At 72.4% G+C, this 230686-nt stretch carries 186 protein-coding genes (2 of these 186 cut by a window edge); 81 read left to right on the forward strand and 105 right to left on the reverse strand.

From position 1 onward, the window contains the following. The 3 genes in view from BJ981_RS21875 to BJ981_RS21885 are tightly spaced (at most 20 nt apart) and all read right to left on the reverse strand, a layout consistent with a single transcriptional unit that may run on beyond the window. On the reverse strand, positions 1-680 hold the 5' portion of the coding sequence (locus tag BJ981_RS21875; RefSeq protein WP_184613238.1) for a DNA-formamidopyrimidine glycosylase family protein. It extends 112 nt beyond the left edge of the window; 680 of the gene's 792 nt are visible here — the first part of the coding sequence; the start codon lies at positions 678-680; the stop codon falls past the left edge of the window. Between the two features lie 7 nt (positions 681-687). Further along, on the reverse strand, positions 688-1137 hold the full coding sequence (locus tag BJ981_RS21880; RefSeq protein ID WP_184613240.1) for an RrF2 family transcriptional regulator: 450 nt from the start codon (positions 1135-1137) through the stop codon (positions 688-690). A gap of 20 nt (positions 1138-1157) precedes the next feature. After that, a complete protein-coding gene (locus tag BJ981_RS21885) occupies positions 1158-3074 on the reverse strand; it encodes an endonuclease/exonuclease/phosphatase family protein (RefSeq protein WP_184613242.1) in 1917 nt (638 codons plus the stop codon). Between the two features lie 212 nt (positions 3075-3286). Here BJ981_RS21885 and BJ981_RS21890 point away from each other — a divergent pair, with 212 nt between their 5' ends. Together BJ981_RS21890 and BJ981_RS21895 are read left to right on the forward strand one after the other, a co-directional pair. Next, positions 3287-4465: an ROK family transcriptional regulator gene (locus BJ981_RS21890; protein WP_184613244.1), complete on the forward strand. Its 1179-nt coding sequence runs from the start codon at positions 3287-3289 to the stop codon at positions 4463-4465. 164 nt (positions 4466-4629) lie between these two features. Then, complete coding sequence (locus tag BJ981_RS21895) at positions 4630-6309, forward strand: PstS family phosphate ABC transporter substrate-binding protein (protein WP_184613246.1); 1680 nt, start codon at positions 4630-4632, stop codon at positions 6307-6309. A 72-nt stretch (positions 6310-6381) separates the two neighbouring features. On the opposite strand, the gene BJ981_RS21900 is transcribed toward BJ981_RS21895, so the two are convergent. The 4 genes from BJ981_RS21900 to BJ981_RS21915 are packed head-to-tail and all read right to left on the reverse strand — an operon-like array spanning position 6382 to position 11114. Next, positions 6382-7863 carry a glycoside hydrolase family 3 protein gene (locus BJ981_RS21900; protein WP_184613248.1) on the reverse strand — a complete coding sequence of 494 codons (1482 nt, stop codon included), beginning with the start codon at positions 7861-7863 and terminating at the stop codon, positions 6382-6384. Positions 7864-7909: 46 nt separating this feature from the next. Beyond that, complete coding sequence (locus BJ981_RS21905; protein WP_239139029.1) at positions 7910-8764, reverse strand: carbohydrate ABC transporter permease; 855 nt, start codon at positions 8762-8764, stop codon at positions 7910-7912. Further along, positions 8761-9771 carry a carbohydrate ABC transporter permease gene (locus tag BJ981_RS21910; protein WP_184613250.1) on the reverse strand — a complete coding sequence of 337 codons (1011 nt, stop codon included), beginning with the start codon at positions 9769-9771 and terminating at the stop codon, positions 8761-8763. The genes BJ981_RS21905 and BJ981_RS21910 overlap by 4 nt, the downstream gene beginning before the upstream one ends. A gap of 2 nt (positions 9772-9773) precedes the next feature. Continuing rightward, positions 9774-11114 carry a sugar ABC transporter substrate-binding protein gene (locus BJ981_RS21915; RefSeq protein ID WP_184613252.1) on the reverse strand — a complete coding sequence of 447 codons (1341 nt, stop codon included), beginning with the start codon at positions 11112-11114 and terminating at the stop codon, positions 9774-9776. A gap of 215 nt (positions 11115-11329) precedes the next feature. Between BJ981_RS21915 and BJ981_RS21920 the strand changes: the two genes are divergently transcribed. Beyond that, complete coding sequence (locus tag BJ981_RS21920) at positions 11330-12520, forward strand: ROK family transcriptional regulator (protein WP_184613254.1); 1191 nt, start codon at positions 11330-11332, stop codon at positions 12518-12520. A 131-nt stretch (positions 12521-12651) separates the two neighbouring features. Then, a complete protein-coding gene (locus BJ981_RS21925) occupies positions 12652-13359 on the forward strand; it encodes a M15 family metallopeptidase (RefSeq protein WP_221314745.1) in 708 nt (235 codons plus the stop codon). Between the two features lie 45 nt (positions 13360-13404). On the opposite strand, the gene BJ981_RS21930 is transcribed toward BJ981_RS21925, so the two are convergent. Further along, positions 13405-14439, reverse strand: coding sequence for a helix-turn-helix domain-containing protein (locus tag BJ981_RS21930; RefSeq protein WP_184613256.1), 1035 nt, complete (start codon positions 14437-14439; stop codon positions 13405-13407). Between the two features lie 95 nt (positions 14440-14534). Between BJ981_RS21930 and BJ981_RS21935 the strand changes: the two genes are divergently transcribed. After that, entirely contained in the window at positions 14535-15431 is an 897-nt protein-coding gene (locus BJ981_RS21935) for an alpha/beta hydrolase (RefSeq protein ID WP_184613259.1), read from the forward strand. A gap of 138 nt (positions 15432-15569) precedes the next feature. Here the strand turns inward: BJ981_RS21935 and BJ981_RS21940 are convergent, their stop codons facing one another. Further along, positions 15570-20642 carry an ATP-dependent helicase gene (locus BJ981_RS21940; protein ID WP_184613261.1) on the reverse strand — a complete coding sequence of 1691 codons (5073 nt, stop codon included), beginning with the start codon at positions 20640-20642 and terminating at the stop codon, positions 15570-15572. A gap of 135 nt (positions 20643-20777) precedes the next feature. On the opposite strand from BJ981_RS21940, the gene BJ981_RS21945 reads away from it, so the two are divergent. From BJ981_RS21945 to BJ981_RS38370, 4 genes are all read left to right on the forward strand, one after another. Further along, positions 20778-21266 (forward strand): VOC family protein, encoded by a 489-nt coding sequence (locus BJ981_RS21945; RefSeq protein ID WP_184613263.1) that lies wholly within the window; start codon positions 20778-20780, stop codon positions 21264-21266. A 64-nt stretch (positions 21267-21330) separates the two neighbouring features. Further along, positions 21331-21525, forward strand: coding sequence for a DUF3046 domain-containing protein (locus BJ981_RS21950; protein ID WP_184613265.1), 195 nt, complete (start codon positions 21331-21333; stop codon positions 21523-21525). A gap of 175 nt (positions 21526-21700) precedes the next feature. Then, positions 21701-22855, forward strand: coding sequence for a recombinase RecA (gene recA, locus BJ981_RS21955; protein WP_184613266.1), 1155 nt, complete (start codon positions 21701-21703; stop codon positions 22853-22855). A 1399-nt stretch (positions 22856-24254) separates the two neighbouring features. Further along, the gene (locus BJ981_RS38370) at positions 24255-24779 is read left to right on the forward strand and encodes a regulatory protein RecX (protein WP_372436887.1); all 525 of its coding nucleotides are present in this window, start codon (positions 24255-24257) and stop codon (positions 24777-24779) included. 317 nt (positions 24780-25096) lie between these two features. On the opposite strand, the gene BJ981_RS21965 is transcribed toward BJ981_RS38370, so the two are convergent. After that, on the reverse strand, positions 25097-26062 hold the full coding sequence (locus BJ981_RS21965) for a TIGR03557 family F420-dependent LLM class oxidoreductase (protein WP_184613270.1): 966 nt from the start codon (positions 26060-26062) through the stop codon (positions 25097-25099). Between the two features lie 464 nt (positions 26063-26526). Here BJ981_RS21965 and rny point away from each other — a divergent pair, with 464 nt between their 5' ends. Beyond that, entirely contained in the window at positions 26527-28143 is a 1617-nt protein-coding gene (gene rny, locus BJ981_RS21970; RefSeq protein ID WP_184613272.1) for a ribonuclease Y, read from the forward strand. Positions 28144-28206: 63 nt separating this feature from the next. Here rny and BJ981_RS21975 read toward each other — a convergent pair whose 3' ends face one another. The 6 genes from BJ981_RS21975 to BJ981_RS22000 form a co-directional block, all read right to left on the reverse strand. Continuing rightward, entirely contained in the window at positions 28207-30081 is a 1875-nt protein-coding gene (locus tag BJ981_RS21975) for a S9 family peptidase (RefSeq protein ID WP_184613274.1), read from the reverse strand. Between the two features lie 38 nt (positions 30082-30119). Further along, positions 30120-30932 carry a type 2 periplasmic-binding domain-containing protein gene (locus BJ981_RS21980; RefSeq protein WP_184613276.1) on the reverse strand — a complete coding sequence of 271 codons (813 nt, stop codon included), beginning with the start codon at positions 30930-30932 and terminating at the stop codon, positions 30120-30122. A gap of 53 nt (positions 30933-30985) precedes the next feature. Beyond that, positions 30986-31867 carry an amino acid ABC transporter permease gene (locus BJ981_RS21985; RefSeq protein WP_184613278.1) on the reverse strand — a complete coding sequence of 294 codons (882 nt, stop codon included), beginning with the start codon at positions 31865-31867 and terminating at the stop codon, positions 30986-30988. Positions 31868-31901: 34 nt separating this feature from the next. After that, positions 31902-32585: an amino acid ABC transporter permease gene (locus tag BJ981_RS21990; RefSeq protein ID WP_184613280.1), complete on the reverse strand. Its 684-nt coding sequence runs from the start codon at positions 32583-32585 to the stop codon at positions 31902-31904. Between the two features lie 60 nt (positions 32586-32645). Continuing rightward, positions 32646-33503 carry a glutamate ABC transporter substrate-binding protein gene (locus BJ981_RS21995; RefSeq protein ID WP_184613282.1) on the reverse strand — a complete coding sequence of 286 codons (858 nt, stop codon included), beginning with the start codon at positions 33501-33503 and terminating at the stop codon, positions 32646-32648. A gap of 117 nt (positions 33504-33620) precedes the next feature. Then, complete coding sequence (locus BJ981_RS22000; protein ID WP_184613284.1) at positions 33621-34376, reverse strand: amino acid ABC transporter ATP-binding protein; 756 nt, start codon at positions 34374-34376, stop codon at positions 33621-33623. A 154-nt stretch (positions 34377-34530) separates the two neighbouring features. Between BJ981_RS22000 and miaB the strand changes: the two genes are divergently transcribed. The 9 genes from miaB (at position 34531) to BJ981_RS22045 (ending at position 44555) form a co-directional block, all read left to right on the forward strand. Next, positions 34531-36006, forward strand: a complete 1476-nt coding sequence (miaB, locus tag BJ981_RS22005; protein WP_184613286.1) for a tRNA (N6-isopentenyl adenosine(37)-C2)-methylthiotransferase MiaB — start codon at positions 34531-34533, stop codon at positions 36004-36006. A 202-nt stretch (positions 36007-36208) separates the two neighbouring features. Further along, positions 36209-36433, forward strand: a complete 225-nt coding sequence (locus BJ981_RS22010) for a hypothetical protein (protein ID WP_184613288.1) — start codon at positions 36209-36211, stop codon at positions 36431-36433. Between the two features lie 450 nt (positions 36434-36883). After that, on the forward strand, positions 36884-38002 hold the full coding sequence (locus BJ981_RS39295) for a CAP domain-containing protein (RefSeq protein WP_275422286.1): 1119 nt from the start codon (positions 36884-36886) through the stop codon (positions 38000-38002). A 110-nt stretch (positions 38003-38112) separates the two neighbouring features. Continuing rightward, complete coding sequence (locus BJ981_RS22020; RefSeq protein WP_184613290.1) at positions 38113-38802, forward strand: class III extradiol ring-cleavage dioxygenase family protein; 690 nt, start codon at positions 38113-38115, stop codon at positions 38800-38802. A 143-nt stretch (positions 38803-38945) separates the two neighbouring features. Continuing rightward, positions 38946-39470 carry a methylated-DNA--[protein]-cysteine S-methyltransferase gene (locus BJ981_RS22025; protein WP_184613292.1) on the forward strand — a complete coding sequence of 175 codons (525 nt, stop codon included), beginning with the start codon at positions 38946-38948 and terminating at the stop codon, positions 39468-39470. Beyond that, entirely contained in the window at positions 39470-40375 is a 906-nt protein-coding gene (gene miaA / locus BJ981_RS22030; protein WP_184613293.1) for a tRNA (adenosine(37)-N6)-dimethylallyltransferase MiaA, read from the forward strand. Before BJ981_RS22025 ends, miaA begins: the two co-directional genes overlap by 1 nt. 11 nt (positions 40376-40386) lie before the next feature. Further along, on the forward strand, positions 40387-41217 hold the full coding sequence (dapF, locus tag BJ981_RS22035) for a diaminopimelate epimerase (RefSeq protein WP_184613295.1): 831 nt from the start codon (positions 40387-40389) through the stop codon (positions 41215-41217). A gap of 61 nt (positions 41218-41278) precedes the next feature. Then, the gene (locus BJ981_RS22040) at positions 41279-43567 is read left to right on the forward strand and encodes a tetratricopeptide repeat protein (protein WP_184613297.1); all 2289 of its coding nucleotides are present in this window, start codon (positions 41279-41281) and stop codon (positions 43565-43567) included. Positions 43568-43814: 247 nt separating this feature from the next. Next, complete coding sequence (locus tag BJ981_RS22045; RefSeq protein ID WP_184613299.1) at positions 43815-44555, forward strand: HNH endonuclease family protein; 741 nt, start codon at positions 43815-43817, stop codon at positions 44553-44555. A gap of 12 nt (positions 44556-44567) precedes the next feature. Here the strand turns inward: BJ981_RS22045 and BJ981_RS22050 are convergent, their stop codons facing one another. Next, a complete protein-coding gene (locus tag BJ981_RS22050; RefSeq protein ID WP_184613301.1) occupies positions 44568-45041 on the reverse strand; it encodes a septum formation initiator in 474 nt (157 codons plus the stop codon). A 92-nt stretch (positions 45042-45133) separates the two neighbouring features. On the opposite strand from BJ981_RS22050, the gene BJ981_RS22055 reads away from it, so the two are divergent. From BJ981_RS22055 to BJ981_RS22065, 3 genes are read left to right on the forward strand one after another with little or no spacing between them, the layout of a single operon-like run. Next, the gene (locus tag BJ981_RS22055) at positions 45134-45814 is read left to right on the forward strand and encodes a response regulator transcription factor (protein ID WP_184613303.1); all 681 of its coding nucleotides are present in this window, start codon (positions 45134-45136) and stop codon (positions 45812-45814) included. After that, the gene (locus tag BJ981_RS22060) at positions 45811-47073 is read left to right on the forward strand and encodes a sensor histidine kinase (RefSeq protein ID WP_184613305.1); all 1263 of its coding nucleotides are present in this window, start codon (positions 45811-45813) and stop codon (positions 47071-47073) included. Before BJ981_RS22055 ends, BJ981_RS22060 begins: the two co-directional genes overlap by 4 nt. A 46-nt stretch (positions 47074-47119) precedes the next feature. Next, positions 47120-47494: a PepSY domain-containing protein gene (locus BJ981_RS22065; RefSeq protein WP_184613308.1), complete on the forward strand. Its 375-nt coding sequence runs from the start codon at positions 47120-47122 to the stop codon at positions 47492-47494. Between the two features lie 82 nt (positions 47495-47576). Here the strand turns inward: BJ981_RS22065 and BJ981_RS39300 are convergent, their stop codons facing one another. The 5 genes from BJ981_RS39300 to aceB all read right to left on the reverse strand — a co-directional run bounded on the left by BJ981_RS39300 (position 47577) and on the right by aceB (position 54013). Then, positions 47577-48317, reverse strand: a complete 741-nt coding sequence (locus BJ981_RS39300) for an IclR family transcriptional regulator (protein ID WP_184613310.1) — start codon at positions 48315-48317, stop codon at positions 47577-47579. A 58-nt stretch (positions 48318-48375) separates the two neighbouring features. Beyond that, entirely contained in the window at positions 48376-49629 is a 1254-nt protein-coding gene (locus BJ981_RS22075; RefSeq protein WP_184613312.1) for a (Fe-S)-binding protein, read from the reverse strand. A 10-nt stretch (positions 49630-49639) separates the two neighbouring features. Beyond that, on the reverse strand, positions 49640-50887 hold the full coding sequence (locus BJ981_RS22080) for an FAD-binding oxidoreductase (protein WP_239139025.1): 1248 nt from the start codon (positions 50885-50887) through the stop codon (positions 49640-49642). 70 nt (positions 50888-50957) lie between these two features. After that, positions 50958-52421: an FAD-linked oxidase C-terminal domain-containing protein gene (locus BJ981_RS22085; RefSeq protein WP_184613314.1), complete on the reverse strand. Its 1464-nt coding sequence runs from the start codon at positions 52419-52421 to the stop codon at positions 50958-50960. Continuing rightward, a complete protein-coding gene (gene aceB / locus BJ981_RS22090; protein WP_372436886.1) occupies positions 52418-54013 on the reverse strand; it encodes a malate synthase A in 1596 nt (531 codons plus the stop codon). The genes BJ981_RS22085 and aceB overlap by 4 nt, the downstream gene beginning before the upstream one ends. A 166-nt stretch (positions 54014-54179) precedes the next feature. On the opposite strand from aceB, the gene BJ981_RS22095 reads away from it, so the two are divergent. Then, positions 54180-54959 carry a DUF4097 family beta strand repeat-containing protein gene (locus tag BJ981_RS22095; RefSeq protein ID WP_239139024.1) on the forward strand — a complete coding sequence of 260 codons (780 nt, stop codon included), beginning with the start codon at positions 54180-54182 and terminating at the stop codon, positions 54957-54959. A 208-nt stretch (positions 54960-55167) separates the two neighbouring features. Further along, complete coding sequence (gene hflX, locus BJ981_RS22100; RefSeq protein ID WP_184613318.1) at positions 55168-56577, forward strand: GTPase HflX; 1410 nt, start codon at positions 55168-55170, stop codon at positions 56575-56577. 7 nt (positions 56578-56584) lie between these two features. On the opposite strand, the gene BJ981_RS22105 is transcribed toward hflX, so the two are convergent. The 6 genes from BJ981_RS22105 to BJ981_RS22130 all read right to left on the reverse strand — a co-directional run bounded on the left by BJ981_RS22105 (position 56585) and on the right by BJ981_RS22130 (position 62271). Then, entirely contained in the window at positions 56585-58162 is a 1578-nt protein-coding gene (locus tag BJ981_RS22105) for a fused response regulator/phosphatase (protein ID WP_184613320.1), read from the reverse strand. A gap of 90 nt (positions 58163-58252) precedes the next feature. Next, the gene (locus tag BJ981_RS22110; protein ID WP_184613322.1) at positions 58253-59599 is read right to left on the reverse strand and encodes a sensor histidine kinase; all 1347 of its coding nucleotides are present in this window, start codon (positions 59597-59599) and stop codon (positions 58253-58255) included. Continuing rightward, complete coding sequence (locus BJ981_RS22115; protein WP_184613324.1) at positions 59596-60609, reverse strand: ATP-binding protein; 1014 nt, start codon at positions 60607-60609, stop codon at positions 59596-59598. The genes BJ981_RS22110 and BJ981_RS22115 overlap by 4 nt, the downstream gene beginning before the upstream one ends. After that, entirely contained in the window at positions 60597-61022 is a 426-nt protein-coding gene (locus BJ981_RS22120) for an anti-sigma regulatory factor (protein WP_239139023.1), read from the reverse strand. Before BJ981_RS22120 ends, BJ981_RS22115 begins: the two co-directional genes overlap by 13 nt. Further along, positions 61019-61408, reverse strand: coding sequence for an STAS domain-containing protein (locus BJ981_RS22125; protein WP_204070027.1), 390 nt, complete (start codon positions 61406-61408; stop codon positions 61019-61021). The genes BJ981_RS22120 and BJ981_RS22125 overlap by 4 nt, the downstream gene beginning before the upstream one ends. Further along, positions 61408-62271: an STAS domain-containing protein gene (locus BJ981_RS22130; RefSeq protein WP_221314746.1), complete on the reverse strand. Its 864-nt coding sequence runs from the start codon at positions 62269-62271 to the stop codon at positions 61408-61410. The genes BJ981_RS22125 and BJ981_RS22130 overlap by 1 nt, the downstream gene beginning before the upstream one ends. Before the next feature lie 644 nt (positions 62272-62915). Here BJ981_RS22130 and BJ981_RS22135 point away from each other — a divergent pair. Further along, positions 62916-64124: an amidohydrolase family protein gene (locus tag BJ981_RS22135; RefSeq protein ID WP_184613326.1), complete on the forward strand. Its 1209-nt coding sequence runs from the start codon at positions 62916-62918 to the stop codon at positions 64122-64124. 190 nt (positions 64125-64314) lie between these two features. After that, the gene (locus BJ981_RS22140) at positions 64315-65016 is read left to right on the forward strand and encodes a class I SAM-dependent methyltransferase (protein WP_239139022.1); all 702 of its coding nucleotides are present in this window, start codon (positions 64315-64317) and stop codon (positions 65014-65016) included. A 64-nt stretch (positions 65017-65080) separates the two neighbouring features. On the opposite strand, the gene BJ981_RS22145 is transcribed toward BJ981_RS22140, so the two are convergent. From BJ981_RS22145 to BJ981_RS22190, 10 genes are all read right to left on the reverse strand, one after another. Beyond that, entirely contained in the window at positions 65081-66109 is a 1029-nt protein-coding gene (locus tag BJ981_RS22145) for an alpha/beta hydrolase (RefSeq protein ID WP_184613330.1), read from the reverse strand. Positions 66110-66119: 10 nt separating this feature from the next. Then, the gene (locus tag BJ981_RS22150; RefSeq protein ID WP_184613332.1) at positions 66120-67184 is read right to left on the reverse strand and encodes an LLM class flavin-dependent oxidoreductase; all 1065 of its coding nucleotides are present in this window, start codon (positions 67182-67184) and stop codon (positions 66120-66122) included. Between the two features lie 26 nt (positions 67185-67210). Beyond that, positions 67211-68029: a CPBP family intramembrane glutamic endopeptidase gene (locus tag BJ981_RS22155; protein WP_184613334.1), complete on the reverse strand. Its 819-nt coding sequence runs from the start codon at positions 68027-68029 to the stop codon at positions 67211-67213. Further along, a complete protein-coding gene (locus BJ981_RS22160; RefSeq protein ID WP_184613336.1) occupies positions 68026-68847 on the reverse strand; it encodes a CPBP family glutamic-type intramembrane protease in 822 nt (273 codons plus the stop codon). Before BJ981_RS22160 ends, BJ981_RS22155 begins: the two co-directional genes overlap by 4 nt. Next, positions 68825-70171, reverse strand: coding sequence for a YcaO-like family protein (locus BJ981_RS22165; RefSeq protein ID WP_184613339.1), 1347 nt, complete (start codon positions 70169-70171; stop codon positions 68825-68827). The genes BJ981_RS22160 and BJ981_RS22165 overlap by 23 nt, the downstream gene beginning before the upstream one ends. Next, positions 70164-71189: a TOMM precursor leader peptide-binding protein gene (locus BJ981_RS22170; protein WP_184613341.1), complete on the reverse strand. Its 1026-nt coding sequence runs from the start codon at positions 71187-71189 to the stop codon at positions 70164-70166. The genes BJ981_RS22165 and BJ981_RS22170 overlap by 8 nt, the downstream gene beginning before the upstream one ends. Before the next feature lie 62 nt (positions 71190-71251). Continuing rightward, entirely contained in the window at positions 71252-72475 is a 1224-nt protein-coding gene (locus tag BJ981_RS22175) for a coproporphyrinogen-III oxidase family protein (RefSeq protein ID WP_184613343.1), read from the reverse strand. Then, complete coding sequence (locus tag BJ981_RS22180) at positions 72472-73392, reverse strand: SagB/ThcOx family dehydrogenase (RefSeq protein ID WP_184613345.1); 921 nt, start codon at positions 73390-73392, stop codon at positions 72472-72474. Before BJ981_RS22180 ends, BJ981_RS22175 begins: the two co-directional genes overlap by 4 nt. A gap of 8 nt (positions 73393-73400) precedes the next feature. After that, the gene (locus tag BJ981_RS22185; protein ID WP_260324668.1) at positions 73401-73979 is read right to left on the reverse strand and encodes a VOC family protein; all 579 of its coding nucleotides are present in this window, start codon (positions 73977-73979) and stop codon (positions 73401-73403) included. Between the two features lie 84 nt (positions 73980-74063). Then, entirely contained in the window at positions 74064-74225 is a 162-nt protein-coding gene (locus BJ981_RS22190) for a hypothetical protein (protein WP_184613349.1), read from the reverse strand. Positions 74226-74574: 349 nt separating this feature from the next. Here BJ981_RS22190 and BJ981_RS22195 point away from each other — a divergent pair, with 349 nt between their 5' ends. Next, positions 74575-75465, forward strand: a complete 891-nt coding sequence (locus BJ981_RS22195; RefSeq protein ID WP_204070013.1) for an ABC transporter ATP-binding protein — start codon at positions 74575-74577, stop codon at positions 75463-75465. Next, on the forward strand, positions 75465-76205 hold the full coding sequence (locus BJ981_RS22200; RefSeq protein ID WP_184613352.1) for an ABC transporter permease: 741 nt from the start codon (positions 75465-75467) through the stop codon (positions 76203-76205). Before BJ981_RS22195 ends, BJ981_RS22200 begins: the two co-directional genes overlap by 1 nt. Before the next feature lie 7 nt (positions 76206-76212). Here the strand turns inward: BJ981_RS22200 and BJ981_RS39305 are convergent, their stop codons facing one another. Both BJ981_RS39305 and BJ981_RS39310 read right to left on the reverse strand, forming a co-directional pair. Next, entirely contained in the window at positions 76213-76866 is a 654-nt protein-coding gene (locus BJ981_RS39305) for a response regulator transcription factor (RefSeq protein ID WP_184613354.1), read from the reverse strand. Positions 76867-76870: 4 nt separating this feature from the next. Continuing rightward, positions 76871-77980 carry a sensor histidine kinase gene (locus BJ981_RS39310; protein WP_184613356.1) on the reverse strand — a complete coding sequence of 370 codons (1110 nt, stop codon included), beginning with the start codon at positions 77978-77980 and terminating at the stop codon, positions 76871-76873. A 561-nt stretch (positions 77981-78541) separates the two neighbouring features. Between BJ981_RS39310 and BJ981_RS22215 the strand changes: the two genes are divergently transcribed. From BJ981_RS22215 to holA, 4 genes are all read left to right on the forward strand, one after another. Next, positions 78542-79426: a DegV family protein gene (locus BJ981_RS22215; protein ID WP_184613359.1), complete on the forward strand. Its 885-nt coding sequence runs from the start codon at positions 78542-78544 to the stop codon at positions 79424-79426. 1239 nt (positions 79427-80665) lie between these two features. Continuing rightward, the gene (locus tag BJ981_RS22220; protein WP_221314747.1) at positions 80666-81127 is read left to right on the forward strand and encodes a ComEA family DNA-binding protein; all 462 of its coding nucleotides are present in this window, start codon (positions 80666-80668) and stop codon (positions 81125-81127) included. A gap of 753 nt (positions 81128-81880) precedes the next feature. Then, complete coding sequence (locus tag BJ981_RS22225) at positions 81881-83953, forward strand: ComEC/Rec2 family competence protein (protein ID WP_239139016.1); 2073 nt, start codon at positions 81881-81883, stop codon at positions 83951-83953. A gap of 796 nt (positions 83954-84749) precedes the next feature. Further along, positions 84750-85718 (forward strand): DNA polymerase III subunit delta, encoded by a 969-nt coding sequence (gene holA / locus BJ981_RS22230; RefSeq protein WP_184613365.1) that lies wholly within the window; start codon positions 84750-84752, stop codon positions 85716-85718. 187 nt (positions 85719-85905) lie between these two features. Here holA and BJ981_RS22235 read toward each other — a convergent pair whose 3' ends face one another. The 7 genes from BJ981_RS22235 to BJ981_RS22265 all read right to left on the reverse strand — a co-directional run bounded on the left by BJ981_RS22235 (position 85906) and on the right by BJ981_RS22265 (position 98576). After that, positions 85906-86649: an ABC transporter ATP-binding protein gene (locus BJ981_RS22235; RefSeq protein ID WP_239139015.1), complete on the reverse strand. Its 744-nt coding sequence runs from the start codon at positions 86647-86649 to the stop codon at positions 85906-85908. Then, entirely contained in the window at positions 86646-87578 is a 933-nt protein-coding gene (locus BJ981_RS22240) for an ABC transporter ATP-binding protein (RefSeq protein WP_184613369.1), read from the reverse strand. Before BJ981_RS22240 ends, BJ981_RS22235 begins: the two co-directional genes overlap by 4 nt. Beyond that, positions 87579-90296: an FtsX-like permease family protein gene (locus BJ981_RS22245; protein ID WP_184613371.1), complete on the reverse strand. Its 2718-nt coding sequence runs from the start codon at positions 90294-90296 to the stop codon at positions 87579-87581. Further along, positions 90293-93607 (reverse strand): ABC transporter permease, encoded by a 3315-nt coding sequence (locus tag BJ981_RS22250; RefSeq protein ID WP_184613373.1) that lies wholly within the window; start codon positions 93605-93607, stop codon positions 90293-90295. Before BJ981_RS22250 ends, BJ981_RS22245 begins: the two co-directional genes overlap by 4 nt. A gap of 183 nt (positions 93608-93790) precedes the next feature. Continuing rightward, complete coding sequence (locus BJ981_RS22255) at positions 93791-94795, reverse strand: TolB-like translocation protein (protein WP_184613375.1); 1005 nt, start codon at positions 94793-94795, stop codon at positions 93791-93793. 1 nt (position 94796) lies between these two features. After that, entirely contained in the window at positions 94797-95966 is a 1170-nt protein-coding gene (locus BJ981_RS22260; protein ID WP_184613377.1) for an MFS transporter, read from the reverse strand. A 144-nt stretch (positions 95967-96110) separates the two neighbouring features. Beyond that, the gene (locus BJ981_RS22265) at positions 96111-98576 is read right to left on the reverse strand and encodes a N,N-dimethylformamidase beta subunit family domain-containing protein (protein ID WP_184613379.1); all 2466 of its coding nucleotides are present in this window, start codon (positions 98574-98576) and stop codon (positions 96111-96113) included. A gap of 736 nt (positions 98577-99312) precedes the next feature. Between BJ981_RS22265 and BJ981_RS22270 the strand changes: the two genes are divergently transcribed. Both BJ981_RS22270 and nfi read left to right on the forward strand, forming a co-directional pair. Continuing rightward, entirely contained in the window at positions 99313-100206 is an 894-nt protein-coding gene (locus BJ981_RS22270; protein ID WP_204070010.1) for a transglutaminase-like domain-containing protein, read from the forward strand. A 128-nt stretch (positions 100207-100334) separates the two neighbouring features. Then, positions 100335-101003: a deoxyribonuclease V gene (gene nfi, locus BJ981_RS22275; protein ID WP_184613381.1), complete on the forward strand. Its 669-nt coding sequence runs from the start codon at positions 100335-100337 to the stop codon at positions 101001-101003. A 480-nt stretch (positions 101004-101483) separates the two neighbouring features. On the opposite strand, the gene BJ981_RS22280 is transcribed toward nfi, so the two are convergent. Next, positions 101484-102353, reverse strand: a complete 870-nt coding sequence (locus tag BJ981_RS22280) for an alpha/beta hydrolase (protein WP_204070009.1) — start codon at positions 102351-102353, stop codon at positions 101484-101486. Between the two features lie 466 nt (positions 102354-102819). On the opposite strand from BJ981_RS22280, the gene BJ981_RS22285 reads away from it, so the two are divergent. Continuing rightward, positions 102820-104262 carry a sensor histidine kinase gene (locus BJ981_RS22285; RefSeq protein WP_184613383.1) on the forward strand — a complete coding sequence of 481 codons (1443 nt, stop codon included), beginning with the start codon at positions 102820-102822 and terminating at the stop codon, positions 104260-104262. Positions 104263-104409: 147 nt separating this feature from the next. Next, positions 104410-105090 carry a response regulator gene (locus BJ981_RS22290; RefSeq protein WP_184616316.1) on the forward strand — a complete coding sequence of 227 codons (681 nt, stop codon included), beginning with the start codon at positions 104410-104412 and terminating at the stop codon, positions 105088-105090. A gap of 531 nt (positions 105091-105621) precedes the next feature. Here the strand turns inward: BJ981_RS22290 and BJ981_RS22295 are convergent. Next, positions 105622-114375, reverse strand: coding sequence for a DNRLRE domain-containing protein (locus BJ981_RS22295; protein ID WP_184613386.1), 8754 nt, complete (start codon positions 114373-114375; stop codon positions 105622-105624). 975 nt (positions 114376-115350) lie between these two features. Here BJ981_RS22295 and BJ981_RS22300 point away from each other — a divergent pair. Continuing rightward, positions 115351-115893: a dihydrofolate reductase family protein gene (locus BJ981_RS22300; protein ID WP_184613388.1), complete on the forward strand. Its 543-nt coding sequence runs from the start codon at positions 115351-115353 to the stop codon at positions 115891-115893. 64 nt (positions 115894-115957) lie between these two features. On the opposite strand, the gene rpsT is transcribed toward BJ981_RS22300, so the two are convergent. Continuing rightward, positions 115958-116230: a 30S ribosomal protein S20 gene (gene rpsT, locus BJ981_RS22305; protein ID WP_184613390.1), complete on the reverse strand. Its 273-nt coding sequence runs from the start codon at positions 116228-116230 to the stop codon at positions 115958-115960. Between the two features lie 358 nt (positions 116231-116588). Here rpsT and lepA point away from each other — a divergent pair, with 358 nt between their 5' ends. Together lepA and hemW are read left to right on the forward strand one after the other, a co-directional pair. Continuing rightward, a complete protein-coding gene (gene lepA, locus BJ981_RS22310) occupies positions 116589-118418 on the forward strand; it encodes a translation elongation factor 4 (RefSeq protein WP_184613393.1) in 1830 nt (609 codons plus the stop codon). 4 nt (positions 118419-118422) lie between these two features. Continuing rightward, entirely contained in the window at positions 118423-119640 is a 1218-nt protein-coding gene (gene hemW / locus BJ981_RS22315; RefSeq protein ID WP_184613395.1) for a radical SAM family heme chaperone HemW, read from the forward strand. A gap of 12 nt (positions 119641-119652) precedes the next feature. Here hemW and BJ981_RS22320 read toward each other — a convergent pair whose 3' ends face one another. Next, positions 119653-120474 (reverse strand): DUF3097 domain-containing protein, encoded by an 822-nt coding sequence (locus tag BJ981_RS22320; protein WP_184613397.1) that lies wholly within the window; start codon positions 120472-120474, stop codon positions 119653-119655. 20 nt (positions 120475-120494) lie between these two features. Beyond that, positions 120495-121151, reverse strand: coding sequence for a hypothetical protein (locus BJ981_RS22325; RefSeq protein ID WP_184613399.1), 657 nt, complete (start codon positions 121149-121151; stop codon positions 120495-120497). A gap of 445 nt (positions 121152-121596) precedes the next feature. On the opposite strand from BJ981_RS22325, the gene hrcA reads away from it, so the two are divergent. The 3 genes from hrcA to BJ981_RS22340 all read left to right on the forward strand — a co-directional run bounded on the left by hrcA (position 121597) and on the right by BJ981_RS22340 (position 124542). Continuing rightward, positions 121597-122607, forward strand: a complete 1011-nt coding sequence (gene hrcA, locus BJ981_RS22330) for a heat-inducible transcriptional repressor HrcA (RefSeq protein WP_184616317.1) — start codon at positions 121597-121599, stop codon at positions 122605-122607. Then, positions 122608-123744, forward strand: coding sequence for a molecular chaperone DnaJ (gene dnaJ, locus BJ981_RS22335; RefSeq protein ID WP_184613401.1), 1137 nt, complete (start codon positions 122608-122610; stop codon positions 123742-123744). A 63-nt stretch (positions 123745-123807) separates the two neighbouring features. Continuing rightward, positions 123808-124542 carry a 16S rRNA (uracil(1498)-N(3))-methyltransferase gene (locus BJ981_RS22340; protein WP_184613404.1) on the forward strand — a complete coding sequence of 245 codons (735 nt, stop codon included), beginning with the start codon at positions 123808-123810 and terminating at the stop codon, positions 124540-124542. A 76-nt stretch (positions 124543-124618) separates the two neighbouring features. Here BJ981_RS22340 and BJ981_RS22345 read toward each other — a convergent pair whose 3' ends face one another. Then, on the reverse strand, positions 124619-125356 hold the full coding sequence (locus BJ981_RS22345; RefSeq protein WP_184613406.1) for a hypothetical protein: 738 nt from the start codon (positions 125354-125356) through the stop codon (positions 124619-124621). Further along, the gene (locus BJ981_RS22350; protein ID WP_184616318.1) at positions 125353-125865 is read right to left on the reverse strand and encodes a SigE family RNA polymerase sigma factor; all 513 of its coding nucleotides are present in this window, start codon (positions 125863-125865) and stop codon (positions 125353-125355) included. The genes BJ981_RS22345 and BJ981_RS22350 overlap by 4 nt, the downstream gene beginning before the upstream one ends. A 240-nt stretch (positions 125866-126105) precedes the next feature. On the opposite strand from BJ981_RS22350, the gene BJ981_RS22355 reads away from it, so the two are divergent. From BJ981_RS22355 to BJ981_RS22370, 4 genes are all read left to right on the forward strand, one after another. Further along, entirely contained in the window at positions 126106-126450 is a 345-nt protein-coding gene (locus BJ981_RS22355) for a histidine triad nucleotide-binding protein (RefSeq protein ID WP_184613408.1), read from the forward strand. Positions 126451-126782: 332 nt separating this feature from the next. After that, positions 126783-127739 carry a PhoH family protein gene (locus BJ981_RS22360; RefSeq protein WP_239123214.1) on the forward strand — a complete coding sequence of 319 codons (957 nt, stop codon included), beginning with the start codon at positions 126783-126785 and terminating at the stop codon, positions 127737-127739. Between the two features lie 8 nt (positions 127740-127747). After that, positions 127748-128227 carry an rRNA maturation RNase YbeY gene (gene ybeY / locus BJ981_RS22365; protein WP_184613412.1) on the forward strand — a complete coding sequence of 160 codons (480 nt, stop codon included), beginning with the start codon at positions 127748-127750 and terminating at the stop codon, positions 128225-128227. Then, on the forward strand, positions 128224-129546 hold the full coding sequence (locus BJ981_RS22370; protein WP_184613415.1) for a hemolysin family protein: 1323 nt from the start codon (positions 128224-128226) through the stop codon (positions 129544-129546). The genes ybeY and BJ981_RS22370 overlap by 4 nt, the downstream gene beginning before the upstream one ends. 503 nt (positions 129547-130049) lie before the next feature. On the opposite strand, the gene BJ981_RS39315 is transcribed toward BJ981_RS22370, so the two are convergent. The 5 genes from BJ981_RS39315 to eccB all read right to left on the reverse strand — a co-directional run bounded on the left by BJ981_RS39315 (position 130050) and on the right by eccB (position 134206). Beyond that, positions 130050-131381: a WXG100 family type VII secretion target gene (locus BJ981_RS39315; protein ID WP_184613417.1), complete on the reverse strand. Its 1332-nt coding sequence runs from the start codon at positions 131379-131381 to the stop codon at positions 130050-130052. Positions 131382-131446: 65 nt separating this feature from the next. Then, complete coding sequence (locus tag BJ981_RS22380) at positions 131447-131836, reverse strand: hypothetical protein (protein WP_184613419.1); 390 nt, start codon at positions 131834-131836, stop codon at positions 131447-131449. A gap of 62 nt (positions 131837-131898) precedes the next feature. Then, a complete protein-coding gene (locus BJ981_RS22385) occupies positions 131899-132213 on the reverse strand; it encodes a WXG100 family type VII secretion target (protein WP_184613421.1) in 315 nt (104 codons plus the stop codon). 54 nt (positions 132214-132267) lie between these two features. Beyond that, complete coding sequence (locus BJ981_RS22390) at positions 132268-132582, reverse strand: WXG100 family type VII secretion target (RefSeq protein ID WP_184613423.1); 315 nt, start codon at positions 132580-132582, stop codon at positions 132268-132270. A gap of 187 nt (positions 132583-132769) precedes the next feature. Continuing rightward, positions 132770-134206, reverse strand: a complete 1437-nt coding sequence (gene eccB / locus BJ981_RS22395; RefSeq protein ID WP_184613425.1) for a type VII secretion protein EccB — start codon at positions 134204-134206, stop codon at positions 132770-132772. Between the two features lie 123 nt (positions 134207-134329). Between eccB and BJ981_RS22400 the strand changes: the two genes are divergently transcribed. After that, on the forward strand, positions 134330-135502 hold the full coding sequence (locus BJ981_RS22400; RefSeq protein WP_184613427.1) for a hypothetical protein: 1173 nt from the start codon (positions 134330-134332) through the stop codon (positions 135500-135502). 12 nt (positions 135503-135514) lie between these two features. Beyond that, positions 135515-136276 (forward strand): WXG100 family type VII secretion target, encoded by a 762-nt coding sequence (locus BJ981_RS22405; protein ID WP_184613429.1) that lies wholly within the window; start codon positions 135515-135517, stop codon positions 136274-136276. Positions 136277-136309: 33 nt separating this feature from the next. Here the strand turns inward: BJ981_RS22405 and BJ981_RS22410 are convergent, their stop codons facing one another. Further along, positions 136310-136753, reverse strand: a complete 444-nt coding sequence (locus BJ981_RS22410) for a YbaB/EbfC family nucleoid-associated protein (protein WP_184613430.1) — start codon at positions 136751-136753, stop codon at positions 136310-136312. 205 nt (positions 136754-136958) lie between these two features. Between BJ981_RS22410 and BJ981_RS22415 the strand changes: the two genes are divergently transcribed. Genes BJ981_RS22415 through BJ981_RS22425 form a run of 3 tightly spaced genes read left to right on the forward strand, consistent with a single transcriptional unit; the run spans position 136959 to position 138559 of the window. Continuing rightward, positions 136959-137261, forward strand: coding sequence for a hypothetical protein (locus tag BJ981_RS22415; RefSeq protein WP_184613432.1), 303 nt, complete (start codon positions 136959-136961; stop codon positions 137259-137261). A gap of 53 nt (positions 137262-137314) precedes the next feature. Next, positions 137315-138100: a hypothetical protein gene (locus tag BJ981_RS22420; RefSeq protein ID WP_184613434.1), complete on the forward strand. Its 786-nt coding sequence runs from the start codon at positions 137315-137317 to the stop codon at positions 138098-138100. Between the two features lie 60 nt (positions 138101-138160). After that, positions 138161-138559: a YbaB/EbfC family nucleoid-associated protein gene (locus BJ981_RS22425; RefSeq protein ID WP_184613436.1), complete on the forward strand. Its 399-nt coding sequence runs from the start codon at positions 138161-138163 to the stop codon at positions 138557-138559. Between the two features lie 10 nt (positions 138560-138569). Here BJ981_RS22425 and eccD read toward each other — a convergent pair whose 3' ends face one another. Continuing rightward, complete coding sequence (gene eccD, locus BJ981_RS22430) at positions 138570-140060, reverse strand: type VII secretion integral membrane protein EccD (RefSeq protein ID WP_239139012.1); 1491 nt, start codon at positions 140058-140060, stop codon at positions 138570-138572. Between the two features lie 209 nt (positions 140061-140269). Between eccD and eccCa the strand changes: the two genes are divergently transcribed. Further along, positions 140270-144241: a type VII secretion protein EccCa gene (eccCa, locus tag BJ981_RS22435; RefSeq protein WP_184613438.1), complete on the forward strand. Its 3972-nt coding sequence runs from the start codon at positions 140270-140272 to the stop codon at positions 144239-144241. Positions 144242-144574: 333 nt separating this feature from the next. Then, positions 144575-144955 carry a hypothetical protein gene (locus BJ981_RS22440; RefSeq protein WP_184613440.1) on the forward strand — a complete coding sequence of 127 codons (381 nt, stop codon included), beginning with the start codon at positions 144575-144577 and terminating at the stop codon, positions 144953-144955. 71 nt (positions 144956-145026) lie between these two features. Here the strand turns inward: BJ981_RS22440 and BJ981_RS22445 are convergent, their stop codons facing one another. Continuing rightward, positions 145027-145773 carry an SAM-dependent methyltransferase gene (locus tag BJ981_RS22445; protein WP_372436885.1) on the reverse strand — a complete coding sequence of 249 codons (747 nt, stop codon included), beginning with the start codon at positions 145771-145773 and terminating at the stop codon, positions 145027-145029. Positions 145774-146000: 227 nt separating this feature from the next. On the opposite strand from BJ981_RS22445, the gene BJ981_RS22450 reads away from it, so the two are divergent. Together BJ981_RS22450 and BJ981_RS22455 are read left to right on the forward strand one after the other, a co-directional pair. Beyond that, positions 146001-146309 (forward strand): hypothetical protein, encoded by a 309-nt coding sequence (locus BJ981_RS22450; protein WP_184613444.1) that lies wholly within the window; start codon positions 146001-146003, stop codon positions 146307-146309. Positions 146310-146314: 5 nt separating this feature from the next. Beyond that, positions 146315-147385, forward strand: coding sequence for a transglycosylase SLT domain-containing protein (locus BJ981_RS22455; protein WP_184613446.1), 1071 nt, complete (start codon positions 146315-146317; stop codon positions 147383-147385). Here the strand turns inward: BJ981_RS22455 and BJ981_RS22460 are convergent. The 9 genes from BJ981_RS22460 to BJ981_RS22505 all read right to left on the reverse strand — a co-directional run bounded on the left by BJ981_RS22460 (position 147379) and on the right by BJ981_RS22505 (position 166325). Next, on the reverse strand, positions 147379-147744 hold the full coding sequence (locus BJ981_RS22460; protein ID WP_184613448.1) for a hypothetical protein: 366 nt from the start codon (positions 147742-147744) through the stop codon (positions 147379-147381). The genes BJ981_RS22455 and BJ981_RS22460 overlap by 7 nt on opposite strands. A 60-nt stretch (positions 147745-147804) precedes the next feature. Next, positions 147805-148491: a hypothetical protein gene (locus BJ981_RS22465; protein ID WP_184613450.1), complete on the reverse strand. Its 687-nt coding sequence runs from the start codon at positions 148489-148491 to the stop codon at positions 147805-147807. Between the two features lie 92 nt (positions 148492-148583). Continuing rightward, the gene (locus BJ981_RS22470; RefSeq protein WP_184613452.1) at positions 148584-149123 is read right to left on the reverse strand and encodes a hypothetical protein; all 540 of its coding nucleotides are present in this window, start codon (positions 149121-149123) and stop codon (positions 148584-148586) included. 2 nt (positions 149124-149125) lie between these two features. After that, a complete protein-coding gene (locus BJ981_RS22475; RefSeq protein WP_184613454.1) occupies positions 149126-160042 on the reverse strand; it encodes a WXG100-like domain-containing protein in 10917 nt (3638 codons plus the stop codon). 54 nt (positions 160043-160096) lie between these two features. Further along, entirely contained in the window at positions 160097-160420 is a 324-nt protein-coding gene (locus tag BJ981_RS22480) for a hypothetical protein (RefSeq protein WP_184613456.1), read from the reverse strand. 6 nt (positions 160421-160426) lie between these two features. Next, positions 160427-160831, reverse strand: a complete 405-nt coding sequence (locus BJ981_RS22485) for a YbaB/EbfC family nucleoid-associated protein (protein ID WP_239139011.1) — start codon at positions 160829-160831, stop codon at positions 160427-160429. 182 nt (positions 160832-161013) lie between these two features. Then, complete coding sequence (locus BJ981_RS38415; protein ID WP_239139010.1) at positions 161014-162387, reverse strand: UCP033725 family protein; 1374 nt, start codon at positions 162385-162387, stop codon at positions 161014-161016. 104 nt (positions 162388-162491) lie between these two features. Beyond that, entirely contained in the window at positions 162492-164870 is a 2379-nt protein-coding gene (locus BJ981_RS39320; protein ID WP_184613458.1) for a protein kinase domain-containing protein, read from the reverse strand. Positions 164871-165170: 300 nt separating this feature from the next. Beyond that, on the reverse strand, positions 165171-166325 hold the full coding sequence (locus BJ981_RS22505) for a S8 family serine peptidase (RefSeq protein ID WP_184613460.1): 1155 nt from the start codon (positions 166323-166325) through the stop codon (positions 165171-165173). A 258-nt stretch (positions 166326-166583) separates the two neighbouring features. Here BJ981_RS22505 and BJ981_RS22510 point away from each other — a divergent pair, with 258 nt between their 5' ends. The 3 genes from BJ981_RS22510 to era are packed head-to-tail and all read left to right on the forward strand — an operon-like array spanning position 166584 to position 168513. Continuing rightward, positions 166584-167234, forward strand: coding sequence for a hypothetical protein (locus BJ981_RS22510; RefSeq protein WP_184613462.1), 651 nt, complete (start codon positions 166584-166586; stop codon positions 167232-167234). Between the two features lie 10 nt (positions 167235-167244). Then, positions 167245-167583, forward strand: coding sequence for a cytidine deaminase-like protein (locus tag BJ981_RS22515; protein ID WP_184613464.1), 339 nt, complete (start codon positions 167245-167247; stop codon positions 167581-167583). Positions 167584-167592: 9 nt separating this feature from the next. Continuing rightward, a complete protein-coding gene (gene era / locus BJ981_RS22520) occupies positions 167593-168513 on the forward strand; it encodes a GTPase Era (protein WP_184613466.1) in 921 nt (306 codons plus the stop codon). A 16-nt stretch (positions 168514-168529) separates the two neighbouring features. On the opposite strand, the gene BJ981_RS22525 is transcribed toward era, so the two are convergent. Beyond that, positions 168530-169204, reverse strand: coding sequence for a response regulator (locus BJ981_RS22525; protein ID WP_184613467.1), 675 nt, complete (start codon positions 169202-169204; stop codon positions 168530-168532). Beyond that, positions 169201-170346 carry a sensor histidine kinase gene (locus BJ981_RS22530; protein ID WP_184613469.1) on the reverse strand — a complete coding sequence of 382 codons (1146 nt, stop codon included), beginning with the start codon at positions 170344-170346 and terminating at the stop codon, positions 169201-169203. Before BJ981_RS22530 ends, BJ981_RS22525 begins: the two co-directional genes overlap by 4 nt. A 169-nt stretch (positions 170347-170515) precedes the next feature. Here BJ981_RS22530 and BJ981_RS22535 point away from each other — a divergent pair, with 169 nt between their 5' ends. Then, positions 170516-171865, forward strand: coding sequence for an alpha/beta hydrolase family protein (locus tag BJ981_RS22535; RefSeq protein WP_239139009.1), 1350 nt, complete (start codon positions 170516-170518; stop codon positions 171863-171865). 28 nt (positions 171866-171893) lie between these two features. Here the strand turns inward: BJ981_RS22535 and ctaD are convergent, their stop codons facing one another. The 3 genes from ctaD to BJ981_RS22550 form a co-directional block, all read right to left on the reverse strand. Further along, a complete protein-coding gene (gene ctaD / locus BJ981_RS22540; protein ID WP_221315267.1) occupies positions 171894-173510 on the reverse strand; it encodes an aa3-type cytochrome oxidase subunit I in 1617 nt (538 codons plus the stop codon). Positions 173511-173861: 351 nt separating this feature from the next. Beyond that, positions 173862-174107, reverse strand: coding sequence for a DUF2630 family protein (locus BJ981_RS22545; RefSeq protein ID WP_184613473.1), 246 nt, complete (start codon positions 174105-174107; stop codon positions 173862-173864). A gap of 31 nt (positions 174108-174138) precedes the next feature. Further along, the gene (locus BJ981_RS22550; protein ID WP_184613475.1) at positions 174139-174450 is read right to left on the reverse strand and encodes a hypothetical protein; all 312 of its coding nucleotides are present in this window, start codon (positions 174448-174450) and stop codon (positions 174139-174141) included. Between BJ981_RS22550 and leuA the strand changes: the two genes are divergently transcribed. Next, positions 174449-176170, forward strand: a complete 1722-nt coding sequence (gene leuA / locus BJ981_RS22555) for a 2-isopropylmalate synthase (RefSeq protein WP_239139008.1) — start codon at positions 174449-174451, stop codon at positions 176168-176170. The genes BJ981_RS22550 and leuA overlap by 2 nt on opposite strands. 91 nt (positions 176171-176261) lie before the next feature. Here leuA and BJ981_RS22560 read toward each other — a convergent pair whose 3' ends face one another. Further along, the gene (locus BJ981_RS22560; protein ID WP_184613477.1) at positions 176262-177200 is read right to left on the reverse strand and encodes a helix-turn-helix domain-containing protein; all 939 of its coding nucleotides are present in this window, start codon (positions 177198-177200) and stop codon (positions 176262-176264) included. 86 nt (positions 177201-177286) lie between these two features. On the opposite strand from BJ981_RS22560, the gene BJ981_RS22565 reads away from it, so the two are divergent. Continuing rightward, positions 177287-178513: an MFS transporter gene (locus tag BJ981_RS22565; protein WP_184613479.1), complete on the forward strand. Its 1227-nt coding sequence runs from the start codon at positions 177287-177289 to the stop codon at positions 178511-178513. An 18-nt stretch (positions 178514-178531) separates the two neighbouring features. On the opposite strand, the gene BJ981_RS22570 is transcribed toward BJ981_RS22565, so the two are convergent. Continuing rightward, positions 178532-179257 (reverse strand): TetR/AcrR family transcriptional regulator, encoded by a 726-nt coding sequence (locus tag BJ981_RS22570; protein ID WP_184613480.1) that lies wholly within the window; start codon positions 179255-179257, stop codon positions 178532-178534. Positions 179258-179381: 124 nt separating this feature from the next. On the opposite strand from BJ981_RS22570, the gene BJ981_RS22575 reads away from it, so the two are divergent. The 5 genes from BJ981_RS22575 (at position 179382) to BJ981_RS22595 (ending at position 183207) form a co-directional block, all read left to right on the forward strand. Next, positions 179382-180506, forward strand: a complete 1125-nt coding sequence (locus BJ981_RS22575) for an FAD-dependent oxidoreductase (RefSeq protein WP_184613481.1) — start codon at positions 179382-179384, stop codon at positions 180504-180506. 93 nt (positions 180507-180599) lie between these two features. Continuing rightward, a complete protein-coding gene (locus BJ981_RS22580; RefSeq protein ID WP_184613482.1) occupies positions 180600-181523 on the forward strand; it encodes a sigma-70 family RNA polymerase sigma factor in 924 nt (307 codons plus the stop codon). Between the two features lie 80 nt (positions 181524-181603). Further along, positions 181604-182188, forward strand: coding sequence for a dihydrofolate reductase family protein (locus tag BJ981_RS22585; RefSeq protein ID WP_184613483.1), 585 nt, complete (start codon positions 181604-181606; stop codon positions 182186-182188). A gap of 2 nt (positions 182189-182190) precedes the next feature. Continuing rightward, positions 182191-182667, forward strand: a complete 477-nt coding sequence (locus BJ981_RS22590) for a hypothetical protein (protein ID WP_184613484.1) — start codon at positions 182191-182193, stop codon at positions 182665-182667. Between the two features lie 336 nt (positions 182668-183003). Next, positions 183004-183207, forward strand: a complete 204-nt coding sequence (locus BJ981_RS22595) for a DUF397 domain-containing protein (RefSeq protein WP_204070006.1) — start codon at positions 183004-183006, stop codon at positions 183205-183207. 118 nt (positions 183208-183325) lie between these two features. Here the strand turns inward: BJ981_RS22595 and BJ981_RS22600 are convergent, their stop codons facing one another. Together BJ981_RS22600 and BJ981_RS22605 are read right to left on the reverse strand one after the other, a co-directional pair. Beyond that, positions 183326-183898: a hypothetical protein gene (locus BJ981_RS22600; RefSeq protein ID WP_184613485.1), complete on the reverse strand. Its 573-nt coding sequence runs from the start codon at positions 183896-183898 to the stop codon at positions 183326-183328. Continuing rightward, entirely contained in the window at positions 183895-184914 is a 1020-nt protein-coding gene (locus BJ981_RS22605) for a phage exclusion protein Lit family protein (protein ID WP_184613487.1), read from the reverse strand. The genes BJ981_RS22600 and BJ981_RS22605 overlap by 4 nt, the downstream gene beginning before the upstream one ends. A 306-nt stretch (positions 184915-185220) precedes the next feature. Between BJ981_RS22605 and BJ981_RS22610 the strand changes: the two genes are divergently transcribed. Continuing rightward, entirely contained in the window at positions 185221-186120 is a 900-nt protein-coding gene (locus BJ981_RS22610; protein WP_204070005.1) for an alpha/beta fold hydrolase, read from the forward strand. On the opposite strand, the gene BJ981_RS22615 is transcribed toward BJ981_RS22610, so the two are convergent. Then, positions 186117-186845: an SAM-dependent methyltransferase gene (locus BJ981_RS22615; protein WP_184613488.1), complete on the reverse strand. Its 729-nt coding sequence runs from the start codon at positions 186843-186845 to the stop codon at positions 186117-186119. The two genes, BJ981_RS22610 and BJ981_RS22615, sit on opposite strands and share 4 nt — an antisense overlap. Before the next feature lie 188 nt (positions 186846-187033). Continuing rightward, complete coding sequence (locus BJ981_RS22620) at positions 187034-188059, reverse strand: medium chain dehydrogenase/reductase family protein (RefSeq protein ID WP_184613490.1); 1026 nt, start codon at positions 188057-188059, stop codon at positions 187034-187036. A gap of 151 nt (positions 188060-188210) precedes the next feature. Here BJ981_RS22620 and BJ981_RS22625 point away from each other — a divergent pair, with 151 nt between their 5' ends. Beyond that, a complete protein-coding gene (locus BJ981_RS22625) occupies positions 188211-188855 on the forward strand; it encodes a TetR/AcrR family transcriptional regulator (RefSeq protein WP_184613492.1) in 645 nt (214 codons plus the stop codon). A 40-nt stretch (positions 188856-188895) separates the two neighbouring features. Here the strand turns inward: BJ981_RS22625 and BJ981_RS22630 are convergent, their stop codons facing one another. The 7 genes from BJ981_RS22630 to BJ981_RS22660 form a co-directional block, all read right to left on the reverse strand. Next, positions 188896-189654 carry a hypothetical protein gene (locus BJ981_RS22630; protein WP_184613494.1) on the reverse strand — a complete coding sequence of 253 codons (759 nt, stop codon included), beginning with the start codon at positions 189652-189654 and terminating at the stop codon, positions 188896-188898. A 216-nt stretch (positions 189655-189870) separates the two neighbouring features. Next, the gene (locus tag BJ981_RS22635) at positions 189871-190578 is read right to left on the reverse strand and encodes a vWA domain-containing protein (protein ID WP_184613496.1); all 708 of its coding nucleotides are present in this window, start codon (positions 190576-190578) and stop codon (positions 189871-189873) included. A gap of 63 nt (positions 190579-190641) precedes the next feature. Beyond that, the gene (locus BJ981_RS22640; protein WP_184613498.1) at positions 190642-191628 is read right to left on the reverse strand and encodes a protein kinase domain-containing protein; all 987 of its coding nucleotides are present in this window, start codon (positions 191626-191628) and stop codon (positions 190642-190644) included. Continuing rightward, positions 191625-192779: a protein phosphatase 2C domain-containing protein gene (locus BJ981_RS22645; protein WP_184613500.1), complete on the reverse strand. Its 1155-nt coding sequence runs from the start codon at positions 192777-192779 to the stop codon at positions 191625-191627. The genes BJ981_RS22640 and BJ981_RS22645 overlap by 4 nt, the downstream gene beginning before the upstream one ends. Positions 192780-192957: 178 nt before the next feature. Continuing rightward, complete coding sequence (locus BJ981_RS22650) at positions 192958-193662, reverse strand: TetR/AcrR family transcriptional regulator (protein ID WP_184613501.1); 705 nt, start codon at positions 193660-193662, stop codon at positions 192958-192960. 61 nt (positions 193663-193723) lie between these two features. Beyond that, positions 193724-200206, reverse strand: coding sequence for a serine protease (locus BJ981_RS22655; protein WP_184613503.1), 6483 nt, complete (start codon positions 200204-200206; stop codon positions 193724-193726). 1 nt (position 200207) lies between these two features. Beyond that, positions 200208-200528 carry a CU044_2847 family protein gene (locus tag BJ981_RS22660; RefSeq protein ID WP_184613505.1) on the reverse strand — a complete coding sequence of 107 codons (321 nt, stop codon included), beginning with the start codon at positions 200526-200528 and terminating at the stop codon, positions 200208-200210. A gap of 439 nt (positions 200529-200967) precedes the next feature. Between BJ981_RS22660 and BJ981_RS22665 the strand changes: the two genes are divergently transcribed. The 4 genes from BJ981_RS22665 (at position 200968) to BJ981_RS22680 (ending at position 204349) form a co-directional block, all read left to right on the forward strand. Continuing rightward, positions 200968-201288, forward strand: coding sequence for a YrdB family protein (locus BJ981_RS22665; protein ID WP_239139007.1), 321 nt, complete (start codon positions 200968-200970; stop codon positions 201286-201288). A gap of 107 nt (positions 201289-201395) precedes the next feature. Beyond that, positions 201396-202334, forward strand: a complete 939-nt coding sequence (locus BJ981_RS22670) for an NAD-dependent epimerase/dehydratase family protein (protein ID WP_184613509.1) — start codon at positions 201396-201398, stop codon at positions 202332-202334. Between the two features lie 150 nt (positions 202335-202484). Further along, complete coding sequence (locus BJ981_RS22675; protein ID WP_184613511.1) at positions 202485-203417, forward strand: TolB-like translocation protein; 933 nt, start codon at positions 202485-202487, stop codon at positions 203415-203417. 23 nt (positions 203418-203440) lie between these two features. Then, positions 203441-204349: a Gfo/Idh/MocA family protein gene (locus tag BJ981_RS22680; protein WP_184613513.1), complete on the forward strand. Its 909-nt coding sequence runs from the start codon at positions 203441-203443 to the stop codon at positions 204347-204349. 256 nt (positions 204350-204605) lie between these two features. Here the strand turns inward: BJ981_RS22680 and BJ981_RS22685 are convergent, their stop codons facing one another. The 3 genes from BJ981_RS22685 to BJ981_RS22695 all read right to left on the reverse strand — a co-directional run bounded on the left by BJ981_RS22685 (position 204606) and on the right by BJ981_RS22695 (position 208374). Beyond that, positions 204606-205616 carry an acetamidase/formamidase family protein gene (locus tag BJ981_RS22685; RefSeq protein WP_184613515.1) on the reverse strand — a complete coding sequence of 337 codons (1011 nt, stop codon included), beginning with the start codon at positions 205614-205616 and terminating at the stop codon, positions 204606-204608. After that, complete coding sequence (locus tag BJ981_RS22690; RefSeq protein WP_184613517.1) at positions 205613-207043, reverse strand: APC family permease; 1431 nt, start codon at positions 207041-207043, stop codon at positions 205613-205615. The genes BJ981_RS22685 and BJ981_RS22690 overlap by 4 nt, the downstream gene beginning before the upstream one ends. 236 nt (positions 207044-207279) lie before the next feature. Next, positions 207280-208374, reverse strand: a complete 1095-nt coding sequence (locus tag BJ981_RS22695; RefSeq protein WP_184613519.1) for a substrate-binding domain-containing protein — start codon at positions 208372-208374, stop codon at positions 207280-207282. Between the two features lie 47 nt (positions 208375-208421). Here BJ981_RS22695 and BJ981_RS22700 point away from each other — a divergent pair, with 47 nt between their 5' ends. Both BJ981_RS22700 and BJ981_RS22705 read left to right on the forward strand, forming a co-directional pair. After that, positions 208422-208895 carry a MarR family winged helix-turn-helix transcriptional regulator gene (locus tag BJ981_RS22700; protein ID WP_184613521.1) on the forward strand — a complete coding sequence of 158 codons (474 nt, stop codon included), beginning with the start codon at positions 208422-208424 and terminating at the stop codon, positions 208893-208895. Between the two features lie 55 nt (positions 208896-208950). Next, on the forward strand, positions 208951-210537 hold the full coding sequence (locus tag BJ981_RS22705) for an alkaline phosphatase D family protein (protein ID WP_184613523.1): 1587 nt from the start codon (positions 208951-208953) through the stop codon (positions 210535-210537). Between the two features lie 55 nt (positions 210538-210592). Here the strand turns inward: BJ981_RS22705 and rocD are convergent, their stop codons facing one another. The 3 genes from rocD to BJ981_RS22720 all read right to left on the reverse strand — a co-directional run bounded on the left by rocD (position 210593) and on the right by BJ981_RS22720 (position 213256). Further along, on the reverse strand, positions 210593-211843 hold the full coding sequence (gene rocD / locus BJ981_RS22710; protein WP_184613525.1) for an ornithine--oxo-acid transaminase: 1251 nt from the start codon (positions 211841-211843) through the stop codon (positions 210593-210595). Next, positions 211840-212640, reverse strand: a complete 801-nt coding sequence (ddaH, locus tag BJ981_RS22715) for a dimethylargininase (protein WP_221314750.1) — start codon at positions 212638-212640, stop codon at positions 211840-211842. Before ddaH ends, rocD begins: the two co-directional genes overlap by 4 nt. 154 nt (positions 212641-212794) lie before the next feature. Then, positions 212795-213256 carry an Lrp/AsnC family transcriptional regulator gene (locus tag BJ981_RS22720; protein ID WP_184613527.1) on the reverse strand — a complete coding sequence of 154 codons (462 nt, stop codon included), beginning with the start codon at positions 213254-213256 and terminating at the stop codon, positions 212795-212797. A gap of 93 nt (positions 213257-213349) precedes the next feature. Here BJ981_RS22720 and BJ981_RS22725 point away from each other — a divergent pair, with 93 nt between their 5' ends. Next, entirely contained in the window at positions 213350-214108 is a 759-nt protein-coding gene (locus BJ981_RS22725) for an ABC transporter ATP-binding protein (protein WP_184613529.1), read from the forward strand. Continuing rightward, positions 214105-214830 (forward strand): ABC transporter permease, encoded by a 726-nt coding sequence (locus tag BJ981_RS22730; RefSeq protein ID WP_184613531.1) that lies wholly within the window; start codon positions 214105-214107, stop codon positions 214828-214830. The genes BJ981_RS22725 and BJ981_RS22730 overlap by 4 nt, the downstream gene beginning before the upstream one ends. Positions 214831-214887: 57 nt before the next feature. On the opposite strand, the gene BJ981_RS22735 is transcribed toward BJ981_RS22730, so the two are convergent. Both BJ981_RS22735 and BJ981_RS22740 read right to left on the reverse strand, forming a co-directional pair. Continuing rightward, complete coding sequence (locus BJ981_RS22735; RefSeq protein WP_184613532.1) at positions 214888-215607, reverse strand: DUF5941 domain-containing protein; 720 nt, start codon at positions 215605-215607, stop codon at positions 214888-214890. Next, the gene (locus BJ981_RS22740; RefSeq protein ID WP_184613534.1) at positions 215604-217181 is read right to left on the reverse strand and encodes a CDP-alcohol phosphatidyltransferase family protein; all 1578 of its coding nucleotides are present in this window, start codon (positions 217179-217181) and stop codon (positions 215604-215606) included. Before BJ981_RS22740 ends, BJ981_RS22735 begins: the two co-directional genes overlap by 4 nt. A gap of 268 nt (positions 217182-217449) precedes the next feature. On the opposite strand from BJ981_RS22740, the gene recO reads away from it, so the two are divergent. Further along, entirely contained in the window at positions 217450-218178 is a 729-nt protein-coding gene (gene recO / locus BJ981_RS22745; protein ID WP_184613536.1) for a DNA repair protein RecO, read from the forward strand. 49 nt (positions 218179-218227) lie between these two features. Further along, a complete protein-coding gene (locus tag BJ981_RS22750; protein WP_184613538.1) occupies positions 218228-219031 on the forward strand; it encodes an isoprenyl transferase in 804 nt (267 codons plus the stop codon). A gap of 4 nt (positions 219032-219035) precedes the next feature. On the opposite strand, the gene BJ981_RS22755 is transcribed toward BJ981_RS22750, so the two are convergent. The 6 genes from BJ981_RS22755 to BJ981_RS22780 form a co-directional block, all read right to left on the reverse strand. Continuing rightward, the gene (locus BJ981_RS22755) at positions 219036-219584 is read right to left on the reverse strand and encodes a CGNR zinc finger domain-containing protein (RefSeq protein ID WP_184613540.1); all 549 of its coding nucleotides are present in this window, start codon (positions 219582-219584) and stop codon (positions 219036-219038) included. 129 nt (positions 219585-219713) lie between these two features. Next, a complete protein-coding gene (locus tag BJ981_RS22760) occupies positions 219714-220103 on the reverse strand; it encodes a Fur family transcriptional regulator (protein WP_184613542.1) in 390 nt (129 codons plus the stop codon). 34 nt (positions 220104-220137) lie between these two features. Then, positions 220138-220971, reverse strand: coding sequence for a metal ABC transporter permease (locus tag BJ981_RS22765; RefSeq protein ID WP_184613543.1), 834 nt, complete (start codon positions 220969-220971; stop codon positions 220138-220140). Then, a complete protein-coding gene (locus tag BJ981_RS22770) occupies positions 220968-221762 on the reverse strand; it encodes a metal ABC transporter ATP-binding protein (protein ID WP_184613545.1) in 795 nt (264 codons plus the stop codon). The genes BJ981_RS22765 and BJ981_RS22770 overlap by 4 nt, the downstream gene beginning before the upstream one ends. Further along, positions 221759-222715, reverse strand: coding sequence for a metal ABC transporter substrate-binding protein (locus BJ981_RS22775; RefSeq protein WP_239139006.1), 957 nt, complete (start codon positions 222713-222715; stop codon positions 221759-221761). Before BJ981_RS22775 ends, BJ981_RS22770 begins: the two co-directional genes overlap by 4 nt. An 83-nt stretch (positions 222716-222798) precedes the next feature. After that, complete coding sequence (locus BJ981_RS22780; protein WP_239139005.1) at positions 222799-223242, reverse strand: DUF6703 family protein; 444 nt, start codon at positions 223240-223242, stop codon at positions 222799-222801. 52 nt (positions 223243-223294) lie between these two features. Here BJ981_RS22780 and BJ981_RS22785 point away from each other — a divergent pair, with 52 nt between their 5' ends. Together BJ981_RS22785 and BJ981_RS22790 are read left to right on the forward strand one after the other, a co-directional pair. Further along, complete coding sequence (locus tag BJ981_RS22785) at positions 223295-223588, forward strand: antibiotic biosynthesis monooxygenase family protein (RefSeq protein WP_307837796.1); 294 nt, start codon at positions 223295-223297, stop codon at positions 223586-223588. 117 nt (positions 223589-223705) lie between these two features. Beyond that, positions 223706-225094 carry a glycine--tRNA ligase gene (locus BJ981_RS22790; RefSeq protein WP_184613547.1) on the forward strand — a complete coding sequence of 463 codons (1389 nt, stop codon included), beginning with the start codon at positions 223706-223708 and terminating at the stop codon, positions 225092-225094. Here the strand turns inward: BJ981_RS22790 and BJ981_RS22795 are convergent. Then, positions 225084-226415, reverse strand: a complete 1332-nt coding sequence (locus BJ981_RS22795; RefSeq protein WP_184613549.1) for an HEXXH motif domain-containing protein — start codon at positions 226413-226415, stop codon at positions 225084-225086. The genes BJ981_RS22790 and BJ981_RS22795 overlap by 11 nt on opposite strands. Continuing rightward, a complete protein-coding gene (locus BJ981_RS22800) occupies positions 226412-227605 on the reverse strand; it encodes an FxsB family cyclophane-forming radical SAM/SPASM peptide maturase (RefSeq protein ID WP_204070004.1) in 1194 nt (397 codons plus the stop codon). Before BJ981_RS22800 ends, BJ981_RS22795 begins: the two co-directional genes overlap by 4 nt. A 705-nt stretch (positions 227606-228310) precedes the next feature. Between BJ981_RS22800 and fxsT the strand changes: the two genes are divergently transcribed. Next, on the forward strand, positions 228311-230686 hold the 5' portion of the coding sequence (gene fxsT / locus BJ981_RS22805; protein WP_184613551.1) for an FxSxx-COOH system tetratricopeptide repeat protein. Its footprint extends 1248 nt past the window's final position; only the first 2376 of its 3624 coding nucleotides appear in the window; it begins with the start codon at positions 228311-228313; its stop codon lies beyond the right edge, outside the window.

A 230686-nucleotide genomic window follows, 5' to 3' on the forward strand; every position in this document is an offset into this window, starting at 1 on the left:
CCGTACGCCCACAGGCGCCTCCCCGGGCGCGGATCGCCCGTCGTGATCGGGCCTCCCGGGTCGTCCTTGCTCGCCTCCAGCAGCCGATGGGCGAGCGTCATCATCGTCACCAGGTCCGGCACGTCCCCCGCGGGAGTGAACGGGGAGATCCCGGACAGGTAAAGCGTCTCGGCGCGCCAGATGGTGCCGAGGCCCGCCACGTTGCGCTGGTCCAGCAGCGCCTCACCGATCGTCACCTCCGGCCGCGCCGCGATGTTCCGCGCGGCCGTCTCGGCGTGCGCGGCGTCCCAGGCGGGGGACAGCAGATCGGGCCCGAGGTGGCCCACGACCCGGTCCTCCCGTTCGGTGGGCAGCAGGTCGACCACGCCGAGCCTGATCCCGACGGCCTGCCAGCGGACGTTGGCGAGGACGAGGCGGACGACGTCGCCCGCGCGGAGGCGGGTGCCTGCGGCCTGGACGCGCCAGCTTCCGTCCATGCGCAGGTGAGTGTGCACGGTGAGCCCGCCCTCCACCCGCGTGAGCAGGTGTTTTCCGCGGGTCAGCGTGGTGAGGACGGCACGGCCCGTCAGGTCGGCGGTGGCGTGCCGGGGGACGCGGAAGTCCGAGCGGGTGAGCACCCGTCCGTCGAGGGCGGCACGCAGCCGGGCGCCGGTGCGGTAGACGGCGTCGCCCTCGGGCATGGGGCGGTCAGTCCCAGGCCGCGGGGTCGGCGGCCAGCTCCATCACGCGCGGGGGCAGGGTGTCGGTGGCGATCTGGTCCAGGGTGACCTCCTCCAGGATCGCGCGCTCGCTCGCGCGCAGGGCGATCCAGACCTGCTGGAGGGAGCGGGCGGCCCCGCGGTAGCCGACGTGCTCGGGGCGCTCGCCCCGGACGTTGGCCAGGGGACCGTCCACGGCGCGGATCACGTCGGCGAGTGAGATCTCGGTCGCGGGCCTGGCCAGGACGTACCCGCCCTCGGGGCCTCGCTGGCCGCGCACCAGTCCGGCCCTTCGCATCTGGAGCAGGATGTTCTCCAGGTACTTGGGGGGCATTTCCTGTTCCTTGGCGAGCTCGCCCACGGTGGTGGGACCGCTGCCGGAGGCGGCCAGCTCGGCGGCGGCGCGGAGGGCGTAGTCGACACGGGCAGAAAGACGCATGTTGTCGATTATCCCGCCTGCTAAAGCGTGGTTAGCCGCAACCGCACCACAACAGGCAGATGATCTGAGAAAGGTACGCGGGGAACCTCTGCCGTGACAACGCTCAACCCCCGTCCGAGCAGTACGTGGTCGATCCGCTTCACCGGGTCATCGGCGGGGGAGGTAGGGGGGTCCCCGAAGGCCGTCAGGGGGTCGGTGAGGCCCGCGCCCGTCAGGACGGCCATCTCCGGGTCGGCGGGGGTGGTGTTGAGGTCGCCGGTGAGCAGCACGGGCCGGGGCCGGGCGGGGACGGCCGCCGGGATCCTTCCCTCGGCGAGCCGCCGGGCCAGCGCGGCCGCCTCGGGCGCCTGGCCGGCGGGCGCCTGCAGGTGGGTGTTCAGGATGCCCACCTCGGCGCCGCCCACGACGACCACCGACGCCTGCGCCTGCGCGCCCGTCGGATGGCCGTGGCGGCCGAGCGGGAACGACTCCGACCCGCGCAGCGGCAACGACGTCAGGATCGCGTCGCCCCACAGGCCGTCGGCCGCGGGCGCGAAACGGTAGGTCATGCCGAGCCCCGCGGCGACGCGCGCCAGGCCGTCGTGGCCGCCGTTGAGCAGCCAGCCCCGGTCGACCTCGCTCAGCAGCACCACGTCGGGGTTCCGGGTGCGCGCCCACGCGGCGATCGCGTCGAGGTCCAGGGTGCCCTTCAGCCCGAACCCCATCCGGATGTTGTAGGCGATCAGCGTGAACTCGTCCCCGGCCACGGTGCGCACCTGCGGGGTGGGCCGCCAGGCCGCCACGGCCGTGGCCGCCGCGACGGCCAGCGCGACGACCACCGGCCCCCGCCCGAGCGAAGGCCGGGCGGGCGCCCGCCGGCCCTGGGCGGCGGTCCCCGCGAGGACGGCGACCAGGACGGCCAGGGCGCCGGGCACGAGGCGGTTGGGGAAGCCGAGGTCGGCGTCGTAGGCCGCGTAGTACGCGAACACGGCCACCAGGAACACGAGCATGCCGGCGATCGCGGCCAGGCCGCTCCTGCCAGGGGAGGCGGCGGCCGGCAGTCCCGCCAGGCCCAGGCAGGCCCCGAGCGCGAGCGCGGCGAGCGCGGCCGGAGGCGTGGTCTCGGTGACGATCGCCACGGCCACCGACAGGGGAAGCAGGGCGACCGGGACCCACCGGCGCGCGGGCGGGCGCGCGGCCAGGCAGACCATGGCGATCTGGCAGACGGCGAGCGTCGCGCTCACCACCATGGTGGTCCACGCCGCGGGCCCGCCCCACGCGGGCGGGCCGGCCAGGCCGGTCGTCCCCAGGTACATGCCCGTCAGCACCAGGGCGGGCCCGAAGGCGAACCAGAGCCGCGCGGGGGCGGGCTCCCCATGCCGTCCTGGAAGGGCCCACAGGCACCCCAGGAGGGCCGCGCAGGCCAGAACGACACCGAACCAGGGAAGGGGGCCCGCGCGCCACACCAGGTCCATCTGGCCGAGCAGCAGGTGGACGATCGTCGAGGCCGCCAGGCCCCCGGCGAGCGCCGCGGGGACCACCTCGCGGGGCAGCGTCCGCGCGCAGCCGTACAGGAAGGCGATCCCGCAGGCGACCCCCGCGCCCGACACGTACAACTGGGGCGCGCCGCCGTCGGTGGCCTGGAGCACGAGCCGGGCGGCGGCCAGCAGTACCCCGGCGCCCATGAGGACCCGCCGCGCGCCCACGGCCCGGGCGGCCGGGACCGCGGCGAACGGGAGGACGAACCACAGGGCCGCGAACAGGCCCATGCGCTCCGGCGGGGTCTCGCCCGCCCGGCCGAACAGCGTGATCAGAGAGGGGAGCAGAACGCGCAGGTGGTCGGCCAGCAGCAGCACGCCGAGGACGGCCACGCCCGCGGGCGCGTGCCGCCGGACGAGGGCCGAGGACGAGCGCGGCGAGGCGGTCTCGGAGGGGGATCGGTGGGGTGCTTCCGCCATGGAGCGCTCCTCGGTAAGGACATAGGTGATCCTGGGGGCAATTGAGCGGTGGGGCAAGAGTGGGGTATGAAGGGAGACGGTGTGCCGCGGAGTCGGCCCCCACCTGCGGTGCCGCTAAACTGGCAGGAAGCTTTATTGACAAATGGTTGCGTTACACCGGTCGACCGGATGGTGATTAGCGCAACGGGGACCGACGACAAAGAAAGCATGCGATGGAGCGACGTCCTGGCGTGCCCAGGTTGCTACGGGAGATCAACGACCGGGCCGCGCTGGAGCTGCTGCTCTCCTCGGGCCCGCTGACCAGGGGACAGATCGGCGACCTGACCGGTTTGTCGAAGGTCACCGCCTCACAGACCCTCTCCAGGCTCGAAGAGCGCGGCCTGGTGGAGGTCGTCGGCGAACAGGCCGGCAACCGGGGGCCCAATGCGGCACTTTACGGAGTGATCGCATCTTCTGCCTATGTGGCAGGACTCGACGTGGGGCCCGAATCGGTGACGACCGCGATCGCCGATATCAACGGCGAAATCGTCGCCGAGGTGGCGGTGTCCACCAATGGCCACGACGACCCGGTCGCGCTCGTCCACAACGCGGTCGTGAAGGCGTGCCGGTCGGGCAAGGTGGCGCTGTCCCGCCTCAAGGGCATCGTCATCGGCACGCCCGGTGTCGTGGACCCGCGCAGCGGTGACGTGCGGTTCTCCTTCGACCTCCCCGGCTGGCACGAGGGCAGCCACCAGGCGCTCGCCCGTGACCTGCGGCGGCCCGTCACGATCGAGAACGACGTGAACCTCGCCGCGATCGCCGAGCGCTCCGAGGGCGCGGCCAAGAACGTCGACGACTTCGTCCTGTTGTGGGTGGAGCGCGGCGTCGGCCTCGCCGTCGTGCTCGGCGGCCGGCTGCACCGCGGACGCTCGGGCACCGCGGGCGAGATCGGCTACCTCCCGGTGCCGGGCGTGCCTCTCGCCGGGGACGTCAAGGCGCTGCCGGGCCGGATGCCGTCGCTGGCGGGCGGTCTGCAGTCGCTGATCAGCGCCGAGGCGGTGGCCGAGCTCGCCGAACGGCAGGGCTTCCCCGGCCGTGCCGGCGCCGAGGCCGTCCGCGCGGCCGTGGAGGGCGGGGAGGCCGGCTCGGCGTTCCTGGACGACCTGGCGCACCGGCTGGCGCTCGGCGTCGCCTCGGTGTGCGTCGTGCTCGACCCCTCGCTGGTCGTGCTGAACGGCGAGGTCGGCCGGGCGGGCGGCGCCGCGCTCACCTATCGCGTCGAGGAGGCGGTGGCCCGCATCTGCCCGATCCGTCCCGAGGTCGTGGTGAGTGAGGTCAAGGTCCGGCCGGTGCTGCGCGGCGCCATCCTGGCCGCGCTGGAACAGGCCCACGAGGAGCTCTTCGCCTCCTGACCGGTGGCTCGCGCCCGGCTCGCCGTGGAGCGTTCGAGCCCGGCGGCCGGCACCCGGCCGCCGGGAGGTCGCCGGGTGACGGGCGGGCGAACTCCGCGTGAACTGATCGCCATCAGTCGAGGTATATGCCGTGCTGTGACCAGAATTGAACCAGGTAACGAGGAATGGGGTACCTGGTGGGCGCGCTGGGCTGGCTGGGGCGACTGGTCGACTTCCTCGGCGGCGCGGGCCCGGTGGTGTTCGGCATCGTCCTGCTGGTCGCCGCCCCCTTCCTCGACCGTCTGATAGTCCGGCGCAAACGGCTCGGCTTCCGGGTGCTGTACAACTCCAAGATCGGCATCGGGCCGGAACGGCTCCACGACGGCGCCGACCCCAGCGACTCAGGCCCCCGGCAGCTCCGCCAGGTCGTGCGCCTGCTGGACCGGATGAGCGTCGTGGTCATCCGCATCCGCAACAGCGGCAGCTACGACATCGAGCCCGACGACTTCCAGAAGCCCCTGTCGTTCACCTTCGGCGGGCGGGTGGTGTGGAACGCCAGGATCTCCGAGGCCAGCACCCCTGAGCTGCGCGAGGAACTGCGCAACAGCCTGCGCTTCTTCGCCGCGGGGGACACGAGGACCGGCCGCGACAACCTCCTCACCGTGCGGGGACGGCTCACCGAGAGGATGAACCGCCTGCTGCGGGCCCCGTCCGGCCAGGACGCGGGGGAACCCCGCTGGTACGGCGTCTGGCTGGACGGCATCTCCCTGGGACGCGGGCAGATGGCCAAGCTGGTCGTGGTCCTGCGCGAGCCGGTCGAGAGCAGGGCCGACGAGGTCACCAAGAGCCTGCGCCACGGCGGCAGGCTCAAGGAGACGGGCCTGATCAAGGACGAGGGGGAGCGGCGCCGCGTCACCCTGCCCCGGGTCACCGGCGCGCTGGCCGTCGTGCTGACCGTCGTGCTCGTGCTGAGCCAGATAGCCCAGCAGCCCCGGCAGCCGGAGACGGCCGTCGCCTGCGCGTCCGGCGAGCTGCGGGTCGAGGGCTCCAGCGCGTTCATGCCGACCATGGCGGCGATCGCCGAGGCATACAAGCGGGACTGCCCCGACGCGCGGATCACGACCAACCCCAACGGCTCCATCGAGGGACTCCGCGACCTGGCCGCGCCCGCCACCGTCGCGCTGTCCGACGGCATGGGCGAGTTCAGGGGCCAGTCGCCGTACGCTCAGAAGATCGCGGTCGTGGTGTTCCAGGTGGTGGTGAACACCGGTGTCGGCCTGACCACGCTGAGCGCCGAGGACCTCCGCAAGATCTACAGGGGCGACTGGACCGACTGGAACCAGGTGCCCGCCTGGCGCCAGGCCACCGGCGGTCGCGGGTCGCTGCCGATCTCGATCGTGGGGCGCGGCGGGGAGTCGGGCACCCGCAGGACCTTCGAGCGGTACGTGCTCGGCGGCCTCTCCGAGCCGCCGCTGACCTCGGACGACTGCAAGACCAGGCGTTCGGCGAAGGCCGGCGTCATCCGATGCGAGCGCGACGAGAACGTCAAGGTCGTCCAGGAGATCAAGAACACCCCCGGGGCGATCGGCTACGCCGACGTGTCCGTGCTGAGGAGGATCCGCCAGGAGAGCGGCGGCGACACCGTCGTGCAGGGGCTCAGCCTCGACGGGCAGAACTTCGACCCCTCGAATCCGGACGGCTACCCCTTCTGGACGGTGGAGTACCTGTACTCGCGCGAGACGCCCGAGCCCGGCTCGCTGAAGCACGGCTTCCTGAAGTACGTCCGGGAGAACGCGGTCGCGGGGGTGCAGGTCGGCAATGCCGGATTCTTCCCTTGCACGGCGCAGTTGTGCGACGCGCGGTGAGCGCGGCGCCCATGGAACGGCCCCGGTGCGCACCGCTACCGGTGCGCACCGGGGCCGGGCCGGTGGGCCGCGTCAGCCGGTGAACAGCTCCGCGGCGGCCTGGGCGTTGGCGCGGGCCGCGCCGTAGGTCGCGATGTAGGTCGCCGCCGGCGGACGCCAGATCGGCAGGCCCATCTCGACGACGGTCGCGTCCGGGCGCCCGGCCAGCAGTGCCGAGACGATGTCCTGGCTCGCCTGGTGGCGGTGGGCGTCCTTCACCACGATGACGAGCGAGCGGCCGATGGCTCGTTCCAGCAGAGCGGTCGCGTCGGCGTCGTCCGGCTTGACCCGGGCGATCTCGGCGTCCGGCAGCCAGGGGGCGAACCCCCACGGGACGTCGCCGACGGCGATCGTGGGCGGGGTGTCCACCTCGACCACGAACGGGTTGACCAGCGGGGCGGCCGTGCCGGACACCTTGACCGCGCGCCGGGCGGCGGTCAGGCCGATCACGTTGCCGTCCCTCGGCTCCTCGGGCGGCTGGGTGAACCAGGAGCGCAGGCGCGCGGTGCGCTCGGCCGCCTCCTCCAGGCGCGCGAGCGGCAGCCGTCCTTCGCGGACGGCCCGCACGATCCCGGCCTTGACCTCCTGGATGTCCTCGCGGGTCGGCAGCGGGCCGAGGCAGAGCAGGTCGGACCCCGCGGCCAGCGAGAGGACCGCGCCGCCGGCCAGGCCCACGCTCTTGGTGATCGCGTGCATGTCGAGGGCGTCGGTGATCACGACGCCGTCGAACCCGAGCTCGCCCCTGAGGAGTTCGGTCAACGCGGAGGACGAGAGCGTGGCCGGGTCCGTACCGGTCAGGTAGGGAACGCGCACGTGGGCGGTCATGATCGACTTCGTGCCCGCCTCGATCGCGGCCCTGAACGGCGCCAGCTCCCGCTCCCAGAGCACCTCGCGGGGCACGTCGACCACGGGGATCTCCAGATGGGAGTCCTGCCGGGTCGCGCCGTGCCCCGGGAAGTGCTTGACGCAGGCCGCCACGCACGCCTGCTGGAGGCCCGCGATGGCGGCCACGGTGTGCCGTGACACCAGGTCGGTGTCGGACCCGAACGAACGGGTGCCGATGACCGGGTTGTCGTCGGCGGTGTTGACGTCCGCGTCGGGTGCCATGTCCAGATTGACACCGCAGCGTGCGAGGTCGTCGCCGATCGCGCGGTACACCCGCCGGGTCAACTCGACGTCGTCCACGGCGCCGAGCGCGGCGTTGCCCGGGTAAGGGCTGCCGACGTGGTAGGCGAGCCGGGTGACGTCCCCTCCTTCCTCGTCCAGGGAGATGACCGGATCGCCCGCGTCGCGGAGTTGCCGGGACAGGGCGGCCAGTTGCTCGGGCGCCTCGACGTTGAATCCGAACAGCGTGACCCCGCCGAGGCCGTCGGCGAGCTCACGGAGGATCCAGTCGGGAGCGGTGGTGCCGGGGAAGGCCGCGAGCAGCGTTCCGGCCGCGAGGCGTTCCAGACCCCGATCGCCGTCCGCAGAGAACTCGCTCTGCGAGGACGCGCCCGCGGAGAACTCAGACATGGCGGTATTCGACTCCTTAGCTCAGTAAATGGGAAGGGCCGGGACCTCAGCCCTTGACGGCGCCCGCGACCAGTCCGGAGACCATGCGCCGCTGCACGAACAGGAAGAAGACGATGACCGGGATGGTCATCAGCGTCGAGGCGGCCATGATGCCGCCCCAGTCCGTCGACCGCTGGCTGTTGAAGTACTGCAACGCCACGGGCATCGTGTACTTGCCCTGGTCGTTGATCAGGGTCAGCGCGAAGACGAACTCGTTCCACGCGGTGATGAACGAGAAGATGCTGGTCGCCACGAGTCCCGGCGCGACCAGAGGGAAGAGCACCTTCCAGAAGGTGACGAAGCGGCTGGCGCCGTCGATGGCGGCCGCCTCCTCCAGTTCCTTGGGCACCGCGGCGACGAAGGTGCGCAGCATCCAGATCGCGAACGGCAGCGTGAAGCCCATGTTCAGGATGATCAGGCCGAGGAGCTGGTCGTACAGGCCGAGCCGCTTGATCATGAGGAAGAGCGGGATCGTCAGCGCCTCCGCCGGCACCATCTGCACGACCAGCAGCAGGATGAGGAAGCTGGTGCGGAAGCGGAACCGGAAGCGCGCCACGGCGGTGGCCGCGAGCAGCGCGAAGACGGCGCCGATCAGCACGGTGCCGAGGGCGACGACGGCGCTGTTGAACAGGTACTGCCAGATGGAGTGACCGGCCACGCCCTTGGTCAGCACCCGGGAGACGTGCTCCATGGTGGGCGCGAGCGGGAACGGGATGAACCGGGTCGTGAAGATCTCGTCGTTGGGCTTGAACGCGGTGGCGACCATCCAGTACACGGGGAAGACCGAGAACAGGAAGATCACGATGGCCGCCGCGTGCAGGCCGCCGGCTCTGACGCGCTTGGCGGTCTGGGGGTTCGTCACAGATCCTCCGTCCGCACGATCTGCCGCACGTACACGGCCGTGATGATCAGCATGATCACGGTCAGGATGACCGAGATGGCGGCGCCGAAGCCCATCTTCGGAGGCGCGCTGAACGCCTCGGTGTAGGCCCAGATCGGCAGGTTGAAGGCTTCCCGGTTGGTCGTGCCGCCGGCCAGCACGTACAGGTGCGTGAAGACCTTGAAGTCCCAGATGATGGACAGCACGAGCAGGACGGAGAAGACCGGCTTCAGCAGCGGGAAGGTGATCTTTCTGAACGTCCGGAGCGGCGACGAGCCGTCCACGCGGGCGGCCTCGTACAGCTCCGACGGAATGGCCTTCAGGCCGGCCAGCACCGAGACCGCGATGAACGGGAACGACGCCCAGACCACCGCGACGACCAGCACCAGATAGATCGTGAACGGCTCGTTGAGCCAGGGCTGGCCCGACCAGTCCGACCGGCCGAACAGCGCGTTCGACAGCCAGTCGGGAAGCTGGTTCAGCGCCCAGTTGGCCACGCCGGCGTCGGAGTCGAACAGCCACTTCCAGATGATCGCCGTGGCCGTGGGCGGGGTGGCCCAGGCGGCCATGATGCCGATGATCAGGAAGGTCGACATCTTCTTGCCCAGCCGGTGCAGCAGCAGCCCCACCAGCGTGCCCAGCAGGAGCGTGAGCGCGACGGTGACCGCGGCGAAGACCACGGTGTTGCGCAGCGAGGTCCAGAACAGGTCGGACTTGAAGACGTCCGTGTAGTTCTGCAGGCCGAGGAACTCGGCGGGCTGGGGGTTCGGCCGGATCTGCCGCAGTCCTACCTTGTGGAAGGACATGTCGATCATCTGGTACAGCGGGTAGAGCAGCAGTACCGCGATGACCAGCAGGCCCGGCAGCAGGAACGCGTAAGGGATGGCCCAGTCGGGAAGGCCACGGCCCCGGCGCGGCGCCTTCTGACGGCGCCGCGCCGGGGCGGAGGAGTCCCCTCCGCCCCGGGCGATCGTTGACGTCTGCGCCATCGTTACGACTGGTTCAGGATCGTTTCGAGCTCGGTGTTCGCGTCGGCGAGGGCCTTGTCGGCGTCCTTCTTGCCCTCGATCACGGCGCGGGCCGCGTTCTGCAGCACAGCCTTGGTGTCATTGGCCTCGGCCCAGTTCGGGTCGGCCGGGAAGCCCTTGGCGACCTTGAAGGTCTCGGCGAACGGCGCCTGGAGCGGGTCGCTCGCGTACTCGGCGAGGGCGTCGGGGTACAGCGGCAGCAGGCCGCCGTCCTTGGCGTAGCGGGTGCCGAACTCCTTGCCGGCGGCCAGCTTCAGGTACTCGGCCGCGAGCTCGGGGTTCTTGGCGTCCTTCCAGACGGCGATGTCGTTGCCGCCCTGGAACGCCGGGGCCGGGCCCGTGCCCTCCTTGTTGGGCAGCGAGAAGAACGCCATCTTGTCGTCGCCGACCTTGCCCTTGCTCTGCTCCTTGATGGTGGTGATGTCCCAGCCACCGGTGACGTACATGCCGACCTTGCCGGCGGCGAAGCGCTGGGCGATGTCCACCGAGTTCTGGCTCAGCCGGCCCTTGCCCGAGACACCCTGCTTGGCGACCAGGTCGGTGTAGAACTGGAAGCCTTCCTTGAAGGCGGGCTCGGTGAGCTTGCCGACCCACTTGCCGCCCTCGAAGGCCGCGAAGTCGCCGCCGGCCGACCAGACGAACGGCGAGAGGGACATGTTGGCGTCGGAGCCGCCGTTGAAGGCGAAGCCGTCGACGTCCTTGCCCTTCTTCTCCACGATCTTCTTGCCCGCGGCCACCAGCTCGTCCCAGGTCTTGGGCGGCTGGATGCCGAGCTCGTCGAACCAGTCCTTGCGGTACAGGACGGCGCGGGTGCCGCCCCCCCACGGCGCGGCATAGACCTTGCCGTCGATGGTCTCGTAACCCCAGAGGTTCTGCGGGATCTGCTGGAAGTCCGGGGCGGACTTGACGACCTCGGTGATGTCGGTCAGCGCGTCCTGCGCGACCCACGCGGCCACCTGGTCGTTACCGAACTCGGTCACGTCGGGGCCCTCGCCGCCCGCGAGCGCCGCCGTCCACTTCTTCTGGGCGTCGGGCCAGGGAATCCACTGGGTGTCGACGTCCGCGCCCGTCTGCTCCTTGAACTTGGCGTTCAAGTCGGTCATGTACTTCGTCTGGACGTCGTTGGCCGCGCCGAGCCGCCACACGGTCAGCTTCTGACCGGCGAACTTCGGGCCCGACGACGCGGCGGCGGACGCCTGCGGGGCCTGCGACTGCGCGGGCTCCTCGCTGCCCCCACACGCGGCGACTCCAATGGCTAGAACGGCGGTCGTGGCCGTCGCGGCAGCGATCTTTCCGAATTTCACGTTTGGATCTCCTTCCCGGCTTTTCGCGTCGGGCTCGCGCTCCTCGAAAGGCACACGTCCCTGGACGTGTCCCTGGTGAAGGCGATATTTCGTGCTCTGCGCTGGACATCCCGAGGCCTGATCGCTTGCCTGCGGGGTGACTGCCGCTAAACTAACAAGAAACTTTCTTAAAAGAAACGCCCGTTAGCGGATCGTGACGAGAGGGGCCCGACCCCATGCCCAGACGACACCCCGGGACACCCCGGCTGCTGCGTCAACTCAACGACCGCGCCGCGCTCGAGCTCCTCTTGTCCAAAGGCCCGCTGACCCGGGCCGAACTCGGGGAGTACACGGGGCTTTCCAAAGTGACCTCCGGACAGCTCCTCGCCCGGCTGGAGAACCGGGGGCTCGTGACCGTCTCGGGGGAACGCCCCGGCGGCCGCGGGCCCAACGCCGCGCTGTACGCGGTGGTCCCGTCCAGCGCTTACGTCGCGGGGCTGGAGGTCCTACCGGAAAGCGTCACCGCGGGGGTCGCGGACATCACCGGCGAGATCATCGCCGAGGTGACCGTGGACCCCGGCGAGGGCGGCGAGCCCGTGAAGACCGTCCACAACGCGGTGCGCCGCGTGTGCGACTACGCGAACATCAGCCTGTCCCGGCTGCGCGCGCTGGTCATCGGGACGCGCGGCGTGGTCGACCCCCGCACCGGAGACGTCCGGTTCTCCTTCGACCTGCCCTCGTGGCACGCCGGAGTGCTGGCCGACCTCCGGGCCACGTTCGGGTCGTCGGTGATGATCGAGAACGACGTGAACCTCGCCGCGCTCGCCGAGCACGCCTACGGGGTCGCGCGCGGCGTCGACGACTTCGTCCTGCTGTGGGCCGGAGTCGGCCAGGGACTCGGCGTCATGCTCGGCTCCCGGCTGCACCGCGGGTTCACCGGCGGCGCCGGAGAGATCGGCTGGCTCCCCGTGCCCGGCGAACCCCTGCCCATCGACGTCAACGAGCCGCAGTCGGGGTCCTTCCAGCGCCTGGTCGGCACCGGGGCCGTCACCGGCCTCGCCACCTACCACGGCCTGGGTTCTGCGCGGCCCCGTCCCGCGCAGACCTCGGCCGCCGACATCGTCTTCGGGGCCGTCTCCACGGGACAGGAGGACTTCCTCGACGAGCTCGCCCGCCGGCTCGCCATCGGCGTCGCGGCCGTCACCGTGGTCCTCGACCCGGGGCTCGTCGTGCTCAGCGGCGACGTCGGCCGCGCCGGCGGCCGCGCCCTGGCCGGGCGCATCGAGAAGGCCGTCGCCGAGATCTGCCCCAGCCGCCCCCGGGTGACCGTCACCGAGGTCAAAGGCAACCCCGTTCTCCGCGGCGCGGTGACCGCCGCCCTGGAACAGGCCCGGGAAGAGGTCTTCTCCAACACCATCGACGCTTGACCCTCCTCCTGGGTGAGGACGCCGCAGGCGTGCCCCGTCTCCGTGTCCACGGTGGCGGGGCGGGATGACCATCGGCCGGTGTCAGGGCGGCGGTTGCCAATGCTTCCTGGGCGAAGTATGGAGAAAGGGCTATGGGAGACTTGCTCGTCGTGCATGACATCGTGCTGATCTCTGACCATCGCGTGACCTCGATCGGCGTCCGGGACAACGGGGAGCCGCTCGTGGACGCGCGGGGCGTCCTGGCCGTGGACGGGACGCTGGCCGATCCGGACGGCGCGTACACGGCCGCGCACGAGGGCCTTCCCGACGACGCCCACGCCTACCTGCGGGAGGGCGTCCTCGCCCGCCTGGTGGACGCGCAGCGGGCGCTCCCGCCCGGGTACCGGCTGCTCGTGGTCGAGGGATACCGGCCACCCGCGCTGCAGCAGCGGATCTTCGAGGACTACACGGAGGAGCTGCGGGCGGCCTTTCCGCACATGTCGCCCGCGGAGTTGCGTGCGGCCGCCAGCCGGTACGTCTCCCCGATCGAGGTCGCCCCGCACACGGCCGGGGCCGCCGTCGACCTGACCCTCGCCGCCGAGGACGGCGGCCCCCTCGACATGGGCACCCGCGTCAACGCCACCCCCGAGGAGAGCGACGGCGCCTGCTACACCTCCGCGCCCGGCATTTCCGGCGAGGCCCGCGGCCACCGTAAGATCCTCGCCGCCGCGCTGGAGGCCGCCGGCCTGGTCAACTACCCCACCGAGTGGTGGCACTGGTCCTACGGCGACCGCTACTGGTCCCACACGACCGGCGCCCCGGCCGCCCTCTACGGCCCTGTGCCCCTTCCGTCCCTCTAGCGGTATCGGAGGCGGGTGCCGGCCGCGTGACAGGGGCCAAATCCCTCAGTCGCCGAGCAGCCGCCACGCGGTGAGGGCCAGCCTGGCCCTCACCAGCCCCGTGGGCTCGGTGAGCTCGATGCCCAGGGTCTTCCCGATCTGGTCGAGCCGGCGCGCGACGCTGCTGTGGTGCAGGTGGAGAAGCTCGGCGGCCCGGCGCAGGGACCCGGTCTCGCAGTAGGCGTCCAGCGTCGTCAGGTCCTCGGAGTCGCCCGCCATCCGGGCGATCGCCGCCACGTCCGCGTTGCCGCGGGCGGCGTCCCGGGGCACCTCGGCGAGCAGCGCCAGCGCCCCCAGGTCGTCGTAGTGGACCACCGGCCGGCGCGCGGTGGTGAAGCGCAGCGCGGTGCGCGCCTGCCACCAGGATCGGTCGGGACTGTCCGCGGCGCCGATGCCCGCCTGCGCGCCCGCCGGGAACCGTGCCGCGTCCACGGTGGTGGCCAGCAGGACGCCGACGCCGGCGAGCGGCGCCGCCTTCACCGGGCGGGCGGGGCAGACCAGGCCGCCGACCCGGTCGAGCGCGAGCCGCGACCGTACGGCGACGACGCGGACCGGCAGATCGGCGGCGAACCCCAGCAGCCGCAGCGCCCGGGCCCTGGCCGCCTCGTCGCTGCCAGGACTGATCACCAGTTCGACCAGGGCGGGGTCGGCCATGGTGGTGCGGGCCGGGCCGTACCGCTCGACGGCCGCCGCGGCGGCGATGGCGAGCCGGTCCAGGAGCAGTTGGTCGAGCGCGCCCGGCGGGCCGGGGCGTTCCAGCCACACCGTGCCGATCTCCTCCTCGTCGAGGGTGACCGCCACCACGGTGGACGCGGGCGCGGCCGGAGCGGACGCCTCGCCGCCGCCCGGAGACGCGCGGATCGCCCGCCCCGTGCCGTGCAGCCGTATCCCGGCCACACACTCGGCCAGGCCCGCCGAGGCGCGGGCCAGCGCCGGGAGATCCACCCGCCGGCGCATCAGCGTGTCGTAGAACATCACGACGCGGATCGCGCCTTCGACGTGGGAGTCCAGTTGGGACAGCCGTGCGGCCAGTGCCTCCATGGCAGGAGGATAAGCGCCGAACGGCGCGCGATCGGGGTGGGATGCCCGACGAATGGCGGATGATGTCGGAGGTGGCGACTGTGAGGATGGCCGGCATGGATCCCGAACTGGAAGCGTTCATCCCGCTGTTCCCCCGCGCCGACCTGACCGACCCGGTCGTCCAGCGGAAGGACTTCACCCAACTGGCGACCTCGATCCCCGTGCCGGACACCGCGGACCTGGAGATCGAGGACCGCACGGTGCCCGCCGATCCCGGCGTGGCGGTGCGGATCTACCGGCCCCACCTGGCGCAGGGCGCCATCGTCTGGATGCACGGCGGCGGATGGGTCATGGGCGACCTGGACACCGAGCACCCCTGGGCGGTGCGGCTCGCGGAGGCCTCCCGCGCGGTGGTGATCTCGGTCGGCTACCGCCTCGCGCCCGAGAATCCGTTCCCGGCCGCGCTGGACGACGTCTACGCCGTGCTGACCTGGGCGGCCGAGCACGCGGCCGAACTGGGATTCGACCCCGGACGGATCGCGGTCGGCGGCCACAGCGCCGGCGCGGGGCTCGCGGCCGCGGTGGCGTTGCGGGCGCGCGACGAGCAGGGCCCGCCGATCCGCTTCCAACTCCTCAACCAGCCCGGACTCGACGACCGGCAGGAGACGTGGTCGGCCCGGCACTTCACCGATACGCCGTGGATGAACCGCGACAAGGTCACCACCGTCTGGCGGCACTACCTCGGCTCCACGCCCGCCACGCCGTACGCCGCCCCCGCGCGGGCCGCCGACCTGTCCGGCCTGCCCCCCGCCTACCTCGCCACCGCGGAGTTCTGCCCGAACCGCGACGAAGGCATCGAGTACGCGCTACGCCTGCTCCAGGCCGGCGTCCCGGTCGACCTCCACCAATGGTCCGGCACCTTCCACGGCTCCCAAGCCATCCTCTCCGCCCAGATCTCCCAACGCCAACTAACCGAACTAGCCACAACCCTCCGCCGCGCCCTCACCAACTGACCCGCCCCTCGCACCGCCACACCCTGGCTGGCTAGCCCAAGGCGTACCCGTGCGGGATCGCGCGCGTCATGTCCGAATGCCGTCGCGCCGTGCGGAGCGGGTGAGGCGGCCCCGCACCCCGGCTCGTCGGCGCCGGGGTCAGGCGCGGAGGCGGAGGCCGCGGGGGGTCGGGTGGAATCCGGCGGCCTCCAGGGCGGTGGCGAGGGGGGAGTCGTTGATCGCCGTCCCGTCGGCCTTCTCGACGGTGAGCTTGCCGAGGGCGCCGTCGCGTACGGCCAGCGCCAGGGCGTCGACGGCGGGGCGCAGGCGCTCGTCATCGGCGAAGGACAGCAGGGTCTTGCCGCCGCGTTCCACGTAGAGCACCAGACGGCCGTCCACGAGCACCACCAGCGCCCCCGCCTTGCGCCCCGGCTTGTGCGTGACCTCGCCCGGATGCTCCGGCCAGGCCAGCGCCGCTCCGTACGGATTCGCCGGATCGGTCGCCGCCAACACCACCGCCCGCCGCTCCACGGCCCGCCGCCCGCCGGCGTGCCTCTCAGGACCCCCACCAGAGCGCCATGCCTCCGGCTGCTCGCCCGGCGGCGCGCCGAAGCCCCGCCCGGGGCCTTGCGTGTCCGAGTGCGCATCGGAAGGCCGTGCCTCGGGGGACGCACCGGGCGGCGAGCCGAAGTGTTCTCCCGGATCTTGCGTGTTCGCGGGCGCACTGGAAGGCCGTATGTCGGGGTGCTCGCCCGGTCGCGTGCCGGAGTGTTCCGCGGGCGCTTCCGGGGGCTCACTCGAATGCCGCGCGTTGGGATCGGCAGGTCGCGTGTGTGGGCTCGCCGGACTTGTCTGGTTGAACTCGGCGTATCCGGCCAGCGCGGCGCCGGGGTCCGGGAACGGCGGCCCGCCGGACGCCCAGGTCGCCGGCCGCCCGGCGGCGGGGGAGCTCGGTGACGACTTCCACGGCTCCGCCGAGCCTGAGGCTCCGCCCCACGGCTCCGAAGCAGGGGAGTGGGGATCAGAGTGTGCGCGGTGCGGGGAGGCGGTGAGGGTGGCGGCGAGGGCGCGGAGGCGGTCGACGGCGCCAGGGAGGGCGAACTGGGCGCCGCCCAGGCCCTCGACGAAGTAGCCGCGCCGGCAGCGCCCGGTCTCTTCGAACGCGCGCAGCACCGGGTACACCGAGGCGAACCCCTCGGTGAGGCGCTCGGCCGCGACCGCGCCCTTGGTCACCACGCCGTGCCGCTCGAGCAGGACCTCGGCCTGCGCGTGGGCGCGCTGCGTCGGATCCGCGGACGGCTCGGGCAGCAGCCACCAGCGCCCGCTGACCGTCGGAGGCCCCGACCGGGTCGGCAGCACGGCCCTGCGCCGGCGCGTGGACGTCGCACGATGGGCGGGCCGCCCGGACCCGAGCGCGGCCCGCAGCGGCGCGAGCGTGTCCCCCGAGACCCGCCCCGACCAGACGAGATCCCACAGCGCGCCCGCGAGCGCGGTGTCGTCCATGGACCCCACCCGGCTCGACAGGTCGCGGAAGAACAGCGCCCCGCCCCCGCCCAGGGCCTCCAGCACCTTCTCGTGCAGGGGGGTGAGCGTGATCTCGGCGGGCGGCGGCAGCAGCAGCGGCGCGGTGTCGGCGAAGAACAGGGCCACCCAGCCGTCCCCGCCGGGCAGCGACCCCTGCCCCGACCAGATGACCTCGCCGGACGCGGTCAGCTCGTCCAGCAGGGCCGGTTCGTACCCGGGCACCCGGCTCGGCAGCACGAGGGTCTCCAGGGCGGAGGCCGGCACGGCGGCGCCCTGAAGCTGCTCGATGGCGTGCACGAGGGCGTCCATGCCACGGGCGGCGCGCCCGTCGGTGACGCCGTGCCAGGCGGGGCCGAACACGCCGAGCGCCTCCGGCGGGACCGGTTCGACCTCTTTGCGGAGCCGGGCCAGGGAACGGCGCCGCAGCAGCCGCAGCACACCGGCGTCGCACCACTCCTCGCCCCAGCCGCCCGGCCGGAACTCGCCCGCCACCACCCGGCCGGACGCCGCGAGCCGCCGCAGACCGTCGGCCACGACCGCGACGCCGAGGCCGAACCGCGCCGCCGCCGTGGCCGCGAGGAAGGGCCCGCGCGTCCGGGCGTGCCGGGCCAGCAGGTCGGCGAGGGGATCGGGCACGGGTTCGAGGAAGGCGTGCGGCACGCCCACCGGCAGCGGCACGCCGAGGGCGTCCCGCAACCGGGCCGAGTCCTCGACGGCGGCCCACTGCTCGACCCCGGCGACCCGCACACGGATCGCGCGCCGCGCGCCCTCCAGATCGCTGAGCCAGGAAGGATCGCCCTCGCGGATCGTGACGTCCTCGGCCTGCAGGGGGCCGTGCGTCCTGAGAAGGTCGGCCAGGTCCTCGGCGTCGCGCAGCGGGCGGTCGAGCCGGGCGAGCTCGCGCTCGGTGTCGGCGACGACGTCGGGATCGAGCAGCTCGCGCAGGTCGGCCTCGCCGAGCAGCTCGGCCAGCAGGCGGGTGTCGAGCGCGAGGGCCTGCGCGCGCCGCTCGGCCAGCGGAGCGTCCCCTTCGTACATGAAGGCGCCGATGTAGGTGAGCAGAAGGGAGCTGGCGAAGGGCGAGGCCTGGCCGGTCTCGACCTCGACGACCCGCACCCGCCGCGCGGCGATGTCGCGCATGATCTGGAGGAGCCCCGGCACGTCGAACACGTCCTGCAGGCACTCGCGCATGGTCTCGAGCACGATCGGGAACGAGCCGTACTTGCTCGCCACCGCCAGCAGGCTCGCCGCCCGCTGGCGCTGCTGCCACAGCGGCGACCGCCTGCCGGGGCTGCGGCGCGGCAGCAGCAGCGCCCGGCCCGCGCACTCGCGGAACCGCGAGGCGAACAACGCCGACCCGCCGAGTTCCTCGACGACGATCTGTTCCAGCTCGTCGGCGTCGAAGACCGCGACGTCGGACGGCGCGCCGTCCAGGGTGTCGGGGATGCGCAGGACGATGCCGTCGTCGGAGTGCATGGCCTGGATGTCCATGCCGTAGCGCTCGCGCAGGCGCCGCCCGATCGCCAGCGCCCACGGCGCGTGCACCCGCGCCCCGTACGGCGTGTGCACGACGACCCGCCAGTCGCCCAGCTCGTCGTGGAAGCGCTCCACCACGATGGTGCGGTCGTCGGGGACGTATCCGGTGGCCTCGCGCTGCTCGGCGAGGTAGGCGAGGAGATTGCCGGCCGCGAAGGCGTCGAGCCCGGCCTCGGCCAGCCGGCCGGTCTCGCCCCGCGACAGCTCGCGCAGGAACGCGCCGAGCGCCCGGCCGAGCTCGGCGGGCCGCCCAGGGGTGTCGCCGTGCCAGAAGGGCAGCTTGCCCGGCTGCCCGGGGGCGGGGGTGACGAGCACGCGGTCGGTGGTGATGTCCTCGATGCGCCAGGAGGTGGCGCCCAGCACGAAGACGTCGCCCACGCGGGACTCGTAGACCATCTCCTCGTCCAGCTCGCCCACCCGGCGGCCGCCGCGGCCGGTGTCGGCCCCGGCCAGGAAGACCCCGAACATGCCGCGGTCGGGAATGGTGCCGGCGTTGGTGACCGCGAGGCGCTGCGCGCCGGGACGGCCCGTGACGCGCCCGGTCACGCGATCCCACACGACGCGCGGGCGCAGCTCGGCGAACTCTTCGCTCGGGTAGCGGCCGGCCAGCATGTCGAGCGTGGCCTCCAGCGCGCTCCTCGGCAGCGTGGCGTACGGGGCCGCGCGGCGGATCGTGGTCTCCAGGTCGTCGACGGTCCACTCGTCGAGCGCGCACATCGCGACGATCTGCTGGGCCAGGACGTCCAGCGGGTTGCGCGGGTAGCGCATCTCTTCGATCTGACCGGCCTTCATGCGCTCGGCCACGACGGCGGTCTGCACCAGATCGCCGCGGTACTTCGGGAAGATGACGCCCTTGGACACCGCGCCGACCTGGTGTCCCGCGCGGCCGATGCGCTGGAGGCCGCTGGCCACGCTGGGCGGCGCCTCGACGCAGGCGACCAGGTCGACCGCGCCCATGTCGATGCCCAGCTCCAGGCTGGAGGTCGCGACCACGGCGGGCAGGCGGCCCGACTTCAGAGCCTCCTCGATCTGGGCGCGCTCCTCCTTGGACACCGAGCCGTGGTGGGCGCGGACGATCTCGGCGGAGGCGCCGCCGGACGACCCGGCCTGCGCCATCATCAGCGCGGGCGGGGACAGGGCCGGGGGGACGCTCCCGGCGGGAGGCGGCGGGCCCTCGGGGCCCGCCGCCTCGGCGCGCTCGTAGGCCAGCTCGTTGAGCCGGGCGCACAGCCGCTCGGCGAGGCGCCGGGAGTTGGCGAACACGATCGTCGAACGGTGGGAGCCGATCAGGCCGAGCAGGTGTTCCTCCACATGGGGCCAGATGGAGCGCCGGGGCGCGGGCTCCGGCTCCCAGAGACCCTCGGAGCCGTCCCCGCCGGACGGCCCGCGCGGCGCGGGGTCGAGCTCGGTCATGTCCTCGACCGGCACGACCACGTCGATGTCGATGACCTTCTCCGACGGCGGCTGCACGACCGTCGTCGGCCGGGCGCCGCCCAGGAACGTCGCGACCTCGCTCACCGGGCGCACGGTGGCGGAGAGGCCGACCCGCTGCGCGGGCGCGGCCAGCAGGGAGTCGAGCCGTTCGAGCGTGAGCGCGAGGTGGGCGCCGCGCTTGGTGGCCGCCACCGCGTGGACCTCGTCGACGATGACCGTCTCGACGCCGCGCAGCGCCTCGCGCGCCTGGCTCGTGAGGATCAGGTAGAGCGACTCGGGCGTGGTGATCAGGATGTCGGCGGGGTGGGCGGCGAAGCGGCGGCGATCCTCGGCGGAGGTGTCGCCCGAGCGCACCGCCACCGAGATCTCGGGCACGGGCAGGCCCATGCGGCGGGCGGTCTGCTTGAGCCCGGCGAGCGGGGCTCGCAGGTTGCGCTCGATGTCGACCGCGAGCGCCTTCAACGGCGAGACGTAGACGACCCGGCAGTGGCGCTCGCGTCCTTTGCCCGAGGGCTCGCCGGACGGCGGGGCCGTGACGCGCTCGGCGGCCAGACGGTCGAGGGACCAGAGGAAGGCGGCCAGGGTCTTGCCCGAGCCGGTCGGAGCCACCACCAGAGTGTTCTCGCCCCGGGCGATCGCCTGCCACGCGCCCTCTTGCGCGGTCGTGGGCGCGGCGAAGGCGCCGGTGAACCATTGCCTGGTCACCTGGCTGAAGTGGTCGAGCGCGGATCCGGTCACCGCTTCATCATGCAACCTGCCACCGACAAAACCGCGCGTGCCCCTGACCTGGTGGCGGCCACTGCCACGGATTGTTTGCGCAGTCGAATATCAGCGAACCTTGACATCCACCGCCGCCCGGCCGTCACCTGGAATATGGACATCGACTACGCGGCCATCGAGGCGACCCGGAACCGGATCCGCGACCAGCACCTCCGAGCGCGGCGGCCCGAGAGCAGCGCGCGCGGCCTGCACCACTTCGCGCTCATCTGCTCCGACGTCGAGCGCACCGTCGCCTTCTACCAGGACCTGCTGGAGTTCCCGCTGACCGAGATCTTCGAGAACCGGGACTACAAAGGGTCGAGCCACTTCTTCTTCGACATCGGCAACGGCAACCTGCTCGCCTTCTTCGACCTCCCCGGGCTCGACCTGGAGCCGTACAAGGAGGTGCTCGGCGGCCTGCATCACATCGCGATCTCCGTGGAGCGCGGCACCTGGGAGAGGCTTCGCGGCAAGCTGGACGCCGCCGCCGTCCCGTACCAGCTGGAGAGCGACGCCTCCATCTACTTCCGCGACCCCGACGGGGCCCGGCTGGAACTACTGGCCGATCCTCTCGGAGAGATGTACGGCGCCCGCGTCCTGTGAGCGCGGCGCTCGCGCGGGTGCGTTGGTGGCCGGCCCGCCCGGAGCGGGGACCATACTGGAAACCATGCGCTTGACGGACTTCTGGAACCGGATGAACCGCCACTTCGGTGAGAGATACGCCGAGTCCTGGGCGCGTGACTACGTGATCGCCGAGCTCGGGGGCCGTACGGTGATCCAGGCCCTGGACGACGGCATCTCGGCCAAAGAAGTCTGGCGCGCCGTGTGCGGCGTGACCGAGGTGGACTCCCGTCTTCGCTGATCACCCTCGCGCGACCTGGCACGGGAGCTTCGCCGCGTCCGGCTGAGATCGAACAATCGTTCGGCTATATTGAAACAAGCCGACGTCCGTGGGCCCGCTCCGCGAAAATGTCGGTGGCACCCCGTAGCTTGCCAGCGACGGAAACGACTTCGACACACCCTCCAGGGGGCACTCCATGGCAGCCAACGACCGCGAGAAGGCCCTTGAGACTGCTCTCGCTCAGATCGAGCGGCAGTTCGGCAAGGGCTCTGTCATGCGCCTCGGCGATGACGCACGAGCCCCCATCGAGGTGATCCCCACCGGGGCCATCGCCCTCGACGTCGCGCTCGGCATCGGCGGCTACCCCCGCGGCCGCATCGTCGAGATCTACGGCCCTGAGTCCAGCGGTAAGACCACCGTCTCGCTCCACGCCGTCGCGAACGCCCAGCGGGCCGGCGGCATCGCCGCCTTCATCGACGCCGAGCACGCCCTCGACCCCGAGTACGCCAGGAAGCTCGGCGTCGACACCGACGCGCTGCTGGTCTCCCAGCCCGACACCGGTGAGCAGGCGCTGGAGATCGCCGACATGCTGATCCGCTCGGGCGCCATCGACCTGCTGGTCATCGACTCGGTCGCGGCCCTCGTGCCCAAGGCCGAGATCGAGGGCGAGATGGGCGACAGCCACGTCGGCCTGCAGGCCCGCCTGATGTCCCAGGCCCTGCGCAAGGTCGCCGGAGCGCTCAACAACACCGGCACCACCGCCATCTTCATCAACCAGCTCCGCGAGAAGATCGGCGTCATGTTCGGCTCGCCCGAGACCACGACGGGCGGCAAGGCGCTGAAGTTCTACGCCTCCGTCCGGCTGGACGTCCGCCGCATCGAGACGCTGAAGGACGGCACCGAGCCCGTCGGCAACCGCACCCGCGTCAAGGTCGTCAAGAACAAGATGGCCCCGCCCTTCCGCCAGGCCGACTTCGACATCCTGTACGGCATCGGCATCTCCCGTGAGGGCGGCCTGATCGACATGGGCGTCGAGCACGGCTTCGTCCGCAAGGCCGGCGCCTGGTACACCTACGAGGGCGACCAGCTCGGGCAGGGCAAGGAGAACGCCCGCAACTTCCTGAAGAACAACCCCGACATCGCCAACGAGATCGAAAAGAAGATCAAGGAGAAGCTCGGCGTCGGCCCGCGTCTCGACACCCCGGCCGAGGCTCCCGTGGTGCCGCCCGTCGCTCCGCCCGCTTCCGCACGTGCCGCCGCGCCCGCTGCCGCCCGCGCCACCGCAGGCGCCACGGCGGGCCCGGCCTCCCCCGGCCGTGGCGCCAAGGCCCCCAAGCCGGGTGACGTCTGATCGAGCCGACCCCATGCCTGCGAACGACGAGTCCCCTGGCCACCTGAGACCAGGGGACTGGGGAGCCTGGATCGAGGACCCCGCCCCACCCAGAGGACCCTGGCCTTCCGACGAGGCAGAGCCTTCCGATGAGCCGGAGCCTTCCGATGAGCCGGAGCCTTCCGGAGGGGTCGGAGCCTCTGAGGGGGCGTGGCCTTCTGAGAGTTCCGGGACTTCCACAGGGGGCTGGCCTTCTGAGGAGTCCTGGCGCTCTAGGGAGTCGCGCTCCAGGCAGTCCCGGCGCTCTGTGGAGTCGTGGCCTTCTGAGCACTCCACAGAGTCGTGGCCTTCTGAGGAGTCCACAGAGTCCTGGCATGCCGAGGACTCTTCGCGCTCCGGCAAGCCCGACCGTCCCATCGGCTCCCGTGGCGGCGACCTCCACGGGCCTGATCCACATGGTGATGATCTCCCCGGGCGCGGACGTCCTGCCCGCGCGGACGAGTTTAGTGAGCCCACCTGGAACGACTCCGCAGAGCGGGCCAGGCATTCTGACCGATCCGCCCCGCCAAGCCGCTTCGAGAGCTCGGGACGCGTTGGTCCCTTCCAGCGGTTCGAGAGGTCCGGCCGGTCCACTGATCCGCAGGTCCAAGACCGACTCGGGGAGTCTCGGCGGTCTGCGGGGCATGGACGGTCGAGGCAGGAATCTTCTGGGCCAGGCGAGGGGTCTTCCGCGCGTGCGCGGTCTCGTGGGGGGCGGGCCAAGTCCCGGGACGTCCCGGCCTGGGAACCACAAGAGCCTCGTCGCACACACGAGTTCTTCCGCCGGGACCCGGAAGCCGCCCCATGGCGACCCGCCGCTCACCGCTCCACCCCCGCAGAAACACCACAGCCCTCCCAAAGCTCGACACCACAGCCCACAAACCCACCCCTGACGGACATCCCGCTCACGGACCCGCCCCTGACGGACGTATCGCCTACGGCCCCATCTCTGGCGGACGCCCCGCTCACGGACCCGCCCCTGGCGGAAGCCGCGCTCACGGACCCGTCCCTGGCGGACGTATCCCCTACAGGGGACTCGGGGACAGGCGGCAGTGAGCCGTACTTCGATGCTGAGCACGGTATGGACGGCTCCGCAGGCTCTGGAGGCGGGGAAGAACCTCGGGAGGCCGCAGGGGGCCGTCCTGGGCAGGGCAGGCCGCGTGGGCGGAAGGGGAGACGGGGCGCGGCCGGGTCCGAGGCACCATCTGAGGCGGCGCGGGAGTCGTTCGAGGGATCTGCTGAGGCGGCGCGGGAGTCGTTCGAGGGGCCTTCTGAGGTGGGGCGGGAGTCGTCGGGTGGTTTTGGGAGGGGAGGACGTCGGGGGCGTGGACAGAGGGGGAAGCGGGGCGGGTTCGGGTTCGATGGGCCTGCTGAGGGGTCGTTGGCGGCGCAGGGGCCGGCGGCCGATCCTGAGGCGGTCGCGCGGGCGGTGTGTCTGCGGTTGCTGACGCTCGCGCCGCGCACGCGGGCCCAACTCGCCGAGGCCCTCCGGCGCAAGGACGTTCCCGAGGCCGCGGCCGAGGCCGTGCTCTCCCGGTTCTCGGATGTCGGGCTCATCGACGACGAGGCGTTCGCGCAGGCGTGGGTGACCTCGCGGCACGCCGGGCGAGGGCTGGCGCGGCGTGCGCTGGCCAACGAGCTGCGCAAGCGGGGCGTCGAGGAGGAGACCGTACGGGAGGCGCTCGACCAGCTCGACCCGGACCAGGAGCTCGAGACCGCCCGCAGGCTGGTCGAGCGCAAGCTGCCCGGCACCCGCAACCTGGAACCCGCCGCCCGCGTCCGCCGCCTGGCCGGCATGCTGGCCCGCAAGGGCTACTCGGGCGGCGTGGCCTACCGCGTGGTACGCGAGGCCCTCGAATCCGAAGGCCAGTCCACCGAGGATCTCCCCGAAGCCTTCGACGAGTGACCTGCGGTCGCGTACGGTGACGATCGCTCCGCTGGTGGGCTGTCCTCGGGCTGTCCTGAGGTAAGGGGATCATCGGTGTGCGACTTGGGGGCAGGGCACCTCTGCCGCCTTCCGAATAGGTGTCGGAAGCCGGACGGTCGGGTGTTGGAGGGCAGACGAGTCGGGTGTGGGAGCCGGACGGTCGGGTGTTGGAGGGCAGACGAGTCGGGTGTGGGAGCCGGACGGTCGGGTGTTGGAGGGCAGACGAGTCGGGTGTGGGAGCCGGACCGGTCAGGTGTTGGAAGGCGGACCGGTCGGGTGTTGGGAAGTCGGTGGGGTCAGAGGGTGCGGAGAGGGGGGAGGAGTTCCTTTTCTGACCAGGTGAGGAAGTCGTGCTGGTGGGCGGCGCCTATCTGGACGAGGGCGACATGGGTGAAGCCCGCGTCGGTGAACTTCTTGACGGCCTCGATGACCGGCTCGGGGTCCGGGCCGCACGGGACCTGCTTCGCCACGTCGTCCGGCCGGACGAACTTGGCGTACGACGCGAAGTTCACCGGGCCCGGCAGTTCGGCGAGGACCTTCCAGTCGGCGGCGAACCACCTCCAGAGCCGGTGGGCCCGCTCCTTGGCGGCCTCGACGTCGGTGTCGTAGCAGATCCCGACCTGGCCGTACACGGGCTTGCCCTTGCCGCCGCAGGCGTTGAACCGCTCGACCAGCCCGGGGTCGGCGTCGACGGCGATGAGCACGTCGCCGTACTCGGCCGCCAGGTCGACCGACTGCGGGCCCGAGGCGGCGAGACCGATCGGGATGGGCTCGTCCGGCAGGTCGTAGAGCTTGGCCGAGTCGACGGTGTAGTGGTCGCCCCGGTAGCTGACGTACTCGCCGCCGAACAGCGCCTGGATGATCTCGACGGCCTCGCCGAGCATCTCGTGGCGGATGTTGACCGGCGGCCAGCCGCGCCCGAGCACGTGCTCGTTCAGGTTCTCCCCGGCCCCGAGCCCGAGCGTGAACCGCCCCTCGGACAGCGCGCCCATCGTGGCGGCCTTCTGGGCGACCACGGCGGGGTGGTAGCGCATGATGGGGCAGGTGACGTAGGTCATCAGCGGGACGCGTTGGGTGCGGGCCGCCACCGCGCCGAGCACGGACCAGGCGTACGGCGAGTGCCCCATCTCCTCCAGCCACGGGAAGTAGTGGTCGGAGATGATCTCGTAGTCGAACCCCGCCCGTTCGGCGGCGGCGGCGTCCTCGACGAGTTGCCGGGCGGGGGTCTGCTCGCACATGAGCGTGTATCCGATCTGTGCCATGGCGGCCCCATACCCCCGCGCCCGCCGAACGTGCGGCACGCCCCGCAAGATCTCCCCAACCCGGCGCCGGACCAGACGAAAGCCCGAAACCCACCCGTAAACCTATTTAAGGTGACTTTCCGCTCCCCTGGCGACATTTCTGGACTGACCAGGCGTCACGTGGGGACCCGGAGGCCCCGCCGCCACGCCCGAGTGCGCCGAACGGCTTTGACGGGCGGACTTTGCTTGCTCGTTACCTCTCTGACGCTTAATCTCGACCACAGTGAGGAGCTACTCCGCGCAGTGCGGATTGCCATAACGGTGTACGAACGGACGATTAAGACCGATCACACCCAGCGGCCGGATGCCGTGCGTCCGGGCGTTGGACATATTTGTCTGAACAACAATCGCCCGGTCGGGTGGTCCGTGCCGCGTGTGTGGCCCTCGCGTGCTCAAAGCTCGCGACGCGAGGAGGGTAGGCGCGCATGGGGTCGACGATCGTGATCATGCTGGCGGTAGCCGTTGTCCTGCTGGCGGTCGTCGCGATTGTCGCTCTCGCCGTGGTGATACGGCGCACCAACGGCGGCTCTCTCCGGCGCGGCCCTTCCCCCGAGGAACTGGCGGACATCAACGCCGAGCTGGAGCAGGCCCGCCGCGAGGGCATGGAGATCCGCGTCAAGGCCGAGAGCGACGCCGGCGAGATGGTACGCAAGGCCGAGGCCGCCGCCGAGGACGCCCTGCGCATGCGCAAGGAGGTCGAGGACGAGGCCCGCACCCTCAAGGGGGAGCTCAAGGAGCTGAGGTCCGACCTGGAGCGCAGGGAGCACCGCCTCGCCGAGCGCGAGGAACGCCTCGACGAGGAGGCCCGCAGGCAGGCCGAGCGGGGCAGGAGCCTCACCGAGGCCGAGACCGAGCTGACCGGCAGGCAGGCCGAGCTGGACCGCTTCGAGGACCAGCGTCGTGAGGCCCTGGAACGGGTCGCGGGCCTGACCTCGGACCAGGCCAAGGCCGAGCTGGTCATGACGATCGAGAACCAGGCCAAGCGCGAGGCCGCGCTGATCGTCAGGGAGATCGAGAGCGATGCCCGCCGCGAGGGCGAGAAGCGCGCCACCAAGATCGTGACGCTGGCCGTGCAGCGCGTGGCGACCGAGCAGACCGCCGAGTCGGTGGTGAGCGTGCTCCACCTGCCCGGCGACGAGATGAAGGGCCGCATCATCGGCCGCGAGGGCCGTAACATCCGGGCGTTCGAGTCCACCACGGGCGTCAACCTGATCATCGACGACACCCCGGAAGCGGTGCTCCTGTCGTGTTTCGACCCGGTACGCCGGGAGACGGCGCGGCTGACCCTGGAGAAGCTGGTCCTGGACGGCCGCATCCACCCGCAGCGCATCGAGGAGGCCTACGAGCGCAGCAAGGAGGAGGTCAAGGGCCTGTGCGTGCGGGCCGGTGAGGACGCCCTGGTAGAGCTGGGCATCACCGACATGCACCCCGAGCTGATCATGCTGCTCGGCCAGCTCCGCTACCGCACCTCCTACGGGCAGAACGTGCTCAAACACCTCGTCGAGTCGGCGCACATCGCGGGCATCATGGCCTCAGAGCTGCGCCTCGACCCGATGATGCTCAAGCGCTGCACGGTCCTGCACGACATCGGCAAGGCGCTCACCCACGAGGTCGAGGGCAGCCACGCCCTGATCGGCGCCGAGATCGCCCGGCGGTACGGCGAGGACGAGGACGTCGTCCACGCCATCGAGGCCCACCACAACGAGGTCGAGGTCCGCACGGTCGAGGCGGTCCTCACCCAGGCGGCCGACGCGATCAGCGGCAGCCGCCCCGGCGCCCGCCGTGAGTCCCTGGAGGCCTACGTCAAGCGCCTGGAGCGGCTGGAAGAGATCGCGCAGTCCTACGACGGCGTGGAGAAGGTCTTCGCCATGCAGGCGGGCCGCGAGATCAGGGTGATGGTGAAGCCGGAGGCGATCGACGACATCCAGGCGCAGGTGATCGCCAGGGACGTCGCCAAGCAGGTCGAGGAGGAACTGACCTACCCGGGGCAGATCCGCATCACCGTCGTGCGGGAGTCCCGCGCCACCGAGTTCGCCCGCTGACCTTCGACCGGCGCGGGTTCGCCAGGGAACCCGCCGAACCGGCCCGGCCTCCACGGTCCCGGCTCACCCGAAGATCTGCCGGTAGAAGGACAGCTCGGCGGCCAGGGCCGCGCCCTTGGTCTCGGCGCGGCGGAAGACGTGCGTCTCGCCCTCGAAGGACAGGTACGTGCAGGGGACGCCCCGCTCCGTGAGCGCGGCCACGAACGCCTCGGCCTGCGCGGGCGGCACCAGCGGGTCGTCCTGCCCCTGCATCAGCAGCACCGGGCAGTCGATCTCACCGGCCCGCGACAGCGGCTCCCGCGTGGCGTACAGGCCCGGGGAGTCGGGGCCGACCAGCCACTCGACGTACCGGGACTCGAAGTCGTGGGTGGCGGCGGCGAGCGGGGCGAGCGCGGTGACGCCCGCGATCGAGACGCAGCCCCGGAACAGGCCGGAGGCGCAGCACGCCGCCAGGCTGGTCCAGCCGCCCGCCCCGGCGCCGCGGACCGCGACGCGCGCCGGGTCGGCGAGGCCCTCCGTCACCAGCCACTCGGCGGCGGCGATCACGTCCTCGACGTCCACCACGCCCCACCGCCCGCGCAGCCGCTCGCGGTAGGCGCGCCCGTACCCGGTCGAGCCGCCGTAGTTGACGTCGAGGACGCCGATGCCGCGGCTGGTGAGGAACGCCTTGTGCAGGTCGGGCGCGGTCACGCTGTGCGTGGTGGGGCCGTCGTGCGCGAACACGACGTACGGGCCGGCGACCTCCCCGGCCGGCGGGTAGAGGAAGGCGTGGACGCGCCGCCCGGCGCGGCCGGGAATCTCCACGGGACGGGGCGCGGGCAGGTGGGCGGGGTCCGGAGGCACCGGGATGTCGCCGCGCACACAGTGCGAGGCGCCCGTGGCGGTGTCGAGCCGCACCACCGACCGGGGGACGGCCGGGGCGTAGGCGACGCCGCAGACCACCGAGCCGTCGGCGGACAGGCAGGGCAGCCACCCGGCGTACGGCAGGCCGGGCTCTTCCAGCGCGCCCGTACGCGGGTCCAGGACGGCGAGCCGCAGGTCGCCCCGGCCGTGCAGCACCGCGAGCCGGCCGTCGGCGAGCACGGCGTACGGCGCGCCGCCGAGCTCGTAGGGCGCCCAGCCGAACTCCTCCTCGGCGGGGCACAGGAGCCGCGACACGCCGCCGTCGAGCGAGACCCGCTCCAGGTTCCACCACCCCGACCGGTCGGAGAGCAGGTACAGCCCGCCCGGCCCGTCCCACCGGGGCGACAGCACCGACTCCTCGGGTCCGCCGGCGACCCGCCAGGACGCGCCATCAGACGTCCGGGTGACGCGCAGCTCGGTGCCGACCCACGGCATGCGCGGATGGTCCCAGCGGACGTACGCCAGGTGCGCGCCGTCGGGCGAGACCACGGGGGAGGCGTAGAAGTCGCCGCCCGCCACCCGCCGCCGGACGGCGCCGCCGTCCAGCGGGATCGACACGATCGACCGGGTGACCTCGCCGTCCCCGGTGTGGTGTTCCATGACGCACCACACCTCGCCGTCGTGCACGGTGAGGTCGGCGTAGCGCAGGCCGCACGGCACGCCGGGCTCGGGCGTGATGGGACGCGGCGTCGCCGTCCCGGCGGGCAGGACGTACAGCCGCTGGTCGGCGTGGTGGGCGAACACCACGTCGCCCCCGGGTACGATCACGTGGGACCGGCCCCCGTACTCGTGCACGCGGGTGCGGGCGTCCCACGGCGCGGGCAGCAGCTCGCGCAGCGCGCCGCACGGGGCGCGGTGGACGATGGTGCGCCTGCCGCCCTCGGTGGGGCGGTCCTCCTCCCACCAGAGGTCGTCGCCGAGGACGGTCGGGTAACCGGGACGTACGCCGGACCTGACGACGTCGGAGGTGGAGATCGGCGAAGGCCGGCCACCGAACGGGGGAGTGGGGCGCCCGGACGTGCGCTCGGGGGGCATAGCCGAATCCTGCCGGAAATCGCGACGCGGTGTGGTCGCTACGGAGCCGCTCGTGGCCCCGCGTGGGGCCGCAAAGCGGGCGGGGACGGATATTTCCCGGCCAGGGGCCCCAGGTGGCGGATCACCGCGCGCCGCCAGGAGCCGTCGTCGAACATGGCGCGCAGGGCGTCCTCCACGCGGCGGCGAAGATCGTCCCCGGTGACCGCGATGCCCTGGCCCTCCCGCGTGAAGGGGCGGCTGAGCGTCCGGAAGGCCCCCGGCGAGGCGGCGGCCAGCCCGGCGAGGACGGCGGCGTCGCCGGTGACCGCGCCCACCTGGCGTGAGACGAGCATGCGGGCGCAGTCCTCCACCGTCGAGGTGATCAGGAACGCGCGCCGCCAGGCCGCGCCGAAGCGGTCCACCAGCGGGCCGGGCGCGGCCGTGCACACTCTCTTCCGCGTGAGGTCGCGCAGGCCCCGCACCGACAGGTCGCCCGCCGGGGCGAGGATGTCCTGCCCGGAGACCAGGTACGGCCCGGCGACCGGGTCCGCGCCGTCCCGCGGCACCGGGACGCCCATGGTCAGGTCGGCGGGCGGCGAGGCCGGGGCGGGCACGTAGCTGACCTGGTCGTCGCGGTAGCCGAGCCGCCGCGCGACGTAGCCCGCGACCTCGATCTCGAACCCTTCGTACCCTCCCGAGGGCGACCGTTCGGCCAGCCCGGGACGTCCCTCGCGCACGCCGACCACCAGCGCGCCGTGGCCGCCGCCGCACGCCGTCAGCACGGCCGCGGCCGTCGGCAGCGCCATCACCAGCGCCGCCACCCCGGCACGCGGCCCGCGGCGCGCGGGCGACGGCCTGGCGGGGAGCGTCATGTGCGGTATTGAAGCCGCCCCGCCGCGCTCTCGCCCGCGAACGGGCCGAAACTTTACTCGCCGGTCCGCACGCCCACGCCCACGGCGGCCGGGGCTCCGACCACGGTCGCCGAGGAGCGGCGGCCGCGCCTGCCGCGCCGTTCCAGCCGGGTGGCGACGTAGCTCAGGGCCAGGTTGATCGCGATGTAGACGAGCGAGATGACGATCGCGCTCGGGATGAGGTTGCCGAAGTTGGACGGGATCTGCTTGAGCCCGTAGTTCAGCAGCTCCTCGTAGGCGATGACCCAGCCGAGCGCCGTGTCCTTCAGCAGGACGACCATCTGGCTGACGATCGCGGGCATCATCGCCGTCGTGGCCTGCGGCAGCAGGATCAGCCGCATGACGCCGCTCTTGCGCAGCCCGAGGGAGTACCCCGCCTCGGACTGGCCGCGCGGCACCGACAGGACGCCCGCGCGGAACACCTCGGCCAGCACCGAGCCGTTGTAGAGCGTCAGGCCGATGACCACGGCGGCGAAGGCCGGCACGCTGACGGTGTAACCGCTGATCGTCGCGGGGCCCGCCTGCGCGAAGAAGATCAGCAGGAGCAGCGGGATCGCGCGGAAGAACTCCACGACCGCGCCCGCGGGCACCCGGATCCAGGCGTGGTCGGAGAGCCGGCCGAGGCCGAAGACGACGCCGAAGACCAGTGCCAGCACGGCCGAGAGCACGGCCGCCTGGAGGGTGGCCACGATGCCGGGGATGATCTGCCCCGTCCACACCTGGCCCTGCAGGAACGGCTCCCACAGCTTGCCCGCGAACTGGCCCTTGTCGGACAGCCCCTTGATCACGACGTACGCGATGGCGAGCAGCACGACGACCGAGAGCAGGGTCAGGATGTTGTTGCGCAGACGCGCCCGGGGTCCCGGCGCGTCGAACAGGACGCTGGCGGTGCTCACGCCTCCCCCTTCTCTCCCGGCTGGTCCGCGGCCGTCATCGGCTCACCGCCAGGCGCTTGGCGAGCCAGCCGAAGAGGAACCCGGTCGGCAGTGTCAGGACCATGTACCCGGCCGCGAACCCGAGGAAGATGGGCAGCGTGCCGCCGTAGTCGTCGAACATCTGCTTCATCACCGAGGACGCCTCGATGTACCCGGCCACGATGACGATGGTCGTGTTCTTGGTCAGGGCGATCAGGATGCTGCCCAGCGGGGCGATGACCGAGCGGAACGCCTGGGGGAGCACCACGAGCCGCAGCGACTGCGTGAAGGTGAGCCCGATCGCCCGCGCGGCCTCGGCCTGGCCGGTCGGCACGGTGTTGATGCCGGCCCGCAGCGCCTCGCAGACGAAGGCCGCGGTGTAGGCCGACAGGCCGAGGACCGCCCACCAGTAGTAGTTGGTCGGCGAGTCCGTCGAGAGCGTGTACTGCAGGGTGTCGCTCAGCCCGAGCGCGCACAGCAGCAGCACGAGCGTGAGCGGGGTGTTGCGCAGGATGTTGACGTAGATCGTGCCGGCGGCCCGCAGGACGGGGGTGGGGGCCACCCGCATCGCGACGAGGATCGTGCCGAGGATCAGCGCCAGCAGGCCGCTCATGAGCGTCAGGCGGATCGTCGACCAGAACCCGGTGAGGATCGTGCCGAACTCCTGCGCGAGTGGACTGAAGTCGAGAAGTGATTCCATCGTGCTCCACCGGAGACGGGAAGCGCCGGTGAGGTGGCCTCACCGGCGCGGGGAACAAGGTCAGGCACACCCCTCCGCGGGAGGCGCGCCGGTCGCGGTGAACTGCAGACCGGTTCCGCTGAAGTGCTTGTCGAAGAGCTGCTTGATGGTCCCGTCCTGGTACATCTTCGTGATCGCCTTGTTGACGGCCTCGCAGGTCTCCTTGTCGCCCTTCTTCAGGCCGACGCCGTACTTCTCGTCGGTGAAGGGGGCGCCGGTGACCTTGAGCGAGGAGCCTTCACGCTTGGCGTACCCGGCGAGGATCATGTCGTCGGTCGTCACCGCGTCGATGGCGTTGCCCTTGAGCTTGGTCACGCATTCCTCGTAGGCGCTGGCCGGGACGAGCTGGACGTCGACCTTCTTGCTCTCCTTGTTGGTGCCCTCGGCGATGTTCTTCCACGAGTTGGAGCCGGTGACCTGGCAGATGCGCTTGCCCTTGAGGCTGTCCAGGGAGGTGATCGAGGTGTCGTCCGAGCGGACCAGCGTGTCCTGGTGGGCGATGTAGAAGGGGCCGGCGAAGGTGACCTTCGGCTTGCGGGCCTCGGTGATGGAGTAGGTGGCGACGATCATGTCGACCTGGCCCTGCTGGAGGAACGTCTCGCGGTTGGCCGAGCGCGCCTCCTTCCAGGTGATGCCGGTCTCGGGCACGCCGAGCTCCTTGGCCAGGTACTTGGCGACGTCGACGTCGAAGCCCTCGACGGTGCCGTCGGGCTTCTTCAGGCCCATGCCGGGCTGGTCGTACTTGACGCCGATGGTGAGCTTCTTGTCGTTCTTGGCCTTCTCGAGGGCCGACGTGGGGCCGCTGTTGCCGCAGGCGGCGAGGCTCGCGGCCAGGGCCGCGGCAGACAGGAGGACGGCTCCGATCTGTCGTGAACGCATGTGCGTGTACCTCAGCTTTCTTGGTGTCCTGCTGGATGTGCGGGAGGTGTCCACCGCGACGCCGCGTACGCGCCGCGATGATGGGGTCTGTACGGCGGGGCCCGGCGAGGTACGCGATCAGTGCGTGAGGATCTTGGAGAGGAAGTCCTTGGCCCGCTCGGTGCGGGCGTTGGTGAAGAACTCATCGGGAGTGTTCTCCTCCACGATCTGGCCCTCCGACATGAAGACGACGCGGTTGGCCGCCCGCCGGGCGAATCCCATCTCGTGGGTCACCACCACCATGGTCATGCCGTCCCTGGCCAGGCCGATCATGACGTCGAGGACCTCCTGGACCATCTCCGGGTCCAGCGCCGAGGTCGGCTCGTCGAACAGGATCATCTTCGGGTCCATGGCGAGGGCGCGGGCGATCGCCGTGCGCTGCTGCTGGCCGCCGGAGAGCTGGGCGGGGTACTTGCCGGCCTGGCTGGCGATGCCGACGCGTTCGAGCAGTTCCATGCCCCGTCTTTCTGCCTGCTCGCGCGCGACGCCCCGCACCTTGATCGGGCCCAGCGTGACGTTCTCCAGGATCGTCTTGTGGGCGAACAGGTTGAAGCTCTGGAAGACCATCCCGACGTCGGACCTCAGCCGGGCCAGCGCCTTCCCCTCCGCGGGAAGCGGGCGGCCGTCGAAGGTGATGGTCCCCGAGTCGATGGTCTCCAGCCGGTTGATGGCGCGGCACAGCGTCGACTTGCCGCCCCCCGACGGGCCGATCACGACGACGACCTCACCCCGGTTGACCGTCAGGTTGATGTCCTTGAGCACGTGCAGGGCACCGAAGCTTTTGTTGACGTCCTCGACTCTGACGAGAGGAGTCGCGTCCCCGTTCTCCGTCATGCTGGACAACGTAAGTGGTCAATGCCGCCTGTCACTAACCACGCGGTACCGATCGCATCACGGCCTTGTCACGGCGGGAAGATATCGGGAGGCACGCGTGGAAAGCGCGCGGCGTGCGACGGGCTTCCCGATGCGCCTACCCTTGTCTGTTGAGATGAGTGTCACCGAGGAGCGCGCCCGCACCTACGAGGTCCGCACGTACGGGTGCCAGATGAACGTCCACGACTCCGAGCGCCTGTCCGGGCTGCTGGAGGCCGCTGGTTACGTCCGGGCGGACGACGGGGAGACGGCCGACGTCGTCGTCTTCAACACCTGCGCGGTCCGCGAGAACGCCGACAACCGCCTGTACGGCAACCTGGGGCACCTTCGCCCGGCCAAGGTGCGCAACCCCGGCATGCAGATCGCCGTCGGGGGCTGCCTGGCGCAGAAGGACCAGGGCGAGATCGTCCGCAAGGCCCCGTGGGTGGACGTGGTGTTCGGCACCCACAACATCGGGTCGCTGCCCGTGCTGCTGGAGCGCGCGCGCGTCGCCCGCGAGGCGCAGGTCGAGATCAAGGAGTCGCTGGAGGTCTTCCCCAGCACGCTGCCGACCCGGCGCGAGTCTCCGTACGCCGCCTGGGTGTCGATCTCCGTGGGGTGCAACAACACCTGCACGTTCTGCATCGTGCCCGCGCTGCGCGGCAAGGAGAAGGACCGCCGTCCCGGCGACGTCCTCGGCGAGATCCGCGCGCTGGTCGAGCTCGGCGTCCTGGAGGTCACCCTCCTCGGGCAGAACGTCAACACCTACGGCGTCGAGTTCGGCGACCGGCTGGCGTTCGGCAAGCTCCTGCGCGCCTGCGGCGACGTCGAGGGCCTGGAGCGCGTGCGGTTCACCTCCCCGCACCCGGCGGCGTTCACCGACGACGTCATCGCCGCGATGGCCGAGACGCCGAACGTCATGCCCCAGCTGCACATGCCGCTGCAGTCCGGCTCGGACCGGATCCTGAAGTCCATGCGCCGCTCCTACCGCGCCGAGCGGTACCTGGGCATCATCGAGCGCGTCCGCGCCGCCATCCCCGACGCGGCGATCTCCACCGACATCATCGTCGGCTTCCCGGGCGAGACCGAGGAGGACTTCCAGGACACCCTGGAGGTCGTGCGCCGGTCGCGCTTCGCGAACGCCTTCACCTTCCAGTACTCCATCCGGCCCGGCACCCCCGCCGCCACCATGGACGGCCAGGTGCCCAAGGAGGTCGTGCAGGAGCGCTACGAGCGGCTCGTCGCCCTGCAGGAGGAGATCTCCTGGGAGGAGAACAGGGCGCAGGTCGGCCGCACGCTGGAGGTCCTGGTCGCCGAGGGCGAGGGACGCAAGGACGACGCCACCCGCCGCATGTCGGGCCGCGCCGCCGACAACCGCCTGGTCCACTTCGTGCCGCCCGCGGACGCCGCGCCGCCGCGGCCGGGCGACATGGTGACCACCGAGGTCACCTACGCCGCGCCGCACCACCTGGTGGCCGACGGCCCGGCGCTGGTGCGCCGCACCCGGGCGGGCGACGCCTGGGAGGCCCGCGAGGCCGCCGCGTGCGGCACCGGCGGAGGCGGCACGCCCGGCGCGGTGTCGCTGGGCATGCCCGTCGTGCGCCGCGCCTGAGGCCGTTCGGCGTCCGCCCGCTCCTGGGGCCGCTCAGCGCCCTCGCCCGTCCAGCAGGCGATCGCAGTAGTACCGGCGGAAGTCGGTGAACCGCGCGCACGGGGCCCCCATCGGATAGGGAGGCCGCTCCTCGCCCCGCGGCGGCGCGTGCGTCGCGCGGGGCGGTCGTGCCGGCGCCGTATGCCGTGGCGAGGGGTGCGTCGTGGGACGGGGCGTGCGCTTGTACGGCGGTCCCGGCGCCCGCGGCGCCTCACGCGTCTGCGCGGGCGCTCGTCGCGTTCCCGTGGGCGCCCCCGGTGCGCCCACGCCGTCACGCCGCGCGGCCGCGGCCCCCGCCGTGCCCGTGCCGGACGCCCGCCTGCCCCACGCCGTGCCGGTCCGGCGCGAGCCGGAGACCCGCGCGTTCGCCGGGACGCCCGCCGCGTGATGGTCTGCCCGACCTTCCCTGGGAGCCCGTGCCACGGGGACGAGGGCCGTCCAGCCGCCCTCGGGACGATCACCCGGCGCGGAAATTCTCGGTGGAAGATCAGCGCTCGGGTGTTCGAATTCGGGGAGATCGTCGGAGCCTGACTCCGCCCCCGAGTGCGTGATCGGCCTGGTCGCGACGGGGGAGTGGCGTGCCGCCGGATCCCGCGTGGGGGGCGGCGGTCCCGGCGTCGTTGGAGCGGTTCCGGAGGTGATCGCCAGCCCGGCGAGACCGAAGAGCGCCGTCACGCCGCCGACGGCCGCCGCCGTTCGAATTGAGATCGGTCCAAGAGATGACAAGTCGTGATTCTTCCGTGATTGAGGTGCGCTAATTCGTCTCGTGGGGCTAGTGTGAACGACCACTCGCGGAAGCCGGAGCGCTTTCTCCCCGATTGGCCGCAGGAGTCACCACATGGATCGGCACGACCGACCGTCGCCGGGCCGCTACAACGAGTCCAGCCCCACATCCCCCACCGAATACCTCTCCTCCGAACGTTCCCCTCGTTCCCGCACGGGCAGGCGCACCATCGCGATGAGCGCCGGCGTGGCCGTGGTCGCGGCCGCCGTCGCCGCGGGCGGGGTCATCGTCTTCATGGGCGGCTCCACGCCCGAGCAGCCCACGCAGAAGACCTCGTGGCGGGCCTCCGAGCAGGACGCCGGCGAGGCGGCGGACGGCGGCGACGCCACCGCGCAGGACCCGGACGACGCCTCCGCCGAGGCGCCCGCGGACCCCGGCTCGGCCGGCGGCGCGCTCGACGTCTCCGGAGGCGGATCCGGCGGTTCAGGTGGATCCGGCGGCTCGCGCGAGCAGACGCCCGTCGCCAGGACGGCCGGACCCTCCGGCGGCGAGAGCGCCAAGAACAAGAAGAACGCGGGCGCGGAGTCCACCGACTCGCAGGGCACGAGCCCGGGTCCCGACGGGCCCGCCGGGTACGTCGCCCCTTACCAGGCGCAGCCGGGCCGCGCCTCGGGGCTCGGCGCGGACTTCTTCCGTGACCTCCGCCCGAGCGGCCCCACCGCCAGGCCGACCTCACGCCCCCGCCCGACCGCCACCGCGAAGCCCACCGCGAGCCCCACCGCGACGCCCAGCAAGAGCCCGACCAGGTCGGCGCCCGCGCCGAGCTCCACGGACAAGGCCCCGTCGAGCGTCGTCGCCGCCGAGGACGCGGTGGCGCGCCTGACCAACGCCGCACGGCAGGAGCAGGGCTGCGGGCCGCTGCGCATCGACGAGAAGCTGCGCCAGGCCGCGCGCGGACACTCCGACGACATGGCGGCCAAGGGGTACTTCGACCACAACTCCCAGGACGGGCGCACCCCCTGGGACCGCATCAAGGCGGCCGGGTACACCTCGAACATGTACGCCGAGAACATCGCCAGGGGACAGCAGACCCCCGAGGCGGTCGTCAAGGCCTGGCTCAACAGCCCCGGGCACCGCGCCAACATCATGAACTGCAAGCTGAAGGCCATCGGCGTCGGCGTGCACCTCGGCAGCGGCGGCCCCTGGTGGACGCAGGACTTCGGCGGCACCTGATCGCCTCTCCCCCCACGAGGGCCACGAGACCCCGGCGCCCGCGGCGGCGCCGGGGTCTTCGCGTCCTTCCGGCGGACCACCGCGCGCGGGCGCCGCACTAGCCTGATGGCGTGCTAGTCGCCGCGGCCGTGTGCCCGCACCCACCGCTGATCGTGCCGGACCTCGCGGGCGAGGCGGCGCCCGAGCTGGAGCCCCTGCGGCTGGCCTGCGTGGCGGCCGTCCGGTCGCTCGCCGCCGCCCGGCCCGACACGCTCATCACGGTGGGCGGCGCCGACGCCACCCGCTCCCACGCGGGGGACGCGGCGGGCGGCCTGGCCCCGTGGGGCGGGGACGTCCGGGTGGGGAGCGGGCCGCCCGTGCTGCCCCTGTCCCTGACCATCGGACGCTGGCTGCTCGACCTGGCGGGCGCCGGCCTGCCCGCGGCGCACCAGGCCGTGGCGTCCACCGCGCCGTCCGAGGCGTGCGCGAAGCTCGGCCGGGCCCTGGCCGCGCGGGGCGAGCGGGTCGCGCTGCTGGTCATGGGGGACGGCTCGGCCAGGCTCACCGTGAAGTCCCCCGGCTACCTCCACCCGGCCGCGGCCGGCTACGACCGGGCGCTCGCCCGCGCCCTGGGCGGCGCCGACGCCAAGGCGCTGGCCGCGCTCGACCCCGCCGAGGCGGAGGAGCTGTGGGTGGCGGGCCGCGCCGCGTTCCAGGTGCTGGCCGCGGCGGCCGGGGACCGCCCTATGGCCGGGGAGTCGCTGTACGACGAGGCGCCGTACGGGGTCGGGTACGTCGTCGCCCGCTGGTCCGAGGCGTGACCCGCCCGCCGGTCCGGACGAGACCCGCGCCGGTCCCCGGGGTGAACATCCAAGATCGGGACGTCCCGAGGGCCCGGCGTGGTTACGGTGAGAAGACGGGCATCGCGCCCGTACCGGAAAACCTCCCGGAAGAAGGGAAGCGGATGCTGGACGTGGCCTTCGCCGGCGTGCCGACCCGTATCGGCACCGTGATGGCGGCCGTGACGCGGGCGGGCGTGGTCGCGGCCGCCTTCCGCGACGGCCGCGAGGCGCGCGGCCGGGTGCTGGAGCACCTCGACGCCGCCGAGGCCGACGACCCGGCGCGCACCACGCTCGTCCGCGAGGAGCTGGCCGCCTACTTCGCCGGCGAGCTGAAGCGGTTCACCGTCCCGGTCGACTGGCGGCTGATGTCCCCCCTGCAACGCCGCGTGCTCGGCACCCTGTACGCGCGCGTCCCGTACGGCGAGGTCATCACCTACGGCGAGCTCGGGGCGGTCAGCCGCGCGGGCGTGGACGCCCGCGCGATCGGCCAGGTCATGGGCAGCAACCCGCTCCCGATCATCGTGCCCTGCCACCGCGTCGTCGCGGGCAACGGCATCGGCGGGTTCAGCGGCACCGGCATCGAGACCAAGCGCTGGCTGCTCACCCTCGAAGGCCACCTCGCCCCCACCCTGGACTGGGAGCTGTAGTGGAGCGCCCGCCCGTCCTCGCCGTCGTCGGCCCGACCGCCGCGGGCAAGTCCGACCTCGCGGTGGACCTCGCGCTGCGGCTCGGCGGCGAGGCCGTCAACGCCGACTCCATGCAGCTCTACCAGGGCATGGACATCGGCACGGCCAAGCTCACGCCCGCCGAGCGCCGCGGCGTCCCCCACCACCTGCTGGACGTCTGGGACATCTCGCGGACGGCCAGCGTCGCCGAGTACCAACGCCTGGCCCGCCCCCTCATCGACGCCCTGCGCGCCGAGGGCCGCGTGCCGATCCTGGTCGGCGGCTCGGGCCTGTACGTCAGGGCCGCGCTGGACGCCCTGGAGTTCCCCGGCACCGACCCCGGGGTCCGGGCCCGCCTGGAGGCCGAGCTGGCCGCCGTGGGCCCCGAGCTCCTGCACCAGCGCCTGAAGGAGCTCGACCCGGTGGCCGCCGAGGCCGTGCTGTCGAGCAACGGACGCCGCATCGTGCGGGCCCTGGAGGTCATCGAGATCTCCGGGCGGCCGTTCTCGGCCACGATGCCGTCCTACGACGCCGTCTACACCAGTGCGCAGATCGGCCTGCACGTGCCGCGACCGGTGCTGGACGAGCGCATCGCCCTGCGCGTCGACCGCATGTGGGAGGCCGGGTTCGTCGCGGAGGTCAGGGCCCTGGCCGGGCAGGGCCTCGCCGACGGCCGCACGGCGAGCCGGGCGCTCGGCTACGCGCAGGTGCTGCGGCACCTCGCAGGGGAGTGGACCGAGGACCAGGCCCGCGAGGAGACGATCCGCGCCACCCGCAGGTTCGCGCGGCGCCAGGAGTCGTGGTTCCGCCGCGACCCCCGGGTCACGTGGCTGCCCTTCGACGCCCCCGACCTGCTCGAACAGGCCCTCGGCCTGGCCAGGGCGTAAGCTTTGGAGACATGCGTTTCGTAAAGGGCCACGGCACCGAGAACGACTTCGTCATCCTCCCCGATCTCGACGCGGGCCTCGACCTGCCCGCGTCCCTGGTGGCCCGGCTCTGCGACCGGCGCGCCGGCGTCGGCGCCGACGGCATCCTCCGTGTCGTCCCCGCCAAGCTCAGCCCCGAGGCGGGCGAGATCCTTGACCGCGAGGGCACGCCGCGCGGCGGCGCCGAGTGGTTCATGGACTACCGCAACTCCGACGGCGGCCTGGCCGAGATGTGCGGCAACGGCGTGCGCGTCTTCGCGCGCTACCTGGTGGACTCGGGGCTGGCCGAGCCCGGCGAGTTCGACATCGTGACCCGCGCGGGCGTGCGCCGCGTGAGCCTCGGGCGCACCGGCGACGTCAGCGTGGACATGGGGGCGCCCCGGGTGGGCGGCGAGAGCCGGGCCACCGTCGGCGGCGCCGAGTACACCGGCCTGGTCGTCGACATGGGCAACCCGCACCTCGCCTGCGTCACCGGCGACCCGGTGGGCCTCATGGACCTCGGCCCCCAGCCGGGCTTCGACCCCGCCGTCTTCCCCGCCGGCGTGAACGTCGAGATGGTCAACCTGGTGGGCGAGCGGCGGATCGTGATGCGCGTCCACGAGCGCGGCTCGGGCGAGACCCGGTCCTGCGGCACGGGGACGGTCGCGGCGGCGGTGGCCGCGGCGCGGTTCGCGGGCGAGCGGGACGGCGCCTGGATCGTCGAGGTCCCCGGCGGCCGGCTGACCGTCACCCTCGGCGAGGGCACGAGTTTCCTGGCCGGCCCCGCGGTCCTGGTCGCCTCGGGCGAGGTCACGGGGCTCTAGACGCCACCGGGCGTGGCCGCCTGTTTGGGGCACGACCGCCGAACTGGCAGACTGGCCTGCCATGGACGTGGACATCTGGGCCTGGGTCGCTGACACCCAACGGCAGTTGCACGAAGCAGGCGACACAGGGCTCGCCATCGCCTTGGGCGACCTGCCCGCCCAGGCATTCGAGGGGCGGTACTCCCAGCTCGACGTCATGGCGCCCGCGGTGGCCCAGCAGGCCGGCACGCTGGAGCGGCCGTGGCTGGAGCTGTTCGCCCGCTACTGGCACCTGGTCAGCCGCATCGGCGACCGCGCCCAGGGAACCGTCGCGCTCGGCGACGCCGAGGCGCTGGCCGAGTTCGCCGCGCGCGAGGACGTCAAGGACTGCCCCTCCGTCCCGGCCGCCGCCGAGGCCCTGGCCCTCACGCAGGCCAACGTCGACGGCCCCGGGTACGCCGCGGAGCGCCTGGCCGCCCTCGGCGCCGCGCTCGAAGGCGTGAGCGCCGGCTCTCCCGCGTTCTGCGGCCTGGCCGGCCAGTACGTCGCGGCGCTGATCGACGCGGGCGAGAGCGAGCAGGCCGTCACCTACTATGAGTCGGCCGTCGCCGGTCACCGCGGCGCCGGGGGCCAGGTGAGCTGGGAGCTCGCCGCCATGGGCGTGCGCGCGCTGCTCGCCGCGGGCCGCGCCGAGGAGGCGCTGGCCGAGCTCGACTCCGCCAAGGAGTTCCCCGCCGACGACCCGGTCGCCAAGGACCACCGCGAGGGCGTGCTGCGCGCGCTGGTGCTCGCCACGGCGGGCCGCTCCGCCGAGGCGCTGGAGGCGCTGCCCGACCTCGACGTCGTCGGCGACCACCCGCGCGACTGGGTCGAGTGGGCGCACGTGGTGGGCCGCCTCGACCAGGTCATCAGCAACACCTGGCAGCTCGGCCGGGTCATGCGCCAGTGGATGACCTACTTCGAGACCATGGGCGTGCACCGCGGCCGCGTCGAGCTGGCCCTGATCTCCGGACACCTCGCCGTCAAGCGCCAGATCGCCTGGCAGGCGAACGTCCTGGCCGACCTGGCCGAGTCGTGGCTGGGCGCGCTGCGCGTCACCGACGGGCTGCCCGAGCGCGTGGCCGAGCTGCGCGCCGCCGCCGCGGCCGTGACGCCGTTGCCCGCGCCCGGCCCGCAGGACGAGCTGGTCGAGTACTTCGACGCCGCCGACGGCCACAACGCCGACCCCGAGCGGTGGGTGGGCTGGCTGTGGCCGCTCTCGGGCACCGATCTGCCGGCCACGCGCCGTCACACGACCACGCTGAGCTTCCTCGGGTACGCCCCGGTCGGCGCGGACATCCTGTGGAAGGCCGTCGTCGAGGACGGCGACCCCGCCACCGCCGAGGAGCAGGACGTCGCCTACCTCACCGGCGTGCTCATCGAGGCCGGTCAGGACGAGCGCCTGGAGCGCTTCGCCGCCATGCTCCCGGCCCCCGCGGCGCACCTGGCCCTCTCCCGGCTGCACCGTGCCCGGGAGCGGTGGGAGGAGACCTCCGCCGAGGCCGAGCGCTCGCTCGAGGCGGGCGCGGAGGGCATCACCGCGCTGGAGGCCCGCCGCCTGCTGGCCGGCGCGGCCCAGCAGCTCGGCGACAACGCCAAGGGCGCCGCCATCCTGCGCGAGCTGGTCGAGTCGGAGGCCGGTGAGGAGGAGGACGTCTGGCGCATGATCGTCATGGCGACCGCCGCCGAGGACTGGCCGCTGGTCCGCGCGGGCGCCGCCAAGCTCGGCATGCCCATCGCCTCCGACGAGGGCCCGATCGAGGAGGAATGGCACCTGGTCCGGGTGGTCCTGCCGGTGTCGGACGGCAGCAGGCGCGAGGTGCTGTCCGTGCGCACCGGACCGGCGACGGCCCGTCTGCTGATCCCGCAGCCCCGGGGCATGGACTACAACGCCGGTGACGTCTTCGTCATCGACCCGCGGCCTCTGGAGCCGGTTCCCGACGACGCCGAGGCCCAGGAGGGCTACGTCATCCCGTTCGCCGGGGTGTCCATGCTGCGCCCGGGCGGATTCACGAGCTGGTTCTTCGACGGCGCGGCCCCGAGCGAGGAGGACTGGACCGAGTTCAACGAGGTCATGGCCGAGCGCGGCTGGCCGATGTGGGTCTACAGCGACGACAACTACACGATCGCCCACCCCTCGACCGGCGAGCGGCTGCAGGGCGTCTACGGCTGGATCGCCGTCCCGCCGCAGGTCGACCCGGCCGAGCTGGACGCGGTCCTGGACGACGCCACCGAGCGCTGGAGCCACCCGATGGCCTGGCTGGACCTGGCCCGCGCCGTGGGCGTCGAGGTCGAGCGGCACGAGCGCATCGTCAAGGAGTACGGCCTGTAGGCGGCCCGCCCGCCTGAGCACGCGGCGCCCGGTCCGGTGGACCGGGCGCCGCCGCCGTTTCCGGCCGGCCCGCCGGTTCTCACCTCTGGCAGCCGCGTGCGCCCAGGGGGCTGTCCCTTTGATGCATTGACGTGGCTCGTTGGTGACGTCTGCGGTGATCGCGTTTTTCGGGGGTACTTGCTATACCTAGGCATTGCATTTTCTATACCTGGGGGTGGCAGTGGGTCTGCGTAGGTCTCGCGCGATCATGGCAGGCGTCGCCGCGGTCGCCCTGCTGGCCGGGTGCGGACCGGTCGAGACCGGCGGCCTCGGGGACACCGGCGGCGGCGCCGGGTCCGGAGGCAAGGGCGGCGGCTCGACCGGGGTCAGCCCGCTCGACAATCCCGACGGCACCGGGCGCGGCCTCGGGGCGATCACCTCGGGCAAGGACCGGGCCGCCGCCGTCAAGCTGATCGACAAGGTGCCGACCAAGGGACGCGGCGCGAAGACCGGCTACGACCGCGAGGACTTCGGGTACGCCTGGGCGGACAACGCGGAGGACATCCCCTTCGCGCGCAACGGCTGCGACACCCGCAACGACGTCCTGAAGCGGGACGGCAAGGACCTGAAGTACCGGTCGGGCTCCAACTGCGTGCTGACCTCCATGACCCTGGAGGACCCCTATACCGGCAAGACCATCGAGTGGAGCAAGAGCGACGCGGCCGAGGTGCAGATCGACCACGTCATGCCGCTGTCCTACGACTGGCAGATGGGCGCGTCCCGGTGGACCAAGGCCGAGCGGATGCGGATCGCCAACGACCCGCTGAACCTGCTGCCGGTGGACGGCTCGGCCAACTCCTCCAAGGGCGACTCCGGCCCGGCGACCTGGCTTCCGCCGTCCAAGACGATCCGCTGCGCGTACGCGGTGCGCTTCGCCCAGGTGGCGCTGAAGTACGACCTGCCGGTGACGGCCCCGGACAAGGACGCCATGCTCGCCCAGTGCCGCTGACGGCCGTCCGGCTCAGTCGTCCTCCACGGAGGCGGTGGGCCGGCCGCCTGAGCAGCGGACCTCGATCTCGGTCTCCTCGTCGTCCCCGGCCTCGAACCTGACGCGGGCCTTGTCCCGCGGCCCGGACTCGGCGTCCTTCACCGCGTATCCGGGGGAGGGTGTCCAGGTGAGCAGGGTGACCAGCCCGCCGGAGCATCGCGCGACGACGACCCCGCCCCGCCCGCGGAACGCCCGGCCGGCGGCGGGTTCCGCGGCCTCCCGGGGCGCGGGCGTCGCCGCCGCGGGCGAGGGGCCGGCGGGGGACGGCACGGCCGTGCCCGGGGGCGGCGCGGCCTCCAGGGCCCGCCGCACGTCGGCGGAGGACATCACGCGGCCCGCCCCGGTGACGGACTCGCCGAGGAACGTCGTGACGACGACGCCGGCGCCGGTCGCCACGAGCGCGACGACCAGCCATCCGGCGACGACCAGCAGCGGGCGCCGTTTCATGCGCCGATCCTCCCTGGCCGACGGCTAAAGCCGGGTTAAGAGCGCGATAACGGACTTATGTCCCGAGCCTGGACCGATTAGCGTAACCGCACATGGCCACCATCCTGATCGTCGAGGACGACGCGGCGATCCGCACCGCGCTGATCCGGGGTCTCCGCGATCGGGGGCACGCCGTGACCTCCGCGCCCGCCGCGCTGGAGGGCCTGCGGCAGGCCGTGACCGACCGCCCCGACCTGGTCGTGCTCGACCTCGGCCTGCCCGACCTGGACGGCGCCGAGATGCTGCGGATGCTCAGGGCCGTCAGCCGCGTGCCCGTGATCGTGGCCACCGCGCGGGACGGCGACGCCGAGATGGTCCGACTGCTGAACGCCGGGGCCGACGACTACGTGGTGAAGCCCTTCAGCGCGGCCCAGCTCGACGCCCGGGTCCGCGCCGTGCTGCGCCGCGCCGACGGCGGGCCCGCCGACCCGTCGATCGCCGTGGGTGGCCTGCGGCTGGACCCGCGCGGGCGCGAGGCGGCGCTCGACGGCGTGGTCCTCGACCTCACCCCGCGCGAGTTCGACCTGCTGCACTACCTGGCGGCCCGCCCCGGCCAGGTGGTGACCAAGCGGGAGCTGCTCACGCAGGTGTGGCAGGTGCCCTACGGCGGCGCGGACAAGACCGTGGACGTCCACCTGTCCTGGCTGCGGCGCAAGCTCGGCGAGACCGCCCAGGAGCCCCGGTATCTGCACACCGTGCGCGGCGTGGGCGTCAAGCTGGTCGACCCCTCGTGAGGCGCTGGCTGGCGGTCCTGGTGGCCGCCACGACCTCGCTGGTGCTCATCGCGCTGCTGGTCCCCATGGCGCTGCTGGTGCGCGCGCTCGCGCAGAGCGGCGCCGTGGACCAGGCCACCGCAGAGGCGCAGTCGGTGGCGGCCTCGGTGGGCACGGCCGGCGCCGCCGCGCTGACGATGACGGCCGAGCGGGCCTCGGCGTCGGGCGGGCACCCGGTCACCGTGTTCCTCCCGGACGGCCGCGTCCTCGGCTCCGCGGCCCCGAGGTCGCCCGCCGTGGAGTACGCCGCGCGGGGGCGCAGCCTGGTGGCCGAGACGCCGTCCGGACTGGAGGTGCTGGTCAGCGTCCAGGGCCTGCCCGGCGGCACGGCCGTGGTCCGCGTGGGCCTGGCGGAGGCCGACCTGCGCCGGGGCGTCGGCGCGGTGTGGCTCGGCATGCTGCTCCTCGGGCTGGCGCTGATCGGGGTCGGCATCCTGGTCGCCGACCGCCTCGCGCTCGCCCTCACCAGGCCCATGAGCGGGCTCGCCCGCGTCTCCCACCGGCTCGCCGCCGGCGACCTGACCGCGCGGACCACGCCGGGCGGCCCGCCGGAGGTGCGCGACGTCGGGCTCGCGCTCGACCACCTGGCCGGGCGCATCGGCGACCTGCTGGCCGAGGAGCGCGAGACGGCCGCCGACATCTCCCACCGGCTGCGCACCCCTCTCACCGGCCTGCGGCTCGAGGCCGAGTCGCTGGCCGACCCCGAGGAGGCCGCGCGGCTCGGCGCCCGCGTCGACGCGCTGGAGCGGGCGGTCAGCTCGGTGATCAACGACGTGCGCCGCCGCTCCCGCGACCAGGAGTCCTGCGACGCGGCGGCGGTCGTGGGCGAGCGGGTCAGGTTCTGGTCGGTGCTGGCCGAGGACCAGGACCGGCCGGTGGACCTGCGCCTACCGCCCGCGCCGCTCACGGTGGCGGCCGGCGCCGCCGACCTGGGCGCCTGCGTGGACGCCCTGCTCGGCAACGTCTTCGCCCACACCCCCGAAGGCGCCGGGTTCGCGGTGCGGCTCACGGCCGTGCCCGAGGGGGCGCGGCTGGAGGTCGCCGACACCGGGCCCGGGTTCGGCGCGGGATCCCTCGCGCGGGGGCGCAGCGGCGCGGGGTCGACCGGCCTCGGCCTCGACATCGCCCGGCGCACGGCCGAGGCGTCCGGAGGGTCGATGACCGTGGGCGCCGCGCCGGGCGGCGGCGCGCTGGTCGTCCTGCTCTTAGGACGCCGTTAACGCCGCCGCAGCGCGGCCTTAGCGCGACCGGGGCGAGCCTTGGGCCATGACGAACACCACGAACACCCGACGAATCGGCGCAGCGGCCAGGCTCCTCCTCGCGGGCGCGGGCGCGCTCGCCGTCCTCGGCGCCGGCGCCCTCCCGGCCGCGGCCACGGCGCCCGCGGCCGTCCCCGCCGCGACCACGACCACGGCCACCGCCTCCTCCGTCACCGGCAGCGCGGCGATCTCCGCGCGACAGGCCGTCAGGATCGCCAAGAAGCGGGTCCCCGGCGCGCGGGTCACCGAGGTGGAGCGCGAGTGGGAGCACGGTCAGCGCGTCTGGAAGGTCGAGCTGACCAAGCGGCACACCGAGTACGACGTCTACGTCTCGGCGCGCACCGGGAAGATCGTCAAGTTCCGCCAGGACCACGACGACTGACCCCCGCGAGGCCGGGCACGGGCGGCATGGTCAGCCGCCCGTGCCCGGCCCGCGCGCCGGCGGCCGAGGTCGCCGGTGTGCCTCAGCGGCCCGGACCCAGCTCGGCGCCGAACTCGCCGGCGATCTCGCGCATGTCCTGGGCCAGCCGGTCACGGTCCAGCGCGTCGATGCGGTCGGCCGGGCCGGAGATGGACATGCTCGCCACCACGCGGCCGCCGTCGCGCACCGGCACGGCCAGGCAGTGGACGCCGAGCTCCTCCTCGCCCAGGTCCACGGCGTACCCGCGCTCCCGCACCGCGTCCAGCTCGGCGAGCATGTCCTCGACCGTGGTGACCGTGTGGTCGGTGCGCCGGGGCAGGCCGGTGCGCGCCAGCACCGCCGCCGCGTCGGGGCGGTCGGCCAGCAGCACCTTGCCCACCGCCGTGCTGTGCGGCAGCACCCGGCGGCCGACCTCGGCGAACATGCGCAGGCGCCGGGGCGAGGCCGCCTGCGCCAGGTAGATCACGAAGTCGCCCTCCATGATGGCCAGGTTCGCGGTCTCGCCCGACAGCGCCACCATCTTCTCCAGGTACGGCTGCGCCCAGACCCCGACCATCCGCTCGGCCGTGCCGCCGAGTCGCACCAGCGCGCTGCCGAGCGCGTAGCGGCGGTCGGACTCCTGGCGGACGTACCCCCGGGCCAGCAGGGACCGCAGCAGCCGGTGGATCGTGCCGTACGGCAGCCCGGTCCGCGCCGCGATCTCCGACAGTCCCGCCTCACCGCCCCGGTCGGCCAGCGCCTCCAGCACGTCCAGCGCCCTGTCCACGCTCTGCACGGTGCTCACCTCAGGCGCTCCTCTCCCGGGTCGTGGCGGCGGTTCGTCCGTAATCGCGCGGCGGCGTTCACGGGCTGCCCAGGGACGACGCGGGCAGGGCGCGGAGCGAGGCGTCGAGGACCTCGGCGGTGTGGGCGACGCGCAGGCTCTCGCCCCGCCTGCGCGCGGCCGAGGCGATCTGCATCGTACAGCCGGGATTGGCCGAGACGAGAAGGTCGGCGCCGACGCCCAGCACGTGCCCGGCCTTCTTGTCGCCGAGCTCGCGGGCGGCCTCGGGCTGGAAGAGGTTGTAGGTGCCCGCCGACCCGCAGCAGATCGCGGCGTCCGGGATCTCCCTGAGCCGCAGCCCGGGAATGGCCGCCAGCAGCGCCCGGGGTTCGGCCCGCACCCCCTGGGCGTGCGCGAGGTGGCAGGCGTCGTGGTAGGCGACCATGATCGGCAGGGGATGCCGCTCGGCCAGCGGGCCGAGCTCGGCCAGGTACTCGGCCAGGTCCACGAAGCGCAGCGCGCGCGCCCGCTCGGCCCAGGCCGGGTCGTCCGCGAGCAGCTCGGCGTACTCCTTGGTGCTCGACCCGCACCCGGCCGCGTTCACGACCACGGTGGTCACGCCGGCCCGCTCGAACGTGGCGATCGTGCGCCGGGCGAACCGCGCGGCCTCCTCCGGGCGCCCGGAGTGGACCGACAGCGCCCCGCAGCACCCCTGGCCGGGCGGGACGACCACCTCGCACCCCTCCAGCGCCAGCACCCGCGCGGTGGCGGCGTTGACCGAGGGGAAGAACTCCGACTGCACGCAGCCGGTGAGCATGCCGACCACCGCCCGCCGCTCGCCCCGCGCCGCCACCACGCCCGGGATCCGCACGCGGCGGGGGATCGGGGGAGCCAGCGTGGCCATGGCGGCCAGGCGGGGGTCCAGGCGTTCGAGCAGCGGGCTCAGGCGCGGCCGCAGCCGTTCGGTGAGCCGCAGCGGCAGGCGCAGCGCCCGCAGCCGCCGAGGGTAGGGGAACAGCCGGAACACCAGGGCGCGGAACGCGCGGTCGTCCCAGCGGCGGCGGTGCTCCCGCTCGACCTCGGCGCGGGTCTGCTCGATCAGCACGTCGTAGCGCACCCCGGACGGGCAGGCGGTGACGCACGCCATGCAGCCCAGGCAGGCGTCGAAGTGCCCGGCCATCTCGGGCGTGAGGGCGGTGCCCTCGACGTGCTGCTTCATCAGATGGATGCGCCCGCGCGGGGAGTCCATCTCCTCGCCCCAGAGCTCGTAGGTGGGACAGGTGGGCAGGCAGAACCCGCAGTGCACACAGTCCTTGATCAGTTCGGGGTCCACGTCCGCCTCCTCACGCGCCCGCTCGCGCCGTGCCGCCGGTCAGTCGTCCAGGGGACATGCGCCCCTCGGGGTCGAAGCGCTCCTTGACGCGCCGCATGAGCGCGGCGGACCCCACAGGGCCGAAACGGTCGATCCGGACCGCCTCCGGGGGCGCGGTCCACACCACCAGTCTGCCGCCGCCGGCGGACAGCTCCGTACGCAGGGACGTCACGAAGATCTCCGCCGCGCCGGGCGGCGTGTCCGCGGGCAGCGCGGCGTACAGGACGCACGTGGCCGCCGATCCGCGGATCCGGGCGTCCAGCTCCGCCGCGCCGGCCGCGCGCTCGGCGGCGGCCAGCGCGTTCACGGCCGACGCGGGCGGGACGCGCAGCTCCATCAGATAGCCCGCCGTTCGCTCGCCGGGCAGCTGTCCCCACCAGGCCGGAGGGTCCGCCGAGATCCGCGCGGTGTCCCCGAGCAGCGCGGCGGCGGCCTCGGCGCGCTCGCCCGCGGCGACGCCCTCGACGAGCGCGGCCACGGTGACCGGCCCCCGGACGCCGGGCCTGTCCAGTTCGATCGCGCTCGGCTCCAGCGGCGACGCGGCGAGCCGGGCGACGGACGTCAGGATGCCGATGCCGGGGGAGGTCGCCGTGATCCAGGCGCGGGCGGCGGGGAGCGGGTGGAGCCGGAAGGTGGCCTCGGTGATCAGCCCGAGCGTGCCCAGCGAGCCTGTGAACAGCTTGCCGAGGTCGTAGCCGGCGACGTTCTTGACGACCTTGCCGCCCGCCCGCGCGACGGTGCCGTCGGCGAGCACGACGGTGACGCCGATCAGCAGGTCCCGCGCGGTGCCGTACCGCAGGCGGCCAGGCCCGGCCGCGGCGGTGGCCAGCGCGCCGCCGACGGTCGAGCCGCCCGCGGTGAAGTCCAGGGCGAGCCGCTGGCCCGCCGCGCCGAGCGCCGCGGCCAGGGCGTCGGCGGTGATCCCGGCCTGGACGCGCGCGACCAGGTCGCCGGCCTCGTGTTCCAGCACGCGGGCCATGCGCCGGGTGTCCAGGACGAGGTCGCAGCGGGCCGGGGCGTGGCCCCAGGACAGCTTGGTGCCGCCGCCCACCGGGGTGACGGCCAGGCCGTGATCGGCCGCCGCGCGCATCACCAGCGCGGCCTCGCCGGTGGACTCGGGCGTGGCCACCCAGCGCGGCGCCACCCCGGCGACCTCGTCGCCGGGCTCGGCGGGGCGGACGGCGACGCCGGTGGTCACCAGCGCCTCGCCGGGCGTCACGACCGGCTCCCGCCGCGCACGGCGTCCGGAGGGGGAGTGACGGAACGGGGAGGCGGGGGGAGGTGCCGCATCAGAACAGGTCCGCCTCTCCGGAGGCCACCAGGGGGTGCACGCCCTTGCGCACCCCGGGGGCCTCCCCGCACAGCCGGGGCGTGGGGAAGATCTTGCCGGGGTTGGACAGTCCGGCGGGGTCGAAGGCGCAGCGGACGAGCTGCATCGTGTCCAGCTCCTCCTCGGTGAACATCTTCGTCATATATCGGGACTTGTCCACGCCCACCCCGTGCTCCCCGGTGATCGACCCGCCGTGCCGCAGGCACAGGTCCAGGATCTCCCCGGACACGGTCTCGGCGCGCTCGGCCGCGCCCTCCTCCGCGTCGTCGAACAGCACCAGCGGGTGCAGGTTGCCGTCCCCGGCGTGGAAGACGTTGGCCACGCGGATGCCGTACCGCGCCGACAGCTCCTCGATGCCCGCCAGCACCGCGGGCAGCGCCGTCCTCGGCACCACGCCGTCCTGCACCAGGTAGGCGGGGCTGATGCGACCCACGGCCGCGAACGCCGACTTGCGGCCCTTCCAGATCGCCGCGCGCCGCGCCGGGTCGTCGGCCACCCGCACCGCGAACGCCCCGCTCTCGCGGCACAGGCGCTCCACCTGGGCGAACTCGTGGGCGACCTCGGCCACGGGGCCGTCCAGCTCGACGATCAGCACGGCCCCGGCCCCGGCCGGGTAGTCGCACCGCACGGCGGCCTCGGCCGCCTCGATGGCCAGCGCGTCCATCATCTCGATCGCCGACGGCAGGACGCCCGCGCCGATGATCGCCGACACCGCCACCCCGCCGGACTCCACGTCGGGGAACGCGGCCAGCAGCGTCGTCACGCTCTCCGGCTCGCGCGACAGCCGTACGGTGATCTTCGTGGCGATGCCGAGCGTGCCCTCCGAGCCGATGAACGCGCCGAGCAGGTCGTACCCGGGGTCCATGGCGTCCAGCTCGACGATCTCGCCCTGCGGGGTCACCAGCTCGACCGCGAGCACGTGGTTGACCGTGAAGCCGTGCTTCAGGCAGTGCGCGCCGCCGGAGTTCTCCGCGACGTTGCCCCCGATCGTGCAGATCTGCTGGCTGGACGGATCGGGCGCGTAGTAGTACCCGTACGGCCGGGCCGCCTCGCTGATCGCCAGGTTGGTGACGCCGGGCTCCACGACGGCCCGCCGGTTGGGGATGTCCAGCTCCAGGATCCGGCGCAGGCGCGAGGTCACGACGAGCACGCCGTCCGTGCGCGGGAGGGCGCCGCCGGACAGGCCGGTGCCCGATCCGCGCGCGACGAACGGCGTGCCGGTCTCGTGGCACGCCCGGACGACCGCCGCGACCTGCTCGGCGGTCTCCGGCAGCACCACCACGCCCGGCGTGGCCCGGTGGTAGGTGAGGCCGTCGCACTCGTAGGTGCGCAGCCGCACCGGGTCGGTGATCACCCCGCCGGGCCCGAGCAGGTCCAGCAGGCGGCCGGTCAGGCCGGGCAGGGCGGCGGGGCCGGTGGTCATGGCATGCGGGCGTAGGCGGGCAGGGTCAGGAACTCGGCGAAGTCGTCGTCCAGCGCGACCTCCCGGAACAGCTCGGCGGCCTGCCGGTACAGGGTCTCGTCGAACCCGGGCTCCTCGCCGATCCTGGCGAGCTCCTCGGCGATGACGCGCTCGGCCATCTCGCGGGTGACGACCTCGCCGGTGTCGGCCAGTTCGATGCCGTTGTGGATCCACTGCCAGATCTGCGAGCGCGAGATCTCCGCGGTGGCGGCGTCCTCCATGAGGTTGTGGATGCCGACCGCGCCGCTGCCGCCCATCCACGCGGCCAGGTAGCGCAGGGCCACGTCCACGTTGTTGCGCAGGCCCGCCTCGGTGATCTCGCCCGGCGTCTCGGCGACCGCCAGCAGCTCGCCCGCCGACACCGAGACGTCCTCGCGGAGCCGCCGGAGCTGGTTGGGCTCCGCGCCGAGCACCGAGTCGAACACCTCGCGGCAGATCGGCACCAGGTCGGGGTGGGCCACCCACGAGCCGTCGAAGCCGTCGCCCGACTCGCGCGTCTTGTCGGCCCGCACCTTCTCCAGCGCCACCTTGTTGACCTCGGGGTCGCGGCGGGAGGGGATGAACGCCGCCATGCCGCCGATCGCGTGCGCCCCGCGCCGGTGGCAGGTGCGGACCAGCAGTTCGGTGTAGGCGCGCATGAAGGGGGCGGTCATGGTCACCGCGTTGCGCTCGGGCAGCAGGAACTCCCTGCCCCGCGTGCGGAACTTCTTGATGACGCTGAACAGGTAGTCCCAGCGGCCGGCGTTGAGGCCCGCGGAGTGGTCGCGCAGCTCGTAGAGGATCTCCTCCATCTCGAACGCGGCGGGGTAGGTCTCGATCAGCACGGTCGCCCTGATCGTCCCGTACGGCACCCCGAGCAGCTCCTGCGCGCGGGTGAACACGTCGTTCCAGAGGCGGGCCTCCAGGTGGGACTCCATCTTGGGCAGGTAGAAGTACGGCCCGCGGCCCTTGTCGAGCTGCCGCCGGGCGCAGTGGAAGAAGTAGAGCCCGAAGTCGAACAGCGAGGCCGAGAACGGCGCGCCGTCCACCAGGACGTGCTTCTCGGTGAGGTGCCAGCCCCGGGGGCGGACCACGACGGTGGCCAGCTCGTCGTCGGGGCGCAGCGCGTACCGCTTGCCGCCGGTCTCGAAGTCGATCGTGCGGTCGAGGGCGTCGCGCAGGTTGAGCTGGCCGTTGACGACGTTCTCCCACAGCGGGGAGTTGGCGTCCTCGAAGTCGGCGAGCCAGACCTTGGCCCCGGAGTTGAGCGCGTTGACGGTCATCTTGCGGTCGACCGGGCCGGTGATCTCGACGCGGCGGTCCACCAGGCCGGGGGCGGGCGGCGCCACGCGCCAGGTCTCGTCCTCGCGGATCGCCTTGGTCTCGGGCAGGAAGTCCAGGGTGCCGCCCGCGGACAGCTCGGCCTGGCGTGCCTGCCGCGCCTCCAGCAGCTCGCGGCGCCGGCCGTCGAACTCGCGCTGCAGGGTGGCGACGAAGGTCAGGGCCTCGGGGGAGAGGATCTCGTCGAAGCGGTCCAGCCGAGGGCCGGTGATCTCAACGCCGTCCATGGCCATCCTTTCCAGGACTTCCACAATATGGAAAAAGAGTTCTGAATTACGGAATCGACGCTACCGAGCGACGGCTCAGGGGTCAACGCCGGGTGCCCCTGAGGGATCCCTAAGGGCTCTCTCGGGGCGTTCCCCGATGGGCGCGGGACACGCCGGGCGGCAGGCTTGGAGCATGACGACGACGTTCTCCTCCGACTCCTCTGGGTTCTCCGGCTCCGCCGGTTCCGCTTCCGGACGGAGGCCGCGCGGCCTGCGGGGGCGCGCGCGGCCGGTGATGGCCGCCGGGGTGGTGCTCGGCGCGGGACTGCTGCTCAGCGCCTGCGGCCTGGAGAACATCGCCGGGCCCACCCAGCAGGCGACCGAGAGCTACGACGTGACCGGCCGGATCGGCCTGCTGCGCGTCGACAGCGGCTCGGGCGACATCGTGGTGACCGAGTCCGCGCGCACGGGGGTGCGCGTCACCGAGACGCTGCACTGGAGGAGCGAGAAGCCGAAGACCGCCCACCCGATGGACGGCGACACGCTCAAGCTCGGCTACAGCTGCCAGAACGGCGGCTGGAGTTGCGGGGTCGACTACCAGGTCGAGGTCCCGCGCGGGCTCAACGTGAAGCTGGAGGCCGGGTCGGGCGACATCACCCTGCGCGCCCTGTCCGGCCGGGTCGACGCCAGGACCGGGTCCGGCGAGGTCGACGCGCGCGGGCTCGGCACCACCTACGCGGAGGCCGACAGCGGGTCCGGCGACGTGGAGCTGCGTTTCACCGGCGTGCCGGAGTACGTGAGGATCGAGTCCGGCTCGGGGGACGGGATCGTGCACGTGCCGCAGAACAGCTACCACGTGAGCCTCACCACCGGGTCCGGCGACCACGCCTTGCAGGTCACCAACGACCCGGCGTCGCCGCGCAGGATCGTGGTGCGGTCGGGGTCCGGCGACGCCAAGGTGCTCAAGGCCTGACGCGGCGTCGTGCTCCGCGGCAAAGCTCGGTGGTCTGGTGGGGAACGCCCGCTTCGCGGTGATCTATGCGGATAACAAGGTGAATCGACGAGGTCCGCGTGGCACGATCGTAAGGGAAGACAACAGCGGGGTCCCCGTGTTGAACTGTGCGTAACGGTGAGCCCCACGAGCGCCGAGGAGCGCGACCATAACCACAGAGAAGACGTATATGTCCAACGAGTCCTACGAACACCTCGCCGCCGGCGACTACGACCTTGAGGACCGGCAGGCGCTCCGGCGGGTCGCCGGGCTGTCCACCGAGCTGGAGGACGTCACCGAGGTCGAGTACCGCCGGCTCCGCCTGGAGCGGGTGGTCCTGGTCGGGGTGTGGACCACCGGCACCGTCGTCGACGCGGAGAACTCCCTGCAGGAGCTGAGGCTTCTGGCCGAGACCGCGGGATCGCAGGTCCTGGAGGGCCTGATCCAGCGGCGCCAGCGCCCCGACTCCGCCACCTACATCGGATCCGGCAAGGCCGCCGAGCTGCGCGACATCGTCGTCTCCAGCGGCGCCGACACCGTGATCTGCGACGGCGAGCTCACGCCCGGCCAGCTACGGCAGCTCGAAGAGGTCGTCAAGGTCAAGGTCATCGACCGCACCGCCCTGATCCTCGACATCTTCGCCCAGCACGCCAAGAGCCGCGAGGGCAAGGCGCAGGTCGAGCTGGCCCAGCTCAGCTACCTGCTGCCGCGCCTGCGCGGCTGGGGTGGCAACCTGTCCCGCCAGGTCGGCGGCCGCGCCGCGGGCGGCGTGGGCATCGGAGGCCGCGGCCCCGGTGAGACGAAGATCGAGCTGGACCGTCGCCGCATCCGCGAGCGCATGGCCAAGCTGCGCAGGCAGATCGGCGGCATGTCCACCGCCCGCGAGACCATGCGCTCGCGCAGGGCGCGGCGCGAGGTCCCGGCCGTGGCCATCGCCGGCTACACCAACGCCGGCAAGTCCTCGCTGCTGAACCGCCTCACGGGGGCCGGAGTCCTGGTGGAGGACGCCCTGTTCGCCACCCTCGACCCGACCGTGCGCCGGGCCCGCACGCCGGACGGCAGGCTGTTCACGATCGCCGACACCGTCGGCTTCGTCCGCCACCTGCCGCACCAGCTGGTGGAGGCCTTCCGCTCCACGCTGGAGGAGGTCGCCGACGCCGACCTGATCCTGCACGTCGTGGACGGCTCGCACCCGGACCCCGAGTCCCAGCTCGCCGCCGTCCGCGAGGTCCTGGCCGACCTCGACGGCGTGGGCCACATCCCCGAGATCGTGGTGGTCAACAAGGCCGACGCCGCCGACCCGGTGGTGCTGGCCCGCCTGGCCACCCGCGAGCGGCACAGCGTGGTCGTGTCCGCGCGCACCGGGAAGGGCATCGACGAGCTGCTCGCCGTGATCGAGCGGGAGCTGCCGCGCCTGGACCACGAGGTCCACATGCTCGTGCCGTACGACCGGGGCGATCTGATCTCCCGGGCACACAAGGAGGGCGAGGTGCTGTCGATCGACCACACCGCCGACGGCACGGTGCTGCGGGCCCGGGTTCCGGCCGGTCTCTATTCCGAGCTCGACCGCACGGGCAAGCCCGTCGAGACCGTCGTCTGACCCGCCGTCAGCCGGTACGCCGGAGGGCGACGACGGCCACGTCGTCCTCCCGGGCCCCGAAGTGCGCGATCAGCCGGTCGCAGAACACCTCCAGGTCCCGGTCGAAGGACTCGGCGATGCGCCGCACGACCTCCAGGCTCTGGTCGAGCGGCACGTCCCGGTCCTCGATCAGGCCGTCGGTGAACATGAGAAGGGCGCCGTTCCCGGGGAGTCGCAGCCGGTCCACCCGGTACTCCTCGGGGGCGGCGCCGATCAGCAGGTTGCCCCAGTCGTGGTAGTGGGCCTTGCCGTCGGCCACGATGATCGGCGGGATGTGCCCGGCGTTGGCGACCTCGACCACGCCGCTCGCCACGTCGATCAGCAGCAGGCACACCGTCGCGGTCATCGAGGGGTGGTAGCGGCGCAGCACGTCGTTCAGCCGCCCCATGAGGCGCCCGAGATCCTGCTCCTCCACCACCAGGGCGCGCAGGGCGTGCCGCAGCTCGGCCATCACCGTCGCCGCGTGCAGCGAATGCCCCTGCACGTCGCCGATGCCCACCAGCAGCCGGTCGCCGAGGCGCATGACCTCGTAGAAGTCCCCGCCCACCTCCACGTTGTCGGTGGCGGGCTCGTAGCGCAGCGCCAGCTCCAGCCCCGGCGTGGGCGGGATGTGGGAGGGCAGGAAGCTGCGCTGCAGGGTGAGCGCGATCATGTGCTCCTCGGCGTAGGCGCGCAGCGCGTCCACGGCCAGCGCCAGCGCCTGGCCTAGCTGCTTGAGGATGTCCAGCTCGTCGGAGTCCAGCGCCTCCGAGCGGTCCACGCCGAGCACCACCGCCGGGCGTTCCGACCGGGTGCGCGAGACGACGGCGGTGATGCCGCTGACGACGTCGGTGTCGGGGATGATCCCCAGCCACTCGTCCCGCGCCATGGTGAACTCGGCCGTGCCGGCCGAGGTGCCCAGCGTCGCCGCCGTGACCTTGTCCAGGCTGTCGTCAGGGGCCCCGAGGCCTCTGGACATGCCGCCCGGCTCGATCGCGGCGTAGCGGCGCACGCGGCCGTCCAGGGCGACGGCGAGCGCCCCTGCCCTGCGGTCCAGGATCTGGGAGGCGCCCTCGACCGCCACCCGCAGCAGCTTGTCGAACGTCGTGCTCGCGCTCATCTGCAGCGTGACGTTGGTCAGCTCGCTGAGCCGCTTGGCCATGCGCTCGGCCCGCTGGCGCGCCCGGTAGTAGCGCAGCGCGGCCTGCACGGTCGCGATGAACTCCTCCGGCTCGATCGGCTCGGCCATGTAGGCGTCGGCGCCTCGGTAGAGCCCGTGCGCCCGATCGGTCACCGCGATGGCGTGCGCCGATATCTGGATGACCGGAATGGCCGTGGTGAGAGGGTCGGCCTTGATCCGCTCGCACACCTCGTAGCCGTCGATGTCGGGCAGCCGCACATCGAGGATCACCGAGTCGGGCGAGATGGCCCGCACCAGCCGCAGGGCCTCCTCGCCGCAGGTCGCCTCCACGACGTCATGCCCGGCCCTGCGCAGCCAGCTGCCCAGGATGTACCGCTTGGTGGGGGTGTCGTCCACCACCAAGATGGTCCCTGGTTTCTCAGTCATCGTTCCTCTTTGATAGCACCAGGTCCGGGGCGCACCTGGGACCGGCCGCCGTGTGGCGTCCGGGTGGGTTCTGCCTCCGGAACGCCGAGGCTAACCCGTCTGCGGATTGTCGGTTACCGGGGTCAGCGGCAGCCGCACGGTGACGGTCGTGCCCTCGCCCGGAACGCTGGTGAGCTGCAGCGTGCCGCCCAGCGCCTCGGTGAGCCTGCGCGCGTACGGCAGGCCGAGGCCGGTGCCGCGCGCCCGCGTCTGCACGGGGCCGGGGATCTGGAAGAACTCCTCGAACACGCGCTGCTGGAGCTCGTCGGGAATGCCGATGCCGGTGTCGGCGACCACGAACACCACCTCGCCGCCGTCGGTGTAGGCCGTCAGGCTCACCTCGCCCGACTCGGTGAACTTCAGCGCGTTGGACATCAGGTTGCGCAGCACCCGCGACAGCAGGACCTCGTCGGTCGTCAGCGTCCGCGGCGCCCGCCGGACGTCGACGGTGAGGCGGACCCGGTCGGCGCTGGTCGGGTCCAGCGTCATGCTCAGCCGGTCGGCCAGCGCGGGGACGTCCACGGCCGCAGGCTGCGGGGTCAGGCGGCCCGACTCGGCCTTGGCCATGTCCAGCAGCTCGGCCACCAGCGCCAGGAGCGTCTGCGCGGAGCTGCCGATCAGCTCGACCTGGAGCTGCTGCTCCTGGCTCAGCTCCTCGCCGCCCGGCCCGAGCAGCAGCCGCACCAGGCCGATGACGGAGTTCAGCGGGGTGCGCAGCTCGTGGCTGATCGTGGCCCAGAAGCGGTTCCTGGCCTCGCTGGCCTCGCGGAGCTGGGCGGACTTCTCGTCCAGCTCGGCGTACAGCGCGACCACGCCCCGGTTGGTCTCCTCGAGCTCCTCAGAGAGCTGGTTGTACAGCGCCAGGACGCCCTGGTTGGTCTCCTCCAGCTCGGCGTTGAGCCGCAGCAGGTTCTGGCGCTGCCGCTGGGAGTCCTCCAGGGCGGAGGCGAGCTCGCGGTTCTGCTGCCGGAGCTCGTCCAGCACGCCCGCGGGCGTCAGCTCGCCCTGTCTCGCCCGGATCTCACCGAGCGCCCCCTCGGCGAGGTCTCGAGACCCGGGAACCCTCTTCACCATGGTTATCCGGCGTGTCCCGTCATCATGGTCCACCGTATCCATGAGACGTCCCGCGAGCAGCACCCCCGCGGCCGCGACCTTGCGCGGACCCTCCGAGTAGGACAGGTCCAGCACGAGCCCCACCCCGTCGTCCAGGCGGAACGAGATCGTCGCCTGGCGCCCGCCCGCGACGATCTCTCTGCCCACCTCGCTGAGCGCGGTGCCCACCCGGATGCGGTCCAGCTCGTCGAGGCCCACGGCCTCGGCGACGTCGCGGCCCACCTGCCGGACCGCGAACACGGCGTGGTCGTCCTCCAGGACGACGGTGATCAGGTCGCGGGTCACGGGCCGGTCCGGATGACGAGCACGCTGGCGTCGTCCCGGCGGATGGCCGAGTCGCGGAACAGCGTGCCGGCGATGACGTGCGCGGAGTGGCGCAGCAGGCCGGGGTAGGCGGCGAGGTCCCAGCGCTCGGTGAGCCCGTCGGAGTGCATCACGACCACCGCGTGCGGGGGGAGTTCGTAGCGCGTTTCCCGGAGGTGGCGGGCGTTGTGCCCGGCGATCCCCGGCAGGGAGAGCAACCCCTGGCGTCCGGTGGGTGTGACGATCCACCCGGAGATGTTGCCGATGCCGGCGTACGTCACCGCGCGTGCCCTCCTGTCGATGCGGATCGCCGCCACCGCGCCTCCCCGGGTGTGCCCGAGGGCGCGGTGGGTGCGCTCGATCACCGAGAGCGGCGTCACCTCCGGGTCGGCGCGGAACACCCGGACGGCCTCGCGGGACGCCTCCGCGGCCCCGACGCCGTGGCCGAGGCCGTCGCAGACGATGGCCGTGACCGTGTCGGCGGTCTCCTGGAAGGCGAACGCGTCACCGCTCACGATCTCGTCGCCCACGGGCCGTCCCAGCCCGCACGTCATGGAGTCCGGGCCGGTCGCGCCGCGCGCCGTGAACTGCATGCTCAGCACGGTTCCCTTGCCCGGCACGGAGTAGATGTCGTAGAAGTCCGACAGGCGGGTGATCGCGCCGAGGCCGATGCCGAGCGTCCCGGTGGTGGAATAGCCGTCCCGGATCGGTCCAACCGTGTCGGACATGCCGGGACCGCTGTCGATGGAGATCACCTCGATGGTCCCGGGGACCCCCGGATGGGGGCGGATCAGCATCATGCCGACCCGGGCGTGCTTGACCAGGTTCGAGGCGGCCTCGCTCACCGCCACGGCGACCTGGCCGGCGTGCTCGTCGTCGAACCCCCGGTCCTGGGCGAGCGCGGTGGCCATCCTGCGGGCCGCGCCGATCGCGCTCGCGTCCTCGAGCCTCAGCCAGGAGTCCTGTCGCTCGGGGCCTCCTAGCGGGTCCATTTCGTCACCGTCACGACCGTTCCGCGGCCGGGCTCGGAATCGAGCTCGAACTCGTCGACGAGACGGCGGCTGCCGCTCAGGCCGAGGCCGAGGCCGCCTCCGCTGCTCCAGCCGTCGGTCAGGGCCAGGTTCAGGTCGGCGATCCCGGGACCGTTGTCGGCGAACACCAGGCGCAGCCCGCGACGCCCGCCACGGTCGAGGGTCTCGATGCGTGCGTGGCCGCCGCCCGCGTGCACGAGGGTGTTCCTGGCGAGCTCGCTCGCCGCCGTCACGACCTTCGTCTGGTCGATGAGCGAGAAGCCGAGTTCGATGGCCACGGCGCGGACCTTCTGACGGACGATCACCACCTCGTCGTTGGACGCGATGGTGAGCTCCTCGGTGGGTTCGACGATGCGGGGCGGGGGATGGCTCACGGGCTCACCGGCGACAGCTCGTCCGCGGCCGCACGGGCGTCGCGGCCGAGCATGGCGATGCCCTTCTCGAGGTCGAGCGCCGTGCGCAGGCCGCCGAGCGACAGGCCGAGCTCGACCAGGGTGATGGCCACGGCGGGGCGCATGCCGACGACGATCGTGTCGGCGTCCAGCATGCGGGCCATTCCGGCGATCGTCGACAGCATGCGCCCGACGAACGAGTCCACGATCTCGACGGCGGTGATGTCGATGATCACACCCACCGCGCTGGTCGCGACGACGCGGTCCGCCAGGTCCTCCTGAAGGGTGAGGACGGCGTGGTCGTCGAGATCGCCCTGGATCGAGACGAGGAGGATGTCGCCGATCTTCAGGATGGGCACGCGGTCCATCAGGCCTCCTCGGCCCGGATCGCCACGCGGGTCTGCCTCTTGTTCACGACCTCCACCCCGCTCTGCTTCAGGGTGTACGCCAGCGCGTCCGCGAGCGTGGCCTTCGTGACGATGTCACCGAACTCGATGCCCAGGGTGACGATCGTGTGAGCGATCTGGGGGCGGATGCCCGAGATGACGCACCGGGCGCCCATCAGGCGGGCGGCCATCACGGTCTTGAGCAGGTGCTGGGCGACCTGGGTGTCGACCGCCGGCACGCCCGTGATGTCGATCACCGCGTACTCCGAGCCGGTGTCGACCAGCGTCTGGAGCAGCTTCTCCATGACGACCTGCGTGCGGGCGGAGTCCAGGGTGCCGACCAGGGGGACCGAGACGATGCCGTCCCACAGCTTGACCACCGGGGTCGAGAGCTCCAGGAGCTGCTCGGTCTGCTCGCTGATGATCTTCTCGCGGGCCGCGGTGTAGGCCTCGAAGGTGTTGAGGCCGAGGCCGTCGATCGTGCGGGAGAGCCAGACGAAGCCGCGCAGCGCCTGCTCGCTGCCGTCGGCCTCGACGATCTCGTAGACGGACTCCTTGAGCCCGAAGACGGCGACCGCGGTCTCGCTGGGGGTGAAGCCCTGGCGGGCGCGGGAGCGGGACAGTTCGCCCAGCAGGCCCCGCAGTTCGGAGACGGTCTCGGGCTGGACGAGCGTCTGCAGGAAGGCGCGGTAGAGCTCCTGCAGCTCCTTCCGGGTCTCGGTCTCGTTGACACGGCCGAGCAGCGGCTCGTTCGAGATCTTCACCCAGCGGTCGAGAATGCGGCTCTCGTGTTCACGAAGCAGCTGTTCGATGTGATGCCTGCTGGTATTGTCCTGCAAGGTCAAGACGGCTCCCCGGCCAACCCACACGTGTGGCTAGCGAATACGGTGTTCTCCAGAGAGGCTACACTGGGTACACCAAGATCATCCCGCCTTCCGGACATATGCGACACTCGTTCTAGATCCGGATGATCAGGGCAAACGTGTAGTAGTCACCTTGTGGCAGGGAAAACCTCGCATCGGTGCAGGAAAACCGCTGTGGCCCGCGAGGCTTGAATATTGCTACGATATGGAAACCCTGACGAGACATTCTGGCGTTGGTTTCGCATGATGACGTGTGTGACTGCTGGTGCAGCAGAGGCCGGGTCGACACCAGGCGTGACCCTTGGGCAGATATCGACGCGCGGGGTGTGGAGATCGCCGGCCTGACGCAGGGGATGACGAACCGGCGTTCTTCTCAATAAGCCTGTACAGCGAGCCGACCTGTGAAATAACGTAACTGAACTGAAATCGCCCGGCCATGATCCGGACGGTACCGTCATCGCACATCGCGTGCGGATGAGATCAGGAGACCCCCCAATGACGTCCGGAAACGGAGCGGACCCAGCGGGCGTGGCGCCCGGCTCGCGCTGGGCCCTCTTCGCGTTCCAGGATGTCCCCGTGGCCGCCCCGGAGCGGGCTCCGGTGGCCAAGAACCGGGTGGTGATGCCATGACGGTGCGGCTTCTCACCAACATCGGCAGGCTCTGGACCGGCAACGACGTCTGCAGCAACGCCGCGATCCTCGTCCACAACGACAGGATCGCCTGGGTCGGCCGAGCCGCCGACCTGCCGCAGAGCGTCCCCGGTGTCGTCGACGACATCGTCGACGTCGATCACGTCGAGAACCTCGGCGGCGCCCTCGTGACGCCCGGGCTCATCGACGCCCACACCCATCCGGTGTACGCGGGCAACCGCTACGCCGAGCTGGCCATGCGCTCCGGCGGTTCCACGCTGAGCGCCATCACCGCGGCGGGCGGCGGCATCGGCTCCACCGTCACCGTCACCCGCGGCACCGACCCGTGGACCTTGTGCAACGGCGTCAGGGAGCGCCTGCGCGACTGGCTGCTCAACGGCACCACCACCGTCGAGGCCAAGACCGGCTACCACCTCACCCGCGACGGCGAGCTCGCCGACGTCCGGCTCCTGCGCGAGCTGGAGAAAGAGCCGATGATGCCGCGGGTGCACGTCACCTTCCTCGCCGCCCACGTCGTGCCGCCCGAGTACTTCGGCCGCCAGCGCGACTACGTCGAGGCCGTGGGCTCGTGGTGCGCCGACGCCGCCGCGGCCGGGGCCGACAGCGTCGACGTCTACTGCGACGAAGGGCACTTCACCACCGACGAGGCCCGGTGGGTCCTCGCCTCCGGCCGCAACGTCGGCCTCCTGCCGCGCATCCACGCCGGCGCCCACAAGCGGCGCGGCGCCGTCCAGCTCGCCGCCGAGCTCGGCTGCGCCTCCGCCGACCTGCTCTACAACACCTCCGACGAGGACATCGCCCTCCTCGGACGTTACGGCGTGCCCGCGGTCGTCTGCCCCGGCACCGCCCTCCAGCAGGGCAACCTGCCCCCGGTCCGCCGCATGCTCGCCCAGGGCGTCACCATCGCCCTCGGCAGCGACCACAACCCCGGCCACTGCGGCATCACCTCGATGTCGCTGGTCATCAGCCTCGCCGTCGCCGCCTTCGGCATCAGCGTCGGCGACGCCCTGCGCGCCGCCACCCTCGGCGGCGCGACCGTCCTCGGCGCTCCGGACCGCGGCGTCCTCGCCCCGGGCCGCCTCGCCGACATCGTCCAGTGGGACGCCGACCACGAGGGCGCCTTCGCGTGGGGCTTCGGCCTGAAGCCCCGCCGCGTGTGGCGCGGCGGCACCCCCGTCCAGTAACCGCGTCCGGCGCCGCCACCCCGCGGCGTCCGGCGCCCCATCACCCGGCACGTCGCCGTCCTCCCGTTGACGATCATCGGCGGTGGGCACGCCCGGAACTCCGGAAACGACCGCCGTCACGGGGCCCTGTACAGAGCGGGGTGATCACCGGTAAGAACGTAGGGTGGTCGAGCCGCGTGCGAAATATGGTGTGGACGCTCCGGCGGTGCTGGCGGGGCTGGCCCTGGGCGGAGTGGCGGAGCTGGGTCTCGCCGTCGTGTGCTTCGCCGTCGGCTGGACGATCCTGGGGGTGATCCTCCTCGCCGGCGGTCTCATCCTGCTGGCCGGGGCCGCGTTCTTCGCCCACACGACCCTGCGGGGCAAGTTCCGGGTGTGGGACGCCGAGCTCGACGCGCTCGGCCTGACGGGCGGCGAGCACGTCCTCGACCTCGGCTGCGGCCGCGGCCTCGTGCTGCTGAAGGCCGCGGCCAGGGTGCCCCAGGGGAAGGCCACCGGCCTTGATCTGTGGAGCACCAAGGACCAGTCGGGCAACAGCCAGGACGCCACCCTGGCCAACGCCCGCGCCGAGGGCGTCGCCGGCCGGGTCGAGCTGGCCACCGGCGACATGCGTTCGCTGCCGTTCGACGACGCCGCCTTCGACCTGGTGGTCTCCAGCCTCGCCGTCCACAACATCCCGGACGCGGACGGACGCGCCAGGGCGATCACCGAGGCGTTCCGGGTGCTGAAGCCGGGCGGCGTGCTGCGGATCGCCGACTTCCGGCACGCCGAGGCGTACGCCGCCGTGCTGCGCGAGCTCGGAGCGGCGGACGTCCAGGTGCGCGACCTCGGCTGGCGCTTCTGGTACGGCGGCCCGCAGGGCCGCACGTCCATGCTGACCGCCCGGCGCCCCTGACGCCTCCCGCGCCGTTCGCCGCCGGGCGGCCCGCCATGCCGCCGGCGGCGGCGTCCCGCGAAGGTCAGCCGGGCAGACCGGCGAGCCAGGCGCGGACGGCGGCGAACAGGGCGGGGGCGTTGCGGTGCAGGTTGAGGGCGTGCCCGGCGCCCGGGAGCACGAACGTCGCGGGCCCGGCCCCGGGAGCCCAGAACCAGCTCTCCCACGCCTTGACGGCCGCCGCGTCGGTGCACTGGAGGTAGAGGCCGTTGCAGAACAGGTCGTCGTGCTCGCCGACCGCGAGGAACACCGGCGCCCGCACGGCCGCCGAGATCGCCGGATCACCGGCCTCGGCGATCGTCGCCTGTTCGCCGGTCGTCATCGTGGACTTGGTCAGCTCGATGACCGGCGACATCGCCGGCGCGGCGCCGGACGCGTCGAGGAACAAGCCGGCCCGGGAGCCCGGCGCGGTGGTGAGGTAACCGGCCGGCGGGCGGGTCACGCCGAGAACGGGGTCGCCGGCGGCCGGCACGAGGGCGGCGTTGAGCGCGTCCAGCCTGGGCCCCACCGAGTGGACGAAGCCGGTCGCGACGACGGCGTCCAGGTCCGCGTGCCGGGCCGCGTCCGTGATCAGGACGCTCGCGCCGAACGAGTGCCCGACGCCGACCACCCGCCGGTAGGCGGTGCCGTCCACGGCGCCGGCCCGCAGCCGCGCCACCACCTGGTGGACGGCCTCGACCTCGCTGCCCAGGGTGAGCGCGTCCGCGGGAGCGCGGTCGCTCAGCCCGCTGCCGGGCCGGTCCAGGGCGAGGACGGCGTACCCGGCGTCGGTCATGGCGGTGACGTACGGCCGGGCGTCCGCCGTCGCGGGGGTGAGCCAGTACACCTGGTTGAACGTCGCGCCGGCCAGCAGCACCTGGACGGTCCCCGGGACCGGGCCCGCGGGCCGGCACAGCGTCCCGCGCAGGGTGAGGGAGCGGCCGGCGACGTCCACCGGCACGGAGACCAGGCGGCAGCCCGCTCCGCCGGTCACCGCGGCGGCCGGAACGGCCGGCAGGCCGACGAGGGTCAGCGCCGCGAGAGCCGCGGCGACGAGAAGACGTGAGACGCGCATCATGGCCTCCTCAGGAACCGGCGGGGGCGAGAGCCGGCATGACCTTGTCCAGGAACCGCTCCAGGCTCGCCACGGCGACCTCGCCGGGCACCGCGCCGAAGTCCATCTGCCAGAGGAACCCGTCGGCGCCGAGGGCCTCGGAGATCTGCTGGACGCGCTCGGCCACGGTGGCCGGGCCGCCGACGACGGCGCTGCCCATGGTCCGGAACGTCGCCGGGTCCAGCGCCCGGATCGCCCGGCTCATGCCGGTGTACCCGCGGTAGTCGTCCGACGTGACCGACTTCCACGGGTCGGTGGCCTCGGCCCACACCTCGAGGTAGGCCCGCAGCAACGGGTCGGCGGTGCGCCGCGCCTCCTCGTCGCTGTCGCCGACGTAGAGCGGCAGGCTCGCCACGACCCGGGGCGGGTGCGGGTGGCCGGCGTCGGCGTGCGCCTCGCGGTACACGGCGATGTGGTCGCTCATCTCGGTCAGCGGGGTCAGCGCGGGGGTGACCAGCAGGTTGTACCCCTGCTCCCCGATCCAGGCGAAGCTGGAGCGCGAGCGCACCGCCGCGATCCACACCGGCGGGTGCGGGCGCTGCACCGGCCGCGGCAGGGTGGTGACGTCCTGGAACCGGAAGAACGGCGTGTCGGCGCCGACCCGCTCCTCGGTCCACAGCCGGACCACCGTCTCCACGGTCGCGGTGAAGCGTTCCCTGCTGCCGTCCAGCGGCACCTGGAAGGTGGCGAACTCCTGCGGCAGGTACGCCCGCGCGAACCCGACGTCGAGCCGTCCGCCGCTGATGGCGTCCACCATCGCCGCCTCGGAGGCGAGCTGGACGGGATGGTGGAAGACGGGCAGCACGCACCCCGTCATCAACCGGATCCGCGTCGTCGCGGCGGCCACGGCCGACAGGAACGCCAGCGGGCTCGGGCAGTAGCCGCCGTAGGCCCCGAGGTAGTGCTCGGTCATCTTCACGTGGCTCATCCCGCCCTGGTCGGCGAGACGGCTCAGCAGCAGCACGTCGCGGAAGTACTCCTCGGGCGCCTTGGTCGCGGGCGCGCAGTCCGGCAGCAGCGACAGGCCGTGGAACATGATGCGTTCCTTTCTCCACGCGGCGCTCAGGCCACGGCGAACAGGAAGAAGGTGACGTGCGCCACCATCAGCGGGATCAGTACCGGGTAGTGCCAGAACAGGAGGCTGTGCGTCAGGCCCATCACGACCGCGCCGACGACGGGGAACATCGCCGCCCGCCAGGACGACATCAGGAAGATCTGCATGACCGTGAACAGCGCGCAGGAGACGCCGATGGCGACGGCCGGACCGGCGTCGCGCAGCCAGGTCAGCACCAGTCCCCGGAAGACGACCTCCTCGCTGCCGACCTGCACGGCGGTGAGGGCGACGGCCAGGGGCAGCGAGACGACCTCCATGGTCTTGAGGTGGTGCCGGATCCACCCGCCCCGGGACAGGCCGAGCCACTGGCGCATCCGCTCGGCGCCCTCGGCGGTGGCGGCGGCGGTGGCGGGCATCGTGCGGGCGGAGGCGCGTTCCGCGGCGCGTCCGGCGGCGGCCCGCCGCCGTCCCATCGCCTGCGCCCCCTCGATCAGCACCCGGCACAGCAGCGAGCCGAGCGCGACCTCCCCGACGCCGATCGCGGCGCCGAGCGCGAGAAGCTCGGGCCGGTCGATTCCGGTCGGCAACGCCAGGATGTCGATGCCGGTGACCATGGCGAGCAGGGCCACGACCAGCACGTGGCTGGCACCGGCGGCGGCCAGCTCTAGGACGCCGCTGCGCTCGCCGGCGTCCCAGCGGCGGGGGAACGGCAGCAGGTGGGCGGCCCGGCGGCAGGCGGCGAACAGGGCCGCCTTGGCGTACTTGTAGTAGAGGACGACGAGGACGCCGAGCACGAGGACGCGCACCGGCCAGGGCAGGTCGCTCACGCGGGCACCCCCCACACCCCTCGGGCGGGCGTCCGCCGGGACACCGGCTCGCTGCGCCGGTAGCGCCACACCCAGACGTTGAACACCACGTGGGCGACGGCCGCCGCGAGCACATTGCCGGTCAGCAGCGTCGCCGCGCACGTGAGCAGCGCCAGCGGCGTCTTGGCCAGCACCTGCACCCAGCCGAAGAAGACGTGCGAGCAGGCGAACACCGCCGCCGTCACGGCCAGGCCCGCCGCGGCGACCCGGACGTCGGACGGCAGCAGGGCGAGCCGGGTGAGCACGCCGCGGAAGACCAGCTCCTCTCCGACGGCCACGGCGACCAGCAGCTCCAGCCGGACCTGAAGGTCGCTGCCGGTGGGGGAGTAGTCGTTGCGGGCACGGACCAGGCCGGTGCGGCGGCGCTCGGCCGCGGCGGTGCCGGAGGCGGCGAACCCGGCCGGCCTGGCCGCGCTCATCCGGGGCGGAGGCGGCCCGCCGGGGGCCGGACGCCGGCCGCGCCCCGCGGTGGTGATCGCCCGGTCCACGCGGATGACGGCCAGGCCGAGCGCGAACCCCAGCACCACGCCCGCCGGCACCCCCCACCAGCCCGCGGCATGCCCTGGCACCGGCGCGACCACGGCGACCGGCCCGAGCAGCGCGGCGGCCGCCGCGACCAGCGTCCCCATGAGCAGCACGTGGACGCCGAGCAGCGGCAGCCGCCGCACCCAGGCCCACCGGGTGTGCAGGTGGGCCGCGAGCGTCAGGCACGCCAGCGACAGCAGGGCGAGCGCCGTGAGGGCGTACGCCCTGGTGTCATGGATAGGGGTGGGGGTCATGGCGGCGGAACCCTCCGTAGGCGGCGAACCGCTCGTGCGCCGCGGCCGGGGCGCTCGGCAACGGCAGCGTCACCAGGTCGGGGCACCAGAACCGGGCCACGACGAACCCCAGGGCGGCGACGTCGACGGTGGTGAAGTCGGCCGCGTACAGGCGCTTGCCGGTGGCGTGGAAGGCCCGCACCAGCTCGCGTACCCGCACGCCCGCCTGTCGCTCGTCGTCGGGCGGCAGGTCGTCGGCGGACACCTCGTCGCAGTCGGCGAAGCGCCGCTCCACCACGCGGGCGCCCTCCGGCTGGGCGGCGAACGACACGTTCGACTCCAGGTCGAAGATGTCCTCGCCCGCGGCGGGTTCCTGCTCGAACCGCTGCCGCAGCGCCGACCAGGTGGCCAGCCCGCGTACGCCCGCCGCCTCCAGCAGCGCCCGGTACATGGCCCGTTCGAGCACCCCGTCGATGCCGAGCCCCACCGCGATCGCGGGCAGCCGGCCGTCCGGGCTGCGGATCAGGCAGGCGACCGTGAACCCCGGCAGATCGGCGCTCGGCAGCAGGTGGAACTCGGGCCGGTCGCCCTTGGCGTCGAACGACTTCTGGATGACCCGTTGCAGCGCGGCGGTGCGGGACCCGGCGGTGATGCGCGCCGAGCGGCTGCCGCCGTACCAGTGGCTGAGCGCCGCGTCGATCTGCACCATCTCTTCCAGCGCGTTGAGCGCGGCCCGGTCGGGATCGGTGTGGGAGGCGGTGCCGGTGGACACGGCGGGAGACAGCCACGGCTCGCCCCTGGTGTCCTGGACGACGTAGCCGACCAGCAGCATCTGGGCGGGCACCCAGCAGTCCGCGCCGCCGGCGAGCAGGGTGGCGCGCACCCAGCCGATCACGTCGTCGTCCCGGCGCGGCCGGAACGGGAACCCGGGGCGGGCGTACTGCTCGGGCGTGTACGGCGCGGCGGGTCCGGCGTCGCACAGCTCGCCCGCGTCGCGCAGCTCGTTCACCGAGGCGTGGCGGACGGGGAACCGCCCGCTCACCGGGGCGATGTAGCCGCCGTACCGCTCCACCACCTCGCCGAGCGTCCTGACGTGCGCCTCGAAGGGACGCAGCCCGTACCCGCCGATGTGGTAGGCGCCGATCTTGGGCGCCGGCAGGCCGCGCAGCACGTGCACCCCTGTCAGCTCGCCACCGGCGACCATCAGCCTGGGGGCGCCCCGCTGGCGTTGCAGGAAGCCCATCGACGTCATCAGGCCGCACAGCGGTGAGTGCATCCGGGCCCGCAACCGGGCGGTGAACTGGTCGGGAGCCTCCGCGAGACGCGCGTCCAGCACTTCACCCATCGATCCACCGCCGCACGTCGAAGTACAGCTCGGTCGCCTCTCGCTGGGTGACGGGACCGCACGCCCGGCACCCCGGCAGGCGCAGCACCTCCGAGTAGGCGACCTCCATGCTCGGCACGTAGATCCCGAGCACCTTGCCCAGCGTCGGGGTGTACCCGGTGAGCGCGAGGTTCAGCGCCTCGAGGCCCACGTGGCCCGCGACCATCGCGCGCAGCGCCTCCAGCGTGGGCGGCTCGCCCGCCCGGACCGCCCGGCGGACCAGGGCGTCCTTGTACCGCTGGTAACCGGCGGACTCGCGCAGGTTCATCAGCACCCGGGTCTCGAAGCAGGCGAAGCACGCCGAGGTGGGCGGGTGGAACGAGGGGCCGATCAGCACCATCGGGCCGTCGATGGCCGCCTGGATCCACGGGGTGCCGAGCGTCAGCGCGATCCTGTTGAGGACCGACAGCCGCAGCGGGTGCGGCTCCTCGGCGACGTGGACCAGCAGCCGTCCCCGCCACGGCTCGAACCGCTCGGCGAACCGTTCGAAGGCCAGCCCGTCCTCCAGCGCGACCAGGTCGGCCTCCAGCAGGGCCCGGTACGGCGCGGAGTCCTCGCCGGCGACCTCCACCCCGCCGGGCGCGCTCGGCTCCAGGACCCGGGCGGTCGCGGCGGCCAGGGGACCGCCGCCGAGGACGACGATCGGCGGCGCGGGGGCCTCGGCGACGTAGGCGCCCGCGTTCTCGATGTAGGCGTCCAGCGCGGTCTCCGGTCCGCGGGCGATGACGCCGAGCTGGTCGAGGTGGTCGACCAGCGCCTCCACCTCGGCCCGGGTGACGCCGTTGGCCTTGGCCACCTCCGCGCGGCCGGTCGTGCCGTCGAGCCCGGTGAGCAGGCCGTACAGCCGGCCGGTGCGGGCGTGGTCGGTGAGGGTGTACGAGCGGACGTTCCAGACGCCGTGCCGGAGCTCGACCGTGTCCGCGTCGTGCGCGACGACGCTGAAAGACGGTTTGATGCGCACGTTCTTGCTCTGTTGCATGGATGCCTCTCCTTCCTGGTCCTTCCTGGTCCTGCCTGGATGGGCTGATCCGCCGCGCCTCGTCAGCCGAGCAGCGCCGCCGCCCTGCGTTCGTCGCCGCCCGCCGCCGCGATCCCGGCGAACTGCAGGTCGATGAAGGCGTCGCTCACCTGGTCACGGCGCAGCCGGACGCCTTCGGCGTCGCGGCGGACCTCGGCCACCCGCTCCAGGAAGCCGAGCAGGTGGCGGCAGGGCCCGAGGGCGAGCACCTCCTCCAACGGGACGCCGGTCCGCTCCTCCCACAGCGCCCGGGACGCGCCCTCGAACGTGGTGAGCGACTGGTAGAGCAGCCGGGACGCGATGGCCGGGGACGCGGCGGGGTAGTGCTCGTCGAAGCGCAGCGGATCCCGGTTGTAGGCGGCCAGGAAGCCGCGCCGATGGGCCAGGTACTCCCCGGCGATGAGCGAGGTGGCGCCGGAGCCGAACCCGGCCCAGTCCATGCGGAGCTGGAAGTACGCCATGTCGCTGTGGCACCGGCGGTGGCCGAAGTGGCTCATCGCGTACTCGGGGAAGCCCGCCTCGACGAGCATGGCGGCGCCGCGCGCGTACGCGGCCTTCTGCTCCGAGCGCAGCATCGCGGTGGTGCCCCGGGTCACCTGCCGGCGCAGGACCGTGCCGTGCGCGGGCCGGTAGGGGTACAGCGCCACGTGGGTGACCGGCAGTTCGAGCGCGGCGCGCACCGAGGCGGTGACCTCGTCGAGGTCCTCGCCGGGCAGCCCGCAGATCAGGTCGATGGACCGGTCGTCGAATCCGGCCTCGGCCGCGAGCTCGACGGCGCGTCGCGCCTCGCCCGCGTCGTGGCTGCGGCCGAGCCTGCGCAGCCGGCGGTCGTCGAACGACTGCACGCCGCTGCTCCAGCGGCGGAAGCCCACCTGCCGGAAGGCGGCGAGCTTCGCCGCGGTCAGGCTCTCCGGGCTGCACTCGATGGTCGCCTCCACCATGCCGGAGGACAGGTCGAACACCTCGTGCAGCGCCGCCCCGATCTGCTCGATCTCGTGCTCGGCGAGGATGCTCGCCGTGCCGCCGCCCCAGTACATGATCTCCGGCCGGTACCCCCGGCCGGCCAGCTCCGCGCCGCGCTCCCTGATCTCCTGGCAGAGCGCGGCGATGTAGGCCCGCCTCGGGGAGTCGGCGGGGCGCAGCAGGAGCTCGGCGGTCGGGATCTCGGTGACCCAGTCGCAGAAGTGGCACTTGGAGCTGCAGAACGGAATGTGCACGTAGACCAGCAGCGGCCGCGCCTCACTCACCCCGGCCATCCGACGAAGATCGTGTGGGCCAGGAAGGACAGCACGCCGTCCAGCCCGAGCGCCTCGTTGGACAGGTCGTCGACATAGCTGGAGCAGTCGGTCGTCCCGATGCCCAGCCCGGTCGCCGCCAGGTGGACGTTCTGCGACATGCCGCCGCATTCGTGCAGGACGAAGCGCATGCCGCGCGGGCCGTACTTGCGCATGGACCGCCAGGGCCTGGCCACCAGCATGACGATCGCGGCGGCGCTCTCGATGGAGATGACGCCGCCGGGGATGGCGAACGAGTCGCGCAGCCGGTCCACCGTGGCCCGGTCCCCGGTGCGGACCAGCACGTCCTTGACGGGACTGTAACGGTAGGTGCCCACGGCGAGCTCGGGCACGTCCAGGGCGGCCAGGTGCACCTCGACCGGATAGAGGCCGCCGCCGCTCGGCACGGCGCGGAACCGGAAGGTGGCGGTGCCGCCGCGCATCAGCTCGGCGTCGGCCTCACCGGTGACGCCGGCGGCGAAGCGCAGCATCGTGCCGACCTCGGCGAGCGCGACCGGGTCGCCGGTGTACCTGCGCACGCTGCGGCGGCGGATGACGGCCTCGTCGAGCGCGATGCCCAGCTCCACCGGCGGCGGCAGCGCGACGGTGTCGGCGGCGACCGGCGTCTCGTCGTCGATGATGGACAGCGTGGTCGCCATCACGTCGCCGAAGTAGTCGGAGCCGGAGAGCTGGGCCTCGCGGTCCCACGGCGCGTAGCGGCCGGCGACGATGAACTCCTCGGCGACCCGGGGGAGGCGGGTCTCGCCCAGGTTGTCGTAGTGGGCCTGGTGGGTGACCAGGCCGACCGTGTCGAGGTCCGGGCTGAGCATGCGGTACGCGTTCACCCCGCAGCTCGCCTCGGCGAGCTGCGGATCGATGACGTTGTCCATGGAGGCGCCTACTCCTGGAAGATCTCGGTGGGCGGCGGGACCTCGCGGTTCAGGGCGATCGACTGGTCGATGAGCTGCTCGCCGGTGACCGGGGCCGCGTACTCGCCGACCCGGAACGTGGCGTGGGCCCATTCGCTGAACTGCACGAGCCCGAACCGGTTGCCGTCGGCGTCGACCACGCTGGCGCCCCGGCCCATCGAGTCGCCCGCCTCGCCGCGGTAGAACGGGCTGTCGCGGAACTGCTCCTGGAACTCGGGCTTGATCTGCTTGGGCAGCGGCAGGTCGTACGGCCCGGCCGTGACCTCGCCGCCCCGCTCGGCGATCCGCTTGAGCGCGCCGTCCAGGTCGTTGACGTGGAAGTAGACCGTGATTATCTCGCCGGGGAACCTGCGCTTGTTCACGGTGAGCAGGATTCCGTCGCTGGACACCGGGGCGTGGTAGGAGATCTCATACGAGAGGGAACGGGCGAGCGGCATTCCCAGAAACGATTCGTAAAAGGCGAGACCGCGATCCATGTCGTCCACGGGAACGTTGATCAGTACCGGTTTTGGAATGGCGGACGCGTCGATTTGCGAGCTGTTGTCCATGGCGGGCACCACGCTTTCCGACTCGGTGGGTGACGGGCGGGGGACGGGGCCCGGGGCTGAGCCGCCGAGCCCCGCCGCTGATCACTACGGACGCACGATGGTGCCGCAGGAGCTGGACGTGCAGCCCGCGCAGCACGAGGACGCGCCCGGAAGCACGACGCCGAACCCGGTGCCGGACAGGCCGGCGCCGAGCGGCTGAGCCGTCATGCTGCGGTGGTCGATCGTGGCGGTGTTCTCGAGTTTCATGCCGTGTTCACCCCCTTCCCATGGGTGGTGAACGGGAGTCCCCCCGTGAGATCGAGGGCACGGATTGCCGCCGGGCCCTGGCGCCGCGCTCGATCCATCGAAAGGCCCCTTTTCTTGGGATCGGACGCACCGATCATCACATAATTGGTTTTTGTGTCAATGATGAGAATTCACGGCGAACGATGGTGACAAATGTCATCGGGCAATGATGCGGAAGCGGGCTCCCGGGCGGTCCGGCACGCTCGTAAAGTGCTGCGTCGGCGGCACTCGGAGGTTCCGCCGACCTGCTGACCGCGTCCGCAAGAGGCATCGGGAGGCCCTGACCGCGATGACACCTGACACCGCACACGTGAGCATCCGGGACGTCGCCTTCAGCTACGGCAAGGTGCGGGCGCTCGCCGGGGTCACCCTCGACATCCGCGCCGGGGAGATCGTCGCGCTGCTCGGCCCGAACGGCGCCGGCAAGAGCACCCTCACCCACATCATGCTCGGGCTGCTGAGCCCACAGGCCGGCCGCGTGAGCCTGTTCGGCGCCTCCCCGGAGGACGCCGTCGCGCAGGGCCGCGTCGGAGTGATGCTCCAGGACACCGGCCTGATGCGGTACGTGACCGTACGGGAGCTGGTGGGCCTGGTCGCCGCCCAGTACGGCCGGGCCGCCGGCACCGGGGACATCCTGCACGAGGCCGGGCTGACCGGCCTGGAGACGCGCCGGGTGAGCAGGCTCTCGGGCGGCCAGCGGCAGCGGGTCAAGTTCGCGCTGGCCATCGCCGGCGACCCCGAGCTGCTGTTCCTCGACGAACCGACCGCCGCGCTCGACGTGCAGGCACGCCACGCCTTCTGGCGCGACATCCTCGCGCGGGCGGGCCGGGGCAGGACCATCGTCTTCGCCACCCACTACATCGAGGAGGCGGAGGCCTACGCCAACCGCATCGTCGTGCTGCGGGACGGCAAGGTGGTCGCCGACGGGCCCGCCCGGCAGATCATGACCCGGGTGAGCGACGTGACCATCCGCTTCAGCACGCGGGAGGCCAAGGAGGAAGAGCTCGCCAAGCTGCCCGGCATCGTGCGGGTGGACGCCGGCGGCGCGGCCGCCGGCCACTGGGAGCTGGTGACCTCCGACCAGGACGCGACGCTGGACGCCCTGTACGGCGCCGGGCGGTCGGGGATCAGCGGCCTGGAGATCTCCCGCACCTCACTGGAGGACGTCCTGCTCGCGCTGACGAAGGAGACCGGACAGTAATGGCCCGCTACATACGGCTCGACGTGGTCAGCATGGTGCGCAGCGGTTACTTCCTGGTGTTCTCGGTGCTCTTCTCGGCCGGGTTCTACGTGATGTTCACCAAGCTGTTCACCGTGCAGGGCTGGACCTCCGCGTCCGGGTTCGCGGCCACCTACATGGTGTCGCTGGGGGTGTCCGGGGCGTTCTACGCCGCGCTGACCGGCGGCGGCATCAGGCTCGGCGAGGAGCGCGGCAGCGGCTGGGCGCGCCAGCTCACCCTCACGCCGCTGTCGCCGCGGCGGTACGTCTTCGGGAAGCTGGTCGCGGCCTGGCTGCTCGCGCTGCCGGCGCTCGCGGCGATCTTCCTCCTGGCGGTCCTGCTCAACCGGGTGACGATGCCCCCGGCGAACTGGGCGCTGACGCTGGCGGCGACGTGGGGCGGGAGCCTGTGCTTCGCGGTGTTCGGCGTGGCGATCGGGTTGCTGGTCGCCGGAGAGGCCACCCAGTTCGCCTGTCTCGGCGTGTTCTTCCCCATGGCCATCCTCGGCGGCCTCTGGTTCCCGACCTCGGCGTTCCCCGAGGCCGTGCGGCGCGTCGTCGAATACCTCCCCACCAGCGCCCTCTACCGCCTCGGCATCAGCGCCGAGCAGGGTTCGGGACCGGTGGCCGTGCCGCTGCTGGTGCTGGCGTGCTGGACGGCGCTGGCGGGCATGGCCGCGCTGGCGCGGCTGCGCCCGGAGTCGCTGAGCCCCGCCCGCTGAGCACCCGTCAGAGCCAGTCGTTGGCGGCGGCGATCCGCACGGCCTCGTGGCGGTTGCGCGCACCGGTCTTCTGGATGGCCCGGGTCAGGTAGTTGCGCACCGTGCCGCCGCTCAGCCGCATGGTCCTGGCGATCTCGGCCACGGTGAGGAAATCGCGGGCGTGCCGCAGGACCGCCACCTCCTGGCGGGTCAGCGGGCACGGCTTGGCCAGCGCGATGCGGGCGGCCAGCTTGTCGTCGATCACCAGGTCGCCGGCGGCGACCTGCTTGATCGCGATGACCAGCTTGGCGGGCGAGGTGTCCTTGACCAGGTAGCCGCGGGCTCCGGCGTTCAGCGCGGCCCGCAACGCCTCCGGTTCGCGGTACGCGGACAGGATCAGGCACCTGGTCTCCGGCGACAGCCTCGCGAGGGCCGCCACCACCCGCACGCCGTTCGGCACCTCGTCCTCGGCGTTCCCCGCGTGCCCGGCCGCGCCGGGCATCTGCAGGTCCACCAGGGCCACCTGCGGCCGCACCAGCGTGCCCACCGACACCGTCTCCTCGACGTTCGCCGCGGTGCCGACCACCTCCAGGTCCGGGTACCCGGACAGCAGCAGTTCGAGCGCGTTGCGGATCAGGCTGTGGTCCTCGGCGATGAGGACGCTGAGCGGTCGTGCAGGCACGGTTCTAGCCCCCCTTGACCAACCGGGCGATCACCCGGACGCCGCCGTCCGGCGACGCCTCCACGAGCAGTTCCCCGCCGGCCTGCTCCAGCCGTTCCCTCAGCCCCGTCAGGCCGGCGCCGGGCACCAGGGGCCCCCGGGGCCGCCCGTCGTCCTCCACGGTCAGCCGGTCTGGCCCGAAGATCACCCTGCACGTCTGGGCGCCGCTGTGCTTGACGACGTTGGTGACGGCCTCGCGCAGGAACCACGCGAACGGCGCCCGCCGGTGGACCTGCGTCGGCCCGCCGAACACGGCGAGGTCGATCCCCGCCCAGACGAGCAGCTCCCGGGCGTCGTCCAGCTCCGCCGCGACGTCCGGAGCCCGCATCTCCTCCACCACGGCGAGGGTGTTGTTCAACGTCGTGCGGGCCAGCGCCGCGATGTGGCGCAGGTGCGCCTCCACCGGCTCACCGGACTGCTCCTGGGCCACCACCTCGGCCCGCATGACCAGGGCGACCAGGTCACGCCCGACCAAATCGTGCAGGTCCCGGGAGAGCCGCCGGCGTTCGCGCTCGGTCGCCACGCGCTCGGCCGCCTTCTGGGTCTCCCACTGGGTGACGGTGAAGTCGATCAGCTGGTGGATGCCGGTCATGGTCAGGGCGAACACCCCCAACTGAAGCGCCAGCATGCCCAGCCGGACCGGAGTCGTTCCCCGCGCCATTCCGACGAATATCACGACGAGTACACATCCCGCCGCCGACAGCAGTCCCGTGGTGGGGCGCTGGGTGATGACCAGGCAGGTAAGGAGGTAGAACGGGAGATAGTAAATCCAGTTATACGGCAGGACGGCCAGCAGGGCGAATCCACTGGCCATCAGGGCGGCGAATGCCCACGGCGTCCGGACGCGCCTGGACCGCGGTATCGAACTGAACACCACGCGGACGTAGCTGGCGCCGAAGACGAGCACGCCGGCCGCCGCCGCGAACCACTGGACCGGAGCGGGGGACCGGGCGGCGAAATCCGGCCACAAGCTGAGGATGAGCAGCAGGAAGGCGACCGTGAACAGGCGCATTCCCCCGTAAAGCCTCGCCGACGGCGCGCCACTCGCCCGGACGATCTCCGCCTCGTCCCGCACGGCATGGATCGTCTCACAAGGGCCGGACCTTTGAGGAGGTCGGCGGCGGAACTCCGCAATATGGAAGATCATCCTTCTGGGAAATCGGGTAAGTGAGGGCGCCACTTGGGGTGCTCCTACCTCGCTCACCTCACCGGCCATCTTCCGTTACCGCCGTGGTAACGACCGCGTCGCTTTGAGTGGCATCCCGTCGATCCCCAGAAGAAAATGTTTCGTTCCGTGGCCGTCGGATAACGCGAAAAGAACACGGTCCGCAAGAGCAGACACCCCGGAACCACGTCCCGGGAGTCGCCGGCCTGAAAGGTGACGGGCTCGCTCGGCTTACCGTGACCACAGAAACCTTTGCGTCGAGCCCTGGCAGTCCGAGCATGACGGAGATCGGGGCCGGCGCGGCGACGGTCATCCCTGTCATGCGGCCGTACTCGCCCGATCGGCCAGGTCGACCCGCGGTCGCGGGCATTCTCACGCCGCGGCCGGACGATGCCGACCGCCGTCGCGGTGTCACGCCGGCCCGGTCACGACGAAGAGCAGGTTCCGCGCCTGGTCGCGTAGCCTTCGCACATGTCGCGCGCGGTCGTTGTGGTCACCGATTCCACCGCATACCTGGAGTCCCGCGAGATCGCGCGTCTGGGCGTCGTCGTCATTCCTCTGCACGTCGTCATCGGCGAGCGCACCTTGGACGACGACGCGCCGATCACCCCCGAAGTGCTGGCCGCCGTCCTCCACGCCCGGTCGGGGGCCTCCACCTCCCGCCCCGCTCCGGAGCGCTTCGCCGAGGCCTACGAACGCGCCGCCGCCCTCGGCGCCACGGGCGTCGTGTCCGTTCACATCTCCGGGCGGATGTCCGGCACGGTCGACTCGGCGCGGATCGCGGCGCGGGACGCTCCCATCCCGGTCGAGGTCGTCGACAGCGGCTCCCTGGCCATGGGCCTGGGCTTCCCGGTGCTGGCCGCGGCCGTGGCCGCCCGCGCCGGTGCTCCCCGCGCCGAAGTGGCGGCGGCGGCGCGCGCCCGGGCCGAGGCGACGAAGAGCTTCTTCTCCCTCGACACGCTCGAACACCTGAGAAGGGGCGGGCGCATCGGCGCGGCGGCCGGACTCGTGGGCTCCGCGCTCTCCATCAAACCGCTGCTCCACATCACCGACGGGACGATCGCCCCCTTGGAGAAGGTGCGGACGACGACTCGCGCGATCTCCCGCCTGGAAGAACTCGCCGTGCGGGCGGCGGGCGACGGCCCGGTGGAGGTGGCGGTGCACCATCTCGCCGCCCCGGAGCGCGCCGCGACGCTCGCGGACCACCTCGCTCGGCGGATCCCCGGCCTGATCGAGATCCGGACCGTGGAGGTGGGCCCGGTCGTCGGCGTCCACGTGGGCCCGAAGATGCTCGGAGTCGCCGTCACCCCTGGCCTACCCGGCCTGCCTTCGCCCGACCGCTCCAGCGCCCGCTGAGACACGGCCGTACATTCCCCACCAGGTCATCCTCTGCCTCGCGGCACCATCCCTGGACGGTGAGCCGACGAACGCCGGAGGGCGAGCCGGCGAATGCCGGACGGTGATCCGGCGGAGAATCACCGTCATCCGGTGAACACGCGGATCGGCCACGCGGGGGGACCGGACACCCGGGCAAGCGTCGACCCGGCTTATCCACAGAACCCCGTTCGGTTCCTTGGGTGGGTCCGGCGGCGGCATACCGTCGCGCTCGTGCGAACGACCGACAGGCCCATCCCGGAAAGCGCCGCCGCCGCGCACCGGCTTCGCGCGCTGACCCCCTTGGGCCGGCCGTGGCGGTCCTACGCAAATGTCCACACAGCTCGTTCACGACCCTCGGGGGAGGACATGTCACACCGGCCGAGCCCATCTGACGTCGAGAACCGGCCGCCGCTCGCCGAGGCCGATCCACATGTGCCCGTACGCCCGCCCAGTCCGAGGCCGCGGCACGAGGACGCAGCGGCCGAAGACTCCGGCGCCCCCCGCCATGTCGAAGAACACCGCACCCACGCCTGGGCACGTGGCCACGCGCGTCCACGAGAGGGCGATGGTCCCGCGACCGAGGAACCGGGTCAGATGACCGACCGTGCCTCCTCCAGCATGCGGCTCACGACCGACCCCTATCTGAAGGAAGGGCCTCATACGGGCCGCCTGAAGGAAGGGCCTCACGCGGGCCATTTGGGGGAAGGTGCTTATGCGGGCTACTCGGTGGAAGGGCCTCAGGCCGGCTACCTGCGAGAAGAGACTGAGGCGGGTTATCTGGGCGAAGACGCTGAGGAGGGTGAGTACGCCCGCCCCGTAGGTCAGGGGCACGCCGCCCCCGCGAGCCGTCTCCGGTCGGAGCCGGTGCCGTTTCGCTCTCTCGGTGACAAGGTGCGGGACGTGGCGGCCCGATGCGGCCCGGCGCTCGATCCGGGTCGGCCGGGCCTGCGCCTGCTGATCGTCCTCGGGGTGCTGGCCGCGCTGGTGGGAGGCGTCACCGTCTGGCGGTCACGGCCTACGGCGGAAGCCGTGACGCCTCCACCTCTCGCGTCCGGCCCGCCGCCCCTGTCCGGTCCGCCTCCGTCTGGTCCGCCACTGTCCGGTGCGCCCTTGTCCGGTCCGCCTCTGGCGGGGCCGATGTCCGGGCCGGGCCCGGCCGGGCTGCCGCTTTCGGGCAGACCGTCCCTCTCTGTGGGCGGTGCTCCAGGCGCGGCGCCGATGGCCGCGATTCCATCGCCGGGCGCCCAGGTCGTCGTTCATGTGACCGGAAAGGTCAAGAAACCCGGCATCGTCCTCCTTCCCATCGGCTCGCGAGTGGCCGACGCGGTGAACGCCGCAGGGGGAGTGAAGTCCGGCGGGTCCGGCGCGCTCAACCTCGCGCGCAAGCTCGTCGACGGCGAGCAGATCGTCGTGGGCGCTCCAGGTGTTCCCGGCGCGCTGGGCGGCGCCCCGGTCGCGCCCGCGCCCGGTCCGATCGCCGCTCAGCCTGAGGTCATCGACCTCAACACCGCGAGCGCCGGCCAGCTGGACGCCCTTCCCGGCGTCGGCGAGGTCCTCGCCGCCCGCATCGTCGAATACCGCCAAGCCCACGCCGGTTTCCGCAGCGTCGCCCAACTCCGCGACGTCACCGGCATCGGCGACCGCAAGTTCGCCGATCTCCGCGACAGGGTCCGCGTATGAACAGGCGCCCGTCCCCGGACGGCGCCCGCCGGTGCTCCTCCGCCCGCACCCGCCTGATCACGGCGCTCGCCTCGTTCAGGGGGTGGGCAGGTGAGGTGGTGGCCTGAGTCATTGGACATGCCGCGCGGCCTTCGGGCTGTGTCCACGTGGAGCCGGACGATCCGGACGGCGGTGTCGTCGAATTCCTCGCACTCGTGGAGTTCGCGTACTCCGACGGATTCCGAGCCCGCGTCCGAGTCGGGGCTCGCGGCGGAGAAAGGCCGCTTCAGCGGAGACCTCCGGCTTGTCGCGCCCGCCGTCGCCACCTGGGCGACGTCCCTCGCACTGCTGGACTGCTCGGTACGAACGAGCGTGATCACAGCGGTCACGGCTCTGTCGGGCGTGGCTGCGATCGCCTTCGCACGCATGGCGAGGGACGAAGCCCATGGTGTCCGCCGGCCAGGTTCACCAGGACGCCGCCTGGGCCATGCGATGCGCCACGTGAGCGAGGTGCTCCGCCGCATGGGGCGTCCGACTCGCTGTTCGGCTCCCGCCGATCCTCATCGACGCGGTGGGGTGATCGCCCCGGTCGTCGGCGGATGTGCGAGCGAGCGGGACGTCTTCGGACAGGCCGGGCCGCGGAATGTCGCTCATACCGGGTGGGGGCGGGTCGCTCAGGCATGGTGGGGGAGTGTCGCCGTCGGAGTCCTGGGGTGTGTCGCGGCGGCCGCGTGTGCGGTGGGGTTCCGGGTTCACGGCGTCACCACCGGTCCGGTGGCCGAACTCGCCTCCACACGATCGCCGGTGACGGCCGAGATCAGGGTCACCGGCGATCCGAGGACGCTGCCGGGGCAGCACGGCACGGCACGGCGTGAACGAGTGATCGTGCAGGGCTCCGTCGAGCTGGTCGAGACCGTCTCGGGGACGAGATACAGGACCGATTCGCCGGTCGTCGTATTCGCCAACGGACCGGGATGGAGCGCGCTGCTGCCCAGCCAGCGCGTGCGGGTGCGCGGCAGGCTCGGTCCCGCCGAGCCGGGGACGCTCACGGCCGCGGTGCTACTGGCTTCGAAGGCGCCGGAGGTGCTGTCCGGACCGTCCACGCCCCAGCGCGTCGCGGGCATGTTCCGGTCCGGCCTGCGCGAGGCCGCCGGCATCCTTCCTCCGGCGGAGCGCGGTCTGCTGCCCGGGCTGGTCGTCGGCGATCTGTCGCTGATGGACGAGCAGGTGAGGCGGGACCTCGCCACGGCCGGGCTGAGCCATGTGACCGCGGTCTCCGGGGCGAATCTGGCGATCGTCGCGGGCGCGGTGGTCGTCATGGGCCGCCTGGCAGGGCTGCCGCTCGCGGCCCGCGCCGCGCTGGCCATCGCCGGCATGATCGGTTTCGCCGTGGTCGCCCGTCCTTCGCCCAGCGTGCTGCGGGCCCTGGTGATGGGATCCGTGGCGGCCGTCGCGCTCGGGACCGGCCGCTCCAGGGACGGCCTCGCCGCCCTGGCGGCGACCGTGCTCACGCTGATCCTTTTCGATCCCGGGCTGGCACGCGAGTACGGCTTCGCCCTGTCGGTGCTCGCGACCGGAGGCATCCTGGTATTCGCGCCCCGGTGGCGCGACCGCCTGGCCCGGCGCATGCCCACGATCGCCGCCGAGGCGCTGGCCGTGCCGTGCGCGGCCCAGGCGGCGGTGACGCCTCTTCTCGTGCTGATGTCGGGCCAGTTGGAGGCGGTCGCCGTCCCGGCCAACCTTCTGGCGGGACCGGCCGTGGCTCCGGCCACGCTGCTGGGTTTCGCCGCCTCGCTGGTGGCGCCCGTCAGCGTCGACATCGCCCGCTGGCTGGTCTGGCCCGCCGGGTACGCCGTGGGGTGGATCATCTGGGTCGCACGGCAGGCGGCGGGTCTGCCCGCGGCCACCCTGTCATGGCCGGGCGGAGCGGTGGGGCTCCTCCTGCTCGTGCTCAGCGCCGTGGCGCTCTGGCTGCTCCTGCGCCGCCCGACGTTGCGTCTGGCCGCATGCGCCATCGCCGGCGGGCTGATCATCGCCGTGCTGGTGGTACGTCCGGTCGTGGCGTCGTGGCCGCCGGACGGCTGGCTGCTGGTGTCCTGCGACGTCGGCCAGGGCGATGCGCTGGTCCTGGCGGCGGGGCGGGGGCGGGCGATCGTCGTGGACACGGGGCCGGAACCGGCGTTAGTGGACAGGTGTCTGCGCGAGCTGGGCGTCGAGCAGGTGCCGCTACTGGTGCTCACCCACCCGCACTTCGATCATGTGGGCGGGCTGGACGGGGTGTTCCGGGCACGTCAGGTGGGCGCCGTCCTGGTCAGTCCGGGGGAGCGGTCCCGAGGGGAGGCGGGACGGGTGTCGGCGGCGCTCCGGCAGCGCCGGACGCCTGAATGGGTCGCGACACCTGGCATGGCGTGGCACCTCGGCCCGCTGGCGCTCACCGTCCTGGGGCCGTCCGAGGAGGCGATCATGGCGGGCCCCGGAGAAGGCTCGGTGACGAACAACGCGAGCATCGTCCTGCACGCCCGCTGGCGGACCGGCTCCGCGCTGCTCTGCGGCGACGTCGAGACCGAGGCCCAGGAGGCCCTGCTGAAGCACGGCCTCCCACAGGCCGACATCCTCAAGATCCCTCATCACGGCTCCGCCCGTCAGGACCCGCGCTTCCTCGCCGCGGTCCGCGCGAGCGCCGCGCTGGTCAGCGTCGGCGAGGACAACGACTACGGCCACCCGGCCCCACTGACGTTGACCCGCCTGCGCACCCTGGGCATTCGCGTCTACCGCACCGACACCCAAGGCGACCTGGCCGTCACAGCCGACCAAGACCATTTATCCATCGTCCCCCGACACCACTGACCAGCGGCCCTCGCACCAAGATCACCGAGGCTCACCGACCCGGCGAGCGATCTCGTCGGCGCGAGCGGTGGCGGGTGGGAGAGACGCGGACGCCCGCTGTCCCATGGACCACAGGGCCTGATGGCTATGGGGTCGGGTCGTGTCCGCCTCGGTGAGCCGTCCGCCTTGGTGGGCCGTCAGGCGGTGAGCAGTGCTCCCGCGGAGCCATAACGGGTGGCGGAACCGGGGCGGGCGGGTTGGTCGTGTCCGCCTGGGTGAGCCGTCCGCCTTGGTGGGCCGTCAGGTGGTGAGGCGGCGCTTCCGCGGAGTCATCACGGGTGGCGGAACTGGGGGGCGGGTTGGTCGTGTCCGCCTCGGTGAGCCGTTCGCCTGGGTGAGCCGTCCGCATTGGTGGGGCGTCAGGCGGTGAGGCGGTGCATCTGTGGAGTTGGGACTGGATGGGCGGGTTAGCGGGATGTGGTGGGGCGGTGGGCGCGGAACTCGGTGTTGAGGTCGGCGGCGTAGAGGGAGCGGCAGCAGACGGCGCAGCGGAAGAGGATGGGACCTTCGTCGAGCATGGCTCCGCAACGCGGACAGTCGTGGCTGCGTGTGTTGGTCTTCATTGTGGGTCTCACCTCCTCTTTCGGGCTTCGTGCCTTAAGACTCCCAGAGCATACCTGCAGTTGGATTGCTGGTTACTTGCAGTCTGACTCCGCGTTAACTTGTGTGTCGCCTGTGGGGGATGGGGTCGATGAGGACCGTGCCCGGTTCGCCGGCGGATTGCCGTGGGAGTCCCGGGACGTGGCATGCTGCTCGCATGGCGACCGACCCAGCCCCTGTGACGCTTGTGATCGGCGACGAGGAGCTGCTCGCCGACCGTGCGGTGACCTCCGTCATCGCGGCCGCGCGCGCCGCCGACCCCGACGCCAAGGTGCACGATCTGTTCGGCGGCAAGGTGGAGCCGGGCGAGCTGACCCGCCTGACGTCCCCCTCGCTGTTCGGCGATCGCGCGATCGTGGTGTTCAGGTCGGCTCAGGATCTCGGCAAGGACGTGGCGGCCGAGGTCGTCGCCTACACCAAGGCGCCCTCCGAGGACGCCGTGGTCGTCCTGGTCCACCCGGGCGGTGTGAAGGGGAAGGCCCTGGTCGACGGGGTCAAGAAGGCCGGGGCGGCCGTGGTCACGGTCGCCAAGCTGACCAAGATGGGCGAGCGCCTGGACTTCATCCGGGGCGAGATGCGCGCCGCCGGCCGTTCCATCGGAGGGGACGCCGCCCAGGCGCTGCTGGACGCCGTGGGCAACGACCTTCGCGAGCTGGCCGCCGCCTGCAATCAGCTCGCCTTCGACACTCCCGGCAAGACCGTGGACGAGGCGGCGGTGGCCCGCTACTACCGGGGCCGCGCGGAGGTCAACGGCTTCGCGGTCGCCGACTCGGCCGTCGAGGGCCGGCTCGGCGAGGCGCTCGAACAGCTTCGCTGGGCGCTGTCGACCGGCGTCGCCCCGGTGCTGATCGTCAGCGCGCTCGCGGGAGGCGTCCGATCGCTGGCCAAGGTGGGCAGCGCTCCCCGCAACCTGCGCGGCGGCCGTCTGGCGAGCCACGTCGGCATGCCGCCGTGGAAGGTCGACCGGGTGTCGCGCCAGCTCAGCGGCTGGACCCCCGAGGGCATCGCCCGCGCCGTGCAGGCGGTCGCCGTGGCGGACGAGCAGGTCAAGGGCGGCGGCACCGACCCCGCCTACGCCCTGGAGCGCACGATCCACACGATCGTCGCCAGCCGCACCGGCCGCTGACCGTACCGACCCCTGACCGCCCGGCAGTCGCGCGGTGGTCGTTGACCGGCCGCAGGACGAGGACGGCGCGGCCGCTCGGCGGAGCTCGATCGCCTCGTGACGCTCGGGGTCGCCGGCCGGGAGCGGGATCAGGTCGTCGCCGGGGTGGGCGTGAGGGTCAGGTCGTCGCCGGGGCGGGCGAGCGGGATCAGGTCGTCGCGGGGGCGGGCGTGAGGGTCAGGGTGCCGTCGTGGAGTTCCAGGACGGTGTCGGCCAGGGAGATCAGGTTGGGGTCGTGGGTGGCGACCAGGGCGGTGACGCCTTCGCTGCGGACCACGGCGCGCAGGAGCTCCATGATCTGCCGTCCCGTCCCGGAGTCGAGCTGACCGGTCGGCTCGTCGGCGATCAGCAGCCGTGGCCGGTTGGCCAGGGCCCGCGCGACCGCGACGCGCTGCTGCTGCCCGCCCGACAGCTCGTAGGGACGCTGGTTGGCGTGCTTCTCCAGGCCGACCATGGCGAGCAGCATGCGCACGCGCTCCTCGCGTTCGGCGGCCGGCGTGCGGGTGAGGCGCATGGGAACGCCCACGTTCTCGGCCGCCGAGAGCACGGGAATGAGCCCGAACGACTGGAAGATGAACCCGATCACGTCGCGCCGCAGTTCCAGCAGCCCCGCCTCGGGCAGCTCGGTGACCGCGCGCCCCGCCACGAGCACGCGCCCGGAGTCCGGGCGGTCGAGTCCGCCGACCTGGTTGAGCAGCGTCGTCTTGCCCGACCCCGAGCGTCCCCTGATGGCGACGAGCTGCCCGGGATAGGCCTCGAACGACACCTCGCGCAGCGCCACGACCTCTTTGGGGCCGGTCCGGTACACCTTGCGCAGTCCCCGCACGACGACCAGCGGCTCGCCGTCGGGCGCGGCCTCGGGACGCGCCGTGGTCTCCACCTGCTCGCTCACTCCCCGTCCTCCGCCCGTGGCCTGTCGGGCCACACGCCGATGTGGTCGCGTTCCAGCTCCAGCCGGACGCGGCGCTCCATGTTGAGCGCCTGGGTGAAGTCCCTGGGCAACTGCAGCCGTCCGACCCGGTCGAGCACCGCGTACTCCTCGGCGATGATCCCGCCGTCGGAGCCTTCGCGGCGCAGGGTCTCGCTGCTGGTCCGCCCGTCTCGGATGCCGACCGTCCGGTCCACCTGCTCCGACACCAGCGGGTCGTGCGTGACGACGACGGCGGTGACGCCGAGCTCGCGGTTGGCGCGGCGCAGCGCGGCGAAGACCTGCTCGGAGTTCTCGCTGTCGAGCTCGCCGGTGGGCTCGTCGGCCAGGATGACCTGCGGCGCGTTGGCGAGCGCGACGGCGATGGCGACGCGCTGCTGTTCGCCGCCCGACATCTGGGCGGGCCTGCGGTCGGCGCAGTATCCGACGCCGAGCAGTTCCAGTAGCTCGTCTGCGGCGGCGGCCTTGCGGTCGCGGATGCCCGCGAGCCGTACCGGCAGCTCGACGTTCTCGCGGGCGGTCAGGTACGGCAGCAGGTTGCGCGCGGTCTGCTGCCAGATGAACCCGACGACCTCGCGCCGGTAGCGCAGGCGGTCCTTGGCGGACATGGCGAGCAGGTCGGTGCCGGCGACCCGGGCGAGCCCGGCGGTGGGCACGTCCAGCCCCGACAGCACATTGAGCAGCGTCGACTTGCCCGAGCCCGACGCGCCGACGATGGCGATCAGCTCGCCTTCCTCGATAAGCAGGTCGAGCCCTTGGAGGGCGACGACCTCGACGCCCTCGGTCTTGTAGATGCGGACGAGGTTGTCGCACAGGATGTGCGCGCTCTCGCCGAAGGCGGGCTGGGCCTTGCCGGCCCGCGCCTCCAGCTCCGACAGGGTCGGCGTGTTCACTTACTCACCCACTCGCAGGGTCGAGCCGAGGGACCGGCGTCTGCCGATCACGGCGTGGAGGAAGGCCCCCGCCAGAGCGACGACGGCGAGGCCGGCGGCCAGCAGGATCGGTGTGGTCGGGTCGAGGCGGTAGTCGTCGATGGCCATGTCGCCGGCGTAGGCGCTCAGGTCGATGCCGGGGCCGAGGGCCGAGGGGAGGGCGAGGCCGAGGGCGAGCCCGGCGCACGCGGTCAGCAGGATCAGCGGAGCGATCTCCAGGACGGTGAGCCTGGCGGCCTGGCGTTCTGACAGGCCGAGCGTGCGCAGGTAGGACAACGCCCTGGCCCGGTCGGCGGCGCCGACGACGAGCGCGATGACGACGGTCAGCAGCGCGTACACCGCCAGGGCGATCGTCACGATCAGGAAGCTGTTCTTGATCGTGCCGGTCAGCGGGGTCTTGATCACCCGCTCCAGCGCGCGGTCGAACGTCTCGACGAAGACGTCCGGGCGGTTCCCGGTCGCGGCGGCCAGGGCTCGGGCGTCGATGCCGCCGCCCGAGCCGGTGCCGCCGATGAGCAGCATGTTCGTGTAGACACGGGATCCTGCCCGCTGGGAGGCGTCGTAGGGGACCACGATCAGGTTCATCGGGCTGAGGCTGATCCCGGGCAGTCCCTCGGTGATCACGCCCGCTTTGGCGATCTTCATGCGGACGTGCCAGCCGATCTCGAACGTGCTGAGGTGGCCGAGGTCGGGGGAGACCAGCGCCGGGATGGCGGGCGCCGGCGCGTCCGGGGGCGGGGCGGGCACGCTCAACGGGGCGTGCGCGACGAGCCGCCGGTAGGCGTCGAGGTCCACCGCGACGATGGTCGCGGTCTTGCCGGTGTACCCGATCTGCGCCTTCCCCTTGTCGGCGGGGACGATGTCGCGGACGCCGGGCACCTGCCGCACCTTGGCGACGGCGTCGGCGGGCAGCTCGGCCTCGCGTTCGACGCGGGCGTCGGCCCCGGTGGCCTGCCAGGCGGCGAGCCGCTGCGTGGCGTCCAGCGTGCCGCCGACCACGGCCCCGTACACCGACACGGCGAGGGCGGGCAGCAGGATCACCACGGGCAGCGCGGTGACCGACCGCGCCCGCGCCGCCAGGGTGAGCCCGACGAACGGCACCGCGGCGCGCGCCCGCCCGGCCAGCCACACCACCAGCCGCAGCGGGTACGGGTAGCACCGCAGCGTGATCAGCGCCGCGGCCACGGTGAGCGCGGCGGGCACCAGCATCAGGAACGGGTCGGCGCCGGCCGCGGCGACCTCGGTGGTCAGGCCGCGGGTGCGCAGCAGGTACGCGCCCGCCAGCGCCAGGACGACGACCAGCACCTCCAGCATCGTCCGGCGCGGCGACGCCCGCCGGGCCACCACGTCGTCGCGGCGCTCCCGCAGCGGCGTGCGGTGGGAGAGCGCGACGCGGGCCGCGGCGAAGACGGTGGCGAAGGCCGCGGCCGCCGGCGGGCCGAGGTGCACGATGGGGGTGAGCGGGCCGGGCAGCAGGTACGACAGGCCGTAGCCGATCAGCGCGGCGGGGAAGGCGGCCAGCGCGACGGTCCCGGCGGCCGTCCGCACCACCTGCGCCAGCGACGCCCCGCGCGCCCGCGTCAGGGACAGCGCGGCGCGCATGCGCTCGGTGAGGAGCTGGACGGCCAGCGCGATGACCCCGGCCGCGACGACCGCCAGGCCGCCCAGGAGGAGGACCATCAGGCTCTGCGCCGTGGCCAGCCGTCCGAGGAAGCCGCCCAGCACCTCCCGCAGCCCGGTCTCCACCCGGAACGGGGCGAAGGCGCTGGGCTGGGAGTAGGTGCCGATGGACCGCCCGACGACGGCCCTGACCTCGCGCTCGAAGTCGTCCACGCCCTTGATCGCGTCCGCCGCGTTGCGGGCGTTCAGCGCCGCGGGGGAGACGCCGATGACCCAGTTGTAGGTGAGGTCGCGGGCGGAGTTGTTCAGCCCGGCCAGCGAGCTCTCCGAGGAGATCGCCGTGATGTGGTTCTCCTCGGTGTCGGACGCGGGGTCCTGGCGGACGGTGACCTTGAGCGCGTCCAGGTTGTGGTCCCAGTACCGGTCCGACGGGTTCACCGGTTCGAACAGGCCGGTGACCCGGGCGAGCATGGGGTTGCTGTTGCCGAGGATCAGCGTGGTGCCGACCGGGACGCGCATCTTCTCCGAGGCGCTCCTGACCAGCGCGATCTCGAAGAGGTCGATGTCCTTCATCTCCGGGTGGCCGGGCACGGAGGCGAGCCGCCGCGGATCGCCGGGGGGAGTCCCCTCCACGTAGCGGATCCGTGCGGCGGTCCCGGACAGCCAGCCCACGTTGACGTACTGCCGCGGGACCTGGCCGTCCTCGAGGCGTCCCGCCACCGGCGTGCCCACGGTCTTGGCCGAGAAGTGGCTGTCGGCGCCGGGACCCGTGGCGAGCAGGGGCTTCAGGGACGGCGGGACGGCCGAGCGCCACCACACGTCCTTGGCGCGGAAGTCGTCCTCGGACGCCATGGCCTGGTCGGGGGCCCCCGCCCGCAGCCGCACCGCCAGGTCCGTCTGGTTGGCGCCGGTGTCGTCGACGATCCCGCGCAGCGCCTCGTCGAAGGCGGCCTCGAACCCGCGCGGCAGCCCCGCGACGAGCAGGGAGGCGCTCAGCGTCAGCAGCGCGAGCACGGCGGCCGCGCCCCGGTGCACCCTGAGCAGGAGCAGAGGGTTCATCGGTCCTCCCCAATGCGCAGGGCCCGTCCGAGCCCCTGGCGCCGCAGCGACCGGGCGAGCCCGGCGACGATCCCGAACAGCACCGCTCCCATGCCGGCCAGCATCGCCAGCGTCGCCGGCCACGGTATGTCGAGCATCACGTCCGGGGTCACCGCCGCCGCCTGCCCGGTGAGCACGATGTGCGGGACGACGAGCGCCGCCACGCCGACGGCGAGCACCGTGCCGCCGACCAGCGACAACCCGATGAGGAACGCCTGTTCCACGGCCAGCAGCCCGAAGATCTGGCGGAAGCTCAGCCCGAGCGCCCGCAGGATCGCGAACTCCGACACCCGCTCCCGCGCCGCGACGGCCGCGTTCACCAGGAAGCCCAGCGCCGCGAAGATCAGCGCGGCGACGAAGCCGAGGATCAGCGCGCCCTGCAGGCCGCTGGCGAGCGGGTCGTCGCGGAACTGCCGGGTCAGCGAGGCCAGGTCCACGACGGTCTGGTCCCATTCGGGGTGGTGGGACAGCTCCCGCGCGGCCGGTGCGGGGTCGCCGCCGCGCGCCGACATCCACCATTCGCCGGGGGCCCGTGGTTCACGCGCCGCGCCCAGGTCGCGGGCGAGCAGGGAGGGCAGGTCGGCGAGCACGGCGGGCACGCCGGGCGCGGTCCCCGGCATGGCCTGGACGATCCCGGCGACGCTCACCGTGACGGGCTGCCCGTCCAGGGTGAGCGTGCCGGTCCTGCCCGGGACGAGCCGCTCCTTGGCGGCGATGTCCTCGGTGACCACCACCGGCAGCGGTCTGAAGATGGACGCCCTGGACCCGCCCGAGGTGAGCGGCTGGAACAGGTCCCGGTTGCCGGCGCCGGCGGGCGCCGCGACCAGGGCGACATACTCGGGGTCGGCCGTGCCGTCGACGGTGGGCGGCCGTGGCACGGTCAGCGTGAACAGCGACGCGCCGGTGGCGACCCGCTCGCCGGTGAGGTTGCCCTCGCCCCGCACGATGTGCCCCCACTGGACGCCGCCCGGCATCGTGACCTCGGCGCCGGTGTCGGTGGCCAGCGACTCGACGGCGACCTCCAGGCCGCTGCCGCCGCGCGCGGGCACCGGGACCCGCAGGATGAAGCCCCGGATCGCCAGCGGGTGGCTCAGCCGTCCCGCACGCCCGCCGAGCGCGGCCAGGTCGGCGGTGACCCGGTGCGGCCGGCCGTCCGGGACGAGCGGGCCGAGCGTCACCTCGCGCTGCACGCCGAGCGCGTCGGCCACCACCATCCGCAGGCCGGTCTCCCGGTAGTCGGGGCTCGGCGCGGGCGCGTCGAAGCGCAGCCGCACGTCCACGGTCAGCTTGGCCGGGGTGCCGGGCAGCGGGATCGCCCGCGTGTCCGGCCGTCCCGCGGCGACCCGGGAGGCGAGCGCGCCGATCGTGTCGTCGGCCAGGTCCTGCCTGAGCATGAGCACCTGGCCGACCTTGGTCGCGTCGGCGGCCAGCAGCGTGCCGGTGCCGCCCGCGTACGTCGCCGAGCCGCGGTACACGGGGGTGATCGCCGTGACGCCGGGCAGCGCGGCGTACGCGCCGCCCCTGCCGAGCGGGCCGAGCTCCGCGCCTTCGACGGGGCCGGACACGCGCAGGTCGGCCGCGGCCTGGTGGCGCGCCTGGTCGGTCTGTGAGCCCCGCCACGTCGCCGCCGTCGCCATGGACACCACGCCGATCGCCACCGCCATGGTCAGCAGCAGCGCGGGACCGGAGTAGCGCAGCGGGCGGCGGCTCACCTGCCAGGCCCCGAGCGCCGGGGCCAGGCCCGGCCTGCGCGAGGTGAAGCGCTCGGCGATCCGCGAGACGCGCGGGACCAGCCGCAGGCCGAGCATGCCGCCGCACAGCAGCGCCAGCGCGGGCCCGGTGATGATCAGTGGGTCGATGCCGAGCTCGCCGCCCGCCGTCGCGGTGACCGGGGAGCCGTAGTGCTGGAGCTGCCAGATGGCCAGCGCCGCCACGACCAGCAGCCCGACGTCGCCGCCCGCGCGCTGCAGCAGCCCCTGCTTGTCGCCGCGGCCGCGCGCCGCCTGTTCCTCGACGTAGGTCCTGCGCCCGCCGCGCAGCGCGGGCAGCGCCAGCAGGACGGCGCAGGCCAGCGCCACCGAGGCCGACACCGCGAACGTGGCGGGGCCGGGCTCGGGCGCGATGCGCACCCCGGCGGCCCGGATCCACGGCAGCGCGTTGATCAGCGTGAGCAGCGGCGGGGCCAGGAACGGCGCCACGATCGCGCACGGCACGGCGACCAGCAGCGCCTCGGTGCCGGTCAGGACGGCCAGGCGCATGCTGCCCGCGCCCCGCGAGCGCAGCAGCGCCACCTCCATGCGGCGGTGGTCGGCCAGCAGGCGGGCGGTGAGGATCAGCGCGTACGCGGCGAGCAGGAGCAGCTGCAGCACCGGGACCAGCATCGTCGAGCGGGCCACCAGCGCGGCCTGGTCGAGCTGGGTGAGCATCTCCGGCAGGCGGCTGGAGGTCTCGCAGGACGGGCAGTCGCGCCTGAGGTCCTGCCCGAGGCCCGCCACCTGGGCGGCGAACGGGCGCAGGCGCTCCTGGCGCAGGTCGCGCAAATCGGGGACGGCGGTCCAGCTCATCGTGACGCTCGACGCCGAGGTGAACCGGGCCAGGAACGTCTCCCGCGGCACCATCAGCGGGCCGTAGGTCGTGTAGTCGCCGCGCTCCACGCCCCTGCGCAGCAGCTCCTCGCCGTCCCAGCGCTCGGCGTAGGGGTCGTTGATCTGGAAGACGCCGGTGAGCGTGGCCTGGACGGGCTTGCGGTCCAGGCGGCCGGTGACCGTCAACGTCTGCCCGGCGGCCAGGTTCAGCGCCTGGGCGACGGTCTGGGAGGCCGCGACCTCGACGGCGCCGCCGGTGGCCGCCCGCGGCCAGCGTCCCTGGAGGAGGTGCGCGTACCGCTCCAGGCCGTCGTAGGTGCCGAACCGGGTGAGCTCGGGGCGGTTCAGGCGTTCCTGGCCGGGCAGGGCGTAGGAGTCCGAGCGCGCGCTCAGCGTGACCTGGTGCGGGACCGTCTGGTCCTTCTTCAGCGCGTCGACGCGGCTGAGGACCGCCTTCTCGACGTCGGCGAAGGCGCCGCGCTGCACCGGGACGGTGATCTTGGTCGCGGTGACGGACGTGGAGGCCGTCTCCATCGCCCGCCGGACGCCGACGTCCGCGACCGAGGACGCGTACATGGTGAGCGCGACCAGGGTGGTCGTGGCCAGGAGGATCGAGCCGAAGGCGGCGAAGATGAGAAGCGGCTCGTTGAACGCACGTCTCAGCACCAGCGGTGTTCGCCCCCGCATGAACCGCCTCCTGCCGCCCTATCCCGTTTCGCACACCCTAGTTATGGTTTCGGGCGAGGGAAGAGGCCGGGGATCACGGTGATGTAGCCGATATGCAGCGGAAACTACCGTGTGATATCGAAATTGTGACATTCCCGCATCCTCGATATTCGGTCACCTCCGAGGGGTTCACCGGCCGCGCCGCTACCGGCCGGCGGACGTGCCGACCAGGGTGGGCGAGTCGGCGTCCGGGATGAACTTGCGCGGCGGCCCGCCGTCGAGCGGGGCGACCCAGATGTCGGCCGCCGTACGCCCGTCGGCCACCTTGGGCACGGCGTACATCACGTGCCCGGCGTCCAGCCAGGCCACCTGGTCGTCCACGCTGCGCTTCTCGCCCAGCGGGCTCTCCCGGCCGGTCCGCAGATCCAGCCAGGAGAAACGCCAGGCGTCCTCGGAGGTGTCGTTCACCCGCTTCTTGTAGACGACCTTGGTCTGGTCCGGGGACAGCGACGGGCACTCGGCGTTGTCCTGCAACGCGGTCAGCGTGCGCGCGGCCAGGTCGCCCCGGGCGAGGTAGGTGCGGCCCGACGCGGCGACCGTGGCGAAGAACGTGGTCGAGTCCGCGGCGAAGGTGACGCCCCACACGTTGCGGTCGGCGCTCTCGTCCCGCGTCCCGTTGATCATGAACGTGAAGTCCTCCAGGTCGGCCACCGGCTCGCCGTCGCTCTGGTAGATCACGGTCTCGGTGGAGAACCCGAGCGAGATGTAGTCGTGCCCGCTGACGAACACCGTTGTCGCGAAACGCCGGCCGTCGGGGGCGACCCGGCCCCTGCTCGGCACGCCGTTCAACGGCTCGTCCCCGGCCTCGCGGAGCCGCCCGTCCAGCCGGACCACCTCGTACGGCTGGGTCGGCACGCGCCCCGCCCGCAGGCAGATCGCCTGTCCCGCCGCCGCGGCGACCCGCAGGCAGCGCGGGCCCGCGAGCCGGGAGGCGCCCGGCACGCCGCCGGTCACCGCCGCGTACCCGATCCTGCCGTGGTCCGCGCCCGGCCTGAGGGAGCGGAACACCACGTGCTCGGACCCGAACAGCCCGGTGTCCACCTCGCCCGCCGCCGACGGCGTCCTTCCTCCGAGCACCGAGGTGAGCACGGTCGTGACGGCCACCCCCACCAGCAGGGCCGCCAACGCCAACGTGATCCGTGAACGCATCTCAGACCTCCGATCGGGTGCGGAGCAGGACAGGGGAGACGGCGAGCAGGACGACGGCGAGTCCGGTCGCGAACGTCCCCAGCGCGGCCGCGGGCCCGGCCACCGTCCACAGGCCGCCGAAGGCGAGCGCCGCCAGGCTGCGGCCGAGCGCCACGCCGGTCTGCAGGGTCGAGATCGCCGTCGCCCGCCACTCCGCCGGGACCAGCACCGAGGTCGCCGCGGGCAGCACGCCGTCCGTCGCGGCGTAGTACAGGCCGAGCAGGGCCAGGGTCAGCAGGACGGCGACGAGCCCGCCGGCCAGGCCGGTGACGCTGTACGCGGCGACGACCGCCACGTGCCCGGCGACGAAGACCCGGCGTCTGCCGAGCCGGTCGGCCAGCCGCCCGAACGGGACCGCGGCGGCCAGGTACACCGCGCTGGTGCCCAGGAACAGCAGCGGGAACAGGTGCGCCGACACCGCGCCACGGTCCAGCAGCACCAGGTAGAGGAACGCGTCGCTGACCGTCAGCGCCGACAGCGCCGTCGCCGCCACCAGCAGGCGGCGCACCTGCCTGCGCCCCGCGAGCAGCCGCCCCGCCCCCGCCAGGGTGATCCGCGCGGGCCGCGGCGCCCTCGGGGCCTCGGCGACCTTGCTCACCAGCAGCAGCACGCCGAGGCCCCCCACGCACAGCGACACCGTGAAGACCGCGTCGAAGTCGCCGGGCATCGCCATGAGCAGGTAGAACGCCGCCAGCGGGCCGATCGCCGCGCCGAGCGTGTCCAGCGCGCGGTGCACCCCGAAGGACCGTCCGAGCATGCCCGGCTCGCTGCACCCGGCGATCAGCGCGTCCCGCGGCCCGGTCCGCAGCCCCTTCCCGACCCGGTCCACGCCGATCGCGACCGACAGGGCGGCCACCCCGGCGGCCGGGAGCAGCAGCGCCTTGGACGCCACGCCCAGGCCGTACCCCACGACGGCGACCGCCTTCGGCCGGCGGGAACGGTCGGCGATGTAGCCTCCGGCGACCCTGGCGGCCGCGGTGCCGGCCTGGTAGACGCTGTCCAGCACGCCGAAGGCCAGCGCCGGCAATCCCAGCCCCACCGTGACGAACAGCGGTAACACCGCGGTGACGATCTCGGTGGAGATGTCGGTGAGCAGGCTGACCATTCCGAGGACGACGACGGTCTTCGCCACCCGCCCGGCCGGACGCGAACCGGTGCCGGCCGGAATGTTGCGAACCGATATGTACACGGTGCCTCTCTCTCGCGTCGAGTTCCGGGAGCCGGGAGTGGCATGCGGCCGGTCCGCACGCCACTCCCGGGTCCGGGGCCGTTCTTCTCAGCGGGCCTGCGCGCCCGGCAGCGGGGCCCCCGACGTGAACCTGTTCAGCACGTTCTCGGTGATCCGCGTCATGTCGTTGACGTAGTTGTTGGAGAAGAAGCCTCCGCTCCACACCATCGACGAGGCGGAGAAGACCGCGCCGCCGTTCGGGTAGTGCATGAGCGTGATGTCGCCCCGCACCATCGGGTTGGTGTCGCCGCCCTCGAACAGCGCCGAGGTGTTGATCTCCTCCACCACGTGCATGTACTGCTCGCCGAACGGCTGGGACCTGCCGAGCAGGATCGTGTTGGCCGGCGTGCCGAGCGAGTAGTCCACCCGGTCCACCTCCTCGCCCATCGGACCGCCCTGGCTCTGCAGGCTCGGCAGGTCGCCGCCGATGCCCACCTTCTTCGTGACGCCCTCGAAGACCCAGGCCCCGGCCTCGGAGTAGCTGGCCTCGGTGCGGTCGAACGGCCTGTTGTAGTCGGCGCTGCCCTTCGGGTGGCCGAAGCCCTGGGCGGTGAAGCCGACGCCGATCAGCTCCTGGGGAGGCGTGCCGCGGAACCGCCACAGCCCGCCGTACTCGCCGTCGGTGTTGTGGTAGTACTCGCCCGGCGCGGCCTGCCACGCCTCGGTGCCGTCGTGCCGGCGCAGCTCGGTGTAGTTCCTGGCCCGGTCCAGCGCGGTGACCCAGTAGAAGCCGTTGCCGCCCAGGTACATCAGCCGGCCGCCGTCGCCCAGCCAGCCCTTGATCGCCTCCGACTCGGTCGTGGAGATGTACTCCGGATGCGTGCCGGTGATCACCGTCCGGTAGGGGTCGAGGATCTTGCGGCCCTCACGGTCCACGTCGTGGTCGGTGATGTAGTCGACCTCGTACTTCTTGGTCTCCAGCCAGTCGAAGATGTGCGTGTCCGCCTCGAACGCCCACGGCCTGCCCGCGCCGGTGGGGCCGGTGGTCAGCGGGCGCAGGTTGTCGATCGGCCGCCGGTGGCTGGAGTACACGTAGCCGCTGCCGTCGGCGTGCGTGGAGTACTGGCTCAGGCTCGCGCCCGTCCTGCCGTACGCCAGGTACGTCAGCGTGGGCACCAGCATGGCGATCTTGGCGGTGGCCTTCTTCGGCCGCACCACGAACGTCGCGTGGTAGACCTTGCCGGCCGCCTCCAGACGGGCGGCGTAGACGCCGCTGCGCGCGTTCTCCGGGACCTTCCAGGTGAAGGCGGGCTTCCACCCGGCGTCGCCCAGGTCGTCCTCGTGGAAGTGCATCGCCCCCCACTGCCGGGGGTCCTGGTGGTAGTCCATCGTCTTGCGGTCCCAGTCGTGGCTGGTCAGCGCACGGACCGGGAGGTTCACCGCGCGCCCGTCGAGCCGGTTCTGCCCTCCGTCGGCCACGTGGTCGCCGGACATGTCCCGGGAGAAGTCCCACGCCGCCACCGGCCGCTGGTTCCTGCCCTTGCCCGCGCCGATCGCCTTCAGCTCGTCCGCGCTCAGCGCCCGGCCGTAGACGGCGGGCGACTCGATCTTGCCGTTGTAGAAACCGGTCGGATGGGCGTCGCCGGAGCGGTTCCAGTAGGCCGCCATCAGCAGCGGGTCGTTCGACGGCCGGACCTGCGCGGAGTTGACGCGCGTGGTGACGGTCGCGCCGGAATCGTCCGGAATTGTGGAGACCGGCTGCTGGGTCACGGTCACCGTGCGGGACCTCGCCTCGTAGGAGGCCGCGACGAAGTACCAGCCGGAGCTGTTCACGTGCTGCGGCCGGGGCCTGTTGATGAAGTACGCCTCGGGGCCGCCCATCGCCGCGGCCCACGGCTTGAGCTTCACCCCGGTCGTGATGGTCTCGGCGCGCCCATCGCCCGTGCCGAGGCGCAGTGCGACGGCGCCCTGCTCGTCGATGAACAGGCCGTAGCCGCGCTTGTCCGCCTCCGACCACTTGGTCACCAGGCCCTGGAGCCGCGGCGTGCCGACCGGGGTGCGCTTCAGCGCGGTCCGGTTATACGGCGAACCGGGGATCGTGGACGGCGCGATCCAGGCGGTGATCGTGAAATCACCCGAGGGGTTCAGACGCCGGTCGTCCGGCACCGTCACGTACGAGCCGAGCGGCAGCCTCTGGTCGGCGCCGGGGTAGGTCTTGTTGACCGGGGAGTCGATGACCTGCTCCTTGAGCCCCGGCCCGGTGGGGTCGGCGTCCCCGTGGGTCACTCTGACGATGGAGGAGGTGAAGGTGGGCGCCTTGGTGCTCACCATGATCTTGACGGACTCGCCCGGCCTGACGCTGAGCCGGTCGGGGTAGCCGCTGATGCCGAGCCCGTCGAGGGACTGCTGCGGAGGGACGGGTTCGATGGGCAGCGGCTCGTCGGGGACGTAGGTCAGCGCCGCCTCGCTCGCCTTGGCCGTCTCTCCGACGGACGCGTGCGACTGCGACGCCACCGCCGTGGCCGTCACCAGGCCGGCCAGGGCCAGTGCTGTCGTCGTTCTTGATCTTCTCATCCGGTGGGGACCTCCTTGCATGGCGGATATGCGGGGAATGGAACAAGGGAGTAAGGCCACGCGGCTCGGTCAGGGAGCTGGTCGGATGGGATTTCGGTGACGATAAATCAGGAAATGGGTGACTATTTAGGGGAATGTCGTCTCTATTCGCCTTAAGGCGCTTGTGCGCATTTAGTTGAGCATCCGCTGAGTACTCCTTGACTGAAAGACATGGATCGGCGGACGGTCCCGCGTCAGCGACCAGCGCCCCCACCCCCCGACGAGCGGTCGACTCTCCGCGACGAACGGGCCCCCACCCCCCGGCGAAGCCCCCACCCGCCCGCCGCCCCGTCATCGCCCGCAACCCTCCACGCCACCCAGGGCGTAACCCTCTACGCCACTCACACTGCGCAACCCTCTAGGCCACCCACGGCGCAACCCACGGCGCGACCCTCTACGCCACCCACCGCGCGGACCTCTATCCCGCCCTCGCGGACCCCGTGCCGCTCGCCGTGCGGCCCCCTCCTGTGCCGCCCACCGCCCCGCGCCCCCCGCGCCCTCCTCAATGAGGCCGCGTCCCCTATGCCCTCAGTGGGGCCGCCCCCTCCATCCCTTGTGCCGTCGGTGAGGCCGTCGTGAATCCGTCCACCGAAAATGTCGGAGCCGTCTGGCAGACTCGCCGGCGGCGACGGATCACCGCGGCACCCCCGGCCGACGTCTCTCCTCTCCCATGTCTCTCCCACACCCGAGGTGAAGGATGCAGGTCCACGAGCAGGACACGTCCACGTTCCACGCGATGCCGGGCGTGATGACGTCGGTCGGCCGCCACAAGCCGCTGCTCGACGCCATGTCGCCCCGTGACATCGCCGGGCTGGCCGCCGTCGGGCACGGCCTGCTCGTGCACGAGCACATCGCTCCGATGTACGGGGTCGAGCTGTCCGGCGAGGACCGCGCCACCGTCCACATCCGCCCGGTGGAACTTCTGCTGGACGAGATCGTCGCCCGCGACGACCGCCCCCTCGCCATCGCCCGGCCGCCCGCCACCCGCGTCGCGGGCAACTGCCGCCACTTCGCCGTCCTGATGGTCGCCATGCTGCGCGCCAGGGGAGTCCCGGCACGGGCGCGCTGCGGCTTCGGCTCCTACTTCGGCACCGGCGCGTTCGAGGACCACTGGGTCTGCGAGTACTGGAACTCCGGGCAGCGGCGATGGGTCCTCGTCGACCCGCAGATCGACGATCTCCAGCTCGGCATGTTCCCCATCGACTTCGACGTCGCCGACGTCCCCCGCGACCGCTTCCTCACCGCCGGCGACGCCTGGCTCCAGTGTCGCGCCGGCGCGCTCGACCCGGCCCGGTTCGGACTGTCCACGATCGACGAGGCGGGCGACTGGTGGATCGCCGGCAACCTGATGCGCGACGCCGCCGCCCTGCTCAGCGTCGAACTCCTCCCATGGGACGTCTGGGGCGCCATGCCCGACCCCCACACCCCCATCAAGGACGAACTGCTCCCCCTCTTCGACCGCCTCGCCACCCTCACCCGCGCCCCCGACTCCACCTTCGCCGAACTGCGCGCCTTCTACCACGACGACGACCGCCTGTTCGTCCCCCCGATCGTCTACAACGCGATCCTGTCCCGCGACGAGGCACTGTGACGCCACGCCGGTGACCACCGACACGGACGGCCTCGCGGGGGACTGCCGACGCCGACGGTGGACGTCTCGTGGTGTCCCGGTTCGACGCCGGAGGTGGTTCGGCGGGGCGATCTCGTTATGCTCCACGGGTGCGCGTCCGGAGACTTCACGACTGGCCCGCGACGATCCCCGAGGCCAGGGCCGTGCAGGAGCGCCTGCGTCCTCTGGCCGACCTCACCGACCCCGGCCCGCGCGACGTGGAACTCGTCGCGGGCCTGGACGTCGGGTACGCGCCCGACGGCGACCACCTGACGGCCGCCGTGGCCGTGCTCCGCGCCTCGACGCTGGAGGTAGTCGAGCGCGTCACCGTCTCCGGCCGGGTGCGCTTCCCCTACGTCCCCGGCCTCTTCGCCTTCCGCGAGCTGCCGTCCCTCGTGGACGCTCTGGAGAAGCTCCAGACGACACCGGACCTCCTCCTCTGCGACGGCTACGGCGTCGCGCACCCGTACCGGTTCGGCCTGGCCTGCCACCTCGGCGTCCTCACCGACCTGCCCACCATCGGCGTCGCCAAGACCCCGTTCATCGGCGCCTACGAGATGCCTGCCCCGTCCCGCGGCGCATGGTCCCCCATCAAGGACGACGACGAGATCCTCGGCAGAGCCCTACGCACCAGGCAGGACGTCAAACCCATCTTCATCTCCCAAGGCCACCGCATGACCCTGGACACCGCCTGCCACCACATCCTCACCCTCACCCCGAAATACCGCGTCCCTGACCCCCTCCGCCACGCCGACCACCTCTCGCGCCACGGCCTCTGAGACCGGACGATGCCCCGGTGCGCTCAGGGAAGCGGCCACTGCCCCTGCCCTCTGAGCAGCAGGACCAGCCCGCCAGCCAAGGTCGAGATCGACCACGCAGAGACCGATCCGATGATCTCCGATACCTGCCCCAAGGGCGGTGCGCCCGTCCAACACGTGGCCTCGACATCTACGACATTGAGACCTCCTCGAACTTCGTGCTGACCAGTGCCCAGGAGGCCCCGATCAACGGTCATGACGGCCGGTGGAGCGGAGGCGGAGCCATTCCTCGAAGAGGGATCTGGCGAGCCAGTGGCCGTGCGGATCGGCCAGGTGTTCGGCCGAGACACCGGCGCCGCCGTTGGAGCGGCGGCCCGGATCGGTGCGTCGGGCAAGCAGCTGAGGCCCAGGCCGACCCGTGTGGCGGTTCGGTCGTGCTCATTCGTGCTACCCATGTGGTGCTTCGGGACGTGTCCATTCATGCGGTGCTTACGGCGGGATCTAACCGGAGACGATCCGGGCGATGTTCTCCAGGGCCGCACCGGGTCTCAGGTAATCGCTGTGGCCGCCGTTTCCCGTGGCGAACACCCTCGCGCCGAACTCGGGGGAGACCGGGTCGGCGCCGAACCCGACCGTGACGAATGGCAGGGGAAGCCGCGTGTGCGGCACGCCTCCGACCCAGTCGCCGCGGCTCCGTCCGGCCCAGACGGTCGCCCGGGTGCGCAGCGCGGCCACGTCGTCCACCCCGACGCCGGCGCTGGCGTACAGGACGATGTCGGCGACGTCGAGTCTGTCGGCGGCCCGGGCACAGACGACGGACCCGTAGGAGTGGCACAGCAAGGAGATCCGCGCCGCCGGCTTGGCCTCCGTCAACTCACGGATGAAATCCCGTAAGCCGGGCGCCGCCTCGTCCGCACGCCCGACGGTCATCGCCGGGAGGCTCACCGTGCTCGGTGTGCGGTACCCCAGCCACGCGATGACGGCGGACCGGTCACCGAGCCGCGCCCGCAGCCGCAGCGACCCGCCCCGCAGAAGTCCGTACTTGTCGAGATTGGTATCCGCCCCTGGGACGATCACGGCGATCCGCTCGGCCCGCGACAGATCACCGAAGACCTCGACGGCCCGGCCCCCGTCACGCCCGTCGAACGACAGGAACGTCCGCGCGGGATCCGCCATGCCCCGTAGCATCGAGGCCCGCCACCGGTTACCGTCCCCGGCCGCCACGCGCTCCGCCGCCCGGATGGACGTCCGGCTGGCGGCGTACCGCTCGGCCAGCGCCGCCGGGCTCGCGGCCCGCAACGGCGACACCGCGACCGGCTCCGGCGCCCGCACACCCGCCGCCCGCGCGGCCCCCGACAACGGCACCGCCACCGACGCCACCACAACCCCACCCAACAACACCCGCCCCAACCGCCCACCAACAAGCCGTACCAGCCCGAGCCGCGCCGTGCTGAGCCAGGTCACGCTGAGCCGCGCTGTGCTGAACCGGGCCCCGCTGAGACGCGCCGTGACAAGCCGGGCCACGCTGAGCTGCTCTGTGCCCAGCCGCTTCACGCAGAGTTGCGAGAGACGCCGTGCCCTCGCGCGCCGGGCCCATAATGGCCATCCGCCTGACGGACGTCCGGCCGACAGGGAGCGGCCAGGGCGGCCGGCGCCTGCGCGGGCGCGGCCATCGATCTCGGGCGGTTGCTTCGTACCGGTCACCTGACCGACAGTGTCGCGCGGCGGCCGTCCGGCGCATCGGACCGTCGCCTGCAATCACCGGCCCGCCGGTACGCCACGGATGTACGACCGTGGTCTGATGCCGGACGGGAATCCGCATCCCTACGATGCATTCATGCACGTCACCCCGCAGCTTCCCTTGCTGAAGCGTGTGCCGCCGGGCGCCTGGGCGGCGCTCGCCTGGTGCGCGGGCGCCGTGTTGACCTTCCTCATGCGCGTCAGGCTGCCCGGCGAGGAGGAGCCCGCCATCCGCCCCGGACATCTGGTCTACCGGTGGGACGGCCTGTCGTATCTGGCGCTGGCGACAGCCCTCGCGCTGGCGGGCGCGGTCCTGCTACGACGCCGCCCGCTCCCGGCGCTCGCCCTGACGCTGACCGCCTCCGCCGTCGCGACGCTCTCGCTCGGCGTGGGAGAGATCCCCATGGCCCAGTTCCTGGCGGTGGACGTCGTGCTGTACTTCATCGCGGCCACCCGCTCCCGCCGGACCGGCGTCTTCGCCGTGACCGTCGCTCTCACCACGCTCGTCTGCTACGTGACCGTACGACTGCTGCTCGGCTGGACCATCGGCACCTCCGCCGAACTGGCCGTCGCGCTGACCGCCGTCATCGCCTGGCTCGCCGGCGACTCGATGCGCCAGGCCCGTGAGTACGCCCAGCGGCTGAGCGCCCAGGCCGCGGCCCAGGCCGTCACCGGCGAGCGCCTCCGCATCGCCCGCGAACTGCACGACATGGTCGCGCACAGCATCGGCATCATCGCCCTGCAAGCGGGCGCGGCACGCCGGGTCATCGACACGCAGCCGGCCCGGGTACGCGAGGCACTCGGCGAGATCGAAACCGTCGGTCGCGATGCCCTGGCCGGCCTCCGGCGCATGGTCGGCGCCCTCCGCCAGACCGACCGCGAACCAGTGGCGTCCACGCTCGGCCGGACCGACCAGACATCAGCCATGTCGCCGCTGGGCCGGACTGACCAGACATCAGCCATGTTGCCGCTGGGCCGGACCTACCAGACGCCAGCCAGACCGCCGCTCGGCCAGACCGACCCGCGATCTGTGGAACGCCTGACCGCGCCCCTCTCCCCGGCCCCCGGCCTCGCGGAGGTCGCACGCCTCATCGCGACGACGACCGATGCCGGCGTCCGCGTCGACGTCCGGTGGCATGGCGAACGACGTCCACTACCTCCCGAGATCGACATATCCGCCTATCGCATCATCCAAGAGGCGCTCACCAACGTCATCCGCCACGCCCGCACCCGAACCTGCCTGGTGTCCATCGCCTACCACCCCGAAGACCTCTCCATCGACGTCCACAACGACGCCCCCGACACCCCCCTCTCCCCGAACGGGCACACAGCGCCTGATGCGGCCACGCACGGGCCCGGATGGCACGCCGGTGACACGGCACCGTCCGCAGCGGGGAACGAACCGCCGGATCACGGCTACGGCCTGGTCGGAATGCGCGAGCGCGTCACCCTGCTACGCGGCGAGTTCTCCGCAGGCCCCTGCCCCCAAGGCGGCTTCCGGGTAACGGCCAGCCTCCCCGCACCGGCAGGAGTCCGATGACCGATCGCGGCGGAGACGCGGTGACCGATGGCCGCGGGTGGCTCGGGTGACCGATAGTGGCAACGGTGCGGTGGTGGCCGGTAGCGATGGAGGCGCGGTGGCCGGAGGCCGTGGGGGGCTCCGGTGACCGGCGGCGGTGGAGGTCCGATGCTTAAAACCGAAGCGAGTCCGACGACCGTGCGCGTCCTTCTCGTCGATGACCAACCGCTGGTCCGGGCGGCCCTGCGCATGGTCATCGCCGATGTCCCGGACCTCGATGTCGTCGGCGAGGCCGGCACCGGTACGGAGGCCGTCGAACTCACCGAGCGGACCCGCCCCGACATCGTCGTGATGGACATCCGCATGCCCGGCATGGACGGCATAGCCGCCACCAGGCAGATCACCAGCGGCCCCACCGACGCCCGCGTCATCGTCCTGACCACCTTCGACGACGACGATTACGTCTACGGCGCCCTCCGCGCTGGCGCCTCCGGCTTCCTCGTCAAGGACATGGCCCTGGAGGACATCCTCGCCGCGATCCGCGTCGTGGCCGCCGGCGACGCCTTGATCGCCCCCAGCGTCACCCGCCGCCTGATCGAAGCCTTCGCCGAACGCCCCCCGGCGACCCCACCCGGCCGCCCCCTCGACGGCATCACCGACCGCGAACGCGAAGTCCTCACCCTCGTAGGCCGCGGCCTCTCCAACCACGAAATAGCCGGCGACCTGTACATCAGCGTCGCCACCGTCAAAACCTACGTAACCCGCCTCCTCACCAAACTGAACGCCCGCGACCGAGTCCACCTGGTAATCACCGCCTACGACGCCGGCCTCGTCTCCCCACATCACTGAACAGCAATCGAACCTGATAGCCCCGCCGGAATCACGGCGGGGCTATCAGGTTGCTAGCGCATCTTCGAAATTATCGTTCTATCCGGGGCTGCGTGCTTCACCAAATAGACTCGAACTGGCATCCTGCGGTAATGCCACCGAACATGGCGGCGATGACTCTTTTCAAGTCGCCCGGCTCAGACACCTCAGGAAGGGTCTCATAAAGCGCCTTTCCGACGTCTAGAAGGGTTACCCCTTTGCGGCTCGGCTCTTGCTCTAGCGTGAACCAAAGCCAGCAACGGTAAGACTCGGGTGAGTCAGCGGGGCCGCCATTTCTGAAGAGCGGGCAGAGAAACATTTCACGGTCCGGGGATGTCTGCCGTACTAGTTCTTCCTCGGATGACCACCGCCGACTCCATCCGTGCGCCGCGTCATCGCGCTGTATCTGAACCAGGTGGTCTACCGTGATGGTACGTACGGTGAAATCATCGTCGCTCCAACGTACTTTCGTCTGGCGGCGAATCCGTGGCCCGTCTGGCGTCATTTCCGTCTCTAACCGTCCTCGTCCGCGTTATACCACTTGAGTCGAACTGGTGTCTTCGGGTCGATTGTTCCGTTTAGTATCCGGCGCCTAAGCTCATCAATACGGTGATGGCCGCCCAGTTGACGGCCGTCGCGTAGCACGAGAATCTCATCGCCGTCTGCCGGATCCTGGATCGCCTTGAGCAGATCTTCATTGGAAAGATTTGTAAGCGCTGCCTCCTGCTCCCAGGTTCGCGTTTTCTGAGTTGGCTTCAGGAAATTAACTGCTTCGCCTGCAGTGGTGTCGAAGAAGCAGCCGCTGTTGTGGACGAGGACCGGAGTCGCGCCCGCCAGTACATAGTAGGTGTGCAGATCGGCAATGGTGAGGTTGTGCATGTACCGAGTGCTGGTGAAGCGGTGAACCTTGACGACCAAGGCGGTGCTACCGTTCGGCGACTCGACGGCATCTCCGGGGTCAAGGTCCGCCGCGTCGGTCCACGCGCCGCTGTTGGCTTCCCAGAAGGGATGCTCTTGAGTGGTGTGAATGGTGGCCTCGCGGCCGTCTTTCGTGCGGACGGTGACGTCGGCCATTTCCGTGTCTTTGTTGCGATGCAGTGCGGTGACCTTATACCTACCGCTCTCGCCAGTTTCGGGATCGGCCGCAAGCACCTCGTCGCCGACCTTGACATCCTCGATCGGTTTACGGCTGCCGTCAGCCATCAGCACTTCGGTGCTGGGCGCGAAGCTGTTTTTACATGGGCGCCATGGAACTCCTCGGCGGGGCGTACGGCCGATGGGGATCTCCCAGCCATGCATGGGTCCCTGGCCGAAGCCCTCCAGTGGTGTGACGCCGTTCTGGTTCAGGCGTGCATCGATTTCCTTTGCCGCATCGCAGAGGTGCGTGGTTTCGCCGCTGCAATAAATGCTTTCGTTGAAACCTGGCGCATTTCTCTGGGCAGTATCTTCTGGTGCGCTGGCCTTCTTGAGGGCCCGTTCGGCTTCGTTCCGCCTCCGTTGTGTTTCGGCCGCCAGTTCCCGCTCACGCTTTATCCAGGTGGCGCTCTTCTTCTTGCCGTTCGCGTGATGGGTCTCGGAGAACGTCTTGTCGGACTCGGGTGTGCCAGTGTCGACACGATGACCATCGATCTCGATTTTGTCGATGGGATTTCCGCCGGTGAACGCGTAACGGTTGGCGGTCCAGGGATCGAGGTTCAGGTCCAGGTCCGCCAGAGCGTCGTTGTAGCTATCGAGGGTCAGGAAGCGGTTCAGGCTCGGGCTGTAGTCGCGGAAGCCCATGTCGTAGGTGGCGGTGGAGTTGTCCCAGCGCTTTGCATTGAAGCGGTAGGGGTTGTATTCGTCCTTGGCGGTCGGGTCCGCTGGGTCGGGCTTGTCTACGCCGGTGAACAGCTTGTCGTCGTTGGTGCCGTACGCCGTGTAGCCGTAAGTGGCGCGGGTGTCGCCGGACTCTGAGGTGATCTGCTCGACGTCGGTGTGGGGGTTGTAGCCGTAGTACGAGGACTCTTCGGTGTTGTCGGGCTTGATCTTTACCTGGGAGAGGCGTTCGCCGAAGGGGCTGTACTGGAAGGACTTGGTGACTTTGCCGGCCACCTCCTCGTCGAGGACGTCGTCGGAGAGGCCCAGGTAGGAGTAGGTCGTGGTCTTGGCGGTGGCGGTGCCGTCTTTTTCGGTTTTGCTAGCGGTGCGGTCGAGGGGGTCGTAGGTGTACTTGGTGACCGTGCTGGTGGCGCCGTCGGAGTTGAGTTTGTCGTGGCGGCTGATGTGGTCGAAGCCGTCGTAGGTGTACTTCTCGAGGGTTCTGCCGCCGCCGGTTATCTGGCGGAGGCGGCCGGAGGGGTCGTAGGTGTAGGTCGATGTCGCGCTGCCGACCGCGGAGGTGAGCAGGCGGTTGCGGTCGAAGGTGAACTGGGTGCGGTCGTTCTTGACCGTTTGGTCGTAGACGTTGCTGTTGGCGTCGTGTTTGTAGGTTTCGGTTTCGGGGGTTCCGCCGGCGGCCGGGGTTTTGACGGTTTTGGCGACGCGGTCGCGCGGGTCGTAGGTGTAGTCGTAGACGTGTTCCAGGTAGGAGCCGGGGTTGTCGGCGTTCTGGAGTTTGGCCTGGTCGCGGGAGCGGTTCAGGTTGCTCTGGTAGTTGAGGGTGTGTTCGGCGACGACGGTGCCGCCGGGCTTCTTCTCCAGGGAGTGGCGTAACAGGCCGTCGAGGAAGTAGTCGTAGTCGACCGTGTTGCCGTTGGCCTTGGTCTCCTTCAACCGTTCGGCGCGCGGCGTGTAGGTGTAGCGGGTCGTCTTCGGGCTGGTGTCGGTGGCCGACTTGGCGTTGGTGACGGTGCTGACCAGGTCGCGCACGTCGTAGGCGTAAGTGGCGATCGTCTTGTCGTGGGTGCGCTTCATGGGCGCGCTGTTCTCGTTGTAGTCGTACGTCGTCGTGTTCTTGACGACCGAGTCGAGCTTCTCGACGATCTTCTGGACCTGGTTGAGACCCGTGTAGGTGACGTCCCAGGTGTCGATCTTCGCGGTGGCGGAGTTGTCGATGATCTGGGTGAGGTTGGCGTTGGGGTCGTAGGAGTAGACGAAGTCCTTCTGCTCGGTGTCGGCGAGACCGCGGATGTGGCGGACCAGCTTGACGCTGTCGGCGGCCACGGTGCCGCCGGCCTTGTCGGTCAGGGTGACCGACTGGCCGCCGCCCTCGGCGAAGGCGTAGGTGCCGAGTTCGACCCAGTCACCGGCCTTCTTGGTCTGGTCGACCTTGACGGTGGTCTGGCCGCCGTCGTGCTTGACGGTGTACGGGGCGTCGGCGGCCGTCGCCCCGGCGGGGTAGCGGACGTACGTCTTGTACTCGCCCGCGCTGGGGATGGTCAGGTTCCAGGTGAAGCTCCGCGAACCGGTCCCGGCCGGGGCGGTCACGTAGTCGTAGCCGGTGAAGGCGCGGCCGGTGACGGGACCGGCGGCCAGAGCGGCGCCGCCCGTGGACCACGTGCCGGTGGCCACCGTCTGCCCGGTGTCGGAGTTGTCCGCCAGGACCACCTCGACGTCGAGCGGGGTGCCGTTGTCGGCGTGGGTCCTGAGCTTGCCGTCAGGGAAGTACGACCACGTCAGGGCCCGCTGCGAAGAACCTCCCGCGCTGGTGACGGTGCGGTTGGTCTGCAGGCCGAGCTCGTTGTAGTCGTAGCTGGTGGAGATGTCCCACGGGTCGGTGGTGGTCTTGGACCAGCCGTTGTCCCAGTACGTCATCGAGGTGACGTTGCGCACGGTCTGCCCGTGCGAGGGCGGCTGCGAGATCTCCTTCAGACGTGAGACCGCGTCGTAGACGTATTTGACCGAGTCCGGCGTGTTGTACGTGGGGTCGTCCCGGTCGTACGGGTAGACGTCCTCGATCTTCCGGTTGAGCTTGTCGTACTTGGTCTCGGAGACGAAGTCGTCCGGGTCGTCGGTGGTCTCCACGCCGCGCGGGGTGATGACCTTGGTGCGGTTGCCGACCTGGTCGTAGACGAACCGGGTCGTGGTGTACTTCACCACGCCGTCGGTCGAGGAGTGCGGGACCTTGGCTTCCACGACGTCGCCGCGCTTGTCCAGGCCGATGAGGGTCTTGTTGCCCTCCTGGTCGGTCTGGCCCTCGACGAGGCCGTCCAGGTCGTAGTCGGTCGCCGTCTGGTTCCCGGCGGCGTCCTTGACGTAGGTCACCCGGTGGTTGCGGTCGAAGGTGTACTGGACGGCGTAGTCGGCCGGGTCCGCGGTGGCGTTCTTGCGCGGGTCGACGACCTTGACGGTGTTGCCGACGGTGTCGTACGTGTACGTGATCTTGTGCTGCTCGGCGTCGATGATGTCGGTGAGCTGGTAGATCGGGTCGTAGGAGTAGGTGGTGGTGAAGTCGTCGGGCGCGCCGGGGGTGAGGTTGCCCTTGGGCTGCCGTTCGAGGGTCAGATTGCCCGCCAGGTCGTACCGGTACGACGTCCTGCGCTCCTCCCCGGCCGGGGTGTCCTTGGGCAGCAGTGACTCGACGAGCTGGTCGGCCTTGTCGTACACCGCCGTGGACACCGCGCCGTTGGGGGCGGTGACCGTGGTGACGTTGTCGTTGGGGTCGTAGACGGGGGCCGGCGTGGTGATGAAGACGCCCGCCGCCTGGTCCTTGGGGACCTTGTTCTCGCCGGGCCGCTTGAACACGTCGTACGCCTGGGTGGTCTTCTTGCCCAGCGCGTCGGTGACGGACAGCACGTCGCCGCGCGCGTCGTAGGACGTCGTGGTGACGTTGCCGTACGCGTCGGTGATCTTGGCCGGGTAGCCGGTGGCGTGGTAGCCGCCGTACTGCGTGGCGTTGCCGTTGGCGTCGGTCGACTTCAGCAGCTGCCCGAGGCCGTCGTAGTCGTACCGGGTCGTGTAGTCGTCGGCCGCCGGGGACGCGACGCCGAGCGGGTCGGTGACGGTCTTGAGGTTGCCCACGGTGTCGTAGCCGAACTTCCAGGCCCGGCCTTCGGGGCTGGTCTTGCCGGTCAGGTCGGCGACGTGGCCGTTGAGGTAGGTCTGGTACGTCAGCGTGGTGGCCGGGGTGCCGTTGGCGTTGGCCTCGGCGTCCCTCAGCTCCAGCGGGTAGCCCGTCTTCTGGTCGTAAATCCACGTCGCGTAGGCGCCGTTGGCCTCGGTGAGCCGAGTGACGTTGTGGTCGCCATCCCACTGCAGACTCGTGGTCTCCTGCTTGGCGTTGGTGACCGACTCAGGCCGGCCGTAGCCGTCCAGCGCGTACCGGGTCTGGTTGCCCAGCGGGTCTGTGACGGTCGTGCGGATCGAGCCGGACTGCGGGCCGCTCAGGTAGTCGAAGCGGGTGACGCCCGACAGCCGGTCGGTCAGCTCCCGTACCCGCCACTTGAACGGCGACAGCGAGTAGCTCAGCGAGGTCTCATGTCCGCGCGGATCGGTGACCTTGACCAGCTTGACGTTCTTGTTGCCCCAGGCGGCGTCGTAGCCGAATTTGAACTTCTTCGCCGCCGGGTCGCCGGAGCCGTCCACCAGCTTGGCCATCTGCCCCTTGAGCGTGTAGAGGAAGACGACCTTGCGCCCGGCGATGTCGGTCAGCGAGGCGACGTTGTCGATGAGGTGCGAGTTGGACAGCCGGCTCGCGGTGACCTCGTTGCCGGTGGTGTCGTCGATGTAGGTGTACGGCTGGCCCTTGACGTAGTAGTCCAGGGTCAGCGTGCGCCTCCCTGCCGCGTCGGTGATGTACTTCAGCAGCTTGGTGGGCTTGTTGCACGAGTTGCGGCGCTCGTACGCGAACGACATCGTGTTGCCGTTGGCGTCGGCGACGGCCGTCTGGTAGCCCTCGTTGTCGAAGAAGAACCGCGTGCGGCCGGGGTTGGTGAACACCCACTGGCGCTTGGCGTCGCCGGAGATCCGGCTGGGGTTGTTCGGGTCGGCGACGCGCTGCAGGTACAGGTGGACGCCGCGCGGGTTGGCGTAGTCGCAGGTCGCGGGCGTGCAGTTTCGCGAGCTCTGCCCGTGGGTGTCCAGCGTCCACACGTGCGTGGTGCCGTCCCCGTCGGTCAGCTTGACCTGCGAGGGCCACCGGTCGCCGCGCGGGCCGAAGGTGAGCGGCGAGCCGAGCCGTTGCAGGGTGGAGGTCTGCAGCGACCACCCGTACCCCATCGACGACGCCGTGGTGTCCAGCGAGTTGTAGGTGGTGCGGACGAAGGTCTGCGGCCCGCGCGAGGGATTGGAGAAGGCGTTGTAGTTCCACACCAGGTTCCCGGTGTGGGTGTTGACCAGCGCGGTGGACCCGGCGCCGGTGTTCTTGCCGGTGTAGGAGTAGAACTTCTCCGAGCCCAGGAAGTCGGAGGTCGGCCACACGACGCGGGTGCGCTGCGGGAAGCGGGGCAGCCCGTGGGTGGTGGACTTCCAGGTGCCTGCGACCGTGTCCCGCACGTCCCAGACCAGGTCGACCGCCTCGGCGCCGTTGTCGTCGCCGGTGGCGGCCGGGGCCTTGATCTCCGCGGCCACCGCGGCCGTCTCACCGGGGGCCAGGTCGTACGGCAGCTCGGTCATGATCTGGTTGTCGGCGGTGGTCAGGTCGGTGCCGTCGGGCCGCTTCCAGAAGTACGACAGCGCGGTGGTCGCGGCCGGCCACGTCTGGGTCGTGGTGTTGGTGACGGTGACCGTCACGGTGTCGGTCGCGCCCGCCTCGACCAGCTCAGGGGTGCCGGGCGCGTAGTACGCCGACGACTCGGAGGTCTTCTCCAGGTAGGTGACCCGCAGCCTCGGGCGCAGCACGCTCTCGCCCTCGGCCTCGGTGGCGAGGAACTGGGCCGACTGCTTGGCGGTTCCGGCCTCGTTGGCGACCTTCACCAGCAGGCCGTTGTTGGACGCCGGGGTGGCCGTCCAGGACTTGGCGGCGGCGGTGACGTTCCACTTGCGCCACTGCGGCTGGGCGTTCACCCCGCTCACCGACCCGAGGGCGGTGGTCTCGAAGTCGCCGCCCGCGGTGGTCCAGTTCGCGGTGCCGTCGGACGTGGCCCAGGTGGCGGCCTCGGTGAACGGCCTGGTCAGCTTGTGGGCGTTGAACGTCGCGCCGGACCCGCCGGTGTTGACGGCCCACAGCGACAGCGTCGCCTCGCTGATCTGCGCGTCCGCGGGGATCTCGGTGGTGTAGTCGTCGAACCTCACCACCGCGCGGGTGTTGGCCAGCGTGGTCGCGGTGTTGCCGACCTGGAGCCACTTCTGCCCGGACACCGTGTCGTGCCCGGCGGCGGGCTCCCCGGACGACAGCGTGGTGTCCGCGCCACCGTAGAGGATCTTGGAGATCAGGCCGGGGCGGGGGAGGATCACCCGCTGGGACTGCGAGACGATCTCCTGCCCGTTCCGCAGCTTCACCACGATCCAGTACGTGGCCTCGTGCACGTACGACGGGTCGGCGATCGCCTCGGGGTCGCCGCCGCCGGTGGTGTCGGTGTAGGAGGTGGTGTCCGGGGAGAGCGGCGCGACCAGCGTGTCCACGACTCCGTCGGCGGAGGGCACCTGGCAGCCCGACGGGCACTCCCGGTGGACCTGGTACTCCTCGACGTCGTCGGACGGGTCGCCGGGGGTCGGGTCGGCGTACGGCGTCCAGGACAGCGACGCGCCGGTCGCGGTCGCGGTGGTCACCGGCTTCAGGGTCACGCCCGGGTCGCCGTAGGTGATCACCAGCCTGGGGATGTTGGCGGTCTCGCCGGTCATCCCGTCGCCGCCGTACACGTCCTCGGCCGACTCGTACACCGGGCCGGCGATCTTGCCGGTGGCGGTCTCGTCCGCGGCCTTGAGCATCAGGCCGTACATCGGCGCCTCGATGCTGGACATCCAGCCGTTGACCATGCCGGTCACGTCGAAGGAGTGCCGGCGCGACAGCTCGCCCGGCTGGCGGGTCACCGTCGCGGCCACCGTGGGGGAGAACGAGGGCTGGGTGTTCCAGTTCACCTCCCAGGAGTCCCAGGGCGAGGTGATCTCACGCGCCTCGATGGTCACGGGGCCCGCCTCGCCGAGAGCCTGGTCGAAGTAGGTCTCCAGCCGCGCCGAGTCGACGTGGGCGCCGATCGGCACCTCGTCATTGGTGATGTTGAAGTACAGCAGGGCGCGGTTGACGCCGGCCGCGGAGATCTTGCCGACCGGGAGCTTCCAGGAGGAGTCGTAGTTGGTGGTCTTGGCGGCCGAGTTCACGTAGGTGTCGAACCCGCCGGCTTCCGCGGGCTGGATGCGGATCGTCGGGTCGATCACCACCGGCCACTTGCGGTCGGGGGCGGCCAGCCAGCCGGCGTCCGGGGTCAGCGTGATCGTCGCCTCGGCGTCCTTCTGGGCGACGGTCTGGGTGACGGCGTCGGAGTACCGCCTCCCGTACGGCGAGGTCGTGTCCGGCCGCGCGTCCAGCATGAACGGCTTGGGGATCGTGAACGCCGGGCGGTCGGCGCCGTCGGCCACGAAGGCGACCGAGCCGTCCGGGCGGGGCTGGGCGCGGACGCCGCCGGTCTTCACGGTGAAGGTGTAGGACGCGCCGGCGGCCGGGGGCTTGGCCAGCACCAGGTACTCCTTCACCCCGCCGGGGGTGAGCTTGTAGACCAGGTCGGCGCCGTCCCAGACGTTCCTGTATGTGACCACCGATCCCTTGACCTCGGGGGTGACGCGCCGGGCCTGCCCGGCCACGCCGAGGGTCAGGCTCCGGTCGCCGGCGGCGATCCTCGTCAGGGCGGCGGTGTCCTCGCCGAAGCGGGAGGAGAAGCCGGTCCTGTCGTTGCCGAACCGGAAGCCCTGGTCGCCGACGGCCTGGAGCCGGGTGTCGATGGGCTGCCACGTGCCGGCCTTGTCGCGGTAGTGCACGGGCACGGCGGAGGACTCGACCTGTAATCGGCCGTCGTCGAGCTGGAAGACGCGGTCCTGGGCCGTCCGTTTGGCGGTCAGCTCCTTGACCCGCCTGCCCGGAGGCCGCACGGTCTGGGACGCGGGCCGCGCGCCGGGCAGGGTGATCGTGCCGGGCCCCGGCCGGGCCTCGCCCTTGGGGTCGTCGGTGAACAGGCCGGTGATGCCCTGCGTCACCCAGCTCGTCAGGCGCGTGAGGGCGTTCGGCTCCTGCGCGGCGGCGGAACCGTCCGCCCGCGCGGGGAGGGCGGGGACGGCGGTGGCCAGCAGGGTCAGGCCGACGACCGTGGCGAGGGCACGGCGTGATCGCGGGCCTCGGGAGCGGGAGCCTCCGGGGTACGGGGCTCGTGTGGGGACTTTTCGGTCCGGATCGGGCGGGGTCCCGGTCGTCCGGGGCATGCCGCGGCGATCGCTACGGGGGGATCTCACAGGCGCTCCGCTCTCTTGGAGGACGGGAAACGATATGAGCGCCCTGATGAAGCCAGGCCGTGAGCTGGACGGTCAAGGTCCACGCAGCGTGACGGCACGGCTGTTCGAACATAGGATCGAATGACTGGATGGAGGCCGTCTGTCTACGTGCGCCTCGCACAGGGGACGGATTTCGTGACGGTGCGTGTCCGTGACGGTGCGTCAAACGCGCAGGTCGCGTGTGACGGTATGTTGCCGAACTGTAATGTAAATGGCGGGGCTACGGCCATCTCAAAAGCGGCTGAAAAGGTCGTGAAAACGAATCCGACCTCCAGTGGAACGTCATTCTTGGATGGTCGGGTGATTTCTTGATGACGTTGGCCTCGATCGGCGGCGGCGTCGTGGGGGCGGATTGTCGCTTTCCGGATTCGCCGTGTTCATCGCCATATCGGCGCTTCATAGCATCGCGTGTTACGGCCGCGATGAAACCTGCCACCTCGGCCGATGCCGACATATCCGCGTAATCGCGCACATTTGTCGACGTGTGGCCCATCATTCGGTCACGAATGATCGATGGCCCTGGCTCGGCCGAGAATCCTGTTCGGTTACGGCGAAGGTCCCCGTGGTCACGAAGAGAAGTGGCGCGCAGTACCGTGCGTGTGATCGGTAACGCCGCCGGCGCCGGGAGAATCGCATTCCGTGAGCGACTTCATGCTTTCGCGTGACAACGCTGATCCGTGAATTCGACGACATCGATTACCGTACGTGAGGACGGTGCCGGTGTGGCGCGGCCTGGCCGTGCTGGTCGGTGCGCTCGCGTAGCGTGCGCGATCGCGGCCTGTTCCCGGTCTTCGGCCGGGTCCCTACGCCGCCGGACGGCGGGTGGGCCGCGTCGGCCGATGAGTTCTGCACGGTGCCGGTGTCATGACAGGGGGAGAAACGCAACGACCTCGACGGAGGTGGACCATGTCCAAGATGCTCTACTCGGCCGCCATGTCGGTGGACGGCTTCATCGCCGGTCCCGGCGGTGACATGTCCTGGCTTACCGGGTACCTCGGGCCGAACCCCCTGGTGCCCGAACTCATCGCGAGCATCGGTGCGCTCCTGGTGGGGAATCGCACCTTCCGCGGCGATGACCCGCACCGCGGCACGCCCGCGGAGGGCAAGGCGTTCGGGGGCGGGTGGAGTGGGCCGCAGTTCGTGCTCACCCACAATCCGCCCGCGACGCCCGTGCGGGACGTCACCTTCGTGACCGATCTCGGCGACGCGGTGAGCAGGGCCAAGGCGGCGGCAGGCGGGAAGTACGTCAACATCATCGGCGCGGATGTCGCTCGCCAGTGCCTGGAGGCGGGCGTTCTGGACGAGGTGCTGGTGATGGTCGTGCCGGTCATGCTGGGCGACGGCGTACGCCTCTTCGACCATCCGGGCGGCGCCACGGTCGGGCTCGAACGCGTCGGCGTGAGCGAGGGATCGCCGGCGACGAACCTGTGGTATCGCGTGGCCGGGTGAGGACATGACGAAACGCCGCGTCCGTGACGGGCGCGGCGTTCGCGTGAACTCGGGGCTGCCGGTCCTACTTGGCGGCCTGCAGCGCGGCGGCGCGCTTGGCGATGGCCGACTTGCGGTTGGCCGCCTGGTTCTTGTGAATGACGCCCTTGCTGGCGGCCTTGTCGAGCTGGCGGGCGGCGGCGCGCATGAACGCGGCGGCCTCCTCCGCGTTGCCCTGGTCGGCGGCCTCGCGGAACTTGCGGACTGCCGTCTTGAGGGACGACTTGACGGCCTTGTTACGCAGCCGGGCCTTCTCGTTCTGCCGGTTGCGCTTGATCTGGGACTTGATGTTCGCCACGAAGAAGCCTCGGTGAAAGTCGGTCGGATTGGTGGACGCGCGGGCAGAGAGGGCGCGCCACACGCAGAGGAACAGGCTACCAACATGCCGAGTGAGCCCTCAAATCAACGACCCGAGAGACCGTGGCACACACCTGCGCCGTCCATCTTAACCCGGCGACGAGCTTGTCGCTCTTGGTGCCCGGTAAACTGGGGGGAAGAGCGCGGCCCCGGCGCCCCGGCGATGCGACGCCGGTGTGCGAACCGCGCTGCTCTGCTGTCCGGGGTGACGCCTCCCGGGGACGACCCGGCGCGTCACGACGGACACCGGCTGGCCCGCCAGCCGCCCGATCATCGTCTACCTGCCGAAACGGACCCCGGTGCGCACCCAGCCTGGCCAGACCGACCCCGCGCTGATCCGCAACTTCTGCATCATCGCGCACATCGACCACGGCAAGTCCACGCTCGCCGACCGGATGTTGCAGCTCACCGGTGTGGTCGACGACCGGCAGATGCGCGCGCAGTACCTCGACCGCATGGACATCGAGCGCGAGCGCGGCATCACGATCAAGTCGCAGGCCGTGCGCCTCCCGTGGGACGGCCACGTGCTCAACATGATCGACACTCCGGGGCACGTGGACTTCACCTACGAGGTGTCCCGGTCGCTGGAGGCGTGCGAGGGCGCCGTCCTGCTGGTCGACGCCGCGCAGGGCATCGAGGCGCAGACCCTGGCCAACCTCTACCTGGCCATGAACGCCGACCTGCACATCATCCCGGTGCTCAACAAGATCGACCTGCCGGCCGCCCAGCCCGACAAGTACGCGGAGGAGCTGGCGCACCTCATCGGCTGCGAGCCGTCCGACGTGCTGCGGGTGTCGGGCAAGACCGGCGTGGGCGTGGCCGAGCTGCTCGACCACGTCGTGGCGCACATCCCGGCCCCGGTGGGCGACGCCGCGGCGCCGGCCCGCGCGCTGATCTTCGACTCGGTGTACGACACCTACCGCGGCGTGGTGACCTACGTCCGCGTGGTGGACGGGCAGCTCTCCAAGCGCGAGCGCACGATCATGATGTCCACCGGCGCCGCGCACGAGACGCTGGAGATCGGCGTCATCTCGCCCGAGCCGGTGCCCGCCGCCTCGCTCGGCGTCGGCGAGGTCGGCTACCTGATCACCGGCGTGAAGGACGTCCGCCAGGCCCGTGTGGGCGACACGGTCACCTCCGTCGTCCGCCCTGCCGGGGAGGCCCTCGGCGGGTACGAGCACCCCAAGCCCATGGTCTACTCGGGCCTCTATCCGATCGACGGCGACGAGTACACCGAGCTGCGCGAGGCCCTGGACAAGCTGCGCCTCAACGACGCGGCGCTCGTGTACGAGCCCGAGACCTCGGCGGCGCTCGGCTTCGGCTTCCGCTGCGGCTTCCTCGGCCTGCTGCACATGGAGATCGTCCGCGAGCGGCTGGAGCGCGAGTTCAACCTGTCGCTGATCTCCACGGCGCCCAACGTCATCTACCGGGTCGTCATGGAGGACGGCAAGGAGCTCGTCGTCACCAACCCCTCGGAGTTCCCGGCCGGCAAGATCGCCCAGATCTTCGAGCCGGTGGTGAAGGCGACGCTGCTGTCCCCGTCCGACCACATCGGCGCGATCATGGAGCTGTGCCAGGCCCGCCGCGGCTCGCTCCTCGGCATGGACTACCTCTCCGAGGACCGGGTCGAGATCCGCTACACGCTGCCGCTCGCCGAGATCATCTTCGACTTCTTCGACCAGCTCAAGTCCCGCACCCGCGGGTACGCCTCGCTCGACTACGAGCCCTCGGGCGAGCAGGAGGCCGACCTGGTCAAGGTGGACATCCTGCTCCAGGGCGAGGCCGTCGACGCGTTCAGCGCGATCGTGCACCGCGAGAAGGCCTACGCCTACGGGGTCGAGATGGCCAAGAAGCTCAAGGAGCTGATCCCGCGGCAGCAGTTCGAGGTGCCGATCCAGGCGGCCATCGGCGCGCGGGTCATCGCCCGCGAGAACATCCGCGCCATACGCAAGGACGTCCTCGCCAAGTGCTACGGCGGTGACATCAGCCGCAAGCGCAAGCTGCTGGAGAAGCAGAAGGAGGGCAAGAAGCGCATGAAGATGGTCGGGCGCGTCGAGGTCCCCCAGGAGGCGTTCGTGGCCGCGCTGTCCACCGAGGGCTCCGCCGCGGACAAGGCCGGCAAGAAGTAGTCCCGTGCCTTCCGCGCTCCTGGACGGCGATCCGGTCCCCGCGTCGGGGGCGCTGCCCGGCAGCGCCCGCGAGGGGCTCGGCACGCGCCCGTTCGGCTTCTACGTGCACGTGCCGTTCTGCGTCACGCGCTGCGGCTACTGCGACTTCAACACCTACACCGCCGCCGAGCTCGGCCCCGGCGCCTCGCGCGCCGACTACGCCGCCACGGCCGTCGAGGAGGTGCGGCTGGCCCGCCGCGTGCTCGGCGACGCCGACCTGCCCGTCCGCACCGTGTTCTTCGGCGGGGGCACGCCCACCCTGCTCTCCGCCGGGGACCTGACGCGGGTGCTGCGCGCGATCGGCGAGGAGTTCGGGCTCGCCCCGGACGCCGAGGTCACCACCGAGGCCAACCCCGAGTCGGTCGATCCCGCCTCGCTGGAGGCGTTGCGCGCCGGGGGCTTCAACCGGATCAGCTTCGGCATGCAGAGCGCGCGCGAGCACGTCCTGGCCGTCCTCGACCGCCGCCACACCCCCGGCCGTCCCGCCGAGGCCGTCCGCGAGGCGCGCGCCGCCGGGTTCGCGCACGTCAACCTGGACCTGATCTACGGCACTCCCGGTGAGAGCGACGACGACTGGCGGGCCTCGCTGGCCGCCGCGATCGAGGCCGGCCCCGACCACGTCTCGGCGTACTCGCTGATCGTGGAGGACGGCACCCGCCTCGCCGCCCGGATCCGCAGGGGCGAGCTGCCCATGCCGGACGACGACGTGGCCGCCGACCGCTACCTGGTCGCCGACGCGATGCTCGCGGCGGCCGGTTTCTCCTGGTACGAGGTCTCCAACTGGGCGACCTCCGGGCCCGCCCGCTGCCGCCACAACCTGCTGTACTGGACCGGCGGCGACTGGTGGGGCGTCGGCCCCGGCGCGCACGGCCATGTCGGCGGCACGCGCTGGTGGAACGTCAAGCACCCCGCCGCGTACGCCGCGCGCCTGGCCGAGGGACGTTCCCCGGCCCACGCCCGCGAGGTGCTGACCCCCGAGGACCGGTACGTCGAGCGGCTGATGCTGGAGCTGCGGCTGGACTCGGGCTTCCCCGTGGCCGAGATCGGCCCGGACGCCCGCACGACCCTCGCCCGCGCGCTCGGCGACGGCCTGCTCGACCCGGGGCCGTTCCGCGCGGGCCGTGCCGTCCTCACCCTGAAGGGCCGCCTGCTCGCCGACGCGCTGATCCGCGACCTGGCCTGAGCCGGGCGAGGGTCAGGAGGCGTCCTCGGCGGTCACGAAGTCGATCAGTTCCTCGACCCGGCCGAGCAACTCGGGTTCCAGGTCGGCGTAGCCGCGCACGGAGCCCAGGATGCGCCGCCAGGCGTCCGCGGGCTCGCCGCGCCAGCCGAGGGCGGCGATCACGCCCTCCTTCCAGGGGACGCCGCGCGGCACCTGCGGCCAGGCGGGGATGCCGACCGCCGAGGGCTTGACGGCCTGCCAGACGTCCACGAACGGGTGGCCCACGACGAGCACGTGCGGCGAGGTGACCTCGGCGGCGATGCGGCTCTCCTTGGACCCGGCCACCAGGTGGTCCACCAGCACCCCGAGGCGGCGCCCGGGGCCGGGGCCGAACTCCTCGACGATCGCCGGCAGGTCGTCCACCCCTTCGAGGTACTCGACGACGACGCCCTCCACGCGCAGGTCGTGGCCCCAGATCTTCTCGACCAGGGACGCGTCGTGGAGGCCCTCGACGTAGATCCGGCTCTCCTTGGCGACCCGCGCCCGCAGCCCGGCGACCGCGATCGACCCGGACGCGCTGCGCGCCGGGCCGGACGGGGCGGAGGGCGCCGGGCGCACCAGCGTGACCGGCTTGCCCTCCAGCAGGAAGGCCGCGGGGGCGAGCGGGAACAGCCGCCGCCGCCCGAAGCGGTCCTCCAGCGTCACGGCCTCCTTGTCGCAGGCCACGACGGCGCCGCAGAAGCCGCCGCCGGCGTCCTCGACCACGAGGCCGGGTTCGGCGGGCACCTGGGGGATCTTCCCCCGCAGGGGCCTGCGCCAGTCGCCGGCGAGCACGTCACGTCCGTAGTCCCGCATAACCGGGCACGCTAGCAAAATCAGACCCGCGGATGGGGCCCCTGGGGCGCCTGCGGCCACGCGCCGCGTGTCTCGGCCGTGCGGGCGGCGCGGGCACGGCGGCGCCGGACGACGATCACGATCGTGACGATCGACGCGAACAGGAAGCCCGCGAGGGGGATCAGGAACAGGTACGCCGCACCCTTGGCGAAGTCGCCGGCGCCGGCGGTCAGGCGCTTGCCGATCCCGAAGAGGACCTTCCCGCCCTGGGACTCGCAGCCGATCTGGTAGGTGCCGGCGGCGGGCACGGAGATGTCGAACATGCCCTCCCAGGTGCGCCCGTTCGCGGTGATCGTCTGGCGGACGGACGTCGGGGTGAGCTTCACGGGCCGGCCCGCGACGTCCTGGGCGAGACAGGTCACGTTGGTCGGCCCGGACGCCGAGGCGTACAGGACGGGCTGGTCCAGCGGGTTCAGGGGAGCGGACACCTTGCCGCCGCTCTGGAAGACGTGGGTCGGGGCGATCTGCTCGACGGCGCCCACGAAGCCGCTGAAACCCGTCCAGACGCCTACGACGACGCTGACGAGGAAGACCAGCCAGGCGAGCGGGATCCAGCGCCTGCGGGGACGCAGCGGCGCCGCGGAGCGCGGGACGCCCGGGGCGCCGTACGCCGGGCCGCCGGGCGGCGGTCCCGGCACGGGGCCGCCCTGGGGTGGCACGGCGGACGGCCCGGGACGTCCGCCGGGGCCGGCGGGTCCCGGGCCTCGCGGTGGGCCGCCGGGCGGCGGGACCGTGGGGCCGCCCGCCGGGGGAGGGCCGTACGCGGGGCCGCCGGGGACGGGACCTCCGTGCGGACGGGGGGCGCCGGGCGGGGGAACAGGGGGCGGGCCGTGGTGTTCCGGGGTGCCCTGGCGCGGGATCCGGGGTGCCGGGCCGCCCGGACCTGGCTCGTTCTCGGTCATGATCCCAGTGTGGACGACGGGTCTTGTCATCAGATAGCAAGTGGCTTGTCACTGACCGGGTGAGGTCGTGCCGACGAGTTATCGCACGCCGACGGCCGGGGCCGTACACTTGGCACTCAGGAACACAGAGTGCCAGCCAGCTGTTCACGCAGGCACGATCGCGAGGCAGGAGGTGAGCACGTTGCTCGACGACCGTAAGCTGGCCGTCCTGCGCGCCGTTGTCGAAGATTACGTGTCCACCAACGAGCCGGTCGGGTCAAAGGCGTTGGCCGAGCGCCACAATCTGGGCGTCTCCCCGGCCACCGTCCGCAACGACATGGCCGTGCTCGAAGAGCAGGGGTACATCACGCAGCCGCACACCAGCGCGGGCCGCGTGCCGACCGACAAGGGTTACCGGCTGTTCGTCGACAAGCTGTCCCAGATCAAACCGATGTCGGCGGCGGAACGCCGGGCGATCGAGACGTTCCTCGCCGGCGCCGTCGACCTCGACGACGTCGTCACGCGCACGGTCCGGCTGCTCGCCCAGCTCACCCGTCAGGTCGCGGTGGTCCAGTACCCTTCGCTGACCCGCTCGACGGTGCGTCATGTCGAGTTGGTGCCGCTCGCCGAGCGGCGCATCATGCTGGTGCTGATCACCAACACCGGCCGGGTGGAGCAGCGTGTCGTCGATCTTCCCGAGGGCGTGGCGGACGATCGCATCGCGCATCTGCGGGCGCTGCTGAACGCCTCGCTGGACGGGTGCGGGCTCAGCCGCGTGCCCGACACGGTCGCCGATCTCCCCGAGCGGCTTCCCGAGGAAGAGCGACCGGCGGCGGCCACTATCCTTTCGGTGTTGCTGGAGACTCTGGTCGACCGCCACGAGGAGAAGATCATCTTCGCCGGGGCGGCCAACCTCGCGGGCGACTTCACCGTGGGCCTGCGCGATGTTCTCGAAGCCCTGGAGGAGCAGGTCGTGCTCATGCGGCTGCTCGGCGAGGCGGACGAACATTCCGCGCTTATGGTGCGCATCGGTTCGGAGAACCCGTACTCGGGTCTTCACGGCACCTCGATCGTCGCCGCAGGATACGGTTCGGGCGACAACGAACTGGCTCGGCTCGGAGTGCTGGGCCCGACGCGAATGGACTACCCGGTGACTATGGGAGCGGTGCGCGCGGTGGCGCGCTATGTCGGCCAGATCCTGGCGGGGTCCTAGGTGGCCCGCGACTATTACGGCATCCTCGGGGTCCGCCGTGACGCCAGCCAGGACGAGATCAAGAAGGCGTACCGCCGGCTCGCCCGCGAGCTGCACCCCGACGTCAACCCCGACCCGGAGACGCAGGAGCGTTTCAAGGAGATCAACCAGGCGTACGAGGTCCTGTCGGACCCGAACAAGCGCCAGATGTTCGATCTCGGCGCCGACCCGATGGGCGGGGCAGCGGGCGCGGGCGCCGCGGGCTTCGGCGCGGGTTTCCCGTTCAGCGACATCATGGACGCCTTCTTCGGCGGGGCCGGCGCCGCGCGCGGCGGGCCGCGGTCCCGGGCCAGGCGCGGGCGCAACGCGACCATCCGCGTCGAGCTGGACCTGTCGGAGTCCGCGTTCGGCACCACGCGCGAGCTGGTCGTCGACACCGCCGTGGTGTGCGGGGTCTGCACGGGATCCGGCGCCGCGCCGGGCACCCACCCCGACACCTGCGACATGTGCCACGGCCGCGGCGAGGTCTCGCAGGTCACCCGGTCGTTCCTCGGCCAGGTGATGACCTCGCGGCCGTGCCCGCAGTGCGGCGGCTTCGGCTCGATCATCTCCCACCCCTGCCAGGAGTGCTCCGGCGACGGCCGGGTGCGCACCCGCCGCACGATCAAGGTGCGCATCCCCGCCGGCGTCGAGGACGGCACCCACATCCAGCTCGCCGGCGAGGGCGAGGTCGGTCCCGGCGGCGGCCCGCCCGGCGACCTGTTCCTGGAGATCGTCGAGCGTCCGCACTCCATCTTCGAGCGCCGCGGCGACGACCTGCACTGCACCGTGCAGATCCCCATGACGGCCGCCGCCCTCGGCACGATCCTCACGGTGGAGACCCTGGACGGCGCCGAGGAGATCGACGTGCGCCCCGGCACCCAGTCCGGGCAGGTCATCCCCCTCTACAGCCGGGGCATCCAGCGGCTCAACGAGACGGGCAGGGGTGACCTGCTGATCCACGTCAACGTGGAGACCCCCCACCGGCTCGACCCGGCGCAGGAGGAACTGCTCAAGGAGCTGGCCAAGCTGCGCGGCGAGGAGCGCCCGCCCGGCAAGTTCGCGCCCGGGCAGCAGGGCTTCTTCTCCCGGCTCAGGGACGCCTTCAACGGCCGCTGACGCGGGCCCGGTCCTGCCGGGTCCCGTGGCGTCGTGGGCGGCGCCCGGCACTAAGGTTTGCGGGTGAGCGTCCCCGTGTTCCTCGCCGGCGACCTGTCCGGCGACGAGATCCTCCTGTCCGGCCCCGAGGGGCGGCACGCCGCGACCGTCCGCAGGCTGCGCGCCGGGGAGCGCGTCGACCTCACCGACGGCAGGGGCGCGGTCGCCGAGTGCGCCGTGGAGTCCGCCGGCAAGGACGCGCTGCGGCTGCGGGTGCTCGGCCGGTACGACGTCCCCGCGCCCGCGCCGCGCCTGGTCGTCGTGCAGGGCCTGCCCAAGGGCGACCGGGGCGAGCTGGCCGTCGAGATGATGACCGAGGCCGGGGTGGACGTCATCGTGCCGTGGGCCGCGGCGCGCTGCGTGACGCAGTGGAAGGGCGAGCGCGCGGGCAAGGCGCTGGCCCGCTGGAGGTCGGCGGCCAGGGAGGCGGGCAAGCAGGCCAGGCGCTTCCACCTGCCCGAGATCGCCGAGCAGGCCACGACCGCGGAGGTCGCGCGGCTGATCGAGGACGCCTCGGCCGCCGCGGTGCTGCACGAGGAGGCCGCCGAGCCGCTGTCCCGGCTGCCGGTGCCGTCGGCGGAGGACGGCGGCGACATCGTGATCGTCGTCGGGCCCGAGGGCGGCGTCACCGACGACGAGATCGCCGCGTTCCGGGAGGCCGGGGCCACCGCGGCGCTGCTCGGGCCGACCGTCCTGCGCACCTCGACGGCCGGGGTGGCCGCGGCGGCCGTGCTGCTGGCCCGCACCGGCCGCTGGTAGACACGAAAGCGCGAAGGCCCGCAGGCGCCTCTCTACGGCCCCTCAGGGTCGCCGGGAGGCGCGTGCGGGCCTTCGATCAGCTCTGCAGCGTCTCCGACGTGAGCGTCCCGGTGGAGCCCTCCGCCGTCATCTGCGGGGTGGCGGAGGGAGGGACGCTCGCCGTCGGGGCCGGCGTGCACGAGTGGCAGGTCTCCGGTGTCGTGGTCGCCGTCGGCGTGGGCGGCGGCACCCGGGTCGCGGTGGGCGTCGGGCTCGGCGTGGGCTTGCGCGACGGCCCCGGCCGGGTGGTCTCCTCGGGAGACCCGCCGGTCGGCGCGGGGGAGGCGCAGGGGCCCGCCGACTCCAGGGCGCCCGGCTCGGCCGGGGACGGAACCGCCGTCGGGCACTCCGAGCCCGGCGTGGGCGACGGCGTCGGCTTGGCCGTGGGAGACGGCCCCGCCGAGGTCGTCGCGCCCGGCACCGCGCGCTGCGTGCCGGTCACGGGCTGGCGGCTCGGATTGATCCAGGGCCTGCGCGTGCTCGACTCGTCGGGCGGGTCGGTGTTGTACTCGACCTGCACGATGGGGTGCTGGTCGGGGGTGAACTGCTCGCGCAGGTTGGGCACGAGCATCACCACGGTGGCGGCGACCAGGACCGCGCCCAGCGCCGACGCGCCGGCCCGCCACCAGAAGACGCCTCGCAGGCCGCGCGTGCCGCGCTGCTCGATGCGGGTGCGAATGATCTCCAGTCCGTCCGCGGACGGGACGACAGACTCCGCCTCCGCGCGCAAGACACGGCGCAAGATATCGCCGGACTCGTCGGGGGCCTCGGTCATGACAATTGCTCCAGTACAGTGCGTAGTGCGGCCATTCCGCGGGCTGTGTGGCTTTTCACCGCACCCTTGCTGATGCCCATGGCATCAGCGATCTCCGCTTCCGAAAGGTCGCCGTAATACCGCAGCACCAAGGCTTCGCGCTGTCTGGTGGGCAGGCCGCGCAGCGCCTCGATGACGGCCGACCGCTCAAGCTCCCCGATCGCCCCGTTCTCCGCGCTCGGAGCGTCGGGCAGGCCCTTGGGAGCGTACTTCTCCACGACGGCGCGATGGCGCAGCACGGAGCGGGATCGGTTCACGACCGATTGGCGCAGGTAGGCGAGTGCCTTGTCGGGGTCGCGCAGGCGACGCCACGCACCGTGGAGGGCGACGAAGGCGTCCTGGACGACTTCCTCCGCGGTCGCGGTGTCGCGTACCAACAGCACGGCGAGACGCACTAGCGACCGATAGTGGGCGCTGTAAAGCGCCGTAACGGCCGTGTCGGCGTCCCACCCGACGGGCACCGCCCCCATCGACCTTTCGGCCACGAGGGTCTCGGTGGTCACATCTGTTGGACGCACGGCCTTCCCAGAGGGTTTACGCTCTGCCGGTTCTTTAGGGGGCATGACCCAGTTGTGTCCTCGACGGTGGCCTCGCCGACACTGAACGTTGTCTGCCGCTGAAGTGTCGCACATCAACCCTAGCCGGGAGGATCTTTCGGCGGGACCACCTCGGGATTACCGATTGGCAACGGAGGTGACTACCATTCCGCCGTGACAGACTGCCTGTTCTGCAAGATCGTCAGCGGGGACGTCCCCGCCACGATCGTCCACGAGACCGCGCGCACGGTCGCCTTCCGGGACGTCAACCCGCAGGCGCCCACCCACGTGCTGGTCATCCCCAAGGGCCACTACGAGAACGCCGCGGCGCTCGCGGCGGCCGACGACGGCCTCGCCGACGAGGTCCTCACGGCCGCCCACGCGATCGCCGTCCAGGAAGGCGTGGCCGAGGACGGCTACCGCTTCGTGTTCAACACCGGCCCGGCCGCGGGCCAGACGGTGTTCCACGTGCACGGACACGTGCTCGGCGGCCGGACGATGCACTGGCCTCCCGGCTGATCCTCCGGGGCCCCCGAGGGGCGCGCACCTGGCCTGCGGGAAGGGCGCGTCCCGGATACGATGGGCCTGGGTCGGCGGCACGGCCGGGCCGGGCACGAGACGTCATCGACGGGCATCGACGGTCATCCGGGCGAGCGCGACCAGCCATCCACATCGAACCCGCGACAGCAGCACATCCAGACCGGGAGGCGAGCAGGCCGCAAAGGCCGCCCATGTCCGAGTCACAAGAACCCCGCGGTGCCGCCAGGAACGGCGCACCCACCAGCGAACCTCCGCGCGCCAAGGGCCCGTCCCGCACCCAGGCCAAAGTGGTGATCCCCGACGATCATTCCATGGTGACCATCCTGGGCTCCCGTGACGAGCTCCTGCGGGTCATCGAAGGCGCCTTCCGCGCGGACGTCCACGTGCGCGGCAACGAGATCACCATCAGCGGCAGCCCCGAGGAGAGCAGCCTCGTCGTGCGGCTGTTCGAGGAGATGGTCGAGCTCGTCAGGTCCGGGGCACAGCTCACCACCGACGCCGTCGAGCGCAGCATCGCCATGCTCCGCATGAGCTCCGGCCGCCCCGCCGACGTGCTGTCCCTGGACATCCTGTCCTCCCGCGGCCGCACGATCCGCCCCAAGACGGTGAACCAGAAGCGCTACGTCGACGCGATCGACAAGCACACCATCGTCTTCGGCATCGGCCCCGCCGGCACGGGCAAGACCTACCTGGCCATGGCCAAGGCCGTGAAGGCCCTGCAGGCCAAAGAGGTCAACCGCATCATCCTCACCCGCCCCGCGGTCGAGGCCGGCGAGCGGCTCGGCTTCCTGCCCGGCACCCTCTACGAGAAGATCGACCCCTACCTGCGCCCGCTCTACGACGCCCTGCACGACATGCTCGACCCCGACTCGATCCCGCGCCTGATGGCCGCCGGCACGATCGAGGTCGCCCCGCTCGCGTACATGCGCGGGCGCACGCTCAACGACGCCTTCATCATCCTGGACGAGGCGCAGAACACCTCGCCCGAGCAGATGAAGATGTTCCTCACGCGCCTGGGCTTCGGAGCCAAGATCGTCGTCACCGGTGACGTCACCCAGATCGACCTTCCGGGCGGGCAGCAAAGCGGGCTCAAGGTCGTCCAGGATATCCTGGATGGCATTCCGGACATCCATTTCAGCAGGCTGACGAGCGCGGACGTCGTGCGGCACAAGCTGGTGAGCGACATCATCGACGCCTACAGCCGTCACGACCTCGCGACCGCCGAGCCCCACGCCATCAAGGGCGGCAAGCGCCCGCGGGAGAGATAGAGAACGCGATGAGTATCGAGGTGGCCAACGAGTCGGGCGTCGAGGTCGACGAGACCGCGCTCGCGAAGCTGGCCGGACATGTGCTCGGGCGCATGGGCATCCATCCTCTCGCCGAGCTCTCCATCCTCGTCGTGGACGAGCCGGCGATGTCCCAGTTGCACGAGAAGTGGATGGGCGAGCCCGGCCCGACGGACGTGCTCGCCTTCCCCATGGACGAGCTGCGGCCGAGCCCCGGCGGATCCCGCCAGGAGGGCGACGCCCCGCTCGACCCCGCGCTCCTCGGCGACGTGGTGCTGTGCCCGCAGGTCGCGGCCAGGCAGGCCGCGGAGGCCGGCCACAGCACCGCCGACGAGCTGGAGCTCCTGTGCACCCACGGCATCCTGCACCTCCTCGGCTATGACCACGCCGAGCCCGAGGAGCACGCGGAGATGTTCGGCCTCCAGGGCGAGTTGCTGGACGCGTGGCGGGAGGTGCGGCGGGAGCCGTGAGTTCCCCCGGTGGGTGGCTGATCTCCGCCGCCCTTCTGATCGTCGTCGGTGGCCTGCTGGCCGGCGCGGAGACGGCGCTGACGCGCATCTCCCGCGTGCGCGCCGAGGAGTTCGTCCGCAAGGGCAGGCGCGGCGCCCAGCGCCTTCAGGCGATCGTCGCCGACCCGCCCCGCTACCTGAACCTCGTGCTGCTGCTCAGGCTGAGCTGCGAGCTGGTCGCCACGGTGGTCGCCACGTTGCTGTTCATCGACTGGCTGGGCGACGAGGGTCAGGCGTACGCCGTGGCCGCCGGCGTGATGATCGTGATCAGCTACGTCATCGTCGGCGTCTCGCCGCGCACGCTCGGCCGCCAGCACGCCGAGCCCATCGCGCTGGCCAGCGCGCCCATCGTCTACGGGCTCACCCGCATCTTCGGGCCGCTGCCCAAGCTGCTGATCCTTCTCGGCAACGCGCTGACGCCCGGCAAGGGCTTCCGCGAGGGCCCGTTCACCTCCGAGGCCGAGCTGCGTGAGCTGGTGGACCTGGCCGAGGAGCGCCGGGTCATCGAGCCCGACGAGCGCCAGATGATCCACTCGGTGTTCGAGCTGGGGGACACCCTCGTCCGCGAGGTCATGGTGCCCCGCACGGACATGGTGTTCATCGAGCGCGGCAAGACCCTGTCCCAGGCCCTGTCGCTGGCGCTGCGCAGCGGCTTCTCACGCATCCCCGTGGTCGGCGAGAACGAGGACGACGTCGTCGGCATCGCCTACCTCAAGGACATCGTGCGGCGCGTCCACGAGGCCGGCGGCGACGGCGAGGCCGAGGGCGAGAAGGTCTCCTCGCTCATGCGCCCCGCCACGTACGTGCCCGAGAGCAAGCCGATCGACGAGCTGCTGCGCGAGATGCAGGCGCGCCAGATCCACCTGGCGATCGTCATCGACGAGTACGGCGGCACGGCCGGCCTGGTCACGATCGAGGACGTCCTGGAGGAGATCGTCGGGGAGATCACCGACGAGTACGACCAGGAGGCGCCGCGCGTGGAGTGGCTGGAGGACGGCGGCGCCCGGGTCACCGCGCGGCTGCCGGTCGACGAGCTCGGCGAGCTGTTCGACGTCGAGCTGGACGTCGAGGACGTCGACACGGTCGGCGGTCTGCTCGCGCACGCCCTCGGCCGCGTGCCCATCGCCGGCTCCCGCGCCACCGTGGACGGCCTCACCCTCACCGCCGAGAGCACCGCCGGCCGCCGCAACCGCATCAGCACGGTCGTCGTCCACCGCCTCCCCCCACCCGAGGACCCCGCCGAGCCCGCCGAAGAGGTCCAGGAGAAGTCCGGCGCCTGACCGCGCCGCTCCGGCCGGCGGGGCCGAGGGGCGGGCGCCGCCCGGTTTCCGTGCGCCCGGGACGCTCACCTTCTCGCCGGTCGGATTTCCGTCCATCGCCGGGCCGAGTACGTCCGTGCTGTTCAGAGGGCCGGCGTCTCCGAAGTGCGGGCGGGTTGTGGCTTATGTGGCTATTGGCGGCAAGCATCCTTTAAGTGGCTTGCAAGTGGGGCGTGGGATCTTTTTCTCAGGCGCTCAACGGCTCGGGGCGCCGGTAAGGGGGAGGGCCGGTGTGCCGGGGAGGGGTTCGCGGCAGGCCGGCCAGAGCCGGGGGGATGGCGTGACGGCCCCGGCCGGGAGACCGGCCGGGGCGCGCCACGCCAAAAGGGCGCCCCACCCGGGCTGGGTGGGTGGGGCGCCCTTTTGGGGTTTCACGAGGCCGCCGTCTGAGCGCGCCGGCTTCCGTTCGCGAGCGATGGACGATCCCTTCCCGGGACGTCCGACGCGGTGGTCCGTGCGGGGCCTCAGGAGATGACGCTGGGGGCCACGGGTCCGTCGCCGCCCCAGACGCTCTCGTCCTCGGTGAGCCAGGTCGAGCGTTCGCGCTCCTGGTTCGCCTCGCCGCCGGCGCCGCCCATCGGCATGAACGGCATGCCGCCCATGGCGCCGTTCGCCGCCGCCGCGCGGCCGTTCACCCCCGGCGCCCCTGACCCGGCGCCGCCCGGGCCGCCGTACGACGTCCCGCCGACCGCGCCGAGCGGGCCGGCGCCGTACGGGACCGAGCCGAGGGGGGCGGTGTAGCCGCCCGGCGGGATCGTGCCCGTCGGATTGGTCAGGTTCGGGACGCCGTTGGGGTTGAGCCCCGGGGGCGTGTTGAGCTGGGTCCCGCCGGGCGGCATGGTCGTCGGGTTCGGCTGGATGCCCGCCAGGTTGGTGGACCTCGGGTCGTTGGGGTCCAGCGCGGGCGGCTGACCGCCGTTCTGCGTGCCGCCGGGAACGCCGGCGCCCGGGTCGCCGGGGCCGCCCGTCACGGGCGGTACGCCGCCGTCGCCCGGGCCGCCGGTACCGGGGCCGCCGGTGCCGGGCCCGGTCACGTCCGGCCCGGGCACCTTCGGCCCGCCGATGCTGCCGTCCGGGTTCAGCAGCGTGCCGTCGCCGCCCGTGCCCGAGAACTTCGGCATGCCGGTGCCGCCGGTGTAGGGCGAACCCGTGAACGGCGAGCCCTTGTACGGGTCGCCGCCGCCCGGGTAGTCCACCGTGGTCACCGGCAGGGTGACCGGCGGTCCCGGCGCGGGCAGGACGGTCGTCACGTCGGGGGGAAGCTTCTCGTAGACCGCGGTGATCTGCTTGTTCAGCTCTTCGAGGTGCTTGCGCGCCTTGTCGTTGTCGGACTCGGTCTCCCCGGCGATGGCGCCCGAGATGATGGTGACCGGCGAGATGGTCTTCCAGTTCTCGCCGATGTCGTCGTCCCAGCTGAACCAGCCGCCGTCCGGCAGGTCCGCCCTGGCCTTGCGCAGCTCTTCGGCGTAGAGGTTGTGCGCCGCGCCGACCTGCCTGGCCCGCTCCGACAGCTCGCGGGCGGAGGCGTGCAGCATCCGCAGCGCCTGCTGCGCCTGTGCGGACGACTTGTCCTTCCAGTCCCCGGCCATCGTGCCGGCGACCGACTCCAGCAGCGACATGGTGTCGCCGAGCACCTCGGCCGCGCGGATGTAGGCGGCGCCCGCCGTGGCCACGCCGTCGGGGTCGGTGTTCTGGAGCTTGTTCCGCACGCTCTCGACGCCCCCGTAGGAGCCGGAGTCCCCGTGCGGCGCCGTCGTCCCCGCCTTGATCGGCTGAATGTCGCTGATCCGGTCCATGTCAACCCATCGCCTCGTTGTCGATCACATGCCGCGTCGATCACCCGCCGCGGGCCACGACCGCGTCACGTGTCGGTCGTGCTCGCGGTCTCCGCCTTGCCGATGTTGGCGAACGCCGCCTTCGCCGCCACCACCGCGGCCTCGTACTGGGCGATCAGCTTGTCGTAGCTCACCGTGATCGCCGTGTGCCCCTTGCCGAAGACCACGGCGAGCTGCTGGGCCGCGTCCCACTCGCCGAGGTGGCCCGCCGTCACCTGACCATGTCCCTTGAGGTGCGCCGAGGTGCCGGCGGCGTAGCCCTTGAGCCGCTCGATGTCCTTCTCCAGCGCCTTGATCAGGTTCTTCACGGTGGGATGGTGGACGTCGACGCCGTCCTTGGGCGCCTCCAGGCCCGGCCACTTGTCGTCGAGACGGAAGCCGTTGTAGGCGAAGCCGCTCTCTCCGTGATCGCCCATCTCTGTCCCCTAGGTTCTCGGCGACCGCCCCGTCCGGGACGGCCGGGGAGTGCGCGTTCCCGTCACTTGCCGTCGAACATCGCGACGTTGGCCTTCTCGGCGAGCGAGAAGTTCTCGTGCCCCTGCTCGATCACCGCGCCGAGGCGCTGGAGCAGGGCGGCCATGCGCCCGGAGGCGGCGTCCCACTGCGCCCGCGCGCCCCAGTAGGCGTTGCGCGCGTCGCCGTCCCACTCGCCGAGCAGGCGGTCGAGGTCGGTCTCGAGCTGCTGGAGCGTGCCCTCCATCGCCTGCCACTGGCGGGCGAAGTCCTGGCGCCCGGTGGCCATCGAGCCGAAATTGACCAGCGTGCGGTCGACGTCGTTGTTGATGCCAGCCATGATGATCTCCGTTCCTGGAGTTCCGGTTCAGGTCGCGGGTCGCGCCGGGCGGCGTCAGACGTTGATGTCGGCGGTGAGCCGGTGGGCCGTGGCGGCCTGCGCGTCCTCGGTCCTGCGGTACTGGGTCTCGGTGGCGTGCAGCTTCCTCGCCAGTTCCTGCAGCTCGCGCAGCACGATGCCGAGCTCGGTGTTCCACTGGTTGTAGACGGACTCGAACGCCATTCCGGACTGGCCGCCCCACCCCGCGCGCAGGTCGGTCACGTGGCCCTGCAGCTGGGTCTGGATGCCGCCGATCAGGGAGTGCGCGGTGTCGGTCTTCTTGGCGGCCTCGACGATCTGGGGGAGATTCGCAGCGGTCTGCTGGCCCACGGGTTACCTCCATGGAGTACGGCCTGGCCATGCCCACGGCGGCCCGCAATGCGGATAACGCATCGTCGTGCCCCCGCGATGCTGATCGTCTGAAACACTAGGATCAATCACCACAGGGTGGTCATGTGTCGCATTGCGAGTCAATAACGGTTTTCCGTACATCTGACAGAAAACCTTCTCGCCTGTCTCACGGTCTGACGGCGTCCGCCGCGGTGATCGGCACGGGCGTGCGCGCGGCGGCCGGATCCAGGACGGGGCCCTCCGGGATCAGGTGCAGCAGGTGGGCGGGCACCGGCGCGACGTCGGCGTCGCCGTACCCGAGCCTGGCCACCAGGTCGGCCGAGGCGAGCGCGAACCTGCGGCCCTGGTCGGTGACCAGCGAGTAGTCGCGCACCGCGTCGAGCTGCCCGTCGCCGGGAAGCAGACCCGCGAGCACCGCGCCCCCCGGCGGCAGCAGCACCTGGTCGAAGTGGTCCTGGTCGGAACCCGCCGCGGGCGGCACCGGCATCCGCAGCCGCCCGCCGATCGTCAGCCGCGCCCGCGTGGACCCCTTCCCGGTGTCGGAGTACACCGCGCACAGCGGGGCCGACCGGTCCGGCGCGCCGATCACCGGCATCGTCGCGGGCAGGCCCTCGGCGGCCAGGGAGGTGGCCGACCGGGGCGCCGCGTTGGCGTGCGCGGCGTCCACCTCGACCGGCTCCACCGGCGCGCGGCCGTACGCCGCCTTGGTGGCGGGGTCCTCCAGCAGGAGGGTGGCCTGCGTCTGGGTCAGCGTGGCGAGGCCGTCGCGCAGCAGCACGTACCAGCGGTCCCCGCCGCCGGTCACGCCCGGCACCTTGTACACCCGCCCGGCCGCCGACGCCCGCCCGTCGGGGCCCCGGGTCGCGCGCCCGAGCCCGGGGATCTTGGGCGCCCGGAAGTCCGGGCCGATGGGAAGCGCGTTCAGCCAGCTCGCCGGAACCTGGCGGTCCCGGCCCTCCGCGAGGGCGCGGACGACGGAGTCCGGCACGCGCATACGGCGGTCGGCCAGCACCATCCAGGACTGCTGCCCGTCGTCGGCGATCATCGCCTCCGGCCCGAACGGCCTGCCGCCGACGTCCATGCCGCCCACCAGCGTGCTATACGGCCTGCGCGTGCCGTCCGGCTCCACGGCCTCGGCGACGCACGCCGACCACGGGCCGTGGACGAGCCGCTCGGGCCGGGGCAGCGAGTCCGGCGCGCCCGGGATGCCCACCAGCGTCCCCCGCGAGAACCCGTGCAGCGACGCCGACGACACCGTGCGCACCGTGACCTGCTGGGTGTCCAGCAGCAGGCGGGCCGAGGTGTAGTTGGCCACCGGCAGCAGCCTGGCGTCCCGCTCGCTGTACACGTACGTCGCGCCGGTCTCCTCCTCGACGATCAGCGTGCCCGGCTCGGTGAGCGCGGTGGCGCCGCCGGGCTTGATCAGCCCCCAGATGCCGAACGCGGCCGTCACCAGCACCGCCAGCAGCACGCCGCAGAACATGGCGACGTTGTGCCTGCGCATGGGCGACTCGGGGACGTCGGGCTCGCCCTGGAGCAGCGCCGTGCCGAGGCGCTGCATCATCAGCCGGTGCGCCTGGTAGAGATCGCGACGGGTCTGCATGTCACCCCAGCCTTGCCTGGCGGATCATGGCCGCCAGCATAGAAGCGCGTGCGGTGCGCGGGGGCGTGGACTAGTGTGCGAATCCACCGATCACGACCGGGCCTGCGGACACGGGGGGCGCGCATGAGCGGGGAACCGAGCCGGGAACGACGCATAGAAGCGCTGCTCAACGGGGACGACCCCGGTATGGCGGCCGCCGGGCAGGCGCACGGAGGGCCCGCCACCGAGGGCGGGTTCCAGGGTGGCCCCTACTCGCCGGACGGCCCGGCGACGCCCGGGGGCCAGGGATTCGCGTACGGAGAGCAAGGGCCGGTCGGCTCGGGCATGCCGTTCGCGACCGGCGACCCCGTCGGCTCCGGCCCGCCCGGCGACGGCGGCGGGACGCTCTTCCAAGTGACGGGGCCGGCACGGCCCGAGACGCGCGACCTGATCCATCAGGACGGCGGCGACCCCGACGGTGGGGGGCCGATCGATCCGCTGGAGCCGCGGTGGCCGCACGCGTTCGAGGTGATCGGCGGCCCCGGCGACCCGGGGGACCCTGGACAGCCCGGGAATCCGGGACAGCCCGGCGACCCCGGACAGCCGGGTGAGCCAGGGCAGCCCGGCGATCCGGGTCCGTTCGTTCCTGAGCCGGACATCCCCGATCCGAACGTCCCCGGGCCCACGTCCCCGGACCCGATCATCCCCGATCCCAACGTGCCGGGGCCGACCGTCCCGGACCCCAACGTCCCCGGCCCGAACGTTCCCGACCCGAAGCTGCCCGACCCCAGCGTGCCCGGCACGGAGCCCAAGGTTCCGTCCATCCCGGACCCGAACCTGCCGGGCGGCGCGAACCCGGTGGGCGCGGGGCCCGCGGTGCCGGACCTGCCCGGCGGGGGAGGACCAGGAGGCGGGGCGCCGTCGGGAGGGGGAGGCGGCTTCCCGTCGATCCCCGCGGTGCCGGCCGGTCCCGGTCAGGGACCGGGGACCTCCCAGCAGCCCGCGCTGCCCGCCGACGCGAAGAAGACCCGCAAGGCGGACCCCGCCGCGCTGCGCGGGCTCGGCGACACCATCGACACCCAGGCCGGCGGGAAGATGGAGGGCTCGCGGCAGAAGACGAGCCAGATCCACGTCGGCTTCCCCGGGTTCGGAGTGATCGGCATGGGCGTCTCCGGCGTGCACACGCAGGTCCGCGACAGCGCGGCCGGCCACCTGCGCGAGGGGCGCGAGACCCTCGCCCAGTGGAAGGACATGCTGCACACCTCGGCCCGGTACTGGACGCTGGCCGAGGAGGCCAGCACCACCAAGTCCACCTAGCGAAAGGCCCCCATGAGCTACGAGAACGGCGTCACGCTGCACACCATCGGGCTCGCGGGCATGGCGGCGTTCGCGTTGCTCAACCCGCGCGGATGGCCCGTCTTTCTCATGGCCGGCGCCTCGCTGGGCAACTCCGGCGACATGGACAAGGCCGCGCGCGACTGGCACAGTGTCGCCGCCGACTTCGACGGCCTGGTGACCGAGCTGACCAACCTCACCAACGGCGTGCCGGACGACAAATGGACCGCCGAGGACCGCCAGGCGTTCGAGGCGAGCGTCGCGGCCTTCAAGAAGGAGCTGAAGAAGAGCGGCGCGGTGCACGCGGGCGTCGGCGACAGCATGGACAACCTGGCCAAGCTCTACTACGCCTTCTCGCTGGTCGTGTTCTCCGTGGGCGGCATCCTGCTGGCCCTGGTGGGGGCGGTCGCCGCGGCGATGGCCACCGGGGTCGGCGCGGCCCCGGCCCAGGCCGCCGCGGGGGCCATCGCCACCGGGCTCGAGAAGGTGGTCGCCGCGGCCCAGAAGCACAAGATGGCCGCGCTGGTCGCCGCCACCGTCCTGCTGGGCGGCGTCTACACGTGGAACCAGAGCAAGCAGGGCGAGCTCCAGCAGAAGGGGATGAACCCCAGCGGCGGCGGCCAGCCGATGTTCACCCAGGTCGCCACGCTCAACCTCACCACCGGCGACGGCGCCCTCCCCGGCACGGGAACCCTCCCGGCCCTCCCCGGCCTGCCCGCCGACGGCACCGTCCCCGGCGTCCCGCGGGTGAACTAAGGCCGCTGCCGAACCAGGTCCGCGCCGGGTGCCTCAGAGGTCGAGGCGGCGGCGGACGCGGTCCAGCTCGGACATGACGTCCTCGAACACACGGTTGTAGGCGGCCTCGGCCTCCTTGGCGCGGGCGATCGCGGCCTCGGGATCCTCCAGCAGGCGCATGGGGTTGTCCTCGGCGCCGAAGACCTCCGCCATGGCCTCGTTCGTCTGCTCGCGCAGGTCGCGGGCGGCGTCCGCGGACACCGTCTTGATCAGCGCGGCCAGGTCGGTGGAGGCCAGGCGCATGGCGCGCGGGTTCAGCTCCAGCTCGCGCAGGCCCTCGGCGCCGTACTCGACGGTGACCAGGTGGTCCTTGTCCTGGGCGCGGCCCACCAGCTCGGCCAGCCGCCGTTGCAGCCCCTCCATGTGGGCGAACCGCTCCTGGGCCTGGTTGAGCAGCTTCTCCAGGTCGATGCCGGCGAAGTCGCCGAACTCGGTCATGCGCAAGCCTCCTTCGCCGCCGCGGCAAAGCCGACATCGAGGACCCTACAGCGGTGGATCACCCCGCGTGCCCGTGCGTGAACGATGATCGGCGCCGGTGTTGCCGGTCGGCCAGGTCCGGATGAACATCCGGGACAGATCATCCGTAAAGCATGGAAACCCGGTAAGAACGGCACTGCGGAACATCGTGATCAGGGAGGCCGCAGTGGGGCAGGAGAAGTACGTCACCTCGGCCGCCATCGAGAGCATCATCAAGGAGATCGACCAGGACGTCGTCCCGGCCGTGCGCGAGTGGCGCGGGCTGGTCGACACGACCACGGTCGGCTTCCCCGGCTGGGGCGCGCTCGGCGAGCTGATCATCGGGCTCCGCTACCGCCAGGTCCAGGACGACGTGCGCGGCAAGCTCGCCGAGGCGGTCACCGTCCTGGAGACCTGGACCAGGCAGCTCGACACGGCCCGCGCCAACTGGCGGGCCGCCGAGGACGCCTCCACCGCCGTCTACGTCTGAGGCGCGCTCCCGCGACGGCACGACGCACGAGAACGAGGGAGCCGGGAACGACCATGGCGAAGACTCCGTACGGCCCGTCCCTGCGCATGGCGGGCGGCAGCGCGGCCTCGGTGCTGAACGACCTGCGCAAGGCCGCCCTGTTGTCGCGCCCGCTCACCGTGGGCGTCGCGATGGCCTCGACCGCCGTCGCCAACGTTCCCGGCATGGCCGACGCCTACGCCAACTGGGACTCCATCCACGCGCGCCTGGACACGGCGAACAAGAGCTTCCTGCGCAACCTCGGCGACAAGGGCAAGGACGGCTGGATCGCCGCCGACCACGACGCGTTCTCCGACGCCGTCGAGCGCTTCCAGGAGGCGCTGGAGACGCTGCGCGGGTACGTCAAGAGCGTCGCGGGCATCGTGGACGAGCTGGGCGACGCCTACCGCGCGTACTGGGTGGCGCTGGCCAGGATCGCCGCGGCGCTGGCCGCGGGCATCGCCGTGGCCGCCGCGATGCTCACCACGCCCTACAGTGCCGCCGCGGGGTACGCGCGGCTGCAGGCGCTCGGGGTCATGGCCAACGGGCTGATCGCCACGGCCACCGGCATGCTGGCCAAGGTCGTGTCGGCCGTGGCGGGCGGCATGTCGGTGTACTTCGCGGGCAAGGCGCTGGTGCAGATGTACAACCTGGAGCCGACGGGCGCCGCCAAGGTCGACTTCACCAAGGCGGTCATCGACACGCGGGGCCTGCCCCCGTTCCAGCCCCCCGCTCCCGGCCGCCCGCCGGCGCCGCCGCCGTCCGGGGGCTTCGAGTGGCGCGAGCCCAAGGTCGAGCGGCCCCAGCCGTACAAGCCCTGAGATCCGTATCCGCCATATCCGCTGTATCCGCTATATCCGCCATCCGAAGGAGCGGCCCGCGTGTTCGATCCGGACGACTTCCAGCTCGACGACTTCGACCGTGTCGCCGAGGAGAGCAGGCGGGCCGTCCGCCGGCTCGGCGAGGTCATGGGGGAGCTCAGGGCCGTCAAGGGCACGGGCGAGGCCGCCGGGGGCATGATCGGCGCGGTGGTGGACGGCGGGGGCATGGTGGAGCGGGTCGTGCTGGATCCCCGGGCCATGCGCCTGGACAGCGACGCGATCGGCCAGGCCGTCACCGAGGCCGTGCGGGCGGCGCAACTGGACGCCCGGCGGCGCAACGAGGAGCTGCTGCGCGGCGCGATGGGCGAGGAGCGGCCCTCCTCGTTCGACCCCTACGACCTCGACGGGGTGCAGGCGTGGCTGGAGGAGGCCGCCCGCGTGATGGACGACCACCGCTGAGCCCGCGAGGTCACCCGGCCAGGCCGCGCACCCAGGTGTAGACGTCCAGCACGCCGAGGGCCAGCGGGAACATCCCGGCGATCAGCACGAACTCCACGATGTCCCCGGCGCGGCCCCAGAACGGCGTGGGGCGGCGCTGCGGGAGGAACAGCCCCATTCCCGCCGCGATCGCCGCCATGACCAGCAGTCCCGGCAGGGCCAGCAGCGCGGCGGTCGCCCCGGTCAGCGCCACCGCGACCAGCAGGAGCACCAGGCCCGCGAGGCCGGCGCCGATCAGCCAGAGGCGCTGGCCGACGCCGAGGAACACCCGGGCGCGCATCAGCAGGGCGAAGGCCAGCGTGACCCGCATCGCCTCGCCGGTCCACCCGGGGGAGCCGAGCAGGAGCAGCTCGGCGGCGACCGCCACCAGGGCGACGCCCGCGGCGAGGCCGGTGGCGAACCGCTCGGCCTCCACGGCGCGCCTCTTGACGTCGGGCCCGTCGAGCTCCTGATCGTCGGCGCGCAGCTCCTCGGCGTTCCTGGGGGCGGACGGTAGTGGCAGCCGTGCCAGCCGGAACGACAGCGTCGGGATCAGCGGCGTGCAGGCCAGCACGAGCGCGACGATCAGCGCGGCGACGCCCGGGGCGGGCACGCGCCACACCATGACGGCGGCGGCGCCCGCGGCCCCGATGATCGAGGAGAGCGCGACGCCGAAGAAGGCGGGCAGCCCTTCGGCGACGGCCCAGCCGGCGATCGTGGCGGCGAGCGCGGTCACGGCGAACGCCGCGAGCAGGCCGGGCGCGCCGAACCAGGTCAGGCCCGCGTCCCCGCCCGTGGCGAAGAGCCCGGCCAGGAAGGCGTACGGCAGGGCGGCGTACCCGGCGACGGCGCCGGCCCCCGCGTCGCCGAGCGCCCGCGACAGCGCGGCCCCCGCGCCCACCAGCAGCAGCGCGAGCGCGCCCGCGACGATCGTGGCGAGCCGCCACGGCGGTCCGGCGACGGTGAGGGCGAGCGCGCCCGCGACCAGGCAGGCCGCGGTGGCGCCGAGGCCGGTGGCCCGGGTGTGGCGGGGCTGCCAGCGGCCGGACCTCTCCTTGATGCCGGTGGCGATGGTGTCGGCGACGTCGTCGAAGACGGCCTCGGGCAGCTCGGACGGGCGGGGCAGCAGGTACAGCACCTCGCCGTCGCGCACGCCCAGCGCCGACAGGCCCGCGTCCAGGCTGAGCGGCCTGCCGCCGACGCGCTGGAGCGCCCAGCCGGTCGTGGTGAACGCGGCCTGGTCGGGGCTCTCGCCCGCGGCGGCCAGGAGGTTCGGCAGCAGGTGCGCGAGCGGCAGGTCGGAGGGGATCGCCAGGTCGACCCGCTTGCGGGGGGTGACGATCGTGACCCGGCTCATCGCCACGGCGGGGCCGGGCGGATGCAGCACGGCCGCGCGGGACGCCCCGTCCGGCGCGGGCGGTCCGGCCGCCGGCGCCCCCGGGCCCGGCATGGAAGGCGGTCCCGCCGTGGGGTTCAGCGTCACGCCGACTCCTTCATCACGCGCAATACCGTAGCGGCCCGACAAGCTCGGCGATGGCCGACATTTCCATCTTTGGGAGTGATGCGCGCTTTCTTGGAGATCGGGCGGGGACGAAGATCTGAATTCGCTACGGTTGGCCCAGACACGAGGTCTCCGCGGCCGGGCCGCACGGAGGCCGCGGAGCACCAGGTTCGCGACACAGGGGGAGCGACGTGGGAACTGTCGTCGTCCGGCGTCCGGAGCGCCGGCCGCCTCCGGCGCCGCCCCGCGGCGAGATCCTGCTGGAGTCCCCGCCGGAGATCCCCGAGACCACCTCCGGCGGGTTCGGGCAGATCCTCACCTTCATGCCGATGGTCGCCGGCGGCGCCGCCATGGGCCTTATGTTCACCGCGGGCGGGGGCGGCAGCCCCATCATGTACGTCGCCAGCGGCATGTTCGCGCTGTCCATGGTCGGCATGAGCCTGAGCCAGCTCGGCCGGGCCTCCGGCGAGCGCAAGTCCCGCCTCAACGGCCTGCGCCGCGACTACTTCCGCTACCTGTCCCAGACCCGCAGGAAGGTGCGCAGGGCGGCGCGGCAGCAGCGTGAGGCGCTCCAGTGGAACGGCCCCGACCCCGACGCGCTGTGGTCGTTCGTCATGGGCCCCCGCCTGTGGGAGCGGCGCCCGCGCGACGGCGACTTCGCCACCGTGCGGGCCGGCACCGGCACCCAGCGGCTCGCCGTCCAGCTCATCCCGCCCGACTCCAAGCCCGTCGAGGACCTCGACGCCATGGCCGCCGGCGCGCTGCGCCGCTTCGTCCGCGCCCACTCCAGCGTGGACGACCTGCCGATCGCGCTGGCCCTGCACTCCTTCGCCCGCATCCTGCCCACCGGCGACCCCGCCGCCGCGCGCGACCTGGTCAGGGCGCTGATCGGCCAGCTCGCCGTCTTCCACTCCCCGGAGGACATGCGGATCGCCGTGTGCGCCGGCAAGGAGTGGCTGGCCCAGTGGGAGTGGGTCAAGTGGCTGCCGCACGCGCTGCACCCCGAGGAGAGCGACGCCGCGGGCCCCGTCCGGCTCATCGCCGAGGACCTGCGCGACCTCGACCGGCTCCTCGGCGGCGAGCTGAAGGACCGCGGCCGGTTCCGGCCCGGCGCCTCCGCCGAGTCGCTGCCCTACCACGTCGTCATCCTGGACGGCGGGTACGTCCCGCAGGACTCCCAGCTCGGCACGGACGCCATCCAGGGCGTCACCGTCATCGACCTCGGCGGCGCCGCCGCGCCGGTGGAGGAGGGCGCCACGCTGCGGCTGGAGGTCCTGCCCGACCGGTTCAACCGCGTCGTGCTCGACCACGCGGGCAAGGAGATCGTCAGCGGCCTCGGCCGCCCCGACCGGCTGACGTACCTGCAGGCCGACGCGCTGGCCCGCCAGCTCGCCCCGCTGCGCGCCTCCCCGGCCAAGGGCGGCGAGGGCCAGGACGTCCTCGGCGCCGACATGACGCTCACCGACCTGCTCGGCGTCGCCGACCCGCAGCGCCTGGACATCCCGGGGCTGTGGCGTCCGCGCGCGGCGCGCAACCGGCTGCGGGTGCCGATCGGCCTCGGCGCCGATGGCCGCGTGGTCGAGCTGGACATCAAGGAGTCCGCCCAGGGCGGCATGGGACCGCACGGGCTGATCATCGGCGCGACCGGCTCGGGCAAGAGCGAGCTGCTGCGCACGCTCGTGCTCGGGCTCGCGGCCACCCACTCCTCCGAGATCCTCAACTTCGTGCTCGTCGACTTCAAGGGCGGCGCGACCTTCCTCGGCCTGGACACGCTGCCGCACGTCTCGGCGGTCATCACCAACCTGGAGGACGAGCTCCCCCTCGTCGACCGCATGTACGACGCGCTCAACGGCGAGATGGTGCGCCGCCAGGAGCTGCTGCGCGCCGCCGGCAACTACGCGTCGCTGCGCGACTACGAGCGCGCCAGGGAGCAGGGCGCCGACCTGCGGCCCCTGCCCACGCTGTTCGTCGTCCTCGACGAGTTCAGCGAGCTGCTGTCGGCCAAGCCCGAGTTCATCGACCTGTTCGTCATGATCGGCCGTCTCGGCCGCTCGCTCGGCGTCCACCTGCTGCTCGCCTCGCAGCGCCTGGAGGAGGGCAGGCTGCGCGGCCTGGACACCCACCTGTCCTACCGGATCGGCCTGCGGACCTTCTCGGCCATGGAGAGCCGCGTCGTGCTCGGCGTCGCCGACGCCTACGAGCTGCCCCCCGCGCCCGGCAACGGCTACCTGAAGTTCGACAACAGCGGCATGACCCGCTTCAAGGCCGCCTACGTCTCCGGCGCGTTCGCCCCCGAGACCCGCCAGGAACGCCGCGCCCCCGCCGACCGCCGCCAGGTCGTCGTCTACGGCACCTCCTACATCCCCGTGCCCGCGCCCGTCCAGCGGCCCGAGCCCGAGCCGCGGCCCCCGGCGGTGGGCAGGGACAGCCTGCTCGACATCGTGGTGCGCCAGTTCCAGGGCCACGGCCCGCCCGCGCACCGCATCTGGCTGCCGCCGCTGGCCGAGCCGCTCACGCTCAGCCACCTGCTGCCGCCGCTCAGCATCACCCGCGAGCACGGCCTGTCCACCACCGGCTGGGCCGGGCGCGGCAAGCTGCGCGCCGTCCTCGGCATCGTGGACCGGCCCTTCGAGCAGCGCCGCGACCCGCTCGGCGTCGACCTGTCCGGCGCGGCGGGCCACCTCGCCGTCGTCGGCGCGCCGCAGAGCGGCAAGAGCACGCTGCTGCGCACGCTGGTCGCCGGGCTCGCGCTCACCCACACCCCGCGCGAGGCGCAGTTCTACTGCCTGGACTTCGGCGGCGGCACGCTGTCCTCCCTCGAAGGGCTGCCGCACGTGGGCGGCGTGGCCAACCGCCTGGACGGCGACCGCGTCCGCCGTACCGTCGCCGAGGTCACCGCGCTGATGCAGCGCCGCGAGCGCGAGTTCGCCGAGCGGGGCATCGACTCCTTCGCCACCTACCGGCGCATGGTCGCCGAGGGCGCGATCACCGGCAACGAGTTCGGCGACGTCTTCCTGGTCGTGGACGGCTGGCTGACCGTGCGCCAGGAGTTCGACGCGCTGGAGCCCACCATCACCGACCTCGCCGCCCGCGGCCTGGGCTACGGCGTCCACGTCGTCGCCGCGACCAACAAGTGGTCGGAGTTCCGGCCCGGCATCCGCGACCTGTTCGGCTCCCGGCTGGAGCTGCGGCTCGGCGACGCCTACGAGTCGGAGGTGAACCGCAAGGCGGCGCTGGCCGTGCCCGAGGGCGTGCCGGGGCGGGGGCTCACCCGCGACGGGTTCCACTTCCTCGGCGCGCTGCCGCGCATCGACGGCGTCCGGCAGACCGACGACCTCACCGTGGGCGTCCGCGCGCTCGTGGACGCCGTCCGCGAGGCGTGGCAGGGGCCGCCCGCGCCGCGCGTCCGGCTGCTGCCCGCCGTCCTGCCCGCCGACGCGCTGCCGGGGCCCGAGCAGACCGGGGCGCGCGTCCCGATCGGCATCGACGAGGCCACCCTGTCGCCGGTCTCGGCCGACTTCGAGACCGACCCGCACCTAACCGTGATCGGTGACACCGAGAGCGGCAAGTCCAACCTGCTGCGGCTGGTCGCGGAGGGGATCGTCGCCCGCCACACCCCCGCGCAGGCGCGGCTCATCGTCATCGACTACCGCCGCTCGCTGCTGGACGCCGCCTACACCGAGCACCGCATCGGGTACGCGGCCTCCAGCACCACCGCGGCCGAGATGGTCCTGGAGGCGCGCGAGGCGCTGACCAAACGGCTCCCGCCGCCGGACCTCACCCCCGACCAGCTCCGCTCGCGCACCTGGTGGAAGGGCGCCGACCTGTACTTCGTCGTGGACGACTACGACCTGGTCGCCACCGGGGCCAACCCGATCGCGCCGCTGCTCGACCTGCTGCCGCAGGCGCGCGACATCGGCCTGCACCTGGTGCTCGCCCGCGCGATGGGCGGCGCGGGGCGGGCGATGTACGACCCGGTCATGCAGCGCCTCAAGGACATGGCGAGCCCGGCCGTCATCCTGTCCGGCGACCGTGACGAGGGCGTGCTGTTCGGCGTCCGCCCGCACGCGCTGCCGCCCGGCCGCGGGTACTACGTGGACCGCCGCTCCGGCAGTCGCCTGATCCAGACCGCCTTCCTGGCCCCGTCCGCTCCCCAGAGCTGACCCATTCGCCCCACATGCCCGGGATTCAGCTGTACGAGCTTTTCGGGGGGTACGGGGGTGAAATTTGCTAAGTAAATCCGGCATACCCCTCTAAAGCTCTTGAATGCCGCATTATTAACATATCGCATCTTGAAGTATGCTACATGTGACGCAAAGGTAAGTTGGCGCTCTTTATTGAGGGCCTGTTTACTTGTGGGACTTCGGGGGAATGCCCAAAAGCCGAGAAGGGGTCACATGACGGAAATACTGCCAGAAGGCGGGGCGGCCTCCGGAGCGGGTGGCGGGGACAAACCACCGCCTCCCCCTGAGAAGAAAACGAAAGAACCGGTCACCGTGCCCCGGGCGAGGCTGGCCGAGCTGGTTCTCGCGCTGCTCAGGCAGCTCATCGGGGACGCGGGCATCGCCAGGTTCGGCGCCGGCCGCCTTGAGACCACCGACGTGGAATCGGTTCTCGGGACGGCCATTCCCTCGGCCGCGGCGGTCGCCGGGGTCGTACCGCAAGCGATGGACCAGTTCTTCGCCCAATACGGCCACACGTGGCAGGGCAAGGCGTACGCGCCTCTGAGAGGTCCGGACCACGCCAAGGAGTGGGGTCTGCGCACCGAGGACATCAACTCGTCCCGTCAGTACTCCGCCGACGCCGAGAACAACGACGTCGCCAAGCTGATCTCGAACCTCCTCAAGCTGCACCGCGCCCTGCAAAGAAAGCAGTAATCCCCGCACCTCGGGCGTGCCCGCCCGGCGACCTTTCCGCCGGGCCGGGCGCGCCTTCGCGTCTCCGAGGTCTAGGGCTTTCTGGCGAGGCCGCAGAAGGCGTCCACGGGCTCGGGGACGCCGAAGGGGTTGTTCTCCGGGCGCCACCGGGAGGTCGGGACCACGCCCGGGTCCAGGAGTTCGAGGCCGTCGAAGAACCGCGCGATCTGCTCGGGAGTGCGGGAGACGTACGGCTCGCCGCCCTCGTCGTTGGAGATCTCGATCGCGTCGTCGCGGGCCGAGCCGTGGACGACGCTGGTGCCGTCGTTGAGCGCCAGGTAGCTGCCCGAAGGAAGCGCGTCCAGCAGGTGGCGCACGATCCCGTACGCCTCCTCGTGGTCGACGACGTTGCCCATGATGCCGAGCATCATCAGCGCCACCGGCCGGCCGAGGTCCAGTGTCTCCGCGGCCCCGGCGAGGATCTTCTCGGGGTCGCGGACGTCTGCGTCGATGTAGGCGCACCTGCCCTCGGGGCTGCTGGTCAGCAGCGCCTGCGCGTGCACCAGGACGAGAGGGTCGTTGTCCACGTAGACGATGCGGCAGTCGGGCGCGATCCGCTGGGCGACCTCGTGCGTGTTGTCGTGCGTGGGCAGCCCCGTGCCGACGTCCAGGAACTGCCGGATGCCCACCTCGCCGACCAGGTGGCGCACCGCGCGGCCGAGGAAGGCCCTCGAATGCCGGGCGACGTCGAGGATGTTCGGGAACACCTCGATGATCTTGTCGCCGACCTCCTGGTCGACCGGATAGTAGTCCTTGCCGCCCACCCAGTAGTTCCACATCCGCGCGGAGTTGGGACGCGTCGGATCGAGCTTGGGGGAAGTGCCCTCTGTCACGAAGAACATCCTCTTCTGCCGTCCGAAACGCGTCAATCACCGTCGCGAAGATCGGCATACGCGCCCCGTGCGGGGACGACGGGGGAAATGATCGCGTATGGGTGGTGTGGTGGGTAAGGTGGCGGTGGGTCGGATGGTATGGGGTCCGGCCGCATCGGGAGGGGGCCGTTCCGGTGTCGGGTATCGAGCTCAACCGCGAGGCGCTCGCGAAGTTGCGCGGCGCCGTGCGCACCCAGAGGGGCCGGCTCGCGACCGTGGGCGACGGATTCCCGCCCAAGGACGCGCCGTCCGCGTCCCTGTTCGGCACGCTGGCCGGGGCCGAGGCGCTGGCCGCCGCGATCGGGCGGGTCGACGGGCACGCCGACGGCGAGTTCGGCACGGTCTCGAGCAGGCTCGACGGCGTGGAGCGGGCCCTGGACCTCATCGAGGAGAACGTCCGCACGGCACACCGCACCACCGAGACGGGACTTCCGGCGATATGACGGACATGGGGGCCGTAGCGGCGCTCCCCGGCGGGCAGGAGCTCGTCGCCCTGGCCGACAAGACCAAAGGCGACCCGGCCGCCATCCGGGGCATCGCGGCACGGTGGCGCAAGGCCGCGGGCGGCTCCGCCGAGCCGTTCGAGACGCTGGGCGCGGCCGTCACCCGCGTGGACGCGGCGTGGAAGGGCGCGTCAGCCGACGCCTTCGTCACCTATATGCGGCGGTACGTGCGGGCCGGCGACGCGCTGCACGACGCGCTCGGCGCCTGCGCCACCTCCCTCGACACCGCCGCGGGAGCCGTCGAGCGGGCCAGGGGGGACGTCGTGGACGTCTGTGACGACCTGCTCGCCTGGGTGGCCGAATACCGGCGGCGCAACCCGCACGCCAGCGACGAACAGCTCAAGCCAGGCATCTCCGAGCAGGTCGGCAAGGCCGTGTCGCTCGCCAAGGGGTACGTCCAGAGCGCCGAGACCGCGCTCTCCACGGCGTCCGGCGAGATCGGCGAGCACCTCAAGGCCGCCACGCCCACCTTCGCGTCCATCCCCGCCGCCGGCGACCAGTCGTTCGTCCCCGGGCCCGGGCACACCACCCAGTGGATACCGGTCCCCGCGGCCGAGATCGACCCGGTGTCGCGCAACGGAGGGACGTCCTCGGGCGGCGGTTTCGGCGGGTACGGCCCGAGCGGCCCCCCGCCCCCCGGCGGCGGGCCCGCCCCCAAGGGGGAGGTCGCCGAGTGGATCCGTCAGGCCGTGGAGATACTCAAGGCCCACGGGTATCCGGTCGAGAAGATGAACATGAACGACATCTGGATGATCATCCAGCACGAGTCCGGCGGCAACCCGCACGCCATCAACAACTGGGACTCCAACGCCGCCGCCGGCCACCCCTCCAAAGGGCTCATGCAGACCATCGACCCGACGTTCTCGCGCTGGTCGCTGCCCGGCCACAAGAACATCTACGACCCGATCGACAACATCATCGCCGGCGTCCGCTACGCCATCGAACGCTACGGCTCGGTCTCCAACGTCCCCGGCGTGGTGGGCAGGAAGAACGGCTCCGGCTACGTCGGCTACTGACGCCGCCCGCGCGGGGGCGCGGATTCCACGTGCGTCACCGTCAGCGTCGGCCCCGACCGGGGGCGCGCCTCCGCCAGGGCGAGCAGATGACGGCGGTTCCGCCTGCGCGTGACCATCAGCCCCACCGCGACCGGGACCGCGAGGAGCACGTTGAGGGCGACCAGCGGGAGCACGCCCCCCAAGACCTCGAACTCGAAGCGCATCGTGGTGCCGAACGCGGAGATCTCCCACTCCGGAGAGACCTGGATCCTCTCTGGAGAAAGCAGGCCGGGCAGGAGGGTCAGCCCCGGCGACGCCACCATCAAGACGGGTAGCGCGTACCATCCGCGCCCTGGCCTCACCCGCGGCTCGTCGCTCATGCCCGCCTCCCTACCGCCGTCGCCGGAGATCATCTCCCATGGAAGGGGAATCGCGAGGTGTTACGGGGTGTGCGGGCCGTGGAGGGAGAGGAAATGGTCGAGGTTGCGCTGGTAGAGGGCGATGTCGCTTTCCAGGCCCTCGCGGGTGAAGCGCTCCGGCTCGTCGCGGCGGGTGGCGGCGCCCTCCTCGGACCAGAAGGCCGTCTCGGGGATCTCGTCACCGTCCTCGGGCAGGAACTTGGCGGCCTCGGCGACCGCGTCCCTGGCGTGCGTCCAGTTCAGGATCACCTCGTGGAAGCGCTGCCGGTCGCCGGGGTTCTCGGCGTACAGCAGGTCGTCGCGCATGGCGCGGCGCGCGTACCCAGCGCCGACGAGCTGCCACTGCCCCGGGTCGATGATCTCGGAGCGCCCGGGGCCGAAGCGCAGCTCGCCGCGGCGCGCGGCGAACTCGGTCTCGTAGGGGACCACGAGGATGATCTTGTGGCGCGGGCCGGTGTCGGGGCCGTCGAAGAGCAGCGTCCAGGCGGCGCGGCCCTCGGTGAGCGTCGTCCAGCGCTCGTAGTCGATCACGCGGCGGGCGGCACGCCGCCGCGTCGCCTCGGCGTCCTCGGTGACCTCCCCGCCCGCCGTGCCCTCCGCGGCTTCGTCATCGGCGGGGTCGACGTCGTCGGCCGCGACGGTGAGGTTGATGTAGAGGTACGCCTCCACCAGCGTCCGCGCGCGCAGGATCGGCACGTCGCCCGTCATCTCAGCCGCCTCCCGGTGCCTGTGCGCGTGTCCCGGCGGAACCGGCACGTCCCACGCCGGGTCCTTTCGAGCCTATCGGTCGCCGGAAGCGATCAGGAAAGACGTTCCTCCTCCCGCGCGGCCAGCGCGCGGTAGGTGTCACGGACGACCAGCAGCCGGTCGAGGCGGAAACGCCCGGGCTCACGGCCGCGGACCCGGCGGCCCGTCAGCGACCAGAACGCCTCCTCGGGCACCTCCTCCCGGCCCGGCGGGATGAACTTGACGACCTCCTCGACCGCCGCCATCGCGATCGTCAGGGCCTGTCGTGCCGCCCGCGGGTCGTCGGCGGGCACGTTGCCCGCGGTCAGGTCGGCGACCCACAGCCACTCGCCCGGGTCGAGCAGTTCGGACGGCTCCGGGCCGCCGAAGGACGGGAACCGCGAGGACGCCGTCTCACGCTGGGGGAGACCGAACAGGAACTCCCGCTCCGTGCCGCAGCCCGCGCACGTGCCCGCGTAGTGGCAGGCCGTCTCCCCGTCCACGCTGACGAGACCGTCGTCCCACTCGGTGTCCACCGAGCCGCAGGACCCGCAGGGATGAAGGTCCAGATACAGGTGCGCCTCATCCCTGGTCCGCGCCACAGAGAACGCCATCCTCACCCCTCCGCCCCACGGTGAACCGCTCCGTCCGCCCCGTCGCGAGCCGTTTCGCCCGCCCGGCCCCGAGCGGACACGCCCGGCTCCGGGCCGGTGTCATCTGGCCCGCCGGTCCGCCACTCCTCCGGAGGAATCCAGCCGGTGGAGTTGCTCAACCTCCGCATACGTGCCCAGAACTCCTCGTCCGACTCCCGGCCGCCGTCAGGGGAGGAGACGTCTCCCGAGCTCGACGGCGCCGCGCCGGGCGGCGGGGGCGGCCCGGCGGCGGGACCTGGCGGCGCCGGCGAGGGAAGGACGGACGCCTCCTCGGACCGCGACGAGGGGACGGGCGGTACCGCGCCGCGTGCCGCGATCTCGCCGTCCACGCCCTCGATCTCGTGCGCCCAGCCGGCGCGCTCGGCGTCGGTGCGCGCGGAGCCGAGCTTGCGGACCAGCCACCGATGCTCGGCGTACCGGGCCACGAGGCACGCGTCCCATGTCGCCGCCTCTGCCGCCGGGGTTTCCGTCGAAGGGCTTTCCGACGTGGGCTGCTGCGCGGTCCCGGTCTCGGTCGACGGCGACTCGGGTGTGGAGGCGCCGGACGCTTCGGGGGGTGTCGTGGCGAGGCGGTGGGTCATCTCGGCGAGTTCGTGGACCCAGACGCGGGGGATCTGGTCGGGAGCGACCCGGGGGGCGAAGCGGATGACGTGCGGCTTCTCGGGGGTGCCGTCGCCCTTGGTCGTCCTGGCGAGCCGGCCGCCCCGGACGTGGCCGACCTCCCAGCCGAAGTGCTGTTCGCCCCGGCCCGGCACGGTGACGGACACCGTCGTGCCGTCGGGGGAGAGGACCGGCGCCCCGACCCCTCTCGGCAGGTCCGTCCCGGCGACGCCCGTGAGCGCGGCCTTCAGCTCGCGCGGGCTGACGTCGGAGAGGTCGGCGGCCCGTCCGTCCGCCGTGAACGCCGTCCCCGGGATCGGAGGGGCGGTCACCGGGCCCGCGCCGCCCAGGTAGGAGCCCATGGCCGCCTCCGGGCCCGGACCCCACAGCTTGGTGGGCCAGAACGGTTTCTCCGGCCGCGGTACGTCGTCGGTCCCCAGCGCGGCCCGGACCGCGTCCGCGAACGTGCCGGTCCCGGCGGCCCCCCGAACGCCCCCTTCCGAGGTGCCGGGGCCGTCCAGGGTCGCGTGCAAGGCGCGCAGGTCGAGGCCGGCGTCGCGTGCCGCCGTGCGCAGGGCCGGTGGCAGCGTGGCGAGGGCCGAGGCGAAGCCAGCGTCCGGGCGGTCGCCGGCGAGGGCGCCGTCCGGGGAGGCGATGTACCGGCGGTGGACGTCACGGTCGGTCTCGTGCACGTCGAGGAGGACCTCGGCGCGCAGCGCGCGTGCCAGCAACTGCGCGTGGGTGACCGCCTCGACGCCCGGCGAGGCGCCCGCGTCGGCCGTGTGCAGCCGGACAGGGGTCCCTGGACGGCCCCGGGCGCCGCCGAGGGCCTCGGCCATCGCCGCGCCGGGATCGGCCGCGAAGGACGGCCGCCCGCGCGCGTCGCCCAGCAGATCGTCCAGAGACGTCGAGACCGGCGCCGCGCGCCGCCACGGCCAGAAGCGCGCCCGGTCCGCCGGCGGCGAGGTCGTGGCCGGCGAAGGTGCGGCGGGCAGGGCGGCGGCCGGTGAGGTGGTGGACGGTGAGGTCGCGGCGGGCAGGACGGTGGAAGGGGAGGTCGCCGCGCCGCCGGGGACGTGCCAGCCGGCACCGGCGGGCGACCCGCTCTCCATGCGCATGTACACGTCCGCGAGCTGATCGCGCATGAGCTGCAGATGGGCGCTGCCGACGATGGAGGACGGCAGCGTGACCGTCCGGCCGGGACGCTCGCCGCCGCCGGGCTCCAGCGTCGTGCGGACGAGCCGGACGTGGTAGTCCACGCGCCACCGCGTGGTCACCGCGGTCCCCTTCTCGAAGTTGCTCGTCTCGTTGCGGTTCCCCCCGGACGCCGAGTCGCGCTCGGACGCCTGGTCGCCGGCCGACAGCCCGCCGCCGACGCCCGCTGGGCCGTGCCCGCCGCCCGCGGAGCCGCCCAGCGGGGTGACGCGGCTCCGGCTCGTGGCGACGGTGGCGGTCTCCTGGCGGCGGAACACCTCGCCGATCTCCACCTGCGCCCGGTCGCCGACGACCACGTGCGGCTCGGACAGCACGGCGCGCACCCACACGTCCACGACCTCCCCCCGGGTGCCCGGCACGGGGAGGCGCGCCATGCGGTGCCCGTCCTGGCCGGTCATCCAGGTGAAGGACGCGATCCGGGCGATCGCGGAGAGCTGGTGGGCCAGGTGCGTGCGGTGCTCGCGCATCCCGGCCCGGCCGAGCATGTCCCGCGCCGCGAGGCGGTCGGCCACCTCGGTGAGCAGCGTGGGGGCCTCGGTGGCATCGACGTGGAACATGTCGGGCCGCGCCGCCGGCCGCGGGTCCGGGGCCGTCGGCGAAGGGGCGGGCACGAGGTCGGCCCGCGCCGTCAGCCCGTCAGGGACCAGCCGGACCACCTCACCGTGCAGGTCGGACGCCCGGTGGACGCGGGGACCGCGCACGAGGGTCCCGGCCCGCGCGGCGAGGACCCGCGCGTCGCCGCTGGACAGGGGCATGCGCTCGGCCTCGACGGTGATCCTGATCGGGTGGCGGACCCGGTCGGCGCCGTCGAACGAGGACACCCGCTGCAGGTGGGTGAGCTGCTCGCCGGTGGACCCCGAGGAGGAGTGCTCCCGGTGCGTGGCGAGCCTGCCGCGTCCGGACTCGTCGCCCACCGCGGCGTCCCCGCCCGCGTCGCCCGCGAACGAGCGGCCGGTCGAACGGGACGTCTCGGTCTGCGCGTAGTCGTAGTTCTGGATGATGTGCCCGACCTCGTCGCTGCGGCCCTCCAGGACCGGCGTGCCCTCGTCGATGCGCGCCCGCACCCGTACGACGATCTTCTCGGCCCGCTGCGCGCCGATCCGCGCGGTGTACTCGGTCGAGTGCCAGGCGTCCTCGGCGGTGTCCCGGGTCACGTCGTCGATCACATTGTCGATCATGTTGTCGACGGAGCCCCACCAGTTCTGCCCGCCGAACTGGCCCATGATGGCGCGCCGCAACGCGGGGTCGGCGTCCAGCGCCTTCGGCGAGACGGCCCGCACGGCGTCCATCACCGCGGCGGCCAGCTCGACCTTCCGCCCCTCGCCGTCCAGGAGCGTGACGCTCTCGAACGAGGTCTGGCCCATCGCCCGCCGGAAGTGTTCGGGCAGCGCGACCCGCGTCCGTTCCAAGGTGGAGGCGTGCGCGAGCAGCCGGGACAACCTGTGCCGCTTCTGGCCCTTCTGCACGACCGCGTCCTTGCCGAACATCGCGGTCAGCTTCGGCAGCAGCAGCCGCGCCTCGTGTCGCCCGGCGAGGGGGCTCAGCGGCTCCTTCGCGGTGCGGGCGGCGTGCAGGTCGGTCAGGTAGCGGCGGATCAGCAGGGGCGCGAGCACCGGATCGAGGGCCAGCGTGTCGTCCACGAACCGCTCCACCGCGTCGGACACCTGGTGGAGCGGCAACGGCAGCGTGCCGTCCGCGTACAGCAGCAGGGCGTCGCGCTCGGGCAGCATGTAGACGACCGTCCCGCCGCCGGGCTTCTCCGGGGTGACGGTGCGGGCGTCACGGGTTCCGCGCTCGGAGCCCGTGACCGTGAAGCCGACGTCCATCTGGAAGACGTACTGCTTGCCCACCTCGATCGTCAGCCGCTCCCTGCCCCAGATGGCGGTGTCGGCCCGCGACGAGCCGTCCGTCCGCGACGCCGAGCCGCCGGGCCCGAGGCCGCCCTTCGGGTCCGCGGCCTGGTTCACGCCCGCCCCCGTCGAGGCGTCCCAGGTCACGGTGCGCTGGCGGCCCGCCGAGGTGGTGCTGCTGCCGAGCGTGAGGTTGATGTGGCCGTTCACCGCGTCCACCGCGCCCACGAACCGCGAGGTGCCCGGCTCGCCGCGGATCGACAGCGTCGAGCGGACCGGGCGGACGCCCCCGGGCCGTACGGCGAGTTCGGTCTCGTACGGGGTGTGGGTCCACCAGGGGTGCGAGATGAGGCCGCGGACGTTGGAGAACGCCGCGAGGTGGTGCAGGGCCGCCGAATCCGGCCTCGTACCCCGGGGCAGGACGGACCGGACGGCCGCCACCATGTCCCCCGCGTCCAGATGCAGGAACGTGGCCCGCGCCAGCACCGCCTCGGGCGTCGGCCACCCCTCGGCCGCCGGAGCGGCGGCGGCCTCGGCGTGCGCCTTCGGCTCTGTCCCCTCCGCGGGGACCGTCCGCGCCTGCCCTGCCCTTGCCGAGGGCGCGGTTCGCGTGCGTCCTCTCTTTCTCTTTCTCGCGGGAGGGGTTCGTTCCGGGGCCACCGCGGGGAGCAGGTCGCTCGCCAGCAGGATGCGGGCCGAGACCTCGCGCTTGTCCGGGTCGCCGTCGAGGAAGGGGGTGGTCCCCCCGTTCGGGAGCAGGCGCTCGACCTGCACGGTGTGCGGGACCTCGAAGATCGCCGCCGGGACCGTGGTCTCCACCAGCCGCACCTGGTTGACCGTGTTCCCGGCCGACCATCCCGTGCTGCGCCCGTGCGCCACCTGGCGGCCCGCGCCGCCGCCCGTGAACATCCAGTCCGAGTCGCCGGGCCCGGCGGCGTCGTGGCCGGCCCCCAGCTCGCCCCGCCCGGACCACGTCACCGACCTGCCGAGCGAACGGGCCGAGGTGTCCGAGCCGATGTCCAGGTTGACCACCGTCTCCGCCGGCGTCACCCCGGCGTACCGGGCCGCCTCCATCTGCTGGTCCAGGCGGATTCGCAGGGTGATGTGCCGGGGCGCCTGGCCGGTCCTGTGACGCACCAGGTCCAGCAGGATGCCGTCCTGCGTCGCCTGGTCGTAGCCCGTCTCCAGCCGCGCCGCCGAGAACTGCTCGGCCACCTCCCGAAGGTTGCGCATCTGCGCCGCCGCGGCCACCCGGTCGCGGGACGGCCTGGGGTCGCCGTTCGCGTCCAGCGCGGGCAGCACGCCGATCTTGCGCAGCCGCCCCTCCACCTGGGCGCGCACGGCGTCGATGCCCGTGACCCGCTGCACCAGCGCCGGACCGGCCCCGCGCGCCTGGCCGGGACCCGCCCCGAGCCACTGCGGCAGCACCGGCAGGCGCCCCGGCGGCGGGGCCAGGGAGGGGTCGTCGCGCAGCCGCACCGAGCCGTCCGGGGCGCGGACGACCGCCGCGGCGTCCACCGGCAGGCCGTAGCGGTAGGCGTCCGGCTCCGGGATCCGGAACAGGCCCTCGCTCGCGCCGTGGACCGGGGGCAACGGGGCGTGGTCGCCGAGCATGCGGACGGTCACCGTGTGCCGCAACGCGATCCGGTACCCCTGCGTGTGCCCCGTCCAGCGCTGCACGCTCGGGTGGATGGCCATGCCGCCCGCGCTCTGCCCGTGCGACCGCGACGCCGCCCGGGTGAAGCCTCCCGCGAGCCTCGGCGTCCAATTGGCGGCGGCGGAGTCGTCCACCCCCGCGGCGTCCAGCAGCTCGTCCGCGCCCGTCGCGTCCAGCAGCAGGCTCGCCTTCGCCTTGGCGCCCGCGGACGCGCCGACGCTCGTCGAACGGCTCGCCGACTCGGTCCCGGACGCGCCGGAGAAGCCGACGCGCAGCCGCTCCAGGTGGTGCTTGGCGCTCGCCGTCCCGACGGCCCGCGGGCCGTCCTGCGCGGGGTGGGCCGCGGTGGCGGGGGCGGGCTCCAGGACGACCTCGGTGTGGACGCGGACGTTCGCCAGCGGGCGGCCGTTCTCGGTGACGACGCGCTGGAAATCGTGCGGGTCGTCGATCGCCTCGCCGAGCCTGCTCGGCAACTCGTCGATCAGCATCACGCGGAGCTGGTCGCGGGTGTCGCCTCCGATCGGCGCGCGCCCGGACCCGAGGGCGGCGGCCACGCGGTCGGTCAGTGCCTCCAGGCCGGTCAGTCCGGTGACGACGTGCTCGGGGAACGGCGTCTTGCCGCGCTCGTGCGGGGGGAGCCGGTCGATCGTGCCGGGGCCGTGCACGGTGTACGCGTGCGCGACCCAGAGCCGCAGCACCTCCGCGTCACCCCGTATCCCGGACGCGACCGTGGCGACATCCCGCCATCCTGGCCCGCCCTCCCGCGGACGCGCCCCTTCCACCTCTCGCCTGACCGCCCCTGGCCGGGCGTCGCCCGCCGGAAGCGCCGCGGTCTCGCCGGACGGGGTGGCGGTGGTCTCCGCGGACGGTGTGGCCGTGGTCTCCACGGGCGGGCTGACCGTGGCGCCTCCCGACGGAGGGATCTGTGGCGTCGGGGAGCCCGTGCGGAGGCGGACGTCCCAGCGGGCCTGGGCGGTGAACAGGGACGACTCGCCGCGGTTGTCCTCGACCGCGCCGGCCAGGGCGTACTCGGCGGAGCTTCCCGTCGTGGACGCCTGGCGGCCGCGGCCGTAGCCGCCCTTGAGGATGGCGAACGGCGCGACCGCCTTGACCAGCGCCCAGACACCGTGGTCCGGGCCGACCAGCTTGGCGAGCGTCGCCATGTCCAGCTCGCCCGACGCGCCGACGGCACGCGCGAAGGTGGCCGCCACGGACGCGCCGCCCTGCGGAAGCGTGCCCGCCATCAGCTCGGACGCCTTCACGGGGAGATCCAGTACCTCGACCAGGTCTCCCGGTCGCAGCCTGATGTTGATCTCGTTCGGGCCCCGGCGCACCACCAGGCCGTCCCGGGACACGACGCGGCGGTACTCGGCGCGGAGGAGGAAGTTCAGCTCGTCCTCGGTGAAACGGTGATCGGGGCCGACCTCCGCGTTGATCACCTCGGTCAGCCTGCCCAGGTGCGGAAGCCGTCCCGTCGGGACGCCACTGGACAAGGCGATCGCCGGCGGCACCGTCTCCCTGACCGCCCCCCGATACGCCTCCAGTCGCTCTTCCGCCTCCCGCGCGGCCCGCACGACCTCCTCGACCGCCCGCGCGGTTCGCTCCGCCGGGTCGGTGGCCGTCGTCTCTGCCGCGGGCGTGGCCGCCGACGGCGGGGATCCGGGCGCGGAGGTGCGCGCGGCGAGGTCGTCGAGGGCGCGCAGGGTCCTCTCGTACGCGGTGCGGGCCTCGGCGGCGCGCTCGCCCGCGCGCCGGAACGCCTCGGCGACATCCGTGTAGCGGGCCGCCGCGTCCTTCTCCGCCTCGGCGTCCGCCAGGGACTTGCGTTGGCGCTCGCCCGCGCCCTGGTCACGCTGACCGGCGGCCTTCGCGGCCTTGTTCTCAGCGGTGGTGGCCCGGTCCGCGGCCTCCTTCGCACTCTCCGTCTTGGCCGCCTTGGCCTCGCCCAGCGCCGTCTCGGCCTCCGCCAGCGCTCCGACGAGCCCTCGCACCTGGGCGGCCAGCGAGGCGACCGGCACAGGCGTACCAAGATCGGCCACACCGGACGCCCTCCCGCCCGTGGCCTGCGAGGACGCGAGGGGAGTCACCGGGGAACCGGCCGGTGAGGTGGGGTCGGGGTGGAGGGGGCTTGGGGACCAGGGTGGTATCGGCGGCGTGTGGCCGCGGTGGGCGAGTTCGCGGGCGATGCCCTCGATGTCGGTCCGCCGGGCGAGCCGCTCCTCCTCGGTGGCGGCGGACTCCCACTTCCGGGCGAGCCATCGGTGCTCGTCGTAGCGCGCCGCCACGCATTCGTCCCGGGAGGCGCGCACGGGCCCCGCCGGGTTCATCCCGGACAGATACCGCCGGACGATGCCCTGCCGATCCGCGCCCGCGTCGCGCGCCGCCAGCCGTCGCATCGTGTGGCTGATCTCGTGCACCCACACCCTCGGCACCTGATCGGCGGCCACTCGCAGGGCGAACGACACCACATGCGGTTCCTCGGCGGTCCCGGCGCGCACCTGCGTCCGCGCGAGCCGTCCCCGGGGCACGTTCCGCTCTCCCACGATGAAGTGCTGAACACCATGGTCCTCGGTCTCCACGCGCAGCGCCCCGCTGCCGGGAGGCCACTCGACGTCCCTGACCCCTCGTCCGAAATCGGTGGCGCGCAGATCGGCCGCCGCGGTGCGGGCCTCCTCCACGCCCAGGTCCGCCACCCCGGCCGGACGACCGTCCGCGACGAACGCCGTCCGCCGGATGGGCCGCGCCGGCACCACCTCGGCGGAACGCGTGGAGGGACTGGTGGATGGAGAGGGACTGGCCGAGGAGGAGATGGGAGACGGGGAGCGGCCGGAAGTCCCTTCCGGCGAAGCGGGGTCGCCGAGGCGCAGCGTCAATGGGAGATCCTCGGCCTCCCGGACGATCGCGCGCGCCGCTTCGGACGTGAGCGGACTCGGCGAAGGAGCCGCGAGCGTGCCGTCCGGCTCGGCGACGGCCGCGGCCACGAGCCGGCCGGCGGCCGGGGACAGGCGGTCGGGGGGCCATCCCGCCGGGTTGTCGGTCACCACTTCGCGGGTCACCGCGAGGATGACGGCGTGGGTGTCGGGGGAGCCGTCCGGAATCCGGGCGAGGGTATCGAGCGCTCCCTCGATGGGGGAGCGGCGGGCGAGGCGAGCGGCCTCCATGCCGAGCAGGGCGGCGGCCTCGGCTTCCAGGCGGGCGGACGACGCGCCGTCGCCCGCTCGCACCGTCACGTGGTCGTGGATCGCGGCCAAGCTGTCCCTGGAGACATGGACGGTCGTGCCGTCGTGCGCGGTGAGACGCAGGCCGCCGTCCTGCAACGGCAACGCGTCCGGAGTCGTGACACGAACCGCCCGGGCCAGCGCCTCTCCGGCCCGCGCTCTCTCCTCAACCGGCGCGGCGATCTGGCTCGAGCCCGCGTTCGCGGCGGGCCCGGGTACGGACGCCCCCGACGTCTGGGCTGCTTCCGAGGTCCCTGGAGTCGCGGATGTCTTGGGCGCCTCTGTCTCGGCTGCCTCCTCTGTCTCGGAGGTTTCCGAGCTTTCGGAGGTCGTCTCCGACGAGGCCGATGTGGTCGCCGGAGCCGATGCCGGTGACGTGGCGGAGGTCGCCGGTAGGGCCGATGTGACCGGTATCGCCGGGCCGGTCGGCGTCGCCGGGCCGGCCGGGGTGGGAGGTGTCGCGGGCTGGGGGGTGGGAGATGTCGGTGGCGTGGCGGTCGTGTTCGCGGCGGGCGGTGCGTTGTTCGCCGGGCCGTCGGGCGGGTTGGTGGCCGCCGGCGTGGACGACGTGGACGTGGCGTCCATGCCACCGGGTTCCGGGCCACGCCTTCCTGTGCCGGTTGTTCCCGTATCGGTGGTCCCGGTGGGGTTGGTCCCCTGGGAACCGGCGGGGTCGGATGTCTGTGGGGTGGCGGGAGCGGAGCCGGTGGGGCCAGATGGCTGGGAGCCGGTGGGGTTGGATCCGTGGGACACCGGAGGGCCCGATGGGTTCTCCGATACCGAGGGAATGGTGCCGTTCCCCGATGTATGGGGTGCGGCGATGCCCGGACCTCCGGGTTCGGTGGTTCTCTGAGGGACGCCGGGGTGGGAGGTGTCGGGGCTGGTAGTGCTGACCGGGTTCTGGGATCCGGTGGGACCGGTCGCGTTGCCGCCGGATGTGTTGCCGCCTGACGTGCTGGTGGAGGGGCCGGCGCCGGAGGGGTTCTGTGAGGTGCCGAGGGCTTGAGGGTTCGCAGGAGCGGCGAGGCCGGGCGGGTTCACGGCGGCGGTGAGGTCGGGGGGAATCGAGGACTGCCCCGGAGCCCCGGTGGTGGCGGATCGGGTGGGCTGGGGCGGGTTCTGGGGTTGGGAGGTGTCGGTGGAGGTGGGGAAGGCACGCTGGGCGTCGGTGGCGGCCGCGGCGGCGTTCGCCGCCGCGAGGCTGGTGTAAGGGTGGGTTACGGCGGTGAAGACGTCCGGGTTGAAGGGGCTGATCGTGTTGGTGCGGCCCGCGCCGCCCACGGCGGCCCCCAGCAGGGATTCCGCGTCGGGCAGCTCCCACTGGCCGTAGACGAGCCCGTTGGCGAGGATGCTGCCGCCCGGTGACGCGGCCATGTTGTTGAGCCCGGTCTGGATCGCCCGCCCGGGGAACCGCGCGAAGGCGTTGCCGACGCCCGGCCCGGCCCCCGCGTTGTTCAGGGCCCTGAGCAGCGGGATCCGGTCGCCGAGCCGGGACATCGGCCCGGCGGCCTTCATGCCGATGACCGCGCCTCCGGCCCCGCCGACCGCCGAGGCCGCGGTCTTCTTCCAGTCCCACCCGTCGCGCGTCCCGAGCTTCATCTGCTCCCGCTGGGTCCACGCGTCGATGAACACCTCCTCGCCGACCTCTTCGATGATCTCCCTGGCGAGGTGGCCGCTCAGCGCCGTACGGAACAGTCCGGCGCCGCCGGCCTGGGCGGCCCTGGTCGCGGCGAGCCGGGTCACCATGGCGGAGCCGAAGTCGCGTCCCGCGACGGCGGCGAGCCTCTGCAGGATGCGCCCGATGGCGGCGCGGGCGGAGGCGGCGATGGGCCCGATCATCGGGGTGCTCGCGCCCGCGGTGAAGAACGCCGAGACCAGGGCGATGAACGCGGCGGTCACCGCCACCCAGAAGGCGACGTTGATGGAGATCTTCGAGTACTGCGTCTCGCGCGCGAAATTGTCGGCCTGTAACGCCTTGGTGAGGTTCTCCACCCCGAGCCCGGCCACGCCGGTCCGCTCGGCGAACAGCCGGTCGGCCTCGGTGACGAAGCCCGGTGTCGCGGGGACGTCCCATCCGCTGAGGACGGTCCTGACCGCGGTGACGCCGGGCTCGACGGCCCCGTACAGGCTTTCGCCGAGCGCCTGGTGCTCCTTGGCGAGCTCCCACAGCAGGCGCTCGCTGGCCTCGGGCCAGCTCTGCCCGGAGACGATCAGCGCGATGAGCGTGTCCACCCACCCGGGAAGGCTCTCGCCCCACGCGGGCGTGATGTCGGTGGTGGAGCTTCCCCCTCCGCCGGTCGATCCGCCGGGGGAGGTGTTCGGGTTCACGTCGATCGTCACGTCACCGCACCCCGTTCGCCGCCGGGGACGCGGCGGAAGCGCGCGACGCCGCCGTCAGATGCTCTGGATGGTCCTGGCCTGTCCGGCGTCGGTCCCGCGGGTCCTGGTGACGGCGAGGCGCACCTTGGCGCCGAGGTCGTCCACGCCCTTGATGACCTTGTCGCCCTCTCTGATCATGCGTTCCGTGCCGCCGTCCTTCTGGTAGGCGGCCAGGAACGCCGCCCCGGCCGAGTCGCCGCCCCATGGCGCCGCCTCGGTGAGCCGCTTGATGCGTGCGGTCCCGTCCTTCCAGACCGCCGCGAGTCCCCTCGTCGCGGTGTCCCACTGCGTGAGCCCCCTGTGCGCCGCCGGCGCGTGGATGTCGACATGTTCGGACATGGCGGGTCACCCCTTCCCGAGCATCCGGCCGGCCATCTGGTCCAGCACGCGTTCGAGGTCCCCGTCGAGGTGCGCCGCCATCTGTTCCGCCGGGATGAGCGGCTCGAACAGCTCGACGACCCTCTCGCGCGCCTTCTCGGCGGCCCGGTGGACGGTCTCGGTGATCGAGTCGGCCAGTTCCCGTGAGTCGGGCCGCCGGTAGACGCGGGGGTCGATGTCGAGCCGGATGAGGTCTCCCCGCGGGCCGACGGTGGCGGAGATCAGGCCGTCCCGGGACTTCTCCGTGACCTGGACGGCGCGCGCCTTCTCGTGCAGCGCGGGCGCCTCCTGGTGCAGGCGTGTGAACGTCGCCCGCAGTTCGTCGGCGTAGGCGCGCATCTCGGCCGCGTCCGGACGCCCGAAAGGCTCCACGTACCCTCCCCCGAGTACCTGCCCACAAGGGTCGCGGCGCTGAACCGCACCACGACCATGGTTCAACTTCAGGGAAACAGTCGTACTTGAGTGATCAGTGTGGCATCCGTCGTTCATGGCGGGCAAGCAATATGTTCACAAGCTGGTGAATCGCCCGGTTCGCCGTGTGCGGCGCGCGGCGGTCAGAAATCGAGGTCGACGACCTGGTCCCGCAGGTCGCGCACCTCGTCCCGGGGAACCCACCGCCGGTGGACGCCCCGCTCGACGCGCTCCAGCCCGAGCCGCCGCGCGACCGGCAGCAGGCCGCCGGTGTACTCCAGCAGCAACTCGCCGTCCCGCTCGCCGCGCACCTGGCACGGGGCGTCGCGCCACTCGGCGACCGTCGTCACGAAGCGCACCGCCTCGCACTCCTCCGCGGGCGCCGGGCGCACGAACCGCCCTGGGGCGACCTGGACGAACCCCGCCGCGGGCCGGTCGCTCCTCAGCCGCATCCACAGCCCGTCGGCGCGCGGGTCGGGGCTCGCCTCGTACTCCACACCGTCGAAGAGGGCGCGGTACGAATGCCACGCCTGCCGGGCGCCGTGAGACGGCTCCGCGCGGGAGGGGTCCCCGGCGGACGTCGCCACGACCGGCGGCTCGGCGCCGTGCGGCTCCGTGCCGGGTGGCGGAGAGCCGGCGGCGACGACGTGGACCAGCAGCCACCGCGCGAGGTCCCCGTCGAACACGGCCCGCCGGTGCTCGACGCCGGACGCCGTCAGCTCCCACACCTCCGCGCCGTGCGGCAGCCCGACCCCGCTGACCTTGTACTCGCGGATCACCTGGTCGACGTTCGGGACGTACCCCATGCCGGTGAACGGCGGCTCCTCGACCACCCAGCCGGCCACGGCGGCCATGGACTCCTCGTCGGCCCCGCCGTACGGGGGCCGGTACAGGTTCAGCCCGGCCGCGCGCCACCGCAGCAGGTTCACCGAGCCGTCCGCGCCGACCGTCCCCTCGGCGCCGAGCGCGTCCGCCAGCACGGCGGGGGTCGCGATGTGCGCCACGTCCACCGCCTGATGGCAGTACCCCGAGACCCGGAACCCGCCGTCCACGAGCAGGTCGCGCAGGCCGGCCGCGTCGAGCGCCTTCTGCATGATCGGCGGGCCGGACTCCGGTACGGCGCGGCGGTCCTCGGACGGCGACGGCGCGGCCAGCCGCGCGACCGTCCCCGGCTCCAGGTAGAGGCTCACCGGCAGCCCGGGATTGACGGCCAGCCCCCAGCGCGCGTCCGGCCACCCCGCGGCCAGCTCGGGCAGGGAGACGACGCGGAAGCTCCGGGTGGCGTCGCCGGCGACCGCCCGGACGGCCGCGGCGGAGGTGCAGGCGACGATCCAGGTGCGCGCCTCGCCGCTCATCGTGGGCCAGGCGACCGGCTCGTGGCCCGCCGCCGCCCGCGGCCCGATCGGGAGCGCCAGCTCGGCCTCGCGCAGCAGCGCCAGGCACGCGGCCAGGTCGCCCGCGGCGTACGCGGCCCCGAGCGTCTCCTCGAACGCCCCCTCGGGGCGCCATTCCCCCATGACGATCACCCTAGGTCCCGGCGGCGTCCCGCGGGGCCCGGTCGTCCACCGGGCCCCGCAGAGCAGTCATCGGCACGCCGGCGGGACCGCGCGGCGCGGGACGCCTACCCGCAGGCGAGCGGCGCCGCGCCCGAGCCGTCGCCGACGGTGCCGGAGAAGCGGACGCACTTGCCCTTGGCCTGCATGATGACCGGGCCGGCGTAGTACTTGTAGGAGCCGCTGTCGGTGCGGGCGCCCACGCCCTGCACCTCCAGCGTCGCCGACACCGGTGAGGCCGCGCCGAGCCGCGCGGTCTTCATCGTCACCACGCACACCGCGCCCGTCGAGGCGTTGCGAAGCTGGTGCACGACGCCGCCGTCGAAGGCGCTCGACCGCTGGACCGCGAACCCGGCGCCGCAGACCTGCTGCGGGGTGTAGGGGTTGGCGGCGGGCGGCTGCGTCGTGGTCGGCGGCGTGCCGCCCGTGGGCCGCGGCGCGGCGGTGCCGGTCACGATCGGCGCGACGGTCCTGGTCACGGTGGGCGCGGGCCGGGTCGTGATCGGGCGCGGGGCCGCGGTCAGCCGGGGACGGGTGACCGTCGGGTTCGGCGTGACGGTCCTGGTGATCGTGGGCCTGGGGTAGACCGGGGCGGACGCGGTCGGCCGCGCCGTGCCGGAGGAGGTGGGGCTCGCGGTCGCGCTGGGGACGGCGGTGGTGGTGGGCGAGCCGGTCGGCGATCCCGTCGGGCTCCCGGTGGGCGATCCCGTGGGGGAGCCGGTGGGCGACGCGGAAGGGTCGGGCGTCTGCGACGGGCCGGAGGGGCTCGGGGAGGGCTCGCCGGACGGGGCGACCGTCGGGGTCGGGGTGGGCGTCGGGGTCTGCGTGACCGTGACCGTCGTCCGCGGCGTGGGCGAGCCCTGCGTCGGCGAGCCCGTCTGGGTGGGGATCGGCGGCGGCGTGAACGGCGGCGGGGACAGCGTGGGCACGCCGCCGACCGACGGGGTGGCCGTCGTGATCTCCATCGGGTAGACGCCGGTGTCCTGCGGCGCGGGCGAGGTGGCCCACGGCGCGGTGACCTTCGGGCGCGGCGCCGTCGTGCCGCCGACCTCGGCGGGGGCGACCGGACCGTCCGAGGACTCCGGCGCCGGCGCCTGGCCCTCGGCGGCGACCCGGCCGATCTGCTGGGTGGCCGAGTAGTGTCCCGCTCCCCAGAGCCCGAGCCCGGCCAGTCCCACGACGACGCCCACCCCGGCGGCGAGGCCGACCGGGAAGTGCGCCTTCCTGCGCGGCGCGGCGGCGGGCGTCTCGGACTCTCCGGCGGCGGGCGTGCGCGGCGCAGCGGCCGCGCCGGCGTCGGACGGCAGCGCGGGGGCGCTCCAGACCTGCTCGGCGGGCGCCGGCGCCTGGGCGGGAACCTCCCACACCGCCGCCGGCGTGGCCGCGGACGCCGCGACGTCCCGTCCCGGCCGGTCCGGCGCCGGCGCCTCGGGGACGGCGGGTTCCACGCTGCCGGAGATGACCGGGCCCGCCACGGCCGGTCCGGGAACGACGACCTGCCCGGGCACGACGGCGTCGGGAGCCGGCCCGGAACCCGGAGAGGGCGCCGGGGCGGGCGGCGTCAGGGAGGAGCCGGCCGGCGGGGCGGTGTTCGGGGGCGTCGGGGACGACTCCGCGGGCGTGGCGGCCGGGAGCGGGGCGGCGGGGATCGCGGGCGGAGCCGAGGCGGTCTTGTCGTCGCCGAGGAGCCACAGCATCGCACCCTGCGCGGTCGGGCGCTCGGCGGGCGTCTTGGACAGGCAGGCGCCGACCACGTCGCGCAGCGGCGCGGGGAGCGCGCCGAGGTCCGGCGCGGCCGTGGCGATGGCCTGCGGGTCGTCGGCGAACGGCTCGGCGCCGGTCGCGGCGTACGCCAGGGTGCGCGCCCACGCGAACACGTCGGCCGCCGGGCCGGCCGGCTCGCCGCGCACCTGCTCGGGGGAGCGGTAGCCGGTCTCGCCGAGCCCGAAGTCGGCGACGCGCGGCCCGTCCGGGCCGAGCAGGACGTTGTCGGGGGTGAGGCCCCGGTGGGAGATGCCGGCCAGGTGGACGGCGGTGAGCGCGGTCAGCGTGCCGACGGCGATCCGCTCCAGCGCGTCTCCGGTCAGCGCGCCGCCGGCCTCGACGGCCTCGCGCAGCGACCGGCCCTCGACGTACTCGCGGACGACGTAGGCGCGGTCGTCCGCCCATCCGGCGTCGACCGCGCGCACCGCGTACGCGCTGGACACCCGCCGCGCGGCGGACAGGTCGTCGAGGACCCGGGACCGGGCCTCCTCGTCGGCCTCCGGCCGGCGGGGGAGCAGCTTGACGACGAACCGCCCCCCGGTCGCGTCCACGCCGCCGGGCTCGGGAACGCCCGCGCCCGCCTCGCCGGACGCTTCGGGAGAGGGTACGGGCTCCTCTCCGGGCGCGGCGCCTGCCGCGGTCGGATGGGCCAGGTAGGCGGTTCCGCGTGGGCTTTCGCCCAAGCGTCCAACAAGTGTGTATTCACCGATGCGCTCGGGATCCCCCGGAAGCAATGGCTGCATTCGTCTCATCGCCTTCCCCTGCGGCTCGCCATCGCGCATCATGACACCACATGATCACGCACCACATGACATAATTTGTCACGCGTGCATCACTTGTTACGTTTCCGTGAATCATGTCCGAATGAATGCGGGTCGCGGAAGAAGTTCATTCGCCGGTGACCGCAGGCGGTAAGCGTGAAGGATCACCGCGTCACCATAAACGGCTATTTCCCGCTTTATCTCCGCAAACCCGGACAAACGTCAATCGCCGGGAACGGCGGCACGCCCCGGCCGCCACCCGCGCCGCCGCCCCAAGGGGATCACCACGCTGACCGCCGTCACCAGCCCGGCGGCCAGCAGCGCGGCCAGCGCGATCCCGCCCGCCCGCGTCATCGCCGCCGTGTCCGGCGGCACGGGCCGGGCGACGACCCCGGACGGCAGCGGCGCGGGCCGCGCCGGCGCGAGCGCCACGACCTCGGAGGGGAGGATCTGCGACACCGCCAGCAGCGGGTTCACCATGCCGGCCCCGGTGCCCGCGCCTGACGCGCCGTCCGCGGTGAGCTCGATGCGCCGCCGCACGCGGACGTTGTCCAGCTCGGGATGGCGCGCCCGCACCAGCGCGGCGACCCCCGCGACGTACGGCGCGGCGTAGCTCGTGCCGTCCAGGTCCTGGCGGTAAGCGCCGCCCGGCCAGGTGCTGGTGATCCCCGCCCCCGGCGCGAGGACCGACACGGGGGTGGCCGCGTTGGAGAAGTCCGTCCGCCTGCCGTCCGGCCCGGCGGACCCGACCGCGAGCACGCCCTCGTAGGCGGCGGGGTAGGAAGGGGCGGGCGTGCCGTCCTCCTTGCGGATGTTGCCGGCCGCGGCGACGATCACCACGTCGTTGGCGAGCGCGTACTCGACGGCGCTCTTCAGGACGGGCTGGTCGCCGGTCTGGATCGAGATGTTGAGCACCTGGGCGCCGAGGTCGGCGGCCCGGCGGATGCCCTCGGCGAGCAGCGCCACGTCCCCGTTCTCGGCGTTGGACTGCTTGATCGAGACGAGCCGCGCCTCGGGCGCGACGCCGGCGAAGGGGATGTCCTTCATGTCCGCGCCGCCGATGATCCCGGCCACCGCCGTGCCATGGCCGACGCAGTCCAGGGGCCCGGTACCGGTCAGGTCGACGGTTCTGGCGACCCGCACCTGCGGGTGGCGGGTGTCGGCCCCGCTGTCGACGAACGCGACCGTCACGCCCTCGCCGCGCGTGAGCTGCCAGACGCGGGTGAAGGCCAGCCGCCGCTGCGCCCAGGACTCGCCGACCTCCACGCCGCCGCGCGGGGGCGCGCACCTCTGGGGTTCTACGGCCGCCGCGGCCGTGCTCGGGCCCGCGGCGAGCGTGAACGCCAGCGCGACGGCGACGACACCCCGTCCTGCCATTGGCTCAGCCCCGTCCTGCCATCCGTTCCGCGCGAGAAGCCTAGTCACTGTGCCATCGCATATTTAGGTAAATGTCGGGATCATGCGGTGCGGGTCCGCGTTCCCCCGTTCCCGACTCCGCCGGACTCTTCTCCGTTCCCGCGCGTCCCTGACCTTCTTCACCCGTTGTCAGGAGATTGCGCCTTTGCGTGATCGGGCAGAAAAGTCGCAGGTCAAGGCGGAGATATCCCCGCCGGCCCGGATATCGGGGGGTGGACGATGCGCGGCACCGGCGTGCTCCTGGCCTGCGCCCTGATCGTCGGCGCGACCGCGGCCTGCGGGGCGGGCGGCCTGTTCGGGGGGTACCGGGCGCGCGAGGAGCTGTCGCGGGCACGCCAGGCGCTGAACGCGGTGGACGACCCCTCCTCCGGCTTCACCGACCGCGCCGCCACCGCGTGGCAGCGCCCGTTCCGCCCGGCGAGCGAACAGTGCGGCAAGCTGTTCGACCTGGCGGAGGGCAGGCACGAGGACGGGCGGGGCGCGGCGGAGGCGGTGACCTTCCGCGGGGACCTGCTCGGCGAGACCGCCGGCGTCGTCCTGTCGTCGTACGCCCCGGGCGGCGCCCGCGACGCGCTGCGCGACGTCGGCGGCCTGATGCGCGACTGCCGGGTGGCCTCGGTCCGCACGGCGGGCGCAGGGGACCGGCTGGTCGGCTCGCCGCTGCCCCTGCGCGCCCTCGGCGACGGCGTGGAGGCGCGGCGCTACAAGGGCCGGGTCGGCGGCTACCCGTACGAGATGCACCTGGTCGTGGTGCGTTCGGGCGGCGTCCTGATCTCGCTCGTGCACACGGGTCTCGCCAAGCTCGACCCGGCGCGGACCGAGCGCCTGGCCGCCGCGCTCGCCACCAAGGTCGGGCAGGCGGCCGAGTAGCCTTGTGCCCGTGACCGAGACCTCCCTCGCCCCCGAGGACAGCAAGATCATCACGTTGGCCCGCGCCGCCCGCGCGCGCAACGGCACGGCCGAGGGCGCCGCCGTCCGCGACGAGACCGGCCGCACCTACACCGCGACCAACGTGGACCTGCCCTCGCTGAAGCTGTCCGCGGTGCAGGTCGCGGTCGCCATGGCCGTGTCCAGCGGGGCCGTATCGCTGGAGGCCGCCGCGCTCGTCACCGACGAGGACGAGCCCGGCCGGCCCGACCTCGCCGCCATCGAAGACCTGGGGGAGGCCGTCCTGTTCCTCGCGGCCCCCGACGGCGCCGTGAAGGGTCGCTACATCTGATCGGGGACAATGGAGGGCGTGAGTTCCTCAGCCCCTGAATTTCGCGCCGGGTTCGCCTGCTTCGTCGGCAGGCCCAACGTCGGCAAGTCGACGCTGATGAATGCGCTTGTGGGCGCGAAGGTGGCGATCACCTCCTCCAAGCCGCAGACCACCCGCCGCGCGATCAGAGGCATCGTCACCCGGCCCGACGCGCAGCTCGTCATCGTCGACACGCCCGGCCTCCACCGCCCGCGCACGCTGCTCGGCGAGCGGCTCGACAGCCTGGTGCTGTCCACCCTGACCGAGGTGGACGTCATCGGCTTCTGCCTGCCGGCCAACGAGCCCGTCGGCAAGGGCGACCGTTTCATCGCCGAGAAGCTCGCGGCCGTGAAGAAGACCCCGGTGATCGCCGTGGTCACCAAGTGCGACCTGGCGAGCCGCGAACAGATCGCCAAGCAGCTCCTCGACGTCTCCAAGCTCGGCGACTTCGCGGAGATCATCCCGGTCTCGGCGGAGTCGGGGGAACAGCTCGGCCTGCTCGGCGACCTGCTCGCCGCCCGCCTGCCGGTGTCCCCTCCCCTGTACGCCGGGGGCGAGCTCACCGACGAGCCCGAGCAGGTCCTCGTCGCCGAGCTGATCCGCGAGGCCGCGCTCGAAGGGGTCCGCGACGAGCTGCCGCACTCCATCGCCGTCGTCGTCGAAGAGATGGTGCCGCGCGAGGGCCGTGACGACCTGCTCGACGTGTACGCCCAGATGTTCGTCGAACGCCCCTCGCAGAAGGCGATCGTCATCGGCCCCAAGGGCGCGCGGCTCAAGGAGGTCGGCACCCGGGCGCGACGGCACATCGAGGCCCTGCTCGGCACCCACGTCTACCTGGACCTGCGCATCAAGGTCGCCAAAGACTGGCAACGCGACCCGAAACAGCTCCGCCGCCTCGGCTTCTACGACTGACCCCACGGCTCGACGGTCACGGGCGTGGCCCGCCCGGCTGGACGAGCCGCGTCTCGTAGGCGAACACCACGGCCTGCACCCGGTCGCGCAGCTCCAGTTTGTCCAGGACGCGGCCGAGGTGGGTCTTCACCGTGGCCTCGGCGAGGTGCAGCGCGGCGGCGATCTCGGTGTTGGACAGGCCGCGGGCCACCTGGACGAGCACCTCGCGCTCGCGGGCGGTGAGCCGGTCGAGACGCGCGTCGTCCCCCGGGCCGCCGCCGTTCATCAACTGGGGCGCGAACGTCTCCAGCAGGCGGCGGGTGATCCGCGGCGAGACCACCGCGTCCCCCGAGGCGACGCTGCGGATGGCCGCGAGCAGCTCCTCCGGCCGCGCGTTCTTCAGCAGGAAGCCGGACGCCCCGGCCTTGAGCGCGGCGAAGGCGTACTCGTCCAGGTCGAACGTCGTCAGGATGAGGACCCGCGACGCCGGGTGGTCCTTGACGATGCGGCGGGTGGCCTCGATGCCGTCGACGCCGGGCATGCGGACGTCCATCAGCACGACGTCCGGGCGCAGCCGTGCCGCCAGCCGCACGGCCTCGACGCCGTCCCCGGCCTCGCCGACGACCGTCATGTCCGGCTGGGCGTCCAGGATCATGGTGAAGGCCATGCGCAGCAGCGACTCGTCGTCGGCGAGCAGGACGCGGACGCTCACGACGCCCCCGTCCCGGCCGTCTCCAGGTTCAGCCGCGCCACCACGCGCCAGCCCCCGCCCGGCAGCGGCCCGGCCCGCAACGTCCCCCCGAACGCGGCCACCCGCTCCCGCATCCCGGTGATCCCGAACCCCGGCCCGTGGCCGGTAGCCGGGGCGGGACGGCCGTCGTCGGTGATCTCCACGGTGACGGCCTCGGGGGACACCCGCAGGGTGACCTCGGCGCGGGTGCCGGGCGTCGTGTGCTTGAGCGCGTTGGTCAGAGCCTCCTGGGCCAGGCGGTACACGGTGAGCTGAGCGGTGGCCGGGATCCCGCCGGGGTCGCCGTCCAGATGGACGCGGGTCGGCAGCCCGGCCGCGCGGAGCTGGCCGGCCAGGGCGGGGAGCTCGGCGATGCCGGGCATCGGGTGCCGCTCGGCGTCCGGTTCGTCCGGGCGGAGCACCCCCAGGCAGCGCCGCATGTCGGCCAGCGCCTGCCGTCCGGTGGCGGAGATCTGCTCCATGGCCGTGGCCGCCTTGTCCGGCGCGCTGTCGCGCACGTACCGGGCGCTGTCGGCCAGCGCGACCATGACCGACAGATTGTGGGTGACGATGTCGTGCATGTCCCGGGCCATGCGGGCCCGGTCCTCGGCGACGGCCAGGCGCGCCCGCCGGTCCCGGTCACGCTCCAGCCCCGCGACGTACGCGCGCCGGGTGCGCATGTTCGTGCCGATGACGGCCGCCGCGACGGTGAAGGCCGTCATCGCCGCGACCGACGGCAGGAGGCGCCCCTCCGGAGCCCACCGGACGGAGGCGAGCACGGCCCCGCCTTCCAGCACCAGCCAGGCCGCCAGCGTGCGACGCCACGTGGAGTGCGCGCCGACGGTGTACAGCGCCACCAGCAGCGCCACGTCCGCGGGGAGCTGGACACCGGCCAGCCACTGCGCCCCGGCCACCGCGGCGATCACCGCGAACACCGTGAGCGGCGCGCGCCGCCGCCACACCAGCGGCAGCACCAGGGCGGCCTGGAGGGCGAGAAGCCACGGAGGGCCGTCCGGCACCCGTCCGGGCCCGAGGGTGGCAAGGAACAGCACGGCCGCCGACAGCGCGTCGAGCACCCACGGCCTGCCGGCGAGCGCGGCCAGGAGACGGTCAGGCCGGTACATGCCGCTCACCATAGTGGCCGTGCCGGCGCGTGCCGTCATCCCGCGGGATGAACATCCTGGCAGGTCAGCCTGGGGTCGTACCGGGAGGATCATCCCCGGGGCGCTCGTCGCGCCCGCGGGTCGTTGAAAGGCTCCTGAACCGCACCACCACCACCTTCAGGAGCACCTCATGGCAAAAGCCTTCATGACCGCCATCCCGGCCGCCGCCGCACTCGGGCTGACCGCCGCCCTGGCGGCTCCCCTCACCGTCGCCCCGGCCGCCGCGGACACGTCCGGAGTCGCCGAGATCACCGGGATCGTCGGGAACACCGGGATCACTGGGAACGCCGGGATCGTCACCAGTGCCAGCAGGTCCGGTATGTCCGGCAGGCTCGACATGGCGGGGGAGGGGCCGGTCAGGCTGGTCCTGCCCACGCCGAGCGTGCGACGGTCGATCGGGACGGTGGCACTGCATCTGGTGGACCGGTCACGGCGGGACCCGCTGGTGAAGTCCCGGCCCTACCGCGAGCTCATGGTGAGCCTCTGGTACCCGGCCGCCCGCACGTCCGCCCGCCTTCCCCTGGCGCCGCACATGGCGCCCCGGGCCGCGGCCGACTGGGACGTCCACTCGGCGCCGGGACTGGAGATCCCGCCGGGCACGGTGAACTGGGCCGCGACCACGACCCACGCCCGGCTGGGCGCGCCGGTCGACCGGCGGGCGGGGGCGCTGCCGGTGGTGCTGTTCGCCCCGGGGGACGGCGGCCCGCGCAGCCTCGGCACCGCGCTGGTGGAGGAGTTGGCCGCCCGGGGATACCTGGTGGTGGCGGTGGACCACACCTTCGAGGCCGACCAGGTCGAGTTCCCCGGCGGTCGCGTCGAACGGGCCGCGCCGCTCCCGGGGAAGATCACCCCAGCGGTGATCGACAGGCTGCTGAGAAAGCACGCGCGGGCACGCCTGGCGGACATGCGGTTCGTGCTCGACCGGCTCGCCGGCCTCGCCCAGGGACGCAACCCCGACGCCGAGGCGTCTCCGCTGCCCGCCGGGCTGACCGGCGCGCCGGATCTGTCCCACGTCGGGATGGTCGGGCAGTCCCTGGGCGGCTCGGTGGCCGCGCAGCTCGCCCACGACGACCGCCGGGTGGACGCGGGGGTGAACCTCGACGGCTCCTACGTCGGCCCGGTGGCCCGCACCGGGGTGTCCAAGCCCTTCCTGCACCTGGCGGCCGGCTCGCACACCCGGCGGTCCGACCCCACCTGGAAGTCCTTCTGGGGCGGATCACACGGCTGGAAGCGCGAGCTGCGCTTCGCGGGCGCCGCGCACGGCTCGTTCACCGACCTGCAGGTGCTGCTGCCCCAGCTCGCCGCGACGTCAGGGAAGATCCCCTCCGGCGACCTGATCGGCACGATCGCCCCGGCCCGCTCACTGGCGGCCCAGCGCGCCTACGTCACCGCGTTCTTCGACCTGCACCTGAAGGGCCACCCGACCCACCTGTTCGACGGCCCCACACCGTCCCACCCCGACGTGAAGATCATTCCGTGACGGCCCCGGCCGCCGCGACGCCGGAGGGTCACTCGCGGCGTGCCGTTCGCACGGCGGTGATGGGCAGGTGGGAGTGGTGGAGGTCGAACGCGGGGCGTTCGGAGTGGATCGGGGGGATGGAGATGAAATTGTGCCGGGGCGGGGGGCAGGAGGTCGCCCATTCCAGGGAGTTGGCGAAGCCCCAGGGGTCGTCGACGGTCACCTTCGTGCCGTGCCGCCACGTCCACCAGATGTTGAACAGGAACGGCAGCGTCGAGGCGCCGAGCAGGAACGCGCCGATCGACGAGATCATGTTCCCGGTGGCGAAGCCCTCCGTGGGCGCGTAGTCGGCGTACCGGCGGGGCATGCCCTGCACGCCCAGCCAGTGCTGCACCAGGAAGGTGGTGTGGAAGCCGACGAACAGCATCCAGAACTGCACCTTGCCGAGCCGGTCGTTCAGCATCCTGCCGGTGAACTTCGGCCACCAGAAGTAGAAGCCCGCGAACATCGCGAACACCACGGTGCCGAACAGCACGTAGTGGAAGTGGGCCACCACGAAGTAGGAGTCGCTGGCCTGGAAGTCCAGGGGCGGCGAGGCCAGGATGACGCCGGTCAGCCCGCCGAACAGGAACGTGACCAGGAACCCGACCGCGAACATCATCGGGGTGGGGAAGGTGAGCTGGCCCCGCCACATCGTGCCGACCCAGTTGAAGAACTTCACCCCGGTCGGGACGGCGATGAGGAACGACATGAACGAGAAGAACGGGAGCAGCACCACGCCCGTCACGAACATGTGGTGCGCCCACACCGTCATCGACAGCCCCGTGATCGCGATCGTCGCGCCGACCAGTCCGATGTAGCCGAACAGGGGCTTGCGGCTGAAGACGGGCAGGATCTCGGTGATGATGCCGAAGAACGGCAGCGCGACGATGTAGACCTCCGGGTGGCCGAAGAACCAGAACAGGTGCTGCCACAGGATCGGCCCGCCGCTCGACGCCCTGAAGATCTGCGAGCCGAGCCTGCGGTCGATCTCCAGCACGAGCAGCGCGGCGGCCAGCACCGGGAACGCCATCAGCACGAGCATGCTGGTGAACAGGGTGTTCCACGTGAAGAGCGGCATGCGGAACATCGTCATGCCGGGCGCGCGCATGCAGATGATCGTGGTGATGAAGTTGACCGAGCCGAGGATCGTGCCGAGGCCCGACATGACAAGACCCATGATGAACAGGCTCGGGCCGATCCCGGAGGTGTACGTCTCCTCCGACATGGGGGTGTAGGCCGTCCAGCCGAAGTCGGCGGGCCCGCCCGCGGTGAGGTACCCGGAGAGCACGATCAGGCCGCCGAACAGGAACAGCCAGTAGCCCACCATGTTCAGCCGGGGGAAGGCCACGTCGGGCGCGCCGATCTGCAGCGGCATGATCGCGTTGGCGAAGCCGGCGAACAGGGGGGTGGCGAACAGCAGGAGCATCAGCGCGCCGTGGTTGGTGAAGAGCTCGTTGTACTGCTTGTTCGTCATGAGCTGCATGCCGGGCTGCAGCAGTTCGGCGCGGACCAGCATCGCCATGAGGCCCGCGATGAGAAAGAAGACGAACGAGGTGACCAGGTACAGGTTGCCGATCACCTTGTGGTCGGTCGTGCTCGCCCATCGCAGCAGCAGCCGGCCCAGGTGGGCGTGTTCGGCGGTGGGAGCCTCGGGCTCCTTCGTGTAGATCACGGGGCGCCCCCAACCGTACGGCCGGGCCGTCGCGCGACGCCGGCCGTACGGCCCGATCGCCACGGTACAGCGCGGGATGTTCCGCCGTTTTTCCCGGTTCCGGCGGGGCCGGTTAGCGGGCGCGCTGGGGCGCGTACCGTTCGCATGGCACCCCCCGCCGGCGTCGCGTCGCTTGCTTACTCCGTTTAATCCGATTACAACGCGTAAAACGCCTATATCGGAGAAACGACGAGCAAAGACACAAATGGCGACGGCCAGGGTTTCTTTGACGACCCTGGCCGTCGCCGACGTCCGACGTCCGGGCTACTGCTGGTAGCCCTCCACCTCGTTGACCGGGCGGGGACTCGCGAAGTCCGGGTCCTCGCCGAACTCCCTGCGGGCCTTACGCTGCCGGAGGAGGTCCCAGCACTGGTCGAGCGCCGCCTCCAGCTCCTTGATCCGCGCCCGCTCCTCCTGCGAGGAGACCTCCCCCGTGGCGGTCCGGTCCCGGAGATCGTGCTCCTCCGCGATGAGATCCTTGATCTTCGCGAGTATCTCGCCGTCCTGCATGTCCCAACCTCCTCGATGTCCCTACGGGAGCTTACGGTGTGGGGGTCCGCACCGGGGTGACCCCTTGATCGCCCCCCGCCTTCACGCCGGCCGTCCGCCGTCTGGTACGGTCATGCGTATGCTGCGCGGGCTGCTTCTTAGCCGCCGCGGCGAGGGCCTGTAAGAGGCCGGCTCCCTCGCCGCGGAGCTGAGCCATGCGCGTCGGCCGATCGAGGATGAGAATCCCGGTGGCGACCTCCCTCCCGTGCACGTCCACGGAACCCATGAGATCAGCACGTTCAGGCATGCCGTCCTGACGCGCGCCGCCGCCGCCGGTACCGATACCGATCAGGAGCATGTCCATGCATTCGCAGTACCCGCAGCAGCAGCCGTCCCCGATGCCCTTCCGCCGCTATCAGCCCTTCACCCCCGTACGCCTGCCCGACCGCACCTGGCCGGACAAGGTCATCGACCGCGCCCCCCAGTGGTGCGCCGTGGACCTGCGCGACGGCAACCAGGCCCTGATCGACCCCATGGACTCCGACCGCAAGATGCGGATGTTCGAGCTGCTGGTCCGCATGGGATACAAGGAGATCGAGGTCGGCTTCCCCGCCGCCTCCCAGACCGACTACGACTTCGTCCGCCAGATCATCGAAGAGGGCCGCGTCCCCGACGACGTGGTCATCCAGGTCCTCACCCAGGCCCGTCCCGAGCTGATCGAGCGCACCTTCGAGTCCCTGCGCGGCGCCAAGCAGGCCATCGTCCACCTGTACAACTCCACCTCCACGTTGCAGCGCCGCGTGGTCTTCGGCCAGGACAGGGACGGCATCACGGCCATCGCCGTCGAGGGCGCCAAGCTGTGCCGCAAGCTCGCCGAGCAGATGACCGGCACCGAGATCTACTTCCAGTACTCGCCGGAGTCCTTCACCGGCACCGAGCTGGAGTACGCCGTCGAGGTCTGCAACGCCGTCACCGAGGTCTGGCAGCCGACTCCCGACCGCAAGGTCATCGTCAACCTGCCCGCCACCGTCGAGATGGCCACCCCCAACGTCTACGCCGACCAGATCGAGTGGATGAGCCGCAACCTGGCCCGCCGCGACTCGATCGTCCTGTCCCTGCACCCCCACAACGACCGCGGCTCCGCCGTCGCCGCCGCCGAGCTGGGCTACCAGGCCGGCGCCGACCGCATCGAGGGCTGCCTGTTCGGCAACGGCGAGCGCACCGGCAACGTCTGCCTGGTCACCCTCGGCATGAACCTGTTCTCGCAGGGCGTCGACCCTCAGATCGACTTCGGCGACATCGACGAGATCCGCCGCGTCGTCGAGTACTGCAACCAGCTCCCCGTCCACCCCCGCCACCCCTACGGCGGCGAACTGGTCTACACGGCCTTCTCCGGCTCCCACCAGGACGCCATCAAGAAGGGCCTGGAGGCTCTGGAGCGCGACGCCGTCGCCGCCGGGGTGCCCGTGGACGAGTTCGCGTGGGAGGTCCCCTACCTGCCCATCGACCCCAAGGACGTCGGCCGCACCTACGAGGCCGTCATCCGCGTCAACAGCCAGTCCGGCAAGGGCGGCGTCGCCTACATCATGAAGGCCGAGTACGGCTTCGACCTGCCGCGCCGCCTGCAGATCGAGTTCTCCGGCGTCATCCAGGCGCGCACCGACGCCCAGGGCGGCGAGGTCAGCCCCGCCGAGATGTGGGACGCCTTCGCCGACGAGTTCCTGCCGAACCCCGACAAGCCCTGGGGACGCGTCGGCCTGCTGGCGCACCGCAACGTCTCCCAGGTGGACCAGAAGGACGCCATCAGCGCCGACATCCGCCTCGACGGCGAGATCCGCGAGGTCGAGGGCGTCGGCAACGGCCCCATCTCGGCCTTCGTCGACGCCCTGGGCAGCGTCGGCGTCGAGGTCCGCGTCCTCGACTACACCGAACACGCCATGAGCGCCGGCAGCGACGCCCGCGCCGCCGCGTACGTCGAATGCCAGGTGGGCGACCAGGTCCTGTGGGGCGTCGGCGTAGACGCCAACTCGGTCACCGCCAGCCTGAAGGCCATCCTCTCCGCCGTCAACCGCGCCACCCGCTGACCTCGCCCAGCCGTCGAGCCACCACCCGCCGAGGGGGCGCCCGACCCCCTCGGCACACGGCTGTCCAGCGACGTGCGGTGGGCCTGCCGTCTCAACGGAACGAGCGGCGGTAGGCGGCGGGGGTGGTGTTCAGGGTGTTGTGGAAGCGGCGGCGGAGGTTCACCGCCGAGGAGAGGCCGACGCGCTGGGCGATGGTCTCGACGGACAGGTCCGTCTCTTCCAGGAGGGCGCGGGCGCGGGCTATGCGGCGGTCGAGCAGCCAGCGGCCGGGGGAGATGCCGAGCTGGTCGGCGAAGTGGCGGCTGAAGGTGCGGCAGGACAGGCCGGAACGGGCCGCCATGTCCTCGATCGTCAGCGGGCGGTCCAGGTTGGCGGTGATCCAGTCCAGCAGCGGGGCGAGCGAGTCGGGCACCGGGCCGGTGGTCGGCAGTTCGGGGTACTGGCGCTGGCAGCCCTCCCGGTGCGGGGCGGCCGCCAACTGGCGGCCGATGCGCATCGCCAGGGCGGCGCCGTGCTCGCGCCTGACCTGGTTCAGGCAGAGGTCGATGGTCGTGGCGGTGGCGCCGGCCGTCGCCACGTCGCCGTGATCCACGTAGAGCACGGACGCGTCGGGCCGCATGCGGGGGAAGCGCACGGCGAGATCGGCGGTCAGTTCCCAGTGGGCGGCGGCGGTGCGGCCGTCCAGGAGGCCGAGGGTCGCCGGGACGTAGATCCCGCAGGCGACGGCCATGATCCGCATGCCGCGGGCGTGGGCCGCGAGGACCGCGGCGCCGAGGCCGGGGGAGACCGTCACCGGTGAGCTCCAGCCCGCGATGAGAAGGGTGTCGGCCTCGGCGAGGGCCTCCAGCCCCCGCTCGACGATGATGTCGACGCCCATGGTCGTCCGGATCGGCCCGGGGTGTTCGGCGCAGAGCGTGAAGTCGTAGTGCTCGGGGATGTCCGGGCCGTGGTAGCCGAAGACCGCGGAGGCGCAGGTCACCGGATACATCTCCTGGAGCGAACCGACCATGGCGACCACGCGCTGCTTCATGGCATGAATGTACCTAATGATGTCATTGTGGACACCTGTGCCGGGCTTTCTGGATGTTCACAGTAGATGGTCATGGAGTTCAGGAAATGACCGCACTTTCCGAGTGCGAACAACCCCTCACCGCACCGGCCAGGCTCTGGACCAGGGACTTCGTCCTGTATTTCGGCGCCAGAGCGGTGTCGTTGCTCGGCGACGCGATGCTGCCCGTCGCGACCGCGCTGGCCGTCGGCGCGATCTACGGGGTGTCCGGCGTCGGCTACGTGCTGGCCATCTACACCGCCCCGTTCGTGCTCTTCATCCCGTTCGGCGGAGTGTTCGCCGACCGGTTGGGCGCCCGCACCATGATGGTCGGCGCCGACCTCATCCGGATCTTCACCCAGACCGCGGTGGCCGTCGCCTTCTTCGCCGGCGCCCCGCCGCTCTGGCTGCTGCTGTCGGCGTCGTTCCTGTCCGGTACGGCGACCGCGATGTTCCAGCCCGGGGTCAACGGCATGGTCCCCCTCGTCGCCAAGGACCCGCAGCACGCCAACGGCACCCTGAAGATCGCCGACGCGGCCACCCAGCTCGGCGGGCCCGTCCTCGCGGGCGTGCTGATGACGCTGACCGGCGCTGGCGCCGTCTACGCCGTCGACGCGGGAACGTTCCTGCTCAGCGGCCTGTGCCTGGCCCTCATCCGGCTGGCTCCCGCCGCCGCCGGGGCCAAGGCGCGCTCGACGGTCCTGGTGGACCTGCGCCGCGGCTGGCTGGAGTTCCGCTCCCGCAGCTGGATGTGGTCGGTGATCCTCATCTGGGTGTTCTTCGGCATCCTGGTCTTCGGCCCCTACATCCCGCTGGGCTCGCGCCTGATCGGCGACCGCCTCGGCGACGCCGCCTACGGCTGGGTGATGGCCGGCCTCGGCTGTGGCACCGTTCTCGGCGGGCTGATCGCGATCAGGCTCCGGCCGTCGCGTCCGCTCGCCGCCGGTGGCGTGGCCATCTTCGGGTTCGGGTTCATGCCGCTGACGGTGGCGCTGGAACCGCCGCTGCCGTGGCTGATGGCGGGCCACCTGGTGGGCGGGATGTCCTTGGCGTTCTGGTCGGTGATGTGGGCGACGAGCGTCCAGACCCAGGTCGCCCCCGACGTCCTCAACCGGGTGAGCGCCTACGAGATCGCCGGGTCGGTGTCCGGAATCGCCGTCGGGCAGGCGCTGGTCGGACCGGTCTCGCAGGTCGTCAGCCCTCGGGACCTGCTGTTCGTCTCCGCCGGCGTCAGCTTCGCGGTCTGCGCGGCCCTGCTGCTGACGTCCCCGGTCCGCCGGCTGCGCCGCGCCTGACCCCCGGGTGGGCCCGCCTCAGGTGGCGGGTGGGGCGGGCGCCTGTCCGGTGGGCGGGTGGAGTGTGGTGACGCCGGTGAGGATGAGATCGATCCCGGCGAGGAACTGCTCGCGGTCGTCGTGCTCGCGCACCTGGTTCGCGACGGCCCGGGTGAACGGGTAGTCGTCGGGGTCGAGCTCCTCCCATGCCCTCGACGCGGCGTCGAGGAACTCGGCGCGGTCCGCGTCGGACGCCAGTACGCGGGCGTTCGCGGCGTTCTGCCCGGCGGCGCCGAGGATGTAGTGCACCAGCGCCGAGGCCGCCGTGAACCAGTCGCCCTCGGGCACGCCCAGCGCGCGGACCCGCCGGCCGATGCTCTCGAAGATCCGCGGTGTCACCAGCCCCCAGGGGCTGCGGGAGAGCTGCGTGGCGAGCTGCGTGGCGAGCCACGGGTGTCCGGCGATCGCGTCGAACAGGCCGAGCGCGATGGCGCGGATCTCGTCCTGGGGCGTGCCCGGGGCCCCGGCGGGCTCGGTGGCCAGAGCGGCGGCGACGACGGCGTCGGTGGCGGCGTCGAGCAGCCCGCCCCTGTTCCCTACGTGCCAGTAGATCGTCCCGGGCCCGGTGGCCAGGCGCTGGGTCAGCGCCCGGACCGTCAGCCCGCCCTCGCCGGCCGCGTCGAGCAACTCGACGGCGGCCTCGACGATGCGCTCACGGGAGAGCGCCTCTGTGCGCCGCTGTGCCGGGCGCGTCCGCGAAGCCATGGTGCCATCTTGACATGTCTGGAGCATCGTTCCAACATGGAGCACTGTTCCAGAATGGAGCACTGTTCCAACGAGGAAGCCGTACCGGACCTCGCCGGGCGGCTTCGACCGCGAAGGAGCCACGATGCACACTCCCGTCACGATCATCGGCGCCGGGCTCGGCGGACTCACGCTGGCCCGTGTCCTGCACGTCCACGGCATCCCCGCCACCGTCTACGAGGCGGAGGCGTCCCCGGCCGCGCGCACGCAGGGCGGGATGCTCGACATCCACGACTACAACGGGCAGCTCGCCATCGAGGCGGCCGGCCTCATGGACGAGTTCCGCGGCCTCATCCTGGAGGGCCGCGAGGCGATGCGGATCCTGGACCAGGACGGGGCCGTCCTGTTCGAGAAGGCCGACGACGGCACGGGCGGACGCCCCGAGGTGCAGCGCGCCGAGCTGCGACGGATGCTGCTCGACTCGCTCCCCGCCGGCGCCGTCCGATGGGGCCACAAGGTCACGAGCGCCCGTGCCCTCGGCGACGGCCACCACGAGGTGACCCTCGCCGACGGGGGCACCGTCACCACGAGCCTGCTGGTCGGCGCGGACGGCGCGTGGTCACGGGTCCGGCCGCTGCTCTCCACCGCCACACCCGAGTACACCGGCACGTCGTTCGTCGAGTTCTACCTGTTCGACGCCGACACCCGGCATCCCGCCGCCGCGAAAGCGGTCGGGGGCGGGTCGCTGATGGCGCCCGCGCAGGGCAAGGAGATCCACGCGCACCGGGAAAGCGGCGACACCCTGCACACCTACGTGATGCTCACCAGGTCGCAGGACTGGTTCGCCGCCATCGACTTCACCGATGCCGCCACGGCCACCGCGCGGATCGCGCGGGAGTTCGCCGGCTGGGCCCCGGAGCTCACCGCGCTGATCACCGACGGCGACACCGAGCCGGTCCTGCGCCCCCACTACGCGCTGCCGATCGGGCACCGGTGGGATCGGGTGCCCGGGGTGACCCTGGTAGGCGACGCCGCCCACCTCTCGGCCCCCAACGGCGAAGGCGCCAACCTGGCCATGTACGACGGCGCCGAGCTCGGCAAGGCCCTCGCCGCGCACCCGGGCGACATCGAGACCGCCCTCACCGAATACGAACAGGCCATGTTCCCCCGCGCCGTCGAAGCCGCCACCGACGACACCCACATCCGCGAGCAGTTGTTCGGCGACGACGTCCCCCAAGGCTTGATCGATATGTTCACCGACCACGAGTAGACCCGGCCGGCCACTCCTCGCGTGGTCCCAGGGCATGGGGTGCCGGGGTACGGCGGACGCGTCTTGTACGCGGGTGTGCGCCAAGATGGGGCGGTGGACTTCGAACCGTACCGAGCCGAGTTGGTGGCGTACTGCTATCGGATGGTGGGTTCGTTCCACGAGGCCGAGGACCTCGTGCAGGAGACCATGCTGCGGGCGTGGAGGGCCAGGGAGCGGTACGACGCCTCCCGCGCGTCGGTGCGGACCTGGCTGTACCGCATCGCGACCAACGTCTGCCTGACCGCGCTCGAGGGCCGTGCGCGGCGGCCGTTGCCGTCCGGGCTGGGCGCGCCCAGCGACGATCCCGAGGCGCCGCTCACGCCCGCCCTCGACGTTCCCTGGCTCCAGCCGTTTCCCGACGCCCGGTTCGAGGTGGGGATACGGGCCGACATGCGGCTCGCGCTGGTGGCGGCGATGCAGACGCTGCCGGCGCGGCAGCGCGCGGTGCTCGTGCTGCGTGAGGTCCTGCAGTTCAGCTCCGCCGAGGTGGCCGTCCAGCTCGGCTCCACGGTCCCGGCCGTCAACAGCGCCTTGCAGCGGGCCCGCGCCGCCCTGGCGGAGGCGGGCGAGGCCGTCGACCCCGCCGAGGTCAGCGAGCCGGACGACCCGAAGGTGCGCGAGGTGATCGAGCGGTACATGCGGGCGTTCGAGACGGCCGACGTCCCCGCGCTCGTGCGCCTCCTCACCGAGGACGCCGTGCTGGAGATGCCGCCGGTGCCGCTGTGGTACCGGGGCGGCCACGACTACGGCAGGTTCATGCGCCGTTTGTTCGCCATGCGCGGGACGGGCTGGGCTCTCAGGCGTCTCCGCGCCAACGGGCAGCCCGCCCTCGCCGCGTACGTCCCTGAGCCCGGGGGCGGGCATCGCCCGCACACGCTCCAGGTCTTCACGGTCACCGGTGGCCGGATCGCCCGCAACGTCGTGTTCGCGGACTCGACGGTGTTCGAGGCATTCGGCCTGCCTGACCGGATCCCTTGAACGAGTTCGACCGGCCGCGATGAGTCGGGCCGATGCCGCCGGTACGTAGGGGTGAGCATCGATCGAAAGGGACCCCCATCGTGAGCGTCATCGTCATTGAGTTCATCACCCTGGACGGGATCGTGTCCGATCCTGACGGCTCCGCCGGCACACCGGCCGGCGGCTGGGCGTTCCGGCACGGGCCCGGAACGGTCGCCGGGGACAAGTTCCGGCTCGGCGGCATCCTCGACGACGGCGTGATGCTGCTGGGACGCACGACCTGGCAGTTGTTCTCGCGGCTCTGGCCGGGACGCGATGACCCGTTCTCCGCGCGGATGAACGCCGTGCCGAAGCTGGTCGCCTCCCGCACGCTGACCGACGCCTCGGCATGGGCGAACTCGCGGCTCATCGACGGCGACCTCGTCGATGCCGTCAAGCGCGAGCGGCGTGACGTGGTCGTCACCGGGAGCCTGAGCGTCGTCCACGCGCTGATGGCCGAGGACCTGATCGACGAGTACCGGCTGCTGACCTTCCCCACCATCCTCGGCGCCGGCGAACGGCTCTTCCCCGCCGGCGGCCCGCCCACGCACCTGGAGTGCCTCTCGGCCGACCCGGCCGGCGCCGCGGTCCTCACCCGGTGGTCGCGCGCCGGACGCGGTGTCGGTGGGGGCCGCTACCATTCGTGATCATGTCGATGTGGCTGAACCTTGCGAAGATCGATGGCGAGCTGCTGGAGTCCGTGCGGGCGAAGCCCGATCTGATCGGCGCGATCTTCTCCGAGGACGGGCAGGCGCCTGCCGGCTTGCCGAGCGAAACCGACATGTTCGGATACGACTACCAGGCCTTCAGTGTCATCGCGGAGGCCAGGGCCGAGGCCGAGCATGAGGGCGAGGGATGGCGGACCTGCTATCCCTGGTTCGCGGCGGCGATCGGCGAGACGGGCGAGAACGACATCGAGGAATACGAGTTCGGCTACGGCCCGGCGTTCGTCCTCGACCCCGCCCAGGTCGCCGCGATCGCGAAAGGCCTGATGGCCGAGGGATGGGGCTTCGGCGCCACCCGGCAGTCCCCAGGAAGCGGCGCCTATGAGGGGTTCGAGGACCTCGGGCCGTTCTACGCGGCGGCGGCGCGGGACGGCAAAGCCGTCGTGGGAGGGGTGAGCTGATCCCTCTGCCGTGGCCACCGCTGACGTCGACACCATCAACATGGGTCATGTCAGTGCTGTAGGCCATGGTGGGGGCTATTCCCGGCGTCTCTGAGGGTTGGAATGCGGGACGGAATACATGACGGCGTCGACATTTGCAAGGACGCCGTTCGCCGTTAGCCCACCTTAGAACCGGGCGGCCACCATACGCTGCCCACCTAGGCGCGCAGCCACATGGCCGCACGGTGGACGAGCCGCGGACAATCGCCGCGCTCACTGCCCGGTATGACGCGATAAGGGCGGAAGCCTTACCGTTTAAGCAGTCGGTAAAGCTCCTAGAGAGAGTGGTGACTCAACGTGGCAGCTAACCTGCGAGGTGCCCGTTGGCGCAAGAGCTCTTTCAGTGCGGACACGGGCACCTGCGTGGAAGTCGCGTCGAATCTGCCGGCTGTTCTCGCGGTGCGTGACAGTAAGAACCCGGCGGGTCCCGCGCTGGTCGTCGCCCCGGCCGAGTGGTCGGCGTTCCTGAACGGCGTCCGCTCCGGACGGTTCGAGGCCTGACGAGGTCCGCTTCCGCCGTTCTCCGAGCGTCGCGATCTCTCCTCGGAGAACGGTGGCCAGGCCAAGCACAGGTCGCCGGAGCGGGTTGGGCGGAGTGCGTCGGCGGCGCGGGGCCGCTTCAGGGGGCGGGGCGGCGGGTGATCAGGACGCGGTCGCGGAGGACCAGGCGCCGGCGGTCGCGGTCGGCGGCGAGGATGCGCATGGTCTGCAGGTCGTCGATGACGCTGTCGAGGTCCCATCCCTTGGCCTGGAACTCGCCGGTCAGGTAGCGCAGCACGGCGGGGTTGCCGTCCTGGCCGGCCAGCCGGGCGACCGAGAGACGGGAGACCAGCAGGGCGTGCGGTTCGGCGAGTTCTATCTTGCGGGTCGAGGCGAGCAGGTGCCAGCAGTTCAGACAGGCGAGCACGCCGGTGATGACCACGCCGGGGACGGGCTCGGTGAAGAAGGGAGCGGTGACCATGCCGGCGGCGCCGAGCACGGCCTGCACGTCCTTGCGGAAGTTGTAGACGACGTTCTTCCATGACCTGCTGTGCACGACCACGGTGTTGCCGACGTGCCGGAACTCGATGACCTGGCGCGAGGAGTCGTGCCCGGCTCCGAGGAACGCGGTCACCGCCTCGTCGCTCACCTCCTTCAGCGAGGCGCCGTCGAACGGGACGGGGGACGTCGCCGGGGCGGGCTCGTCGATCACGGGTGATCTCCTCGGTCGAGGTCCGGCAGGCGGTTGCCGATCATGTGGTGGAACGCCGAGGCGGTGCCGAAGTAGGCGCTGGCCAGGCCGTCGGAGGACTCCAGCCGTAAGGCCTCCTCCGCCATCAGCCGCTCCGCCGCCTCGATCCGCGCCTTCGGTTCCGGGTGGGTGTGCAGGGCCGAGGGCCTTCTGGCGTCGAGGGTCGTCAGGAATCCGATCAGTTTGAGCACGGTGCCGATGCAGAAACCGGCCGTGCCCCGGGCCGTTCCCCGCTTGAAGAGCGGCGCCTCCATATAGGAGAGGAACGGTTCGACGCACCGTCGCAACGCCCATTCGTCGGCGGCGAGTTCCTGGGCGGCCGACAGGCCGGCGTCGGCGGGTGACACGGCGCCGTCGAAATGACCGAGCTCGATGTGCGCGAGCTCGTGGTGGATGAGGAACGACCAGCAGGCGAGTGACGCGATGGTGACCATGACGGTCCACATCGGGTTCGCCATGATGTCCTCGGGCAGGTAGCCGTGCCCGAAGGTGGGCGGGGTGGACTCCGCCATCCACCGGTCGCTGATGATCGAGGCGAGGCCGTCGATGATGAGCTGGGGAGAGATGTTGAACATGGGCCGGCCGTCCGGGCCGGGGGTGGTGGAGGAGATGACCGCCGCGAACTCGTCCACCAGGCGCACGAACTGGGCGCTGGCGATGATCATGCAGCCCTCGTCCACCTGGTAGGTGACCAGGTTCGGGACCAGGAACGCCCGGTGCTCGTCCTCCAGCGGGTCGTACAGCATCGTGCGCGGCACGGTGCCGATCAGGATGTCGGGAGGCGGCTTCAGGCCGAGCAGCCCGGTCGTGGTGACCAGCGGATCGTCGGGGTAGGAGAAGCGGAGCCCGTACAGGTGTCGTACCGCGTCGGAGCCCCCGGTCCGGGCGGTGGCGGTGAGGAACGCGTCCAGGTCGTCGGCGAAATGCGGCAGAAAGAACTGCCCGGCGGATTCGTACAGTTCGCGGTACCGCGCCATCAAGGCTTCGTTTCGCGGAGGCAGGCGGTGACGCCTGGCGACCCATAATCGCATTCGTAGCAGTTTCATGGTCTCGGAGAGCAATCCCACCACCCGCCCTGCCGTGATCGGCGATCGACTTCGCCCCCGTACTCAACTCTACTGTGCGGCGGCGAGGGGGAATGAGGCTCTTTCCGCCGGTCGGCACGGTCCGAAATCCGCCCGCCATCCCGACAAAACGGCTATTACTCTTAAACCAACGTGGCAGCTGAGGTGCGAGGTGCCCGGTGGCGCACGAGCTCTTTTCCTGCGGATACGGGTACCCGCGTGGAACTCGCATCGGACCTGCCGCGTGTGTTCGCGGTGCGTGACAGCTGGTTCGAGCGTCAGGAGGACGCGATGCCCCACCCGTACGCCGACACCCTGCGCCTGCCTGGTGCCGATCTCCACTACCAGGTGCGTGGCCAGGGACCGGCGCTTCTGTTGATTCCCGGCAGCAACGGTGACGCGGGCCTGTACGAAGCCCTGGCCGAGTTGCTCGCCGACCGGTACACGGTGATCAGTTATGACCGGCGCGGCTTCTCGCGCAGCACGCTGGAGGAGCCACCGCCCCATGGATGGACCCCCGCCGGGTGGCTGAGGACGCACACCGAGGACGCCCGGCGCCTGCTGGCGGCCGTCGCCACCGGCCCGGCCCACGTGCTGGGCAGCAGCGCGGGCGCGGTCGTCGGGCTCGCGCTGGCCGGGAGCCACCCCGACCTGGTCACGCGGCTGGTCGCCCACGAGCCGCCCCTGACACCCCTGCTGCCGGACGCCGCCCGGTGGCAGGACTTCTTCGAGGACGTGTACGTCACCTACCGGCGCGAGGGGATCGGCCCGGCCATCCAGGCGTTCGCCGCCGGGACCGGGCTGGGTGAGCTGCGGAAACCGGCCGACGCCGATGCCGGGCTGCTCCGCCGGGTCATGGGCAACTTCGACTTCTTCCTCGCGCACGAGGTCCGGCAGGCGCCGTGCGTCCACCCCGACCTGGCCGCGCTGGACGCGCAGCAGGGACGAATCGTGATGGCCGGGGGCGAGGCACGCGAGTCGTTCTGCTACCGCACCAGCGCCGTCCTGGCCGACCGGTGGGGACGGGATGTGGTCGACTTCCCGGGTGACCACACCGGCTACTGGTCCAGGCCCGCCGATTTCGCCGCGACGCTGGCCGATGTCCTCACCCAGGACTAGACGCGCAGCAGGAGCAGGGAGGCGAAGCCGAGGGTGGCCCGGTAGCCGTTGAGCCACAGCTCGCGGTGTTCTCTCGCGGCGGCGAGCGCCTGGTCGCCGTCGGGGCCGGGGTGCTCGGCGGCCCAGCGGGACAGGGAGCCGGTCCAGGACCACTCGTACTCGTCCCACTCCTCCAGCGTGCTCACATGGGCGTAGACGGTCAGCCATCCCTCGGACTCCGCCGTCTCGACCGTGCCCGCCAGGTCACGGTAGTCGCCGATGACCTCGGCCAGTTCGGGGGTGGGCGGCCGTTCCCAGAATCCCTCACCTACCAGCGCGAGCCCGCCGGGGCGTACGAACCGGGCGATCGCGTCCATCGTCGGCTTGAGGCCGCCGAAGGCGTGCGTGGAGCCCATGCACAGCACGAGGTCGTACGGCTCGGGGGCGGAGAAGCGCTCGGCGGGTGAGGAGTGGAGCGAAATCCGGTCGGACAACCCTCGCGCGGCCGCCGCCCGTCCGGCGGAGGCGAGGGCGTGCGGTGAGATGTCGACACCGTCGGCCACCGCGGAGGAGACCAGCTCGAGCGCCCGCAGCGACCATTCGCCCTCGCCGCACCCGACGTCCAGGACCCGGGCCGCCTCCGGCAGCGCGGCCCGCCGCAGCAGCCGATCGAGGTTCGCCTCAGAAACGGGCGCGGCGATCGGATGATCCCGGTGCGCGATGGCACTGAGCAGATCTCGTTCCATCCGCCCATCATCCCAATCCGCGGAACCCGGAGCCGGAGGTCGTCCCCCGAAATGGTCCTCCGCTCCGCTCCGGGCTGTTTCTCCCAGGGGCTCCGCCCCTTCGACCCCGAGGTTCACCCCGGACCTGTCGCCGGGTCGGGTTCGCGACGGGCTCGGCCAGACCGTCACCGGCTCAAGGACGTGCGGGCTCATGCGGTGAGGATGATCTTGCCGGATACCGTGCCGGATTCGGCCAGGCGCAGGGCGTCGGCGGCCTGGGTGAGGGGGAGTTCGGCGGCGATGGCGGGGGAGATGGCGCCGGCTTTCAGGGCCGTGAGGACCTGGGTGAGGTCGGTGTGGAGCCTGGTGCGGAAGCGGGTCCTGGCGAGGGCGCGGCCGGCCCAGATGTTGAAGAAGTAGGCGCGGCGGCGGTTGGGCAGGGCGTTCCACAGCCACGTGCGGAGGAGGATCTTCAGGACCGGCCACTGCTTGGAGCCGGTGTCGTCGCGGGTGGAGGCGCTGCCGTAGGAGACGAGGGTGCCGCCGGGGGCGAGCAGCCGCCAGGAGTCGACGACGCCGCGCCCGCCGACGTGGTCGAAGACGGCGTCCACGCCGCCGGGCGCGAGCTCCCGCACCCGGGCGGGAACGTCCTCGGTGCGGTAGTCGACGGGGGTCACGCCGAGACCGCGCAGGGTGTCGTGGTGGCGCGCGGACGCCGTCCCGATGACCCGTACGCCCGCGTTGCGGGCCAGTTGGACGAGCATCATGCCGACCCCGCCGTTGGCGCCGTGCACGAGGATCGTCCGCCCGGCGCGGACCCGCGCCTTGCGGTGCAGCATCTGCCACGCCGTGACGCCGTTGACGACCGCGGTCTCCGCCTCGGCGGCGCCGACGCCGTCCGGCACCTCGACGACGTCCGCCGCGTCCAGCGGCACGTGGCTGGCCCAGGCGCCGACCTTGGTGAGCGCGGCGACCCGTGCGCCGGCCAGGCCGGGCCTGACACCCGTGCCGGTCGCGATCACGGTGCCGACCAGGTCGTAGCCCGGCACGAAGGGGAAGGGCGGCTGGTCGTAGTAGCGGCCGCGCCGCATCTGCTGCTCGGCGAACGACACCCCGGTCGCCTCCATGCGGATCAGGACCTGTCCCGGGCCGGGTACGGGGACGGGGGTGTGCCGGATCACGAGCCCTTCCGGCTCGACCTTGCCCGGCAGGACCACCTCGACGCGCTCTGCCATGATGACCTCCGTTACATGCTCTTGTGTTGATTAGAGGTTATAACTGAAGCGTGGCACGGCTCCGGTGCGCCGTCAAGGCGGCCGGATGAGATCTGTTAGATTGACTCCCGTCCGCGATAGGGTGTAACCATCCGAACGGCGAGGTGGTGGCATGGCGAAGACCGCGGAGTCTCCGCGTGAGCGGTACCGGACGCAGGTGCGTACGGAGATCAAGGAACGGGCTTGGGAGCAGATCGCCACCGCCGGGGCGTCCGCGCTGTCCCTCAACGCGATCGCCAAGCAGATGGGCATGAGCGGCCCGGCGCTCTACCGCTACTTCGCCGGCCGCGACGAGCTGATCACCGAATTGGTCAGGGACGCCTATCGCAGCCTCGCCGACGCCTTCCTGGCCGCCGCCGCGGACGGCGCCGACCTGCACGGCCTCGCGCACGCGCTGCGCCGCTGGGCGCTGGCGGATCCCCAGCGGTACATGCTCATCTACGGCACGCCCATCCCCGGCTACCACGCCCCTGACGACATCACCGCGATCAGCGGGGAGATCATGGCGGTCCTGCTCGACGCCTGCGAGGCGCCGTCCGCCGGAACCGCGACGACCGGCTTCGACGACCACCTCGACGAGCACCGGCGGTGGGACGGCGGGAAGCCGGTCTCCCCTCAGACGCTGCGCCTCGCCCTGTCCTGCTGGACGCGCCTGCACGGCGTCCTGTCCCTGGAACTCGCCGGCCACTTCACCGGGATGGGCTTCGACCCCGCCCTGCTGTTCGCCGCCGAACTCGACGCCCTGCTCGGCCGCTGACCCCGCCGGGCCGGTGCGTCATCGCATGCGGGCGCCCGGATCAAAGGCTGGACAGGAAGGCGAGGACCATGAGGATGATCAGGAGGCCGGCGAAACAGGCCGCGCCGATGGCCAGGCAGCCGCCGAACGTCAAGCCGGAGCGGGCGGGGACCACAGGCATGGTGCCGGGTGGGCGCAGGGGCATGCCCGGGGGGACGTACGGCGCCATGTGGCCGGGCGGCCGCCCGAACGCTCCCGTCAGGCCGGTGGGGTTCGCCGGGCCGGTCGGCGTGAGGGGGTAAGGCCAGGCGGCCGAGGGGGGATACCCCATGCCGGCCGGACCGGAGGAGGCGGGGGAGGCGCCGCCCGGAGGGCCGGGGCGGTGAGCGGTGCGCGGGGGGCCAGAGAACGGGGGATAGGCCGCGCCGGTGCGGCCGGGGGTTCCCGGTCGCGGCGGCATGCCGGACGGCGGCACGGGACGGCCGCCGTGCGCGCCGCCGGGACGGCCGCCGTACGGGGTCCCTCCCGGGCCCGCGGGGTAGCCGGGGCCTGCCGGGCGTCCCGGATACCCGGGGCCGGCCGGGCGGACCGGCCGGGTCGGGGGCACGGGGCCGCTCGCGAAGCCGGGAGGTCCCGCGGGACCGGGCGGGGTACGGCCGTCGCCGGGCGCGGGACGGTCGGTGTTCCACTGGGGAGGGCCGGGCGGGGCGACGGGGGACGGCGGGTCGGGGGCGCGGCGTTCGTCGCAGACCATGCAGCGGACCTGCTGGGCGTCGTTGTAGGTGTCGCAGGCCGCGCACTGCCATGTAGTACCTGCCATGGCACCCCCTGCCGATCGACCCACTCCGCCGAACGCGCCCCGTCCGGCGGCTCGCGTGCCGTCTTCCGGGGCGCTACTTCCGTCCTCATGGACGTTACCGCTCACCCTCAGGGGACCGGTCCCGCCGGCGGTCAAGGGCGTGGACCGTTCTCCCCCTCGGTGTCGCCTTCCGTCCTCACGGTACGTCCTCGGGTTCGCGGGCGGGCGGCGCGGGCGTCAGAGGCTGTGCGCGATGGTGTTAATGATTTCATCCATTTCGACGTCCTGGAGACCTTCGCCCGCTTTTGACGGGAACTGCATGGTGAGGCTCCACTCGTCGGTGATGCCGGTCCACGGCTCGGTGTCGGGGGCGAACAGGACGAGCCGCTTCGCCGAGTGCTCCATGACGGCCGTCTGGCTGCTCGCGTACCCCCACTCCTCGAACAGCTCGTCCATGGTGCGCGGGATGTGCATCGGGTAGGTGTGCGCGGCCATGGCCTCCGGCGTGCCGATCGGGTGCGCGGGGGCGTCGGTGAACAGGACGATGACGTGACGCCGCCGGTCCAGGCCCTTCTCCCACGGCGCGTTGATGGCCAGCGCGAGGGCCTCGAGCCCGGACTCGGGGAAGTCGCCGCCGCCGGTCGCCTCAAGACGGCGCACGAACCTCTCGAACTCCGGCGCCTGGTCGGGAAGGACGAAGAAGTCGCTCTCCTCGATCGCGTCGTCGGCGCGGTCGGCGAAGTCGCGGAAGCCGATCACCCTCAGCCGGAGCTGGCTGATCGCCTTGCCCGACCGCGTCATCACGGACTCCAGCCGCTCGTGGAACGACAGGGCGCTCTCTTTGACGGTGTCCAGCACCGGGCGCATGCTCTCGGTCACGTCGATGCACAGCACGATGTCGACCGCGTACCGCAGGTTCCCGGTGTGCTGCTGGCCGGTTGTCATTGCCGGTTGGTCCCTTCCGATCGTTCGCGAGCCCGCCGGGACCGTCCCGGCCGGGCCGTGGGGTCAGCGACGGCCGTCGCCGAGGTTGATGCGCACGCGCGAGCCCGGCCGCGGGGGAGGGGGCATGGCGGGGCCGGCCCCCTCGGGTGGCCGTACGTGCAGGACGCACGCCTCCGGATCGCCAAGCGTAGCCAGGAACGCGGAGACCGGCGGGCGCGCGGCGGGATCCAGGGCCGTCATGGCCGTGAGCAGCGCGCGCACGGGCGCGCTCAGCCGGTCGTCCATGCGCAGGGCCTCGCCCGCCATCACCGCGTCGGCGGGGGAGTCGTGCCGGTCGTCGAACCCGGGGATCGCGCCGGTCAGGTACCGGTGCGCCATGAGCCCGAGCGCGAAGACGTCCACCGACGTCGTCAGGTGCTCAGGAAGCGCGTCCGGATCGCCCTGGACGTACCGCCGCCACTCCGGCGCGCCGTACACCGAGTCGCCCGTGATGGTCTCCCGGTCGGGCGGCCCCCCGGAGATGTAGGAGTCGTCGAAGTCGATGAGCTTGGCGGTGTGGAAGGCGCGCGGGTTCTTCTTCTGGATGAGCACGTTGGACGGCTTCAGGTCGCCGTGGACGACGCCGATGCCGTGCAGCAGCCCGACGCTCAGCCCGAGGGTCTTCAGCAGCACCGACTTCCCGCGCGGGGTGAGGCCGTGCGGCTCGTCCAGGGGAGAGGGGACGATGCGCTCGGTCACCTTGTAGTACGTCGTGCCCTCGTGGAAGAAGTCCGTGGCAAGGACCAGGTTGCCCGCGCCGGTCACGTCGTGGGAGAGCCTGTCCATGATGGCCCGCTGGCGCCGCTCGAACTCCTCGCACTCGCGCAGCCGCAGCGCCTTGCTCGCCGCCGACGCGGTGGAGCCCTCGCGGGGCCGCTTCGGCTCCAGGAAGCGCTTGATGAAGTGCTCGCGCCCGCCTCGCACCGCGAAGGCCCACACGCACTTGCCGCCGCCGTCGTTGGTCGGCTCGCTGACGACGTGGTAACCCCTGATCACTGCGCCGAGCTTCATCTCGTCCCTTCGCGCGGCGGCGGCATGAGCTCCTCGTAGCACCGCCGGTAGTCCTGCCAGGCACGCTCCCGCCACCGCGTGCGCGCGGTCTGGTCGCCGTCCTCCGCGCCCGCGTGGCGCTCCTCCAACTCGCGCAGGCGAGGCGTGAACCCCTCCCTCAGCTCGTCGAGGCCGGCGAACCCGAACGCCGCCAGGCTCAGGGACGCGTCGTCCGCCGAGTACCCCGAGACGCGGTCGGCAAGCCGCTCGGCCCAGTCGCGTTCGTCCCGCGACTCGGCGAGCGTGCCGAGCAGGTGGCGCTCGAAGTCCGACGGCGTCTCGACGTACCCGAAGAAGCCGTCGGTCGCGCAGACCAGCACGCACGGGGTGTCCAGCGGCGCGCGGTGGGCCTCGACGCTGAAGGGGCGGTCGGCGCACAGCATGTTCGTCAGCGGAGGGTCCTGCAGGAGCTGTTCCAGCGCGTCGGTCTCGACGGTGTGGTCGCGGGTGAGCGCCCGCAGCCCCGCGCCCGGCGTGAGCGCGTACGCCCGGGAGTCGCCCGCCCACAGCGCCTCGCACTCCACCCCGCCGTCCACCGCCTTGTAGCGGATCGCGGCCATCGTGGACGGCAGGTCCCTGCGCATCGAGCTGATGAGCTTGCTCGTGGTGCGGGGACGCGCCGCGGTCAGCTCCGCCGCGAGCCTGCCGCGCAGGTCCTCGGCCTCGAACGGCGCGCCGGCCGCGAGGCCGTCCAGGAACCAGGACTCCACGCACGCGCGGGCCATGCGCGACCCCGCCCAGGCGCCGGTGCGGGGAAGCCCGGTACGCGACCGCCAGACCACCGCGGCGCCCGCGCCGCCCGCGCCGTCGAAGACCCCGACGATGCCCTCGCGGGTCGGGCCGTGATGCACCAGCAGCGGGTCCGCGTCCTCACCCAGCCCGGCCCGCCGCTCCGTCCACACCCCGAGCGCCAGCCACTTCTCACCCCGGTGATGCCACACGGCCGCGCCCTCACGCGGACGGTCACGCGGCACCTGCGCAGGGGAAAGGGCGGCGTGCCCGGAGCCCTCCTTGGCGCCGCCGGCATGGCCAGGGCCGCGCCCGAGGTGGCCGGCGTGCTGGGCCGGGGCCCGCTCTGCCTCCTCGGCGTGCTCGGTCGCCGGCTCGCCCATCGCCGCCCCTCCGTTCCGCGTCCGCGCCTCGTCCTCGAAGCCCGCCGCCCGCGCCCGCCCCATGACCGGCCGTTGGGCGGATCGCAGGCATTCGCCCCGTGTGCGCATCGTATGGCGCGAGGGCCCCTCGCCGCGCCGGTTGTCGGGTGCGGCGCGTGCCGGGTTCCGGACCGCCCGGTCAGTCGCCGAAGCCCAAGAGGCGGGCCTGGCACAGGGCGTGGTGGTCGAACGCGGCGGCCGTGTCGGTGATGACGTTGTTGTACATGCCGAACAGCTCGAAGCTGACCACGCCGTAGATCGACGTCCACGCCATCACCGCCTGCATGATGACCTCGTCGGGCAGCGCGAAGAACAGGGACTCGCGCAGCCCCGCCGCGTCCTCGGCGAAAGAAGGCGGCGTGGGGGGGAGTCCCTGGGGGTGGGGCGCGAGCCGTCCCGCCCGGTGCGCTTCGCCCAGGATCGCCGCCATCACGATGCCGTCCCGCGCGGCGGCCGCGGCCGTGTCCCGCGGGGCGACGTAGCCGGGCACCGGCGAGCCGTGGATCAGCGCGTACTCGTGCGGATGGGCCAGCGCCCACGTCCGGATGGCCCGGCAGGCGGCCATCCACCGCTCCAGATACGCATCCCTGGGACACGCCGCGTCCGCCTCCTCGACCGCCGCCCCCACGGCGTCGAAGGCCTCGATGATCAGCGCGGTGAGCAGTTCGTCCCTGCTGGGAAAGTAGCGATAGATCGCCGACGACACCATCCCGAGCTCCCGCGCCACAGCCCGCAACGACAGCCCCGCGGCCCCCTCCACCGCGAGCTGCCGCCGCGCCGCCTCCTTGATCTCCCCGACCAACTCGGCCCTGACCCGCTCCCGCGCGGTACGACTGGCGTTCATCCTGCCACTGTATCAGAGCACTGCATTAAATCGAGAGCGCTGCTCCAATTTGGTCGATGTGTCACTCGACGTGTTCGCGGAGCCAGAGCGGCCCTCTGACCCGCCCCTCGTCGCCCACCAGATCGGCGATCGCTCCGGCCGCGCGGTACCTGCTCACATCGTTCCCCGAGGGATCGGTGGCGAGCCGGTGCAACGCCATGACGGCCGGGTGCAGGTACCGCGGGCCGAGACCGGCCAGTCCCACGGCGATGTCAAGGTGATCCTCGGGTGGTACGCCGGGCCGTTCGAGAATGGGGATGGCCAGGGCGGCCGCGGCGCTCCTCTGGGACGGGTCCACACTCGCCAGGGCGAACAGGACCATGGCCTGTTCGTACGGTGCTCCGGTCACGCCGACCGCGAACTCCCGGAGGGCTGGCAGGGTAGGGTTGTGGGCTTTTAGGCGGGCCAGAGCCTGGATGGCCGCTAGGCGTTCTCGCGCAGAGGTGGAGGGCAGCGTCGCGAGCTCCCGTAGCACCTCGACCGCCTGCGGCAGGCTCTCAGCGTGACGAGAGATAAGGGCCTGCGTCGTCTCAAACCGGAGAGGTGGAGGAACCGACGCATCCCGTGCGGCCCGCAGCAGGGCTTCACCCGCCTCGCGCCCCAGCCGACCGGCCGAGTGGGCGGACGGGCCGCATGCTTCGTCACCGCCGGACGGCGGGCCATCCTCGGACGGTTCGGTGGCGGAGTCGCGGGACCCCGAGGAGAGCGGAGGGCGTGCGGGGGCGTCAGGCACGATGGCACTCAGGGCGTCCAGGGCCAGCGCGCGGTGCGCGGTGTCCGTCTGAGGATCAGAGATGAGCAGGCGGAGCGCCCGCACGGCCTCCGTGCGCCGTTCTTTGCCCATGTCGGCGAGGTCCAGCGCGGCGCGCCGACGGGTGCTGGCGGCGAGGCCGGGGTTTCCCGCCATCTCCGCGAGCGCGCGGAAGGCGACCTCGCGGGGCGCGTCCTCCTGCCGGGCTAGGATAAGGAGGGCTCTTCTGCGCGCGTCGTCCACCACCCCTACGTCCAGGCCGATATCCTGCAGCGTCTCGATCGCGGTGCGCCGTCCCTCGCGGCCGAGGAGCAGAAGAGCGTCTGTCACAAGGTGGCGCTGTTCGATAGGAACGGCGGGGTCACCGGCGATCTGCCGCAGCGCGGCGACGGAGTCAGGTCGTGCGGTGAGGTCCAGCGAGTCGAGTGCCAAGGCGGCCTCACCGCGTTCCCACGGGTCGGCGGAGTCGTCCCCGACGACCGCGCGAAGCAACCTGGCCGCGCGCACGCGGTTTCGGTGCCCCAGACGCGCGAGCGTTTCGGCGGCCTGGCGGCGCTCCCATGCCCGGACGGCTCGATCGCTGGCGATCGAATGGAGCAGGAGCGCGCCCCGCTCGTGATGGAGTGGGCCGATGCGCAGGAGCGACAGGGTCGCCAGGATGCGTTCGCGGCCCGTGCGCGCCCGATCCTCCGAGACTCGGATGAGCAGGTCCACCGCCCGGAAATGATGCCCTTCGCCGATGTCGGCGAGACAGGCGACGGCCAGTACACGGGGCAACTCCGCGTGCTCGAGCGGCCCGGCAGTATCGGCCGTATCGGTGGTGTCGGTGAGAGCGTGGGCGGCCTCTTCCGTATCGCCGTCGAGGGGTTCTGCTGCGGCCGGGACCGTGGAGAACGACTTCACCACACGCAACGCCCGGCGCCGAGCCTCCGGCCCCATGGTCATCAGCCGCTCGACCGCCCAGAACCGGTTCCAGGAGTCGGCCTCCGCATCCTCGGCCAGCACACCAAGGGCCTCGACGGCGAGGGCGTCGGTGTGCGGCGAGGGCATCCGGGCCAGTGACTCGGCCGCCCACCGGCGGACGAACCCTCCGGCACCGGGCTCGCGCGCGAGCCGGTCGAGGGCGTTCACGGCACGGGACAGCGTGGCCGGGCCGAGCCTCGCGAGACGACGTAAGGCGTTCAACCGGTCGTCCGGGTCGAGGGCCTGGTCGTGGGCGAATTCGTCGAGGATCTCGATACCCCGACCGCGGTGCCCGCCGCCGTTCACGATGAGCTGCCAGGCGGCCGAGCATCGCACGTCCGGTGCCGCGTGCGCCTCTGTGGCTATGACGAACAGGGCGTCCGCGGCCTGGTCCCGGTGTTCCCCGCCCAGCGTCGCCAGGTCTTGCGCCGCCTCCGCTCGTTCCCCTGGATCGACTCCGGGGTCGAGCGCGATCCGGTACAGAAGGGTCGCTGCGCTACGCCTGGACTCCCCGCCCAGCTTGGCTCGTTCCTTGGCCACCCTCCGGCGAGCGGAGGAACCGAGATCGGAGTCCTCGGCCAGCGCCCGCAGGGCGGCCTCGGCCCAGGACTTCCGCTTGTCGTCCAGCCGCATCAGATGCCACACCGCCGCCTCACGTACGGTGCTCGTCATCAGCGGGTTCGTCGCCATGAGGTGGAGGGCTTCGGCGACATCCGCACGTCGGCTGTTGTCCAACTCGCTGATGGTCGCCAAGAGATGCGGCTTATCCAGGTCGTCCCCCATGGGGTCGTCCACCAGTCCGCGGATGATCTCGATCGCCCGCGTGCGGTACCAGGGCCGTAGCTGGGCGAACTCCTTCGCCGCCCGTCCCCGGCTGTCGATGCTCTGAGCCGGGTCGGTGGCTAGGTCGTGTAGACACGCGACTGCCTCGTCGGCCTGTTCAGTGCCCTGTCTCAGCAACACGCGGACGGCATAAGATCGTTCCCATCCTTGTCGTCGCGTAGGGTCGGCGGCCAGTCGCCGCAGCGCCCGGATGGCACGCTCACGGTGCACACCCCCCAGCGCCGCGAGTGTCTCGGCGGCCTGTGGCTGATCCATCGACTCGTCGGTCGGATCGGCCGCGAGCTCACCGAGAACCGCGGCGGCCTGGTCGCGACGCTCGCTCCCGAACGAGGCGAGCTCTTCGGCGGCCTTCCTGCGATCGTAGGCGTCGACCAGCTGATCGGTCGCCACGGAGTGGAGCAGTCCCGCAGCCTGGGCGGCACCTCGATGTCCCATGCCGCCCAGGACCCGGGAGGCGAGCAGACGAGCCTTCGGTTCCGTCGTCGTGGCGGTACCGAGCTGGTGGATCAGGGCGGTGGTGGCGGGTCCGTCCTGGGGTCTGAGCGCGGCCCAGACCGCGGCGGCGAGCACACGGTGGGAGGTCGAGGTGAAGGGATCCTCCAGCAACGCGCGCACGAGCCCGAGCACGCTCGCTGAGTGCTCGTCCCCGAGCTTCGCCAGCGTGGTCGCCACCTCGAAGCGATCCTCGACCGCAACGGCGGGAGAGGCGGCGAGGCGTAGAAGGATCCCAGCCGCCCGCGCCTGCCCGTCCACGCCGAGCACGGCCAGCTTGGAAGCAGCCGGGAAGGCGGCCGTGCTGGCGAGGTCATTGCCCAGCAGGTCAAGGGCTTCCACGCACTTGGACCTGAATTCGTGCCCCAACTCGCTCAGCGCCTCGGCCGCACGGAACCGCTCGTCAGCGTCGGGGTGCGGTTCCATGGCCAGCTCGAAGAGGATCCGGGCCGCTTCACACCGTTCGTCCCTGCCGAGATCTGCCAGTTCCTCGGTTGCGACGCGGCGGTAGTAGGGGTACTTGCCGAGGTCGGTGGCCAGTTCGGTGAGGACGGCGGCGGCCTCCCGGCGGTAGGCCGTGTCGAGCAGCGCCATGATCGCCAGGGTGGATCCCCGTTCGTGTTTGTCCGTCCTCAAGTCGTTCGCGAGCCCGCGGAGCAGGTCCATCGCCATGCCATAGTAGGCACCCCCCAGTCCGGCGAGGGTTTGCGCGGCCGCCCGGCGGAACCAGTCCTGGGCACCCGTATCACTCGCCACCTCCCGCAGGGCCTCGGCAGCTCGGACACGGTGCTCACCGCCCAGCTTGGCCAGCTCTTCCCCGGCATGGATGCGCGACCAGTGGTTCACGGCCGGATCGGTCGCCAGGTCGTGGAGGATCGCGCCGGCGCGCGTGCGGTGGTCGCCACCGAGTCGGCTGAGGCTCTCCACGGCGCTCAGGCGCTGCCCGATGCCGGTTGCCGGGTCGCCGCCGAGCGTGATGAGCGTCTCTGCGGCCCGCGCGCGGTGCTCGCCGCCGAAGCGGGCGAGGGCCGTGGCGGCTTGGCAGCGGATTCGCGCAGGACGATCGGCGGCGAGGAGCGCCCGGAGCAGGAACGGGCCGTCGCGGCGCACATCGTCGGACCGTTCACGCAGCACGTCGATGAGCTGGATCTTCGCCTCCTCGCCGACGGACGAGTCATGCACCAGGGCCTCCAAGCGCCGGCGGACCTCGGCGTGGCGCGTGAGTCCCAACAGGCCACCCAGGTCGGCGGAGTCCGTGCGGGCCCTGTCCTCGGCTCGGACGAGGTAGGCGTCGAGCTGGGCTTCAGAGGTCGGCGCGCCCATGTCGACCAGCTGGTCCGCGCAGGCACGCTGGTCGAGCGTTCCCCGCTGTAGCCAGTCGAGCGGCCCTCCGTCCGGGCCCGTCAGGTGCAGGTGGTGCAGGAGTACGCGTTCGGCGGTCTCGTCCTCCAAAAGGAGGTCGCGGATCAGCGCATCCCACGGCGGCTCGCCGGGATGGAACTCCGGGAGGATCTTGGCGTGGGCGGTGGCGGCGAGGTGTTCGGCGAAGGTTTGGTGGAGGAAGCGTAGGCGTGTGCCGCTTCTGCCGAGGATGCCCGAGTGGCACAGCCATTCGGCGAGGACGTCGTCCCAGTCGTGGGGCAGGCGCGCGGGCGTCGGGGCGTGCTCGGAGAGGTAGCGTCGCGCCACCTCGATGAGCGCGGTCTCGCTCGTCGTGTACGCGGTCGCCAGGGCCTCCATCAGGTCGGCCTGGTGCTCGCGCAGCCACGTCGCCAGGGCCGGGCCGTCCGGTACAGCGTCGAGGGGGGCCAGAGTGGTGGCGGCCGTCCCGGAACGAGCCCGGGCGAACTGGGCCATGTACTCCTCGTACAGCTCGTAGCGGCCGGCGGGGAGCGGGCGGTCGCGGCGGGACTGGTGGACGTGCGCGGCGACCGTGGCCAGCAGCGGCACTTCCAGGATCTCCTCCAGGCCGGCCAGCCGCACCTGCCGCAGGAACTCCTCGGCCGCCGCGTCGCCCGAGGGGGTGTTCCCGGGGTCGAACCAGTTGCGGGCGAACTCGCGCAGGGCCTCGTCGTCGAAGGGCTGGAGCGCGTAGAAGCCGACCCGGGGCCCGCGCAGCCGGTCGATCTCCCCAGGAGAGAGGGGGCGGGTCGTGATCAGGTACCGGGCCGGGCCGTCTCCGTCGGGGACGCGGGCGGCCAGCGCGGTCAGCAGGCGCTCCCGGTCGTCCTGGTCGGGGATCTCGTCGAGGGCGTCCACGACGATCAGCCAGCGCAGGCCGTGCAGGGGGCGGGAGAACACGCCGGCAGGCACCTCGCCGTCGGGGCGTCCGTACTCGGCGGTCACCGACGCCTGGAGCGCCTCGGGCCAGCTACGGTCCAGGTGGGCGGCCAGCACGCGCGCGGGCAGCATGATCGGAATCAGGGCCGTGTCGCTGTCGACGGGAGCGTCCTGGCAGGAGAGTACGCGCTCGGCCATGTGCCGGGTCAGCACCCGGCCGAGCGTGCTCTTGCCCAGCCCGGCGGCGCCCTCGATCACCAGGTGATCGTGCCGCTCGAAGACCTGCTCGAAGGGCTGGGACAGCCCGGAGCCGGGGCGCCGCTCCTCTTCCGGGCCGTCCTCGATTCCGTCCTCCCATGGCCGGCGCGGCTCGGAGGAGGCGGTGACGCTCTGGCGGACGTAGACGCCGGACAGGGGGAGACGGCCGTGGCCGCCGCGCAGCGGGTACGGCAGGTCGTCGGCGACCTGCCGCATGATGCGGAGCACCCCGGCCACCTCCGGCGCCGCGTCCGCCAGGCCGGCCGGGCGTGAGGCGGTTACGCGGAGTCCGTCGTGCGGCGAGCGCTCCACGTGCGGTAATCGCCAGCGGGTGGACAGGACCGACGTGGGCAGCATCCAGGCGACCTTGGCCGTGCCGGTCGGGTCCTCCGTGACGACGATGCCGACCACGCGGCCGTCGTCCAGACGCTCGACGGCGGCTCCGCTGAAGCCGTGCTCGATGCGCCGGCCGATCGGTCTCGTCGCGTCGAGCTGGATCCACTCCGGGCCGCCGGGGTCGCCGACCTCGTAGGAGACCGCCCAGACGCCGGTGTCCACGCCGGGTGGATAGCCGTAGGCGTGCACGGCCGTGCCGCGCTCGGCCCGCTCGTGGAACACGGCCGGGGCGGCGCCGTCCGGGGCCGGAGCGGCCAGCGTGAGGACGGCCACGTCGCCGCGCTCGTCGCCCTGGATCGGGAACCAGCCGCCGGCCGCGACCGACGCGCTGACGCGGTGGCCGTCCGCGGTGAACGGGAAGTCGAGTTCGATCGGGTCGGCGGGAGGTTCCGAGGCGTCCGGGGGGCGGCCGAGGGCGGTGTTGACGACGTGGGCGCAGGTGAGGACGTGGTGGGGGTCGAGGAGGACGCCGGCGCCGCAGATGCCTCGGGGGCCGTGGACGCGGACCGACCAGGGGCGCATGTCAGGACTCCGTGGCGCGGTGCCAGACCAGTTTCACGGTGAGGTGGCCCTCGGCGGAGGACTTGGCGATCAGCGCGCCGGCCTCGGCGTTGAGCTTGACGCCGAGTTCGATCTCCACCTCGTCGGGTCCGGCGGCGCGGAAGGTGTCGAGGGCGGCCTCGGCGGCCTCCCTGATCGGCTGGAGGGCGGACTGCAGGGAGGTCACGGCCGCCTCGATCCGCTCCCCGGGACGCGACGCGCGCCGCACTCCCGGCGCGTCCTCGGGCAGTTCCACGATGACGTGGCCGCCGCCGGACAGGGGCATACGCATGAGCTCGCTCACATCGGCTCCGGGGGAGAGGTGAAGGGGGTCGCCTGCAGCACGTATGGCGGATCGTAACCCCCTCGGGGACGGCGGCGTGCCTTCTCCACACCCGGCCCTCCGCGTCTTCTCGACGCGCGCCCCCTCGCGTCTACTCGATGCCTGCGCCCCCTCTGCGACGGCCCCTGGTGGGCGGTGAGCGCGTCGGCCCGCATGCGAGGGCGTCGGCCCGCATACGCGCTCGTCGGCCGCATGCGCGCGCGGACGCGGTCCTCCCGTGCCTCTCCATCCACCGCTCATGCCTCGTCGCCTCGCCTCGGAGGGAGGTGTGAGAGCGATGGACATGAGTGAGAGCACTGCTCTTGACCGTTGCCGTGCTTGTGCGAGAGCATTGCTCTCGGAAGAGAGCAGGGATCGAGCTTTTGCGGGGTGGACGATGGGCGTGGCCAGGGGAGCCAACATGGGGCTGATGTTCGTGCTCGAACTGGCCGTGTATCTGGCCGTCGGGTACTGGGGGTTCACGCTGGGGGTGGCGTGGCCGGTCGGGATCCTCGTGGGGCTCGGCGCGCCGGTGATGTTCGCCGTGGTCTGGGGGCTGCTCGGGTCGCCCAAGGCGCGCGTTCCCCTCCGCGGCCCGTCGCGTGCGGTGCTGGAGGTGCTCTGGTTCGGCGGAGGCGTCGCGGCGGCCGCCGCCGCGGGCCTCACGACGGCTTCGCTCGTCTTCGCCGCGGCCTTCGCCGTCAACGCGGCCCTGCGCGTCGCCTGGGCGCAGGTCGCATAGCCGGGTCGTCCGCACCACGACCCGCCAGAAGCCGCAAAGGCTCGAAATCCCTCACGGAACACTCGGCGGCGCGCCATCGGGGCCGCCGTCACGGAAAGGACATCACCATGGGGAAGCACGTCGTCGTCGGGGCCGGGCAGGTCGGGGCGCGGCTCGTGGAGCTGCTCGCCGGCGAGGGGCACGAGGTCGTCATCGTGACCCGCTCGGGCGCGGGCCCGGAGCTGCCCGGGGTGACGCGGGTCGCGGCCGACGCCGGGGACGCCGGTCGGCTGACCGAGGTCGCGCGGAAGGCCGACGCCCTCTACAACTGCGCCAACCCCCGCTACCACCGCTGGCCGCAGGACTGGCCTCCCATCGCCGCCGCCCTGCTCCAGGCGGCCGAGACGAGCGGGGCCGTGCTCGTCACCCTGAGCAACCTGTACGGGTACGGCCCCGTCGACCGTCCGATGACCGAGGACATGCCCCTCGCCTCGACCGGCGCCAAGGGCCGCGTCCGCGCGCGCATGTGGGCCGACGCGCTCGCCGCCCACCGGGCCGGACGGCTGCGCGCCACCGAGGTGCGCGGATCGGACTACTTCGGCCCGGAGACGACCGGCCAGTCCTTCTTCGGGGACCGGTTCCTCGGCCCCGTCCTGGCGGGCAGGACCGTACGGATTCCCGCCGACCCGGGGCAGCCGCACAGCATGACCTACCTGCCGGACGTGGCGCGCGCCCTGGCGACGGCCGGGTCCGACGAGCGGGCCTGGGGCCGCGCCTGGCACGTCCCGACGAGCCCGGCCCTGACGATCCAGGAGGTGGCCGATCGGGCGGCCGCCATCGCCGGGGTCGCCGCCCCGCGCGTCAAGCCGATCCCGCACTGGGTGATGCGCGCGGGCGGGCTCTTCTCGCCGCTGCTGCGCGAGCTGGAGGAGACGCGTCACCAGTTCGTGCGCCCGTTCGTCGTGGACTCCACGGCGTTCGAGACGACGTTCGGCGTCCGGCCGACGCCGCTGGACGAGGCGCTTGTGCGCACCATCACGTGGATGCGCGCGACCAGGGCGGCATGACGGGCGATCCCGGGCGCGGCCGGCGCGGAGCCGGGATGGGATCATGCTCGGCTGGGAGGAGGCGGCCGGGGAAGGCGAACAATGCCGCGCCCGGCGGCGTCCAATCCCAAGTACGAGCACGAGCACGCACCCATGGACGGAGACACCCCCGTGAAGCTTCGGGTACCGGCGGCCGCGGCGTTGGCCGCGGCGACGGCCGCCACGCTGGCCACCCTGTCATCCCCGGCCCTCGCCTCCGCGAGCGCCGCCACTCAGCCCGCCGCCACGGCCGTGCGCCCCCTCACGGGCGCGGCCGTCTTCTACTCCTACACCGACCGCATCGGGATCGACCGGTACGAGCCCGGCAAGGGCTTCACCCGGATCAGCACCCCCTCGGACAACTTCGAGTTCGCCGCCTCGCCGGACGGCAGGAAGGTCGCCTGGATCACCCCGCGCGGCGAGGTGAAGGTGAGCCAGGGCGGCAAGGTGACGACCATCGCCAAGGGCGCGGTGAACGGCGGCCCCTGCCTGACGCCGACGTGGTCGCCCGACTCCCGGCGGGTGGCCTTCGTGAACCCGAGCAAGACCGACGCCTCCCCGGTGACGATCGTCAACCTGGACGGCACCGGCCGGCAGAAGGCGGGCGTCACCGAAGGGGTCTGCCACCTGACCTGGTCGGGCGACGGCCGCTACCTGGCCGGCTACGCGGGCTCGGCCAACGGGGTCCACAAGCTGGACCTGCGGACCGGCAAGGCGGTGAAGGCCAAGGGCATCTCCTACCCGACCCACGTGCAGAGCCTGTCGCCCAACGGCCGCAACGTGATCGTGCACATGGTGCGCAGGGGCGAGCCGCAGGGCGACGGCGGCTGGCCGAGCCTGTTCACCCCGACCATCGTCGACACGATGACCGGCAAGAAGCTGCCGATCCCGGTCAAGGGCCGGCTCGTCGGCGCGCTGTACCTGGCGGACGGACGCCTGGTGGTCCGCGTCGCCGGGCGCACGCACAACGACCTCGTGGTCCTGGACGCGACGGGCAAGCGTCTCCAGACCCTCGCCGAGCCCGCCAAGGCCAAGAACCTCGGCCTCCTGCAGGTCATCCGCTGAGCGCCCGCGCGTAGGCTCTCGGCATGGACGTGACGCGGGTGGCGATGATCGGGCTCGGGGACATCGCGGAGAAGGCGTACCTGCCGGTGCTGGCGGCGACGCCGGGGGTGGACCTGCTGCTCTGCACGCGGAACCGGGCCACGCTCGACCGCCTGGGGGACGCCTACCGGCTCCCGGAGCGGGTCACCTCCGTCGCCGAGGTGGTCTCCGCCGGGGTGGAGGCGGCGTTCGTGCACGCCGCGACCGAGGCGCACGTCGAGATCGTCGAGACGTTGCTGCGGGCCGGCGTGCACGTCTACGTGGACAAGCCCCTGGCGGACAACCTGCCCGACGCCGAGAAGCTGGCGCGGCTCGCGGAGGAGGGCGGGCGGTCGCTGATGGTCGGGTTCAACCGCAGGCACGCCCCCGGGTACGCCGCGCTGCTCGACGGGCCGCGCGACCTGGTCGTCATGCAGAAGAACCGCACGGGGCAGCCGGACGTCGCCCGGCGGGTCGTCTTCGACGACTTCATCCACGTGGTCGACACCCTGCGGTTCCTCGCGCCGGGCGATGTCTCCGGCGTGACGGTGGACGTCCGCGTCCGGGAAGGACTCCTGGAGCACGTGGTCCTGCGCCTCACCGGCGACCACGCGGCCGGGGCGTTCACGGCGATCGGGATGATGAGCAGGGTCAGTGGGGCCGCCGAGGAGACGTGTGAGGTCATCGGGGGCGGGCGCAAGCGCAGGGTCGTCAACCTCGGCGACGTGGTGGACTACTCCGGCGGCGAGACGCTGGCACGGCGCGGGGACTGGACGCCGGTCGGGCGGCAGCGGGGCATCGAGCAGCTCTGCGCCGAGTTCCTCGCCGCGGTGCGCGCCGGGCGGGTCATCTCCGCGCGTGACGCCCTGCTGACCCACGAGCTGTGCGAGCGCGTCGTCACCGCCGCCGGCTAGTCGTCCGCGACGTCCGGCGGGGGCGGTCCGTTCCGCGCGGCCTGTCGGGGAGCCGTCCCACGCGCGTCTCCGCCCCCGTGGTGAGACGCGCGTGGGAAGACGCCGGTGTACGCGGGCCGGGGAGGCGCGGGGGAGTGGACGAGCCGCGCGTCCCCGGCCCGCGGCCTCGGCGGCGCCGGGGACGCCGCGCCGGAAGTCCTCGGATCAGGGATTCGCGAGAACTCAGGGATCCGGCGGGCGTCCCCGGGCCGCGGTCTCAGCGGGAGGAGAGGTACTCCCGGCCCAGTCCGCGCAGCCGTGTGTGCGCGAACTCGTACGGGTCGGGGGCGCCGAGGTAGGCCTTGGGAAGCTTGGCGACCATCGTGTAGTTGGTGTCGCAGACGTTGCCCACCGGGGCCTCGCCGCCCTGGCTGACGAGCTGGTAGGCGTCCAGCTCGTCGAGCCCGGTGAGCGAGGCCGTCCAGGTGACCAGGTCGTGCTGGCTGATGCGGTAGGCGTCCTCCAGGGGGCGCGCCGAGCCGGTGGACATCAGGTGGCCGTCGTCCTCCATCCGCGGCCACGGCGTCGCGACGCCCTTGATCAGCTCGACGGCGACGACCGTGTTCATCGCCGCCTCGACCGCGGTGCCGCACACCTCGCCGTGGCCCTGGCGGCAGTGCCCGTCGCCGATGGAGAACAGGGCGCCCTCGACGTTGACGCCGAGGTAGACGGTGACCCCGGCCCGCAGCTCGGGGGTGTCCATGTTGCCGCCGTGCGCGTCGGGCGTGATCGTCATCCGCGCCTCCGAGGCGGCGGGCGCGACGCCGACCGTGCCGTGCATGGGGTCGAGCGGCATCTCGACGCTGAAGTCCCCGCGCCTGGCCCGGTAGCGGACGGTCCGCCGCTCCCGGTCCACCTCGTACATCCACACGACCTCGTCGAGCGGCGGGTGCAGCATCGCGGTGGTGTGGGTGGCGGTCAGCGCCCCGAAGTGCGGGAACGTGGTCGAGACCGCCCAGTCGCGCGCGGGCTCGATGGAGACGAAGTGCAGCGCGAGCGTGTCGCCGGGCTCGGCGCCGTCGACGTGGAAGGGTCCGGTGACCGGGTTGAGGTAGGGGAACTCGCAGACCTGGGACGGCAGGTCGCCCACTCCGCGGACGCGGCCGCCGAAGCAGTCCTCGGTGAACAGCTCCACGATCGTCCCGGGCTTGACCGAGCCGACGGCGGCGCGCCCGCCGAACGTGTAGGACAGCTCGTCAGGGCCGGGCCGGTAGGAGATGACGTTCACTTGTGGACCTCCGTGTTCATGCCGGACAGGTGGAGATTCCGGCCGAATATGCGCATATAGAGGAGGATCAGCACGCCGACGGCCAGCCAGATGAGGCCGACCGTCTGTGCGGCGATCTTGGCGTTGATGACGACGTAGAGCAGGATCAGGAAGCCGATGGCCGGGGCGACGAGGTGGGGCCACCAGGCGCGGCTGCGCTTGCGCACGACGTAGTGGACGACGACCGAGATGTGCAGGGCCAGGAAGGCGGTCATCGCGCCGAAGTTCACCAGCGAGCTGAGCACCGGGATGCCGTCCTCGCGGGTGCTCATGTAGAGGCCGAGCGCCAGGGACACCGCGGCGACGAGGAAGGTGGCGTTCACCGGCACCTTGTGCTTGGGGTGCACCTTGCCGAGGAAGCGCGGGAGCTGCCGGTCCCTGGCCATCGCGAACAGCAGGCGCGAGGTGGCGGCCTGCGCGACGAGGGAGTTGGCGAAGCCCCACGCGACGGCGGTGGCGACGGCGGTGAGCACGCTCAGCCAGTGGCCGCCCGCGTACTCGGCGGTGTCGTAGAAGGCGCTGCCGGCCGGGTCGCCGTTGGCGATCAACCCGGCGCGGTCGGGCGCGAGCAGCGCGGCGACCCAGGTCTGCACGATGAACAGCGCGCCCGCCAGCATCAGCGCGTAGACCATGGAGCGGCCGAGCTTGCGCGTGCTCTCGCGGCTCTCCTCGGCGAGCATCGAGATGCCGTCGAAGCCGAGGAAGGACAGCACGGCCACCGACACGGCGCCGAAGACCAGCGGCCAGGAGAAGGTCGAGGAGTCGAAGAGGGGGGTGAGCGCGCCGCCGTGGCCCTTGCCCTGGGCGAGCGCGAACAGCCCGATGACGATGAAGATCGCCAGGACGATGAGCTCGCCGACCAGCATGACGCGGTTCATCCGGGCGGTCATCTCGATGCCGAAGTAGTTGACCACCGTGTTGAGCAGGATGAAGCCGATCAGCCAACCCCAGATCGGGATGGCGGGGACGAACGACGCCATCGCCGCGCTGGCCACCAGGTAGAGCAGCGCGGGCACGAGCACGTAGTCGAGCAGGATGACCCAGCCCGCGAGGAAGCCCACCGGCGCGGCGATCCCCCGGCCCGCGTAGGTGTAGACCGAGCCGGCCATCGGGAAGGCGCGCGCCATCTGCGCGTACGACAGCGCCGTGAACGCCATCGCGACCATGCCGATGACGTAGGCGAGCGCGACCATGCCGCCCGACGCCTGGAAGACGCTGCCGAAGATGCCGAACGGCGCGATCGGCACCATGAAGATGAGCCCGTAGATCAGCAGGTCGGTGAAGCTCAGCGAGCGCTGGAGCTCCTGCTTGTAGCCGAAACGCTCGACGCCGGAGTCGGCGGGCGACGCCTGGGAGCTTGACGGCGGCGCATCGAAGGGGGAAGTCATGAAGGGCTCCTTCAAACGCAGGGCAGAGCCGTACGATAGGGCGAAACCTTGAAACCGAAAAGGTTTCCCGAGAAAGTTTTACAAAAGGGACACACGGTCGCGTGACGGCGGGCCCGGGGGCTGTGCCGCCGTGATGACCTGCGGTTTCGTACGGGTTTCCCCGGGCGTGCGCGGCGGCGTGGCCGGCGGGCGCCGCCCGGTCGTGCTGACCGTTATGTCGCTCCGGCCCGTCCTCTTCAGACGGAGGTCACCACATCGAAGTCCAGACCGTCGGCCCGTCCGACGTACACGCGCTGGTTGACCTGGCCGCCCGCCAGGGTGACCCGGCCACGGCCGCCGGTGATCGTGGTGCCGTCCGCGGCCGCCTCGATGGCGCGCACGGACGGGGAGCCCGCGCGCCGCGCCAGGGCCGCCAGCATCGCCACGCCTTCGTAGCAGCCGTGCCCGTGCCCGTTGAGCAGCGGCGCCGCGGGACCGAAGCCGCGCGTGTAGCGCTCGGCCAGCCCGAGGTTGGCGTCGGTGGTCAGGGTGCCGAAGTAGCCCATGGCGGCGTACAGCTCGCCGGTGGTGTCGCCGCCGATGGCCAGCAGCCCGTGCTCCTCCAGGGCGCCGCACAGCCGCGCGCAGCCGAGCCCGCTCGCGGTGAACGCCCGGTTGAAGGCGACGAGGTCGCTGCCGATGAGGTTGACCAGCACGGCGTCCGGCCGCACGGCGGCCAGCTCCTCGATGACGGGGCCGGTGTCGATGGTGCCGGAGGGGACGAACCGCTCGCCGACCACCGTGGCCGACCGCGCGCGCAGGTGGGCGCGGGCGGAGGCGTGCACCAGGCGCGGCCAGACGTAGTCGTTGCCGAGCAGGAACCAGCGCCGCGCCCTGCGGTTGTCGATGAGCCAGTCGAGGCCGGGGCCGACCTGGCGCGAGGCGGGCTCGCCGAGGTAGTACACGCCCGGCCGCCGCGTCCCGCCCTCGTGCGGCGGGGTGTAGACGAACGGCACCACCCCGGCGACCACGCGCTCGATGGCGACACGGACGTCGCTGGTGTGGGTGCCGACGAGTCCCTGGACGGCTCCGGCGGAGGTCAGCCCGGCGACCTCGCGCGCCACCTCGGCCGGGGGAGCGCCCGCGTCGATCAGGACCAGCTCGACCGGCCTGCCGAGCACGCCGCCGTCCGCGTTGACCTCCGAGGCGGCGAGCATGGCGCAGTTGATCGCGCACGGCCCGAGCAGGCCGAGCACCCCGGAGACGGGAACCACCAGACCGACGCGGAACGCCTCGGCCTTGAGCAGATGCGCTTCGAGGGGGTCGATGACGACCGTGACGGGATTGGTCACGCGTAAGAGTATCCTCTCGGGCACCCGCGCACGAAGGGAGTTCGGCGATGACGACGACACCTCATTTCCCGGCCAGGCATGAGGAGGCGCCGGCGTCCGGGGGTCTCGGCTCGTCGCTGGCCTACCTGCTGACCCGCGCCGAGCGCGGCGTCAACCGCGGGCTGGCGGCCGCGCTGGCGGCCGAGGACGTCACGGTGGAGCAGTGGCGCATCCTCCAGGCGCTGGCCGACGGGCGCGGGCATTCCATGGGCCACCTTGCCGAGGCCGCGCTCATGCCGCACCCCACGCTGACCAAGGCGGTGGACCGCCTCGTGGACCGGGCGGTGGTCTACCGCGGGCATGATCCGGCAGATCGCCGCAAAGTAGCGGTTTTCCTGGCAAATCGGGGCAGTGAGCTTCTGGGCCGCCTGGAGGCGGGCATCGCCGAGCACCATCGGGCGATCCTCGCGACCTATGGCGCGGCCCGGACGGAAGAGCTCATGCGCGAGCTGGAGCGCTTGGTGGAGGCACTGGGAGGCTGACCCCGGGCGAGTTCGTGCATATGGTTCATATCGCATGCTCACGAGGGGAGGCCACGTGCCCGAACTACTGGTAGGGCCGTTGCTGCGGTACGTCGACGAGGCGGTCGCCTCGGTGTGGGTCGAGACGAGCGCGCCGTGCGAGGTCACGATCGAGGCCGGGGGCCTGCGCGCCGCCGACCGCACCTTCACCGTCCACGGCCACCATTACGCGCTCGTCGACATCGAGGCCACCGGGGCCTACACCGTGGAACTGGACGGCGAGACGGTCTGGCCGCTGGACGACGCGCCGCCGAGCCGCATATGCCCGCTGCGCGAGCTCGGCAGGGTCGTCTTCGGCTCCTGCCGCACCAGCGTCCCCCACGACGACGAGCACGTCAGGACGCACGGCGTCGACATCCTGCACGCCTACGGCCGGCAGCTGATGGAGGGCGGCGACCTGCCGAGCCTCATGCTGTTCCTCGGCGACCAGGTCTACGCCGACGAGCCGTCGCAGGAGATGCTCGACTTCATCCACGCCCGCAGGCAGGACGGCCCCGACGAGATCGTCGACTACGAGGAGTACGCCGAGCTGTACCGGCAGGCGTGGACCGACCCGGTGGTCCGCTGGGTGCTGTCCACCGTCCCCACCGCGATGATCTTCGACGACCACGACGTGCGCGACGACTGGAACACCTCCGAGACCTGGCGCCGCGAGATCGCCGAGGTGCCCTGGTGGCAGACCCGCATCGTCTCGGCCCTCGGCGCCTACTGGGTGTACCAGCACATCGGCAACCTCTCGCCGTCCGAGCGCAAGGCCGACCCCGTCTACGCCGCGGTCGTGTCCGAGGGCCGCGACGGCGACGGCGGCGCCATCCTGGACGCCTTCGCCGCCAAGGCCGACGAGGACCCGGCCTCGACGCGGTGGAGCTACTCCCGCGACATCGCCGGCACGCGCCTGGTCATGCTGGACACCCGCAGCGCCAGGAAGCTCGACACCGGCGACCGCAGGATGCTCGACCAGGACGAGTGGGACTGGTTCACCGAGCTGGCCACCGGCGACGTGGACCATCTGCTCGTCGGCTCCTCGGTGCCGGTCTTCCTGCCGAGCGGCATCTTCGACGTCGAGAGCTGGAACGAGGCCGTCGCCGACGGCGCCTGGGGACGCAGGGCCGCCCGCTGGGCCGAGAAGCTGCGCCAGGCGCTCGACCTCGAACACTGGGGCGCCTTCCGCCGCTCGTTCGAGGAGTTCGGCCACGTCCTGGTCGACGTCGCCTCCGGCCGCAAGGGCCGCGCCCCCGCCACCATCGTGCTGATGTCGGGGGACGTGCACTACTCCTACCTGGCGGCGGCGGGCCCGGTCTCGGCCGACCTGGACTCCGCGCGCATCTACCAGGCCGTCTGCTCGCCCATCCGCAACCCCCTGAGCCGGGTGCTGCGCCTGGCCAACGTGATCGGCTCGTTCGGGGTCGCCAGCCTGGCCGGGATCGTCCTGGTCCGCACGGCCAAGCTGCCCCGCCGCACGCTCCGCTGGAAGATCACCGACGGCCCGTGGTTCCCCAACGCCCTCGCGTCGCTGGACCTGGACGGCCGCTCGGCCGTCGTCCGCTGGCACACCGCCCGCCCGGACTTCGAGGAGCTCACCGCCGTCCGGCTCGCGCCCTGAGCCGGACGGGCCACCGGCGGCGCGCAGTGACAGCCGGTGGCCGCCGTCCGCCGCCCTACGCGCGCCCGGCGCGGGCCGCCAGCTCGGCCAGCGCCTCGGCCAGGCGGTCGATCGCCCAGTTCAGCTCCTCCTCCGACACCACCAGCGGCGGCGCCAGCCGGATCGTCGAGCCGTGGGTGTCCTTGGCCAGCACGCCGCGCCGCATCAGCGCCTCACAGACGTCGCGGCCCGTGCCGAGCGAGGGGTCGATGTCCACCCCGGCCCACAGGCCGCGGCCCCGCACCGCCACCACGCCCTGCCCGCCGGGCCCACCGTGCCCGATCAGGCCGCGCAGGCGCTCGTGCAGCAGCGCGCCGAGCTCCCGCGCCCTGGCCTGGAACTCGCCGGTCGCCAGCAGCCCCACGACCGCCTCGCCCACGGCGCAGGCCAGCGGGTTGCCGCCGAACGTCGAACCGTGCTGCCCCGGCTTGATCACGCCGAGCACGCCGGCGTCGGCGACGACCGCGGAGACCGGCACGACCCCACCGCCGAGCGCCTTGCCCAGCACGTACATGTCCGGGACGACGCCCTCGTGGTCGCACGCGAACGTGTCGCCCGTGCGGCCGAGCCCCGACTGGATCTCGTCGGCGATGAACAGCACGTCGTGCTCGTCGCAGATCTCGCGGACCTGGGCGAGGTAGCCCGCCGGGGGCACCAGCACGCCGGCCTCGCCCTGGATCGGCTCCAGCAGCACCGCGACGGTGTTCTCGTCGATGGCCTCGCGGACCGCCTCGGCCGAGCCGTACTTGACGATCCTGAAGCCCGGCGTCGCCGGGCCGAAGCCGTCGCGGGCGTCGGGGTCGGTGGAGAAGCTCACGATCGTAGTCGTGCGGCCGTGGAAGTTGTCCTCCATGACCACGATGTTCGCCTGGTCCGGGGCGACGCCCTTGACCTCGTAGCCCCACTTGCGGGCCACCTTGATCGCGGTCTCCACGGCCTCGGCGCCGGTGTTCATGGGCAGGACCATGTCCTTGCCGCACAGCTCGGCCAGGCCCTGGCAGAAGGCCGCGAACCGGTCGTGGAAGAACGCCCGGCTGGTGAGGGTGACCCGCTGGAGCTGCTCCTGGGCGGCCCGCAGGATCACGGGGTTGCCGTGGCCGAAGTTGAGCGAGGAGTAGCCCGCCAGGCAGTCGAGGTACCGGGTGCCCTCGACGTCGGTGACCCACGCGCCGCGCGCCTCGCGCACGACGACCGGCAGCGGGTGGTAGTTGTGGGCGCTGTGCCGCTCGCTCAGCTCGATGAGCTCGCGGGTGGTCGGCGTGCTCATACGCGGATCTCCAGGGTGCAGCATTTCGGACCGCCGCCGGCCTTGCGCAGCTCGCTCAGGTCGACGGGGATGACGTTCAGTCCCCGGCGTTTCAATTCTAGCGACAGCTCGGCGGCCTCCATGTTGATCACCACGTTGTGGCCGTCGCTGACGGCGTTGAGCCCGAGCACCGCGGCGTCCTCGGCCGAGGCGAGGACGGCGCCGGGGAACATGCGGCGCAGCACCTCCTGGCTGCCGCGCGAGAAGGCGCCCGGGTAGTAGGCGACGTTGCCGCCGTCGATCGGGAACAGCGCGGTGTCGAGGTGGTAGTAGCGCGGGTCGACGAGCTGGAGGGTCACGACGGGGCGGCCGAGGAACTCCTGGGCCTCCTTGTGCGCCGTGATCGCCGTGCGGAAGCCGGTCCCGGCGAGGATCACGTCGTCCAGCGTGAGGAAGTCGCCCTCGCCCTCGTTGGTCTGGGTGGGCTGCATCACCGGGCCGTACCCGTTGTCCTGGAACCAGCGCAGGTAGGCGGGGCCCTCGGGGGCGCGCTCGACGCTGGCGAACCGGGCGCCGTACACCCGTCCGCCGGTCACCAGGGCGCCGTTCGCGGCGAAGACCATGTCCGGCAGGCCCTCGATCGGGTCGATCAGGCTGACGGTGTGACCCAGTTCCTCGTAGACGTCCCTGAGCCTCTCCCACTGGTGGACGGCGACGGTGGTGTCGGCGCCGGCGGCGGGGTCCATCCAGGGGTTGATGGCGTACTCGACCGCGAAGTACTCGGGACGGCACATGAGGTAATGCCGGGTGTGGGCCATCTATCACTCCGTCGGAAAACGGCTGGTCAGGGATGAGATCAGCCTAGAAACGGGTAACGGGCCCTGCCAGGCGCGGCGATTGCGCGGCATCGGGGATCGGTTGCGTAGTAGCGGGCCGAAACGGCGATTTGTTGCGTGCCCCGGCGTTCCGGTTTCACGGCGCGATCCCGTTGCGGGCGTGCGGGGTGTCGATGAGCCGGGACAGCACGATCACGCTCTTGGTGCGCACGACGAACGGCTCGGCCGCCACCCGCTCGATGACCTGCTCGACGTGCCGGACGTCGGTGGCGCGGATGTGCAGCAGCGCGTCGGCCTCGCCGGTGATCGTGCAGGCGGAGATGACCTCGGGGTGCCGCGCGACGGCGGCGCCGATCTCGGCGGGGGAGGTCTTGCCCCGGCAGAACAGCTCGACGTACGCCTCGGTGGTCCAGCCGAGCGCGGAGGGGTCGACGCGCGCGGTGAAGCCGGTGATGGCGCCGGTGCTCAGCAGGCGGTCCACCCGGCGCTTGACCGCGGGGGCCGACAGGCCGATCCGCTGCCCGATCTCCGCGTACGTCGAGCGGGCGTCCTCGACCAGGGCCCCGACGATCGCACGATCAAGCGCATCCAGCTCCACGGGCACCTGTATACAGCCCGTCCGCCACCCGCACACTTTCCGGGGTCACCTCAAAGTTTAAGTGACTCCAAGTTTGGTGTTACTCTACTCGGCATGATTCGCGCCAGAGGTCTGCGCCGGACCTTCGCCACCAAGACCGCCACGATCGACGCCGTCCAAGGGGTGGATCTCGACGTCTCGCCCGGTGAGATCGTCGGGTTCCTCGGGCCCAACGGCGCGGGGAAGACCACCACGATGCGCATGCTCACCACGCTGCTGCGCCCCACCGGAGGCACGGCCACCGTCGCGGGCCACGACCTGCTGACCGAGCCCGCCGAGGTCAGGCGCCGCATCGGCTACGTGCCCCAGGGCGGCGCCATCGGCCCCGGCGGGCTGCTCGGCGAGGAGCTCGAACTCCAGGCCCGGCTGTACGGCATGGGCCGCGCCGAGGCCCGCGCCCGGGCGTCCGCCGCCCTCGCCGAGTTCGGCCTCGACGGCATGGCCGGCCGCCCCGCGGGGTCGCTGTCGGGCGGGGAGCGGCGGCGGGCCGACATCGCCATGGGCCTCGTCCACGAGCCCGCCCTGCTCTTCCTGGACGAGCCCTCGACCGGCCTCGATCCGCGCGCCCGCGCCGGGCTCTGGGAGCACATCCGGCGGTCGCGATCGGAGGCCGGGCTGACCGTCTTCCTCAGCACCCACTACCTGGACGAGGCCGACGCCCTCTGCGACCGCGTCCTGATCATGAACGCCGGCCGCGTCGCGGGCGAGGGGGCCCCCGCCGACCTGAAGAGCCGCATCGGCCCCGCCGCCACCCTCGACGACGTCTTCCTCACCCTCACCGGCCGTCCTCTGAAGGAGACCCCCGCCGCATGACCGCCCTGATCCTCGCCAGGTTCTACATCCGCCAGACGATGCGCACCAAGGCGGCGCTGGTGTTCGGCGCGCTGCAGCCGGTGCTGTTCCTGTTCCTGTTCGGCCCGCTGTTCGCACGCAGCGGCGTCGGGTCCTGGGACGTCCTCGTCCCCGGCCTGCTCATGCAGCTCGGGCTGCTCAGCGCGGGCATGAGCGGCTTCGGCATCGTCTTCGACCAGCGCTTCGGCGTGCTGGAACGCCTGCGCGTCACCCCGGCGGGCCGCGTCTCCCTGCTGCTCGGCCGCGTGCTGAAGGACGCGCTGGTCCTGCTGATCCAGGCGGCCGGCCTCATCGCCCTCGGCTACGCCCTCGGCCTGCGCGCGCCGCTCCCCGGCGTCCTGCTCGGCACGCTGCTGGTCCTGCTGCTCGCGATCGGCCTGGCCTCGCTGTCGTACGCGATCGCGCTCACCCTGAACCAGGACCTGTTCGCGCCCATCATGAGCACGGTGCTGGTCCCGCTGCTCCTGCTCTCCGGCGCGCTGCTCCCCATGACCCTGGCCCCGGCCTGGCTGGACGTGCTGTCCCACCTCACGCCGTTCCGCTACGCGGTGGACGCCCTGCGCGCCCTCTACGCCGGCGCCTACACCTCCGCCCCCGCCCTCGTCGGCGCCGCCGTCACCCTCGCCTTCACCGTCCTGACCCTCGCCCTGGCCACCCGCCGCTTCCACCACGAGAACGCCTGACGTCCGAAAGACCAAGGAGGCGGGAGCGCGACCGCTCCCGCCTCCTTGGTCATGCCCTCACGCCTTGTCGGCCTCGCCGGTGGCCTGTTCCATGGCCTCCTCGGGGGAGGCCTCCAGGTCGTCGGAGGCCTGGGCGGGAGAGGCCTGCTTGTCCAGGCGCACCCAGCTCGTGACGCTCTCGACGGCGAACAGCACGCCGAGGTACAGGCACAGGGCGGCCACGACCCAGGTGAGCACGCCGAGGGCCGCGCCCACGCCGAGCAGGAGCAGGCGGGTCTCCCAGCCGAGGCCGGCCTGGAACACCCACGGGGCCGGCCAGATGCCCTGGCGGGTGCGGTACACCGTGTCGTAGGTGTGGTAGCCGACCACGTAGATCAGCACGAACAGCAGCCACTTGGGGGTGTCCGCCGCCAGGCCGAGCAGGATGACGGTGAGGAACTCGGCGCCCCGGAGCAGCGGCGGGACCAGCCAGTCGAACCGGCCCAGGTGGTCGCGCGGCGCGGTGGGGATCACCAGCACGAGCATCGCGACCACCGGCAGCAGCATGACCGCGCCCGTGCCGTCCCCGAGCAGGCCGCTCGCGCCGATCGCGATCACGGCGGCCAGCGCCACGAGGGTGGCGGGGACCGGGGGCAGGCCCGGCCCCATCGCGCCGCGCAGCAGCGCCACCAGCGGGCCGTCGTCCCGGTAGGCGAGCAGGCGCGCCGTCTGCACGCGGCGGCGCTCCTCGTCGGGGTCGGGGACGGGGGCGGCGGCGGCCTGCGGATGGGTGATCATGCGAGCGACCTCATGAGACGTCCGGTGAGCGTGTAGGCGGCGGCGATCGTGCCCCAGATGACCAGCGTGAGGAACGTGATGCGGGGCTCGAAGATCGCCGCGGTGATCGCGATGGCGGCGAACCGCTCGCCGATCGGGAAGACGATCATCTTGCGCGCCCAGTGGACGGCGCGGAACCGCCCGGCGCGCGTCCAGAGCTTGAGCAGGCCGCGCACGCCGCCGGTGCGGGTGTTGCGGCGCTTCTCCAGCGCGTCGCGCAGAGGACGGTCGTCGGGGACGTTCAGCGCCAGCGTGGGCAGGGGGACCGGCGGCTTGCGGCGGTTGGCCACGCCGAAGGAGAAGTCCAGCAGGTGGCGCACGGACTGCACCGACAGGGCGACCAGCGCCAGCGTCCAGACGTCGCCCTGGCCCGCGACGAGCGAGCCGACGGCGAGGCCCGCGAACACGACGTACTCCTTGGCGCGGTCGAAGGTCGCGTCCAGCCAGGCGCCGAGCACGCCGAACTTGCGGGCGTACCGGGCGAGCTGGCCGTCCACGCAGTCGAACACGAAGGCGAAGTAGATCAGCAGGCCGCCGGCCACCGCGCCCGCGCGCGTGCCCGTCGCGAAGGCCACCGCCGAGAGCACGCCGAGCGCGATCGAGATCAGCGTGACCTGGTTCGGGGTGAGGCCGCGCCGGGCCGCCCAGCGGGCGATGAAGCGCGAGTAGGTGCTGACGAAGTACGTGGTGAAGAAGCCGTCCGCGCCCTTGACCGCGTTGTTGAGCCGCGCCCGGTCCTCGTCGATGCCGGCCATGGCGGCCACGGCGGCGTCGGTCTCGGCCTGGGAGCGGACGCGGGCGTAGAACAGGTCCCTGCGGCCGCGGATGCCGACCGACACGCCCCTGCGGACCAGGCCCAGCACGAGGAGCTGGACGAGATCGTCCTCGGGCCCGAACAGGTGCGCCATGTCGGCCAGCTCGCGCGCGGCCTCGGCCAGGACGGCGGCGTGCCGCTGGTGGACGTGCACCGGGCCGAGCAGGACGGCGTTCGGGCGGGTGACCGCGTGGAAGGCCGAGCCCACGGACACCACGCGGGTGCGGCTCACGCGGGCCCGGACCATGAGGCCTTCGAGGTCGCGGTCGCCGATCTCCGGCTCGGCCTCCTCGATGGGGACGTCGTAGCCGACCGGCTCGCCGTTCTCGTCCTCCTCGCGGGGCTCCTTGGCGACCAGGGCGAGCGCGCCGCGCTTGGACTTGATGATCTGGTAGATCAGCTCGTCGTGGACGACGGCCCCGGAGGGGATGAGGAAGAGGTTGTCGCCCGCGGTCTCGGCGGCGTCGGCGAGCGCCCGCAGGTCGGCGGCGGTGTCGGCGGACTCGACGACCCGCGCGGCATGCCGGCGGTGATCGTCGGCGTCGGCGGGGCGGACGATGGCGACGGGCTCCGGGTCCATGGCGGTGAGCTGGCCGTACAGCCGTGCCAGGACGGTAGGGGAGCCGGGGAGCGACGTCAGCGCCAGGCGGGCGGGCGGGACGTTCGGCTCGTCGTAAGCGATCGGGCCGGGCGAGGCGCCCAGCAGGACCACGCGGGTCATGTCACCCTTTCAGGCAGCGTGCGGGGACCGGCGGCGGACATCTCAGGGCGTCGCCAGGGGAAAAAGTTTAGTGACTGTTCGCCTGGAGGATGCCATCGAGGGTTGACCCGAGATCGATTCGTCGCTTGGCGGTGTCAGATCACCTTTATTGAATTTTGAGCGGTTTTACGATGTTTGTCCATATTTGTAGGCGTCGCATGTCGGGATTCAGCCCCCCGAACGGCATCGGGGCCGTCGCGGCGCGTCCGCGCATCTCTAGACTGGGCGGGTGAACCTCTACCGCGACGAGGGCATCGTGCTGCGCACCCAGAAGCTGGGCGAGGCCGACCGTATCGTCACGGTCCTGACCAGACGCACGGGCAAGGTCCGCGGGGTCGCCAAGGGCGTCCGGCGCACCATGTCCAGGTTCGGCGCGCGGCTCGAACCCTTCACGCACATCGACGTGCAGTTCCACACCGGGCGCTCGCTCGACGTGGTCACCCAGGTCGAGACGCTCAGGCCGTACGGCGAGGCCCTGGTCTCCGACTACCCCCGCTACACCGCGGGAACCGCCATGCTGGAGACCGCCGACCGTCTGGTCATGGGCGAGAAGGAACCCGCGCTGCGGCAGTTCCTGCTGCTGGTCGGCGGCCTGCGCACCCTCGCGGACGGCGACCACGAGGCCCGGCTGGTCCTCGACGCCTACTTCCTGCGCTCGCTGGCCGTCGCCGGATACGCCCCCGCGCTCGACTCCTGCGCGCGCTGCTCCACGCCCGCCATCCGGGCCTTCGCCATCGCGGCGGGCGGCGTGGTCTGCGGCGGCTGCCGTCCACCCGGCGCCGCCGTCCCCGCGGCCGAGACCATCGGCCTCATGATCGCCCTCACCCGCGGCGACTGGGCCTCCGCCGACGCCTCCGAGCAGCGCCACCGCGCCGAGTGCAGCGGCCTGGTCGCGGCTTACCTGCAATGGCACCTCGAACACGGAATACGCTCGCTACGACACGTCGAGCGGGTCTGAGACCGCCCGGTCGTCGCGGCACTCCCGACACCCACAGGAGAAGCAGATCGTGAACGTCCGTCCGCCGAGCCCGCACCCGTCGGGGGCCGTGCCCCCGTCGATCCCGCGGGACCTGATCCCCCGGCACGTCGCCATCGTCATGGACGGCAACGGGCGGTGGGCCAAGGCCAGGGGGCTGCCGAGGACGGAGGGACACCGGGCGGGGGAGGCGTCGCTGTTCGACGTGATCGAGGGGGCCATCGAGCTCGGCATCCCCAACCTGTCGGCCTACGCCTTCTCGACCGAGAACTGGCGCCGATCCCCGGACGAGGTGCGCTTCCTCATGGGGTTCAACCGCGAGGTGATCCGCAGGCGCAGGGACGAGCTGAACGCCATGGGCGTGCGCGTCCGCTGGGCCGGACGGCCCGGCAGGCTGTGGAAGAGCGTCATCAACGAGCTCCAGGAGGCGGAGCAGATGACGCGCGGCAACCGCACGCTGAACCTGCAGTTCTGCGTCAACTACGGCGGCCGCGCCGAGATCGTCGACGCCGCCGTGCGCCTGGCCGAGGACATCGCCGCCGGCCGGGTCAAGCCCGGCAAGGTCTCCGAGCGCGTCTTCGCCCGCTACCTGGACGAGCCCGAGATGCCGGACGTCGACCTGTTCCTGCGGTCCTCCGGCGAGCAGCGCACGTCCAACTTCCTGCTCTGGCAGTCCGCCTACGCCGAGATGGTCTTCCTCAACCGGCTCTGGCCCGACTTCGACCGCCGCGACCTCTGGCAGGCCTGCGAGGTCTACGCCAAGCGCGACAGAAGGTACGGCGGCGCTGTGCCCAACCCCGTGGCCGATCCCGACCCCGACCTCGACCTCGACTGAGGTCTCAAGCCCTCCTGCGGGCCCGGTAGGCGGCGACGTGCATGCGGTTGCCGCAGGTGCGGCTGTCGCAGTAGACGCGGGAGCGGTTGCGGGACTCGTCCACGAAGACCTTGTCGCAGTCGGGGGCGGCGCAGGTGCGCAGCCGCTCCCACTCGTTCTCGACCAGCAGGTGGGCCAGCGCCACCCCGCAGTCGGCCGCGAGGTGCTCGGCGGCCGACGCCCCCGGCGCGAAGTAGTGGACGTGCAGCGGCCAGCCGTCGTGCTCGGTCAGGCGGGCCGCGATGCGGGTGCGCTCCAGCAGGACGTTCAGCAGGGTCACCGCCGCGCCCGCGTCGGGCGCGGCGAACACCTCCTGGAAGGTCGCGCGCAGGGCGCGCACCTCGGCCAGGTCGGCCTCGGTGACGGACCCGAGGCCGCTCACCTGGTGACGTTCCAGGTAGGCGTGCAGGGCGGCGACGTCGGTGAGCCAGTCAGGGCCGCCGGTCTCGGGCGCGGAGTTGACCAGATCGGCGGCCGCGGCGAGCGAGCACACCATGTCATGACTCAACGGCATGGGCTCCCCCTCGGGCGGGGCGCGGGCGGGCCGCGCGCACGGCGGTTTCCACGTCGAGGGCGGCGAGGCCCTCCCGTTTCCCCTTCCCGGAAGCGTATCCCGACTTCGCGCGGGCGCGTCCCGCCGTTGTCAGCCCGCCGAGGCGACCTGCGCGCAGGAGCCGCAGGTGCCGAACACCTCGACGGTGTGCGTGACCGCCGTGAAGCCGTGCTCGGCGCCCACCGCCTCGGCCCACCGCTCGACGGCGGGCCCGGCCACCTCGACCGTGTGGCCGCAGCGCCGGCACACCAGGTGATGGTGGTGGGTGCCGGTGGCGCAGGCGCGGTAGACCGACTCGCCGTCGTCGGTGCGCAGGACGTCGACCTGGCCGGAGTCGGCCAGCGACTGGAGCGCACGGTACACGGTGGTGAGGCCGATCTTCGCCCCACCGGCCCGCATCTCTGCGTAGATGTCCTGAGCGCTGCGGAATCCCTCGCTTAGCTGGAGAATGTCCCGTACGGCGTCACGGCGGCTCGTCATGGGCTGCACTCCTGTGTACGGCGCGAGCGCGCGGTTAGGGGCCGGCCTGCTGAGCGCGGCCCCGCCGTACGAATCTACCCACGCCAAGGGCGATGACGAACCCGGACAAGGCGAGCAGAACGATCGCCGCGCCCGGCGCCACCCCCGCGTAGAAGGCGGAGGTGAGCCCGCCCACCGTCGCGATGACGCCGAGGCCCATGGCCAGCAGCATGGTGGTCACGAAGCCCCGGGTGATCTGCTGGCTGGTCGCCACCGGCACGACCATCAGCGCGCTCACCAGCAGCAGCCCCACCACCCGCATCGCGATCACGACGGTGAGCGCGGCGGTGACCGCGACCAGCAGGCTGAGGAAGCGCACCGGCAGGCCGTTGACCCGGGCGACGTCCTCGTCCTGGCACAGCACGAACAGCTCGCGGCCGAAGACCGCGACCACGCCGAGCACGAAGGCGGCCAGCACCGCGATCACCCACACGTCCTGCCCGCTCACGCTGGAGATCGAGCCGAACAGATAGGACGTCAGCGTCGCGTTGCTGCCGCCGGGGGCGAGCCCGATGAGCAGTACGCCGCCCGCGATGCCGCCGTAGAAGAGCAGCGCCAGCGCCACGTCGCCGGTGGTGCGGCCGCGCGCCCGCACCAGCTCGATCGCGACCGCCCCCAGCACGGCCACCACGACGGCGGTGAGCACGGGGGCGGTGCCGGTCAGGAAGCCGAGCGCCACGCCGGTGAGCGCGACGTGGCCGATGCCGTCGCCGAGCAGGGCGAGGCGGCGCTGGACGATGAAGGTGCCGACCGCCGGGGCCGACAGGCCGACCAGCAGCGCGGCGGCCAGCGCCCGCCACATGAAGTCGTACCGCAGCATCTCGATCATCGCGCGGCCCCCGGTCCCGGCAGGTCGGCGGGATGGTGGACGGCCGGGTGGACGGGTTCGCCGTGCGGGGGAGCGCCGTCGTGGACGACGAGGCCGTCGCGCAGGACCACCGACCGGGTGATCAGCGGTGCCAACGGCCCCAGCTCGTGCGCGACCAGCAGGACGGTCTTGCCCCGCTCCACCAGCGCGGCCAGCGTGGCGGCCAGGTGCCGCTGGTTCTCCGCGTCCACGCCCGCCGTCGGCTCGTCCATGACGTAGGTGTCCGGGTCGCCGGCGAGCGCGCGGGCGATCAGGACCCGCTGCTGCTGGCCGCCCGACAGCCACCCCACCGGCTCGCCCGCGCGGGAGGTCAGGCCCACCGCGTCCAGCGCGCGGGCGACGGCGGCGCGGTCCTCGGCGCCGGCGCGGCGCAGGCGCCGCTGCCGGGCGACGCGGCCGGAGGCCACGATCTCGCGCACGGTCGCGGGCACGCCCCCGCCCACCGACAGCCGCTGGGGGACGTACCCGACGCGCCACCAGTCACGGAACCGGGCCGGCGGGACGCCGTACAACTCGGTGGAGCCGCCCGACAGGGGCGTCAGGCCGAGCAGGGCGCGGATCAGCGTGGACTTGCCCGAGCCGTTGGCCCCGAGCACGGCCACCACCTCGCCGGGGGTGACGCGCAGGTCGATGCCCCGCAGCACCGGGCGCCCGTCCAGCGCGACGCGGCCGTCGGCCATGGCGAACGCCGGCGGGGTGTCCGCCGTCACCGGCGGCGGGGCGACGCCGGTCGCCTGTGCGGATCGGGTCATGGGCATCCCAGTGCGGTGCGGAGCGCGGACAGGTTGGCGCGCGCGGCGGACAGGTAGTCGCCTTGGGCGGGACGGCTCTCGATCGGGTTGAGCACGGCCGTCTTGGCGCCGATCTCGCCGGCGAGGACCTCGGCGACCTTGGGGCTGACGAGTTCCTCGGTGAAGATCGTGGTCACGCCCTCCTCGCGGGCGGTGGCGGCCACGCGGGCGATGCGGGCCGGGTCCGGCTCGGCCTCGGGGTCCAGGCCGCTGATGCCGACCTGCCGCAGGTTGTAACGTTCCGCCAGATAGCCGAACGCCGTGTGGCTGGTGACCATGGTGCGGGTGGTGCACCCGGCGAGGGTCCGGCGGAACTCGGCGTCCAGCGCGGTCAGCTCGCCCGCCGCGGTGCGGGCCCGCGAGGCGTAGCCGTCGGCGTGGGGGCGGTCGATCGCGGCGAGCCGCTCGCCGAGCTTGGTCACGACGGTGGCCAGCCGGGACGGGTCCAGCCACAGGTGGGGGTCGTAGGAGACGCCGTCGCCCGCGGAGCGCTGCTCGGTGGTGGCCGGCACCGTGGTCACCACCGAGGCGGCGTCGAAGGCCTTGCCGGCGGCGTGCTCCATGACGGCCTCGTCGAGAGCCGGCTGCACGCCCTTGATGTAGACGATCAGGTCGGCCCGCTCGATGTCGGCGATCTGGCGCGGCGTCAGCTCCAGATCGTGCGGCTCGACGCCGGGCTGGGTGAGGCCGGTCACCGCGGCGTCCTGGCCGCCGGCCTTCACGGAGATCCACTCCAGCGGGTAGAAGGCGGCCAGCACGGCCGGCCTGCCCTCGGCCTGGTCCGCGGAGGCTGTCACGCCCCCCGAGCAGGCGGCCGTGGTGAGCAGCGCGGCGGCGCCGAGCACGGCGGCGGCGCGCCGTCGCGGCCACGACAGCCGTCCGGCTCGGCGGGTTTTGGGCGAAAAGGGCAGCACGAAGTCGAGTATGCTGCAGAATGAAAACGGTTGTCAAAATCACCCGCCGACGACCGGAATACCCGGAGACCGGACGGGCGCGCTCAGAAGATCAGGCCGAAGCGCTCCGCCGCCAGCAGGACGAGGAAGACCCCGAGCGCCACCCGCAGGATCCTCGCCCCCGCGCCGAGCGACGGCCACGACATGTAGGCCAGCCAGGTCACGAAGGCGAGCACCGGCAGCGCGGCCAGCCCGCCCCGCCAGTCGGGCACGGCGAGCGCCACCAGCAGCAGCACCACCAGCAGCACCGGGGCGATCCAGCGCGGCAGGCCGTACAGGTAGACCAGCGGGGCCGCGCTCCCGCGCTCGACCGCGCGGCGCAGGCCCGTGGCGCCGGGCGTCATGAAGTGCTCGCCGCGCGGCAGCGGGCGGCCCGCGGGACGCGCCTTCCCGCCGGGCGGCCTGCGCGCCAGAGGATGCGCCGGAACCGAGCGCTTGTGCGAGGAGTTCGGCGCGGACGAGGAGGCGGAGTCGTGCTTGTCGGCCACGGTTCGAGCCTATCGGCGCGGACCCGCGCGGCGGCACCCCGCGGGTGCTGGCATGCTGAACGGCATGTTCGCGGTCATCCGGTACTCCGTTCCCGAGGCGCGCGCCGAAGAGTTCACGCGGTCCGCCCGATCCGTCCTCGCCGTGCTGGCCGCCCAGTCCGGGTTCCGCTCCGGGAGGATCGGCAGATCGGTGGACGAGCCGAACCTGTGGGCGGTGGTCAGCGAGTGGGACGGGGCCGGCTTCTACCGGCGCGCCCTGTCGGCGGCGCGCATGGACATGTATCCGACCATGGACATGGTCGTCAACGAGCCCAGCGCCTACGAGATCATGGAGGAGATCGCCTGACCGGCGATTGTGGGCGGGTCGCGTCGCGCGTTCCCCTAAGCTTGGTGTGATCGAGCAGGTGACGCGCCCTGTGATCGCACGACCCAACCCCGACCGCCAGCCGGATGGAGATTCTCGATGGCCCGCCGTACCGACATCATGGACACGATCGTCAGCCTCGCCAAACGGCGGGGGCTCGTGTACCCGTCGAGCGAGATCTACGGAGGTCTGCGCGCGTCCTGGGACTACGGCCCGCTCGGCGTCGAGCTCAAGAACAACGTCAAGCGCGAGTGGTGGAAGTCCATGGTGCAGGGCCGCGAGGACGTCGTCGGCCTGGACTCCTCGGTCATCCTGGCCCGCGAGGTCTGGGAGGCCAGCGGCCACGTCAAGGAGTTCGTGGACCCGCTGACCGAGTGCCAGTCCTGCCACAAGCGCTTCCGCGCCGACCACCTCGAAGAGGCCTACGCCGAGAAGCACGGCGGCCGTGCCCCCGAGAACGGCCTGGCCGACCTGGTCTGCCCCAACTGCGGCACCAAGGGCGCCTTCACCGCCCCCCGCATGTTCAACGGCCTGCTGAAGACCTACCTCGGCGCGGTCGAGGACGAGTCCGGCCTGGCCTACCTGCGCCCGGAGACCGCGCAGGGCATCTTCATCAACTACCTCAACGTCCAGCAGTCCTCCCGCAAGAAGATCCCGTTCGGTATCGGCCAGATCGGCAAGTCGTTCCGCAACGAGATCACCCCGGGCAACTTCATCTTCCGCACCCGCGAGTTCGAGCAGATGGAGATGGAGTTCTTCGTCAAGCCGGGCAGCGACGAGGAGTGGCACCAGTACTGGATCGACGAGCGCTTCCGCTGGTACACCGATCTCGGCATCACCCCCGAGAACCTGCGGCTGTACGAGCACCCGAAGGACAAGCTGTCGCACTACTCCAAGCGCACCGTCGACATCGAGTACCGCTTCAACTTCACCGGCTCGGAGTGGGGTGAGCTGGAGGGCGTCGCCAACCGCACCGACTTCGACCTCAGCACCCACGCCGCCGCCTCCGGCACCGACCTGTCGTTCTTCGAGCAGGACTCCGGCGAGCGCTACGTGCCGTACGTCATCGAGCCGGCCGCCGGCGTGGACCGCTGCGCGCTCACCTTCCTGATCGACGCCTACACGGTGGACGAGGCCCCGAACGCCAAGGGCGTCATGGAGCAGCGCACGGTCATGCGCCTCGACCACCGGCTCGCGCCGGTCAAGGCGGCCGTCCTGCCGCTGTCGCGCAACGCCGACCTGTCGCCCAAGGCGCGCGACCTGGCCACCCTGCTGCGCCGCCGCTGGAACGTCGAGTTCGACGACGCCGGGGCGATCGGCCGCCGCTACCGCCGCCAGGACGAGATCGGCACGCCGTTCTGCGTCACGGTCGACTTCGACACCCTGGACGACAACGCCGTGACGATCCGCGAGCGCGACTCGATGGCGCAGAAGCGCATCGCCCTGGACCAGGTCGACTCCTACCTGCGCCAGCACCTCAACGACTGACGCCGATCCGGGCGCGGTTCAGCCACCGGGTCAGGTGCTCCTCGGCGAGGCGCCCGGCCCGGCCGACCGCCGCGCGGGGGACGTCCTCGGCCCGCAGCTCGGCGAGCGATGCCACCATGCCGGTGACGAACCGCTCGCCGTGCCCGGTGAGCAGGCCGCCGCCGAGCAGCACGTGCGCGACGTCCCAGGTCGCCTCCCGCCACCGGGCGAACTCGGTCTGCGCCTCCAGGCGGGCCGCCGGGTCGCTGTCGGCGTCCCACTGCCGGCGCAGGAACCGCGCGATGCCGAGGTGGGCGTAGGCCCCCTGCAGCAGGCCCTCGGCGGGCCGGGGGTCCTCGCGCCAGGGGGCGTAGAACCTCTCGCCGCCGGGCCCGGCGATCAGCGGGAACATCGTGCCGAGCGCGGCCAGCTTGGCGTGCTGCACCTCGTGCGCCAAGCCCCGGGCCAGGTCCAGCGGGCGGGGCGGGCGGGACATGGCGACGCAGCCGAACGCCTCCGCCGACGTCGCGCTGGCGACGCCGTCCGGCGGGGCCTGGAGCGGGACGAGCACCCGCAGCCCCGCCGCCACCTCCCCGGCCACCCCGCGATGCGCCCGCCCGAGCAGGGCCCAGCCCCGGCCGATCACCGCCTGCCACGCGGCGACCTCGCCGGGGGACAGGCGCGGGCCCACCCGCGGGTGCGGCGGGAAGCGCAGCGGGTCGGTGTCGTCCAGCAGGAACGTGACCGCGGCCTCGGCGGTACCGGCGCTCAGGCGGCGCAGGCCGAGCCAGGCGCCGGCCTCGGTGTGCGGGTCGCGGGGCACGGTGACCGCCCGCCCGGCCGCGGTGACCACGGCGCCGCCCCGCCCGTCGGGCCGCACGACCGCCCACGCCTCCGGCGCGCCGGGCAGCAGGGCGACGCCCAGCGAGGGCAGCGTGACCCGGCCCCGCGTGACGGGCACTCCCACCCGCAGCGGCACCCGGCCCCGGACGGCGGCGACGGCGGCCACGGCGGCGAGCTGGGCCGGATCGGCCCGGGGGTCGCCGAGCATGAGCCCGCGCAGGACGCGCAGCGCCCAGAACCCGACGGCCGGGTAGGTCACCGCGTCGCGGACGGCGGCCGGGACCGTCCGCTGGAGCCGGGCCAGCAGCGCGTAGGCGTCGGCGGCCCGGCGCGCCCCGGGGTGGCCGGCCGCCGCGGCCGTGTCGACGACGGCGCGCAGCAGGACCAGGCGCTTGCTGTGCTCGGCCGCCGCCAGGGCGCGCACCGCCGCGGGGCCGCCGCCCCCGGCGGCGAGACGGTCGAACAGTCCGGCCGGCAGCGAATGCCGACGCGGGCTCACGAGGCCACGGGGCGGAGCGAGCGGCGCAGCCGGGCCACGTCGGCGGCGAGCCGCCGGCGGATGTGGGCGATCAGCTTGTACAGGTCGGGGCAGTAGACGCTGGGGTTGGCGAACCCCGATCCGGCGCGGTAGCGGTCGGCGTAGTGGCCGCCGCCGCACACCCGGCGCAGCTCGCACGACCGGCAGGCGGGCGCGAGCGCGTCCGGGCCGATCTGGCGGGCGACGATGGGCGCGAGCAGCAGGGCGTCGTCGAAGGACGCGCTCGCCACGTTCAGCCCGGTGCCGGGGGCGCCGGGGTAGGCGGTCTTCAGCACGTCGGACTGCTCGATGGCGCCGTCGGTCTCGACGATCACGCAGCTCATCGGCTCCAGGCCGAGGCTCTCCGCCGGCGCGGCGCCGCCGAGCAGGAGGTGCATGATCTCCTCGAAGCGGCGGACGCCGGTGGGCCGGGTCTCGGCGGCGTACCAGCGGTCGAAGACGGCGATCAGCCAGTCGGCGTACGGCGTCCGCGCGTCGCCGGGGGAGCGGCCGGGCGGCGGGGACGACCAGTTGCCGTGGGGGAGCAGGAAGTCGATCGCGGGCGGGTCGAAGCGCAGCAACCCCTCGTAGACGCGGATCGGGTCGTTGCGCGGGTCCACGGTGCACAGCAGGCCGCCGTACAGGTGCCGGTAGGGGCTCTGGCGGAGGAGGTCGAGCGCGGCCGCGACCCGGGCGTGGCTGCCCCGTCCGTCGGCGCGGCGCCGGTGGCGGTCGTGGGCCTGCGCGTCGCCGTCGAGGCTGACGCCGACCGTGACGCCGAGCTCGGCGAACAGGCGCAGGAAGCCCTCGTCGAGCAGCATGCCGTTGGTCTGCACGGCGAACCGCGCCCGCCTGCGCGGCCCGAGGGCCTCGCGCACGGCGCGGACGGCGCAGGCGATGAGGTCCGGGCCCGCGAGCAGGGGCTCGCCGCCGTGCAGGACGATGCCGACCTCGGCCAGGTCGTGCGCCTCGGCGTGCTCGGCGACGCGGGCGGCGGCGTGGGCGACGGTGGACCTCGGCATCGCGCGGGGCCGGTGGCGCCAGCTCTGGTCGGCGGCTCGGTACATGTAGCAGTACCCGCAGGCGAGATCGCATCGGCTGTGCAGCTTGAGGATGAAACTCGTGAACGGCCGGGGGGTCCAGCCTTTCGCGATCCGCGCGCCGACGTCCAAGGTATAGGGCCATTCGGAAGCCCTGATATGGTCTGGCTTTATCGCGTCGCCCGGGTCGCCGGCCCTTCCTTCCGCACCTGGCTTGACAGTCACATATGCCCCATGGATATCAGCTCCGGCACTTCACAGTAGTTCACGGCGCCGATCCGCCGTCAAGTCCGATGATCGGACCGCTTCGGCCGGCGGGACCGTGGGAAGATTACCCGGCTATGATGGTGAAGCCCGTCGGGGCGTACGAGAACCGCGGTGGTCCCCCCTTATGAATCCACCTGGCAGTGATCCCGACCAGCGGCAGGAGTCCCGCATGCCCGGCCCATACCCGCAGGGGCGCCTCGAATGAGGCGGGAAAGCGACGGCGACGGGGACGCCTTCGACGGCGGCCTGGACTCCGACCTCGTCGACCTTTCCGGAGTCCCTCTCGACATTGTGGCGGAAATGTCCGAATCCGCCCTGATATTTGCCTTGCGAAGGATCCGCGCCGAGGCGATTCGGGGAGTGGCCGCGTTTTCCACTGATTACGAGAGAACCCACCCCGTCGATTACGAACGAGAGGGAGATCCGCCTCCCGCGCAGTGATGCCGGACGCGGCATCCCGCGGCGCCGGTCGCGCACGCCCGGTGCCTATACTTAATCCCCCATCTGGCGCTCGACAAAAGCTGCGGCCGTTTCCGCTTTTCCGGCGACGGCGGGCGGAAGTGGTGGGTCATGAACGAGGTCGCCGACACCCCCGGCGCCGGCCGCGTCATCCTGTTCTGCTCGACCAGCGACAACATCGGCCGCACCACGGCGATCGTCAACGTGGCGCTGATCCTCGCGGGAAACGGCCTGAACGTCCTCGTCGCCGACGCCCACGGCTCCCGCATCCGCGCCGACCACTACCTGCGCCCCTACCTCACCCCGCCCGCCGACCCGCCGGGGGCCCCGTGGAGCGTCTCCATCGACGACGACGGGGTGAGCCTCTCCGGCCGCATGAGCCTGCTCCAGCTCGACCTCTCCGCCGGCGGGCAGGACCAGGTCCGCGCGATCCGCGAGGCCGCCGCCGCGTTCGACTACGTGCTCATCGACGCTCCCAGCGAGGGGTACGGCCCGGCCCCCGAGACGTTCTCCGGGCTCGCCGACGTCGTCGTCGCCTGCTTCCCGCTGAACATCCGCAGCATCGAGAGCTGCGCCGACGTCGCCCGCCGCGTGCAGCTCGGCGCGGGGCGCCCGGTCGCGGTGCTGGCGCTCGGCATCAAGGCAGAGACCAGCGTCGCCGCCCCCCTGGAACAGGCCAGGAACGTGGTCACGCGCCGTTTCGCCGAGCTGGGCGCCGGCCGCGAGCCGACCTACGTCGAGATCCCCTACGCGCCGGTGTACTCCTTCTCCGACACGCTCGCGACGCTCAACGAGCCGCCCGGCAAGGCCGACGGCCTGCGCGTCGCCTACGAACGGCTGGCCGAGGAGCTGACCGGCGGCCTGGCGGGCGCGCTGCGCCGCGTGACGCTGGTGTACTCGCCCCGCGACCGTGCCTGGGCCGAATGGGCGCAGGCCCAGCTCGAACGCCTCGGGGTCCGTGTCCGCGTCCTTGCCTCAGGCGCGATCGACGGGCAGGCCCTCGTCGGGGACGCCCTGATCCTCGTGATCTCGCCCGCCGGCCTGCCGCCCGAGCAGGTCGCGTGGCTGCGCCGTGTGCCCGAGTCCGGCATCCGCCTGGTGCTCGTCGACGGCCGGCGCATCCCGGAGGGGCTGACCCACCTGCCGCGGCTCGAACTGCCCGCGCGAAGCGAGGCCGAGGCCCTGCGCACGCTGCGGCGCGAGCTGCGCGTCGCCGGCCCGCGCGCCGACGCCGCCGGCGGGGCCAGGTTCCCGGGCACGCCGGCGACCGCCGGCCTCCCGCCGCGCGACCCGGGCTTCGTCGGCCGCGACCGCGAGATCGACGCCCTGCGGGACGCCCTCGCCGCGGCGCGTGAGGACCAGCGCGTGTGCACGCTGCACGGCCCCCCGGGCATCGGGAAGAGCGAGGTCGCCCTGGAGTACGGCCACCGCTTCGCCGGGGCCTACGACCTGGTGTGGTGGATCCCCGGCGAGGGCGCCGCCGACGTCCGCCAGGGCCTGGCCGACCTCGCCGTCGCCCTCGGCATCCCCACGGGCGCCGACGCGGCCGAGGCCGTGCTGCGCCACCTCGGCTCCGAGGAGTCGGGAAGCTGGCTCCTGCTCTACGACGGCGTCACCGGCGAGGACGACCTCGCGCCCCACATCCCCCTCACCCGCGACCGCTGCGACGTCGTCGTCACCACGCGCGCCGCCCCGCTCGACTCCCGCAGGCCGGGGCTCCCGATCGGGCCGCTCGCCGGCGCCGAGGCCCTGGCCCTCCTCGCCCGGCACGTGCCCGACCTCACCGAAGAGCAGGCCGAGCCCGTCGTGGCGCGCGTCGGCGGCGTCCCCCTGGTCCTGGACGTGGCGGGGGCCTGGATCTCCGCCGCGCGCTCGCGCGTGCGCGAGGACAGCGTCCGCTTCCGCGACGCGCTCAGCCACGCGGTGGCGCGCTTCGCCGACGAGTACGACCGCGTCCTCGGGGAGTGCCAGGCCCGCGGCCAGACCACCCCTGCCTCCCGCGTCATGCTCGACCTCGCCCTGGAGACCCTGCCCGGCGACATCGGCGGGCGGGCGCTGCGCCGCGACAACCTCGGCGGCGACGCCGCCCTGCGCCTGCTCGGGGTGTGCGCCTGCCTGTCGCCGCGCGGCGTCGCCCTGCGGGTGCTCCGCTCGGCCCCGATGCTCGGGCTGCTCACCGACGCCGACAAGCTGAACGATCCCCTCATGGTCGACGTCATGCTGCGCAGCCTCGGCCGGTACGGCCTGGTCGAGGTCGACCTCGGCCGGCCCGACCAGCCGGTCCGCGCGCACGGCCTGGTGCGCGCCCTGGTCCGCGAGAGGATGGGCGAGGACGGGGTGCGCGGCCTGCTGCGCGACCTGCGCGGCGCCCTGGCCGCCCTCTCCCCGTCCGATGACGCCGACGAGTCGGGACCGGCGCTCCACGCCGAGCTGGACCGCCACTTCGAGGCCGTCCGGGCGTGGGACGACGCGCGGCCCGAGGTGCGG

The organism is Sphaerisporangium krabiense (assembly GCF_014200435.1).
Classification (GTDB): Bacteria; Actinomycetota; Actinomycetes; order Streptosporangiales; family Streptosporangiaceae; genus Sphaerisporangium; species Sphaerisporangium krabiense.

Excerpts from the sequence above, each read along its gene's own strand:
- BJ981_RS21880 (WP_184613240.1), bottom strand. The coding sequence starts at position 1,137 with ATGCGTCTTTCTGCCCGTGTCGACTACGCCCTCCGCGCCGCCGCCGAG.
- BJ981_RS21885 (WP_184613242.1), bottom strand. The coding sequence starts at position 3,074 with ATGGCGGAAGCACCCCACCGATCCCCCTCCGAGACCGCCTCGCCGCGC.
- BJ981_RS21890 (WP_184613244.1), top strand. The coding sequence starts at position 3,287 with ATGGAGCGACGTCCTGGCGTGCCCAGGTTGCTACGGGAGATCAACGAC.
- BJ981_RS21895 (WP_184613246.1), top strand. The coding sequence starts at position 4,630 with ATGGGGTACCTGGTGGGCGCGCTGGGCTGGCTGGGGCGACTGGTCGAC.
- BJ981_RS21900 (WP_184613248.1), bottom strand. The coding sequence starts at position 7,863 with ATGTCTGAGTTCTCCGCGGGCGCGTCCTCGCAGAGCGAGTTCTCTGCG.
- BJ981_RS21910 (WP_184613250.1), bottom strand. The coding sequence starts at position 9,771 with ATGGCGCAGACGTCAACGATCGCCCGGGGCGGAGGGGACTCCTCCGCC.
- BJ981_RS21920 (WP_184613254.1), top strand. The coding sequence starts at position 11,330 with ATGCCCAGACGACACCCCGGGACACCCCGGCTGCTGCGTCAACTCAAC.
- BJ981_RS21925 (WP_221314745.1), top strand. The coding sequence starts at position 12,652 with ATGGGAGACTTGCTCGTCGTGCATGACATCGTGCTGATCTCTGACCAT.
- BJ981_RS21930 (WP_184613256.1), bottom strand. The coding sequence starts at position 14,439 with ATGGAGGCACTGGCCGCACGGCTGTCCCAACTGGACTCCCACGTCGAA.
- BJ981_RS21935 (WP_184613259.1), top strand. The coding sequence starts at position 14,535 with ATGGATCCCGAACTGGAAGCGTTCATCCCGCTGTTCCCCCGCGCCGAC.
- BJ981_RS21945 (WP_184613263.1), top strand. The coding sequence starts at position 20,778 with ATGGACATCGACTACGCGGCCATCGAGGCGACCCGGAACCGGATCCGC.
- BJ981_RS21950 (WP_184613265.1), top strand. The coding sequence starts at position 21,331 with ATGCGCTTGACGGACTTCTGGAACCGGATGAACCGCCACTTCGGTGAG.
- recA (WP_184613266.1), top strand. The coding sequence starts at position 21,701 with ATGGCAGCCAACGACCGCGAGAAGGCCCTTGAGACTGCTCTCGCTCAG.
- BJ981_RS21965 (WP_184613270.1), bottom strand. The coding sequence starts at position 26,062 with ATGGCACAGATCGGATACACGCTCATGTGCGAGCAGACCCCCGCCCGG.
- rny (WP_184613272.1), top strand. The coding sequence starts at position 26,527 with ATGGGGTCGACGATCGTGATCATGCTGGCGGTAGCCGTTGTCCTGCTG.
- BJ981_RS21975 (WP_184613274.1), bottom strand. The coding sequence starts at position 30,081 with ATGCCCCCCGAGCGCACGTCCGGGCGCCCCACTCCCCCGTTCGGTGGC.
- BJ981_RS21980 (WP_184613276.1), bottom strand. The coding sequence starts at position 30,932 with ATGACGCTCCCCGCCAGGCCGTCGCCCGCGCGCCGCGGGCCGCGTGCC.
- BJ981_RS21990 (WP_184613280.1), bottom strand. The coding sequence starts at position 32,585 with ATGGAATCACTTCTCGACTTCAGTCCACTCGCGCAGGAGTTCGGCACG.
- BJ981_RS21995 (WP_184613282.1), bottom strand. The coding sequence starts at position 33,503 with ATGCGTTCACGACAGATCGGAGCCGTCCTCCTGTCTGCCGCGGCCCTG.
- BJ981_RS22000 (WP_184613284.1), bottom strand. The coding sequence starts at position 34,376 with ATGACGGAGAACGGGGACGCGACTCCTCTCGTCAGAGTCGAGGACGTC.
- miaB (WP_184613286.1), top strand. The coding sequence starts at position 34,531 with ATGAGTGTCACCGAGGAGCGCGCCCGCACCTACGAGGTCCGCACGTAC.
- BJ981_RS39295 (WP_275422286.1), top strand. The coding sequence starts at position 36,884 with ATGGATCGGCACGACCGACCGTCGCCGGGCCGCTACAACGAGTCCAGC.
- BJ981_RS22025 (WP_184613292.1), top strand. The coding sequence starts at position 38,946 with ATGCTGGACGTGGCCTTCGCCGGCGTGCCGACCCGTATCGGCACCGTG.
- dapF (WP_184613295.1), top strand. The coding sequence starts at position 40,387 with ATGCGTTTCGTAAAGGGCCACGGCACCGAGAACGACTTCGTCATCCTC.
- BJ981_RS22040 (WP_184613297.1), top strand. The coding sequence starts at position 41,279 with ATGGACGTGGACATCTGGGCCTGGGTCGCTGACACCCAACGGCAGTTG.
- BJ981_RS22045 (WP_184613299.1), top strand. The coding sequence starts at position 43,815 with ATGGCAGGCGTCGCCGCGGTCGCCCTGCTGGCCGGGTGCGGACCGGTC.
- BJ981_RS22050 (WP_184613301.1), bottom strand. The coding sequence starts at position 45,041 with ATGAAACGGCGCCCGCTGCTGGTCGTCGCCGGATGGCTGGTCGTCGCG.
- BJ981_RS22055 (WP_184613303.1), top strand. The coding sequence starts at position 45,134 with ATGGCCACCATCCTGATCGTCGAGGACGACGCGGCGATCCGCACCGCG.
- BJ981_RS22065 (WP_184613308.1), top strand. The coding sequence starts at position 47,120 with ATGACGAACACCACGAACACCCGACGAATCGGCGCAGCGGCCAGGCTC.
- BJ981_RS22085 (WP_184613314.1), bottom strand. The coding sequence starts at position 52,421 with ATGACCACCGGCCCCGCCGCCCTGCCCGGCCTGACCGGCCGCCTGCTG.
- aceB (WP_372436886.1), bottom strand. The coding sequence starts at position 54,013 with ATGGCCATGGACGGCGTTGAGATCACCGGCCCTCGGCTGGACCGCTTC.
- BJ981_RS22095 (WP_239139024.1), top strand. The coding sequence starts at position 54,180 with ATGACGACGACGTTCTCCTCCGACTCCTCTGGGTTCTCCGGCTCCGCC.
- hflX (WP_184613318.1), top strand. The coding sequence starts at position 55,168 with ATGTCCAACGAGTCCTACGAACACCTCGCCGCCGGCGACTACGACCTT.
- BJ981_RS22105 (WP_184613320.1), bottom strand. The coding sequence starts at position 58,162 with ATGACTGAGAAACCAGGGACCATCTTGGTGGTGGACGACACCCCCACC.
- BJ981_RS22115 (WP_184613324.1), bottom strand. The coding sequence starts at position 60,609 with ATGGACCCGCTAGGAGGCCCCGAGCGACAGGACTCCTGGCTGAGGCTC.
- BJ981_RS22125 (WP_204070027.1), bottom strand. The coding sequence starts at position 61,408 with ATGGACCGCGTGCCCATCCTGAAGATCGGCGACATCCTCCTCGTCTCG.
- BJ981_RS22135 (WP_184613326.1), top strand. The coding sequence starts at position 62,916 with ATGACGGTGCGGCTTCTCACCAACATCGGCAGGCTCTGGACCGGCAAC.
- BJ981_RS22145 (WP_184613330.1), bottom strand. The coding sequence starts at position 66,109 with ATGCGCGTCTCACGTCTTCTCGTCGCCGCGGCTCTCGCGGCGCTGACC.
- BJ981_RS22150 (WP_184613332.1), bottom strand. The coding sequence starts at position 67,184 with ATGTTCCACGGCCTGTCGCTGCTGCCGGACTGCGCGCCCGCGACCAAG.
- BJ981_RS22160 (WP_184613336.1), bottom strand. The coding sequence starts at position 68,847 with ATGACCCCCACCCCTATCCATGACACCAGGGCGTACGCCCTCACGGCG.
- BJ981_RS22165 (WP_184613339.1), bottom strand. The coding sequence starts at position 70,171 with ATGGGTGAAGTGCTGGACGCGCGTCTCGCGGAGGCTCCCGACCAGTTC.
- BJ981_RS22170 (WP_184613341.1), bottom strand. The coding sequence starts at position 71,189 with ATGCAACAGAGCAAGAACGTGCGCATCAAACCGTCTTTCAGCGTCGTC.
- BJ981_RS22180 (WP_184613345.1), bottom strand. The coding sequence starts at position 73,392 with ATGGACAACGTCATCGATCCGCAGCTCGCCGAGGCGAGCTGCGGGGTG.
- BJ981_RS22185 (WP_260324668.1), bottom strand. The coding sequence starts at position 73,979 with ATGGACAACAGCTCGCAAATCGACGCGTCCGCCATTCCAAAACCGGTA.
- BJ981_RS22190 (WP_184613349.1), bottom strand. The coding sequence starts at position 74,225 with ATGAAACTCGAGAACACCGCCACGATCGACCACCGCAGCATGACGGCT.
- BJ981_RS22200 (WP_184613352.1), top strand. The coding sequence starts at position 75,465 with ATGGCCCGCTACATACGGCTCGACGTGGTCAGCATGGTGCGCAGCGGT.
- BJ981_RS22215 (WP_184613359.1), top strand. The coding sequence starts at position 78,542 with ATGTCGCGCGCGGTCGTTGTGGTCACCGATTCCACCGCATACCTGGAG.
- BJ981_RS22220 (WP_221314747.1), top strand. The coding sequence starts at position 80,666 with ATGGCCGCGATTCCATCGCCGGGCGCCCAGGTCGTCGTTCATGTGACC.
- holA (WP_184613365.1), top strand. The coding sequence starts at position 84,750 with ATGGCGACCGACCCAGCCCCTGTGACGCTTGTGATCGGCGACGAGGAG.
- BJ981_RS22245 (WP_184613371.1), bottom strand. The coding sequence starts at position 90,296 with ATGAACCCTCTGCTCCTGCTCAGGGTGCACCGGGGCGCGGCCGCCGTG.
- BJ981_RS22250 (WP_184613373.1), bottom strand. The coding sequence starts at position 93,607 with ATGCGGGGGCGAACACCGCTGGTGCTGAGACGTGCGTTCAACGAGCCG.
- BJ981_RS22255 (WP_184613375.1), bottom strand. The coding sequence starts at position 94,795 with ATGCGTTCACGGATCACGTTGGCGTTGGCGGCCCTGCTGGTGGGGGTG.
- BJ981_RS22265 (WP_184613379.1), bottom strand. The coding sequence starts at position 98,576 with ATGAGAAGATCAAGAACGACGACAGCACTGGCCCTGGCCGGCCTGGTG.
- BJ981_RS22270 (WP_204070010.1), top strand. The coding sequence starts at position 99,313 with ATGCAGGTCCACGAGCAGGACACGTCCACGTTCCACGCGATGCCGGGC.
- BJ981_RS22285 (WP_184613383.1), top strand. The coding sequence starts at position 102,820 with ATGCACGTCACCCCGCAGCTTCCCTTGCTGAAGCGTGTGCCGCCGGGC.
- BJ981_RS22290 (WP_184616316.1), top strand. The coding sequence starts at position 104,410 with ATGCTTAAAACCGAAGCGAGTCCGACGACCGTGCGCGTCCTTCTCGTC.
- BJ981_RS22295 (WP_184613386.1), bottom strand. The coding sequence starts at position 114,375 with ATGCCCCGGACGACCGGGACCCCGCCCGATCCGGACCGAAAAGTCCCC.
- BJ981_RS22300 (WP_184613388.1), top strand. The coding sequence starts at position 115,351 with ATGTCCAAGATGCTCTACTCGGCCGCCATGTCGGTGGACGGCTTCATC.
- BJ981_RS22320 (WP_184613397.1), bottom strand. The coding sequence starts at position 120,474 with ATGCGGGACTACGGACGTGACGTGCTCGCCGGCGACTGGCGCAGGCCC.
- BJ981_RS22345 (WP_184613406.1), bottom strand. The coding sequence starts at position 125,356 with ATGACCGAGGCCCCCGACGAGTCCGGCGATATCTTGCGCCGTGTCTTG.
- BJ981_RS22350 (WP_184616318.1), bottom strand. The coding sequence starts at position 125,865 with ATGGGGGCGGTGCCCGTCGGGTGGGACGCCGACACGGCCGTTACGGCG.
- BJ981_RS22360 (WP_239123214.1), top strand. The coding sequence starts at position 126,783 with ATGGTGACCATCCTGGGCTCCCGTGACGAGCTCCTGCGGGTCATCGAA.
- ybeY (WP_184613412.1), top strand. The coding sequence starts at position 127,748 with ATGAGTATCGAGGTGGCCAACGAGTCGGGCGTCGAGGTCGACGAGACC.
- BJ981_RS39315 (WP_184613417.1), bottom strand. The coding sequence starts at position 131,381 with ATGGACCGGATCAGCGACATTCAGCCGATCAAGGCGGGGACGACGGCG.
- BJ981_RS22380 (WP_184613419.1), bottom strand. The coding sequence starts at position 131,836 with ATGGGCGATCACGGAGAGAGCGGCTTCGCCTACAACGGCTTCCGTCTC.
- BJ981_RS22385 (WP_184613421.1), bottom strand. The coding sequence starts at position 132,213 with ATGGCTGGCATCAACAACGACGTCGACCGCACGCTGGTCAATTTCGGC.
- eccB (WP_184613425.1), bottom strand. The coding sequence starts at position 134,206 with ATGCAGACCCGTCGCGATCTCTACCAGGCGCACCGGCTGATGATGCAG.
- BJ981_RS22400 (WP_184613427.1), top strand. The coding sequence starts at position 134,330 with ATGAGCGGGGAACCGAGCCGGGAACGACGCATAGAAGCGCTGCTCAAC.
- BJ981_RS22405 (WP_184613429.1), top strand. The coding sequence starts at position 135,515 with ATGAGCTACGAGAACGGCGTCACGCTGCACACCATCGGGCTCGCGGGC.
- BJ981_RS22410 (WP_184613430.1), bottom strand. The coding sequence starts at position 136,753 with ATGACCGAGTTCGGCGACTTCGCCGGCATCGACCTGGAGAAGCTGCTC.
- BJ981_RS22420 (WP_184613434.1), top strand. The coding sequence starts at position 137,315 with ATGGCGAAGACTCCGTACGGCCCGTCCCTGCGCATGGCGGGCGGCAGC.
- BJ981_RS22445 (WP_372436885.1), bottom strand. The coding sequence starts at position 145,773 with ATGTGGAACTACTGGGTGGGCGGCAAGGACTACTATCCGGTCGACCAG.
- BJ981_RS22455 (WP_184613446.1), top strand. The coding sequence starts at position 146,315 with ATGGGGGCCGTAGCGGCGCTCCCCGGCGGGCAGGAGCTCGTCGCCCTG.
- BJ981_RS22460 (WP_184613448.1), bottom strand. The coding sequence starts at position 147,744 with ATGAGCGACGAGCCGCGGGTGAGGCCAGGGCGCGGATGGTACGCGCTA.
- BJ981_RS22465 (WP_184613450.1), bottom strand. The coding sequence starts at position 148,491 with ATGACGGGCGACGTGCCGATCCTGCGCGCGCGGACGCTGGTGGAGGCG.
- BJ981_RS22470 (WP_184613452.1), bottom strand. The coding sequence starts at position 149,123 with ATGGCGTTCTCTGTGGCGCGGACCAGGGATGAGGCGCACCTGTATCTG.
- BJ981_RS22480 (WP_184613456.1), bottom strand. The coding sequence starts at position 160,420 with ATGTCCGAACATGTCGACATCCACGCGCCGGCGGCGCACAGGGGGCTC.
- BJ981_RS38415 (WP_239139010.1), bottom strand. The coding sequence starts at position 162,387 with ATGGGGGAATGGCGCCCCGAGGGGGCGTTCGAGGAGACGCTCGGGGCC.
- BJ981_RS22505 (WP_184613460.1), bottom strand. The coding sequence starts at position 166,325 with ATGGCAGGACGGGGTGTCGTCGCCGTCGCGCTGGCGTTCACGCTCGCC.
- BJ981_RS22510 (WP_184613462.1), top strand. The coding sequence starts at position 166,584 with ATGCGCGGCACCGGCGTGCTCCTGGCCTGCGCCCTGATCGTCGGCGCG.
- era (WP_184613466.1), top strand. The coding sequence starts at position 167,593 with ATGGAGGGCGTGAGTTCCTCAGCCCCTGAATTTCGCGCCGGGTTCGCC.
- BJ981_RS22530 (WP_184613469.1), bottom strand. The coding sequence starts at position 170,346 with ATGTACCGGCCTGACCGTCTCCTGGCCGCGCTCGCCGGCAGGCCGTGG.
- BJ981_RS22535 (WP_239139009.1), top strand. The coding sequence starts at position 170,516 with ATGGCAAAAGCCTTCATGACCGCCATCCCGGCCGCCGCCGCACTCGGG.
- BJ981_RS22545 (WP_184613473.1), bottom strand. The coding sequence starts at position 174,107 with ATGCAGGACGGCGAGATACTCGCGAAGATCAAGGATCTCATCGCGGAG.
- leuA (WP_239139008.1), top strand. The coding sequence starts at position 174,449 with ATGCATTCGCAGTACCCGCAGCAGCAGCCGTCCCCGATGCCCTTCCGC.
- BJ981_RS22550 (WP_184613475.1), bottom strand. The coding sequence starts at position 174,450 with ATGGACATGCTCCTGATCGGTATCGGTACCGGCGGCGGCGGCGCGCGT.
- BJ981_RS22560 (WP_184613477.1), bottom strand. The coding sequence starts at position 177,200 with ATGAAGCAGCGCGTGGTCGCCATGGTCGGTTCGCTCCAGGAGATGTAT.
- BJ981_RS22565 (WP_184613479.1), top strand. The coding sequence starts at position 177,287 with ATGACCGCACTTTCCGAGTGCGAACAACCCCTCACCGCACCGGCCAGG.
- BJ981_RS22570 (WP_184613480.1), bottom strand. The coding sequence starts at position 179,257 with ATGGCTTCGCGGACGCGCCCGGCACAGCGGCGCACAGAGGCGCTCTCC.
- BJ981_RS22575 (WP_184613481.1), top strand. The coding sequence starts at position 179,382 with ATGCACACTCCCGTCACGATCATCGGCGCCGGGCTCGGCGGACTCACG.
- BJ981_RS22590 (WP_184613484.1), top strand. The coding sequence starts at position 182,191 with ATGTCGATGTGGCTGAACCTTGCGAAGATCGATGGCGAGCTGCTGGAG.
- BJ981_RS22605 (WP_184613487.1), bottom strand. The coding sequence starts at position 184,914 with ATGGCGCGGTACCGCGAACTGTACGAATCCGCCGGGCAGTTCTTTCTG.
- BJ981_RS22615 (WP_184613488.1), bottom strand. The coding sequence starts at position 186,845 with ATGGAACGAGATCTGCTCAGTGCCATCGCGCACCGGGATCATCCGATC.
- BJ981_RS22620 (WP_184613490.1), bottom strand. The coding sequence starts at position 188,059 with ATGGCAGAGCGCGTCGAGGTGGTCCTGCCGGGCAAGGTCGAGCCGGAA.
- BJ981_RS22625 (WP_184613492.1), top strand. The coding sequence starts at position 188,211 with ATGGCGAAGACCGCGGAGTCTCCGCGTGAGCGGTACCGGACGCAGGTG.
- BJ981_RS22630 (WP_184613494.1), bottom strand. The coding sequence starts at position 189,654 with ATGGCAGGTACTACATGGCAGTGCGCGGCCTGCGACACCTACAACGAC.
- BJ981_RS22635 (WP_184613496.1), bottom strand. The coding sequence starts at position 190,578 with ATGACAACCGGCCAGCAGCACACCGGGAACCTGCGGTACGCGGTCGAC.
- BJ981_RS22640 (WP_184613498.1), bottom strand. The coding sequence starts at position 191,628 with ATGAAGCTCGGCGCAGTGATCAGGGGTTACCACGTCGTCAGCGAGCCG.
- BJ981_RS22645 (WP_184613500.1), bottom strand. The coding sequence starts at position 192,779 with ATGGGCGAGCCGGCGACCGAGCACGCCGAGGAGGCAGAGCGGGCCCCG.
- BJ981_RS22650 (WP_184613501.1), bottom strand. The coding sequence starts at position 193,662 with ATGAACGCCAGTCGTACCGCGCGGGAGCGGGTCAGGGCCGAGTTGGTC.
- BJ981_RS22655 (WP_184613503.1), bottom strand. The coding sequence starts at position 200,206 with ATGCGCCCCTGGTCGGTCCGCGTCCACGGCCCCCGAGGCATCTGCGGC.
- BJ981_RS22665 (WP_239139007.1), top strand. The coding sequence starts at position 200,968 with ATGGGGCTGATGTTCGTGCTCGAACTGGCCGTGTATCTGGCCGTCGGG.
- BJ981_RS22670 (WP_184613509.1), top strand. The coding sequence starts at position 201,396 with ATGGGGAAGCACGTCGTCGTCGGGGCCGGGCAGGTCGGGGCGCGGCTC.
- BJ981_RS22680 (WP_184613513.1), top strand. The coding sequence starts at position 203,441 with ATGGACGTGACGCGGGTGGCGATGATCGGGCTCGGGGACATCGCGGAG.
- BJ981_RS22690 (WP_184613517.1), bottom strand. The coding sequence starts at position 207,043 with ATGACTTCCCCCTTCGATGCGCCGCCGTCAAGCTCCCAGGCGTCGCCC.
- BJ981_RS22700 (WP_184613521.1), top strand. The coding sequence starts at position 208,422 with ATGACGACGACACCTCATTTCCCGGCCAGGCATGAGGAGGCGCCGGCG.
- rocD (WP_184613525.1), bottom strand. The coding sequence starts at position 211,843 with ATGAGCACGCCGACCACCCGCGAGCTCATCGAGCTGAGCGAGCGGCAC.
- ddaH (WP_221314750.1), bottom strand. The coding sequence starts at position 212,640 with ATGGCCCACACCCGGCATTACCTCATGTGCCGTCCCGAGTACTTCGCG.
- BJ981_RS22725 (WP_184613529.1), top strand. The coding sequence starts at position 213,350 with ATGATTCGCGCCAGAGGTCTGCGCCGGACCTTCGCCACCAAGACCGCC.
- BJ981_RS22730 (WP_184613531.1), top strand. The coding sequence starts at position 214,105 with ATGACCGCCCTGATCCTCGCCAGGTTCTACATCCGCCAGACGATGCGC.
- BJ981_RS22735 (WP_184613532.1), bottom strand. The coding sequence starts at position 215,607 with ATGATCACCCATCCGCAGGCCGCCGCCGCCCCCGTCCCCGACCCCGAC.
- BJ981_RS22740 (WP_184613534.1), bottom strand. The coding sequence starts at position 217,181 with ATGACCCGCGTGGTCCTGCTGGGCGCCTCGCCCGGCCCGATCGCTTAC.
- BJ981_RS22755 (WP_184613540.1), bottom strand. The coding sequence starts at position 219,584 with ATGCCGTTGAGTCATGACATGGTGTGCTCGCTCGCCGCGGCCGCCGAT.
- BJ981_RS22760 (WP_184613542.1), bottom strand. The coding sequence starts at position 220,103 with ATGACGAGCCGCCGTGACGCCGTACGGGACATTCTCCAGCTAAGCGAG.
- BJ981_RS22765 (WP_184613543.1), bottom strand. The coding sequence starts at position 220,971 with ATGATCGAGATGCTGCGGTACGACTTCATGTGGCGGGCGCTGGCCGCC.
- BJ981_RS22770 (WP_184613545.1), bottom strand. The coding sequence starts at position 221,762 with ATGACCCGATCCGCACAGGCGACCGGCGTCGCCCCGCCGCCGGTGACG.
- BJ981_RS22785 (WP_307837796.1), top strand. The coding sequence starts at position 223,295 with ATGCTGAACGGCATGTTCGCGGTCATCCGGTACTCCGTTCCCGAGGCG.
- BJ981_RS22790 (WP_184613547.1), top strand. The coding sequence starts at position 223,706 with ATGGCCCGCCGTACCGACATCATGGACACGATCGTCAGCCTCGCCAAA.